The organism is Oleiagrimonas sp. C23AA, from assembly GCF_011759385.1.
Lineage (GTDB): Bacteria > Pseudomonadota > Gammaproteobacteria > Xanthomonadales > Rhodanobacteraceae > Oleiagrimonas.
This window is the reverse complement of record NZ_JAARLY010000003.1, coordinates 226,772-454,645: the sequence shown is the minus strand read 5'-3', so window position 1 is coordinate 454,645 and position 227,874 is coordinate 226,772. Positions and strand designations below refer to the sequence as shown.

Sequence of the window (227,874 nt, the reverse complement as noted above, 5' to 3'; positions counted from 1 at the left end):
TCCGCAGTGCGCGCAGCCATGTGCTGCTGGAAAACTACATCGTGCGCGATGACGACATCGGTCGCAGCTTCCGCGATGCGCTGGCCGAGCGTGCCGCGGCCGGCGTGCGGGTGTGCGTGACGCTGGACTGGCTGGGCTGCCTGGGCCAGTCACGGCGCGCGTTCTGGCAGCCGTTGCTGCATGCCGGCGGCGAAGTGCGCGTGTACGGTGCGCCTCAACTGGCGCGGCCGCTCGACTTTGTCAGCCGCGACCATCGCAAGCTGCTGGTGGTCGATGGCGTGCAGGGCTTTATCTCCGGCGTGTGCATCAGCGCCAAGTGGTTGGGCGAACCCGAGCGCGACGTGCCGCCGTGGCGCGATACCGGCCTCTCGCTGTGCGGCCCGGCGGTGGCCGAGTTGCAAGCGGCCTTCGCCGACACCTGGTCGACGCTGGGCACGCCGCTGGACATCGACGCCGACGCGCAGCCGTGCAGCAGCAGCGGCGATGTCTCGCTGCGCGTGATCGCGACCCAGCCGCGCACTGCCGGCGTGTACCGGCTGGACCAGCTGATCGCCTCGATGGCGCGCAAAACCCTGTGGCTGACCGACGCCTATTTCGTCGGCATCGCACCCTACGTGCAATCGCTGGCCGCGGCCGCCCGCGATGGCGTGGATGTGCGCCTGCTGGTGCCTGGCGCCAGTGATATTCCGCCGGTGGCAGCGATGTCGCGCGCCGGTTATCGCCCGCTGCTACAGGCCGGCGTGCGCGTGTTCGAGTGGAACGGCTCGATGCTGCATGCCAAGACCGCCGTGGCCGATCGCCAGTGGGCGCGCGTGGGCTCGTCCAATCTGAACCTGGCCAGCTGGCTGGGCAACTGTGAGATCGATGTCGCCATCGAGGACGAAGACATCGCCGGTCAGCTGACCGAGCAGTATCAGCGCGACCTGGAAAACGCCACCGAGATCGTGCTGGCACCGCGCCGACGTCGACGCGGCACGCGCGTGCACAGCACCGAACAACGCGCACGACCGCGGCCGTACCGTCCCGGCGGCAGCTCCAGCCGCGCTGCGGCCGGCGCGCTGCGCCTGGCCAATACCGTGGGCGCGGCGCTGACCCGGCGCCGCGTGCTGGGCCGCGCCGAAACCGGCCCGATCGCCGGCGGCGCACTGGCCCTGGGCGTGCTCGGCATTCTCGCGCTGATCTGGCCGGCGGTGCTGGGCTGGCCGCTGGCGGTGATTTTCCTGTGGTTGTCGCTGAGCCTGAGCGCACGCTGGTGGCGACTGCGCCGCATTGCCCACCAGGAAGGCGAGCTCCCCGGCTTCGAGGACGAACCCTCCGAATCCTCCGATGAACCACGCTCGTGATAGCCTGAGCGGCCGTCCCCAAGTTCGCCCCGGCATGCCTGCAGTACCGCCCTCTCCGCCCGCCCGCGATGTGCTCACGCCGTCGAGCCTGAACCGGCGCGTGCGCGATCTGCTGGAAATGCATTTGCCCTCGGTGCTGATCGAAGGCGAAATCTCCAACCTGGCGCGGCCGGCCTCCGGGCATATCTATTTCACGCTGAAGGATGCCAACGCGCAGGTGCGTTGCGCCATGTTCCGGCCCAAGAGCACCTGGCTGAAATTTCGCCCGGAAAATGGCATGCAGGTGCTGGCCCGTGCTCGGGTTGGTCTTTATGAGCCGCGCGGGGAATACCAGCTGATTGTCGATCACCTGGAGGAATCGGGCGAAGGCGCGTTGCGCCGCGAGTTTGATCGCCTCAAGGCTCAGTTGCAGGCCGAGGGACTGTTCGATCCGGCCAACAAACGCGCCCTGCCTGCGTTGCCGCGATGCATCGGCGTGATCACCTCGGCCACGGGCGCGGCGATCCGCGATGTGCTGTCGGTGCTGTCACGGCGCTTTCCACTGGCCGAAGTCGATGTGCTGCCGGTGCCGGTGCAGGGCCGCGAGGCGCCACCGGCGATTGTCGCCATGCTGGAACGTGCCTCCGGTGCCGGTTATCACGACGTGCTGCTGCTGACCCGTGGCGGTGGCTCGCTGGAGGACCTGTGGGCCTTCAATGACGAATCGGTGGCGCGTGCAGTGCGGGCCAGCGCCATACCGGTGGTGTGCGCGGTCGGCCACGAGGTGGACTTTTCCATCGCCGAATTTGCCGCCGACCTGCGCGCGGCCACGCCCTCGGCAGCGGCCGAACTGCTTGTGCCCGAGCAAGGCGAACTTGGCCGCCGGCTGCAACTGGCGCAACGCGGCATGGTCACGCGTCTGGAGCGCACGCTGCACACGCAAGGCCAACGGCTGGACCACCTGCGCGCCCGCCTGCAAACGCTGCGCCCGCAGGCGCGCCTGGCACATGGACGCGAACGCCTGTCCGCGCTGCAGCAGCGCCTCGTGCGACATCAGCAACAGGATCTGGCCGCACGCAAGACGCGACTGGAAAATGACCGTGCGCGATTGCAGGCCCGTCACCCGCAAGCCACCCTGCGCCAAGCACGCGGCACGCTGGCGCAGCTTCAACATCGCCTGAGTCAGGCCATCGGTCATGACCTGAAGCGCCGCCGCGAGACGCTGCAATACGATGCCCGCGCGCTGCACGCGGTCAGCCCGCTGGCTACCCTGGAGCGCGGTTACGCCATGGTGCTCGATGCCAATGGCAAGCTGGTACGTTCAGCGGCGAGCGTCGCCCCGGGTGCTAGCCTCGATATTCGTATGGCCGACGGCACACTGCCGGTAAAGCGTATCTGATTTTTCGCATCTGACCTGCGCGTGCAGCGCGCCGCCGCGGCCCTCTTTACTCCCCGCTTCAAGGAGGTCGCGATGCAAAAGCGTTATCCGTACTACCTGGCCAACAAGGCCGCCTCGCCGAATGCCGACCTGGCCGTGCTGGACAAGTATTCGGGCAAGGTCGCCGCGCAAGTGGCGGTGCCCGATGCCAAGGCTGTGGACAAGGCCATTGCCGCCGCGGAAAAGGCCGCCAAGCCGATGGCGGCGATGAAACCCTACGAGCGCCAGCAGGTGCTGCTGCACTGTGTAAAACGCTTCGAGGAGCGTGCCGACGAGCTGGCCAAGGCGCTTTGCATCGAGGCCGGCAAACCCATCAACGATGCCAAGGGCGAAGTCACCCGCCTGATCGACACCTTCAAGGTGGCCGCCGAGGAAGCGGTACGCATCGACGGGCAGATCATCAACCTGGAAATCTCCGCACGCGCCGCCGGCTATCGCGGCTTTTCCAAGCGCGTGCCGCTGGGGCCGGTGTCGTTCATTACACCGTTCAATTTCCCGCTCAACCTGGTCGCGCACAAGGTGGCGCCGGCGATTGCCGCCGGTTGCCCATTCGTGCTGAAACCGGCCGAGAAAACCCCCATCGGCGCGCTGATCATTGGTGAAATCCTGGCCGAAACCAAGCTGCCCAAGGGCGCCTTCTCGGTACTGCCGGTCAACGGCGACAAGGCCTCGCAGCTGGTCGAGGACGAGCGCCTGAAACTGCTTTCGTTCACCGGCGGCCAGATCGGCTGGAAGCTCAAGTCGCAGGCCGGGCGCAAGAAGGTGGTGCTGGAGCTGGGTGGCAACGCCGCCTGCGTGGTTGACGCCGACCAGAAAGATCGCCTGGACGCGGTGGTCGATCGCTTGATCTTCGGCGCCTTCTACCAATCCGGGCAAAGCTGCATCGGCGTGCAACGCATCTACGTCCACGACACGCTGTACGCGGCGCTCAAGAAGAAACTGGTCGAGAAAACCCGTGCGCTGAAATCCGGCGATCCGAAGAACAAGGACACCTTCATCGGCCCGATGATCGACGAGGATGCGGCCAAGCGCCTGCACGGCTGGATCAGCGAGGCCAAGGAAGCCGGCGCCAAGGTGCTGTGCGGTGGCAAGCGCAAGGGCAACATGCTGGAGGCCACGCTGGTGGAGGACGTGCCGGCCGATGCCAAGCTCAACCGCGAGGAAGCCTTCGGCCCGGTCGCGCTGCTGGCCCCGTTCAGCGATTTTCACGCCGTGCTCGATACCGTCAACGATTCCGAATACGGCTTGCAGGCCGGCGTGTTCACCAACGATCTTGGCCACACCATGGCCGCCTGGGACCGCCTGGAACAGGGCGGCGTGATCATCAACGACATTCCCAGCTTCCGTGTCGACAACATGCCCTATGGCGGCGTCAAACGCTCCGGCCTGGGTCGCGAAGGCATTCGCCGCGCCATCGAGGACATGACCGAAGAGCGTCTGCTGGTGATCCACGACGTCGACGACTGAGCCCTTCACCCGGGCGAGGGCCGACGCACGCTGTGCCCGCCCTCGCCCACCACGCCGTTTGCGGGCATGCTCAATGCCCCGCCTCCTGGAGCACGGCTCATGAGCATCGACGTTTCGCCTTTCCGGGTCGCCCCTGACCACGCGGTGCAGCTGCGCGAACGGCCGACGCAGGTCGAGGCGCTCTACGACCACAAGTCCGACTACCAGACGCATCTGGCCGAACATGTGCAGCGACTGTCGGATCGGCAGAACCTGCTCTACGCGCACAACCGCTACGCCCTGCTGCTGATTTTTCAGGCCATGGATGCGGCCGGCAAGGACGGCGCCATCAAGCACGTGATGTCCGGCGTCAATCCGCAGGGCTGCCAGGTTTTCAGCTTCAAGCATCCCAGCGCCCGCGAGCTGGAGCACGATTTTCTGTGGCGCACCACGCAATGCCTGCCCGAGCGCGGGCGCATCGGCATCTTCAACCGCTCCTACTACGAGGAAGTGCTGATCGCGCGCGTGCACCCGGACATTCTGCACGGCGAGGCACTGCCGCATGAGGTACTGCAGGATGCCGCGTTCTGGGAGCATCGCTACGCTTCCATCAATCAGCATGAGCAGCACCTGCACCGCAATGGCACGCGGGTGGTGAAGTTTTTCCTGCACCTGTCGCCCGAGGAGCAGCGCCAGCGCTTTCTTGCCCGTCTGGATGACCCGTCCAAGAACTGGAAATTCAGCCGCGATGACATGGCCGAGCGCGTCTACTGGGACGACTACATGCGCGCCTACGAGGCCTGTCTGTCGGCCACATCCAGCGCCCACGCGCCGTGGTACGTGGTCCCTGCCGACGACAAGCGCAACGCCCGGCTGATCATCTCCGAGGTGATCGTGCAGACGCTGGATGCGCTGAAGATGCAGTATCCGGCGTCGTCCTTGAGCGCGAGCGATATCGACGCGATTCGCAAGGAATTGTCTGGCACCTGACGGGACCGCTATCCGCACTGACCGTGACCGTGGATGTTTCAGCGTGGCGGTCTGTTAAAAGCACGACCGCATGAATCCCGCCCGCACCAAGGCCTGTCACATCACCACCCCGCCCTATCGGGCACGGCGCAAGTGCTGTGGCGCACACCTGTATCATGGCCAGCGATGCTTGAGGCAAGGCCGACCGGCTTTTGTCTGCGTCCGACCACCAAACCAACCGGCCCGTCACCACCGAACCATGACCGACCTGTACCAGCTCACCGCGCCTGCCACCTACAGCGAAGAGATCAAGAAAAGCCGCTTTCTGGTGCATGCCCGCTCGGTGAGCACACCGGCGCAGGCGCTGGAAGTGTTGCAGGAAGTGAGTGACGCCACGGCCAATCACGATTGCTGGGCCTACCGTATCGGTCAGGACTATCGCTTCAATGACGATGGCGAACCCTCGGGCACGGCCGGCAAGCCCATTCTCGCGGCCATCGATGGTCAGCAGCTCGATGGCGTGATGGTGGTGGTGACGCGATGGTTTGGCGGCATCAAGCTGGGCGCTGGCGGGCTGATTCGAGCCTACGGCGGCACGGCGGCCGAGTGCCTGCGTCGCGCCGACAAGCAGATCGTGGTGCCGCGCGTTCGACTGGGCTTCGAGATCGGCTTTGCCGAGCTGCATGTACTCAAAGCGCGCATCGCCGACTGGGATGCGCCCATCGAGCAGGAAACCTACGGCGCGGCCGGCGTCGAGGTCACGCTGGCGCTACCGGTGCGCCATCGCGAGGCGCTGGAACAGCTGCTGGCCGACCTGTCCCGGGGTGCGGCCAGCGTGCGCGAACTCGACGCGCCCTGACGACCACCGTCAGCACACGGGCAGTTCCGGCGCCATCTGAGCACGTATGAACGCCATGTAGGCATCCTCGCCCGCCTCGCGCCGCTGTGCGGCCAGCGGCTTGATGTTGTCGGTGGCGATGTAGCGCAGGCGCTCGCTGCGATCGGTCGCGGCTTGAAAAATCACCTCGGCGACCTGCTCGGCGCTGGCATTGCCGTCGCTGCGCTCACGGGCCATGCGCGCGAACAAGGCCTGGCTGGCGGCGATGAAAGGCGCGTAGTCCGCCGGCGGCTGACCATCCGCGGCTGCCGAGGCGCTGTGCGCAGCAAAGCGTGTGCTGGTGACGCCACCGGGCTCGACGATTTTCATCGCGATGCCCACGCTTTGCAGTTCGTAGGCCATGGCTTCGGAAAAGCCTTCCAGCGCGAACTTGCTGGCGTTGTAGGCGGACATGCCCGGCAGCCCGTAGATCCCCGCGCCCGAACTGACGTTGACGATGCAGCCGCGACACTGGCTGCGCATCAGCGGCAGTACCTCGCGCATCACGTCCATCACACCGAACAGATTGACGGCGAACTGCTGTGCCATCTGCGCGCGCGTGATGCCCTCGAATACGCCGGGCAACGCGTAGCCGGCGTTGTTGACCAGCACGTCGATGCCGCCCAACTGCTGCTGCGCCTGCGCCACGGCCGCGCGGATGCTGGCGACATCGGTAACATCCAATCGCGCCAGCTGCACGCCGGCAAGCGCGGCCAGCGCCGCGCTGTCCTCCACGCGGCGCATGGTCGCCAGCACCCGCCAGCCTGCGTCGGCAAAGCGTTTGGCCGCCGCCAGGCCGAAGCCGGAGGAGCATCCGGTGATCAATACGGTCTTCATGAGTCGCCCTCGTGCTGTCTGTGGCGAGCAGACTAACCATCTTTCATGGTGGGATAATCGATTCCCCATTGCATGATTTGATGAATCACATAAAACAATGGCCACACCGACACTTTCCGAACTGCGCGCCTTTCGCACTGCGGCTGTAACGAAAAGTTTTCGTGCCGCGGCAGAACAACTGGGCGTATCGCCGTCGGCCTTCAGCCACGCCATCGCCGGACTGGAGCGCCAACTGGGTGTGCGCCTGTTCAACCGCACCACACGCAGCGTCGCGCTGACCGAGGCCGGTCGCCAATTCTTGCTGCGCATCGAGCCGGCCCTGGACGCACTGGGTGAAGCCGTGGAAAGCGTGAACCGCCATCGCGACACACCGGCGGGCGTGCTGCGCATCAACGCCTCCGAGGGTGGCGCGCAGCGCCTGATGCCATGGGTAACCGGCTTCATGGCGCGCTATCCGGACATGCAGGTGGAACTGGCGGCCGATGGCCGGCTGGTCGATATCGTCGCCGAAGGCTTCGACGCTGGCGTGCGCACCCCCGACACCATCGCGCAAGACATGATTGCACTGCCGCTGGGCCTGCCCGAACGCTATGCGGTGGTGGCCAGTCCCGGTTACGCGGCGCAACACGGGTTGCCCGACACGCCACAGGCACTTCACCAGCACACCTGCATTCGTGTGCGCCTGCCCAGCGGAGTGCTATTTCCGTGGGAATTCGAGCGCCAGGGGCAAACGATACGCGTGGACCCACCCAGCCGGCTGCGCGTGGGCGCCCCATCGCTGGCCATGGATGCGGCGCTGGCCGGGCACGGCGTGGCTTACCTGATCGAGCGCTCGATCGCCAGGCCGTTGGCCGACGGCGCACTTGTGTCGTGCCTTGAGGACTGGAGCCCACCCTTTGCCGGCGTGGCGCTGTATTACCCGCGCCAACGCCTGCAATCGGCGGGCTTGCGCGCCTTTATCGACTACCTCAAAGAACACCCGGCCATTGAAAGCGCGGCGTCGACACCCCACGCTTGAGGCGTCAACGCGCCGGTGACAGTCCGGCCCAGGGAGTTCCGATGCCTTCTTCCGATGCCACCAAGCGTGGCAAACGTCCTTCCTCGCGCCACATCGGCGCACTGCGCGGCCTGTGGCCGTACCTGAAACCGCACAAGGCGCTGGCGCTGGGATGGATCATCTTCCTGGCCATTTCATCCGGCGCCGTGCTGGTGCTCCCCGTCGCCGTGCGACACATGATCGATCGCGGCTTTGCCGGTGCCGATCCTGCCATCATCAACCGCACCTTTGCCGCGCTGTTCGCGGTGGCACTGGTGTTGGCGATCACCAGCGCGGCGCGCTATTTCTGTATCACCCTGCTGGGTGAGCGCGCACTGGCCTCGCTGCGCCGAGCGCTTTACAGCCATTTGATCCGACTGGATGTCGGTTTTTACGAAAAAACCCGCGTCGGCGAGCTGATTTCGCGCCTGGGCACCGATACCGAGCTGGTGCAGACGGTGGTCGGCTCGGGCATTTCCATGGCCTTGCGCAGCGCGGTACGGCTGGTCGGCGCCACGGTGTTGATGGTGATCACCAGCCCGAGCTTGGCCGGGCTGGCGGCGCTGGTGATTCCGGTGGTGCTGCTGCCGATATTGGTATTTGGCAAGCGTGTGCAGCGGCTCTCGCGGCACAGTCAGGACCGCCTGGCCGACGCCTCGGCCGTGGCCAACGAAACCCTTAATGCCGCTACCGCGGTAAAGGCCTACGCCCGCGAGGGCCAGGAAAGCCGCCGCTACGGCGAAGCCATCATCGCCGCGCTGGCCACCGCACGGCGTCGCATCGGCATGCGCGCGCTGCTGACCGCGGCGGTGATCACGCTGGTGTTTGGCGCCATCACGCTGGTGTTGTGGGCCGGCGCGCACCAGGTGCTGGAAGGTGAGCTGGGCGCTGGCGTGTTGAGCCAGTTCGTGCTGTACGCCATTTTCGCCGCCAGTGCCGTGGGTACCTTGAGCGAGGTCTGGGGCAGCGTGCTGCGCGCGGCCGGCGCCATGGAGCGCATCAACGAGTTGATGGCCGAGCAGCCGCAGATTGCCGACCCGGCCCAGCCCAAGTCACTGCCACGTCCGGTGCGTGGCGAGGTCCATTTCGACGATGTGCGCTTCCACTACCCGACACGACCGGATACGGCAGCACTGGATGGCTTCCATCTGCATGTGAATCCGGGCGAGACGGTAGCTCTGGTGGGCCCGTCCGGTGCCGGCAAGAGCACCGTGTTCAACCTGCTGCTGCGCTTTTACGACCCCGAGAGCGGGCGCATCAGCGTGGATGGCGAAGATCTTCGCGCGTTGACGCTGCCGGAACTGCGTGGGGCGATTGCGCTGGTGCCGCAGGAAACGGTGATCTTCGGTGGCAGCGCGGCCGACAACATTCGCTTTGGCCGCGAAGATGCCAGCGATGCGGAAGTGCGCGAAGCGGCTCGCGCGGCCGAGGCCGACGAATTTCTTTCCGCACTGGCCGAAGGTTACGACTCGCCGCTGGGCGAGCGCGGGGTGCGTCTTTCCGGCGGTCAGCGCCAACGCATTGCGATTGCCCGCGCGATTTTGCGCGATGCGCCGCTGCTGCTGCTGGACGAGGCCACCTCGGCGCTGGACGCGCAATCGGAGGCGGCCATCCAGCAGGCACTGGAGCGACTGGAAAAGGGCCGCACCACGCTGGTCATTGCCCATCGTCTGGCCACCGTGCAACGCGCCGATCGCATCGTGGTGATGGATGCCGGACGCATTGTCGCCCAGGGCACGCACGAGACGCTGCTGGCCGAAGGCGGCCTGTACGCCGAGCTGGCGCGCCTGCAGTTTGCCGCCTGATCGCCGCGACTAGACGGGCGGCGCCACCGGCACCGAAACCGGGCGCTGCAACAGCTCGACCATGCGACGCACCCTCTCTACGTCGGTGCGGGTGCGCTCGCCATCCAGCGCATCGATGAATGGATGCGGCGCGCGCGTGGGTGCGCTGATGGCGCCGCGCGCCGAGGCATGAAACTGGCTGGCGCCAGTGACCTGGCGCAACTGTTCCAGGTTGCCCTCGACCACGCCGCTGCCAGGCATCACCACGATGCGATCCCCGGCCTGCTCGATCAGCCCGGCAATGGTGGCGGCGCCATCAATGGCCGTGGCACGCCCACCCGAGGTCAGTACACGCTCGCAGCCCAGCTCGATCAGCGCCTGCAGCGAGGCAGAAAGATCACTGCTGACATCAAAGGCGCGGTGAAAGGTGACGCCCAGCGGCCCGGCCGCCTCGATCAGGGTGCGCATGACCGCCATGTCGACCGCGCCATCGGCATCCAATGCGCCCAGCACCACGCCATCACAGCCAAGCACGCGACATTGCGCGATGTCGCGGCACATCACTTCCACTTCCGGCTCGCTGAACACGAAGTCGCCGGTGCGCGGACGAATCAGCACGTAGAGCGGAATGCGCAGCGAATCCCGGCTGACGGCAATGCTGCCGTACGACGGCGTCAGTCCGCCGCCATCCAGACCGCCGCACAGCTCCACACGCATGGCCCCGCCATCCTGGGCCGCCAGCGCCGATAGCAGCGAATCGGCGGCCACTTCCAGGCCGGCCGGTAGCGTTTCGCTCATGTTGTCTCCTTGTGATAAAGGCTGGCACTGGGCAATACCCGGTCCTGCTTGCCGGCATCGCAGATGGCGTAACGAAAGCCGTGCTGGATGGCGAAGCCGCCGACCTCGCCGTGCTTGTTCATGGCCAGGAAGCCTACCTGGATATCGCGGGTGAGCTTGGGCTTGCGTTTGACGATGCGCATCACTGCCTCGTGGCAGGCCTCGGTCGGGCTGCGGCCGTGACGCATCAGTTCGACCACGGTGAAACTGCCGACATTGCGGATCACTTCCTCGCCCACGCCGGTGGAGGTGGCGCCACCGACCTCGTTGTCCACGTACAGGCCCGCACCGATGATCGGGCTGTCGCCAACGCGCCCGCGCATTTTCCAGGCCATGCCGCTGGTGGTGCAGCAGCCGGCCATGTCGCCGTTGGCATCCAGCGCCAGCATGCCGATGGTGTCGTGGTTGGTCTTGCCGCCGGGCAGATGGTGCGCCTCGTGGTAGGCGCGGTTCTCGATATTGGCCTCGGGCCGGTAATCGGAGGTTTTCAGCCACGACTTCCAGGCTTTTTCGGCCGCCGGCGTGAGCAGGTTGGTCTTCTTGAAGCCCTGTTCCAATGCAAATTGCAACGCGCCCTCACCGACCAGCATCACGTGCGGCGTCTTTTCCATCACCGCGCGAGCGACCGAGCTGGCATGCACGATGTGCTCCAGCGCTGCGACCGAGCCGCAATTGCCCAGGTGATCCATGATGCAGGCATCCAGCGTGACGTGCCCATCGCGATCCGGATAGCCGCCCAGGCCAACGGTCGGATTGTCCGGGTCGGCCTCGGGCACGTGGACGCCTTGTTCCACCGCATCCAGCGCACGGCCGCCGCCGGCCAGCACCTGCCACGCGGCGCGGTTGGCGGCAACGCCAAAATCCCAGGTCGACACCACACGGGCCGCGCCATGCGTCAGCGCCGGAATACCGCTGCGCGCCTGCGCCGGTACCAGCCGCCCGGCCAGCGCCGTGGCGGTGACACCCAGCGCGGCCGTTTTCAGGAAATGGCGACGATCGCCCATGCATTGACTCCCCTTGAATGCGTGACCGGCACGCCCCGCGCATGCCCTTCGGAATCGAGTATAGGCGGCCTTGAAGCGCCACGCGCGCCGCGCCACGCGAACCGTTAAGGCGGGAAACGGCACCCCTGCCATCAGTCATGGCTGGACATTTGAAATCCTGGTGTTATAGTTCACTACAACACCACTCAACCACGCCACTACGGAGGCGACCATGAAAGCGCGCAATCTGATGGCCATGACCATTTCGGCCCTGATGTTCACTGCCACGCTTGGCCTGTTCCAGGCGGGCTCCCTCAACCTTGAACAGAGCATCGACCCCACCGCCAGCGTGATCGACAACCTGCCGGTGACCAACCTGCCCGGCATCATCGTCACGCCCAGCGCCGAGGACCTGCTCGATGCCGGTGTGGCCACGGTCACCAACCTGGCTCCGGTCGTGGTCACGCCACGTGACAACCTGGCGGCGGGCGGCGGCGAACGGGCAGTCGGCGCCAGCCTGTACATGCCCTACTATGCGTTCGGTACCCGTGTTGGAACCATCGGCAAGGAATAACTCATGACCATCACCTGGAATGACAACGTCCCGATCTATCGCCAGCTGCGCGAACGCGTGGTGGCGATGATCCTGGACGGGGCCTTGAACGAAGGCGACGCCTTGCCTTCGGTACGCCAAGTGGCGGCTGAGTACCAGATCAACCCGCTCACCGTCTCCAAGGCCTATCAGGAGCTGGTGGACGATCAATTGGTGGAGAAACGGAGGGGATTGGGCATGTTCGTGACCGACGGAGCGCGTGAGGCGCTGCTGGAATCGGAGCGCAAGCGATTCTTGCGCGAGGAATGGCCGGCGTTGTTCGCACGCATCGAACGCCTGGGCCTGAACCTTGAAACGCTGATCCGCGCCGCGCGCGGCAAGCAGGAGCCCTCGGCATGAGCACGGTGATCGACGCACGCGACCTGACCAAGGAATACAAGTCCACGCTGGCGCTGGATGCGGCCAACTTCCAGATTGAATCGGGCCGCATCGTGGGTCTGATCGGCCCCAACGGCGCCGGCAAGACCACCGCGCTCAAGGCCATTCTCGGCCTGACCGATTTCGAGGGCGAGCTGTCGGTGCTGGGCATGGACCCGCGCCACCATCGCGACCGCCTGATGCGCGAAGTGTGTTTCATCGCCGATGTGGCGGTACTGCCGCGCTGGATGCGCGTCAGCGAGGCCATCGACTTTGTCGAAGCGGTGCATCCGCGCTTCAACCGCGCCCGCTGCGAGCACTTCCTGGCCCGCACCAAGCTGACGCCTTCGCAGAAGGTCAAGCAGATGTCCAAGGGCATGATCGTGCAGCTGCACCTGGCGCTGGTGATGGCCATCGATGCCCGCCTGCTGGTGCTGGACGAACCCACGCTGGGTCTGGACATTCTCTATCGCAAGCAGTTCTACCAGACCCTGCTGGAGGACTACTTCGACGAGAACAAGACCATCATCGTCACCACCCACCAGGTCGAGGAGATCGAACACATCCTCACCGACCTGATGTTCATCCGTGACGGCCAGATTGTGCTCAACACCAATATGGATGACATGGGAGAGCGCTTCGTCGAGCTTATGACCAGCGCCGAGCACGCCGATGCCGCACGCGCCCTGGGGCCGCTGGACGAGCGCCATGTGTTCGGCAAATGCGTCTTCCTGTTCGACGGTGTCAGCCGTGAGCAACTTGAACCACTCGGCGAACTGCGCCGCCCATCGGTCAGCGACCTGTTCGTCGCCACCATGAAGGGGACCTACGAATGAAAACCTTCTCCTGGTTGATCAAACGCGAATTCTGGGAGCATCGCGGCTCCTTCTTCTGGGCCCCGGTGATCACCGCCTGCGTGATGCTGGCGCTGAACCTGATGGGCATCATCACCGGCGAGGTATTCCTGCGCGGTCATCCCAGCGTGATGGTCGACGGCACCCATCTGGACATGATCGGCCACTATCTGACTGCCGAGCAGCTGCGCCAGGTCGGTGCCGGACTGGACATGAGCATGCTCTCGGTCACCGGCGTGCTGAGCACGATCATGGCCATTGTGGTGTTCTTCTACTGCCTGGGCGCGCTGTATGACGACCGCCGTGACCGCAGCATCCTGTTCTGGAAATCGCTGCCGATCTCCGATCGCGACACGGTGCTGTCCAAGGTGATCTCGGCCACGGTGCTGGTGCCGGTCATCACCATCGTGGTGGGCATCCTGGCCGGACTGTCGATGCTGGTCATGGTGGCCATTACCGCCACCTTCCATGGCGCCAATCTGTGGACCATGCTGTGGACCGCGCCGCATCCGTTCCAGATGATCGCGCACCTGCTGGCGATGATCCCGCTGATCTTCCTGTGGGCGCTGCCGACCATCGGCTGGCTGCTGCTTTGCTCGGCCGCGGCGCGCTCCAAGCCGTTCCTGTGGGCCCTGGCCGTGCCAGTGGGCGCCGGCATCATCGTCAGCTGGTTCAGCCTGATGGGCGTGTTCAACCTGAGCTCGACCTGGTTCTGGCAGCACATCGTGGCGCGCATGCTGCTGTCGGTATTCCCGGGCGGCTGGATGGCCTACGATCCGTCGATCTTCCAGCACACCGAATCGCCCATGGCCCTGTACGACTCGCTGAGTCTGGGCCACATGTACGCCAGCCTGGTGCAACCGGAATTCTGGGTCGGCGCCATTGCAGGCATTGCCATGATCACCCTGGCCATCTTCATGCGCGGCCATCGCGACGACAGCTGAGCACCAGTGGCTTGAAACAAAAAAGGCCCGCCGTGATGGCGGGCCTTTTTCGTTGTACATGAGTGCGAGCGATCAGCTCTTGATGCCGCCCTTGGTCAGCTCGGTCGGGTCGAGCAGCTTGGACAGCTCTTCCTTGGAAAGGCCAGTGGTCTCCAGCGCCACGTCCATGATCGGACGCTTTTCCTTGTAGGCCTGCTTGGCAGTGGCCGCGCCCTTCTCGTAGCCGATCACCGGATTGAGTGCGGTGACCAGGATCGGGTTCTTGTCCAGCGCGTTCTTGATATTGTCCTTGTTGACCTTGAACGTGGCGATGGCCTTGTCGGCCATCAGGCGCGAGATGTTGGACAGGATTTCGATCGACTGCAGCAGGTTGTAGGCGATCACCGGCAGCATCACATTGAGCTGGAAGTTGCCGGCCTGGCCACCCACGGTGATGGTGGCGTCATTGCCGATCACCTGCGCGGCGGCCATGGCGGCAGCTTCGGGAATCACCGGATTGACCTTGCCCGGCATGATCGAGGAACCGGGTTGCAGCGCTTCCAGCTCGATCTCGCCCAGGCCCGCCAGCGGACCGGAATTCATCCAGCGCAGATCGTTGGCGATCTTCATCAGCGACACGGCGTAGGTCTTGAGCGCGCCGGACAACTCGACAGCAGCGTCCTGCGAGGAAATACCCTCGAAGTAATTCTCGGACGACTCGAACTTCACCTTGGTCATTTTCTTGAGCTCGGCCGCCACCGACGGGCCGATCTTCGGATCGGCGTTGATGCCGGTACCGACGGCGCTGCCACCCAGCGGCAGGCGACGCATGCGCTTCAAGGCATCCTCGACGCGCTCGATGGCCGAACCGACCTGCGCCGACCAGCCGGAAAGCTCCTGGCCGAAGGTCACCGGCATGGCGTCCATCAGGTGCGTGCGGCCGGTCTTGGCCACGTTGGCCAGCTGGCGCGCGCGCTTGTCGATGGCCTTCTTGAAGTGCTTGAGCGCCGGCAGCAGCTGCTCGCTCGCCGTCAGCGTGGCCGAGACGTGGATCGCCGTCGGGATCACGTCGTTGGAGCTCTGCCCGTAGTTGACGTGGTCGTTCGGGTGCACCTTGGCGGACGCGGCCAGATGCGCGATCACCTCGTTGGCATTCATGTTCGAACTGGTGCCCGAACCGGTCTGGAACACGTCGATCGGGAAGTGCGCGTCGACCTCGCCGGCAGCGACCTTGTCGGCGGCCTTGCGGATGGCCTCGGCCTGGGTCTTCTTCAGATGGCCCAGCTTGGCATTGGCTTCGGCGGCGGCCGCCTTGATCAGGCCCAGCGCGCGAATGAACTGGCGCGGCATGGTCAGGCCCGACACCGGGAAGTTGTTCACGGCGCGCTGCGTCTGTGCGCCGTACAGCGCATCGGCAGGCACCTGCAGCTCGCCCATGCTGTCGCGCTCTGTACGAAACTTGCTCATGCTGACTCCGAAGATGTGGGGGTTAAGAGATGTTCCGCATGCGCGGAAGCGGCAGCCATTATAGAGCGCTGCCGGCGCTTGCGAGCGAAGCGGCGGCGTTTGCGGCTAAAATACGCCGCTTGTCCCACGCCCCAGGAACGTTCCCGATGTCGCTCGACGCGCTGACCGCCCTCTCGCCGCTGGATGGCCGCTACGCCAGCAAGGCCGAACCGCTGCGCTCCATCTTCAGCGAATACGGTCTGATGCATCGCCGTGTGCAGGTGGAAATTGCCTGGCTGCTGGCGCTGGCCGCCGAAAGCGGCATCGAGGAGCTGCCGGCCTTCGGCGAGGCACAAGCCGAAACCCTGCGCGCCATCGCCGCTGATTTTTCCGTCGACGACGGGCGCCGCGTGAAGGCCATCGAGGCCACCACCAATCACGACGTCAAGGCCATCGAGTACTTCATCAAGGAGCGCATCGGTGCCGACGAGACGTTGGCCAAGGCCAAGGAGTTCGTGCATTTCGCCTGCACCAGCGAAGACATCAACAACCTTTCGTATGCGTTGATGCTGCGCGATGCGCGCGACCAGGTATTGGTGCCGGAGCTGGATGGCATCATCGCCACGCTGCGCCTGCTGGCGCACGAACACGCCGGCCTGGCGATGCTTTCGCGCACGCATGGCCAGACCGCCTCGCCGACCACACTGGGCAAGGAAATCGCCAATGTGGTCGCTCGCCTGGAACGCCAGCGTGCACAGCTGGTGGCGGTGGAGATTCCCGGCAAGATCAACGGCGCCGTGGGCAACTTCAACGCGCATACCGTGGCCTATCCGGAAGTGGACTGGCGCGGTTTTTCCAAGCGTTTCATCGAGAGCCTGGCGCTCAGCCCCAACGCCTACACCACGCAGATCGAGCCGCATGACGGCGTGGCCGAATTCTGCGACGTGATCCGCCGCGTCAACATCATCCTGATAGACCTGGCGCGCGATGTCTGGGGCTACATCTCGCTGGGTTACTTCAAGCAGGCGCTGAAGGAAGGCGAAGTCGGCTCCTCGACCATGCCGCACAAGGTCAATCCGATCGATTTCGAAAACGCCGAGGGCAACTTCGGTATCGCCAACGCCCTGCTCGGCCATTTCTCCGAAAAGCTGCCGATCAGCCGCTGGCAGCGCGACCTGACCGACTCCACCGTGCTGCGCGCGCTGGGCACCGCGTTCGGTCACGGTCTGGTCGGCTTCAACTCGCTGGCCAAGGGCCTGGGCAAGCTGTCGGTGAACCCGCAGCGTCTGGCCGGCGACCTGGATGCCGCCTGGGAAGTGCTGGCCGAGGCCGTGCAGACGGTCATGCGCCGCTACGGCCTGCCCAACCCCTACGAGCAGCTGAAAGCGCTGACCCGCGGCCACGGCATCACCGAACAGAGCATGCGCCAGTTCATCACCTCGCTGGAATTGCCGGACGAGGCCAAGCAGCGCCTGCTGGCCCTGACGCCGGCCAGCTATGTCGGTGACGCACAAGCGCTGGCGCACGACATCTGACGCCATCGTTTTCAAAACGCCGCGAGCCCCAGGGCCGCGGCGTTTTCCGTGTGGACGGACACTTGGCTTGCGTCGTCACGAATTTTTAATTTTTTTGCCCGCAACACGTCGCATTCGCCGTTTGCACCGTTACAATACGCTCCATGGCTAATCGCCCCGCATCCCCCATGCCGCCTCCCATCGAAGTTGACGCCCAACCCGGCCTGCCGCTGGGCATGACGCCGCAGGCATTTTTGCGCGATTACTGGCAAAAGCAGCCGCTGCTGATTCGCGGCGCATTCGCCAACTTTGAAGCGCCGTTGAGCCCGGATGACCTGGGCGGCCTGTCGCTGGAAGAATCCGCGCTCTCGCGCCTGATCGTGCACGATCCCGAAGCCGACACCTGGCAAGTGCGCTCAGGCCCGTTCGACGAGGCCACCTTCGAGCAGCTGCCGGAAGATCACTGGACGCTGCTGGTGCAGGACGTGGACAAGTGGGACGCCGATGTCGCGCAGATGCTGGCCGATTTCCGTTTCCTGCCCGGCTGGCGCGTGGACGACATCATGATCAGCTACGCCGAGGATGGCGGCGGTGTCGGTGCCCATGTCGACCAGTACGACGTGTTCCTGCTGCAGGGGCTGGGCCAGCGCCGCTGGGCCATCGACGCCTCGCCCAACCCGCCGCTGGAATGTCGCGATGATGTGGAACTGAAGCTCTTGCGCCAGTTCAACGCCACGCACAGCTGGACGCTTGACACCGGCGACATGCTCTACCTGCCGCCGGGCGTGCCGCACGATGGCGTCGGCATCGGTCAGGGCATGACCTTCTCGGTGGGCATGCGCGCTCCGGCGCGTGCCGAGTTGCTGCTCGATGCCAGCGAATACCTGGCCGAGCACATGGACGAGGCCGACCGTTACACCGACCCGGACCTGGCACCGGCCGAGCGCGCGGGCGAAATCGACGCCGCCGCGCTGGACCGTGTCGCGCGCAGCCTGGGCCCGATGGCCGAGGCCATGGGCCGCGAACGCATGGCCGACTGGTTTGGCCGCTTCATCACCCGCTACCGCAGCGCCCAGTTTGCCGCGCCGCCGCCGCAGCCGATCAGCATCGAGAGCCTCTCGACGGCTCTGGATCAGGGGGCGGCGCTGTTGCGTCATCCTTGGTCGCGCCTGGCCTGGTGCCAAACCGAATCGGGCGCCACCCTGTTTGCTGGCGGGCACGCCATGGCCTGCCCGCCCGAACTGGCGCAAGCACTGTGCGGCGATACTCCGTTGCAGGCCGCCATCGCCCCCGGCCGACGCGAACGCGAGGTGCTGACCGCACTGGTCAACGAAGGCCATCTGGCGCTGGAGCAGGCGCACTGATGGCCTCGCGCGATTTCACCGTGCAGGTGGCCGACTGGGATCGCGATCGCGAGGCCCTTCGGCATGTGCGCACGGTGGTCTTTGTCGATGAACAACAGGTGCCGGTCGAAGAAGAGTGGGATGCTCTCGATCCCGAGTGCGAGCATGTGCTGGCGCGCGATGCCGATGGCACACCAATCGGCACCGGCCGGCTGACCCCCGAACACAAGATCGGCCGCATGGCGGTACTCAAAGCCTGGCGAGGTCGCGGCGTGGGCACGGTGATGCTCAAGCGCCTGATTGAACGGGCCCGCACGCTGGGCTGGCCGGAAGTTCACCTGCACGCGCAGGTCAGCGCGCTGGGCTTTTATCAGGCCCATGGCTTCAGCGTCTGCGGTGACACCTTTGTCGAGGCCGGCATCACGCACAAGCCGATGCGGCTGGCGCTCAATGCGCCCTCGGAAAGCGACACCCCGCAAGCGCTGTCCACGCGCAGCCGCGAAGAAGTGCGCGATGTCTACGCACAGTTGATCACCCAGGCCCGACGCAGCATCTGCGTGCACAGTGAGGCACTGGAGCCGGGCATCCTGGACAGCGACGCCGCGCTTACCGCAGTGCGGCGGCTGGCCACGGGCGGGCGCAATCATCGCGTGCGCGTGCTCCTGGCCGACACCGAGCGCCCTACGCGCGATGATCACCGGCTGCTGGCACTGGCCCAGCGCCTGCCCAGCGCCATTGAGCTGCGCGTACTGTGCGAGGACGCCGACCGGGCCTATCCGTCGGCCTTTCTGCTCAATGATGCCGGCGGTTATCTGGTACGGCCGCTGGCCACGCGCTTTGATGGGCGCGGTTCCACCCTTGGCGCGTCCGAACATGCGCGCCTGCAACGCTATTTTGAACAAGTATGGGAACGTGCCCAGCCGGCCACCGCCTGGCGCGCACTGGATATTTAGCCCATGCGCCCCAACGCCAAGGGTCAGGCCCTTAAGAACATGTACCCAGCCTTTAGTCCAAACCTTGCCGCGGCTCGGCCGCTACCCGGTATAATTGACGGGTTTTTGAGCTGCAGCGGCAAACCCATTCAAACCGGCGCGCCGCTGCGCGCCCATTCGTGTTTTTCGGTGGTGACGTGAGCGAAAACCTGATCCGCAAGTTTTTCGAGTCCTCCCAGCTCGCAGGCGGCAATGCCGATTATGTCGAGTCGGTTTACGAGGCCTGGCTGGACAACCCCGAATCGGTGCCCGAGCAGTGGCGCCGGTATTTCGACCAGCTGCCCAGTGCCGGCCGCGTCGACATGCCCCATTCGCAGGCCATCGCCCGCATCGAAGCAGCGCAAAAGCAACGCCCCGGCGCCGCTGCCGCCGCTCCGGTCAGTGATGCGCATGCCCGCAAGCAGGCCGGCGTGCTGCGCCTTTTGACCGCGTATCGTTCGCGCGGCCACCTGGGCGCCGATCTGGACCCGTTGGGCCTGGCCGAGAAGCACACCCCGCCGGATCTGGACCTGCCCTTCCATGGCCTGTCCGAAAAGGATCTGGACACCGAATTTGATACCGGCACCTACGGTGGTGACAGCCGCCTGAAGCTGCGCGAGCTGTGGACGCGCCTTAAGGCGACCTACACGCGCACCATCGGCGCCGAGTTCATGCACATCAGCGACCACGAGCAACGTCGCTGGATCTACTCGCGCCTGGAAAAGGCCGCCGGTGATCCGGGCCTGAACACCGACGAACGCCTGCGCGTGCTCGAGCGCCTGACCGCCGCCGAAGGCCTGGAGCGCTATCTGCACACCCGTTACGTGGGCCAGAAGCGCTTCTCGCTGGAAGGTGGCGACAGCCTCATTCCCATGCTCGACGAAGTGATCCGCCGCGGCGGTGAGCGCGGCATGCGCGAGCTGGTCATCGGCATGGCCCATCGCGGCCGCCTCAACGTGCTGGTGAACACCCTCGGCAAGCCGCCACTGCAGCTGTTCGACGAGTTCGAGGGCAAGTTCGAGCATCCCAACGATCCCGAGCGCACGGGCGACGTGAAGTACCACATGGGCTTCTCGGCCGACGTCAAGACCGGTGACAACACCGTGCATCTGGCGCTGGCCTTCAACCCGTCGCATCTGGAGATTGTCGACCCGGTGGTGGTCGGTTCGGTGCGCGCGCGCCAGACGCGCCGCCATGACGACGACCACGAGCGCATCATGCCGCTGCTGATCCACGGCGACGCCGCCTTCGCCGGCCAGGGCGTGGTGTTCGAGACGCTGCAGATGTCGCAGGCGCGCGGCTTTGCCGTCGGCGGCACCATCCACGTGGTGATCAACAACCAGGTCGGCTTTACCACCTCGAACCCGCACGACGCGCGCTCGACCATGTACTGCACCGACGTGGCCAAGATGGTCAACGCGCCGGTGTTCCATGTGAATGGCGACGATCCGGAAGCGGTGTTGCAGGTGACGCGTCTGGCCTACGAGTTCCGCCAGACCTTCAAGAAGGACGTGGTCATCGACCTGGTCTGCTACCGCCGCAACGGCCACAACGAGGCCGACGAGCCGGCGGCGACGCAGCCGCTGATGTACCAGGTGATCCGCAAGCGCCCGACCACCCGCGCGCTGTATGCCGAGCGCCTGCAGGAAGCCAAGGTCATCGACAGCGACAAGGCGCAGGCCGTGGTCGACGCCTATCGCAAGCAGCTGGAAGAAGGCAAGCCGGTCGCCGAGATCGACGCCGATGCACGTGGCGGCACCACCTTCGAGTGGTCCAACCACCTGGAAGGCAGCCTCGACGAGAAGGTCGACACCGCGCTGGACCGCAAGACCATGTCCAAGCTGCTGGACGTGATCCTGAAGACGCCCGAAGACTTCACCCTGCATTCGCGTGTGAAGAAGATCTACGAGACGCGCGCGGCCATGGCCGCCGGCGACCAGCCGTGCGACTGGGGCTTTGCCGAGAACCTGGCCTACGCCGGCCTGATCGGCGAAGGCTACGGCCTGCGCATGGTCGGCCAGGATTCGGGCCGCGGCACCTTCTTCCATCGCCATGCCGTGCTGCACGACCAGAAGACCGGTCGCACCGCCCTGCCGCTGGCCGACGTCGACCCCGAACAGAGCGTTGCGGTCATCGACTCGCTGCTCAGCGAGGAAGGCGTGATGGGCTTCGAGTACGGCTATGCCACCGCCGACCCGAACACGCTGGTGATCTGGGAAGGCCAGTTCGGCGACTTTGCCAACGGCGCCCAGGTGGTCATTGACCAATTCATCAGCGCCGGCGAGGCCAAGTGGGGCCGCAAGTGCGGTCTGGCGCTGTTCCTGCCGCACGGCTACGAGGGCCAGGGTCCGGAGCATTCCTCCGCGCGCCTGGAGCGCTATCTGCAGCTGTGCGCGCTCAACAACATGCAGGTATGCGTGCCGACCACCCCGGCGCAGGCCTTCCACATGATCCGCCGGCAGATGCTGCGCAAGGTGCGCAAGCCGTTGATCGTGATGACGCCCAAGTCGCTGCTGCGCCACAAGCTGGCCGTGTCCAGCCTGGACGAGCTGGCCAATGGCACGTTCCAGAACGTGATTCCCGACAGCCGCATCAAGACCGACAAGAAGGTCAAGCGCATGGTGCTGTGCTCGGGCCGTGTCTACTACGACCTGTTCGAGCAGGCCGAGAAGGACGGCATTGACGATGTCGCCATTGTCCGCGTCGAGCAGCTGTATCCGTTCCCGCGCGAACTGGTGAAGGCCGAACTTGCCAAGTACGGTAGCGCCAAGGAAGTGATCTGGTGTCAGGAAGAGCCCATGAATCAGGGCGCCTGGTTCCAGATTCGTCATCACCTGCAAGCCTGCGTCGAGGACAAGTATGCGCTGTCCTACGCCGGTCGTGCCCGCTCGCCGGCTCCGGCCTGCGGTCACTTTGCCGAGCACGTGGCCGAACAGAAGGCCCTGCTCGAGCAGGCGCTGACGGCCCCGATCGACAACGGCCACGCGGCCGAATAACCCCATTCCACGCTTAATCGCTCAAAGCCAAGACTCAACAGGACCCACTCATGGCCATCGAAGTCAAAGTCCCGGTACTCCCCGAATCGGTATCCGACGCCACCATCGCCACCTGGCACAAGAAGGCCGGCGACGCGGTCAGCCGCGACGAGAACCTGGTGGATCTGGAAACCGACAAGGTGGTGCTGGAAGTGCCCAGCCCGGTTGACGGCGTGATCAAGGAAATCATCCACGACGAAGGCGACACGGTCGAAGGCGAGCAGGTCATCGCCCTGATCGAGGAAGGCGCCGCCGCGGCTCCGTCCAAGAGCGAGGACAAGGCCGAGGCCAAAAGCGACGACCAGGCCGATGACAAGGGCAAGGACGACAGCGCCAAGTCCGCGGCCAAGAGCGGCTCCAAGGAAGCGCCCAAGGGCGCCGACGAGCTTTCCCCGGCCGGCCGTCGCGTGGCCACCGAGGAAGGTATCGACCCGAGCAAGGTGGAAGGCACCGGCCGCGGCGGCCGCGTGACCAAGGAAGACCTGGTCAACCACGGCAAGGGCGGCGCCAAGAGCAGCGCCCCGGCGCCGGCCACGCCGGGCGAGCGTCCGGAAGAGCGCGTGCCGATGACGCGCATCCGCAAGCGCATCGCCGAGCGTCTGATGCAGTCCAAGGACTCCATCGCCATGCTCACCTCCTTCAACGAGGTGAACCTGGCCGAGGTGGCCAAGGTACGCAAGACCTTCGGCGAGCAGTTCCTGAAGGAAAACGACGTCAAGCTCGGCTACATGAGCTTCTTCGTCAAGGCCGTGTGCGAAGCGCTCAAGCGCCGTCCGGTGGTCAACGCCTCGGTCGACGGTGACGACATCGTCTATCACGGCTACCAGGACGTCTCCATTGCCGTATCCACCGACAAGGGCCTGGTCACGCCGGTGCTGCGCGATGCGCAGAACATGAGCTTCGCCGACATCGAGGCGGCCATCGTCGACTACGCCAAGCGCGCCCGCGCCGGCAAGCTGACCCTGGACGACCTGCAGGGCGGCACCTTCACCGTGACCAACGGCGGCACCTTCGGTTCGCTGCTGTCCACGCCGATCGTCAACCCGCCGCAGAGCGCCATCCTGGGCATGCACACCATCAAGCAGCGTCCGGTGGTGGCCGACAATGGCGAGATCGTCGCCGCGCCGATGATGTACATCGCGCTGTCCTACGATCACCGCATCATCGACGGCAAGGATGCGGTGCTGTTCCTGGTCGATATCAAGGACCAGCTGGAAAACCCGCACCGCATGCTGCTGGGCATGTAAGGCCCGCTCCGGAAACGGGCGCCCAGGGCGCCCGTTTCAACGTCTGAGAGACGCCCTTGCATTCCCCTACCAGAATCTAGAGGTACATCATGAGCGACAAGTTCGACGTCATTGTCATTGGCGGTGGCCCCGCCGGTTACCACGCTGCCATCCGCGCCGCGCAGCTGGGTCTGAAGACCGCCTGCGTCGATGCCTGGACCGGCAAGGACGGCAAGCAGGCCCTGGGTGGCACCTGCCTCAACGTGGGCTGCATCCCGTCCAAGGCGCTGCTCGATTCCTCCAAGCAGTTCTACAACCTGACCCAGCACTTTGACGTGCACGGCATCTCGGTGAAGGAGCCCACGATCGACGTCAAGACCATGATTGGTCGCAAGGACAAGATCGTGAAGCAGTTCACCGGCGGCGTGGCCATGCTGTTCAAGGCCAACAAGGTGGCTTCGTACTTCGGCAAGGGCAAGCTGCTCAAGGGCAACAAGGTCGAAGTCACCGACAACGACGGCAACAGCCAGACCATCGAGGCGGCCAACGTGATCCTGGCCACCGGCTCGGTGCCGGTGGAGCTGCCGTTCGCCAAGTTCGACGGCAAGCACATCATCGACAACGCCGGCGCCCTGGATGTCAACGACGTGCCCAAGCGCCTGGGCGTGATCGGTGCCGGTGTGATCGGTCTGGAGCTGGGCAGCGTGTGGAAGCGCCTGGGCGCCGAAGTGACCGTGCTCGAAGCCCTGCCCGACTTCCTGGCCGCCGCCGACAAGGACATCTCCAAGGCCGCTGCCAAGGAGTTCAAGAAGCAGGGTCTGGATATCAAGCTGGGCGCCAAGGTCTCCAAGGCCGAGGTCAAGAAGAACGCGGTCGAGCTGACCTACGAAGACAAGGACGGCGAGCACAACCTGACCGTCGACAAGCTGCTGGTGGCCGTGGGCCGTCGCGCCTACACCGAACAGCTGCTGGGCGACGACACCGGTGTGAAGACCGACGATCGCGGCCGCATCGAAGTGGATGACCACTGCTGGACCGGCGTCGATGGCGTCTGGGCCGTGGGTGACTGCGTGCGCGGCCCGATGCTGGCGCACAAGGGCTTCGAGGAAGGCATCGCCGTCGCCGAGCTGATTGCCGGCAAGCCCGGCCACGTCGATTACGACACCATTCCGTGGGTGATCTACACCGAGCCGGAAATCGCCTGGGCCGGCAAGACCGAGCAGCAGTGCAAGGACGCCGGCATCCCCTACAAGACCGGTTCCTTCCCGTTCGCCGCCGTCGGTCGTGCCGTGGCCATGAACGAGCCGGCCGGCATGGTGAAGGTGATTGCCCATGCCGAGACCGATCGCATCCTGGGTGTGCACATGGTCGGCGCCAACGTCTCCGAGCTGATTGCCGAAGCCGTGGTGGCGATGGAGTTCAAGGGCTCGGCCGAGGATCTGGCGCGCATCATGCACGCCCATCCGACCCTGTCCGAGGCCGTGCACGAGGCCGCCATGGCGGTCGACAAGCGCGCCATCCACCGCGCCAACTGATCCTGCACCGCCCTCTCCATGGCTGCCACCCCGATCCGCGACGTCGCCGACACCGCACACTGGATCGCGGCCTACCGGGCCATGGAGACGGCGCGGCCGGATGCATTGTTCAACGATCCGTTCGCCGAGCGTCTGGCCGGCGAACGCGGCCACGCCATCGTGCGCCACATGCCTGGCGGCGCACGCATGGCCTGGCCGCTGATCGTACGCACCGCGGTCATCGATGAGCTGGTCACCGACGCCGTGCGAAACGGCGCCGGTACTGTGCTGAATCTCGCCGCCGGCTTCGATACCCGTCCCTACCGCCTGCCGCTGCCCTCGACGCTGCGCTGGCTGCACGCCGACCAACCTACGCTGATCGAGCGTTATCGCGCCGGCATGCTTGGCGAGGTGCCCCGCTGCTCCCTGCAACTGGTCGAAACCGACCTGCGCCAGGCTCGGGCACGACGCCAGCTGTTCGAGCGTGCCGCGATGCAGGGGCCGGTGCTGGTCATCACCGAAGGCCTGTTGGTCTATCTGCCCGATGATCAGGTCGCCGCGCTGGCGGCCGATCTGCACGACATCGCGCAGGCGCGCTGGTGGATCACCGATCTGGTCTCGCCGCGCCTTCTGAAAATGCTCAAGCGTCGCTGGGGTCAGCAGCTGAAGGCCGGCAATGCACCCATGCAGTTTGCGCCGGCCGCCGGTACCGCCTTCTTCGATGCCTACGGCTGGCGCGAGGGTGAGTTTCGTTCCACCTGGGATGAGGCCCGGCGTCTGAACCGCACCATGAAGGGTGCCGCGTTCTGGCAGTTTCTCTCGCGCCTGCAAAGCCCGCAGAGTCGCCAGCGCCAACGCCGCATGTCCGGCATCGTGCGCCTGGACGCGGCCTGAAACCTCTCTAGCGACACGAGGTAAAAAGCATGTCTACGCCGAACCAAGCGTTCCGCGCTTTTCGCATCCATCGTGACGATGACGGCCATCGCGCCGGCCTGGAATCGCTGACGCTGGATGAGCTGTCTCCCGGCGAGGTGGTGATCCGCGCCGCCTACTCGTCGGTCAATTACAAGGACGCCCTGGCCGGCACCGGCACGGGCAAGATCCTGCGTCGCTTCCCGCTGGTCGGCGGCATCGACGTGGCCGGCCACGTGGTCGCCTCCAGCGATGCCAGCTTCAAGGAAGGCGACGCCGTGCTGTGTACCGGCAGCGGTCTGTCCGAAACCCGCGACGGCGGTTACAGCCAGTACGTGCGCTTGCCGGCCGAATGGACCATTCCGCTGCCGGCCGGGCTGAGCCTGCGCGAATCGATGATCCTGGGCACCGCCGGCTTTACGGCCGCGCTGGGTCTGCTGCGCATGCGCGATAACCGTCAGACGCCGGAGATGGGGCCACTGGCCGTTACCGGCGCCACCGGTGGCGTCGGCATGCTGGCGGTGGATATCTATAGCCGCGCCGGCTTCGAAGTGCATGCCATCAGCGGCAAGCCCGAGCGTTTTGACTGGCTGCTTCAGATCGGCGCCAGTCAGTGCATCGACCGCCATCAGCTGGACTTCGACGACAAGCCCATGGCCTCGGCCCAGTTCGGTGGCGCATTGGACAACGTCGGTGGGCGTATGCTGGCCGGCCTGCTGGCGCGCATCGCGCCGTACGGCAACGTCGCCAACTGCGGCCTGGTTGGTGACACCGCCCTGCCGACCACGGTGATGCCCTTCATCATCCGCGGCGTCAGCCTGCTCGGCGTGGCCTCGGCCGGCACCGCGCGCGACATTCGTGACGAGGTCTGGGCGCACTTGGCCGACGACTGGAAGCCACAGCATCTGGAACGCATATGTACCCAGGAAGTGGACATCGATGGCCTTGCCGGGTGTTTTGATGGCATGCTCAAGGGACAGTCGTTTGGGCGCACGCTGGTGGCGTTCGATTCGGCCAACAACGACTAACAAGCTTCAAATAAAAATCATAATTCACTGATTCAAAAACGTTTTGCCCTGGCTTGGATGGCGCGCGGCAGACACGTAGAATCTTCCGAGATTGATTTCGATAGGACATCATCCATGGCGCGTATCCTGATCGTCGACGATTCGCCCTCGCAGCTGCTGGGCATCAAGCGCATTGTCGAGAAACTGGGCCACGAGGCCCTGACCGCCGAAGACGGCGCGGCCGGCGTCGACATGGCGCGGCGCGAAAAGCCCGACCTCATCCTGATGGACGTGGTCATGCCCAACCTCAACGGTTTCCAGGCCACGCGCACCATCAACAAGGACACCGAGACGGCGCATATCCCGGTGGTGCTGGTCACCACCAAGGATCAGGACACCGATCGGGTGTGGGGGCTTCGTCAGGGTGCCAAGGCCTATGTCACCAAGCCGGTGAAGGAAGACGAACTCTCGGCCACACTGGGGCAACTGCTGCCAGCGTAAGCGATTCGGCGGTACCTGCCGACACGAAAACGGGGCCCTGCGGCCCCGTTTTCGTTTCCATGAAGACCAGCGCAGGCGCCGGATTGCATCAGGCGCGCGGGTCGTACTGGCTGAACACGTCGCGCAGTTTTTCAAACGCCTTGCGTTCCTTGTCCGACGCCACCTCCGGCACCTGTACGGCCAGCGTGACAATCTGGTCACCGGCCACCCTGCCGGGCATACCGCGACCTTTCAGGCGCAGCTTGCGCCCCGTCTGCGAACCGGCCGGAATGTTGAGCTCGACGGTGCCGCCCAGGGTTGGCACCGGCACCTTGCCACCCAACGCCGCTTCCCAGGGCGCGATGTTCAACGTGTGCAGCACGTTGCGGCCGTCCAGTGCGAACTTGGGGTGCTCGCGGATACCGATTTCCAGCAGCAGGTCGCCAGCCGGCGCGCCCTGCATGCCGGGGCTGCCCTGCCCGGCCAGGCGAATGGTCTGCCCCGGCAGGATACCGGCCGGAATCTTCACTTCCAGCACGCGCTCGCCGCCATGGCTGTCGGCCAGAGAGACGCGGGTGCGGCCACCGGAATAAGCCGTGCCAAGATCAATCTGGATTCGCGCCTGGGTGTCGCGGCCACGGGCCGGACCGCGCGATCCTCGCGCCCGACCGGCGCCGAACAGGCTTTCAAAGAAGTCGCTGAAGTCGCCACCGCCGCCAAAATCAAAGCCGGCCGCACCGGGACCGGCGCTACCCTGCTGGCCCCAACCCGGCGGCGGTCGGAACTGGTCGCCACCGCGGAAGCCACCGGCGCGAAGTTCGTCATAGGCACGCCGACGTTCCGGGTCCTTCAGCGCCTCGTAGGCTTCGCTGACGGCCTTGAACTTGTCTTCGGCCCCGGCCTCCTTGTTGCGGTCGGGATGATATTTGCGCGCCAGCTTGCGGTAGGCGGTCTTGATGTCGGCATCGCTGGCGTCGTTGCTGACACCCAGCGTGTCGTAGTAATCCTTAAATTCCATGCTCACCCCTTGCGCAGATACGCTGATTATCGCCGCTTGGCCGCTTCTCACAAAGCATGCGGCCCACGGCAGGTGATCCCCGCCGCGGGCCGCTGCCCGACCTCGGTGTCTGGCACCGGATGTGAGTTACTCGGCGGTCTTGATCTGAATGCGACGCGGGGTGGCCGCCGGGCGCTTGGGAATCACGATTTCCAGCACGCCATGGCGCCCGCTGGCGGTGATGCCTTCGGCGTCGGCGCTGTCGGGCAGCGCAAAGCGCCGGTAGAACGCACCGTGCGAACGCTCCACGCGGGTAAAGTTGCCTTCGCCTTCCTTGACCTCATTCTGGCGCTCGCCCTTGATGGACAGAATGCCTTTGTCCATGTTGACCTCGATATCGGCCGGGTTCACACCGGGAATGTCGGCGAAGATGACAAAGCGGCTGTCCTCCTCGCGAATGTCCACGCGCGGCGCCCATTGGCTGGTCACCACATTGGACTGGTCACCTTCCTCGGCATTGAAGAAACGATCGAACACCTGCTTGATCTCGTCTTGCAGGCCGGCACGTGCAGTCCACGGCTGATAGCGTGTGATACTCATGACGATGTCTCCTTTCAATCAGGCTCGGCCCCATGGCCGTCTGCCCAGAAAGATAGGTTCAAGCCCCTGCTTTTCAAGTACTTTGGACTTTTATTTAAAGCCCGTTCAATCCCACAGGCGACGAGAGATTTTCATGACGATCCAGATAGGCCAAGCGCTGCCCGCGGCGCAGTTCAACCGCGTCGGCGACGACATCCAGTGCACCGACACCCAGGCCGTGTTCGCTGGCAAAAAGGTGGTGCTGTTTGCCGTACCCGGAGCCTTCACCCCGACCTGCAGCTCCAAGCACCTGCCCGGTTACATCAAGGCCATGCCCGCGTTTCGCGAGCGCGGCATCGAGGTGGTCTGCCTGGCAGTGAACGATGCCTTTGTGCTCAAGGCCTGGGCGGCCTCGCAGCAGGCACCGGACGACCTGATCATGCTGGCCGACGGCAATGCCGAGTTCACCCGCGCGCTGGGGCTGGAGATGGATGGCACCGGCTTTGGCATGGGCGTGCGTGCCCGTCGCTTTGCCCTGTATGCCGATAACGGCATCGTCAAGGCTCTGAACGTGGAAGCGCCAGGCGAATTTCGCGTGTCGGCCGCCGAAGCCATGCTGGCAACGCTCGACGCGCTCTGAGGCGCTTTCACTGGCAACGTCTCAAGCGCCGGTCATTCGACCGACGCGAAAAACAAAAAAGCCCCGGCCGAAACCGGGGCTTTTTTTCACTTAAGGCACCGCCTCAGTGATGGGTCTCAGGCATCGGCTCCATCGGAAGCCTCGGCACTGTCATCGTCGGCAGGCGCCTGCGTGGACGCCGCGTCATCCGCCTCGGACACGGTCTGGCCATCGGCCGGCAAGATCGGGTTGCCATCGGCATCCAGCTCGACCTCGTCTTCGTCCTCGGCTTCCAGACGCACCACACCGACCAGGGCTTCCTTTTTCGGCAGCTTGATCAGGGTGACGCCCTGCGTGTTGCGCGACAGCTGCGAGACCTCCGACACACGCGTACGTACCAGCGTGCCCTGGTTGGAGATCAGCATCAGCTCGTGGGCTTCGGTGACCCACTCGGCGGCGACCAGCGGACCGTTGCGATCCGAGCACTGGATGCCGATCACGCCCTGCGTGCCGCGCCCCTTGCGCGGGAACTCTTCCTGCGGGGTGCGCTTGCCGAAACCGCGCTCAGTGGCGGTCAGCACGTCGAACGACTCACCCTCGGCGGTGACGATCATCGACACCACCTTGGCGTCACCCGCCAGCCGCATGCCGCGCACGCCGCCGGCGGTGCGGCCCATCGAGCGCACCGCGTCCTCGCCAAAGCGCACCGCCTTGCCGTTGGAGGCAAACAGCAGGATGTCGTACTGGCCGTCGGTCATCTGCACGCCGATCAGCGCGTCATCCTCGTCCAGGCGAATGGCGATCTTGCCCTTCTGCAGCTGGTAGGCGAACTCGGGCAGCGGAGTCTTCTTCACCGTGCCGTTGCGGGTGGCAAAGAACACGAAGCGGTCTTCGTCGTACTCGCGCACCGGCAGCACCGCCTGTACGTATTCGCCCTCGGCCAGCGGCAGCAGATTGACGATCGGCTTGCCGCGCGCCTGCGGCCCGGCTTCGGGCATCTCGTACACGTTCAGCCAGTACACGCGGCCGGTGCTGGTGAAGGTCAGCAGCGTGTCATGGGTGTTGACCACCCACAGCTGCGAGACGAAATCCTCTTCCTTCAGCGCCGAGGCCGAACGGCCCTTGCCGCCACGCTTCTGCGCGCGGTAGGTGCTGGCCGGCTGACGCTTGATGTAACCACCGTGCGACAGCGTGACCACCACATCTTCCGAGGCGATCAGGTCGAGCACGTTGAGGTCGGCCTGCGAGTGCTGGATGTCGGTGCGGCGCACATCGCCGTAGTCGGCCTTGATCACTTCCAGCTCGTCGCGGATGACCGAGAGCAGACGCTCGGGGTCTTCCAGAATCTCGATCAGATCGCGGATCACTTCCATGATCTGGCGATATTCGTCGGAAAGCTTTTCCTGCTCCAGGCCGGTCAGGCGGTGCAGCCGCATCTCCAGGATTTCCTTGGCCTGCGCCTCGGACAACTGGTAGCCATCGGCCTTCAGGCCATCGCGCGGATCCATGTCTTCCGGACGCGACATCTCGGCGCCGGTGGCCTCCAGCAGCGCCCTCACCATGCCCGGTTCCCAGCGCTTGGAAAGCAGACGCTCGCGCGCCACCTGCGGCGACTCGGAGGTCTTGATCAGCTCGATCATCTCGTCGATGTTGGCCAGCGCGACGGTGAGGCCTTCCAGAATGTGCGCGCGGGCGCGGGCCTTGCGCAGATCGAAGATGGTGCGGCGGGTCACCACCTCGCGGCGGTGACGGATGAACGCCTCCAGCACTTCCTTGAGGTTCAGCAGCTTGGGCTGGCCATCCAGCAGCGCCACCATGTTGATGCCGAAGGTGACCTGCAGCTGGGTCTGCTGGAACAGGTTGTTCAGCACCACATCGCCCATCGAGTCGCGACGCACCTCGATGACCACGCGCATGCCGTCCTTGTCGGACTCATCGCGCAGTTCGGAGATGCCTTCGACCTTCTTTTCCTTGACCAGCTCGGCGATCTTTTCGATCAGCCGCGCCTTGTTCACCTGGTACGGAAGCTCGGTGACGATGATGGTTTCGCGGCCGTTGGGCTCGGTTTCCACCTCGGCCTTGGCACGCACCAGGATGCGCCCGCGACCGGTGCGATAAGCCTCGACGATGCCGGCCGCGCCGTTGATGATGCCGCCGGTCGGAAAATCCGGGCCCGGCATGTAGGTCATCAGGTCTTCGATCGACAGCGTCGGATCGTCGATCAGCGCGATGGTGGCGGCGACGGTCTCGGTGAGGTTGTGCGGCGGGATGTTGGTGGCCATGCCCACCGCGATGCCGGCCGAACCGTTCACCAGCAGATTGGGCACGCGCGTGGGCAGCACCAGCGGCTCACGCTCGGACTCATCGTAGTTGGGCCCGAAGTCGACGGTGTCCTTGTCGATATCGGCCAACAGCTCGTGGGTGAGGCGCGCCATGCGCACCTCGGTGTAACGCATGGCCGCGGCGTTGTCGCCATCGACCGAGCCGAAGTTGCCCTGGCCGTCGACCAGCATGTAGCGCAGCGAGAAGGGCTGGGCCATGCGCACGATGGCGTCGTACACCGAGGCATCGCCGTGCGGATGGTATTTACCGATGACATCACCGACCACGCGGGCCGATTTCTTGTACGGCCGGTTCCACGAGTTGCTGAGCTCGTTCATCGCGAAAAGAACGCGACGATGGACCGGCTTGAGCCCATCCCGGGCATCGGGGAGTGCGCGTCCGACGATTACGCTCATGGCGTAATCGAGATAGCTCTGACGCATCTCGTCTTCGATATTGACGCGAATGACTTCTTTGGCGAGTTCTGCCATCGAATGGCTTCCGTGACTACTGAGTTTGGGGCCCGTCGCGCGCTTTTGTCCGTGCCGGACAAGGCGTCGGGAACAATCCCTCGGAGTATATCACAAAAGCGTCATTAATTCCCCTAATTTTTCTTTCTATTTCAGCTAGTTACGAAGACGTTTTGACGCCTGTGAAAACCCATGCCCGAGCCCCGGCAAAATTGAGTCCGGCCGCCACCACGGAACCGGCTGCCACACCCAGCACCGGCCAGTGGTGAGCCAGCGGCCACAGCCATAACACCAGCGCGTAGGTGCCGTAGTTGACCAGCGCGCCGACGCCCATCACCGCCAGCCAGCGCCCCCACTCCGACGCCGCGCCGCCGCTGCGTCGATGCGCAAAAGTGAACGAGCGGTTGAACACCCAGGTGGCACTGGCCGCACACAGGAACGACACCACACGCGCCAGGTACGGATCCCAATCGGCAAAGGCCACCAGTGACTGCACCACGCCGGCATCGACGACAAAGCCAATGACTCCGCCGACAAAGAACCAGCCCAGCTCGTGCTTGAGTCTCATGCGCCGAAAAGGGCTTGCATGCGCAGCGCATCGGGCTGCTCGATCACTCCACGCTCGGTGACAATGGCATCGATCAGATTCGCCGGCGTCACATCGAATACCGGATTCCAGGCCCGCGCGCCCTCGACCACGGTGCGCGTACCGCCGTAGCCCAGCAGCTCGCTGGGTTCGCGCAGCTCGATCTCGATCGCCTCGCCGTCGGCCGTCGCCATGTCCACCGTGGAGGACGGCGCCACCACCATGAACTTCACGCCGTGATGGCGCGCCGCGATGGCCAGCTGATAGGTACCAATCTTGTTGGCGGTATCGCCGTTGGCGGCGATGCGGTCGGCACCGACGATCACCCACTGCACCTTGCCGCTCTTCATCAGATGGGCGGCAGCCGAATCGGCCACCAGTTGTGCCGGGATGCCATCGTTGACCAGTTCCCACATGGTCAGGCGCGCGCCCTGCAACCAGGGCCGGGTTTCACCGGCGAAAACTTCGGCGATACGCCCGGCCGAGACACCGGCGCGAATCACGCCCAGCGCGGTACCGAAACCTGCGCATGCCAGCGAGCCGGTATTGCAGTGGGTCATCACGCCCGAGCCCGGCGCGATCAGGGCCGCACCCAATTGCCCCATATGCCGGTTGGCGGCCAGATCCTCATCCTGGATGGCCTGCGCTTCGACAGCCAGCGCCTGCGCATCGGCACCGGCGGCAATGCGGGCGCGCATGCGATCGAGCGCCCACATCAGATTGACGGCGGTGGGACGGGCGGCGCGCAGCGCCAACAGCGCCTCGTCCATATCCGCGCCCTGCTGGGCGGCCAGTACCACGCCCCAGGCCGCGGCAATGCCGATCGCCGGCGCACCGCGCACCACCAGATCCTTGATCGCCTGCACCACCGCCTGGCTATCGGTGCAATCGACCCACTCGGTACGTTGCGGCAGCTTGCGCTGATCAAGCAGGCGCAAGTGATCGCCCTGCCATTTCAGGGCGCGGATGGAGTCGTGGGAGGCGGCGGTGTCGGTCATCGGGGCATGGCACGCTAAGCGGAAATCGCCACCATTATGGCGGCTGTGGCGCACTTCGTCAGGCCGGCAGCGGCCTGCCCTGGACCACTGGCTCGCCACGATAGGTGCGCCGATGGGCCAGCGCCAGCAAGGCGGCATCCTCGGCGGTATCGCCATAGGCGTGCACGCAGGCAAAGTCCTCCAAGTCAAGATGCTCACGCAGGCGCGCCGCCTTGTGATCGCCCACGCATTGCGGTCCCAGATAGCGGCCGCTCAACCGACGCCCGGATACCTGCAAGCGTGAGGCCAGTAGCTCGACGCCGTGGGCGCGGCACCAGGGTGCGAGCAGCCACTCGAAATTGCCCGACACCACCACCACGCGGTGGCCGGCGTGTTGATGGGTACGCAACTGCGCCAGGGTCTCGGGGCGAAGATGGGCATCCACCCACTGCCGGCAAAACGACTGTGCTGCGCGCCGGAAGCGTGCCACCGGATAGCCGCCCAGGCAGAAAAAGGTCAGCACCGCACGGGTCGGCACGCCGCCCAGCCAACCACGGCGATAGGCCAGCACCACCGGCGCCACCAAAGCAATGACCAGCCAACGACGCCAACGCGGCACCACATACTCAAGAAATGGCCCGAAGCTTTCGGCGTCGGTCAGCGTGCCGTCAAAGTCGAACAGTGCCAGCTCCCTGCCGGTCGAATGGCTCATGCCGTTGCGGTCTCCATGGCGAAAATACGGTGCGCTCGCGTTCTGGTCGCACCGAACTTGCGGGTACGGTCAACGTTGTCAGTCACGCCCATATACCGGCACCGTGGTCTTGAGCATTGAGTGAAAGCGCGTACAACGCCTGCACCGAACCTGCGCCCGGGCCAAGAGCCCCCGAAGTGGCATCGTTGAGTGAGGCGCCCAGGTGAAACGGCGGCGCACATCGCCTCGACCTACAGAAACATGAAACCGCTCATAGGCGGTCCACTCCTTGAGTCCTTACCAGGGACTTTCAGTGATCGCGCTCGGCCAGCCAGGCGTGGATGGCCGTTGGCACCTCACGCTGCGCCCGTCCGGAGACGTAGATGCCGATGTGACCACCACGAAACGCCAGTTGCTGATAGTCGTCGGTGCCAATGTACTTTTGCATGGCCCTGGATGCGGCCGGCGGCACCAGATGATCCTGCTTGGCAAAGATATTCAGCACCGGACAATGGATATCGCGCAGATTCACCTGCCTTCCGCCCAGCTCCACCTCGCCCATGATCAGCTTGTTGCCCTGGTAGAAGTCCTTCACGAACTGGCGGAAGGTTTCACCGGCCTGATCGGGCGAGTCGAAAATCCATTTCTCCATGCGCAGAAAATTTTCCATCTGCGTGGGATTATTCAAAATATCAACCAGCGCCACGTATTTTTGCTGATTCAGGCGCACCGGCTTGAGCATCAGATAGCAGGCATTGATCAGGTCGGCCGGAATGTTGCGCCAGCTGTCGACAAACAGGTCCACATCCATGTGTTGCACCCAGGACGAGAGCATGTTGTCCGGCGTCTTGAAGTCCACCGGCGTGACCATGGTCAACAGGTTGCGCACCTTCTCGCCATGCAGGGCGGTGTAGCACAGCGAAAATGTGCCGCCCTGGCAGATACCCAGCAGATTGATGGCATCCAGGCCGTGTCGCTTGCGCACCACATCGACGCAGCGGTCCAGGTATCCGTTGATGTAATCATCCATGGTCAGCCAGCGGTCGGCACCATCGGGATAGCCCCAGTCGATCAGGTAGACATCCTCGCCCTGGGCCAGCAAGTTGGCGACCAGCGAGCGATCGGGCTGCAGGTCGACCATCCAGGGCGTGTTGACCAGCGCATAGCAGATCAGGATGGGCGTCTTTGCGCTGGGCTTGGTATCGCCTTGGAAGTGATACAGCGTCAGCTTGTCCTCACGATAGACCGCCTCGTGCGGTGTGGCGCCGTAATGGGCCTCGTCCAGATGCTTAAGCACGGGCAAACCTTCGGCCAGCTTGCGCTGGAACGCGGCCATCTCCTCGACCATGTGCTGGGGGTCAAGTTGCAACGGGGAGAACATGCACGCTCCTTGAGGCTGGGACATCTAAACGGATGGACGGCTCAACGTTTGGCACTGCGTCGCGCGGACGAGGTCTTGGCCGGTGCTGATTTGCGCGCGGCCTTTTTCGTCGCCGCTTTCTTGGTCGCCGCTTTCTTTCCGGGCGCCTTGCTGGCGGCACTCTTGCGCGCCGACGCCGACCTGCGGGTCCCGGCAGCCTTTTTCGCCGCACTCTTTTGCGCGGTGGCCGAAGCACCGCCGGCACCCTGCTCACGCACCTCGGCCAGCGCGTCGCGCAACGCGGTGACCTCATCACGGGCGGCGCGCAGCTCACGGCGCACTTCCTGCAAGCGCTTGCCGATGCTGTCGACTTCTTCGCGCGTGGGCAGGCCCCATTGCGCGCCCATGGCAGCCATCTGACGCTGCTGAAGTTCGCGCATGCGCGACTGCGCGTTGACCAGGTCGCCATAGATCTGGCGGAACTCGTCGGTCATGGCGATCTTGGCGTAGGCGTCCTCGGCGGCATCCACCCACATGTCATAGAGCGCGCGCAGTGACTGGATCTGGCGTTCGGGATCGGTGTGCTCGGCCAGTCGCTGCTCGAGCAGCTCCAGCCCCTTCAAGTTGGCATCGGCCATCATCGCGTGATAGCGCTGCAACTGCTCGCCATAATCGGCCATGGCGCCGAGCATGCGCTGCTGCAGTTGCTGGTGCTCGCGCGAGTAGCCGAAGGTCGGCAACTTGAGCCAGTCGTGCAACTCGGACATCGGCTCCTGCAAGGCGCCGAACCAGCGCTTCATCTGCTGCTCGAACATCTCCGAACCCGGCACTTCGAGCTTGCCGAACATCTTGCGGAATGGCTCCCCGGCCTGCTCGATGAACTGGCGGAACTGGCCCTGCCAGTCCGGCCCCTGACTGGGCGGCGGCGTCACGCCGGCGCGCTGCAGCCAGCCAAAATAGCCGCGCATGCCCTCGAGCATGCGCTCGACCGCGGCGCTGTTGTCCAGCGACTCGTTCACCGGCGCACCGGAGCGTCGGGCAAAGTCGAGCCACGCATCCCAGGACTGCTGGGCCAGTGACTGCCAATCGGTGAGGAAATCGGCCTTCTCGTACATGCTCGCGCTCCCGTCTGGGTAACCGTGAGCATCATAGCAAAGGCCCGCAAACGACAAGGCCCGGTGTCATTCCGACACCGGGCCTTGCGTTCATGCAGCCAGTCGGGACTGGCTTAACCGTTGGCGGACTCGTCCTCGGCCACGGCCTTCATGGACAGGCGGATACGACCCTGCTTGTCCACTTCCAGCACCTTGACCTTGACGATATCGCCTTCCTTGAGCTTGTCGGAGACCTTCTCGACGCGCTCGTTGGAGATCTGCGAAACGTGAACCAGACCGTCCTTGCCGGGCAGGATGGTGACGAAGGCACCAAAGTCCATCAGCTTGGCGACCTTGCCCTCGTAGATGCGACCCGGCTCGACGTCAGAGACGATCTGCTCGATGCGCTTCTTGGCCTCGTCGGCCTGCATGCGGTTGACCGACGCAATGACCACGGTGCCATCGTCGTTGATGTCGATGGTGGTACCGGTTTCCTCGGTGATCGAGCGGATGGTCGCACCACCCTTGCCGATGACTTCGCGGATCTTGTCCGGATGGATCTTGATGGTCAGCAGACGCGGCGCGTACTCGCTCATCTCGGCGCGGGCTTCGGTGATGACCTTGCCCATTTCGCCCAGGATGTGCAGGCGACCACGCTTGGCCTGGCCCAGCGCCGTACGCATGATCTCCTCGGTGATGCCGTCGATCTTGATGTCCATCTGCAGGGCGGAGATGCCCTCGGACGTACCGGCCACCTTGAAGTCCATGTCGCCCAGGTGATCTTCGTCACCCAGGATGTCCGAAAGAACGACAAAGTCGTTGCCTTCCTTGACCAGACCCATGGCGATACCGGCCACCGGTGCCTTCAGCGGCACACCGGCGTCCATCATGGCCAGCGAGGAACCGCACACCGAAGCCATCGACGAGGAACCGTTGGACTCGGTGATTTCCGAGACCACGCGCACCACGTACGGGAAGTCTTCCATGCTCGGCTTGACGGCCATGACGCCGCGCTTGGCCAGACGGCCGTGACCGATTTCACGACGCTTCGGGCTACCGACGCGACCGGTCTCGCCCACCGAGAACGGCGGGAAGTTGTAGTGGAACAGGAACGGATCCTTCGACTCGCCTTCCGGCGCGTCGATGATCTGCGCATCACGCGCGGTACCCAGGGTGGCCGTGACCAGCGCCTGCGTCTCGCCGCGGGTGAACAGCGCCGAGCCGTGGGTACGCGGCAGCACGCCCACGCGCACGCTGATCGGACGGATATCATCCAGCTGGCGGCCGTCGATGCGCACCTTGGTCTTGAGCACGCCATCGCGCATGGTGCTGTATTCGAGCTCGGCAAATTCCTTGCCCAGATCCTCGGCGCTCCAGCCCTTCTCCTCGGCCTGGGCGCTCAGAGCTTCCATGACCTCGGACTTGATGGCGGAGATGGCATCGCGACGCTGCAGCTTGTCGCGCACCTGGAAAGCCTGCTCGAGTTTGTCACCGACCTCGCCCTTGACGGCGGCGATCAGCGACTCGTTACGGGCCGGCGCCTGCCAGTCCCAGGACGGCTTGGCCGCCTCGGTGGCCAGCTCGGCGATGGCACGGATGGCCGCCTGCATCTGCTGGTGACCGAACATCACCGCACCCAGCATCACATCTTCGCTGAGCAACTGCGCTTCGGACTCCACCATCAGCACCGCATTGGCGGTACCGGCCACGACCAGGTCCAGCTGCGAATCCTTAAGCTCGGTGGCCGACGGATTGAGCAGGTACTCGCCGTTGCTGTAACCGACGCGGGCGGCGCCGATCGGGCCCTTGAACGGGATGCCGGCCAGGGTCAGCGCCGCGGAAGCACCGATCAGGGCCGGGATGTCGCCGTCCACGTCCGGGTTCAGCGACATGACCTGGGCGATGACCTGGACTTCGTTCTTGAACTCTTCCGGGAACAGCGGACGCACCGGACGATCGATCAGGCGCGAGGTCAGCGTTTCCTTCTCGGTCGGACGACCTTCGCGCTTGAAGAAGCCGCCCGGGATGCGGCCGGCGGAGTAGAACTTTTCCTGATAATCGACGGTGAGCGGGAAGAAGCTCTGACCCTCGCGCGGCTTGCTGGCCGCAACAACGGTGACCAGCACCGAGGTGCCGCCCATGCTCACCACGACGGCACCGGATGCTTGACGGGCGATTTCGCCCGTCTCCAGCGTGACTTCGTGATTACCGTACTGGAATGACTTGGTTACTTTCGCCACTTTGGTCTCCTCTGACCTGGGATTAACGGCGCAGGCCGAGACGTTCGATCAGGCTCTGATAGCGTTCCAGATCACGCGACTTGAGATAGCCCAGAAGACGCTTGCGCTGGTTGACCAGCTTCAGCAGACCACGACGCGAGTGGTGGTCCTGCTTGTGCGACTTGAAGTGCTCGGTCAGGTGCGAAATACGGGCCGACAGCAGGGCCACCTGCACTTCGGTGGAGCCGGTGTCGTTCGGGGTGCGACCGTAGTCGGCGATGATCTTGCTGGTCTGCTCAACAGAAAGGGACATGCTACGTTCCTCGAAAAAAAAGGACGCGAGGTTTACACAGCGCCACCGCGGACGATGAAGCTGTGTAAACCCCGCGGGTTGATTTTTAGCCCTTGGGTAAGAGCCTATTGTAACGGCCGGAATAGCGCTGCAACAAGGGCTTAACCCGGCAAGTTGAAACCACGGCGCGAGCGCAGACGGGCATCGTCGCCCACTTCGCCCAGCGCCAGCAGCCGACCGTCGTCGGCATACACTCGGTAAAGGCCCGGCACAAGATCACGCCGCACCCTCGCCTGTCCTTGGGCCATGGCCCGGCTGTCCTCGGCATCCAGATGCACCGCCGGCATGCCCGCCAGCCCGGCATCGACCGGCAGCAATATGTTCTCAAGTGCCGCATCGCCCTCGCTCGCCAGCGCTTCAAGCTGCTCCAGCGTGAGCATGGAAGGGGTCGAGAACGGCTCCACCCACAGCCGGCGCAGCGCACTCAGATGGGCGCCGCAGCCCAGCACCTGGCCCAGATCACGGGCCAGACTGCGAATATAGGTACCCGAACCACACTCCACGCGCAGGCACAGCGTGTCGCCGTCATGGCGCAGCAGATCGATAGCGAAAATCTCCACCTCGCGCGCCGGCACGTCGACCACTTCGCCGCGGCGCGCCAGCTTGTACAGCGGCACGCCATCGCGTTTGAGCGCCGAATAGGCCGGCGGCACCTGGGAAATAGTGCCGATGAACGGCGCAAGCGCCGCGCGGAGGCTCGCCTCGTCAAGCATCGGCACCGGGGCCTGCTCGACCACATCGCCTTCGCCATCGTCAGTGCTGGTGGTCGTACCCAGCTTGACCTCGGCGGCGTAGGCCTTGCGCGAACCCAGCAGATGCCCGGCGACCTTGGTCGCCTCGCCCAGGCACACCGGAAGCAGGCCGGTCGCCAGCGGGTCCAGGCTGCCGGTATGTCCGGCCTTGGCCGCGCGCGCGATGTGACGCACGCGCTGCAGCGCCTGGTTGGAACTCAAGCCCAGCGGCTTGTCCAGCAGGACGATGCCGTGGATATCGCGGAAGCGGGAACGGTTTCGGGATCGCGCCATGGTGCTACCAGCCGATCGACCTCGCACGCCGCCTTCGCGGCGCCGGGCCGATCAGGCGTTCTCGTCCTCGTCCGACGCGTCTGCCGGGCCCAGGTCCAGGCCGCTCAGCAGGTGATCGATGCGCTCGCCCTTGTCGACCGAATCGTCATACTTGAAACGAAGCTCCGGCACGCGGCGAATGCGCATACTGCGCGACAGCTCGCGACGGAACTCCTTGGCCATCTCGTTGAGCGCCTTGACCGCCGCCTTGGATTCCTCCGGCGCCAGTGTGGTCACCCAAACGGTGGCCACATCCAGGTCACTGGTGGCTTCCACGTCGGAGACGCTGACCATGGGCAAACCATACTCACGCACGGCCGAATGGACCAGCTGGCCCAGCTCACGACGGAGCTGGGCCGACACACGGTCGCTGCGTTTGAAGTCGCGTGCAGGCATCTTCGCGCCGACTCCTTACAGGCTACGAGCCACTTCGATACGCTCGAAGCACTCGATCTGGTCGCCGGACTTGACGTCGTTGTACTGCTTCACGGCGATACCGCACTCGGTACCCATGCGCACTTCCTCGACGTTCTCCTTGAAGCGACGCAGCGATTCCAGCTCGCCCTCGAAGATCACCGTGTTGTCGCGCAACACGCGGATCGGCTTGCTGCGCTTGACCACGCCTTCGACCACCATGGAACCGGCCACGGCGCCGAACTTGGAGCTGCGGAACACATCGCGTACCTCGGCGATACCGATGATCTCCTCGCGCACTTCCATGCCCATCAGGCCGGAAGCGGCCTGCTTCACCTGATCGATCACGTCATAGATGATCGAGAAGTAGCGCACGTCCAGGCCGCTGGTATCGATGACCTTGCGCGCCGACGCATCAGCACGCACGTTGAAGCCGATCAGCAGCGCCTTGGACGCGGCCGCCAGGGTGGCATCGGATTCGGTAATGCCGCCGACACCGCTGGAAACCACATTGACCTTGACCAGCTCGTTGCCGATCGCACTCAACGACTCGCGAAGCGCCTCGGCCGAACCCTGCACATCAGCCTTGATAAGGATGTTCAGCTGCTGCTGCTGCTCGCTCTGGCCCATCTGCGCCATGATGTCTTCAAGACGGTTGGCCTTGCTGACCATGCGCGTTTCGCGACGCTTCTGCTGACGCTCCTGCGCCACCTGCTTGGCCAGCTTCTCGTCGGCGACGACGATGAAGTCGTCACCGGCCTCGGGCACGCCCGACAAGCCCAGCACCTGCACCGGAATGGACGGACCGGCCTCGTCGACCTGCTGACCGGTTTCGTCCAGCAGCGCACGCATGCGGCCGTACTCGACACCGCAGACGACAAAGTCGCCCCTCTTCAGCGTGCCCTGTTGCACCAGCACCGTGGACACCGGACCGCGGCCGCGATCCAGGCTGGACTCGACCACCACGCCGGAGGCGCGGCCATCGGCCACGGCGGTCAGCTCCATCAGTTCGGCCTGGATGGAAACCGCATCGAGCAGGTCGTCCACACCCGTACCAGCCTTGGCCGACACCGGCACGAACTGCACGTCGCCACCCCAATCTTCCGGCACCACTTCCTGCGAAGCCAGCGCCTGCTTGACGTTGTCCGGGTTGGCCTCGTCCTTGTCCATCTTGTTCATGGCCACGATCAGCGGCACGTTGGCCGCGCGGGCATGCTTGATGGCCTCGATCGTCTGCGGCATGACGCCGTCATCGGCCGCCACCACCAGCACCACGATATCGGTGGACTGGGCACCACGCGCACGCATCGCCGTGAAGGCGGCATGGCCCGGGGTATCCAGGAAGGTGATCACGCCCTTCGGCGTGGTCACGTGATAGGCACCGATATGCTGGGTGATGCCACCGGCCTCGCCCGTGGCGACCTTGGTGCGGCGAATGTAATCGAGCAGCGAGGTCTTGCCGTGATCGACGTGGCCCATGATGGTCACCACCGGCGGACGGCCAACCTTCTCGCCCTCTTCCTCATAGGAAGCGGCCTGCTCAAGCAGCGTCGCCTCGGCGCCCTTGTCGTCCTCGGGCACCGGGTTGTGACCCAGCTCCTCGACGACCAGCGTCGCGGTGTCGTGATCGATCACCTGATTGATGGTGGCCATCATGCCCATCTTGAACAGGGCCTTGACCACCTCGGCGCCCTTCACAGCCATCTTCTGCGCCAGCTCGGAGACCACATTGGCCTCGCCCACAGGCACATCGCGCACCACCGGCGCGGTCGGACGCGAGAAGCCATGCGGACCGCTGGAGCTGCTGGCACCGCGCGATTCCTGGCGACGGCCACGACGACTGCGGCTGCTGGAACGACGTGCACGATCGGCCTCGCTCAGATGCAGCTCGCCACCGGCAAAGCGCTTGCTGCCCTTGCCCTTGCGTGCATTCTCTTCGCGCTCTTCGCGCTCGGTCTTGCCCTTGGCAGCCGGCTTGGCCGGGGCAGCCGTCTTGGCCGGCTTGCCACGCGCCTCTTCCTCGGACACGACACGCTCGCGACGCGGCGGACGGTCCTCGTGCAGACGCGGCATCACCGGCATCGACCAGGCATCCCTCTTGCGAGAAGGCTCGGCGGCATCGGTCTGCACCTCGCCCTTGTCCGCCTTGACCGGCTTGTCAGCCTTCTTATCAGCCTTGTCGGCTTTCTCGGTCCGGTGCACCTTTTCGGATTTCTCGGTCGCCTCGGCCTTGGCGATCTCTTCGGCGGCCTGGCGCTGACGCTCTTCCTCGGCTTCGGCCTCGGCACGTGCCTTGGCTTCGGCTTCGGCCTTGGCAGCCGCTTCGGCTTCAGCCTTGGCAGCAGCCTCGGCCTCTTCAGCCTGGCGCTGCGCCTCTTCCTCGCGACGCTGTGCGTCCTCGGCGGCCTGGGCCTCCTCATGCATGCGCGCCTCTTCGGCCGCATCGAGCTTGGCCTGGGCCTCGTCGCGCTCGGCCTCGCCCTCGGCATCCTCGGCCATGGCGCTGCGCTTGACGTAGGTGCGCTTGCCGCGCACCTCCACATTGACTGTCTTCGACGCCGAACCGCGTCCGGAGCCCACCTTCAGTTCGCTGACCTTGCGGCGGCGCAGCGTGATCTGACGCGGTGAGCTATCTTCGGCTTCCTCGCCTTCACGCTTGCCATGCGTGCGGCGCAGAAAGCCGAGCAGCTTGACCTTTTCGGTGCTGCTGATGACCTGTTCGGGGTCGGAGAACTTCATGCCGGCCTCGTCAAGCTGAGTGATCAGCTTTTCGACCGACATGTCCAGGACCTTGGCCAGTTGCTTGATGGTGACGTCCGACATTGTTCTCTTTCTCCGCCTTTCCCGCGCTGAACTTCCGCACCGACACTGCGCCGTCACGGCTGTCCCATTCCCTGGTGGGAAGCCTTAGTCTTCACAGCCAGGCTTCCGCCGACACGCCCATCCTGTGGGCGCACCTTCCGTTTGCGGCTTAGCCGCCCTGCTCCAGACGCGCAATCATGGGTGCACGCGCCGCCATAATCAGCGCCGCGGCACGTTCTTCGTCCATGCCCTCGATGTCGATCAGATCATCGACGGCCTGGTCGGCCAGCTCATCCGCGGTAGTAACACCACGTTCCGCCAGGGCGTAGGCGGTTGTTTCATCCATGCCCTCAAGCTCCAGCAGGTCTTCTGCCGGCTTGTGTTCCTCGATACCTTCCTCGACCGCCAGGGCTTCGGTCAGCAGCGCATCGCGAGCACGCGCGCGCAGCTCCTCGACGATGTCCTCGTCAAAGCCCTCGACCGCCAGCAATTCGCCGGTCGGCACGTAAGCGATCTCCTCAATGCTGGAAAACCCTTCTAGCACCAGGATGTGTGCAATTTCCTGATCAACCTCAAGCTTGTCCATGAACAGGCTGCGCGCCGTTTCCTGCTCGGCCTCGCTCTTGGCCTGCACCTGCTCCTGGGTCATCACGTTGAGCTGCCAACCGGACAGTTTGCTGGCCAGGCGCACGTTCTGGCCACCGCGACCAATGGCCTGGGACAGCTTGTCCTCGGCCACGGCGATGTCCATGGAGTTGCGCTCCTCGTCCATGATGATCGACTGCACTTCGGCCGGCGCCATCGCATTGATGACGAACTGGGCCTGGTTCTCGTGCCACAGCACGATGTCGATGCGCTCGCCATTGAGCTCGTTGGACACCGCCTGCACACGCGAACCGCGCATGCCGATGCAGGCGCCGATGGGGTCGGTGCGGCTGTCATGGGCCAGCACGGCAATCTTGGCGCGATCACCCGGATCGCGGGCGCAGCCCTTGATCTCGACCAGACCCTGACCCACTTCCGGCACCTCGAGCTTGAACAGCTCGATCATGAATTCCGGCGCCGTGCGCGAGACGAACAGCTGCGGCCCGCGCACTTCCGAACGCACTTCGTACAGGTAACCGCGCAGGCGGTCACCGACGCGTACCGGCTCGCGCGGAATCGACTTGTCGCGCGGGATGAAGGCCTCGGCGTTGCTGCCCAGGTCAAGGTAGATGTTGCCGCGTTCGACACGCTTGACGATACCGGTAACCAGCTCGCCGACGCGATCGACGAAGGCATCGACCACCAGCGCCCGCTCGGCTTCGCGCACACGCTGCACGATGACCTGCTTGGCTGCCTGGGCGGCAATGCGACCGAACTCGGCGTTCTCGATCTGCGTCTCGATGAACTCGCCAACCTGCGCGTCTTCGCGTTCGTCGACGGCATCCATCAGACGCACCTGCCAGTACGGCGACTCCATTTCACCGTCGTCGGCAATGACTTCCCAGCGACGGAAGGTCTCGTACTCACCACTCTGACGATCGATGCTCACGCGGATGTCCGCATCCTCGTCCGGATAGCGCTTCTTGGCCGCCGAGGCGAGCGCCGCCTCCATGGCCTGGAAGATGGTCTCGCGCGGCACGCCCTTTTCATTGGCCACCGCATCTACCACCAACAACAATTCTCTGCTCATTGCCGCTACTCCGAAGACGCCGCCCGGCGCCCGTTAGTCAGACTCAAGACCTAAGGCTGATCAGCCCTTCTTACCGCCCTGCTTGGGCGCGGGCGCATAGCCCAGCGCCACCCAATCGGGCACCAGGCGCGCGTTCTCGACCGCGTCGTAATCAAACTCGATGCGCCGACCTTCCACTTCAAGGGCGATGTGCTCGCCTTCGACCGACTCGACGCGGCCCTTGAAGCGACGGCGGCCGTCCATCGGCGCAGTCAGCACCACCTTGACTTCCTCGCCGAGGAAGCGGGCGAACTGGGCGGCCGAAAACAGCGGACGATCGATACCCGGAGAAGAAACTTCCAGCGTGTAATGACCCGGAATCGGATCTTCCACATCGAGAAGGGCAGACAGCTCGCGACTGGCCGATTCGCAGTCGTCGATATCCACTTCACGCTCTTCGGCGTCGATATAGACGCGCAGCGTGCCCTGCCCGCCACTCGGGCTCCATTCCACACCCAGGCATTGCAGACCAAGGTCGGCCAGTGCCTGATCGAATCGTTGGGCAATCTGCTGCGTATCCAAAGAGTGCCTGTCGCGTCTATCCAAAGTCCGGAAACAAAAAATGGGCGAAACGCCCATTTCCATAGCGTGCCGTTGTATCCAACACCGGCAGCGTGCCGGGCAGCGGAAAAGAGACTTTCCAGACCACCCGTTCAATGCACGCGGCGCGCTCCTTGCGCCCAACAAAAAAGCCTCGCGAGGAGGCTTTTTTGCCGAATTCTGGTAGCGGGGGCAGGATTCGAACCTGCGACCTTCGGGTTATGAGCCCGACGAGCTGCCAGACTGCTCCACCCCGCACCGGAGAAATGAAACTATACCGTCACGAAGCGTTTTTGGCAATACCTTCTAGCGAAAATGATGCCAACTTTTCGTAACTGCTTGGCGCTGCCGGTTTAACCGGCGAACGCCCGCTGGCACCAAGCCAACAACGGCCCCCAGTATAGCCCAAGTGCCAGCAATGCCAAAGCGTTGATCGACAGTGCCCAGCGCAGCGGCTTGTCGGTCTGTGGCTTGAGCTCGACGCCCTCGACCGGCTTGTCGAAGTACATCACCTTGACCACGCGCAGGTAGTAGTACAGGCCGATGATGGCAAACACCGCACCAACAATGGCCAACCACAGCAGGCCGGCGTCAATGGCCGCCTTGAACACCATCAGCTTGGCGAAGAAGCCGAACATCGGCGGCACGCCAGCCAGCGACACCATGGTCAGCAGCATCAGGAAGGCAAACCACGGCGAGCGCCGGGCCAGGCCCTTGAGATCGTCGATTTCCTCGCACTCGAAACCGGCGCGCGCCATCACCAGGATCACGCCGAATGCCGCCGTGCTCATCAGCGCATAGGCAATGACATAGAACATCGACGCGCTGAAGCCCTGCTGCGTGCCGGCCGCCAGGCCCAGCAGCAGATAGCCCATGTGCGAGATAGTCGAGTACGCCAGCAGACGCTTGATGTTGGTCTGCACCAGCGCGACCAGGTTGCCGATCGCCAGCGACAACACCGCCAGCACCGACAGGATGACCTGCCACTGGTCGTGCAATTGCCCCAGGCCCGATTCGAGCAGACGGAACGCCATGCCGAACGCGGCCAGCTTGGAGGCCGAACCGATGAAGCTGACCATCGGCGTTGGCGCACCTTGATACACATCCGGCAACCACATGTGGAACGGCGCCACGCCCAGCTTGAAGCTGATGCCCACGATCATGAAGATCAGGCCGAACATCATCAGGTTGGTCATGTCCACGCCACCGGCCAGCAGGTGCAGCTGGGCCAGATCCAGCGTGCCCGCCGCGCCATAGACCATCGACATGCCGTACAGCAACATGCCCGAGGACAGCGCGCCCAGCACGAAGTACTTGATGGCCGCTTCCGAGGACAGACGCGAGTCGCGATTCAGCGCCACCAGCGCGTACGAGGACAGCGTCAGCAGCTCCAGACCGGTGTACACCGTAATCAGACTGCCCGCCGAAACCAGGATCATGATGCCGATGGTGGCGAAGATCGTCAGCGAGTAGAACTCGCCCACATGCAGGTTGCGGTCGCGCAGATACGGCCGCGCCATGATGAACACCAGCAGCGTCGAGAGCAGCGCGAACACCTTCAGAATCTCGGCCACATGATCGCGCACGAACATGCCATGGAACGCGGTCACCGACTGTGCCGGCTGGCCATCGATCACCAGCCACAGCGCCACCGCGGTGATGGCAATGGCCAGCCAGTGCGTGATGTTGCGCTGCTCGGGCTTCAGGAAGACGTCGAGCAGAAGCAGCACACACACGGCCGCCACCAAGTACAGCTCGGGCAGCAGTGTAAGAATGTCATTGAAGTTCATAGTGCGGCGTTCCTCAGATCTTCGTCAGCGCCAACTTCTCGACCAGCTGCGCGATCGAGGCGTCCATCAGGTGGGTCAGCGGCTCCGGCCAGATACCAATGGCCAGCACCAGCAGCGCAAACATGCCCAGCACGAAGGCTTCGCGGCCATTGATGTCTGACATCTCGGCCACCTTCGGATTGGTCACCTTGCCCCACACCACGCGCTTGATCAGCCACAGCGTGTAGGCCGCGCCGATGATCAGCGTGAAGGCGCCGAACAGCGCGATCCACGGATTGGCCGCGAACGCCGCCAGGATGACCATGAACTCGCCGACGAAGCCGCTGGTACCCGGCAGGCCGCAGTTGGCCATGCCGAAGAACACCATGAACACGGCAAACCACGGCATGACGCTGGCCAGGCCACCGTATTCGTTGATCTGTCGCGTGTGCAGGCGGTCGTACATCACGCCGATACACGAGAACATGGCGCCAGAGACAAAGCCGTGCGAAATCATCTGCACCATGGCGCCCTGCACGCCCAGCTGGGCCGTGCTGACATCATGTGCACCACGCACCAGCATGAAGGCGATGAAGATACCCAGGGTGACAAAACCCATGTGCGCGATGGACGAGTACGCCACCAGCTTCTTCATGTCTTCCTGCACCAGCGCCACGTAGCCGATGTAGACCACGGCGATCAGGCTCAGCGCGATCACCAGCCAGGCGTAGTGCGAGGCCGCATCGGGCACCATCGGCAGCGTGAAACGCAGGAAACCGTAACCACCGATCTTCAGCATCACCGCTGCCAGCACCACCGAGCCGCCGGTTGGCGCCTCGACGTGGGCATCGGGCAACCAAGTATGCACCGGCACCATCGGCACCTTCACCGCGAAGGCGATCAGGAAGGCGAAGAACAGCCAGGTCTGCTCGCTCATGGTCAGCGGCAGCGCGGCCAGCGTGGCCATGTCGAAGGTGCCGGCCTTGTGGTACAGGTAAATCAGGCCGATCAGCATGAAGATCGAGCCCAGGAACGTGTAGATGAAGAACTTGATCGTGGCGTAGACGCGACGCGGGCCGCCCCAGATGCCGATGAGGATGAACATCGGAATCAGCATGGCCTCGAAGAACACGTAGAACAGCAACGCGTCGGTGGCGCAGAACACGCCGATCATCAGGCCCTCGAGTACCAGCATCGCCGCCATGTACATGTGCGGACGATCCTGGATCACTTCCCAGGCGCCGACGATCACCAAGATCGAGACGAAGGTGGTCAGCAGGATCAGCGCCACCGAGATGCCATCGACACCCAGCGCGTAGTTCACGTGCAGTGAGGCGATCCAGGTGTGCATCTCGGTCAGCTGCATGGCGCCGCTGTCGGCATTGAACACCGGCAGCATCAGCAGACTGATGACGAAGGTGGCCACCGCCACCAGCAAGGCGATCCAGCGCGCCGCTTTGCCGCGGTTGGCACCTGCCATCAGCACCGGAATGGCGCCGATGATCGGGACCCAGATCAGCAGGCTTAGAAGGTTGGACATCGTGTTTCTTTCCCTGTGCTCTGTGTCAGCCGCGGCCCAGCAGCCAGTAGCCGCCAAGCAGCAGCACCAGGCCGAAGATCATCGCGAAGGCGTATTCATAAAGACGACCGGTCTGCAGGCGACGCGCCACGCGGGCGATACGCTGCACCAGGCTGGCCGAACCGTTGACCATGGCGCCGTCGATGGTGGCCGCATCACCGCCACGCCACAGCGCACGGCCCAGCGCCACGCCACCGCGGGCGAAGATCGCGAAGTACACCTCGTCGACCCAGAACTTGCGGTCCAGGATCACGTACACCGGCTTCAGCGCACGCTTGATGCGATCGGCCATGGCCGGGTTGAAGATGTACACGTAGGTGGTGATCACGAAGCCGGCCACCACCAGCCAGAACGGCAGCTGGGTGAAGCCGTGCAGCGCCATCGCCAGCGCGCCATGGAACTCGTGGCCCATCTCGCCGAGCACGTTGTGTGCTTCCTCGACGTGGATGGCGCTGCCGAACCAGCCGCCGAACAGCATCGGACCGACGGTGAAGAAACCGATCAGCAGCGACGGAATGGCCAGCGCAATCAGCGGCACCGTCACCACCCACGGCGACTCCTTCGGCGCATGGTGCAGCACGCCCGGCTCGTGGTGGTCGTCGCCATGGTCGTCGTGGCCGTGACCGTGCGAATGCACCACCTTGAAGCGCTCCTTGCCGTGGAACGTCAAGTGCATCTGGCGGAACGTGTACAGCGCCGTTACCAGTGCACCGGCCATCACGCAGAAGTACGCATAACCGGCGCCCCAGCGATGCGACTCGCCGGCGGCCTCGATGATGGCGTCCTTGGAATAGAAGCCGGAGAAGAACGGCACGCCGCACAGCGCCAGCGAGCCAATCCACATGGTGATGTAGGTGATCGGCATGTACTTGCGCAAGCCGCCCATGTAGCGCATGTCCTGCTCATGGTGCATGGCGATGATCACCGAGCCGGCGCCCAGGAACAGCAGCGCCTTGAAGAACGCGTGCGTCATCAGGTGGTACACGCCGCCGGCATAGGCCGACACGCCCAGCGCCACGGTCATGTAGCCCAGCTGCGACAGCGTCGAGTAGGCGACCACGCGCTTGATGTCGTTCTGCACGATGCCGATCAAGCCGGTGAACAGCGCACCGGTGGCACCGATCACCATGATGAAGCTCAACGCGCCGCTGGACAGCTCGAAGATGGGCGACATGCGCGCCACCATGAAGATGCCGGCCGTGACCATGGTCGCGGCGTGGATCAGCGCGGAAATCGGCGTCGGGCCTTCCATCGAGTCAGGCAGCCACACATGCAGCGGCACCTGCGCCGACTTGCCCATGGCGCCGATGAACAGCAGCACGCAGATCACCGTGGCCGCATCCCACGAAGTGCCCTGGGTGATGTGCAGGGTGCGACCGATCAGCGACGGCGCGGCCTGGAAAGCCTGGCTGTAATCGAGCGTGCCCAGGAAGTACAGCACCGCGGCGATACCCAGCAGGAAGCCGAAGTCGCCCACGCGGTTGACCAGGAACGCCTTCAGGTTGGCGAAGGTGGCCGTGGGCTTCTTGAACCAGAAGCCGATCAGCAGGTACGAGACCAGACCCACCGCTTCCCAGCCGAAGAACAGCTGCAGGAAGTTGTTGCTCATCACCAGCATCAGCATGGAGAAGGTGAACAACGCGATGTAGCTGAAGAAGCGCTGGTAGCCCGGATCGTCGGACATGTAGCCGATGGTGTAGACGTGCACCATCAGCGACACGAAGGTGACCACGCACATCATCATCGCCGTCAGGCGGTCGATCATGAAGCCGACGCTGGCGTGCACCTTGCCGATCTGGAACCAGGTGTACAGGTCGTGGTTGTAAACCTGCGCCCCGCCCCAGACCACCTGGTACAGCACATAGAAGGAAAGCACACAGGCGATGCCCACACCAAGGATGGTGACAGTGTGCGAACCGGCGCGTCCGATCTGCCGGCCCAGCAGGCCGGCCAGCGCGGCGCCGACCAGCGGTGCAAGCGCGATGATCAGAAGGATGGATGTCGAAAGCTGCATCGGAATCAACCCTTCATGCTGTCGATTTCGGCGACGTTGATGGTGTGGCGGTTGCGGAACAACAGCACCAGGATCGCCAGGCCGATGGCGGACTCGGCCGCGGCCACGGTGAGAATGAAGAACACGAACACCTGACCGGCGACATCACCATGGAAGCGCGAGAAGGCCACGAAGTTGATGTTCACGGCGAGCAGCATCAGCTCGATCGCCATCAGCAACACGATGACGTTCTTGCGGTTGATGAAGATGCCCGCCAGCGAAATGCAGAACAGCACCGCGCCAAGCACGATGAAATGCGAGAGCGTAATCATGACTGCGACTCCTGCTGACGGCGCTCGGCCTCCATCTTGACGATGCGAACACGGCGCGTGGCTTCCACGCGGACCTGATCGCCCGGGTTCTGCTGCTTGGTGCCGGTGCGATGACGCAGCGTCAGCACTACCGCGGCGATCACGCCGACGGTAAGGATCAGTGCGGCGATCTCGAACGGAAGCAGGAATTGGGTGTACATGGCCTGGCCCAGCCACGCCGTGTTGGACAGCCCCTGGGCGGCCGCCGGGTCCGGACCCATGGTGTTGGCGTGCATGGCCTTGACGCCGATCAGCGCCAGCAGCTCGACCAGCATCACCGCGGCGACCACGATGCCGACTGGCAGATACTTGATGAAGCCTTCACGCAGCCGCTCGTGATTGATGTCGAGCATCATCACCACGAACAGGAACAGCACCATCACCGCGCCGACGTAAACGACCACCAGCGCGATACCCAGAAATTCCGCCTGCGCCAGCAGCCACAGACAGGCCACGCTGAAGAACGTCAGCACCAGCGACAGCACCGCGTGCACGGAGTTGCGCATCGAGATGACCATCAGCGCCGAGATCACGGCGACGATGCCGAAGGCGTAGAAGCAGATGATTTGAAACAGTTGAGGGGACATCAATGCTCTCCTGCCCTTAGCGGTACGCCGCGTCCTGAGCGCGGGCGGCGGCGATATCGGCCTCGAAACGGTCGCCGATGGCCAGCAGCTGCGACTTGGTCACGACGTTCTCGCCACGCTGCTCGAAGTGGTACTCGTGCACCGAGGTCTCGACGATCGAGTCCACCGGGCAGCTCTCCTCGCAGAAGCCGCAGTAGATGCACTTGAACAGGTCGATGTCATACCGGGTGGTACGACGCTGACCGTCCTCGCGCGGCGCCGAATCAATGGTGATGGCCAGCGCCGGGCACACCGCTTCGCACAGCTTGCAGGCAATGCAGCGCTCTTCGCCGTTGGCGTAGCGACGCAGTGCGTGCAGACCGCGGAAACGGTTCGATTTGGGGATGTGCTCCATCGGGTAGCGCATGGTGTACTTGGGGCTGAACATGTAGCGCATGGTCAGGCCCAGACCCTTGCACAGCTCGATCAGGAGCAGACTCTTGAAATAGCTGGTAATGCGATTCATGACGTTATCTTTAAGCCCCCACGGTGACCCAGCCGAAGTACTTCAGGCAGCCAGCCACAAGCACCCAGACGATGGTGATCGGAATGAACACCTTCCAGCCCAGGCGCATGATCTGGTCATAGCGGTAACGCGGGAAGCTTGCGCGGAACCAGAGGAAAAGAAAGGCAAACAGGAAGGCCTTGACGAACAGCCACCACCAGCCACCGGCGCCAATGAAGCCCCAGCTGGCCGGGAACGGGCTCAGCCAGCCGCCGCAGAACAGGACCGAAGCCAGGAAGCTGACCAGGATCATGTTGGCGTATTCGGCCAGGAAGAACAGCGCGAACGCCGAACCGGAGTACTCGACGTGGAAACCGGCGACGATTTCCGACTCGCCCTCGGCGACGTCGAAGGGTGCACGGTTGGTTTCGGCCACGCCGGAGATGAAGTAGATCACGAACACCGGCAGCAGCGGCCACATGAACCAGTCAAGGATGCCGGCGCCCTTCTGCGCATCGACGATCGCGGTCAGGTTCAGGCTACCGGCCAGCACCAGTACGCAGACGATGGCCATGCCCATGGCCAACTCGTAGGAGATCACCTGCGCCGCCGAACGCATCGCACCCAGCAAGGCGTAACGCGAGTTGGACGCCCAACCGGCCAGGATGATGCCGTACACGCCCAGCGAGGTCATTGCCAGCAGATACAGCACGCCGGCATTGATGTTGGCCAGCACCAGGCCCTGATCGAACGGCACCACAGCCCAGGCCGCCAATGCCGGTACCAGACCCAGCAGCGGCGCCAGGAAGAACAGGAACTTGTTGGAGCTGGTCGGGACAATGACCTCTTTGATCAGCAGCTTCACCACGTCGGCGAAGGCCTGCAGCAGGCCGGCGGGGCCGACCTTGTTCGGCCCCATGCGCGCGTGCATCCAACCGATGACCTTGCGCTCCCACCACACGTACATGGCCACCGAGATGACCAGCGGCAGGACGATGCACAGGATCTTGATCAGTGTCCAGAGGACGAGCCAGATATCGGCAGCCATGCGTTAAGCCTTGATCAGTTGGATGGCTGCGCCGTACGGCGGCAGCGTGGCAGTTTCCGCATACGCGGCCTCGATCCATGCCGTGCCAGCCGGCACATCGGCATCGACGAGCACCGGCAGCACCTGGGCGTCGGCCACCTTCACCTTGTCACCGTCGGCCAGCGACAGACGCTCGGCCTCGGCCGGCGCCAGACGCACCTGGGCACCAGTGGTCAGCGGGTGGGCGTTGAGCGCCTTGGCCCGACGCAACACGGCATCGCCGCGGTAAATCGGCAGTGTGGCAAGGCGCACCAGGCCTTCACCAGCGGCCTTGCGCTCGGCCAGTCCACCGCCGGTCTTGATCTCGTGCGAGGCCACCGCATCGCGCAGACCGGCCAGATCGTCGAACTCGAAACCGGCCAGGTTCAACGCGCCGCCGACGGCACGCAGCACGCGCCAGCCCGGACGGCCATCGCCCGGCACCTGCGCACCGGCGGCCAGCACCTGCGCCTTGCCGTCGACATTGATCAGTGTGGCATCGGTTTCCGGCGTCAGACCGATCGGCAGAATGACATCGGCGACATCCTTGAGCGCGTCGGAGGCGAACGCCGAGAACGCCACCACATGGGCCGCACTCTTCAGCGCCGCCAGCGCCTTGGCGCCATCGGCAAAATCGTGCGGCGGCTCGACGCCATACAGCACGTAACCCTTGCGCGGCTGCGCCAGCATCGCCTGTGCATCCAGACCGCCCTGCCCCGGCAGCACGCCGGTGCGGGCCAGGCCGATGGCGTTGGCACCCAGCGGCAGCTCGTTGTAACCGGCACCCGCCGCCTCGGCGACAAAGCGTGCGGCGGCGCGCAGCCAGGAGGCCTGCGGATGCAGCGCGGCCGCTTCACCCAGCACCACCACGGCCGAAGACGCGTCCTTCAACGCGGCGAAGGCCTGAATGGCTTCATCGCTGGCGGTCGCACCATTGATCGCCTCGACCAGCGCGGTCGGTGCCGTGGCACCGGCATCGACGGCGGCGCGGGCCAGGCCCAGCACGGCGTCGACCAGCTGACCCGGCGCGACCACGGTCTGCGCGGTATCGAAGGTGTAATCGAACTTCGCCGGGTTGATGGCGAAGAACTTGGCCCCGGCCTTGCCGGCCATGCGCAGACGATGGTGCAGCAACGGCATTTCGAAGCGCAGCTGGCTGCCGATCAACAGTCCGGCACCGACCTGGCTCATGTCTTCCACCGACGTGCCGAACGGCACCGCGGCGGCGGCATCGGCCATGTCCAGCTGACGCAGGCGATGGTCGACATGCTGGGTATTCAGGCCGCGGGCCAGGCGCACCAGCAGCTCACCTTCCTCGTTGGAGGTGGCTCCGTGCACCAGCATGCCCAGCTCGTCACCGTTGACCGCCTGCAGGGCCTCGACAGCCACGCTGATGGCGTCGTCCCAGTCGGTTTCCTGCCACACGCCATTGCGCTTGACCATCGGCTGCAGCACGCGGTCATCGGCGTACATGCCTTCGTGGCTGTAACGGTCGCGATCGGACAGCCAGCACTCGTTGATGGCTTCGGCATCGCGCGGCACGGTGCGCAGCACTTCACCCCGGCGCGTGTGCAGCCAGAGGTTGGAACCGAGCGCATCGTGGTAGGCCACGGACGGACGGGCGATCAGCTCCCAGGCGCGGGCCTTGAACTGGAACGGCTTGTTGGTCAGCGCGCCGACCGGGCAGACATCGATGATGTTGCCGCCGATCTCGCTTTCGATGGACTTGCCGATGTAGGTGCCGATTTCCAGGCGATCGCCACGGCTCATGCCACCCAGCTCGTAGGTACCGGCAATCTCGCCCATGAAACGCACACAGCGCGTGCACTGGATGCAGCGCGTCATCTCGGTGGCGATCAGCGAACCCAGGTTCTCGTCGGCGATGGTGCGCTTGCGCTCGGTGTAGCGGCTGACCGAACGGCCATAGCCCAGCGACACATCCTGCAGCTCGCACTCGCCGCCCTGATCGCAGATCGGGCAGTCCAGCGGATGGTTGATCAGCAGGAACTCCATGACATTGCGCTGCGCGTGCAACGCCTTGTCCGAGCGGGTCTGCACCTTCATGCCATCGGCCACCGGCGTGGCGCAGGCCGGAGCCGGCTTGGGCATCGGGCGGCCGCCCATTTCCACATCCACCATGCACATGCGGCAGTTGGCCGCGATGCTCAACTTACGGTGGTAGCAGAAGCGCGGAATGGTGATACCGGCCTTGTCGGCGGCCTCGATGATCATCGAGCCCTTGGGCACATCCATCGACTTGCCGTCGATTTCAATGGTGACCAGATCGGGCGCCTTTTCGTTGGCGGGCTGCGCACTCATGCAGCAACTCCCAGTTTGTCTTCAGTCATGGAACGACCGTGTTCGACGAAATACTCGAACTCGTCCCAGAAATGGTGCAGGAAGCCCTGCACCGGCCAGGCGGCGGCTTCGCCGAAGGCGCAGATCGTGTGGCCTTCGATCTGACCGGCCACGGCCTTCAGACGATGCAGGTCGTCCTGCGTGCCGCGACCTTCGCAGATGCGCGTGAGCACGCGGAACATCCAGCCGGTGCCTTCGCGGCACGGCGTGCACTGGCCGCACGACTCGGCGTAATAAAACTGCGAGATGCGGCGGCAGGCCTTGACCATGCAGGTCGAGTCATCCATCACGATGACCGCCCCCGAACCCAGGCCGGAACCGGCCTTCTGCAGCGAGTCGTAGTCCATCGTGCATTCGTTGATGATGTGTGCCGGCAGCACCTTCATCGAAGAACCGCCCGGAATCACTGCCTTGAGCTTGCGGCCTTCGCGAATGCCGCCGGCCATCTCCAGCAGCTCGGTGAACGGCGTGCCCAGGCGGATCTCGAAGTTGCCCGGCTTGGCGACATGGCCGGACACCGAGAAGATCTTCGGACCGCCGTTGTTGGGCTTGCCCTGATTGAGGAACCACTCGGCGCCCTTGCGCATGATCGCCGGCACCGAGGCGTAGGTCTCGGTGTTGTTGATCGTGGTCGGCTTGCCATACAGGCCGAAGTTGGCCGGGAACGGCGGCTTGAAGCGTGGCTGGCCCTTCTTGCCTTCCAGCGATTCCATCAGCGCGGTTTCCTCACCGCAGATGTAGGCGCCGGCGCCAAGCGCGTTGTACATGTCCACGTCGATGCCCGAGTCCTGGATGTTCTTGCCCAGCAGGCCGGCGGCGTAGGCCTCGGCCAGGGCTTCTTCCAGATGCTCGAACGGCTCGTGGTGGAACTCGCCGCGCAGGTAGTTGTAGGCCGCGGTGGAACCGGTCGCGTAGCACGCGATGGCCATGCCCTCGATCACCGAGTGCGGGTTGAAGCGCAGGATGTCGCGATCCTTGCAGGTACCCGGCTCGGACTCGTCCGAGTTGCACAGAATGTACTTCTGCTGGTCGCCCTTGGGCATGAACGACCACTTCAGGCCGGTCGGGAAGCCTGCGCCGCCACGGCCGCGCAGGCCGCTGGCCTTGACCGCCTCGACGATGGATGCCGGATCGGGCTTTTCAGCCAGGATCTTCTTCCACGCCTCGTAGCCGCCCTCTTTCTGGTACGCCTCGAGCGACCAGGGCTTGTCGTGGTGCAGGGTCGTGTAGACGACCTGGTGTTCTTTAGGTGCTGGACCGACTGCCATCGTCCGCCTCACTTCAACTCGTCGAGAATCTGGTCCACCTTCTCGGTGGTCAGGTTCTCGTGGTAATGGCCATTGACCACCATCATCGGCGCGCCGCAGCAGGCGGCGAGACACTCTTCCTCACGCTTGAGGTAGACGCGTCCGTCTTCGGTGCTTTCGCCCAGCTTGACGCCCAGCTTCTTCTCGCAGTGGCGCACGATGTCTTCGGCGCCGTTGAGCCAGCACGAGATGTTGGTGCAGATCGCCACGTTGTGGCGACCGACCGGCTTGAGCTCGAACATCGAGTAGAAGCTGGCGACCTCATAGGCCCACACCGGCGGCAAGTCCAGGTACTTGGCGACCGCGGTGACCAGCTCGTCGGTCAGATGACCGCCGTTCTGTTCCTGCGCGGCCGTCAGGGCCTGGATCAGCGCCGAGCGCTTGCGGTCGGCCGGAAACTTGGCGACCCAGTGGTCGATGTGCTGGCGGGTGGCGTCGGTGAGCGCGACCTGGGGGTCGACGTCTTTCACCTGCTCGAAATTGCCCGTGGCTTTCATGTTTAGAAGGTCTCCCAACCGATCAGCGGTCGACTTCGCCGAAAACGATGTCGTAGGTGCCGATCATGGCCACCACGTCAGCCAGCATGTGGCCGCTGACGATGGAGTCCATGGACGACAGGTGCGCGAAACCGGGCGCGCGAACCTTCACGCGGAACGGCTTGTTGGCACCGTCGGAAATCATGTACACGCCGAACTCACCCTTGGGCGCCTCGACGGCAGCGTAGGATTCGCCGGCCGGCACGCCGTAGCCCTCGGTGAACAACTTGAAGTGATGGATCAGCGCTTCCATGTCGCGCTTCATCTCTTCGCGCGAAGGCGGCGCGACCTTGTAGTTGCTCAGCATCACCGGACCGGAGTTCTCGCGCAGCCACTTCACGCACTGCTTGATGATGCGGTTGGACTGGCGCATTTCTTCCATGCGCACCAGGTAGCGGTCGTAGCAGTCGCCATTGACGCCGACCGGAATGTCGAAGTCGACCTGGTCGTAGGCGGCGTATGGCTGCTTCTTGCGTAGATCCCATTCGATGCCCGAGCCACGCAGCATGGCGCCGGTCATGCCCCACGCCTTGGCGTGCTCGGGGCTGACCACGCCGATGCCGACGGTACGCTGCTTCCAGATACGGTTGTTGGTCAGCAGCTCTTCGTACTCGTCGACCTTGGTCGGGAAGTCGTCGGTGAAGGCATCGAGGAAGTCGAGCATGGAGCCTTCACGCCACTGATTCAGGCGCTTTAGGTCCTTGCCCTTGTGCCACGGCGACTCGCGGTACTGCGACATCTGATTGGGCAGGTCGCGGTAGACGCCGCCGGGGCGGTAGTAGGTGGCGTGCATACGAGCGCCGGAAACGGCCTCGTAGCAGTCCATCAGCTCCTCACGCTCGCGGAAGGCGTACAGGAACACGGCCATGGCGCCCAGATCGAGCGCGTTCGAGCCGACCCACATCAGGTGGTTCAGGATGCGGGTGATCTCGTCGAACATGGTGCGGATGTACTGCGCACGGATCGGCGCCTCGATACCCAGCAGGTTCTCGATCGCGCGCACGTAGCCGTGCTCGTTGCACATCATGGACACGTAATCCAGGCGATCCATGTAGCCGATCGACTGGTTGTAGGGCTTGGACTCGGCCAGTTTCTCGGTCGCGCGATGCAGCAGACCGATATGCGGATCGGCCTTGACCACCGTCTCGCCGTCCATCTCCAGCACCAGACGCAGCACACCGTGCGCGGCCGGATGCTGGGGGCCGAAGTTCATCGAGTAATTGCGAATTTCCTGAGCGGACATCGGATCAGTTCTCCCGCCAGTTGTCGGCGGCCTCGGCGCGGGCCTGCTGCAGATCGGCATCCTCGCGGATCACGCGCGGCACCAGCACACGCGGCACCACGGAGGTGACCGGCTCGTAGATCACGCGCTGCTTCTCGGGGTCGTAGCGCACTTCGACGTTGCCGATCAGCGGGAAGTCCTTGCGGAACGGATGGCCGACAAAGCCATAGTCGGTAAGGATGCGGCGCAGGTCCGGATGACCTTCGTAGACAATGCCGTAAAGATCGAACGACTCACGCTCGAACCAGTTGGCAATCGGCCAGATACCGGTCACCGACGGCACCATCGGCATGGCCTCGTCCTCAGCATAGACGCGAAGACGCAGGCGACGGTTGTGGGTCAGCGACAGCAGGTGCATCACCGAGGCAAAACGGCGCGGCGTGCCGGTGACGTTGGGGCGCTCGGACCAGGAAAAACGGCCCTGCGCCTGCCCGGTGACACCGCGCGAGAAACCGGTACCGCTGACGGTGGCCGTTTCCCATTCGTCCTGGCCAAAACCCAGGTAATCCACGCCACAGACGTCGACCAGTTCCTCGAAACGGAACTCGGCCTCGTCGCGCAGCGCGGTGGCCACGGCCAGCAGATCGGCCGGCGCCAGCTCGGCGGTGGTTTCACCGCGAACCGTCTCGACCTTGGACAACGTATCGCCGAAGCGCGCGACAAGGCGCTCGGCCAGCGAGTTCGCTTGCGTATCGCTCATGGCCTTCCTCAGCGTGCGATGGTGTGGGTGCGACGGATCTTCTTCTGCAGCTGCAGAATGCCGTGGATCAGCGCCTCGGCCGTCGGCGGGCAGCCCGGCACGTAAATATCGACCGGCACCACGCGGTCACAACCGCGCACCACCGAATACGAGTAGTGATAGTAGCCGCCGCCGTTGGCGCACGAGCCCATCGAAATGACCCATTTCGGATCGGGCATCTGGTCGTAGACCTTGCGCAGCGCCGGGGCCATCTTGTTGACCAGCGTGCCGGCCACGATCATGACGTCGGACTGGCGCGGCGACGGGCGGAACACCACGCCGTATCGATCCAAATCCAGGCGCGCCGCACCGGCGTGCATCATCTCGACCGCGCAGCAGGCCAGACCGAAGGTCATCGGCCACATGGATCCGGTACGGGCCCAGTTCATCAGCGCATCGATGGAGGTGGTGGCAAAGCCACGCTGCACCACCGGATTGTCACCGGACGGACGCAGGATGTCGTCCACCAGATCCAGCGGCTGCGGGTTGTGCATCACCCGGTCGACAGTGGAGATCACTCCCATTCCAGTGCTCCCTTCTTCCAGACGTAGGCGAAGCCGACCACCAGCAGGAGCAGGAACAACGCCATCTCGATCAGTGCGATCACGCCGATCTTGTCGAAGACCACCGCCCACGGGAACAGGAAGGCGACTTCCAGATCGAAAATGATGAAGATGATGGCCAGCAGGTAATAGCGCACGTCGAACTTCATGCGTGCGTCTTCGAACGGTTCGAAGCCGCATTCATAAGCCGAGAGCTTTTCCGACTCGGGGCGCCGGGGCGCTACCAGAAGGCCAATACCCAGCAGGACGACACCTAGGCCACCTGCCACGACAAGAAACAAGAGAATGGGCCAATATTGGGCGAGCACGAGTCGGCATACCTCCGCGCGAAGTGGCGCATCAGTGGCTGCCGCCCTCGCGGCGGCAACCTCCAGCGTTTGGTGCCCAAGGGGGGACTCGAACCCCCACGACTTTCGTCGCTACCACCTCAAGGTAGTGCGTCTACCAGTTCCGCCACCTGGGCAATGGTCAATCTCAGTTCTTCGCTAAGCCTTACTGGCCCGACCCCTGAGCGGCCGAGGCGGCCGCTGCGGGCGCCTGCGCCGCGGACGGCACATCACCAGACGATGCACCACCAGCGGAAGCCGCCTTGGGCACATCCGTGTTGGCAGCCGCGCCCTTGGAGGCAGCCGGAGCAGCGGCAGGCGTCTGCGCGCCCGACATCACACCCAGATCGCTGGAAGACGGAGCGCCAGGCGCGCCGTTGCGGCTGAGATAGATGCCCATGCCGAGGCTGAGCAGGAAGAACAAAGCTGCAAGCGTCGCCGTGGCGCGGGTCAGGAAGGTCGCGGAACCGCGCGCACCGAAGACAGTGGCCGAGGAGCCGCCGCCAAAGCCCGAACCTGCATCCGCACCGGAGCCGCGCTGCATGAGAATCAGCACGATCATCGCCGCGGCGATCAAAATGTAGAAAACGCTGAAAATGATAAACATGTCTATTGTTCCGCCGCGTCGCGCACATCACGCGCCGCAGCGCAAATCGCAAGAAAATCGCCCGCCGCCAGCGCCGCGCCGCCAATCAGGCCACCGTCGACATCGGGCTGGGCAAACAGCTCCGCCGCGTTCGTCGGTTTGACGCTACCGCCGTAAAGCACTCGGGTCAGATCCGGAATTTTAGCATCCTCTTTCGCCAATTGGCTACGGATAAATGCATGCACATGCTGCGCCTGCTCCGGTGTGGCCGAGCGTCCGCTGCCAATGGCCCAGACCGGCTCATAGGAAATCATCGCGCTGTCAAAGGCTTGAATACTGTTGGCTTCAATCACCGCCGCCAGCTGCGCGGCGATAACCTGCTCGGTCTGCCCCGACTCGCGCTGCGCCAGGGTTTCGCCCACGCACAACACCGGGATTAGTCCGGCCTCCAGCGCCACGCCAAACTTGCTCGCCACCTCGGCATCGCTCTCGCCGTGATACTGGCGGCGCTCGGAATGCCCCACCAGCACATAGCGGCAGCCGACATCGGCCAGCATCCGCGCCGACACCTCGCCGGTGTAGGCACCGGCCTCGGGACGCGCACTGACATCCTGCGCCCCCACACCGAGCCCTTTGCCCGCGTAACGCTCGCCCAGCTCGAACAGGTACGGGTACGGCGGAAACACCGCCACGTCGATGCCTTGCGGCATCGCCTCAACCACTTCGTCCAGCAGCTCGCGCGCCATCTGGCGCGAGCCGTGCATTTTCCAGTTACCTGCCACCAGAAGCTTGCGCATCACGACCTCCCTCGCGTCGCCGTGCAGCCCAAATTTTTCAAGCATAGCCGGGCGTGAAAGCACGGCGCAACGCGCGATAACGCTACCGTTTATCATCCACGCACGACTTCAGCTGGAGGCATGCCATGCGCCCCACCCGTACTGCACTGATTACCGGCGCCTCGGCCGGTATCGGCCAGGCCTTCGCCCGCGAGCTCGCACAACGCGGCTACCACCTGGTGATCACCGCCCGCCGCGTCGAACGTCTGCAGCAACTGGCCACCGAATTGCACCAGGCCCAAGGCGTGCAAGTAACGGTCATGGCGTCCGATCTGGCCGATGCCGGCGCCGCCGAAGCGCTGTGCGCAGATCTAGAGGCCCAACACATTCACATCGACATGCTGGTCAACAATGCCGGCTACGGTGTACCCGGCACATTCGAGCAATCGGCCTGGAAGGCGCACGAGGACTTTCTCCAGGTACTGGTGCGCGCGCCGACCGAGCTGGCCCATCGCCTGCTGCCGGCGATGCGCCAGTGCGGTTATGGGCGCATCATCAATGTCGCCTCACTGGCCGGCCACTTGCCGGGTTCGGTGGGACATACGCTGTACGCGGCGGCCAAGGCCTACATGATCCGTTTTTCGCAGTCGCTGGCGCTGGAGAACTGGGCCCGCGGCGTGCATGTGTGCGCCCTTTGCCCCGGCTTTACCTATTCGGAATTTCATGACGTCACCGGCGCCCGTGAACTGGTCTCGCGCCTGCCGCGCTGGATGTGGATGGATGCCGACACGGTGGCCCGACAGGGACTGGATGCGGTCGAACGCGGCGAGGTGGTGTATATCAACGGCCGCATCAACCGGCTGATCAAGGCGGTGAGCGAGCTGATGCCCTCACGACTGGCCATGCGCCTGTCGCAGCGACATTCACATCGCTATCGCGATCTCGCAGACTGAGCGCGGGTGCCGTAAGCGCGGTGTTTGCCTAATCACCTGGACATACCGGTCCCGGCGGCATCCAAAAAACAAGGGCGACCCCCGCAGGCGTCGCCCTGGCATGGCCCAGTTAGAGGCGAACCACTCAGCCGGTGCTGCCCGAGTCATCGGACATATCGCCCTGCTGGCTGTTGCCGGCAAAATCCACCACCAGCGACACGCGGCGGTTGTCCTGCCCCTGATCACGGGTCGCGCCTTCGCGGACCTGCCGATTGCTGGCCTCGCCATAGCTGACCGCGCGCACCTGCGAGGCGGTCAAGCCATCCTGCACCAGGTAGTCGCGCACGGCCTCGGCGCGCTTCATACCTAAGCGCTTGTTGTAGGCCTTGGAGCCGGCCGGGTCGGCGAAGCCTTCCACGGTGATCAACGCATCGGAGTGATGTTCGCGAATGACCTTGGCAAAGTCGTCGAGCATCGGTTTGTCCTGCTCGCGCAGATCAGACTGGTTGAAGCCGAAATGCGCCACCGTGTCCACCTTCACCCGCCCGGCCAGCTGGGTGATGCGGGCATCGTACTTGGCAAAGGTGTCTTTCATCTGCTGCGAGAGCGCGTCGATCTGCTGCTGCTGGTTCTGATCGTTCTGCCGTAATTGGGCGATGGCCGCGTCGTAGTCACTCTTCTTCACATATTGCGAGCAACCAGACAGCCCCACCGCCAGGGCGGCGGCGGCCAGGGCAGCGATACGGGGAGTGGCGTGTTTCATCGTCGGATACCTCCTGGTGCGGGTCGGCGGACCGGCCTTGATGGCGACACATCGGCCCGGATACGGGTGATAACGCTGTATCCGGATGCTACCGACCCCAAACCGACTGCGAGCCAAACAGGTATAGACGACGTGAAGGCGTTTGTTCAGCTTGGCGGCTCTGCCCGTTGGTGAGCCGCCTTGAGCGCACGCGTCAACAGATCGCGCAAACGCGCCGGCTGGCCATGCTCGACCACCACGCGCGGCGTCTCATGCCAGTCGGCCAGCCGTTGCAGCACTGTCGCCAGGTCGGCCAACAGCGCCTCGCTGAGGCGTACGCCGTCCTCCAGATGCAGGCTGCGCACCTGGAACACCCCGTCACGGCGATGCGCCTTGGCGTCGACTCGCCCCACCAGCGCGCCACGTACCAGTAGCGGCAGGCTGAAGTAGCCATAGCGCCGCTTCGGCGCCGGCGTGTAGCACTCCAGACGGTAGTCGAAACCAAACAGCTCACTGGCCCGCTGGCGATGCCAGACCACCGGATCGAACGGCGACAGCGCAGTGGCATGGGTGGCGCGAAGCCGGCCCTGCGTGGCCTTGCCCAGCGCCGCCACGTGATCGGCGTGCACATAAGCAGTCTCGCTCCAACCGGTCACCCGCACCGGGCGCAGTTCACCACTGGCCAGCAGTGGCTCCAGCTCGGCGTCGCCGACGCGCGCCATGCGGTGGTAGTCGGCAATCCAGCGCGCCGGTGTCACGCCCAGTGCGCGCACCGCGTCGGCGATGAAGCGCTCGCGCGCCCACTCACTGGACGGCGTGTCCCATGACGGCGAGAGCACCCGTTCGGAAAGATCATAGACACGCTGAAATCGCTCGCGGCGCGCCACCATCAGCTGGCCCAGAGCAAACCAGGCTTCCAGAAACCGCTTTTCCGGCTTCCAGTCCCACCAGCCCTCGCCCGAGCGTGGCGTGCTGCGCTCGAAATCGGCCGACCGCAATGGGCCATCTTCGCGCACCTTTTCCAATACCTGCGCCATAGCCTGACCGTGCTCGCGCTGCATTCGCGCGGCGCGCCTGAACGCCCAGTGCCCCGCGCGCGCCTCACGAAAGGCTGCATGCAGCGGGTAATCGTCCATGGGCACGAAACAGGCCTCGTGCGCCCAGCACTCGGCCAGTTCGCCATTCGCCAGCGTTTCATCCAGCCACGCCATGGGATAAGCCCCCAAGCGTGAGAACAACACCAGATACGGACTGCGCGCCACCACGTGGATGGTGTCGATCTGCAGTAACCGCATGCGCGTGACGGCCTCACGCAGACGACGCCGTGATACGCCGCGTGCCGGACGTGAAAGTAACCCCTGGGCGGCCAGATGCAAGCGTACCGCCTGGGCGTGGGAAATCTCCGGGATGGATGCCATCAGCTCCGCCCTTTGCAGGTTTCAAAGCCACCAGCTTACCGCCGACACACAGCTTCACGAACATGAACGAAGCGTGTGGCTCAAGTACCGCCCTGTTCTGCGATTGCGATGGCATTTAGGCGCGGTTTGCTAGCGTTCTGCGCGAAGACAGCCCCCACCCGACCTCGGCTGTCGCGCGGCCGTCAAGCCGACCGCGGCCTTGAGATGATCGAATATTCCGAGGAGATCAAACCATGAGAGGAATTGTCCGCCGCTTTGCCTTCACCACCGGCGCCATGCTGCTGGCCGGCAGCGCCTTTGCCCAGCAGACCGTGCCCGAACCCAGCGCGCCGCCGCCGTCCAACGCGGCGCAGACCGCGCAGGACAACCCGGTGACGCCGAGCCAGTCGCAGCAAACCCAGCCGATGGCTAGCAACCAGCAGGCCGGCTCGCAGTCGCTTTCGGACAGCGGCATGACCAGCACCACGTTCCGCGGCAAGGATGGCTCTATCGTCACCGTCAATTCCGGCATGCCCGAGAACAAGCCGGCGCAACCCGCGCCCGCCTTCAAATCGCTGGACACCAACAATGATCACCAGATCAGCAAGAGCGAAGCGGCCGCCTATCCGCTGCTGGCCAACGACTTTGATTACGCTGACAGCAATCACAACGGCAAGATCAGCCAGAGCGAATACACGCACTGGAAGAACATGAAATAAGCACCTCGCCTCGCGAGACGCTTAATCTACCCGCCCGCGCAGGCCGGCACAGCCGGCCTGCGCTTAAGCTCACACCGATTACTGCTCACACTTTCAGGGGAGCTCAATGAGATATCGCCGACTGATCGGCATGCTGGCGCTGGCAGGCACTGCCCCGCTGGCCCATGCCCAGGTCGCCCATCCTGACGACCCAAAGGCCTGCGTCGGCATCGAGACTGCTTCGCAGCGCCTGGCATGCTACGACCACGCCTTTGGCCGTGCCGCCCTGGTACCCGGCAAGGACCAGAGCGCACAGGACGACAACCGCAAGGCGCGCCACCACTCGCAAGGCGTGTTCGCTCGCGATGCAGGCGTGCAGACCCAGCCCGAGCCCGATGTCACCGGCAAGGTGCATCGCCTGTCACTGCTCGACTCGCGCTGGGAACTGGCACCCAACACCAAGTTGGGCACTTTCAACGTGCGCGGCTACAAGCCGGTGTATCTGATGCCGGCGTTTTACACCACCAACGTCAACAATCGCCCGCACAGCCCCACACACAGCGTCGATCAGTCGCTGCACTACGACAAGACCGAAGCCAAGTTCCAGCTGAGCCTGAAAACAAAGCTCTGGCAAGGCATCTTCGGCCACCATGGTGACCTCTGGTTTGGCTACACCCAGACCTCACGCTGGCAGGTTTATGACAGCCGCATCTCGCGCCCCTTCCGCGAGACCGACTACGAGCCAGAGGCGATGCTGGTGTTCAACACACACTATAACGTGCTCGGCTGGGAGGGCCGCCTGCTCGGCATCGGCATCAATCATCAATCCAACGGCCGCAGCGATCCACTTTCGCGCAGTTGGAACCGGGTGATTGCCGATATCGGCTTCGAGCGTGGCAACTGGACGGTGATGATCCGGCCGTGGTGGCGCATCAACGAGACGGTGAGCAAGGACGACAACCCGGATATCGAGGATTACATGGGCCGCGGCGAAGTGCAGATCGTGCACGAGGTCAATGACAACGAATTCAGCCTCACCGCCCGTCACTCGTTCCGCAGCGGTGATCGCTCACATGGTTCGCTGCGCTTTTCCTGGGCCTTTCCCATCACTGACAAGCTGCGCGGCTACATGCAGGTGTTCAATGGCTACGGCGAAAGCCTGATTGACTACAACCACAAGGCCACCTATGTCGGCGTGGGCGTGTCGCTGCTGGGCTGGTACTGAGCGCTCCCTTCAGCACCGCACCCTGGCCATAAAAAAAGGCGCCCACTCGGGGCGCCTTTTTTGTGCAGCGATTAGACGCTTTGCACGAGGTACGGGAACGATCAGCCCTCGCCACCCTCGGTGTCGTCAGCGCCGTGCACGTGACCGTGATTGAGCTCATCCTCGCTGGCTTCGCGCACATCGGCCACTTCGATGGCGAAATGCAGCGTCTGGCCGGCCAGCGGATGGTTGCCGTCCACGGTGACCTGGTCACCTTCGACCGCGGTTACCACGACGGTGATCGGACCCTGCTGGCTGTTGCCCTGGAACTGCATGCCCGGCTGCGGCTCGGGCACGCCCTGGAAGGCGCTCTTGGGAAGCGTCTGCACCAGTGCATCGTGACGCGGACCGTAGCCTTCTTCCGGGGCCACGTCGACCTCGAAGTTGTCGCCGCTCTGCTTACCTTCCAGCGCCTTCTCAAGACCCGGCACGATGTTGCCCGCGCCGTGCAGGTAGGCCAGCGGCTCACGACCCTTCGAGCTGTCGAGTACTTCACCGCCGTCGTTGGTCAGCGTGTAGTGGAAAGAAGCGACAGTACGCTCGGCGATCTGCATGAAATATCCTCAGTAAACAGCATGAAAAGCAGCCGGCTTCGGACCGGCATGAGCCCACTAGGCTAGAAGCCCCGGCCGCTGACTGCAAATTTTCCCTGTCATGAAACACGTGCCGATGGGACACTACCCAGCCGTCCAGACGGCCGATTGAGCTAATGTCCTCCCTGCTTCGCGACTGGCGCGATACATCCATGCATCGACGCGTATGGACGCTGGCCGCGCCGATGATGGTGTCCAATCTGAGCGTGCCGCTGGTGGCCCTGGTCGACAGCGCCGTGGCCGGTCACCTGGCCGATGCGCACATGCTGGGCGCGGTGGCAGTGGGCAGCGCCATCTACGGTTTGCCGGTGTGGCTGTGCGGTTTCCTGCGTATGGGCACCATCGGATTTACCGCTCAGGCCTATGGCCGTGAGGACGGCAGCGCGCTGCGCCAGGTGCTGGTGCAGGCGCTGACCATGGCACTGCTCCTGGCGCTCATGGCCAACGCCATCATGCGCCCTTTGCTGGCGCAGATAATGGCGCTGATGAAGCCTTCGGCCGAGCTTGATGCGCAAGCTGTCGGCTACCTGAACGTGCGCCTGTTCGGCCTGCCGGCCGCGCTTTCCAACTACGCCCTGGCCGGCTGGTTTTTAGGCATTCACCGGCCGCGCGCCACGCTGGCGGTGATGGTGCTGAGCAACGTCGGCAACGTGATGCTGAATCTCCTTCTGGTACTTGGGCTGGGCATGGGTGTGCCGGGTATTGCGCTGGCCTCGGTGATGGGTGAGTGGGCCGGCACCGCCCTGGGGCTGATCTTGCTGTTGGCACCATTGCGGCGCCATGCCGGCGCCTGGGCATTGCGTGGACTGCGGCGCTGGCAAAGCTGGCGGGCGCTGATCACCGTCAATCGCGACATCCTGTTGCGCACGCTGGCCCTTCAAGGCGTGTTCTTTGCCGTCACCGTGCTCGGTTCGCGGCTGGGCGACCGCGTGGTGGCCGCCAATGCCCTGCTACTCAACGGGCTGATGATTACCGCCTTTGCCATGGACGGCCTGGCCAACGCCATCGAGGCGCTGACCGGCCAGGCACTGGGGCGAGGTGACAGTGGCAGCTTACGCCGGGCGCTGGTGGTGGCCGGCGGCTGGTCGCTGATCGGCTCGCTGTTGTTTGCCGCCGGCTTTGCCGTAGCCGGCCACCTTTTCGTGGACATGCAGACAGACATTGCCAGCGTGCGCACTACCGCCTACGCCTATCTTCCGTATCTGGCCGTGCTGCCGCTGGTCGCGGTGTGGAGCTACCTGTTCGACGGCCTGTTCGTCGGTGCCACCCGGGCCCGCGACATGCGCAACGGCATGCAGGCAGCCGCGCTGGTATTCATCGCCGTGGCGCTGGCCTTGCACGGCCTAGGCAACCACGGCCTGTGGCTGGCGTTTCTGGCCTTTATGGCGGCACGCGGGGCGGTCATGGCCTGGCTGGCGCGGCGCATTCATGCCCGCGGCGGGTTCGCCAGCATTGGCGCCTGAGTTCGGTGCCTGAAGCTTTCAGGCCAGTAGCGCTTCGATATCCGCGCGCAGCTGTGCCGGCTTGGCGGTCGGCGCATACCGGCGCAACACCTGCCCTTCGCGATCGACCAGAAACTTGGTGAAGTTCCACTTGATCGCGCGCGAGCCCAGCACTCCTCGTGCCTGGCCTTTCAGCCAGCGAAACAGCGGATCGGCACGATGTCCGTTGACCGCAATCTTGGAAAACATCGGAAAGCTGACACCGAACCGGGTGCTGCAAAACGCCTCGATGGCCGCTTCGTCGCCCGGCTCCTGATGGCCGAACTGGTCACAGGGAAACCCCAGCACGGAAAACCCCTGCGCCCCCAGATCATCCTGCAGCGATTGCAGGCCTTCGTACTGCGGGGTGAATCCGCACTGCGAGGCCACGTTCACCACCAGCAGCACCTGCTCGCGCCACTCGGCCAGCGAGCGGTCGTGGCCGGCGATATCACGTGCGTGGAAGTCGTAGATCGAACCCATGGGTGTCAGCCGGTCGGTCTGCAAGAGTGCTCCAGTGTAGCGGGCGGATGTGACGACATGAAAATTACCCTGTCACAGCCATCCAGACGTCCGTCCAAGCGGCGCGCGCTCACGCGCTCACGGTGGCCGGCGTGTCGATTTCAAATACCTGGCGCAGATAGGCCAGATACCCGGCATCCTCGCACATGTTCTTGCCGGGCGAATCGGTCAGCTTGGCCACCGGCTGACCATTGCATCGCACCATCTTGATGACGATGTTCAAAGCCTCGGGGCCGACATCATTGGTCAGGTTGGTGCCCACGCCGAAGGCCAACTTGCAGCGCCCCTGGAAGTAGTCGTAGAGCTCGAGCACCTTGGGAATGGTCAAGCTGTCGCTGAACACCAGTACTTTGTCGCTGGGGTCGACGCGATTATCGGCGTAGTGGGCAAGCACGCGGTCGCCCCATACAAACGGATCACCCGAATCATGGCGCGCGCCGTCGAACAACTTGCAGAAATACATGTCGAAATCACGCAGAAACGCATCCAGGCCGTAGGCATCCGATAGCGCGATACCCAGGTCGCCGCGGTATTCCTGCGCCCAGGTTTCCAGCGCAAATACCTGCGAATCGCGCAGCCGTGGGCCTAGCGCCTGGCACGCCTGCAGATATTCATGCGCCATGCTGCCCAACGGCGTCAGCTCCTGGCGCATGGCGAACCACACGTTGCTGGTACCTGCCAACTGCTCACCCAGGCCCCGACTGAGATGCGTCAGCAGCTCTTCGTGCCATGACCGCGAAAACCGCCGGCGGGTACCGTAATCGGCAATGTGACAGGCGCTGTGTCCGGCGCTCTCGCGCAGCAGCTGCACCTTGGTATCCAGGCGCTGGCGCCCTTGGTCGAAGTCGACGTCCGGCGCGGTCTGACGGAAATACACCTCGTTGACGATCGCCAGCAGCGGAATCTCGAACAGGATCGTGTGCAGCCACGGTCCGCGGATATGGATGTCGATTTCGCCATTGCCCTTGGCCGATGGCGCAATGGTGACGTACTTGGCATTGAGCCGGAACAGGCCCAGGAAATCGACAAAATCCGATTTCAGGTAGCGCATCTGGCGCAGATAGGCCAGCTCGTCCTCGCCAAAACGCAGGCTGCAAAGATGCTCCAGTTCCTCCTTGATGGCATCGATGCAGGGCACCAGATCCACACCCGGCGTGCGACAGCGGAATCGGTACTCGACCTCGGCACCCGGAAAATGATGCAGCACCACCTGCATCATGGAGAACTTGTAAAGGTCCGTATCGAGCAGCGACTGGATGATCATGCGGGCACTCGTGTGCGTCTTTGAGAGAAAGCGGCGTCACGGCGCCAGCCTGTCCAACATGGGGAGGTGAACGCGCGCAATCAAGCACACGCGCCGCGGGCCGACACCACGACGCGGAACTGGCACACTCTGAGGCCTTCGCCCGCCACACCCGCGCCATGACCCAAGCCACCGCCCTGGACCCGGACTTTCCCGCCACACTGGATGCGCTGCGCCGCTTCGTGGCCGACCATCCGCGCCTGTGCGTGCTGACCGGCGCCGGCTGCAGCACCGATTCGGGTATTCCCGACTACCGCGACAGCGATGGACAGTGGAAGCGTCCGCAGCCGATCACGCTGCAGGCCTTCATGGGTGAAACGGCCACGCGCGCCCGCTATTGGGCACGCAGCCTGGTCGGCTGGCGCTTCTTCGGCAACGCCCGCCCCAACGCCACCCATCATGCACTGGCCGAACTGGAGCGGCGCGGTCATGTCCCGTGCCTGATCACGCAGAATGTCGATCGTCTGCATCAGGCCGCCGGCAGCGAGCAGGTGATCGATCTGCACGGGCGCCTGGATGTGGTGCGCTGCATGCAGTGCGACACCCGTTCGCCACGCGATGCCTTCCAGACGCAGCTGGCCGATCTCAACCCGGAGTGGGCCGCGCTGAGCGCCGACACCGCGCCGGACGGCGATGCCGACCTGGACGGCCACGACTTTGCCCGCTTCCGCATTCCGCCCTGCCCGATCTGCGGCGGCATTCTCAAACCCGATGTGGTGTTTTTTGGCGAAGGCGTGCCGCGCGAACGTGTGCAGGCCGCGGGCCAGGCGCTGGAAGCGGCCGATGCGCTATTGGTGGTGGGTTCCTCGCTGATGGTCTACTCCGGCTATCGCTTCGCCCGCGCCGCCGCCCGCCGCGGCCAACCGATCGCGGCCATCAATCTGGGCCGCACCCGTGCCGACGACCTGCTGCAGCTGAAAGTAAGCTCGGCCATCGCGCCCACGCTCAGGGCGCTGCTCGACAGCCCCGAACCGTGATCCCCAACCCGCCCGGAGTACCTGCCCGACCGTGACTGCCTGTTACCCACGCCGCCTGCTCGGCACGGCCCTGGCCGCCGCATTGCCGATGGCCCTGGCCGCTTGCGCCAGCACGCCTGCCCAACCCCATCCCACCACGCCACCCGCGCATCAAACATCCGCGCCGGCCCATGCAGGCGCCGACAAGACGCCGCCACCTGAAAGCGGCACGACCGCCCCGGCGCCTCAGCCGAACCCACACGCCACAGCCCCGGCCCCATCACCAGCGAAGCTAGACACCGCGCCGTCCGAAAACCCGCCGGACAGTGCAATCAAGCGCGCGCTGGACCGTTTTGTCAGCCAGCCCCGCTTTGCCGCCGCCACCTGGGGCATCCGCGTCATTTCACTGGACACGGGCAAGGTGCTGTACGCGCACAACGCCGACAAGCTGTTCATTCCGGCCTCTAATACCAAGCTCTACACCACCGCCCTGGCCCTGCACCGGCTGGGCGCCGATGACCGCATCACCACCTCCCTGTACGCCACCCGCGCGCCCAGCGGGCAGGTACTGCATGGCGACCTGGTGCTGTACGGACGCGGCGATCCCAGCCTGGGCTCGGGCAGCGATCATCGCAGCCCCACCGCCTGGGCCGATGCGCTGGCCAAGGATCTTGCTGCCGCAGGCGTGAAGCACGTGGATGGCGACCTGATTGCCGATGCCACCCACTTCAGCGGTCCGCGTGTGGGCGCGGGCTGGGAGGCCAACGACCTGCAGTCGTGGTTTGCCGCATCGCCCACCGCACTGGCAGTGAAGGGCAATGCCTTTTCGGTGCGAGTCGGCATGCATGATGGCCAGTGCTGCAGCGTGCGCACGCGCCCTTCCAAGCTGGGCCTGAAAGTGGTCAACCTGACCCAGAACATTCCCAGCTCGGCGCGCAACGACCTGGGGCTGTACCGCCCGGCCGGCAGCGACACGCTGTATGTCTACGGCGGCCTGCACCGGCACTCGGCCCCGCGCAGTTTCCGCCTGTCGGCACCCGATCCGGCGCGCATGGCCGGGCGCATGCTGGCCGATGCACTGGCCCGCCACGGCATCACCTTGCGCGGGCATGTGGTCAGCCGCTATTGGCCCTATCCGGATACGCTCAGCGATGCGCCCGGCACCGTGGCCATCGGCCAGGTGCAATCCGAGCCGCTGTCGGCGATGGTGCATCACACGCTCAAGCACTCGGACAATCTCTACGCGCAAACACTGCTGCTGGATGTCGGTGTCACACAGCAGGCGATGGGGCGCTGCAGTGACCTGCGCCGCCTGCCACACACCAGCGAAGGCTGGGGGCTGTGCGCGCTGCGCGAGCTGCTCGGCACCGCCGGCATTGGCCCGGATCAGGCCATGTTCGAGGAGGGCAGCGGCTTGTCGCGCAAGGACCTGGTCAGCCCATTCGCCACCACCCAGCTGCTGCACTGGGCGGCCAGGCAACCGTTCTATCAGGTCTATCACGATGCCATGCCCACGGCCGGCGTCGATGGCACGCTGCGCTATCGGCTACGTCACACGCGCGCGGCCGGCAACATGCACGCCAAGACCGGCACACTGCGCTTCAGCTATGCATTGTCAGGTTATGTCACCGATGCTTCGGGCCAGCACCTGGCGTTCTCGATCATGCTCGATCGCTACCGACGCCGGCTCAGCCCTCACGGCCGCCCCATCGGGCCTTCCGTGCATCACGACATCGACCACATCGCCAGGGTGATCACCGATCAGTAACGCGATCGCGGCGGGTACAAAAAAAGCGCCTGCACAACGCAGGCGCTTTTTCCTTGCCGCATTCCTTCCGACACTCTGAACCGAAAGGATGCTCCAGGTCTTGCCAAGGTCAGGCGGCCGAACGCTTCTGCCCGGCGTGCTTGCCTTCGGCAATCTCCTCGATCAGCTTGCTGCAGAAGGCCGGCAGGTCCTTCGGCGTACGACTGGTGACCAGCCCCTTGTCGACCACCACTTCCTGATCGACCCAGTCGGCACCGGCGTTGGCGAGATCCTTCTGGATCGAGCCGACGGAGGTCATCTTGCGCCCCTGCACCAGCTCGGCATTGATCAGCACCCAGGGACCATGGCAGATCGCGCCAACCGGCTTGCCCGCCTTGAAGAAGCCCTTGGCGAAGCTCAGTACCTGATCGTTATGGCGCAGTTGGTCGGGATTGAACAGGCCACCGGGAATCACCAGCGCATCGTAGTCGTCGGCCGACACGTCGGCCACGGCCTTGTCCACACCCACTTCGCGGCCCTTCTCGGTGTGCTCAAAACCCTGAATCTTGCCGCTCTCGGGCGACACCACATGCACCTGGGCGCCGGCTTCGCGCAGCGCCTTGAGCGGCTGCTCCAGCTCGGACTGCTCAAAGCCGTGGGTGGCCACAATGGCGACTTTCTTGTTCTCGATCGTGCGGCTCATGGAATACCTCGCGTAGATTGCGTGTGACGGGGGAAACACGCGGCAGCGCCGTCGCTGCCGGTGCGTCGGGTTCCATGCTGGGGGCCAGCACGCCAGAGCGGCGCGAAGGGAATGTTGTATCGGTGTGAACCGATGGCGCCGGTTCAGGCGCTGCGCGCCTCGGCCGGATGGTGGGCAACTCCACCACGGTCCAGGTCGATCAGCCGTCGCTCGGCCTCAACGAAAGCATCATTGGCCTGGTCGTAGTCCCAGCGCCTTGAAAGAAAGTTGAGCGGGCGCATGCGCGCGTCGTAGGAAATGGTGTTGACCGAATTGGAAATGTCACCACGCAGGCGATGCGATACCGCCGTGCCTGCCTGTACCACCCAGGCATCGCGTGGCAACTCCGGATAGCGCTCGCGCAGCGGCCGCGCGTATGGCAGGTGAATATGCCCGCCCATCAACACGTCCACGCCCGCTCCCACCAAGGCGTAGGCGGCCTCCTCGGCACCGTGCAACAGATTGGCCTCGTCAGTGGGCCGAATCACATGCATCGGCTGGTGGGTGACCACCACGCGCAGCTGCGACTCGGGCGATTCGGCCAGCATGGCGCAGACCCGCCCGACCTGCGAGGCGGAAATCTCACCGTCCTTGTGCCGGTAGTAGCGGGTGGTATTGAGCCCCACCACCAGCATGTCGTCACTTTCCCAGACCGGCTCCAGATCGCGTCCGAACACTCGCCGATAGCCGGCGTAGGGTTGTGACAGCCGGGCGTATAAATTGTAGAGCGGGATATCGTGATTGCCGGGCACAATCACACGGGCGCTTTCCGGCAGGCGCTCGACGAAATGACCGGCGGCGCGAAACTGGTCGCGGCGCGCGCGCTGGGTGATATCGCCTGAAATCACCACCACGTCGGGCTTGAGATCACGCGCCAGGCGCAACAACGCCTCCACCGCCTGCGGGCGCTCGGTGCCAAAGTGCGTATCGGAGATCTGCAGCAGCTGACTCACGGCGCCTCCCGCCGCGCATCGTCGGCGTGTGGAACCAACAACTGCAGGGGCGATGGATCGACACGAAAGCGCAGCGGCAGCGACATCTTGCACAGTTCACCATCGACGGCCACCTTGATATGGCCGTGATGCTTGCGCCGCCCCAGTGAGCGCACGCAAAGCTCGCGAAACACCACGGTGCGCTCGTTGTCGTCATCGCCCAGCCGGCCCATAAGCCCGCGCAACGCCAGCCAGAGCAGCGATGGTGCTCCGATCGGGCTCACCGCGATACCGACCAGTCGCCCCTGCTCGACCTGGGCGGCGCTGTCGATGCCGATCTGCTCCAGTTGCAGACGATTGTTGCCGACCACCAGCGTGCTGGTTTCCAGTACCTGTCGGTCACCGTCGCACTCGACCTCCAGGCTCAGGCGATGGTAGTCGCGCAGCAGCGACACCAGCCCGGACACCATCGCCACCAGCCGGCTGCGCCCGAAGCGTTGCTTGAAGCCCTCTCGGTCTTCCAGCAACTGCGGATACAGGCCCAGGCTGGCATTGACCATGAACACTTCGTCATTGACCCTCCCGACCTGCACCGGCTCAACGTGCGCACGCAACAGCGCGCGCACGGCGTCCTCCAATTCCTCGGGGATGCCGCGGTTACGACCGTTGTAGTTGAAGGTTCCCTGTGGCAGCAGGCCCAGTGGTACGTCACTGCCCAGTATCTGCTTGACTACCGTATTGATGGAGCCATCGCCACCGGCCACCACCACCGCGCCGTTTTCGGCGTGGGCCTTCTTGCAGGCCTGCGTGGCCAGATCCGGCAGCTCCGACGGCGTGCTGGTAATCAGAAATTCATGCCGACGCCCGGCCTGCTCGAGCACGCGTGCCACATGCTGCTTGCGCTCATCGAGCCCGTCGCTGCCGGAACCTCCGTTGAGCACGATAAAAAATGGCGCGTCCGGTGCTAGTGCGGTCGCGTCCTGGGGTGTTTCTGGTCCGGTCCCCTGATCCCGGGCGTCAGAGATGCTCATACCGGCGTTTATAGCCGCCCGATGATGAAAGAGGTCTGAGCCCTCCCAACCGCTGTTCAGCCAAAGGAAGGGTGCAGCAGGCGTGTCAGGAATACACCGCCCACGCGCGGCTCCATCAGCAGCGTGAATATGATGCCGTACAGCCCACCCCACAGATGCGCACTGTGATTGACATTGTCATTGCCGCGGCGCTCGGCCCATATCGAGTAACCCACATACATGGCGGCGTAGAGAATGGCCGGCAGCGGCACGATGAAAACGAAAATCAGCGACCATGGCGAAAGCAGGATGAAGGCAAACAGCACCGCCGACACGGCTCCCGACGCCCCCATACTGATGTAGGCGCCATCACGGCGATGCTTTAGGTAACTGGGGGCGATCGACACGATCAAGGCACTGGCATAGAACAGCGCAAACCCCAGTTCACCGATACGCTCGGCAAAGAAGCCCTCGATGGCTCGACCGAAAAAGAACAGCGTGATCATGTTGAACAAGAGGTGTTGCATGTCTGCATGCACCAGACCGTAGCTGAGCAGGCGATAGGCCTGGCCTCGCTGAATCGCCGGCGGCCACAACACCAGACGCTGGGTCAGCGAGGCACGGCTGAAGGCCATGAACGACACGATGCCGGTCGCGGCAATCAGCAACAGGGTGACAAGCATGCGAACATCCGGCTGTGGCTAAGGCCGGTCAGCTTAACCCAAAGCAAGCGTGGCCCGTGCGGCCAGCTCAGGATGAAGTGCGTGATTCGCCCAGCTCGGCGGGCGCCGAGCAAACCCGGTTACGCCCCTGGGATTTGGCACGATACAGCTCGGCATCGGCACCGCTGATCCAGCTCAAGGTGTCCAGCGTATCGGCACTTGCTTCGGCAAGACCGATGCTCACCGTCCAGCGCACGCCCTCTTCATCCAGGCAGGCGGCCGCGCGGCTACGAATGGCCTCGGCGATGACTTCCGCATCGCGCAGGCCGATGTTGGGCATGACCAGCCCAAATTCGTCACCCCCATAGCGGCCAGGGGTATCGCCCTTGCGAATACAGCCGCGCACAATCTGCGCCAGACGACGGAGCAGCGCGTCACCCGTGGTGTGCCCAAGGCTGTCGTTGATGCGCTTGAAATGATCGATATCGATCATTGCCAAAACGGCGCTGCCATGACCCTGTTGCACCCGTGCCAGCTCCGTCGTGGCGACCTCTTCCCAATAGCGTCGATTGGGCAGACCGGTCAGCGCTTCGGTCCGGTTGAGCTTGGCCAGCAACCGATTCTGGTTGCGAAAACGCAGCGCCAGTCGATAGGTTGCCGATGCCACGGCCACCGGATACAACATCAGCAACGGCAACGCCGCCAGCATCTCCAGCACGGTGCTCTGCGGCTGGGCGGCAAAATTGTTGAGCGCCGCCACGCCCGCACAAGCAATCACCTGGGCACTCAAGGCGTGCAAAAGTTGCCGCCAGCCCCCCGTGCTGACGCAGGCCATCGCCAGCATGGCGACGGTTACCGCCGACGGCACCAGGCTGAACTGCATGGCGGCGACCCAGGCGCCACCGGCCGCACAGTCGAGAACCAGATGTCGAAACTCGGCCTCGCGTGGTGAACGCGAATGCAGCGCCAACCAGCGTGCCGCATGCGGCCAGAGCAACCCTTGCAAGGCCAGCAGCAACCAAGCCCACCAGGGGGCACCGAGCTGTGCCAGGGTACCCCCCACGCAAACCGCGCCCAGACCAAGTCCCAGTGCGCGCAGACGGTGCAGCCGCCCGATCATTGCTCGCTCGGTATTGATCTGCTGACGTGCCATGGCGCTGACCGCCCATCCACCCCGCAATCGCCCATGTTCATCATACGCCGAGCAAACCTTGGGGAGGGCTGCCGGACCGGCGGGCACGCTCATGCCCGGATCCCGGTGACAGGCCCACACAAAACCGGCGCCACATACTGCTGTGACGCCGGAGCCATGCCACTGCCTTCGCAGTGCCTGTTCATGCCTTGATATCCGCCCTGTCCAATACCTGATTTACCGCCTCGGTGGAAAAATGCATCTCGGTCAGCACCTCCTTGAGCATCTGCGGCGAGGACGCCTCTGCTTCCACTGCTTCACCCTTGCTGGCGGGACTGACGTGGGCGTAGTCCTTGCCTTCCTGATAGGCAATGCCCTCATCGTGGCGGTTCTGGGTAGCCTGAACTTTGTAAAAGCCCGACTCGGGGTTGCGTTCGATGCTCAGCGAGCGCTGCTCGATATCGCCTTCCCAGACGGTATTCCATTCGGCTCGATCATTCATGAGCGTTGCCTCCATCTTGGTTGGGTTGATGGCCATCATGGGGACGGGCAAATGAATGGCGACTCTATGTTCACCCGTCTCGTTCACATTTCACTGCGACATGACGGGCGCCGGTGCATCCTTGGTGAATACACCTGTCAACGGCGGTCGGCACTGCCCGCCGCATCCATGCAAGGAGCCTGATCCATGTGGCGAATCGTCTTCTACGTACTGAGTGTGCTGGCTTTGGCCGCCATCGCGGCGCTGGCGCCCTGGCACCCAGGCGCGCTGTACGCCTTGATCGTGGTGGTGCCACTGATTGGGCTGGGCGTATATGACGTTTTCTCCACCCACAACGTACTGTCCAACTATCCGGTCATCGGCCACATCCGCTACGTGATGGAATTCATCAGTCCGGAGATTCGCCAGTATTTTCTGGAAGATGACAAGAGCGGCCGTCCGTTCAACCGCCAGCAGCGCGACCTGATCAAGTCGCGCGGCGCCGGGAACGCTGGCACGCACCCTTTTGGAACCGAGTACGACGTTGATGCGGAGGGCTTCAACTTTGCCCTGCATTCGATTTCCGTCAAAGACGTTAACGATGACTGCATGCGCGTGACCATCGGTGGGCCGCAATGCACCAAGCCCTATAACAGCTCGCGCATGAACATCTCGGCGATGAGCTTTGGCGCGCTATCAAGCAATGCGGTGCTGGCGATGAACCAGGGCGCGAAGCTGGGCGGCTTTGCCCAGGATACCGGCGAAGGCGGCCTCACTCCCTACCATCTGGAATACGGCGCAGACGTGATCTGGGAAATCGGTTCGGGCTACTTCGGCTGCCGCACCAAAGAAGGTCGCTTCAATGACGCCGAGTTCGCCACCAAGTCGAACAAGGACGAAATCCGCATGATCGAGATCAAGATCTCGCAGGGCGCCAAGCCCGGTCATGGCGGCATGTTGCCGGCATCGAAGGTCAACAAACAGATTGCACAGGTGCGCGAAGTGCCCGAAAACGAGGACTGTCTGTCGCCCGCCTCGCACCCGGAATTTTCCACGCCGCGCGAGCTGATGGACTTCATCGTGCGCCTTCGCAAGCTGTGCAACGGCAAGCCGGTGGGCTTCAAGTTGTGTGTGGGTCGGCGCAGCGAATTCATGGGCATCTGCAAGGCCATGCTCGATACCGGAGTGCGTCCGGACTTCATCACCATCGATGGCGCCGAGGGTGGTACCGGCGCCGCGCCCATCGAGCTTTCCGACAACATCGGCCTTACCATCAACGAAGCACTGCCCTTCGTGCACAGCCTGCTGACCGGCCTGGACCTGCGCAAGGACATTCGCCTTATCGCCAGCGGCAAAGTCGTTTCAGGCTTCGACATGGTGATGAAGATCGCGCTGGGCGCCGACGTCTGCAACGTGGCGCGGCCGATGATGTTTGCCGTCGGCTGCATCCAGGCCATGCGCTGCCACACCAACACCTGCCCCACCGGCGTGGCCACGCAGGACCCCAAACGTGCGCGCGCGCTCAATGTGGATGACCGCGCCCAGCATGTGATGCGCTATCACAAGAACACCATCAGCAGTTTCAAGGAACTGTGTGGCGCGCTGGGCTGTTCGCGCCCGGAGGATCTTGGCCCGGATCGCATCTATCGCCGCGCCTCGGCCGGTGTGGCCGAGGCCTATGATGAGCTGTTCTATTATGCTCGCGAGGGCGAGTTCCTGAGCGGGCCGGTGCCCAAACACTGGCAGCATGATTGGGATATCGCCAGCGTCGACCGCTTCTGAAAGCAGGCGCCAGCGCTCAGGAAAGAGCGCAGGCGCCCCGGCGCAGCACTTCGCCCAGGGCCTCGGGCGCCATCGGTGGATTGAAGAAAAAGCCTTGTGCCACGTCGCACCCCAAGTCGCGCAGCCAGTTGACCTGAGCCTGGGTTTCCACGCCCTCAGCCACGGTTTCCAGATGCAGTTTCTTGGCCAGCGCGACGATCGCTTCGGTAATCTCCCGATCGGCAAAATTCTGCTGACTGCCGCGCACGAATGATTGATCGATCTTGATCGTGCTAACCGGCATCTGACGCAGATACTGCAGGCTGGAATAGCCCGTGCCGAAGTCATCCACCAGCAGTGAAAATCCCCGATCACGCAGATCACGCAACTGATCGAGCATCTGCTCGGGATCGCGCATCGCCGTTGACTCGGTAATCTCAAAACGGATCCGCGCCGGGTCCACCTCGTGCTCTTGCACCAGCCGGCACAGCCGATCGGCAAAGGCGGGCGCGCGCAATTCCTGCAGCGAGAGATTGATCGTCACATAGTCGACGTGCAAACCCTCGTCATCCCAACGTTCGACCTGACGCAGCACCTGCTTTAATACCTGCTCGCCCAGCATCGAGATCATGCCCGAACGCTCGGCCACCGGCACGAAAACCAGCGGCGGCACTTCGCCACGTTCGTTATGGTGCCAACGTGCCAGCGCCTCGACACCAACCACTTGACCACTGGATAGCGACCACTTGGGCTGATAGACCACCCGGATCTGCTCACGCATCAGCGCATCGCGCAGGTCCATGGTCAGGGTCAGACGCTCACGCGCCATTTCATGCATGCCGCGTTCGAAGAAACGAAAATCCGCCTTGCCGGTCTCCTTCACCGCATACATGGCGGCATCGGCATTGCGAAGCAGGGTTTCGGCATCGTTGCCGTCGCGCGGGGCCAGGGCCACACCAATGGAAGGCGACACGGTCATTGGATGACCATCCATGACCACCGGACGCGACACCAGATCGAGGATCTTGCGGCATATGCGCACCAGGTTGTCCATGCCGCCAAAGCGTTCCAGCGCAATCACGAACTCGTCGCCGCCAAAGCGGGCCACGGTGTCACGCTCCCGCACGCTGTTGCGCAAAGCGGCGGCCACCGAACACAGGAACATATCGCCCGCCTCATGGCCCAACGAGTCATTGATGGTCTTGAACCCATCAAGGTCGATGAACATCACCGCGACCGGGGAGTGCTCCTGGCGCTGCAATGCATCGCGCAGCTTCTCCATCATCATGGCGCGGTTGGGCAACCCCGTCAGGGTGTCGTGAAAGGCCTGGAAGTGCAGAGCACTGCGCGCCTGCTCCAATTCCACATCCATGCGGCGCGAGTGTCGCTGCACGCGCTGGTGCGCCAGCGCCATCAGCGCAGTGGATACCAGTACGCCCAGCGCGACGACCGTCACGACCATGGCCAGCCAGCGCCCATGCACCAGGTCGTGCGCCGTAAGACAGAGGGCTCCCTGACGCAACCCCGCGGCCGCCATACCCAGATAGTGCATGCCCGAGACGGTGCAACCCATTACCACCGATGCGGCGATACGCCAGGCGACCCGGCGTGAGCGCCGCCGCTCCAGCCCCACTCTCACACCCACGGCCAGCGAGGCAATGGAACCCGCCACAGCAAACAGCACCGACAAGACGACGATGGCCCAGTCCCACACGATGGACGGCGACATCCGCATCGCCGCCATGCCGGTGTAGTGCATGGCACCGACACCCGCTCCCATCACCGTTCCGGCCAGCGCCAGACTCGCCGTGGTGATCTTTGGCGAGGCCATCTGCCGGCACACGATGCCAGCAGCCAATATCGCCGGCACGACGGAGAGCAAGGTCAGGCCGGTGCTGTATCCCAGTGGTGTGCCGATGTCGAAAGCCAGCATGCCGACGAAATGCATCGACCACACGCCAAAGCCCATGGCCATGGCACCCAGCGTCACCCACGCAGATGCCTGCCAGCCCCGGCTGTGCAGGATGCGACCGATGACACTGAATGACACGTATGAATTGACGATGGCGATGGTCACGGATACCGCAACCAGCGCAAGATTGTAATGATGTACCAGCACGGCAGCTCCAGGCGTGGTGTCGCCCTGATACCGCAAGGCACAATCGAGCGCCGGCCGGACGATATCCACACCTCATTTGCAATAAGCCAGCCAGCATTCCTTGCGAGCCATCACACAGGCCTCCCCAGCCCATATACCTGGCCCGCACGGAGATGCGCGGCTGAAATTATTCAAGTCTTGATGTGAGATATATATCACACTACGAACACCAAACACGTCACAAAACGACGGCTAATGGCACATTGATACATACACGTGTTATTAGTATTCGTTGGCACGGTCAATGGATCGACCCGGGTGTAGCAGCCCGCCCGGTGCAACCAGCTGTAAAAACGATTGGCTACGCTGTACACGCCGCCCCCGTTTCTCCCTGCACCCCATCGCTCCGGTCAATGTCTTGTAAATTCAGGCAAGGCCGGCCACTGGCATGAAGTGAAATACGGAAACAGCCCTGGTGTCTGCCTCATCCTTGTCGCCGGACGCGACGCCTACTCTCAAGCCTGCCGCCGAAAGATCGCGTGGCGCCACATCGCAGCTCCTGGACATGGTTCCAGCCATGCCAGCCACGTCTGCCTCGGGCCAGTTGCTGACCTCGGTGGCCGATATCACGCGCCATCGCGATTTTGATGCCCTTGATCACAGTCTGGTGCTGTCACTGGCGCAGCTGACAGGCGCCAGCGAAGTCATGCTGTACCGGCACGACCACTTGGAAACCGACCAGCCGGCCACCGTAGTTCGCTGCGCGCAGGATGCCAGCGGCATATTTGGCATCGGCGTTGACCATGAAGAGCCAAGCGGCGAAGAGCGCGCAACCCTGCAACGTTGCGAGCACCTGCAGCAGACCGTGGTCGAATCGCAGATGCCTATGGCCCGCATCTGCACCCCGTTACGGCAGGATGCACGCGAATTCGGCGTGCTGTGCCTTCGAGTGACGCGCGAGCACCTGGGGCAGGCCCGCCTGCTCACCGAAGGCTTCGCACGCATCTACGCCAACTACATGGCGCTGCTGGAAGACAGCGAACGCGACAAGCTGACCGGCCTCTACAACCGGCGCACGTTCGATCGCCACCTGCAGCGGCATTTGGCACGCCAGCGCAACCAGGAAGGCCTCGCCGACGCCCATACCTCGTGGCTGGTATTGCTGGACATCGACCACTTCAAGCGCATCAACGACACCTACGGGCACGTCTATGGCGACGAGGTCATCCTGCTGCTGGCACGCACCATGCGCGCCTGCTTTCACGCTCCCGACGCCCTGTTCCGCTTCGGCGGCGAAGAGTTCGTGGTACTGATCGAAAACGGCACCGAGCAGAGCGTGTTCGAGATGCTCGAAGTGTTCCGTTCCCGTGTGGCAGCCATGGATTTCCCGCAGGTGGGACGCGTCACCGTCAGCCTGGGCTTTGCCTGCATCGGTACACACGATCACCCGGATATCGTGCTCGACCGGGCCGACAAGGCGCTGTACTTCGCCAAGAACCAGGGTCGCAACCGCACCTACGCGTTTGAGTCACTGGTGCGTCAGGGCGAGCTGCAGCCGACCAGCACCGGCAGCATCGACCTGTTCTGAGCGAAAGGCACCTGGCAGGTTATGCTGGGTGCTTTCCATTCGTCGCCGTCGATCCGCCCATGCCTGCGCGCCCCTTGAGTGCCGCCCTGCGCGAACGCATCCGCCACTGGGTGCTGAGCGCGTTTCCCCGTGAAGCGAGCACCCGCATCGATTATGACCAACCCGAGGGCGATCCCGGCCTGTTCGGGCCCGAGACGGTCACCTGGCGTGTGCATGCATGCTTTCCGGGCATGCTGGCCGGCGGCCTGCAGGCGCTGATGCTGCAGACACTGCACCCGCGCGCGCTGGCGGGTGTGTGGGATCACTCCAATTTCCGCGATGATCTGGTCGGGCGCCTGCGTCGTACCACCGCTTTTGTCGGCGGCACTACCTATGCTCCCACCGCCGCAGCCCAGGCGCTGATCGAGCGCGTGCGCGCGATCCATACCCGAGTGACGGGTATCACCGCCGACGGCCTGCCCTACGCCGCAGATGATCCGGCGCTTCTAACCTGGGTGCACGTGACCGAGGCCTACGGCTTCCTGCGCGGCTTTCAGCGTTACAGCGGCCGTCCGCTCAATGCCGCACAGGTCGACCGCTACTACGACGAGGTGCGCCGCATTGCCGAGGCCTTGGGCGCACGTGCAGTGCCATCCAGCGCCGCCCAGATCGCGCACTACTTCGACGCAGTCATGCCGCAATTGCGCTGCGATGAGCGCTCGCGCGAGGTGCTTCGCGTGCTTGGCGCCATTCGTCTGCCGGTACCTGTTGCCGGGCTTTCGCGCGAGCTGTTCCTGCATGCTGGCGCCGCCCTGATGCCCGATTGGGCCAACGACCTGCTGGGTCGAAGCCGCTGGCAGCGCCGCGGCGATCGTCTTTCGGCACGTGTGCTGGCGGGTATGTCGCCGCTGTTCGAACAGGCCTTGAGTGATGGCGTGGCCTCACGCTCGTGCCGTCGCGTGGGTTGTGATCCGGCTATCCTTCAGCGCGCGCCGCGCTGATTTGCAATGAAAAAGCCCCGCCGAAGCGGGGCTTTTTCATGTCGATGCACCTGATCGGGGCATGGACGCTCAGGTCTGGGCCGCTGGATCGCCCACCTTGCCCGCCGGAGAGGCGTCACCGCTGGGCGGCGTCGGCTTGGGGCCGTTGCCGCGCCCGGAATCGGCGTCCCAGTCGGCCGGCGGACCCGGGCGTCGGCCTTCCATGATCTCGTTGATCTGGTTGGCGTCGATGGTCTCGTACTGCAGCAGCGCTTCAGCCATCAGGTGCAGCTTGTCGATGTTGTCGTTGAGCAGCTGCGTGCTGCGCGCGTAGGCGGTATCCAGAATGGTACGCACCACCTCGTCGATCCTGCGCGCGGTCTCGTTGGAGACGTTCTTGTGCTGGGTCACCGAGCGACCCAGGAAGACCTCATCCTCGTCCTCGCCGTAGGTCACCGGACCCAGCTCGGACAGGCCCCACTTGGTCGCCATGTTGCGGGCCATCGAGGTGGCACGCTCGATATCGTTGGAGGCGCCCGTGGTCACCTTGTCGGCGCCGAAGATCAGCTCCTCGGCGACGCGGCCACCGTACAGCGAACACAGCTGCGACTCGATGGCGGTCTTGTTGAGGCTGTACTTGTCGTTTTCCGGCAGGTACATGGTCACGCCCAGCGCGCGGCCGCGCGGGATGATGGTGACCTTGTAGACCGGATCGTGCTCGGGCACCAGGCGGCCGACAATGGCATGGCCGGCCTCGTGATAGGCGGTGAGCTTCTTCTCGTCCTCGCTCATGGCCATGGAGCGGCGCTCGGCACCCATCAGGATCTTGTCCTTGGCCTTCTCCATGTGGCTCATGCGCACTTCGCGTGCATTCTCACGTGCCGCGAACAGCGCCGCCTCGTTGACCAGGTTGGCCAGATCGGCGCCGGAAAAGCCCGGTGTGCCACGCGCAATCAGCATGGCATCGATATCGGTATGCATCGGCACCTTGCGCAGATGCACCTTGAGGATCTGCTCGCGGCCCTTCACATCGGGCAGGCCGACCACCACCTGGCGGTCGAAGCGGCCCGGGCGCAACAGCGCCGGATCGAGCACGTCGGGACGGTTGGTGGCGGCGATGACGATGACGCCCTCGCCTCCCTCGAAACCATCCATCTCGACCAGCAGCTGGTTCAGCGTCTGCTCGCGCTCATCGTGACCGCCGCCAAGACCGGCGCCACGATGACGGCCGACGGCGTCGATCTCGTCGATGAAGATGATGCACGGCGCGTGCTTCTTGGCCTGCTCGAACATGTCGCGCACACGGCTGGCGCCGACGCCGACGAACATTTCCACGAAGTCCGAGCCGGAAATCGAGAAGAACGGCACCTTGGCTTCGCCAGCGATCGCCTTGGCCAGCAGCGTCTTGCCGGTACCGGGCGGGCCGACCATCAACACGCCGCGCGGAATCTTGCCGCCCAGCTTCTGGAACTTGGACGGATCGCGCAGGAACTCGACCAGTTCGCCGACCTCGTCCTTGGCCTCGTCACAGCCGGCGACGTCGGTGAAGTTGACCTTGACCTGATCCTCGCCTTGCAACTTGGCGCGCGAACGGCCAAAACTCATGGCACCGCGGCCACCGCCACCAGATTGCATCTGGCGCATGAACCAGATCAGCACCGCGACGAAGATGATGATCGGCAGCCAGTTGATCAGCAGGCTGATCAGCGAAAAACCATTGTCGGCTGGCTTCTGACGCACGCTGGCGCCATTTTTGGACAATTGCTTGAGCAGGTCTGACGAGGTGATGCCGATCAGCGGCACCACGGTGCGGAAATGGCTGCCGTCGCGCAGCTGGCCAGTGACCACCGGCGGCGTGTCGGAGCTGATCGTGGCGCTGGAAACATTGCCGTTCTCCACCTGCTGGGAGAACGTGGAGTAATCCATCTGCTGCGAATTCGATCCGTGGGGGTTGAAGCTCTGGAACACCGCCAGCAGCACCACGGCGATAACCAGCCAGAGCAACAAATTTTTCGCTGTTTCGTTCATGCGCGAATCTCGCTTCTTTGACCGGCCATTTAAGGGCGATACCCCGTGGCCAGTGCGTAGGTCTCCCGGGAACGCGCCCGCGAGGCCTTGGGTTTACGCATCGTCACGCGCTGAAAACTGGCGCGCAAGTCACGTAGATAATCATCAAATCCGGCGCCCTGGAAAAGCTTGATCAGAAACGCACCACCAGGCTTGAGCTGACCACGGCAAAAATCCAGCGCCAGCTCGGCAAGATGCATCGCGCGGATCTGATCGGTCACCGCCACTCCGCTCATATTGGGGGCCATGTCCGAGAGCACAAGATCTACCTGCGCCCCATCCAGCGTGTCCTCCAGCTGTTTCAGGACCTCATCCTCGCGAAAATCGCCCTCAATGAAGTCCACGCCGCCAATACCCTGCATGGGCAGGATGTCCAGTGCGACAATTCGCCCGGCATCGCCCAGCTCGCGGCGCACCAGCTGCGACCACCCGCCCGGGGCGGCGCCCAGATCGACCACGGTCATGCCCGGCTTGAGCAGCTTGTCGCGGTCGAGCAATTCTTCCAGCTTGAATGCTGCCCGCGAGCGCATGCCCTCGGCCTGTGCGCGCTTGACGTAGACATCATCGAAGTGCTCCCGCAACCAGCGGGAACTGCTCTTGCTGCGCGCCATGCCTGTCTATGCTTCCGGATGCCTTGATTCAGTGTCCGGCATGATACCCTTTATGGTCCATTTGCCGCGACCTATAAGCTGAACACCATGCCACTTTCCAACGCCCAGCGCCGCTATTTGCGCGGCCTTTGCCACGACCTGAGTCCGGTCATCCTGCTGGGCGCCAAAGGCGTCACCGAGGCGGTGACCAAGGAACTTGGTCTGGCGCTCGACCACCACGAACTGGTCAAGGTCAAACTCTCCGCCGGTGATCGCGCCGAACGCCAGACCCAGGTCGACGCCCTGGTCGAGGCGACCGGCGCCGAAGTGGTTCAGCAGATCGGCCGCACCGCCAGCCTGTTCCGCCGTAACGAGAAGGAACCCAAGCTGGCGTTGCCACGCTGACCGCCACGCTACCGGCTCCCCTTCCCCGCCTCCGGAGGCCTGCATGGAACTGACGCTCGAACGCCCCGACGACTACCTGTTCGTCAAACGCGTCGACGACACCGGCATCACCGTGGTCGACCGTACGCTTACGCGCAGCTTTGTGCTGGGCATGAGCGAGATCGTCGAGGACTGGCCGGTCACCGATGTCACGCAGATGCGCGCCGAACATGCCAGCCCCATTCTGGAGCTGGAACCCGAGGTCGTATTGCTGGGCACCGGGCGCACGCAGCGTTTTCCGCCCACCGAGGTGCTGGCGGCGTTTCTCAAGCGCGGCGTGGGCCTTGAGGCGATGGACAACGCCGCCGCCGCGCGCACCCATTCGGTGCTGGCCGGCGAAGGCCGTCGCGTCGTGGCCGCCTTTATTCTCGGCAGCTAGCGCCTGACACACGGCGTGTAAAAAAGGCCCGCTGATGCGGGCCTTTTTTGTGTGAGATGCGCCGCGCCTCAGCGCGACGGCAAGTAACTGGACGGATCGACCGGTTTGCCGCTGCGACGGATCTGGAACTGCAATTCCACCCGCGACGCGCCGCTGGCGCCCATGCGTGCAATCAGCTGACCGGCCTTGACGTGCTCGCCTTCCTTGACCAGTCGCTTGCTGTTGTGACCGTAGGCCGACAGGTATTCGTCCGAGTGCTTGATGATGATCAGCTCACCGTAACCGACCAGCCCGTTGCCCGAATACACCACGGTGCCTTCGGCCGCGGCGCGCACCGGATCACCGGCATGGCCGGCAATCTGGATGCCAGGAATCGCATCGGATGCGTGGTAGCCGCGAATCAGCTTGCCACCGGCCGGCCATTGCCAGCTGATGCCACCGGCACTGTGCGTGCTGGCATCGGCCTTCACCGGCGTTTTGGCTTCGGTGCTGGGCTGCGCACCAGGCGTAGCCAGCGGTGTGGGTGGCGCCGGCGTGGCAGTGGCTACGGCGGCGGCCGTGCCGGCCACATGGACACCGGCATGGCTACCCGCCTTGACCACGGTTTCGCCGGCCTGGCCAGACGAATGCACTGGCCGGAACACGGGCGCGGAAGGACGGCTTGCCAGGCGGTGCGCCGGCGCGGTCAGGCGCAGGCTCTGCCCAGGATGAATGATGTACGGCGAGGAGATGCCATTCCAGCGCGCGATGTCGCGAAAGTCCTCGCCCACGCGAAACGCAATGGAATACAGCGTGTCCCCGCGCACCACCGTGTAGGTGTCATTGTGCACATGCCCCTTGGCGTGCACCGGCGTGCCATGGCGAGTGCGCTGCACCACTACCGAGCGGGTCAGCGAAGGCGGTGAACAACCGGCCAGCATCGCGCACACCACCGCCAGCAGCGGCAAGCACTGCCGCCGGCCCCACACCAAGGAAGCAACATCGGACATGCGCTTGAGCATAGCCAGACCGCGTGTAGATTTCATCGAAAACCGAACCACCAGACCCCCAGGCCGACCAGCAGCACCAGCGCCGCCCAGCCGAACCATTCCACGTATTTATGCAGCACCTGCTCGGCACGCTTGCCAAACAGACGAATCAACAAGGCCAGCAGATACAAGCGTTTGCCGCGGCCAATCGCCATGCAGGCCAGAAACGGCAGCACCGGCACGCCGACGATACCCGAGGCCCAGGTGATGAACTTCATCGGCACCACCGGCTGAATGGCAGCCAGGACCAACACCAGCAGCAAGCCCAGCCAATGCTCGGTCATCTGCTTGCGCAGCGTTCCCACGCCCTGCTCGATCGGCGCCATCAGGTGCAGATGCTCAAGCAACGGACGTAACGCCTCGAAGGCGTAGTGGCCCAGCGCGTAGCCCACCAGCGAGCCCAGCAGCGCAAAAATCAGGCTGATGTGCGCGTAACGAAACGCACGCTGCGGCTTGGCCAGCGCCATCGGCGCCAGCATCACCTCGGGCGGAATCGGGAAAATGAAGGCCTCGACAAATGAAAGCCCGGCCAGATAGCGCTCGGCGTGCGGATGTCCGGCCCAAACCAGGGCACGCTCGTATAGCGGCTTGAAAAGTCGCATCAGTCAGTCGATTCCTATCGCCACGACGCTGTGCGCCATCAGGCCAGACCGCCAAGCAGCGGCACGAAACTCACCTCGCCCAGTTGCTCGGTGTCCAGGCTCTCATCTTCGTTCTTGCGCAGCCGCCACAATACCTGCTGCCCCGACGGCCCCACCGGCGCCACCAGCACGCCGCCGGGCTTGAGCTGCTCGGAAAGCTGGCGTGCGATGCCTTCGCCGGCGGCGGTCAGGATGATGGCATCGAACGGCGCTTCGTCCGACCAGCCCAGATTGCCGTCATCGTGGCGCGAACGCACTTCCAGGCCCAATTGGCGAAAGCGCCGACGCGCCTGGCGCAGCAGTTCCTCGATACGCTCGACGGTGTGCACCTGCACGCCCAGCGAAGCCAGCACAGCCGCCTGATAGCCGGAGCCAGTCCCCACTTCCAGCACACGTTCGGGCAGGCCGTTTTCGATCAGCGCCTCGGTCATGCGCGCGACCACCCAGGGCTGCGAAATGGTCTGGCCGTGACCGATCGGCAGCGCGGTGTTTTCGTAGGCCCGCGAGGCCAGCGCCTCATCGATGAACAGATGCCTGGGCAGGCGCCGGATTACCTCCAGTACGCGCAGGTCGCCAATGCCTTCGTCCTTGAGACGAGTGGCCAGGCGGTCGCGGGCACGCTGCGAGGTCATGCCCTCGCCGCGCAGCTTCGATTCGGGCAATGCATGCAGCCTCATGCGCCGTGCCCCCGCTCCATGGCCAGCGCATCGGCCCAGGAGCTGACCTTCTCCAGCGCCTGATAACGCGTCAGGTCGGTATGGATCGGCGTCACGGAAATAAAGCCACGACGCACGGCGTCAAAGTCGGTGCCGGGGCTGTCGTCGTCGACCTCGCCCGATGGACCAATCCACCAGATCGGCTTGCCGCGCGGGTCGCGCTGCTCGATGCACGGCGAGGACTTGTGTCGCTTGCCCAACCGGGTGACCTCGAAGCCGCGAATCTCATCCCACGGGCGATCGGGCACGTTGACGTTCAAAATGGTGTCGGCCGGCAGCGGATCGACCAACAGCTGCTGCATCAGCGCCATCACCGCATTGGCCGCCGAGGCATAGTGCTCGCCGCGATGATCGCGGCTGACCAGCGAGACGGCGATCGCCGGCAGGCCCAGAAAGCGCCCTTCCATCGCCGCCGACACGGTGCCCGAATAGATCACGTCGTCACCCAGGTTGGCCGCGTTGTTGATGCCCGACACGACGATATCCGGCTCGTGCTCAAGCAATCCCGACAGCGCCACGTGCACGCAATCGGTGGGCGTGCCCGACACCCGGTAATAGCCATTGTCCATGCGCAAGACACGAATGGGCTGATCCAGGGTGAGCGAATTGCTGGCACCGGAGCGATCCCGGTCCGGTGCGGCCACCGTCACCTGGCCAACCTCGGCCAGACGCTCGGCCAGCACATGGATGCCAGGCGCATCCACACCGTCGTCGTTACTTACAAGAACTCGCATCGATGATCCGTTGAGCATGCGAACAGGCCCGTGCGCAGACGGGTCGGCAAGGCGTCGATTCTAGCCCATTCACCGTCCGCCTGTCGGCGGTCTGCCCGGTAGGCAGCCACCGCATTGCTCGCTATGCTTGAGACTGTCGATTGCGCTCGATTTTCCCATGTCACGCCGCCGCCCCGCCCCCGTCAGCGAAGATGATGCCGACCTCTTTCGCGAGGCCATCGGCGAGGTGCGACGTCTGGAAACCGAGGCGCCGGCCTTCACACCGGACCGTCCCGCACCGTATCCGCGCATGCGGGAGTTGGACGAAGCGGCGGTGCCAGGCGAGTTGCTCAACCTGGATTTCGATCCGGCGATACTGGAAATCGGCGAGGAGCTTTCGTTCCTGCGCAACGGCTATCCACCGAAGATTCTCAAGCAGCTCAAACGCGGCCATTTCAGCATCCAGGCCGATATCGACCTGCACCGCATGAATGCCGAGGCGGCGCGCGACTACATGCTGGATTTTCTGCGCGAGGCGCGGGAGCGTAACTGGCGCTGCGTGCGCATCGTGCATGGCAAGGGCCTGCGCTCACGTCCCGGAGGACCGGTATTGAAAGGCCTGGCCGACCTGGTGCTGCGCCGCCACGGCGATGTGCTGGCGTTTGCCTCGGCGCGACCGTCCCAGGGCGGCACCGGCGCGGTGGTGGTGCTGTTAAAGCCCCGCTAGATCCGCCGCGTCAGGCAAAAAAATGCACCGACATACCGGAGGGGGTTCGGTATGCCGGTGCCAGGGAAAGTCACGCAGTGCCAGCACCGTCCATGGCCGGCACACGCATGACGAGGGACACCTATTCGACAATCAGGCGGGCATTGATCGGCTGCAACGGTCGGTTGTTGGGCTCGTGCAGCACATCGGCAAACGCCTTGATCTGCGCGGCCGAGGCGGTCACTGGCTGCTTCATCACCAGCCAGCGCACACCTTCACTGCACGGCGGCGTGGTCAGCGAGCCATTGAAGCGATAGTAGTCGTGACTGGCCGGCAGCAAGGCCGCAGCCGAAACGGCCTTGGCAAGCTGCGCGTTGTCACCGGCATGCTCGGGCATCTGCTTCCAGACACGAGCCAGCGCCGGGTTGGCCTCGCCTTCCTTGAACATCACCGCCACCACGGCAAGGCGGCCGTCGGCGTCAGCGTGCACCAGGTGCACCTCCAGCGGAAACGATTGGCCATTGATGTGATTTTCGCTGGGGGCGTGGAAGTGGTACTGCTTGAGCGCAAAGGCGCGGCCATCCACATCCAGGCTGGAACCTGGTTCAAAATTCACCTGCACGGTATGACCGTTGTTGAGCGCCTGCTGGCCTCCGGCGCGGTAATGCATGCCCAACGGCTTGAGCTGGCCATGAATCGCGTCGACGATATTGACCGGCGATTGGTTGCTGCCGGCACTGCATGCGGCGTAGGCCGGGCTCAGCTGCCCCCAGTGCTCGGCACCGGTGGCGCCACTGTAGGACCACGGCGCGCCGTGATCACCGGCAAAGGCGACGGTGGAAGTAAAGGCCAACAGGGCAGCGATCATGCGCTTTTTCATCACAAAGCTCCGCTTTGCTTGAGGGGGAAAACGCGCCGTCAGACCGACGCGTGCTACGACGCCTTGGGTGGCGTGAGACGCTCGAGGGATGATTCAGCCTTCGGTGCTGGATACTGAGCGTCCTGCCAGCACACACTCGACTGCGCATTCCAGCCCGGCAGACAGGCACAAGCGTGATACATGCGCACCAGGATCTGCGGGTTAATCAGGGTCGCCATATCCATGCAATGCCCTCCTTGCAGCATCGCGTTGAACCGTGAATGCAACGAACTTGTGTGGCTATCGGCGTGCGCAGGCGGTGTCTTGATGTCTTTGAACTGAACAAAGCCGATAAAAATCCGAAAGCGTGAACTACATCACTTGCTATTCATCCCGCTTTGGCGGGATCGAGCCACAACGCAGGTTTGGCGATGGTTTTGCTACGCTTGGCAATTCTCGCCGCCTTTGGCCAAAGCATGACCGACTTCGGCATCCACACCATCGACACCGGCTTTCAACGGCCTAAATTTGACGCTGCCTATCTCATCGTCGAGAACGGGCGTGGCGCCTTCATCGACTGCGGCACCAAGCACTCGCAGCCGCAGATGCTGGCGGCGCTGGATGCGGCCGGGCTGGTCGCCTCCGATGTGGACTGGCTGATTCTGACCCATGTGCACCTGGATCACGCCGGCGGTGCCGGCGCGCTGATGCAGCGCCTGCCCAACGCCAACCTGGTAGTGCATCCGCGCGGGGCGCGTCACATGATCGACCCAAGCAAGCTGTGGGCGGGCGCCTCGGCGGTGTATGGCGAGGCAGAAATGCAGCGCAGCTACGGCGAACTGGTGCCGGTACCGGCCGAGCGAGTCATCGAGGCCGGCGACGGGCACGTTATCGAACTGGCCGGGCGCGCGCTGGAGATGGCCGATACCCCGGGCCACGCCGCCCATCACAACTGCATCTGGGATGCGACCAGCCGCAGCTGGTTTTCCGGCGATACGTTCGGCTTGTCCTACCGCGAGTTCGACTCCCCCCAGGGGCCGTTCGTCATCCCCACCACCTCGCCGGTCCAGTTCGACCCCAAGGCCCTGCACGCCTCCATCGATCGCCTGCAGGCGCGACAGCCACGTGCCATCTACCCCACCCACTTCGGCCGCGTTGAGGCCATCGACGCCATGGCGCGCGAACTGCACCACGATATCGACGCGATGGTGGCGCTGGCGCTGGAACACGAACGCCAGGGCGAGGATCACTCGCAACTGGTGCACGCGCTGCAAACCCTGTATGTGGAACGCGCGCAACACCACGGCTGCCGGCAAAGCCGCGAGCAGGTACTGACATTATTGGCGACTGATATCGAGCTGAACGCACAAGGCCTGGAAGTGTGGCTGCAACGCCGCCGTAAACATTGACGCAGGCGCCGTCACAGCGCACTGTTGCCGACGCGGCACGCGCGATGCGGGACAGCCGCAAGCGCTGTCGAGCGACCTGGAGGGGCGATTGAAGCCGAGCACGGACACCTACAGCCGCGAAGTCCTCACCACCACGCTGCATGCCGTGGCCGGTGGCGACAAGCAGGCCTTTGAACAGCTGTATCAAATGACATCGGCCAAGCTGTTTGGCATCTGCCTGGGTCTTCTGCCGCAGCGCAGTGACGCCGAGGACGTGTTGCAAGATGTCTACGTCACCGTATGGCAGAAGGCGGCGCAGTTTCGCGAAGGCCGCGCCACCGCCATGACCTGGCTCATCTCCATTGCCCGCAACAAGTCCATCGACCGCCTGCGCGCACGCGGCACACTGCAGCGCAGCAGCCCGATCGACCTGGCCGGACCACTCAGCGATCCGGCGCCAGAGCAGCCGGAGGTGGTCGAGGCCGAACAGGAAAGCCAACGCCTGGATGGCTGCATGAACACGCTCGACCCCAAGCAGCGCGCGGCGATCCGTGTCGCCTTCATGGAGGGGGTCACGCACGATGCGCTGGCCAGTCGTGCCGGCGTGCCGCTGGGCACCATGAAAAGCTGGATCCGTCGCGGTCTGCACCGACTCAAGGCCTGTCTGGAACGATGAGCGAATTTGACGAAAGCGCCGACACCCCAAACCGCGAGGACCTGCGCCTGGCCGAGTACGTGCTGGGTACGCTCGACGGCGAGGAGCGACGCGAGGTGGAAGGCTGGATGGACGCCGACCCACGCATCGCCGCCCGCGTCGAGACATGGCAGGAACGTTTCGCGCAGCTGGCCAACCAGGTGGCCCCGGCCGATGCGCCGGCTTACATCTGGGCGCGCATCCTGGCGCGCATCGAGCCCGAACGTGTGGCGCTGGAATCGACGGCACCCGCCACGCGCCCGGGGCTGTGGCAAAGCCTCACCCTGTGGCGCTGGCTGGGTGCCGGCTCGCTGGCCGTGGCGGCACTGGTGGTAATCATCGTGCTGGGCGTGATGCCGACGCAACGCCAGCACGGCGCTCCCGGCACCCGCTCAGGCACGGAGCTGGCCGCCACCATTCGTACCGACAACGGCCAGGCCGCGTTCACCGCCAGCATCGATGCGTCCGGCACGCGCATGACGGTAATTCCCACCGCCGCCTGGAAGCACAGCGGCAAGGTTCCCGAGCTATGGCTGATTGCGCCAGGCAGCAAGACACCTGAGCCGCTGGGCGTAATTGCGCAGGATCACGCCACCGTGATGACCATCCCCGCGGCGCTTCGCGGCCAGGCCCGCTCGCAGGCGCTGCTGGCGATTTCGGTGGAGCCACCGGGCGGCTCGCCCACGGGCCTGCCGACTGGGCCAGTAATCGCCAAGGGCGCCGTGAACTCGATCTGATCGACCCAGTGCCCGGCTAGGCCAGCCGGGCACCATCGGGAACACGGCGCTCCGGCTTGGCGATCACCACGCCAGCATCGGTGTGAAAGCCGGTCAACAGAAATTGCGAGCGCATCGGGCCGATCTGCTTGGGCGCGGTGTTGATCCAGCCAAGAATCTGCACACCCAGCAGCGCCTGCGGCGCATACAGATCGGTGATCTGCGCACTGGTCTTCTTCTCGCCATAGGGACCGAAGTCCACCCACAACTTCCAGGCCGGGTGCCGTGCCTGTGGGAACGGTTCGACCCGGCGCACCGTGCCGGCCACCAGTACCAGCTTCTGAAAGTCGTTCCAATCGGCTAAAGACTCGTCCATCCGGCCCTCCTGCATGCCACCAAGTACGGCTTGTCAGCCTTCGCGCACGTCACGCCAAGCATCTTGCCATTGTGCAAAGCTGTAGGTCAGCTGGGCGGCGATATCTCCCAGCGGGCGCCAGGCGCGCACCAGCGGATAGGCATCAAAGGCATGCCAGGCCTTATCCCCGTCGGCGATGGCCGAAGCCAGCAGCGTGCCCGCCACGGTGGTTGGTGCCAGGCCGTGACCGCCAAACCCTTGTGCCCACCACAGGCCATCGCGACCGCCAATCTGCGGCATCTGATGACGCGCATAACTCATCAGTCCCGACCAGGCGAAATCGACACGGACATTGGCCAGCGCCGGATAAACCCGCGCCAGATCCCGCCGCAGCAGCTGCCGCACCCGGGCAGGCGCACGATCACGCATCGAGATGCGCCCGCCCCATAGCAGGCGCGTGTCGGCCAACGGGCGGTAGTAGTCAAAGGCAAAGCGCGTGTCATACACCGCTGCAGCGGTACGCAGATGGTCCGCCAGCTGCACACCCAGCGGCTCGGTCACCATCACGTACGTAGCCACCGGCAAAATGGCGCGATCGATGCGCGCGCAAAGACCGGCCAGATAGCCACCACAGGCCAGCACCACATGCTCGGCCTGCACCTGCCCCTCGGCCGTATCCAGTTGCCAATCGCCACCATGTCGGCGCAACGCGGTCACCGGCGAATGCGGATGCAGCGCCACGCCTTTGGCCATGGCAACCCGCGCCAGGCCTCGTGCGTAATCGAGCGGATGCAGATGCATGCCACGCGGCTCGAACAGGCCTTCACTGTAGCGCTCGGTACAAAGCCGCTCGCGCATGGCTGCGCGATCCAGCCATTGCCAGTGCACGTCGTAGTGGCGTTGCAGCAACGCCTGTCGTTGACGCAACACGACCGGATCACGGAACCAGTTGGCCCAGATCACCCCTGCCTCGGTGAGCTGGCAGTCGATTCGCTCATCGCGCACGCGCTGACGAATGCGTTCGACCGCCTCGCAGGTCCAGCCATAGAGCCGGCGCGCGGCCTGCTCACCGCGCTGGGCAAGCAGCGCCTGCTCACCCAGCGAATAACCAGCGAAAACGAAGCCACCGTTGCGGCCGGAGGCACCAAAGCCGATCTCGCCGGCCTCCAGCACACAGACATCTCGCTCGCCTTTTTCGGCCAGCGACAGCGCGGTATTGAGCCCGGCGAAACCGCCACCGACCACGGCCACGCGAACACGGCGCCGGTCCCGCAATGGCTCACCCAGCGCCGGTTCCCGGGCACTGACGCGGTAATAGGAATCGGCGGCGCGCGTGTGCATGCGCTACAGCCTAGCAGCGACGCCATAAAAAAAGAGCCGGCCCAAGGCCGGCTCCGTGTCTTGCTTGGCGCAAAGTTTGTCGCAGTCAGGCGGCAAACTCAGGCTCATGGGCGACAAAGTCGCGGATCGCACTGGCCAGCTGCGGATCCTTGGCGGCCAGATGCAACGTGGCACGCACCAGTCCCAGCTTGTTGCCGCAGTCAAAACGACGCCCGGCGAAGCGATAGGCCAACATCGACTCTTGCTTGAGCAGCGTCTCGATGGCATCGGTGAGCTGAATCTCACCACCGGCACCCGGCGTGGTCTTCTCCAACACCTCGAAGATGCTGCCCGGCAGCACGTAGCGACCGACAACACCCAAATTGGTCGGCGCCTCGGACGGCTTGGGCTTCTCCACCATGTGATGGATGCGCGCGGCGCGCTCGCCGACCTCGCCTTCGGTGGCCACGATGCCGTATTTATCGGTCTGGTCGTTGGGCACTTCCTCGACCGCGATTACCCCCGCATTCTGAGCCAGCGCCAGCTCGGCCATCTGCCGCAGGGCGCTGGGCTGCCCGCCGGTGGAAATAAGGTCATCGGGAAGAATCACACCAAACGGCTCATCACCGACCACAGGTTTGGCGCACAAAACGGCGTGGCCAAGGCCCAACGCTTCGGGCTGGGTCACAAACACGGCGCGCACATGGGAAGGCAGCGTGCCCTGCACCTGCGCCAGCAGCTCGTCCTTGCCCTTCTGCTCGAGCTTGGCTTCCAGCTCGTAGGCTTTGTCGAAGTAATCGGCAATGGAATGCTTGTAACGGTTGGTGACGAAAATCAGTGTATCGGCACCGGCGTCGACGGCTTCGTCCACCGCGTACTGGATCAGCGGACGATCCACCACCGGCAGCATTTCCTTGGCCACGGCCTTGGTGGCCGGCAGAAAGCGCGTACCCAGGCCCGCAACGGGGAAGACGACTTTACGTAATTTGCGACTCATGCGGCTCCTTCGTTTTCTATCCGGCGCAGCGGCACCACATTGGTCGGCTGCGTACCCTCGCCCCAGCGGAACGACGGCAGCAGCGCGGAAACCTCGTGCCGCAACGCGTCCTCGTCATAACTGGCCACCGCCTCGCGTCCGCGTTCGAGGTGGCCCAGCAACAGCTCCCACGCCACCAGCCGCGGCTGCGACAGGAAGATCTTGGTATGCGTGGTCGCGGTGTAGTTTTCCAGCGGGTGAAACAGCTCTTCGAACAGCTTCTCGCCGGCGCGCAGGCCGGTGTAGACAATGGGAATGTCCACGCCAGGATGCTTGCCGGTGAGCCGGATCATCTGCTCGGCCAGATCCTTGATACGCACCGGCTCACCCATGTCCAGCGCAAAGATTTCACCACCACGCCCCAACGCCGCCGACTGCAGGATCAGCTGACACGCTTCGGGAATGGTCATGAAGTAACGCGTGATCTCCGGGTGTGTCACCGTCACTGGACCACCTTTGCGGATCTGTTCACGGAACAGGGGTACCACCGAACCGGCCGAGTCAAGCACGTTACCGAAGCGAACGGTGACAAAACGTGTACGCGAGCGCTGCGACAGATTCTGGCAATAAATTTCCGCTATGCGCTTGCAGGCGCCCATGATGCTGGTCGGATTGACCGCCTTGTCAGTGGAGATCAGCACGAAGCCCAGGCAGCCATAGCGATCGGCCGCGTCGGCCATCACCTTGGTCGACAGCACATTGTTGCGGAACGCCTCGCGCAACTGACTCTGCAGAATCGGCACATGCTTGTAGGCTGCGGCGTGGAACACCACTTCCGGCTGCACGCGCGCGAACAGCCGATCGATCGCCACGGCGTCGCCGGCGCTGGTCAGCACGCCCTGGAACCGAAGATGTGGGTGCGACTGGCGCAACTCACGCTCGATGGCATACAGGTTGTATTCGGAGAGCTCCACCACCGTCAGCGAAGCGACACCAAGCTGAGCCACCTGCCGACACAGCTCGGCACCGATCGAGCCACCGCCACCGGTAATGACCACACGGCGCCCGGTCAGCGTTTCACGAATGCGCGTCCAGTCCAGCTCCACCGCATCACGGCCCAGCAGGTCCTCGATGGCCACTTCCTTGATGTCGTTGAGCTGGGCGCGACCGGTCACCACATCCTCCAGTCGCGGCACGGTGCGGAACGGCAATCCGGTGTCTTCGCACAGCTTCACCATGCGACGCATTTCGGCGCTGCTGGCTGTGGGCTGTGCAATCAGCAGCATGTCCACACCCGACTGATGCGCTACCTCGCGGACATCGGCCAGTGTGCCCAGCACCGGTACGCCATGAACGCGCGAGCCGCGCAAAGCCAGATCATCATCCAGAAATCCGCTGACCCGGTAACGGCTGTTGCGCCGCATCAGGTCACGCGCCAGTGCGTCACCGGCATGATTGGCGCCCAGGATCAGCACGCGCTGCGCTGCGCCCGAGCGCAGCAGGTCGCGCCGGCTGTCCTTCCAGAAGCGGTAGGCCATGCGCGGCACACCCAGCAGCAACGCCAGGATCACCGGGTAGACCAGCAACACCGAACGCGGCACACCGGCCAGGCGGTTGTAGACGAACAGCGTCAAACCGATGAACAAGGCACCGACCACCGCCGCGCGCAAGATATTCCAGAGGTCCGGCACACTGGCGAAGCGCCACAGGCCCTTATACAGGCCGGTCCAGGCAAACACGGTGCCCTGGATCAGCAGCACGAAGGAAAACTCCGGCGTCATGAAGGGTGTGGCAATGTCGGCACCAGGCATCAGTGCATAGCGCAGGCTCTTGGCGATCCACCATGCCAGCAGCACCATGCCTAGATCGTGCAAAACCACCGCGGCACGAGGGTGAATGGAAGCGGCCATACGACGCATCTCAGCGGCCCGCCCTGGCCAGTTTCAGGCAGCGCATACGGCCGATCCACCACAACGCCGCACCCAGCGCATACCAGCACAGGGCTAGAGTCAAACCGTGTTGCGGAGCGTGCCAAGCAAACAGTACGACGGGAATCGAGATAAGGTTCCAGATCATATATAGACATCCTGTCCGGGCGTGAGACCAGCCACGGCGAACCAGCCATTGATACAGGTGCTCACGATGAGCGCTGTACCAACGCCGCCCCCTGGCCATGCGCCATGCGAGTGTCAGCCCGGCATCTATCAGGAAGCCGGAACACGCGATCAATGCAGACCATACGTATTCCGTACGTATGGCCCACACTAGCGCAACCAACATGAATACCAGCAGGCCCAGCGAGCCGCTGCCGGCGTCACCCATGAAGATACGCGCCGGCGGACGATTGTAATGCAGAAAACCCATGGCGGCGCCGGCCATGATGATCGCCATGCATGTCAGTGGCGCGACATCCGCCACATATCCCATCGCCACCATCACGACGCCAATAAATACCGCCTGCATGCCAAGCAGACCGTCGATACCATCCATGAAATTATGCAGATTGACGCTGGCGGTACCGGCCATACACAACGGCAGGCACCACCATAAAGCGATGCCGCCCCATTGGCACAGGACATAGGCGAATAAGGCACTGGCCAGCAGCTGCACCGCCAGTCGCGGCAAGACCGGCAGGCTGACCTGGTCATCTCCCCAACCGACACCAGCCACCAGGACGATTGCCAGTAGAGCACCCGTCCAAAGTGATATCGGCATCGCCGATCCCGGCCAGGAGGCGGCTACCCCACCGGCTAACAACATGGCCGCCACCATGCCCAGCCCTCCACCACGCGGCGTCGGAACGGTATGCGAGCGACGCTGACCAGGCAGATCAAGCATGCCGCGACGCAAGGTATATCCAATCATCAGACGTACCCCGGCGGCAGAAGCGCCCCAGGCGAGCACCAAAAGCACCGACAGACGCGTCAGCTCACTCCCCCAGGGCGCACTCATTCGTTGGCCACACCATGGATGGGTCGCACCGTTCCCCAGCTCTTGCAGCTGGGGCACTGCCAATGGTGCGCCTTGGCGCCAAAACCGCAGCGGCTGCAGCGGTACATGGCCTGGCCTTCCTGCAGCTTGTGCGTGAGATCGCGAAGGATCAGGAAGCTTTCATGCGCTTCGCCGCTCAGGCGATCCATGCTGGCGTCGATCAAGGCCATCAATCCGCGCACCGATGGGCGCTGGCGAAGCTGTGCGGTCAAAAATTCGGTGGCCGCCTGCTCGCCATCACGCTCACGGTACAGACGCGCCAGGGCCAGTACCGGCGAAATGCCGTGGTAGCGCGACAGCAACTCCTGCAGGAACGCTTCGGCGCGCGGCATCTGCTCGCTCGCTTCGTAGCTTCTCAGCAGCGGCCCCAGGATTTCCGGCACAAAGGCGACGTCGCAGGCCAACGCCTGTTCGTAGGTATCGACTGCCTTGGCATGCTCCCCGTCAGCGGCCTGCATCTGCGCGCAAAGCATGAAAGCGCGCACGCAATCGCTTTGCGCATCAAAGGCCTTGTCCAGATAAAGACGCGCATCCTGACGCGCACCGTGCTGACGTGCCTGCTCGGTCAATTCACAGTAGAAATGCGCCACCGTGGCCGCTTCGCTGTCGCCGGTCATCGCTTCCAGTCGGCGTGCATGCTCGATGGCCTTGTGCCAGTCACGTTCATGCTGGTAGATCGCCACCAGATGCCGCAGCGCCGACGGCGCGTGCGCATCCATCGCCACCAGGTCCGAGAACAGCGTCTCGGCACGATCGAGCAACCCGGCGCGCATATAGTCCTCACCCAGCTCCAGCAGGGCGACCGTCTTCATTTCATCACTTAAGTTGGGCCGCGACACCAGGTGCTGATGCACGCGAATGGCGCGATCGACCTCACCGCGCCGGCGGAAAAGATTGCCCAGCGCAAGATGGGTTTCCACCGTGTCGCGGTTGTACTCGGCCAGCTTGAGGAAAACCTCTATCGCCTTGTCCTGCTGCTCGTTGAGCAGGTAGTTGAGGCCGCGAAAGTAATCGGAGGAAAGCGCGTTGACACGTGCGCCCGAACGTCGCGCATTGCCACGGCGCGAGGCCAGCCAACCGGCCAGAAACGACAGCGGCACAATAAGCAGCAACCACAGTGGATGCGTCATGCCTGCTCCGCCGAGCCCTTGCCGCGACGCGCCTTGCGGCGACGCTTGAGGCCGGCACGTGCGCCAAGCCATGCGGTCAGTCCGCCCAGCACCCAGCCCAGCAGCAATGCTGCCAGTAACGCCGCGCCCTTGGGCACGGCCAGCTGGCCGCTGCCGAAGTCATACGACACCAGATCGGCATTGAGCGCGCCGAACACCAGTCCGACGGCGACCACGAAAATAAGCACGAGAGCGATGATCAAGCGCATGCGCAGCGACTTTACCTGATTGCGGCGATGCCGCACAGACATCACGCCGGAGGTGGCCGGTCCGCGTTCACACGAAGGCGCTCACGGGAGCCGGACATAAAAAAGGTGAACGGGTCGTGGCGACCGGTTCACCTTAACGTCGGCCGATCCGGATAACCGGATCGAACCACCTGACATCAGCCTCTTGAACACACGACGACGGATCAGTCCGTCGAATTGACGCGTTCGCGAAGCTCCTTGCCTGGTTTGAAATGCGGCACATGCTTGCCCGGCAGCGCCACCGCTTCGCCGGTCTTGGGGTTGCGCCCCATGCGCGGCGGACGATAGTGCAGCGAGAAACTGCCAAAACCCCGCACTTCGATGCGTTCACCCTCGGAAAGCGCCTGGCTCATCTGTTCGAGCACGCTCTTGACGGCCAGTTCGACATCCCCGAACGCAAGATGGGTCTGACGCTGCGAAAGCGTCTCAATCAATTCGGACTTGGTCATGATCCCCGCGATTCCGTATGGAGCAGGCCCCCTGTGAGCCTTGTGCGACACTGCCCCGGCTGTCGGTCGCGATCCGTCCGTGGCGGACCCGACCGTCTACCCCGCTGGCCGCCCTGGCCCGCGTTGGCAGATCGGATGACGTGACGTGAGCTTGAAGCGACGGGGGCGGCAAGCGCCACCCCCGTGCTCCTTAAGCTTACTCGGACTTGTTCATCTGCTCCTGCAGCAGCGCACCCAACTTGGTGGTGCCACCGGAAGCATTACCGTACTCGGCCAGGGAATCCTGCAGATCGGCTTCGTCCTTGGCACGGATCGAAACCTGCAGCATGCGGCCCTTGCGGTCCATACCCGTGAACTTGGCCTCGACCTTCTCGCCGACCTTAAGGTACTGCGTGGCATCGTCCACGCGCTCCTTGGCGATATCGTTGGCACGCAGGTACGCGTCCACGCCATCACCCAGGTCGACCACGGCGCCCTTGGCGTCCACTTCCTTCACGGTACCGTTGACGATGGTGCCGCGCGGATGGGCAGCCATGAACTGGCCGAACGGATCCTGCTCGAGCTGCTTGATGCCCAGGCTGATGCGCTCGCGCTCCGGATCGACCGCCAGCACCACCGCCTCGACTTCCTCGCCCTTCTTGAAGTCACGCACCAGGTCTTCGCCCTGACCCTGCCAGGAAATATCCGACAGGTGGACCAGACCATCGATGCCGCCTTCCAGGCCGACGAAGATGCCGAAGTCGGTGATCGACTTGATCTGACCGGAGACCTTGTCGCCCTTCTTGTGCATGGCGGCAAAGGCTTCCCACGGGTTGGACTTGGTCTGCTTGATGCCCAGCGAGATGCGGCGACGCTCCTCGTCCACATCCAGCACCATGACCTCGACCTCGTCAGACACCTGCACCACCTTGGCCGGGTTGACGTTCTTGTTGGTCCAGTCCATCTCGGAGACGTGCACCAGGCCTTCCACGCCCGGCTCGATCTCGACGAAGCAGCCGTAATCGGTGACGTTGGAGACCTTGCCGAACAGGCGGCTGCCAACCGGGTAACGACGCGAGATGTTGACCCACGGATCGTCGCCCAGCTGCTTCAGGCCCAGCGACACGCGGTTGCGCTCGCGGTCGAACTTCAGCACGCGCACGTCCAGCTCGTCGCCCACGTTCACCACCTCGGACGGATGGCGCACGCGCTTCCAGGCCATGTCGGTGATGTGCAGCAGGCCGTCGATACCGCCCAGGTCCACGAACGCGCCGTAATCGGTCAGGTTCTTGACCACACCGTGGACAATGGCGCCCTCGGTCAGGCGCTCCAGCAGCTTCTCGCGCTCCTCGGAGTACTCGCTCTCGACGACGGCGCGACGGCTGACGACCACGTTGTTGCGCTTGCGGTCCAGCTTGATGATCTTGAACTCGAGGTCCTTGCCCTCGAGGTAGGCCGGGTCGCGCACCGGGCGCACGTCGACCAGGGAGCCCGGCAGGAACGCGCGGACATCCTTGATGTCGACGGTGAAGCCGCCCTTGACCTTGCCGGAGATCTTGCCGGTGACGGTCTCGTCCTTGTCGAAGGTCTCTTCCAGCTCGTCCCAAACCATGGAACGCTTGGCCTTCTCGCGCGACAGCTTGGTCTCGCCGAAGCCATCTTCCAGGGCGTCCAGGGCCACCTTGACCTCGTCACCCACCTCAACTTCCAGCTGGCCTTCCTCATCCTTGAACTGCTCGATGGGGACAATGCCTTCGCTCTTCAGGCCGGCGTTGATCACAACCACGTCGTTGCGGATCTCGACCACGATGCCCGAGACGATGGAGCCAGGCTTCAGCTTGGCCAGGGTCTGCTGGGTCTGTTCAAAAAGTTCGGCGAAACTTTCAGTCATGTGAATTCTCAGAAATAAACATAAGGCTCTGGGCCGAACATGCGCCGTCGGTTGGTGCAGTGGGCAAAACCCCTGCGTGCATGCCAGTCACCGGCCTCACCGGTTGAGGGTGCAAGAGCGCACCGTTTAAACCACATCCCGTGCCGCGGCACGGGCCCATGTTGCCGATTGCCCCGCCTTACGGCGAACCAACCAGCGCCAATACCTTCGCGACCACCGCGTCGATGTCCAGGCCGGTGGTGTCGATGGTGACGGCATCATCAGCAGGGCGGAGCGGTGCGACCGAACGCGACGCGTCACGCGCATCGCGGGCTTCGATCTCTCGCAGGAGGCTCGAAAGTGTAACGCTGAGCCCCTTTGCTTTCAACTGTTTATAGCGCCTTTTCGCGCGCTCGGCGGCGCTGGCGGTCAGGAACACCTTGTGCGGCGCATCGGGGAAGATCACGGTCCCCATGTCGCGCCCGTCAGCCACCAGCCCCTTGCCCTTTCGGAACGACAACTGCTTGTCCACTAAGGCTTTTCTCACCGATGGAATAGCGGCGATGGCCGACGCGGCCGCGCCACAGGTTTCCGTGCGCAGCTCGTCACCGGCATCGTGACCGTTCACATACACGCGCGTCTCGCCGCCTTCGGCGTCGGGACGAAACGTGATGCGTGTGGACTCGGCGCAACGCGTCACCGCCTCGGCGTCGGACAAATCCAGTCCAGCCATGCTGGCGGCATAACCCACCGCGCGATACAGCGCGCCCGAGTCGAGCAGGTTCCAGCCCAGCTGGTCGGCCACGCGACGGCTGATGGTGCCCTTGCCCGATCCGGACGGGCCATCAATGGTAAGAACGGGCGCAACCGCAGAACGGGGCATGGCAGCTCCTGGCAAATACTCGGGAATCGGCCCATTCTAGCGCGCGAGCGGCGGCACGCGAATGCCCGACAGGGCGATTTAGACGCTCTGCCCGCGGCATTTGTGACAAGGTTTGGTGTGAGCGCCGGCGCCTTTAGCGTCCGAACTCGATCCGCTCGCCCTCGTTGCGCCGGTCCCAGCCACGCAAATCGTCGCGGATATACGCCACGCGCTGGCGTCCCAGCGCATTGCGCTCATCGTCCAGCACCAGACCATCGAGCAGCTCGGCCATGCGCTGCGCCGTGGGCAGCATCGCATCCCAGGCATCCAGCGCCGACATCGGTCCCGGCAGGGTCATGAAGAAACTCACCCCGGGCGTATCCATGGCGTGGATGTCGTTCATGTCGAAATTGCCCGGCTTGACCATGTTGGCCACGCTGAACACCGGGCCGGCCTCGGGCTTGCCGTCCTGCAGACGATGGAAAATGCTCATGTCGCCATAGTCCAGACCCGCCTTCTCGGCCGCCACCACCAGGTCCGAGCCACGGAAGCGATCGCCGTCACGCGCCACCACATACAAGGTGACGATGCGATCCACCGGCTGATCGGCGGGACGCCGGCCCACGCTGGATGCCTGCGCCGCGCTGACACGCGGCGCAGGTTCGGCCGCGCCAGCCGGCTCGGCCTCTTCCGCCGGCGCTTTGTCACGGCGCAGCATCTCGCCCAGGGAAGGCTCCTTGCGCGCCGCCGTCTTGCGTTCGGCACCGGAAAGCTCGGCGCCCAGACGCTCCAACTCGGCGCGAAAATCCACGTCCAGTTCGCCCTGCGCGGGGGCGGCGCCGGCAGAAAGCTCGACCACGTCGTCGTCGATGGCCGAAAAGCCCTGCCCGGCGTCGGACTCCTCACCCAGGCCAGGCTCCTTGCGCGCGGCCTTGCCCTTGCCGAAGCCGGGCAGCCGGCGCCCCTGGCCAGGCTTCTTCGGCTGGCCGAACAGCCAGATCGCCACCAGCACAATGACACCGATAATGAACATCGGTACGCCGACGGCGGGATTCCAACTCATGCAACTCTCCTGACCTTGAGCAATAACGCGCGAAACGCGGGGTGATGCGCTGATTGTAGTGCCGCGGCGCGGTGGCGCGCAGCCCTGTGCATTTAGGCGGCGCCGGCCAGTTTAGCCGCTTCGGCCAGGTCAACCTGAACCAGCCGCGACACACCCGGCTCACGCATGGTGACGCCACACATCTGCTGGGCCGACTCCATGGTCGACTTGTTGTGGGTGACGAACAGGAACTGCACCTGCTCGCTCATCTCACGCACCATGTTGGAAAAACGGCCCACATTGGCCTCGTCCAGTGGTGCGTCGACCTCGTCGAGCAGGCAGAACGGCGCAGGGTTCAGCTGGAAGATGGCAAATACCAGCGACACCGCGGTCAGTGCCTTCTCGCCGCCGGACAGCAAGGTGATGTTGGACGGGCGCTTGCCGGGCGGGCGCGCCATGATCGCCACGCCCGTCGAGAGCAGGTCCTCGCCGGTCAGCTCCAGATAGGCATGCCCGCCACCGAACAGACGCGGGAACAGCGCCTGCATGCCGGTGTTGACCTTGTCGAAGGTTTCCTTGAAGCGCTGACGCGTCTCGCGGTCGATCTTGCGGATCGCGTTTTCCAGCGTCTCCATGGCGTCGGTAAGATCGGTCAGCTGCGCGTCCAGGTAGTTCTTGCGCTCGGACTGTTCCTCGAACTCCTGGATCGCGGCCAGATTGACCGGCTCCAGGCGCTGGATACGGCTGGCCAGCGATTCCAGTTCGCGCTTCCACTGCTCGGGATCGGCCTTCTCGGGCAGCGATTCGAGCAGGGCTTCCAGCTCCAGACCGGATTCGGAAATGGCCTCGGCCAGCTGCGCGGCGCGCATTTCCAGCGCCTGCGCCTTCAGGCGTTTTTCCGACAGCCCCTCGCGCAGGCCGGCAATTTTCTGCTCCAACGCCTGCCGCGCCGCTTCCAGACGCCGCAATTCATTGTCGCAATCTTCCAGCGCACGGCGCGCATCGACCAACTGTTTGTCGACCAGCAGACGCTGCTCGAGGTAAGTCTGGCGCTCGGCCTCCAGCTCGGCGATGGGGTCCGAGCCCTCGGCCAGCTGCTCGGCAATCTCCTGCTTGCGCGCATCGAGCTGGCGCAGTTGGCTGTCCATGCGTGCCAGCGCCTGCTGCAGCGAGTTGAGCGACGAGCGCTTGGACTCGATGGACAAGGCCAGCTGATGCGATTGCTCGGACGCCTCGCGCGCGTTCATGCGCGCTTCCTCGCGCATCTCCAGCAACTCGCGGCGTTCGTTTTCCAGCTCGCGGCGCAGGTCTTCGTCATCGCCCATGCGCTCGACCGACTCGTCCAGCCGCGCGCGCGCTTCGGTGGCCTGCGCACCCAGCTCATCCTGGCGCCGCGTCAGTTCGCTCAGTTCCTCGTCGACCTTTTCCGAGCGCGCACGGGCCGACTCGACCTTGCCGCGATGGCCCTGCAACTGACCGGCCAGTTCTGACAGGCGACGATGCGCCGCGTACTGCTCGCGCTGCGCATCGTCGCGCGAGCGCTCGGCCTGGATGCGCTCGGCACGCAGCGTTTCCACGCGCTCGGCCAGCTCCTCGTTGCGCGCTTCCAGCTCCTCGATACGCTGATTGAGCGTTTTCAGCTCGCGCTCGCGGGCCAGCACGCCCACCTGATTGCCCTGCGCGCGACGCACATGGGCAAACTGCGCCGACAGCCACAGGCCATCGGCGGTAATCACCGACTCATCGGCGCCGAGTGAGGCGGCCATCGTCTGCGCGGCGTCGGCACTGTCGGCGGTGCGCACACGCGACAGCAGCGCCAGCGCGGAAGCCGGCCCACGCACATGCGCGGCCAGCGTGCCATCGGCACCGACACCGGGCTCGCCGCTGGCCATCAGTGCCAAGTCGGCCTCAGCCAGCTGATCCAGTTTGACCGCCAGTGCGGCCGGATCATCGACCATGACGCCATCGAGCACGCCGGCCAGCACGGTTTCCACCGCGCGCTCCCAACCGGCATCGACGCTCAGCATTTCGCCCAGACGTCGCGCCTTGTCCAGGCCCAGCGCAGCCAGCCAGTCGCTGGCGCCGCCTTCGTCCTGACCCAGCGCGGCATGCTGCAGCGCCTCGAGCGAGGCCATGCGCCCGCGCGCACTCTGCAATTGCTGGCGGCCATCGTTGAGCGCCGATTGCGCTTGGCGCTCTTCGTCGCCCAGACGCTCGCAGGCCAGCTTGTGCCCATCGAGCATGCCGCCCAGCGTCTCGACGCGCTCGCGCTGCGTATCGTGTTCTTCGGACAGCTGCTCGGCGGCCTGTTCCAGCGCCTGGACGTCCACCGCGCGGCGCTCGCGATCCAGCGCTTCGCGGCGGCGCGAAATATCCAGCGCCTGACGGTCCAGATAATCGATCTTGGTGCGCTCGACCTCGGCCGCCCGCGCCGACTCGGACGCGTTGCGCGTGTGGTTGTCCCAGCGCGCCTGCCAGTCGGAAAGCTTGGTTTCGGCCTCGCGCAGGGCCTCGCCGGTGTCGTCCTGCATCTGGCGCAGCGCTTCGAGCTTGGGCTCGCCCTCCTCCAGCGCCATGGCCAGCGACTCGATCTGTTCGCGATCGGTGGCGATGTGCCCGGTCAGCTCCTCGTGCTCGCGGCCGGTTTCCTGCTGCGCGCGCTGCAGGCGCTCGGTCAGGTCGCGATTGTGCTTGACCTGCTGCTCGACACGGGCGATCTCGGCGCCCACCTTGTAGACCTCGGCCTGCACCTCCTGCAGATGCTCGCTGGCCGCGACATGGCGCTCGCGCATGGTCTCGGTCTGCGCCTCGATCTGGCGCTGTTCGGCGACGTGCTTTTCAATCTCGGTCTCGGCCTGGCTCAGGTCGCTGCCCTGGCCCTGGTGCTGCTGGCGCAGGGCGCGATAGTCGAGCGCGCGCAATTCGGCTTCCTTGCGCGTCTGCTCTTCCTTGTGGGCTTTCCAGCGCTCGGCGGCGCGCGCCTGGCGATTGAGGTGCTCGAGCTGCTTGTCGATCTCTTCGCGCACATCGCTTAAGCGGTCCATGTTCTCGCGCGTGGAACGCAGCCGGCTCTCGGTTTCCTTGCGACGCTCCTTGTACTTGGAAATGCCGGCCGCCTCTTCCAGATGCACGCGCAGCGCTTCGGGACTGGCCTCGACAATCTGGCTGATCATGCCCTGCTCGATGATCGAGTAGCTGCGCGGACCAAGGCCGGTGCCCAGGAAGATGTCGGTGATGTCGCGCCGGCGGCAGCGCGTGTTGTTGAGAAAATACTGCGACTGCCCGTCACGGCTGACCAGGCGTTTGACCGAGATTTCCGCGTACTGCGCGTACTCGCCCTGCACCGCGCCATCGCTGTTGTCGAAGATCAGCTCCACCGTGGCCTGGCCGACCGGCCGGCGCGAGCTGGAACCGGAGAAGATCACGTCGGTCAGCGAGTCGCCGCGCAGACGGCTGGCCGCGCTCTCGCCCATCACCCAGCGGATGGCGTCGATGATGTTGGACTTGCCGCAACCATTGGGGCCGACGATGCCGGTCATATTGGTAGGCAGGTGCAACGTGGTCGGGTCGACGAACGACTTGAAACCGGCCAGCTTGATGGTGGTCAGACGCATGCGGGTGGGTACATTCCGTGATCGGGCCGCGCTCCCCTGACCGCGGCGCTAGAAGATCAGGCCACTGTGCCAAGCCCGTGGCTGTGGCGCAACGACCTATCTTCGCAACTTCAAAAACAACGCCTTACAGGGAAAATGCAAGGCGTTTACTCGACACTGGCCTCGATCGCCAATGCATGGATGCCGTTGTTCATCAGGTCATCGACGGCGGCATAGACCATGCGGTGGCGCTGCAAGGGCAGCTTGCCGGCGAAAGCCGGACTGCTGATGCGCACCCGAAAATGCCCCTGGCCCTCGCCGGCATGGCCGGCATGCAGGTGGCCTTCGTCGATCACTTCCAGCGCCGTGGGCGACAGCGCCGCCTCGATGCGCTCGCGGATCAGCGCGACCGGCGCCGCGCTCACGGCAGCACCGACTTGAACGGGCGCACATCCACGCGTTCGTAGACACCGGCGCCGATGTAAGGGTCGGCATCAGCCCAGGCCTTGGCCGCTTCCAGGCTCTCGAACTCGGCCACGATCAGGCTGCCGGTGAAGCCGGCCGGGCCCGGATCGTCACTGTCGATGGCCGGAAACGGACCGGCCAGCTTCAGGCGACCGGCCTCGGACAAGGCCTTCAGGCGCGCCAGATGCTCCGCGCGCACGGACAGGCGTTTTTCCAGCGAATCGGCAACATCGATACCGACAATGGCATACCACATGGCGGTCGTTTCCCAGGCAAAAAGACAAGGCGGGCATTCTAACGCAGGCGAGGGGTTGGCCGACGCCATGCGCTTGCAATCAAACGCGAAAACCCCAGATTGAATACAAGCCGCGACGGCATGCGGCGACACCTTTCACGGAACGAGATTCAAGGGGACATTCATGCACGCTCTCTGGCACGCCTGGCTGGCCGGCATTGGCCACCTGCTCGCCATCCTGACCAGCACGCTGGGCGGCAGCCTGGGGCTGGCGATTATCGCCACCTCGCTGCTGGTACGCCTGGCACTGCTGCCGGCCACCTACCGCATGGCGCGCCAGGGCTGGCAGCGTCAGCGCATCATGCAGGGCTTGAAGCCCCGGCTGGAGGCCCTGCGCAAGCGCCATCGCGATGACTCGCGCCAGCAGCTGGAAGCGACCCAGGCGCTGTACCGCGAACACGGATTGAAGCCGATTCCGGCCGGCGGCCTGCTGGTGGCGCTGGCGCAGATGCCCATCGCCATTGGGCTTTACCACGCCATTGAACGCGGCGTCGCCCACGGCGCGCGCTTTCTCGGTTTGGGCAGCCTGGCCCAACCCAACCTGCTGCTGGCGCTGGGCGTGGCCGCGCTCACCGCGCTGGCACTGCATCTCAATCCGGCCCTGCCGGAAAGCGCCCGCCTGGCGATGATGGGGCTACAGACGCTGATCACGCTGGCGGTGGTCTGGCATCTGGCCTCAGGCCTGGCGCTTTACTGGGGCGCCTCCAGTGCCGTCGGCGTGGCGCAGAGCCTGCTGATGCGCCGTTACGTGCATCGCCAGGCTGCCGCCACGCTTCCCGCCAGCCCGCGCTGAGCACGATCGGGCACAAAAAAGGGCGACTCAAGGGTCGCCCTTTTTTATTGCCTTAACCGAAAAGCCTCACGCTTCCGGACGCATGTACGGGAACAGCAGCACATCGCGGATGGAGCCGGCGTCGGCCAGCAACATCACCAGGCGGTCGATGCCGATGCCCAAGCCACCGGTCGGCGGCAAGCCCACTTCCAGCGCGCGGATGTAGTCGGCGTCGAAATGCATGGCCTCGTCGTCGCCGGCCTCCTTCTCGGCCACCTGCGCGCGGAAACGGCGCTCCTGGTCTTCCGGGTCGTTGAGCTCGGAGAAGCCGTTGGCAATCTCCTTGCCGCCGACGAACAGCTCGAAACGATCGGTGACTTCGGCATCATCGTCGCAGGCGCGTGCCAGCGGGCTGACCTCGGTCGGGTACTGGGTGATGAAGGTCGGCTGCACCAGCGTGCCTTCCACCGTCGCTTCGAAGATTTCCAGCAGCAGCTTGCCCCAGCCATACGCCGGCTTGTACTTCACGCCCAGGCGATCGCAATGCGCGCGCAACGCCGCGACATCGCGCAGCTCTTCGGCCTTGATCTCGGGGTTGTGGTGCTGCACCGCCTCGGCCATGGCCCAGCGGCGGAAGGCCGGGCCCACGTCAATGTCGCGCCCTTCCCAGGTCAGCGCGGTGCGACCAAGCACGGTCTGCGCCGCATCGCGGATCAGGCCTTCGGTCAGGTCCATGATCTCGGTGTAGGTGGCGTAGGCCTGGTACAGCTCGAGCATGGTGAACTCGGGATTGTGCCGCGTCGACACGCCCTCGTTGCGGAAGTTGCGGTTGATCTCGTAGACGCGATCAAAGCCGCCCACCACCAGACGCTTCAAGTAAAGCTCCGGCGCCACACGCAGGTACAGGTCCAGATCCAGCGCGTTGTGATGGGTGATGAAGGGGCGCGCCGTGGCACCGCCGGGGATGACGTGCATCATCGGCGTTTCCACTTCCATGAAGCGGCGCGGCTCGGCCTCCAGCCACTGGCGAATGCGACCGATGATGCGCGAGCGCAGCTTGAAGGTCTCGCGAGCCTGCTCGGTGACGATCAGGTCGACATAGCGCTGGCGGTAGCGGCGCTCGACGTCGGACAGGCCGTGGAACTTGTCCGGCAACGGACGCAGGCTCTTGGTCAGCAGCTTCAGCGCCGACACCTTCACCGACAACTCGCCGGTCTTGGTGCGCATCAGCGTGCCCTCGGCGCCAACGATATCGCCCACGTCCCAGCCCTTGAAGGCATCGTAGCGGTCATCGCCCAACGTGCCCTTGTGGATGAACAGCTGGATGCGCCCGGTCACGTCCTGCAACTGCACGAAGCTGACCTTGCCCTGCACGCGCTTGAGCATGATGCGGCCGGCCACTTTGAGCGTACGTGCCTGGGCCTCGATGGCCTCGGCATTCCAGCGCTCGGCATCGGCAAACTCGGCTTTCACGTCACCGGCGAAGGTGTCCGGGTGAAAGTCGTTGGGGAACGCAATGCCCTGCCCGCGCAGCGCGGTCAGTTTTTCCCGACGCTCGGCGATCAGCTTGTTTTCGTCGACGGGCGGTTGCTGGGTGTTATCGCTCATGGAGGTTCCGTTAGCTTTCATCGCGCCACCGGGCGCGCGCTGGTTTGGTTGAATCTTCAAATCACTGTCGCGGTCGCCGACGGCCACCGCATGAAACGCGTGGCCGCGAACTAGCCACCGCCAAAGGCTTGTTTGAACGCCTTGCGGGTGGCCCGCCAGCCTTCACGCACACCGTGGGCTACCGCGTGCCCGGCCTTGCGCGCACCGTGGCCGACGTCCTTGCCCGCATCGCGCGCGCCGTGGCCAATTTTCACCGCCACATGCCGGGTGGCATGACCGACATCGCGCGCGCCACGCGCCACCGCATGTCCGGCGTCCTTGGCATCGTTCTTGATCTCCTGCCCCGGATGACCTGGCACAGCGGCCGGCGCGGAGGCGGCAAAGCTGGCGCCGGCCAGAGCCAACGCCAGCACGGCAACGCCTCGCCGCGCGAAGCGTTGCCAATCACCGGTGCGGGCGCAAGCGTCAGGCATCGGCGCGCTTGGAGCCGGCATCCAGGCCCGACTTCAGGGCCGCCTCGACGAACTCGTCCAGGTCGCCATCAAGCACGCGCTGCGTGTCCGAGCGCTCGACGCCGGTGCGCAGATCCTTGATTCGGCTCTGGTCGAGCACGTAGTTGCGGATCTGGCTGCCCCAGCCGATATCGGACTTGGTCGCTTCCAGCGCATCCTTCTCGGCGTTGCGCTTCTGGATTTCCAGCTCGTACAACTTGGCCGCCAGCATCTTCATGGCGCGGTCGCGGTTGGCGTGCTGACTGCGCTCGGTCTGGCAGGCCACCACGGTGCCTGTGGGCACGTGGGTGATACGCACCGCCGATTCGGTCTTGTTGACGTGCTGACCACCAGCGCCGGAGGAACGGTACACGTCGGTTTTCAGGTCCGCCGGATTGATGTCGATGTCGATGTTGTCATCGACTTCGGGCGAGACGAACACCGAGGTGAAGCTGGTGTGGCGACGATTGTCCGAATCGAACGGGCTCTTGCGCACCAGGCGGTGCACGCCGATCTCGGTCTTCAGCCAGCCATAGGCGTAGTCGCCCTCGACGCGGAACGTGGCCGACTTGATGCCCGCCACTTCACCGCCAGAGGCCTCCAGCAGCTCGGTCTTCCAGCCACGGCCTTCGGCCCAGCGCAGGTACATGCGCAGCAGCATTTCGGCCCAGTCCTGGGCCTCGGTGCCGCCAGCACCGGCCTGGATGTCGACAAAGGCGTTGTTGGCATCCATCTCGCCGGAGAACATGCGCTGGAACTCCAGCTTCTCCACGCGTCCGGACAGGCCCGCCACGTCTTCGGCCACTGCGGTGACGGTATCCTCGTCCTGGTCGGACGCGGCCATCTCCAGCAGCTCGCGCGCATCGGCAAGGCCCGCCGACAGCTCGTCGATGCCCTCGACCACCGTGGCCAGGCGCGCGCGCTCACGGCCCAGATCCTGGGCGTGCGTCGGGTTGTCCCAAATGCTGGGATCTTCCAGCTCGCGATTTACTTCTTCCAGACGTTCCCGCTTGGCGGGGTAGTCAAAGAAACCCCCTAAGCGCGTCGACGCGGCCGGCAAGGTCCGCAATCTGCGCCAGGATCGGATTGGTCTCGATCATGGAAATGGTCACTTCACTTTAAAACTGGCCGCGCATGATAACACCGCACGCGCCGGCAACGGCGCCACGCGGCGAAGGTGTCATATGCGTATCTCACACCGGCACCGCCGGCCATGCGCCCTTATGAGGGGCTCGGCACGTGTAGCCCGGCGATCGGCAACCGCATGCTGCGCCATTTCAATCTGCTGCCGGATCTGCGCTTGGTGCAAAGCAGCTTTGCGCCAAGCGCGTGACAGCATGGGCGAAAAGCTAACGCCCGCCGTCGATGGGCGGCTCGCAGATCCAGGCCATGGCCTTGGCAAAATCATCGCTTTCGTACTCGCGCACGTCGGCCGGAATCACCGCTTCGAGCAGGTGCACCGTCTTGCGCAGCGAGGCATCGTCGGCGACTACGGCCACGCGCTCGAAACCGGTGAAGTGACGCAAACCCAGCTTGGCATCGTCCCATAGCGCACGCGGCTCGAAGCCATCGAAATCACCGGCCATGGCGTACAGGATGCGCAGCTTGCGATGCAGGGTGAAGGCCGCCTCGATATCCGGCACGATCACGTTCTCGTAATCGGCCGCCGTGAGCTTGCCGCGGGCGCGAAAGCCAATGGTACCGGCGGGCATACCGGGAATCTGTTCGATCATGGCAGCGTCAATCCTGATGGAGAATCTGCCCTCACTATACCCAGCGCGGCCGCACGCAGGATGACGCGCGTCAAACCGGAGCGCGGTCCCGGGCGTCCTGCACGTGGCGCAACAACAGCCGCAGACTCTGCCGGCCCTGCCAGTCGTTGATGGTCAGCTCGTAGGCTGCGTGCAGGTGATACGGTGGCGCACGATTCAGATCGACGTTGAACATCACCGCCTCGTGCACGGCGCCATTGCGCGGATCGCGCAGCTTGAAGCGCCGGTGCGCACGCCCCATCGGGCGGTGGTCGATGCACTCGAACACGTTGTCGAACACCGGCTCCGGAAAGGCCTGCCCCCACGGGCCGGCATAGCGCAGCGCGTGCGCCAGCTCCATGTGAAAGTCGTCCACCGCCAGCTCGCCATCAGTCCACAGCACCGGCTGCAAGGCCTCCTCGGCGATACGCTCGCGCGCCACCGCATCGAAGGCGGCCGAAAATTCGTCCAGACGCGCGCCAGAGAGGCTCAGGCCGGCGGCCATGGCGTGGCCGCCGAACGGCCCCATCAGGCCCGGATGGCGCGCATCGACCTCGGCCAGCGCGTCGCGAATATGGAAACCCGGAATCGAGCGTGCCGAGCCACGCAGATCGGCGCTGCCCTCATCGGCCGGCGCAAACGCCACCACCGGACGATGCAGGCGCTCTTTCAGGCGCGAGGCGACCAGCCCGACCACGCCGGGATGCCAGCTTTCATCGAACAGCGCCACGCCGCGCACCTCGGCCGGCGGCGTCGCCGCCCGCGCCACCATCAGCTCGGCATCGGCGACCATGGTGGCCTGCAACTCGCGGCGCTCGGCATTGATCTGGCTGAGCAGCTCGGCCAGCTCGCGGGCGCGCCCGGCATCCTCGGTGAGCAGGCATTCCACGCCCAGGGTCATGTCTTCCAGGCGACCGGCCGCATTCAAACGCGGCGCCAGCGCAAAGCCAAGGTCGGAGGCGACCAGCGTTTCCAGTCGGCGCTGGCTGGCCTCGGCCAGGGCGGCGATACCGGCACAGGCCAAGCCGCCACGCATGCGCCGCATGCCGGCATCGACCAGAATGCGATTGTTGCGGTCCAGCGCCACCAGGTCGGCCACCGTGCCCAGTGCGACAAGATCCAGCAGCACGCGAAGATCCGGCGCCTGTTCGCGGCTGAAACGCCCGCGGCGCACCAGCTCGCCACGCAACGCCAGCAGCACGTAGAACATCACGCCGACACCGGCCAGCGCCTTGGACGGAAAGTCATCGCCCGGCAGGTTGGGATTGACGATGGCCGCGGCCTTGGGCAGCGTCTGGCCCGGCAGATGGTGATCGGTTACCACCACATCGATACCGCGCTCGGCGGCGGCGGCGACGCCACTGACGCTGGCAATGCCGTTGTCGACGGTGACGATCAAATCCGGCGTCGTGGTCAGCGAGGCAACCAGCGCGGGGCTGAGTCCGTAGCCGTGTTCAAAGCGATTGGGCACCACATAGCTGACCTGCCGCGCGCCGAGCAGGCGCAGGCCACGCACCGCCACGGCCACGCCCGTGGCGCCATCGCAATCGTAGTCACCGGCAATGACGATGGACTGGTTCGCGTCGATGGCGTCGGCCAGTCGTGTCGCGGCAGCATCCAGGCCCGTCAGGCTATCCGGCGCATGCATCTGCGCCAGGCGATGGGCCAGCGTCTTGGCATCCGTGACACCGCGCGCAGCATAGATGCGACGCAGCGCCTGCGGCATCTGTGCCGGCCAGCCCGATGCCAGTGCCGCCGCATCGACTTCGCGGCGGCGAATGCACAATACGCTCACCTGCCGCGACGCCAAAGGCGCCAGCGATGGCCGGGTTTCAACTGCCAGCGCTCACCGCTGGTGGCATGCAGCATCAATGAGTGACCTTCGCGCCACAGGGCTTCCAGTTGCGGCCACCAGCGTGTCAGGTCGGCTTCGCGTTCCAGGTCCAGCAGCACCTGCGCATGGGCTTTCAGCGTGGCGGCATCGAACTGCGGCAACACCTGGTGGGCCACGTGCGAACGCGTGGCCAGGGCGCGCACCACCGGCTCGTCGCTGATGGCAAGACCCAGTTCGGATTTGACCCACGCCGGCAGCGCGCCACCGCCCCAGAACCACAGGCTGTTGGCCGGCGCCTGGCCGCGCTGCTGGCGCTGCGCATTGATGTCGCTTTGATGCAGCAGCACCTGGGTCTCGGTCAACAAGGCGCGCCAGCGTCGGCCATCGCCACCCTGCGGCAAGTGCTCGAGCAGATCATCACCCAGCACCTGTTCGGGATCATCAAAGTGCGGCGGCTGCGCGCCACGTGGCAGGCGCAGATGCCAGCGCGAGGGCAAGCTGGGTTCGAGCACGAAGCCGCGATCACCAAACGAGGGCGCCAATTCGGCGGCCAGCGCGGCCGATTCCTCGCGGCTGATGTCCAGGTGCCCGCAAGCCAGCAGACGCGCACCGGTCAAATCCGGCTGCACGAAGGCAAGATCGGCGCCCAGCCAGGTGGAACCTTCGGCATCGCCATACAGCGCATCACGGGTCAACGCCGCCACCGGCCAGCTACCTGCCGGGGTGCGGAAAAAGCCACGCAAGGCGGCGTGATAGCCGGCCTCGGCATCGGGCAGATGATCGCCACGCAGCAACCACGGCATGGCGTCGGTCAGCGCGCCGGTACGCTGGGTGCTGGGCAGCAGCACGTGCAGCATGCTCATGCGGCCAGCCCCTCCAGCGCCTCGTACACTTCCAGCCACTCGGCCTCCAGCGCATCGTGTTCGCCCTGAAGCTCGCCCTGCTCGCGGCCCAGTTCCACCACCTCGCGGCCATCGCCGTCATATACGGCCGGATCGGCCAGACGCGACTGCACGTGGCCCAGCTGGTCCTGCAACTGCGCCATGCGTGTTTCGATTTTCTTCAACTTCGAGCGCAGCGGTTTCTCCCGCTCACGCTGCTCGGCGGCGGCGCGGCGGCGCTCCTTGTTGCTGACGGCCGTGTCCGCAGGCGCGGCATCCGCAACGGCCGTGCCGTCACTCCCGCTGTCGCGGCTACGCAGCCAGCGCGCGTAGTCGTCCAGGTCGCCATCAAAATGCGCGACGTCACCACCCGACACGCGCCAGTAGTCGTCACAGACCAGGCCCAGCAAATGGCGATCATGCGAGACCAGCACCAGCGCGCCCGGAAAATCGTCCAGCGCATCGGCCAGCGCTTCGCGCATGTCCATGTCCAGATGGTTGGTCGGCTCATCGAGCAGCAGCAGGTTGGGCTTGTCCCAGGCCAGCAGGGACAGCGCCAGCCGCGCGCGCTCACCACCGGAAAAACCGTCCACCGGCTCGAACGCGCGATCGCCGGCAAAATGCCAGGCACCCAGCCAGTCGCGGACGGCCTGACCCGACGCATTCGGCGCTTTCTCGGCCAGGTGCTCGTAGGGGCTGGCGCCGGCGCGCAGGCTTTCCACCGTATGCTGGGCGAAGTAGCCGATCACCAGATCCTTGTGCGCGCCGCGCTCGCCGGCCAGCGGCGCAAGCTCACCGACCAGCGTCTTGACCAGGGTCGACTTGCCGGCACCGTTGGGGCCCAGCAAACCAATGCGGTCGCCCGCCTGCAGGCCAAACCCGATGCCCGACAGCACGGCGTTGCCGCCATAGCCGGCATCGACCGCGTCCAGTGACAGCATCGACTGCGGCAGGCGCTCGGGGGCGGGAAATTCAAAATGGAAGGGACGCTCGGCGCGCACCGCCTCGGTGCCGGCCAGCTTCTCCAGGCGCTTCAAGCGTGACTGCGCCTGCTTGGCCTTGGTCGCCTTGGCGCGGAAGCGATCGACGAACGATTGCAGATGCGCACGCTCGGCCTGCTCCTTTTCGTGCGCCAATTGCTGCTGGCGCAACTGCTCGGCGCGCTGGCGCTCGAATGCAGTGAAGTCGCCGGTGTAGAGCCGCGCGCCGCCATCATGCAGGTGCAGCGTGTGCGAAATGACGCCATCAAGGAACTCGCGATCGTGCGAGATCACCAGCAGCATGCCGGGGTAATGGCGCAGCCACTGCTCCAGCCACAGCACCGCGTCCAGGTCCAAATGGTTGGTCGGCTCGTCCAGCAGCAGGATGTCCGAGGGCGCCATCAACGCGCGTGCCAGGTTCAAACGCACGCGCCAACCGCCGGAAAACTCCGCTACCGCACGCTGGTGCGTGGACGGCGCAAAACCCAGGCCATGCAGCAAACGTCCGGCGCGGGCACGGCCATCGTAGCCGTTCAGCGCCTCGATCTGCTGATGCGCACGCGCCAGCGCCTCGGTGTCATCCGCGGCCAGGGCACGCGATTCCAGTGCCAGCGCCGCGGCCAGTTCAGTATCGCCGCCCAGTACATAGTCGATGGCGGCATCGGGCAGCGCCGGGGTTTCCTGCGCCACCGAGGCCATGCGCAACGATGCCGGGCGCTCCATCTGCCCGGCATCGGCCTCCAGTTCGCCACGCACGATGGCGAACAGGCTGGATTTGCCACAGCCGTTGCGGCCCACCACGCCGACTTTCCAGCCGGCGTGCAAGGTGGCGTTGACCTGCGACAGCAGCAGGCGCCCGCCACGACGCAGCGCCAGATCACGAAAGGCGATCACGCGTAACGCACGCCCACGATCTCGTAGTTCTTGGTGCCGTTGGGCGCCTCGAACTCAAAGCTGTCGCCTTCGTTCTTGCCGATCAGCGCACGCGCGATCGGCGAGGACACGGCGATCAGACGCTGCTTGATGTCCGCTTCCAGGTCGCCAACGATCTGGTAGGTGACTTCTTCGCCGGAGTCTTCCTCTTCCAGGTCGACAATGGCGCCGAAAACCACCTTGGAGCCGGCATTGAGCGTCTTGGTATCGATGATCTGCGCGGTGGACAGCGCCGATTCCAGCTCGGCGATGCGGCCTTCGATGAAGCTCTGCTGCTCGCGCGCGGCATGATACTCGGCATTTTCCTTCAGGTCGCCATGCGCACGCGCTTCGGCGATGGCGGCGATCACCTTCGGGCGCTCCTGGCTTTTCAGGCGATCAAGCTCGCCGCGCAGACGCTCGGAGCCGGCTTTGGTCATGGGGGCACGATTCATGTCGGTGCTCCTTGTGCAATGGGTTCAGGTCACGCGCGGCGAGCCGCGCATGACGGCCCGCCGGCACGGCGGTGGAAACTGGGCGCCTAGACGCCCAGCTCCTTGTGCAGTTCCTGCAGGCTGTGCACCGCTCCACCTTCGCGGAAATCGAGCGAATGCAACAGAGCACGCGCACCGGCGATGGTGGTCGAGTAGGTCACGCGCTGCTGCAAGGCATTGCGTCGGATCGAGAACGAGTCGGAAATGGCCTGCTTGCCCTCGGTGGTGTTGACGATATAGACGATCTCGCCGTTCTTGATCAGGTCGACCACGTGCGGACGGCCCTCGATCACCTTGTTGATGCGCTCGCAGTCCACACCGTTCTCGCCCAGGAACTTGGCGGTGCCGGCGGTGGCGACCAGGCCGTAACCTCGCTTGACCAGATCCTGCGCCAGCGGCAGCAGGCGCGACTTGTCGGCATCGCGCACCGACAGGAATACCTTGCCCTTGGCCGGCGCGCTGATGTTGGCCGCCTCGTGGCCACGCGCGAAGGCGGCGCCGAAGCTGCGGCCCACACCCATGACCTCGCCGGTCGAACGCATCTCAGGACCGAGGATCGGGTCAACGTTCTGGAACTTCAAGAACGGGAAGATCGCTTCCTTCACCGAATAGTAGGACGGCACCACCTCACGCGTGACGCCCTGCTCGGTCAGGCTGCGTCCGGCCATGCAGCGCGCGGCAACCTTGGCCAGCGGCACGCCGGTGGCTTTGGACACGAACGGCACCGTACGCGAAGCACGCGGGTTGACCTCCAGGATGAAGATCTGCTCGCCCTGCACCGCGAACTGGGTGTTCATCAGGCCAATCACCTTGAGCTCGCGGGCCATCTGTGCGACCTGCTCACGCAGGCGGTCCTGCATCTCGGCGCTCAGCGAGTACGGCGGCAATGAGCAGGACGAATCGCCCGAGTGCACGCCGGCCTCTTCGATGTGTTCCATGATGCCGCCGATCAGCACGTTGCCTTGCGCATCGGCGACGATGTCGACATCGACCTCGGTGGCATGGTCCAGGAAGCGGTCCAGCAGCACCGGCGAGGATTCGGACACACGCACCGCCTCGCGGATGTAGCGCGCCAGGTCCTCATCGGTGTAGACAATTTCCATGGCGCGCCCGCCCAGCACGTAGCTGGGACGCACCACCAGCGGGTAGCCGATCTCGCGCGCCAGCGTCAGCGCCTGGTCGGCACTGCGGGCAATGCGGTTGGGCGGCTGCTTCAGATCGAGCTTGTCGATCATCTGCTGGAAGCGCTCGCGGTCCTCGGCCAGATCGATGGAATCGGGCGTGGTGCCGATGATCGGCGCACCGGCCGCTTCCAGCGCGCGCGCCAGTTTCAGCGGGGTCTGGCCGCCGTACTGCACGATCACGCCTTCGGGCTTCTCCAGGTCGACGATCTCGAGCACGTCTTCCAGCGTCAGCGGCTCGAAATACAGGCGATCGGAGGTGTCGTAGTCGGTGGACACGGTTTCCGGGTTGCAGTTGACCATGATGGTCTCGTACCCGTCCTCGCGCAGCGCCAGCGCCGCGTGCACGCAGCAATAATCGAACTCGATACCCTGACCGATGCGGTTGGGGCCGCCGCCCAGCACCATGATCTTCTGGCGATCGGAGGGATTGGCCTCGCATTCCTCCTCGTAGGTGGAATACATGTAGGCGGTGGAGGTGGCGAACTCGGCCGCGCACGAGTCCACGCGCTTGTACACCGGGCGCACGCCCAGGGTGCGGCGCACATGGCGCACGGCGGCCTCGTCGGTGCCCAGCAGCTTGGCCAGACGCGCGTCGGCAAAGCCCATGCGCTTGAGTTCGAGCATGCGCGCCTTGTCCAGCGCCGGCAGGCCCTGCGTCACCACCTTCTTTTCTTCGCTGATGATGTCTTCGATGGCGGCCAGGAACCACGGATCGACGTGGGTCAGCGCGTGCACCTCGTCCAGCGACAGGCCGGCACGGAAGGCATCGCCCATGTAGAACATGCGCTCGGGACCGGGCTCGCGCAGCTCGCGCTTGAGCTCGGCGAAACCGGTTTCGGTGCTGTAGTCCAGCTCGCTGGGGTCAAGGCCGGCCTTGCCGGTTTCCAGACCGCGCAACGCCTTTTGCAGCGATTCGGTAAAGCTGCGGCCGATGGCCATCACTTCGCCCACCGATTTCATCTGCGTGGTCAGGCGCGCCTCGGCGGCCGGGAACTTCTCGAATGCAAAACGCGGAATCTTGGTGACCACGTAATCGATGGTCGGCTCGAACGAGGCCGGCGTCTTGCCACCGGTGATGTCGTTGGCCAGCTCGTCCAGCGTGTAGCCCACGGCCAGCTTGGCCGCGATCTTGGCGATCGGGAAGCCGGTGGCCTTGGAAGCCAGCGCCGAGGAACGCGACACGCGCGGGTTCATCTCGATAACGACCACGCGGCCGTTCTCGGGATTGATGCCGAACTGCACGTTGGAGCCGCCGGTGTCGACGCCGATCTTGCGCAGCACGGCGATGGAGGCATCGCGCAGGCGCTGGTATTCGCGATCGGTCAGCGTCTGTGCCGGCGCCACGGTGATCGAGTCACCGGTGTGCACGCCCATCGGGTCCAGGTTCTCGATGGCGCAGACGATGATGCAGTTGTCCGCATGATCGCGGACCACTTCCATCTCGAACTCCTTCCAGCCCAGCACCGACTCCTCGATCAGCACCTCGTGCACCGGCGACAGTTCCAGACCGTGCTTGACGATCTGCTCGAACTCCTCGCGGTTGTAGGCGATGCCGCCGCCCGAGCCGCCCAGGGTGAACGACGGACGGATGATGGTCGGGAAGCCGACGTTCTGCTGCGCAGCCCAGGCCGCATCCATGGAACGGGCCACTTCTGAACGCGGCGAATCCAGACCGATGTCGGTCATCGCATCGCGGAACAGGTGACGGTCCTCGGCCATGCGAATGGCCTCACGCGAGGCACCGATCAGCTCCACGTCGTACTTGTCCAGCACGCCATGATCGGCCAGCTCCAGCGCACAGTTGAGGCCGGTCTGGCCGCCCATCGTCGGCAGCACCGCATCCGGGCGCTCCTTCTCGATGATGCGCTCGACCACCTGCCACTGGATCGGCTCGACGTAGACGGCGTCGGCCATTTCCGGGTCGGTCATGATGGTGGCGGGATTGGAGTTGACCAGGATGACCCGGTACCCCTCTTCGCGCAGCGCCTTGCAGGCCTGGGCGCCGGAATAGTCGAACTCGCAGGCCTGACCGATCACGATCGGGCCGGCGCCGATGATCAGGACGCTCTTGATATCTTCGCGCTTGGGCATGTCAGCGGGCCTCCATCATCGCGGTGAAACGGTCGAACAGGCCCGCCACATCGTGCGGACCCGGGCTGGCTTCGGGGTGACCCTGGAAACTGAAGGCCGGCGCGTCGGTCAGCTCGATGCCCTGATTGGACTGATCGAACAACGAACGGTGCGTGACGCGCACGTTGTCCGGCAACGAGGCCTCGTCCACGGCAAAGCCATGATTCTGGCTGGTGATCATGACGCGGCCCGAGGCCAGGTCGATCACCGGGTGGTTGGCGCCGTGATGGCCGAACTTCATCTTCATGCTTTTGCCGCCGGCGGCCAGCGCCAGCAGCTGATGACCCAGGCAGATACCGAACATCGGCAGCTTCTTTTCCAGCAGCGCGCGGATGGCCTCGATGGCGTAGTCGCACGGCTCCGGATCGCCCGGGCCATTGGACAGGAACACGCCATCGGGCTTGAGCGCCAGCACATCCTCGGCCGAGGTCTTGGCCGGCACCACCGTGATACGGCAGCCACGCGCGGCCAGCATGCGCAGGATGTTGCGCTTGGCGCCAAAGTCGTAGGCGACCACATGGAAGCGCTCGCCGCCGGCGCCGAAGGCATCGGCGTTGAGGTCGAACTCGCCTTCGCTCCAGGCGTAGGACTCGGCCACGGTCACTTCCTTGGCCAGATCCATGCCCTTCAGGCCCGGGAAGCCGCGCGCCGCTTCCAGCGCGGCATCGGCGTCGATGTGGTCGCCGGCCGCGACGCAGCCGGCCAGCGCGCCCTTGTCACGCAGGATGCGCGTCAGACGACGCGTATCGATGCCGGCAATGGCGACGATATTCTGCTGGGCCAGGTAGTCCGGCAGGCTGATGCGGTTGCGATAATTGGACGGCAGGCGCGGCACGTCGCGAACAATCAGGCCCGCCGCCTGCACGTGCGACGACTCGGTGTCGGCGTCGTTGCAGCCGGTGTTGCCGATATGCGGATAGGTCAGGGTGACAATCTGCCGGGCATACGAGGGATCGGTGAGGATCTCCTGGTAACCGGACATCGCCGTGTTGAAAACCACTTCGCCAACGGTCTGGCCGTGGGCGCCCACGGCATGGCCGTGGAAAATACTGCCGTCTTCGAGAGCAAGCAGAGCTGGTGTCATGATGGGCCGCCTTCAGGTGCAGCAAAACCCGCAGGCCGGCATCGACTGGCCTGAGGCTTTGGGATAACGGGGGTTCGGGCGGGCCACAATGTTAAGTGCGGTCGCGGTCACTGTCCAGTCAAATTCTCAACCAGGTGACGGTCACCATTCATGAGGAATCGGCATTACAATCGTGACAATCACTTTTCACGATTCGCCCATGAACTCAGTGCTACTTGATCCCGCCCGCCTGGAACGCCCTGACACCCTGGTTCGGCACGAGCCGTTCCCGTTCATGGTGGCGCACGGACAACTGCCCGATGAGGCACGTGGAGAACTGGACCGCGACTTTCCCGGTTACCGTGAAGCCGGATTCTTCCCCTACGACCCGGCCGACTGCGGTCCGAGTGTGAACGCACTGGTCGAGCAGCTGACGCAACCGGCCTTCGCCAGCGCCATCGGGCGTCATCTGGGCATCGACAACCTGGGCAGCTATCCCACGCTGGTGACCATCTGTCGCTGGCTGAACAAGCGCCACGGGACCATCCACACCGATTCCAAATCGAAGGTGGCCACCGCCCTGCTCTACCTCAACGCGCAGTGGCCGGATACCAGCAACGGCTGCCTGCGCTTTCTGGAGCGCATCGACAACATCGACGCCATGCTGGCGCCGCAGGTGCAGCCGCTCTACGGCGAGTTTGCGGTGTTCAAACGCGCCGACAACTCCTTCCACGGCCACCTGCCCTTTGAGGGCGAGCGGCGCGTGATCCAGGTCGCCTGGCTGGTCAGCGAAGAAGCCAAGGCGCGCAAGACCAAGCGCGGCAAGTTCTCACGCGCCTTCAAGGGGCTGGTGGGCGTACTCGACAAGAAGCTCGGCGCCGGACGCGACCGCAACGCCTCGCACCGCGACTGACGGGCGCCCGCTCATCCCGTCGGCGCTTACCCGCCACGGAACCCGCGGGCCATCGACCATCGACGGCTCGTGCGGGTTTTTGACCGACGCCATGCCGACCGCCTGAGGCGATTGCCGCGTCAGCTGCGGCTGGCGAGCATGTCGTCCAGGTCGTAACTGCCGGCCGATTGCCCGGCCAGCCAGATCGCCGCCTCCAGCGCGCCTCGGGCGAAGATGGAGCGATCGGTGGCGCGATGACCAAGCTCGATACGCTCGCCCTGCCCGCACAGCAACGCGGTGTGCTCGCCGACAATGTCGCCACCGCGCACCACGGCAAAACCGATGCTGCCGCGCTCGCGTGGGCCGGTGCGCCCCTCGCGCGCATACACGGCGCAGTCGTCCAGGCTCACGCCACGCGCCGCGGCCGCCGTCTCGCCCAAGGCCAGCGCGGTGCCCGAGGGTGCGTCTTCCTTGCGCCCGTGATGAGCCTCGATGATTTCCAGGTCCCACGAAGACAGCGCCGACGCCGCCTGGCGCAGCAACCGGTTGAGCACGGCCACGCCCAGACTGAAATTGGCCGCCCGCAGCAGCGCAATGTGCCGGGCGGCCTCGTCCAGGCGCTGGCTGAGTTCAGCGCTCAAGCCGGTTGTGCCGGTGACCAGTGCCAGCTTGTGCTCGAGGCAGTGGTCCAACGCCAGTGAGAGACCATCCGGCGTGGAAAAATCCACCACCACATCCAGCGCTTCGGCACCCTCCCAGCCGGCCGAAAAACGCACGCCATCGGCTGACAGGCCCTCACGGACCGGCTTGCCTACCTGGTCGGAAGCGGCATCGATCACCGCGCGTGAAAGCGTCAGGCGCCGGTCGCGGCGGATCAGTTCCAGCAGCGCGCTGCCCATGCGCCCGGTGGCGCCGTTGATGGCAAGTCGGGTGGTCTGGCTCATGCGAGCAACCCCTTGGAGGAAAGCATGCCAGCGTACCGCATCCGCGACGGAGCGCCATGGGTGACAAGGCCCGCAGTCAACCGGCCAGCAGCCGGTCGACGGCGGATCGGGCCCATTTCAAATCAGGAGGTGACGCGCGACCAGAACTGCTTGACGCCATCGAACCAGGAACTGGCGCGCGGCGAATGGGCTTCAGGTTCGGCTTCCTCGAAGGTGCCTTCCAGCTGCTCCATCAGATCGCGCTGCTCCTTGGTCAGGCGCACCGGCGTTTCCACCACCACCTGGCAGATCAGGTCACCGGCACGACCGGTGCGCACCGAGGTCACACCGCGACCACGCAGACGGAATACCTGTCCGGTCTGGGTTTCCGGCGGCACGGTGATATCAACCTCGCCTTCCAGCGTCGGCACCTGGATCTTGGCGCCGAGCGCGGCCTGGCCGAAGCGGATCGGCACTTCGCAGTGCAGGTCGCTGCCTTCGCGAGTGAAGATGGCATGCTCGCGCACGCGCATTTCCACGTACAGATCGCCCGCCGCTCCGCCCGCCGGCGCGGCCTCGCCCTGACCGTTCAAACGGATGCGATCGCCATTGTCGACACCGGCCGGAATGCGCACCGACAGCGTGCGCGTTTCCTCGACACGGCCCGCGCCATGGCAGTCGCCACAGGGATTCTCGATGGTTTCGCCGGTGCCGCCGCAATGCGGGCAGGCCTGCTGCACCGAGAAGATGCCGTTCTGCATGCGCACCCGGCCCAGGCCGTTGCAGGTGCCGCAGCGGCTGCGCTTGCCGTCCTTCGAACCGGAGCCATCGCAGGTTTCGCAGCTGACCAAGGTCGGAATGCGGATCTCGCGCTCGACACCGAACACGGCCTCTTCCAGGTCCAGCTCCATCACGTAGCGCAAGTCTGCGCCGCGATGCGCGCGGGTGCGCCCGGCGCCGCCCATGCCGAAAATATCGCCGAAGATGTCGCCAAAGATGTCACCGACATCGCCGAAACCGGCACCACCGCCGGCGCCCGCACCGCCCATGCCACCCTCGAAGGCAGCGTGGCCGTACTGGTCGTACATGGCGCGCTTTTGCGTATCGGACAGCACCTCGTAGGCCTCTTTGGCCTCCTTGAACTTGTCCTGCGCTTCCGGGTCGTCGGGATTGCGGTCCGGGTGGTACTTCATCGCCATGCGGCGGAAGGATTTCTTGAGCTCGTCGCCACCCACGGTGCGCGAAACCCCCAGAACCTCGTAATAGCAACGCTTGCTCATAGACTACTCAGATTGCTCGACGCTCGCGCCAGGCCCTTCAGGGCGAAACGGGAGCCTTGCGGGCTCCCGTTCCTGACGCCAGATGACGACGCTTACTTCTTGTCGTCGTCCTTGACCTCGGTGAACTCGGCGTCCACCACGTCGTCGGGCTGGGCCGAACCGCCGCCCGGCGCCTGCTGGCCGGAGGTGTCGGCACCCTCGCCACCCTGGGCACCGGCCTGAGCCGCGGCATACAGCGACTGGGCACGCTGCTCGAGCGCGGTGATCTTGGACTCGATGGCGTCCTTGTCGTCGCCGTCCTTGACCTTCTCAAGGTCGGACAGCGCTTCCTCGATACCGCCGATCTGGTCGGACGGCACGTTGCCGCCGTGCTCCTTCAGCGCCGAGCGGGTCGCATGCACCAGCTGGTCGGCCTTGTTGCGCGTGGTGACCAGTTCCTGGAACTTCTTGTCCTCTTCGCGATGCGTTTCGGCATCGGAGACCATCTTCTCGATCTCTTCGTCGGACAGGCCCGAGCCAGCCTTGATCTCGATCTTCTGTTCCTTGCCGGTCTTCTTGTCCTTGGCGTGCACGTGCAGGATGCCGTTGGCGTCGATGTCGAAGGTGACCTCGATCTGCGGCATGCCACGCGGCGCGGCATCGATACCGGCCAGGTCGAACTTGGCCAGCGACTTGTTGAAGCGGGCCTGTTCGCGTTCACCCTGCAGCACGTGCACGGTGACGGCGGTCTGGTTGTCCTCGGCGGTGGAGAACACCTGCGAGGCCTTGGTCGGGATGGTGGTGTTCTTCTCGATCAGCTTGGTGAACACGCCGCCCATGGTCTCAATGCCCAGGCTAAGCGGGGTCACGTCCAGCAGCAGCACGTCCTTGACGGTACCGCCCAGCACGCCACCCTGGATGGCCGCGCCCACGGCGACCGCCTCGTCCGGGTTGACGTCCTTGCGCGGATCCTTGCCGAAGAACTCCTTGACCGCTTCCTGCACCTTGGGCATGCGGGTCTGGCCGCCGACCAGGATCACCTCGTCGACGTCGGACACACGCAGGCCGGCATCGTTGAGCGCGGTACGGCACGGTTCAATGGAACGCTTGACCAGCTCTTCGACCAGCGCTTCCAGCTTGGCGCGGGTCAGCTTGATGTTCAGATGCTTGGGACCGGAGGCATCGGCCGTGATGTACGGCAGGTTCACTTCGGTCTGATGTGCCGAGGACAGCTCGATCTTGGCGCGCTCGGCGGCATCCTTCAGGCGCTGCAGGGCCAGCGGATCCTTGCGCAGATCCACGCCCTGATCCTTGTTGAACTCGTCGACCAGGTAATCGATGACGCGGGTGTCGAAATCTTCACCGCCCAGGAAGGTGTCACCGTTGGTGGCCAGCACTTCGAACTGCTTCTCGCCGTCGACTTCGGCAATCTCGATGATGGAAATATCGAAGGTGCCGCCACCCAGGTCGTAGACCGCGATCTTGCGATCGCCGCCCTTCTTGTCCAGGCCGTAGGCCAGCGCGGCCGCGGTCGGCTCGTTGATGATGCGTTTGACGTCCAGACCGGCAATCTTGCCGGCATCCTTGGTGGCCTGGCGCTGCGAATCGTTGAAGTAGGCCGGCACGGTGATCACCGCCTCGGTCACTTCCTCGCCAAGGAAATCCTCGGCGGTCTTCTTCATCTTCATCAGCACCTTGGCCGACACTTCCGGCGGCGCCATCTTCTTGCCGTCGGAGGTCTGCACCCACGCATCGCCGTTGTCGTGGTTCAGAATCTTGTAGGACACCAGGTCGATGTCCTTCTGCACCTCGGCGTCGGTGAACTTGCGGCCGATCAGGCGCTTCACCGCGTAGAAGGTGTTGGCCGGGTTGGTGACAGCCTGGCGCTTGGCCGGCGCACCAACGAGGACCTCGCCATCCTTGCTGAACGCGACGATGGACGGCGTGGTGCGGTCGCCCTCGGCGTTCTCGATGACGCGTGCATTGGAACCTTCCATCACCGCCACACAGGAGTTGGTGGTGCCCAGGTCAATACCGATGATCTTGCCCATGATCTGTTGCTCCAAACTTTTCAGATCGCGGCCCCCGCGGCCGCTGCTGTGATTCTAGGTGGGGCCCCGCCCCATCGATTCAAGAGCTTGAAATTGCGCCGATTAACCCCCTGGCGCCTTGGCCACGGCCACCAGCGCCGGACGCAACAGGCGGTCGTTGAGCACGTAGCCTTTCTGCATCACCGAGACCACGGTGTTGGGCTCGTGCTGGTCGCTTTCGACCATGCTCATGGCCTGATGGCGCTCGGGGTCGAACGGCTGATGCAGCGGATCGACCGCGATCAGGCCGGCGCCTTCGGCCACCTTGCGCAGCGAGCGCAGCGTCAGTTCCATGCCCTGGCGCAGCGCCTCGACATCGGCGCCCTGCACGGCCAGGCCCTGCTCCAGGCTGTCGCACACCGGCAGCAGTTCGCCGAGCAGCTTCTCGTTGGCAAAGCGGCGGGCGTTGTCCAGGTCGCGCTGCACACGGCGGCGCTGGTTTTCCAGATCGGCGCGCTCACGCAGAAGGGTTTCGCGCGCCTCGGCGGCGGCCTGCTCGGCCTCGCCCAGCTTGGCGGTCAACGCCTCGATTTCGGCCAGTTGCTCATCGCCCGGTGCGGCCTGGTTGGGCATGTCCTGCGCCTGCTCGGACGCATTCGGCTTGGTGTCTTCCATTTTCGCTCCAGACATCAATTCAATCTCGCGGCGCCAGCCTCACGCTGCCACCTTGCATAGTGCGTGCGGGAATTCCCGCCTCCCGGCCGGTTTATAAGGTCGTCGCGACGCGATTCAAGGCATCGGACAACAATCCGGCGGTGGCCTGCACCACCGGAATGACCCGGTCATAGGCCATGCGCGTGGGTCCAATCACGCCCAGCGCGCCCAGCATGCGCCCCCCGGCGCCATACGGTGCGGTCACCACCGAGCAGCTGTCCAGCGCCGAAAAACCCGACTCTTCGCCGATGAACAGACGCACGCCCGGCGCCTGCACGCAGCCTTCCATCAGCTGCAGCATGTCGCGCTTGCGCTGGAAGGCGTCGAACAGCTCACGCAGTCGTTCAAGATCCGACAGTTCCTGATAACCCATCAGGTTGGTCTGCCCGGTCACCACCACATCGGCTTCGTGCAGGTCCGGCCCGAACGAAGCCGCGGCCAGCTCCATGGTTTCGGCCAGCTGCCGGTTGAGTTCGCCGCCGGCGGCCTTGAGTTCGGCCAGCAATCCGGCGCGAATCTGCGACAGATGCATGCCGGCGAAGTGCTCGTTGAGGTAGTTGGAGGCCTGTTCCAGCACCGAGGGTGGCAGCGGCTTGGACAACTGCACCATGCGGTTTTGCACCTGGTGATCGGCGTAGACCAGCACCACCAGCACGCGATCATCACCCAGCGCCACAAACTCGATATGGCGCAGCGGGAAGTCGGCCTGCTGCGGCACGGTGACCACGCCGACAAAGTGCGTCATCGCCGACAGCAGTGTCGAGGCACTGTCCAGCAGGTCGCGCGAAGTGGCCGGCTGCAGCGGCAGCTCTCGACGCAGGCGTGCCATCAGCTCACGCGGCAAGGGTTTGAGCTCGATCAGGCTGTCGACGAACACGCGCAGGCCGCGCGGCGTGGGAATACGACCGGCCGAGGTATGCGGCGAGGCGATCAGGCCCTCTTCTTCGAGGTCGGACATGATGTTGCGGATGGTCGCCGGGCTGACATCCAGCCCCGAGGACTTGGCCAGCGTGCGCGAGCCCACCGGTTCGCCGTCGGTAAGGTACTGCCCGATCAGCGCCCGCAACAGGCGGCGGGCGCGGGCGTCGAGTTCAGGACCGTTGCGCATGCTCATGGCGTTGATTGATCACTTGCATTCCAGGTCGATGAATAAGGGCTGTGCACCGCTCTTGCAAGTGCCAGCGCCGCGTATGGACCGGTTTGCACGGCCTGCGTGCACCCAAGGGCTGGAAGCGCGACCGCCAGCGGCTACAATCGGGCTCTTGTCCAGACATCGATTGACGCATGCTGACGTCGCTCTACGTACGCAATTTCGCCGTGGTCGAGGAAGCGGAGATCAGCTTCGGCCCCGGCCTGACCGTGGTCACCGGCGAAACCGGTGCCGGCAAATCCCTGATGGTCGATGCGCTGATGCTGTTGTCGGGCATCCGCGCCGACAGCGGCATGGTGCGCGCCGGCAGCGAGCGGGCCGAACTGCTGGCCGAGTTCGATCTGGCCGACCTGCCCGAGGCACGCCAGTGGCTGGCTGACGAGGAACTGGACGACGACGACGCCTGCCGTCTGCGCCGGGTGATCCGCGCCGAAGGCAACTCGCGCGCCTGGATCAACGGCCGCCCGGCCAGCCTGGCTCAGCTCTCGGCACTGACCTCGCATATGGTCGAAATCCATGGCCAGCACGAGCACCAGGCGCTGCTCTCGCGCCAGCACCAACTGCGCCTTCTCGACGCCTTTGCCGAGGCCGATACCAGCATCGCGCGGGTGCGTGAACTGGCCGGGCAATGGCGCCAGCTGCGCGCGCAGATAGAAAAGCTCAGCGGCGGCGATGACCGCGAAGGACACATCGAGCTGCTACGCCACGAGCGTGACGAACTGCAGCGCTGGGCACTGGCGCCCGAGGCGCTGCACGAGCTGGAAACCGAACATCGCCGGCTGGCCAATGCCGGTCGACTGCTGGAGGGCGCCAACGGTCTTTCCGACCTGCTCGACGGCGACAGCGAATTTGCCGTGCGCCGGGCGCTGTCGCGCGCCCAGGCCGAGCTGCTGCGTCTGGTCGAGATCGACGAGCGCCTGCAGCCGCTGGCCGCCCTGCTCGACAACGCCGAGATCCAGCTGGACGAGGCCATCGACGGCATCAGCCGCTACGCCAGCGATCTGGACATGGACCCCGAGCGCCTGGAAACGGTCGACCAGCACCTGGTGCATCTGCACGACCTGGGCCGTCGCCACCGTCTGCCGCTGGACGAGCTGGCCGCCAAGGCCGAATCGCTGTCCGCCGAGCTGGACGAACTGGAGGGCGCCGGCGAGGCGGTCGAAAAGCTGCACGGCGACGTGGCTCGCTGCGAGGCCGATTACGCCAACGCGGCCAAGACGCTGAGCCAGGCCCGCGCCAAGGCCGCCGAGCACCTGGGGCGCGAAGTCAGCGCGCTGATGCAGGAATTGGGCATGAGCGGCGGGCGCTTCGAGGTCCAGCTGCAGCCGCAGGCATCCGATACACCGGACGCACAGGGCCTGGAACGCTGCGAATTTCTGGTCAGCGCCAACCCCGGCCAACCGCCACGCGCGCTGCGCAAGGTGGCTTCGGGCGGCGAACTGGCGCGTATCAGTCTGGCCATCGAAGTGGCCGCGCTGGGCCTGGATGCGGTCGGTACCATGGTGTTTGACGAGGTCGACACCGGTATCGGTGGTGCCGTGGCCGAGGTAGTGGGCCAGAAGTTGCGCGCACTTGGCGAACACCGCCAGGCGCTGTGCGTGACGCACCTGCCGCAGGTGGCCGCGCAAGGTCACGCCCATCTCAAGGTCGCCAAGCAAAGCGATGGCCAGGCCACACGCACGGGCATCTCCCGGCTGGATGAAAAAGCCCGCGGCGATGAACTGGCGCGCATGCTGGGTGGCCTGGAAATCACCCGCGAAACACTGGCCCACGCCCGCCAGATGCTGGAAAAAGCGCAGGCCTAAGTCGCGCGCTGCCGGCGCTCAGGCCGGCAGCAAGCCGCGCTCGACGGCCAAGCGATAAAGATCCAGCTCGGAGCCGGCGCCCAGCTTGCCCATCAGGCTGGCGCGGTGGATGTAGATGGTCTTCTGGCCGATGCCCAGCTCGGCGGCCGCCTGCTTGGGCGTGCGCCCCTCGGCCAGCAGCAGGAATACGTCGCGCTCGCGACTGGTCAGCCGGTGCAGCGGGTCCAGCTCCTCGCTGGGGCGGTGCGCACGGCGCCGCTCCAGGTCCGAACTCAGAAAGCGCTTGCCACCCATCACCACACGCAGGCCGGCAACCAATTCCTCCGGCGCCACGCCCTTGGTGACATAGCCGCAGGCGCCGCGACGCAGCGCCTCGGCCACATATGGCTCGCCGTCGTGCATGCTCAGCACCACCAGCCGCGTATCCGGCGCGATGCTGCGCAAGTGCTCGATCAAGGGCAGCCCGCCACCATCCGGCAAGGAAAGGTCGAGCACGGCCAGATCGGGGCGCTCGGCCGTCACCGCCTCCACCGCCTCGTCGGCGCAGCGACATTCGGCGCATACGGCCAGATCATCTTCCATCTCGATCAGGCGCTTGAAGCCCTCGCGCACAATGGCGTGATCGTCTACTAGCACTATCCGGTACATGGCCGTCACTGTAGCGCCAATTGCCACCTCGTGCGCACAGGCGCGTGCGACCGCACTTAGCGGCTACCATGAGCGCCATGTGGATGCGCATTCCCCGATACCTGCAAGGCCCGCTACTGGCGGCGCTGTACTTTCTTGCCTGGCTGGCGCTGTGGCCGACCACCATGCCGATGTGGGTGTTGCCGGCAGGCCTGCGCTTTGGCCTGCTTCTGCTCACGCCGATGCGGCTGTGGCCGTGGCTGATTGCCGGCGAATGGGGCGCCAGCGCGCTGGCCGAGGGCATAACGCATGCACCCCGAATGGCCTGGCAGGCCTTCATGGCTGGAGACGTGCCGGATGTGCTGATTGTGGCGCTGTGCCTGAGCGTCCTGCGCCGCCTTGGCCTGCAAGCCTCGCTGCGCAGCCCGGAGGCTGTCGCCCGCCTGCTGGCTTCGGCACTGGTGACCTGCACCGCCGTGACGCTGGGGGGAGCCACCATCGTCAAGGCCATGCACCCGACGCTGAACCTGCCACGCATTGCCAATGCGCTGGGCGGTGATTTGCTGGGCGAATATCTGGGCGTGCTTTTGCTAGCACCGGTACTGATCATGCTGGTGCGCGAGCGCCCGCATCGCGACACCCTGACGCGGCTGCTGCTGGACGGCCTGCTGGTGCTGCTGCCATCCATGCTGGTGCTGCTGACACTGATGCAAAACACCGACCCATTGCCGCAATTTGCACGCATCCTGTCGCTGTCGCCAGTGCTGTATTTCGCCTTCCGGCATGGCTGGCGCGGCGCCAGCCTGTCGATGCTGGTGATCAACGGCAGCATGATGCTGTTTGCCGATATCATGCAGCGACAGCCGCCGCCGGCCGAAGCCCACCTGTTTCTGGCCGTGGCCGGCACCGCCACACTGATGCTCGGTGCGGCCATTGATGCGCTGCGTCGCTCCAGCAGCCGCCTGGCCATCCAGAACGCACGCCTGGAGGGCGCCAATCGACGTCTGGACCTGCTGGCGCGCCAGCTCAGCGAAGCGGCCCGGCGCAACCTGCGTCTGGAAGAGGATCAGCGTCGCTACATGGCCGCCGAGCTGCATGACGAACTGGGACAGAACCTTACCGCCATCCAAACCCGAGTGAAACTGGCCCAGAACCGGCTGCAGGACGCAGGCCTGGCCGATGTGGCCACCTCCATCAACGACATCCTGGGGCACATGCGCCAGGCCGTGCGCCGACTGCTGGACAACCTGCGCCCCACAGTACTGGACGAGTTCGGCCTGGCCCGGGCACTGGAGGAAGGCCCCATCGCCGATCTGCTACGCAGCGCCGGCATCACCTATCACTTCGAGCTGCATGGCGACATCCGCGGCCTTGACGAAGACACCCGCACCACCATTTACCGCGTCGCGCAGGAGGCCGCCACCAATGCGGTACGCCACGCCATGGCACAAACCTTGTCGCTGCGGGTGCGTGTGGGCGAGCGCCACGGCACGATGCTGGTGCTGCTGGATATCCGCGATGACGGCGTGGGCTTGCCGGAAACGTCGACGCCACGTCGAGGTGGCCGTGGTCTGCAGAGCATGCGCGACCGGGTCACCGCGCTCAGTGGCATCTTCCGCATCCGCACCGTCGAGCGCGGCACCCGCCTGCACATTCTGCTGCGTGCCAACCCGCGCGACAGCGAGGGCGCGGTCGCCGGCGCATTTCTGTCCTGAGGGCCTTTGTAGGGGAAACCTGATAGCGATGTCAGTCGAAGGACGACAGGGACTAGGAAACTTTCCGATACCAGACGCGTAAAGATAGCGTTACGCTTTGTCTCACTGGTGTGGGGGAGTCGCCGCATAGCGGCGATGCGAGTCAATCGTGGGGACGGTTGACTCAAACGGGCGGCAGGAAGCCAGCCCAGCCGGAGTAGAAGCGGATACTCATCGACTCGCGCTCGATGTTCCGCCTTCAAAACGGCATCAGCCGCGTGAAGAACAGGAGTTCTTCCGCGGCCTTTTCTTTTGCGGATCACAAAAAGCACCAGCATCCGGCGCTCTGGAGGATGTTGCGTGCGCCTTGGCGGCGACCATGCGGCTTTGCCCGCCGCGCGATGCGCGCTCTCAGCCCTGAAACAACACATGTCGGCCAGCACAGCCGCCAAGCACAGGACTTACGCTTCCCGCGCCATCAGGAGAGCGTTTAGATCATCGGGTCGCTACCGGCGGGCCTTGCCCTTCGGCCGCACGTACAGCACCAGGCTGTGATCCTCAATGACGTAGCCATAACGATCGGCGATATCGTGCTGAAGACGCTCGATCTCCTCACTGACGAACTCGACGACGGTTCCGTTGTCGATATCGATCATGTGATCGTGATGTTCCCCGCGATCGAGCTCGTAGACCGCCTGGCCACCCTCGAAGTTGTGCTTGATCACCATACCGGCGGCTTCAAACTGGGTCAGCACACGGTATACCGTGGCCAGGCCGATATCCTCCTGGTTGGCCAGGAGGTGCTTGTAGATGTCCTCGGCGGTGAGATGGCGCTCGGGGGATTCTTCGAAAATGTGCAGGATACGGGTGCGCGGGTGCGTGACCTTGAGGCCCGCCTTGCGCAATTCGTGGGATTCCTGATCCATCTCTGATTAACTCCTGGCACCTTAAGCCTGACAGCGCTTAGTGTATCATCCAAAACCTTTGACCAACCGGACGCGAGACGTATGCGAACGCCCTTCCGAAACCTGCTCTGCCTCGCGCTGGCAGGCTCCCTGCTTGCCGGCTGCGGACTGGTGTACAAGCCGCCCGTGCAACAGGGCAACTTCCTGAAGAAGGAAAAAGTCGATCAGCTCAAGCCGGGCATGACCAAACGTCAGGTACTGGTGCTGCTGGGCACGCCGTCGATTGCGTCCCCGTTCGACCACGACCGCTGGGACTATGTGTCTTCGTATACGCCCCGTAGCGGCAAGACCACGCTACGCACGTTCACGCTGTACTTCGACAACGACGTGCTGGCGCGAACCGAGGGCAACTTCTTCAACGAAGATCCAACCAAGCTGCTGAACCAGGCCAAGAAGCTCAAGACCGACTACAACGTCGACGACGAGAGTGGTGACAAGGGACCGGCCACCAAGGACGACACTCCGGTGCTTGGACCGAACAAGAAGGCCCCGCCGGCCAGCGGTGGTCAGCAGGGCGGCTGAGACGCTTTTAGCGGCGCGCGGCGCGTTGGCGCCGCGCCTGCATCGGATCGAGCTTGAGCGGGCGGTAGACCTCCACACGGTCACCGTCGTGCAACACGTGGCCGGGCGTCACCCGACGCCCGAACACACCAAGATCGCCCTCGCCCACGCTCAGCTGCGGACGTTCGCGTTCCAGCCGTGCCTGGCGCAGGGCCTGACCGGCGGTAGTGCCTCGCGGCAGGCTCAGGTCACGCTCGATCACGCCCTGCTCATCGGCATAGACCACCCAAATGTGGATGTGCTCAGCCATAGGCCTTGGCAGCCTCTGTGCAGAAATCGTCCACCATGCGGTTGGCCAATCCTTGAAAGCCCAACTTGAAGGCCATGCCCCCCAGGCGACCGGCGTAGTCGAAATCGAGCACCAGCGATACCTTGCAGCCGCGCTCGCCCAACGCTTCGAAACTCCACACGCCTTCCAGCTTGCGAAATGGCCCCTCCACCAGTTGCATGGTCATGCGCTGCGGCGGCTCACCGATATTGCGCGTGGTAAAGCCCTGGCGGATACCGGCAAACTTCAGCTCCAGGCGCGCGGTGACGGTTTCGCCTTGAACATCCTGCACGGCCGAGTCCACGCACCAGCCAAAGCGCTTGGGGTAGGCTTGAACATCGGTCACCAGTGCATACATCTGTGCGGGTGAATATTTGACCAGGGCGCTGCGGCGGATCTGCGTCACTTTGATTCCTCGACTTCATTCACGGAGCGGCGCGCGCCCGTCGGCGGCGCGCCGTTCACGATACGAACGCTACAGGTTCGAGATTCTAACGGACATGGCCAAAGCGAAGAAAAAAAAGGACACCGGCAGCACCATTGCGCTGAACAAGCGTGCGCGCCACGAGTATCACATCGACAAGCGCTTCGAGGCCGGCATTGCGTTGCAGGGCTGGGAGGTGAAGTCGCTGCGCGCCGGACGCATCAACTTTGGCGACAGCTACGCCATCGTCAAGCATGGTGAAATCTACCTGTTCGGCACCTCCATCCCGCCGCTGATCAGCGCTTCCACCCACGTGGTCGCCGACGACCGGCGCACGCGCAAGCTGCTGCTGCACCGGCGCGAAATCGATGAACTGATCGGTGCGGTGGAGCGCAAGGGCTACACGCTGGTGCCCACAGCGCTTTACTGGAAGGCCAATCATGTGAAGCTGGAGCTTGGTCTGGCGCGCGGCAAGCAGCAGCACGACAAGCGCGCCACCGAAAAGGAGCGCGACTGGAACCGCGAGAAACAGCGCGTGATGCGGGCCAAGAATCCGCCTTCCTGAAAACACCCGGGCAGCCCTTGAATCTGCCCGGCCACGCTCCATATACTGGAGCACTTGCCACGCGCAATTGAGTTTCCCCGGGGGTGTCATGGCTTCGACGGGGGTAGTGATATTGTCTGGTGCATGCCGAGGGGGCGACTTTCCTCGTTAAACCAGTTGCAAAACTTATAGTTGCCAACGACGACAACTACGCTCTGGCCGCTTAAGGCCTAGCCCCGAACCCGTATGTGCCCGTGCGTACAGGTGTAGGGTCATCCACGCGGGATCGCCCGAAGATCGTTGCCTGACGATCAACGGCTAAAACTTTTCAGGCTGGTTCTCCGGCGCGCTTTGTTCACCGTGCTGCCGGGGAATGAGATCCAACGGTGAGCTAAGCATGTAGTACCGGGGATTGAACACCTTCGGACGGCGGTTCGATTCCGCCCACCTCCACCAATACCGGCCGTTTTCGGCCACAAAAAAGCGGGCCTTCAAGGCCCGCTTTTTTTATGTGCATCCACTCACCGCCCACGCCCGGAATGGTGCATATGACCTGCTGTCGGGGCGCGCCTTCTGGAACGCCAGCTCCATTCAAGTGCCCAGTCTTAGCGCTTGACCTAGGCAGTTACTTGCGCCGTTCCCGCATCGCGCCTTTTGCCGATATACCCACCGAAGATGCGCAAAGCCCGCGTTCTCAGAACCGGCATTCGCTGCCCCCGGGCCGTCGTTGCCGGCATGTACAGCGGCCAAGCCGATCGCAGCTCCCTCATGCGAGCCACGGCAGATCGCAGGGGAAATCGCTGACCCGGCGAGGTCACCGTCAAAGCCGCACAGAAAGCCCGGCATTTACCACCTCTCCGGCATGAGCACACGTCAATCTTCGGCGTTACTGTCCTCGAACTGACGACCGATATCGTACAGCGCGGCCAGCGTGCGGCGCGTGGTCTGCACGGCCTCCTCGCCGACCGCCTGCTGCAGCAGCTCATCGACCTGACGGCGCGCGCCCTGCTGAGCCTCGGCTGCGGCCTGCCCGCGCGCCGTCAAGCGAACGTTGAGCCTGCGACGATCGGTGCTGTCCACTTCCCGCTCCAGATAACCGCGCAGCACCAGGGTGTCGACCAACTGGCCCGCGGCCTGCTTGCTGATGCGCATCTGGCGAATCAGCTCACTAAGCGGCACGTCGCCATGCCCCAAGGCCAGGCCGCCGATCACGTACATGCCGTTGCGGGGCAAGTCATCGTAGCCCGCCTTGGCCAGCGCATCGCGCATATGCAGTCCATACGCTGTGCGCGCATGGCGCAGCAATGCCGGCAAGACCACATCCTCGTACCAGTGAGTGTGCGTTGTGGTGTCCATGCAGGCAGCATACGCCCAACATATTTACTGTCAATTTATTTGACTATCACTTTGTTGGACGAAGTCTTTTGGGTCATAAAAAAACCCCGCGCGAACTCGTCGCGCAGGGCTTCAAGAATGCGGATAGTGCAGTAGCTTCAGGCGGCGATCGCCACACCCGAGGCCTGGGCGCCCTTCGGCCCCTGGACGACTTCGAAACTGACGCGCTGTCCTTCCTTGAGACTCCGGAAGCCCGTCGAGTTGATCGCCGAATAATGCACGAACACGTCTTCCCCCCCATCCTCGGGCGCGATGAAACCAAAGCCCTTGGCGTCATTGAACCATTTAACCGTACCAAAACGCATTTGCGTGAACCTCGTTACATGGACCGGATGTGCCAATGTCCGCGCGACAGCTCTCCCCCCCGACACGCGCCCCGGCACACGAGCAGTACGCCATGAATCAAAGCACGACGCAAGTAATTCTTAACGCAATTTCCATGACATGTATGCATCGCGGATATATATGCCAAGACAGGCAATGAAAGATTATCCGGCTTGCTTATCTTTCGCACAGAGCGCTGGATACGAAAACGCCCCAGCTGCAAATCCAGCCGTGGCGCCAAGATAATCGTTTACATGGAAGGGCCAAACAGGCGCTTCAATCGCCGAGCAACGCCAAGAGCAGAGGCGACACCTGCGCTGTGGCAACCCGAAGGTGCTCGAAAATTTCATTCAGACTGATCTCACCCTCGTCCCCACAACCGGCCGCCCAGTTGGCCACCAGGGCGAGGCAGGCATATTCCAGGCCCGCCTCGCGTGCCAGGACGGCCTCGGGCATGCCCGTCATGCCGACCAGATCGCAACCGTCACGGCGCATGCGCGCTATCTCCGCGCGCGTCTCAAGGCGCGGTCCCTGCGTGGCACCGTAGCAACCACCATCCACTACCGCCATGTCGATGCGCCGCGCCGCATCCAGCATGGCCTGGCGCAAAGGCATGGTATAGGGTTCGGTGAAATCGATATGCAGTACTTCGGCGCCTTCCACGTCGCAGAAGCTGGAAAGCCGCCCATGGGTGTAGTCAATCACCTGATCGGGCACAACCAGCACCCGCGGCCCCATATCGTGGCGGATACCGCCCACGGCATTGACGCCAATGACGCGTTGCGCGCCCAGCTCCTTCAATGCCCAGATATTGGCCCGGTAATTGACCCGGTGCGGCGGCAGGCTGTGCGACTCACCATGACGAGCCAGAAAAGCCACGCGCTTGTCGCCGAGCGTGCCGCTGACAATGGCATCGGAAGGAACGCCATAGGGCGTGTCCACCGTATGGCGCTCGATGTTGTTCAACCCGGGAAACTGGTAAAGACCGGTACCGCCAATAACGGCAAGATCAATGGCCATGTCGCTCTCTCGCTTGCACCGCAGTCAGGCCTCACGCAGGGCAAAGATACCCGGCAGGTTGCGGCCTTGTTCGTGATAATCCATGCCATAGCCGAACACGTAACGGTCGGCTACTTCGACGCCATTGAAGTCGGCGTTGATGCCCTCCACCCGGCGCGCGTGCTGCTTGCTGCAGAGCGTGGCCACCAGCACACGACGTGCGCCCCGCGCCAGACAGGCATCACGCACAGCCTTCAGCGTATGGCCCTCGTCCAGTATGTCATCGACCAGCAGTACCGTGCGCCCCTGCATATCGGCCTTGGGCTCGCGCAGCCAATGCAGCTGGCCGCCAGCGGTATCGCCGCGGTAGCGCGTGGCGTGCACGTAATCAAACTCCAGATCGGTGGCAATGGCCAGGGCCAGTTCGCCAGCAAACACCAGCGCGCCGTGCATCACGGTGATGAACACCGCACGCTCGCCATCCAGTTCGGCATCGATGGCCTTGCCCATGCGGGCGATTTCCACACCCAGGGTGGCGCGGTCGAACAGAAGGTCCGAGTGCGCCAGCGCCTCGGCCAAAGATGCATCCGCCTTCATGGCATGTCCTCCTAGAAGTGGTTCAAGCCTGAAGCATGGCCAGGCGAGCGAGAAAACGATCGCGCTGCGGATTGTCGATCAGCGCATCCCAGCCAGCCGCCGCCTCGCCGCGAAGCGTGGCCACGCGGGCACGATCACATGGTGCAAGACCATCCACGGCTTCGATGGCCGCTTCGAAGGCATCGGGTTGGCAGGCCAGGATCAGGTCGCAACCGGCCTCAAGGTGCGCCAGCACGCGCTGGCGCATGGCATCGCCCTCGCCGGCCGCCGCCATGCTGATGTCATCGCTGAACACGATGCCCTCAAATCCCAGCTCCTGACGCAGGATCTGACCAATCCATACCGGCGAGCGACCCGCCGGGGTGTCGTCGATGGCCGGGTAGATCACGTGCGCCATCATCACCGCCTCCACACCCAGGGCGATGCAGTCGGCGAACGGTACCAGGTCCTCGGCGCAGATTGCCTGCATGTCGCGACTGTCGCGAGCGACATCGACATGCGTGTCTTCGGCCACCGAGCCATGGCCTGGAAAATGCTTGATGGTCGCCGCCATGCCGGCCATGTGCATGCCGCGGATGTAGGCATCGGCCAGTTCGGCGACTACCTCCGGGTCGGCATGGAAGGCGCGGTCACCAATGGCGCGATTGCCGCGCGCCAGGTCGATCACCGGCGCAAAACTGATGTCCACGCCCACCGCGCGCATCTCGCTGGCCATCAGCCAGGCGTGCTCTTCGGCCAGGGCACGCGCCAGGCCCGGGTCTTCGCTGTGGCGCTCGCCAATGCGTGCCAGCGGCGGCAAGGCGGTAAAGCCTTCGCGGAAACGTTGCACGCGGCCGCCTTCCTGATCCACGCCGACGATGAAATCATCGTCACCGCGCACCTCGCGCATGGCATCGATCAGCGCCGTAACCTGCTCGCGCGAGACGAAGTTGCGCGCGAAAAGCACCACGCCACTGACCTGCGGCACGCGCAGACGCTCGATATCGCGCGCGGAAAGTTCGGTGCCGGCAATTCCGGTCAACAGCATCAGGCATCCTCCGCGCGGCGCTCGGCCTCGCTCCATTGGCTGTACGGGTAGGCAATCAGCTGATGGTTGTAGTAGCGCGACAACTGGCTCACCTCGCGTCCCAGCCAGTCTGGGTGCGGAAATGGCGCGTCCACTGAAGGCAGCTCGACCTCGGCCACGGCCAGGCCGGCGTTGCTGCCCTCGAATACATCCAACTCGAACAGCGTGCCTTCCACGCGCACGAAATGCCGCATTTTCTCGATCACCCCGTTGCACAACGTCTCCAGCATGTACCGACCGTCGGCATGGGCAATGGCGTACTCGAACTCCTGGCGCTCGATGCCGGCAGTGGCCGACTTGATGTTGAGCCAGGCCTGGTCGCCGGCCAGCCGCACCCGCACCGAGCTGCGCGCATGGCCGGCGCCAATGGCGGCGGCGTCGACCAGATACCCTTGCGCCATGTGCTGGCTGCGCTCGACGTGGTCGCGCCAGCCGTCGCCGGCCAAGAGGAACTTGCGCTCGATCTCGATACCCATGCGCCGGCGCCGTCAGTCGCGCTCGAACAGCGCAATCGACTCCACATGCGCGGTGTGCGGGAACATGTCCATCACGCCGGCTGCGGCCAGTCGAAAGCCGTGCTGGTTGACCAGGATGCCCGCATCGCGCGCCAGCGAGGCCGGATGGCAGGAAACGTACACAATGCGCCGGGTGTGTTTGCCGGGCAGGAACTCCAGCACCTTGTCGGCACCGGCCCGCGGTGGATCCAGCAGCAGCTTGGTCCAATCCTGGCGCGCCCAGGTCGCCTTGCGGTGATCCTCGAACAGGTTGGCGACATGAAACTGCGCGTTGTCGATGCCATTGTGGGTGGCGTTCTCGGCGGCGCGGCGCACCAGGCCATCGTCACCCTCGACGCCGGCCACCTCGGCCACGCGACGCGCCACCGGCAAGGTGAAATTGCCCAGGCCACAGAACAGGTCCAGCACCCGGTCATCCGGCTGCGGATCGAGCAGCGCCATGGCGTGATCGATCATGCGCTGGTTCATGCCGGCATTGACCTGGACAAAATCCAGCGGCCGGAACTTCAGCTCGATATCGTAGGCCGGAATGGCAAACGCCAGCTGCGGGTTGTCCGGATACAGCGGATGCACGCTGTCCAGCCCTTTGGGCTGCAGGAAGATGGCAAAGTCGTGCGCCTTGGCAAATTCGATCAGCAGCTGCTGATCGTGCTCATCCAGCGGCACCAGATGGCGGAACACCAGCGCCACGGTACTATCACCGGCGGCAAACTCGATCTGCGGAATCTCGCGCGCCGCGTGCATGCGGCCAACCAGCTCGCCGATGGCCTCGATCTTCGGACCCAGCGCCGGATGCAGCACCTGACAATGGCGCACATCGGCCACGTAGCGCGGATTGGACTCGCGAAAGCCCACCAGCACACGTTCCTTCTTGGCGACATAGCGCACTGAAAGACGCCCCTTGCGGCGATACGCCCAGGGCTCGTCGGTCAGTGGTTCCAGCCAGCGATCGGGCTTCACCTTGCCGATGCGCTCGAAGTTCTCGGCCAATACGCGCTGCTTGGCTGCGATCTGCGCCTCCGGCGCCAGATGCTGCAGCGAGCAGCCGGCGCACAGGCCAAAGTGCGCGCATTTGGGCGTCACCCGATCGGGCGAGGCCTGGTACACCTCTTCGGTCACCGCTTCATCGAACGAGCGATGGCGGCGCACGGTGCGTGCGCGTACCCGTTCACCGGTCAGCGCGCCGGCCACGAACACGGCCTTGCCGTCGATGCGGGCCACGCCGCGGCCATCATGGGTCAGGTCGGTAATGTCTACGTCGGCTATCTTCATGAATCAATATGCAAACGCCCGGACCTTGCAAACGTCCGGGCGAAAATAACGAATGAAACGATCACCTGGAACTACTTGCGCTTCCAGTGACCGGAGGCGTCGCGATAGTACCAGCCTGACTGGGCTTTCTTAATCCACAGCTGGGCAAAGGTGCTGCGAATGTCCGACTGCCAGTCCGGATGACCGTTGGCGTTGGCAATCTCGCGATACAGCGCCTGCCGATCGCGGTTCTCGGCCGCCACCGTCGACTTGAGCGCCGCGCGCTGGCTCAACGGCACCTTGCCGGCATCACGCACGGCCACCATGCCATCCTGGGTGAAGCCAACCGCACCATCATTCAGCCATGACTTCAGATGCTGCTGGAAGCGTTGTTTCATCGCATCGTGCAGCTTGTCGATAGCGGGGGTATGGATACGCAGGTTCGGGCTGGCCGCATGGGCGGCTGGAATCAGGAGGTCGAACACGCTGGCCGATGGCTGGTTCCCGGGCGGCTGTTGCTGCTGAGACTTGTCCGCGTCCTTCTGATCTTGCGGCTGTGCGGTGGCCTGCTCGCTCAGCACCGATCCAATGAACTGGTCGGCCGCTTTCTTTGCCGCAGCTTCGGGAAAATACACATTGATGGTGACGCAGCCAATCAGGCTTACCGCCACCAGGGCCATCAGGCCGAACCACGCCTTGCGCATGCGCTTGCTCCTTCGCCAATACAATGAAGATGATCCCATACCTGCCACGCTTCCTGCAGGGAGCGGCGTCTCAACGCACCACCGGCCCGCCACTTTTGGTGGCCGCTTCCAGACGATTGACCAGGGTGGGCCAGCTGACGCGGCGCTGATGGCCGATCACGCTAAGGTGGGGAAGACCGCGTCCTTCCACGATGGTAAAGCCATTGCCGTCGGGCTCCAGCCCACCCATGTGGCACACCGAGCCCTGAAGCTTGCAGCGCAGGCCAATGCGCCTGTAGCCGAAGCTGTCAAAAAGCTTCAGCACCACGCCCTGCAGGCCACCGGCCATACCGCCGCCGCCCACCGACGTCAGGTTGTTCACGGCGCGCTGGCTGATGCGTCCACCGCTGTCGGCCAGCAGCTCGGCATCGAAGGCCACCGGCGACCAGTCGACCAGCCGCAGGTCGTTCACATGCCCGTGCAGGCGACCGGTGATCGAGCCAAAGTCGAACACCGAGGTGATCTTGGCCAGGTCCAGCGCCTTGAGGTTCATATCACCGGCCAGCACCGGCGCATTGCCGAAGGGGTGCTCCAGCGACAGTCGCGTGACATCGACAAAGCCATCGAAAACGTTGAGCGAGAGCCCACCGTCAAGGTCGAAACGACCATTCTGATAGCGCAGCCCCGGAATGGAGCCGGCAAGCGTACCGGGAAACTGCGGCCAGCCCAGTACCTTGCACAGGGATTTCAGATTGATGCCGGTGAGCGCCAGCGCCGTGTCCAGCCTCTGCCCCTTGCTGGCGGCAGGCCGCCAGTCCAGTTGCGAGACCACCAGTTGCCCACCCAAGACCGGTACCGATAATGGTTGAGTCAGCGCCAGCGCACCGCCCTTCGATTGCCAGTGGGCGGTCGACGCGCCGTTGGGGATACGATACAGCTTGAGCGCCGACCAGCTGAGCGTGGTGGCCGGCAGCGAACCGTGGGCAATCCAGTCGATACCACCATCCAGATTCTGGATGTCGAAGCGCCCTTGCGCATCGCTCACATCCATGTGGTTGGCGTCCAGTGACAGCCGATTCAGTCCTTTGACCCCGAAGGCCACCTGCGCGCCAAGACCACCACTGACATGCAGGTTCTCAAAGCCGGCCTGATCCAGCCAGCTGCGAGCATAACGTCGATAGGCGGCCGGAAAACTGGCCTGTACATGATCCAGATCCAACCGTGCCAGGTCACCCTGGTGATTGAAGTCGATGCGGCCATTCAGTCGCAGTGCGTCCGGATCGCTGAAGCGCAAATCGCGCAGCGAGATCCCCTGCGCCCCGGCCAGCGCTGTCAGCGTCAAACGCACAGGGTGGGAGGGTAATTGCGCATATAGCGGACCCAACAATACCTGCCCGTGACTCAGGGTGGTGTCCACCGATATCTTGACCGGCTTTACACGGGTATCCAGCGAAAAATGGCCATCGGCGCTCAGCTTCTGTGCAGCGATGGAGCCACCGGTCGAATCGATGCCGGCCCCCGTCAGTTTGAATTGACCCGAGGTCTGTACACCGTCGCTCAGCACGTCCAGAGCCAAGCGTCCATCGACACGGCCTGACTTGAGCTTGCCAGCGGACCAGGCCTGGCTGAGCAAGCCCTGCAGCCACCCCAGTGGCACGGCATCAAGCGTTACCTGTGCATGCGTGGGCATATCCAACGGCAAGGCGGCAGAGGCCTGCGCCTTGGCTTGTGAAAGGGAAACCTCAAGCGTGTTGGCGTCGCCATCAACGGCGATGTTCAGTGTACCGTCGCCCATCATTCCGCCTGGCGCGTGTCTAAGCTTCAGCGCACCGGCCAGCTGCCAGCGTTGCTGGGCCTGACGCGTCACCTGTCCCTGAAGATGCACGGCGACGTGGTGCCAGCCCATCGCAGGCACCTGCGCCGAGGCTGCGTCCAGTGTCACCGCCAGGTTGCCGTCAGGGTCGTTGGACAGCACCAGATGCAGCTTGCTGAAGTGCATATCACCCACACTCAGCTCATCGGCCTGCACGTCGATACCTGCCCTCGCCCCGGCGCTGAAAAGCGCCAGGCAAACCAGCAACATCAAGGCCGCGAAACGGACCGTTCCGGGGACATGGCTTGATCGAAACTGCATAGCGCGCCATTGTGCCAAAATTAAGCGTAACGCCGTGACAACGGACCGCATGACTTCTATGGCGCATCGCCCTCAGGCTTCCTCCACGCTGCCGCGCGTGCTGCTGGCCGAGGATGACACCACCAGCCGGCACTTCCTGGCCGAGGCGCTGCGCAGCCTGGGTTGCCAGGTACAAGGCTGTGCCGATGGCGCCGAAGCGCTCGCTCAGTGCGAGCGTCACGACTTCGATCTGCTGATTCTTGACTGCCGCATGCCGCACGCGGGTGCCGAACAGATCATCAGCCACCTGCGTGACGCGACGCATTGGCCTTCACATGCATGCCCGGCGGTTGCCACCAGCGCCGACATTACTCCCGAACGCGATAGAGCACTTCGCGATCACGGCTTTGTCGATGTACTGCAGAAGCCGCTGGCGCTCGACGAGCTGGAAAACTGTTTACAACGGCACCTGGCGCATGCCGCGCCGAGTTCACTGCTGGACGATGAAGCCGCACTGCTCACCTGCGGCAACGCCGATACCCTGCGTGCCCTGCGCCGGTTGTTCCTGGACGAGCTCGACCGCCTGCACGACGAGTGGCAGCGACCACCATCTCCCGAAGCAATGATCGAGCGCCTGCACAGGCTCAAGGCCTCATGTGGGTTCTGCGGCGCACGGGCGCTTGCCGCACAGGCGCAACGCCTGCGCCAACAAACAGAGCTCGGCAGCCAAACGATTGAGCCGGCGCTGCACGATTTTCTCGATACACTGATGGCCACACGCAAGGCGCTGGCCGAGCAGACCTAGCGTGGCGTACGGGTAGCGCGCAGCACACTCCAGGCATTCAGTTGACCGCCGCCCAGGTGATGGCCAATCTGCACGCGCATCAGCTTGCGCAGGTCGCGTAGATCCTCGATCGAGGGGCACTGATCGGCTTCCAGCGCCAGCAGCGCCTGACCGCGCACGGTACCTGGCCCATGCGCGGCGGGCACGGCGCCCTGCTCGGGCAGATAGCGGTAGATCGCCTGCGCCTGGATCGGCTCGCCGCTCTCGGCCTCGTAGCGCAGTTGCAGTCCGTAACCGAGTTCGGCCAGAAGATCGCGCTCGAAACGGCGCAGCGCCCAGGCCAGCTGACCGGGCTGCGGCAAACGCTCCAAGGTGCGTCGATAGGCCTCGAATAGGCCCGGCTGCGCATCGTGACGCGCGCTCAAGCGCACCACCAGCTCGTTGATGTAGAGCCCACCCAGCAACGCATCGCCGCGCAGGCGCCGTGGCGCATCGCAAGGCTCGGCCGCGCGCAGCGTCGCCAGCTCGCCGCGCAGGCTGAAATCCACATGCAGCGCCTGGAACGGCTCCAGCTGCGAGCGCGAAAGCTTCGGGCGCTGACCTCGTACGCCGCGCGCGACCACGCCGACGCGGCCGTAATCGCGTGTCAGGCACTCCAGCAGCAACGAGGTTTCCCGGTACGCGCGCCCGTGCAGCACATAGGCCGGCTGCTGCTCGATCAGCATCATGCGACGGTCACCCGCCGGCGTGCGACAGCCATGGTGAAACCTGTGATCAGTCGGTGTAGCCGAAGCGCTTCAGCGCCGTTTCGTCGTCCACCCAACCTTCGCGCACCTTCACCCAAAGGCGCAGGAACACGCGGCGATCGAAAAGACGCTCCATGGCCCGGCGCGCGCCACTGCCAACGGCTTTGAGCTGCGCGCCGCCCTGGCCGATGACGATGGCTTTTTGCCCATCGCGCTCGACCCAGACCACGGCATGCACTTCGGTGACGCCATCTTCGCGATCGCGAAACTGCTCGATTTCCACCGTTGTCGCGTAGGGCAGTTCCTGCTCCAGGCGCAGCATCAGCTGCTCGCGCACCAACTCGGCGGCCAGGAAGCGCTCGGAGCGGTCGGTGACGTCATCCGGGCCGAAGATCGGCGGCTGCTGCGGCAGGCGCGACAGAATGCCTTGCTGGATGGCTTCCAGCCCCTTGCGCTTGAGCGCGCTGACGTAGAACACCTCGTCGAAACTGCGCTCTTCCAGCAGCTTGGACACGAACGGCAACATGGCGCCCTTGTCCTTGAGCTTGTCGACTTTGTTCACCACCAGCAGACGCGGTACCGACTGCGCGGCCAGCGCGTCGTAAACGGCCTCGTCCTCGTCGGTGAAACGCCCGGCCTCGATCACCTGCACGCCCAGATCGACCTCGGCCATGGCGCTGCGCGCGGCACGGTTGAGGCTGCGATTCATGGCCTTGCGCGCACCGCGGTGCAGACCGGGCGTGTCGACGTAGAGAATCTGTCCTTCATCGCTGGTGGCGATGCCCAGGATGCGATGGCGCGTGGTCTGCGGCTTGGGGCTGACGATGGACAGGCGCATGCCGATCAGGGCATTGAGCAGCGTCGACTTGCCCACGTTGGGCCGCCCCAGCAGCGCCACGGTACCGCAGCGAAAGTCCTCGCCGGTGTCGCCGTCATGGGAAGGTGCGTTGTTTGACTCGTGCTCGCTCACGCCGGGTCCTGCTCTGTCAGATGCTTGAAAATGGTTTCGGCGGCCGACTGCTCGGCGGCGCGGCGGCTGCCGGCGCGCCCTTCGGCACGCAGCGGCTCGGGATCGGCGATTTCGCAGACCACGTCAAAGGTTTTGGCGTGATCCTCACCATAGCTGGCAACCAGCTCGTACTGCGGCAGCCCGTGACCACGCGCTTGCAGCCACTCCTGCAGCCGGGTCTTGGCGTCCTTCTGCGACCGCGGCGTGCTGGCCACGCGCTGGCCGAACAGCTGGCGAACCAGCTCACGGCAGGCATCAAAACCTCCGTCCATGTATACCGCTGCAATGATCGCCTCGAAGGCATCGGCCAGGATCGAATCGCGCCGGAAACCGCCGCTCTTGAGCTCGCCGGGCCCAAGTTTCAAGGCATCGCCCAGTGCCAGCTCACGCCCCAGCACCGCCAGCGCCTGGCCGTTGACCAGCTGCGCGCGCAGCCTGGAAAGCTCGCCCTCGCTGGCGTGCGGGTGGGCTTCGTAAAGCATTTCGGCCACCAGCATGTTGACCAGGGCATCGCCCAGGAACTCCATGCGCTCGTTGTTGGGCCGGCCCACGCTGCGGTGGGTCAGCGCCAGGTCGAGCAGATCGGGCTGGCCGAAGCGGTAATCGAGTTTCACGGATTTAATAGACACTGCCCTTCAAAGGTACGGTGTGATCGAAATGAAGCAGGAAATCGATGTTGTAGACGAAGTGGATGCGCTGGTCGTAATCGACATGCAGGCTGGTGCCGCCGTCGCGCTGCGGGAAGGTGATCGAGTCAGGCTTGATGTCGTCGGCGTACTGGAAGCTGAGCTTGTACATGAAGTCGCGGCGCACCTCGTTGAGCGACTGCCCGTTGAGCCCCTCGCTGGACACCTGATTCATCGCCTTGACGATGGAGTAGTAGCGCAGGTAGGCCGGCACCAGCTTCATGGCCATGATCGCGAAGAAGCCGGCGATCAGCAGGATGAAGATGAAGCCGATGATGGTCATGCCCGACTGTCTGGATTTCATGCTTGTCCCTCTGCGGCGCCAGCCGCCCCCTTGATGACAGTTAATCAATCGTCTTGCCGATACGCGAGAACGCGATGCCGTGATCCCAGCTGAACCATATCAGGAACGCCTTGCCAACCAGATCCTGCTCCGGCACGCAGCCGTGATAGCGGCTGTCCTCGCTGTTGTCGCGATTATCACCCATCACGAAGTAGCAGTGCGCCGGCACCACCGGTGGGTTGATGGCGCTGGGCACGCCCGGGGCGCGATTGATCAGCGGCATCTCGATGATCTTGTGCGTGACATCGCCCAGGCGCTCCTCGCGCACCTGGCCGCGGTACTGCATGACGTAGGCATCTTCCTGATCTTCCGGATTGCCTTCATACGGACCGATCGGCGTGGAATTGACCGGCTGGCCGTTGATCCAGACCTTCTCGCCACGCACCACCACGTGGTCACCCGGCAGGCCGACAATGCGCTTGATCCAGTTCTCGCTGGGCTTCCAGGGCGGACGGAACACCACCACATCGCCACGCTTGGGCTCGCCGATGGACACCACCTTGGTACGGAACACCGGCAGGCGCAGGCCATAGTCGAACTTGTTGACCAGGATGAAGTCGCCGTCCTTGAGCGTCGGCATCATCGAGCCGGACGGAATGCGGAATGGTTCTGCCACGAACGAGCGCAGGATCAGCACCGCCAGCACCACCGGAAACAGCGAGCGCGACCAGTCCACGTACCAGGGCTCGGCCACCGGCTGGCCGCGCTCGGCAGCGCGGCGCGCGCGCGCCTTGCGCAGCGCCAGAATATCCAGCGCCCAGACGATGCCGAACACCACCGTAAGGCCCAGCAGCAACGCCGCGAAATCAAGTTCCATGCCTACTCCTGATCGCCGCCCGCGGGCAGCGGCTTTTGGTCAAGCCGGCCGCCGGGGCCAGCCTGCAGGGCGCGCCACGTCAGGCTGCCTGCTGATGCGGATCGTCACCGATCCGGCTCAATGGATCAACGACCCGATGCGTGAGAAGGCCACACCATGATCCCAGCTGAACCAGATCATGAAGGCCTTGCCGACCATATCCTTTGCCGGTACGCAGCCGTGATAGCGACTGTCGGCACTGTCATCGCGGTTGTCACCCATGACGAAATAGCAATGCGCGGGCACTACCGGCGGGTTGAACGGACCAGGCACACCCGGCGCGCCGCCATCGCGGGCGTTGATGGCCGGCATCTGCACGATGGTGTGGCGCACCTGGCCCAGGGTCTCCTTGCTGACCGTGGCGCGATAGGCACGCAGCGTTTCCGCTTCGCGCGAATGATCGCCCGGCGCGTTGTACGGGCCGATCATGTCGGTATGCAGCTGCTTACCATTGATCCAGACCTTCTCACCACGCACCACCACATGGTCGCCCGGCAAACCGACGATGCGCTTGATCCAGTCCTCCTCGGGCTTCCACGGCGGGCGGAACACCACCACGTCACCGCGCCTGGGTTCACCCAGCGACAGAAACTTGGTGTGCCACACCGGCAAGCGCAGACCATAGGCAAACTTGTTGACCAGGATGAAATCGCCCACGCGCAGGGTCGGCATCATCGAGCCGGACGGAATACGAAACGGCTCGGCCACGAACGAGCGCAACACAAACACCAGTGCCAGCACCGGAAACAGTGCGCGCGCCCAGTCCACCGCCCACGGCTCGGCAGCTTCCTCGCCTTGCCGGCGGCGCCGGCGACGGCGCAGCCAGGCCACGTCCAGCAGCCAGACCAGGCCGGTCAACGCACACAGCGCCAGCAATATCAGGGAAAAATCAGCCGCCACGGACAAAAGCTCCCGGCATGGCGGCCGTCGGACGCTGTGTTCCCACGTTACTTGCCATCCACCTTCAGCACGGCCAGGAAGGCCTCCTGCGGAATCTCCACACGGCCAACCTGCTTCATGCGCTTCTTGCCTTCCTTCTGCTTCTCCAGCAGCTTGCGCTTGCGGCTGACATCGCCGCCATAGCACTTGGCCAGCACGTTCTTGCGCAGCGCCTTGACGGTGGAGCGGGCAATCACCTGCGAACCGATGGCGGCCTGGATGGCGACATCGAACTGCTGGCGCGGAATCAGCTCCTTCATGCGCTCGACCAGATCGCGGCCGCGACGATCGGCATGGCTGCGGTGCACGATCAGGCTCAGCGCATCGACGCGATCGCCGTTGATCAGCACGTCCACACGCACGAACGGGCCGGCGTCAAAACGCAGGAAGTGGTAGTCCATCGAGGCGTAGCCGCGCGAGACCGACTTCAGGCGATCGAAGAAGTCCAGCACCACCTCGGCCAGCGGCAGCTCGTAGGTGATCTGCACCTGTGTGGCCAGATACTGGATGGAGCGCTGCAGGCCGCGCTTTTCTTCGCACAGCGTGATCACCGCGCCGACGTGTTCGTCCGGCACCAGGATCGAGGCCAGGATGATCGGCTCGCGGATCTCCTCCACCTGCGGCGACGAAGGCAGATCGGCAGGATTGTCCAGCTTGACCGTTTCGCCGTCGTTCTTGAGCAGCTCGTAGACCACGGTCGGCGCGGTGGTAACCAGGTCCAGGTCGTATTCGCGCTCCAGGCGCTCCTGCACGATTTCCATGTGCAGCATGCCCAGAAAGCCGCAGCGGAAGCCAAAGCCCATCGCCTCGGAGGACTCGGGCTCGAAGAACAGCGCGGCATCGTTCAGGCGCAGCTTGTCCAGCGCCTCGCGCAGGTTCGGGTAATCGTCGGCCGAGACCGGAAACAGGCCGGCGAACACGCGCGGCTGCATTTCCTGGAAACCCGGCAGCGGCTTGTCCGCCGGATCACCCGCCAGGGTCAGCGTGTCGCCAACCGGCGCGCCGTGTACGTCCTTGATGGCGGCATTGACCCAGCCAACCTCGCCGGCACCGAGCCTGGCCAGCTTCTTGCGCTTGGGCGTGAACACGCCGACCTCGTCCACGCCGTGCGAGCGGCCGGTGGACATCACCTGGATTTTCTCACCAGGTTTGAGCTCGCCCTGCATCACGCGCACCAGCATGACCACGCCCAGGTAATTGTCGAACCAGGAGTCGATGATCAGCGCCTGCAGCTTGTCGGTATCGCGCGGCTTGGGCGGCGGGATGCGTGCAACGATGGCCTCGAGCACCGCTTCCACGTTCAGCCCGGTCTTGGCGCTGACGGCAATCGCATCGTCGGCATCCAGGCCAATCACAGCCTCGATTTCAGCCTTGACCTTCTCGGTATCGGCGGTGGGCAGGTCGATCTTGTTGAGCACCGGCACCACTTCCAGCCCCTGCTCGACCGCGGTGTAGCAATTGGCCACCGACTGCGCCTCGACGCCCTGGGCTGCATCGACCACCAGCAGCGCGCCCTCGCAGGCGGCCAGCGAGCGGCTGACTTCATAGGAGAAGTCGACGTGGCCGGGCGTGTCGATGAAGTTCAGCTGGTAGGTCTTGCCATCTTGGGCCGTGTACGGCAGCGACACCGACTGCGACTTGATGGTGATGCCGCGCTCGCGCTCGATGGGATTGTTGTCCAGCACTTGCTGGGCCATCTCGCGCTCGGTCAACCCCCCGCACAGCTGGATGATGCGGTCGGCCAGCGTGGACTTGCCGTGGTCGACGTGGGCGATGATCGAAAAGTTGCGAATCAGGTCCATGGAATACGTGCTTGGAAGGAGGTGATCGGCGTACGACGCGCGTACAGCAAGATGCCGCCCGGCTTCGGGCGGCACAACGCGTCATTATCGCATGGAACGCCTTGCCGTCGCAGTGGCCGGCTGCCATCGGCGCCGGCCACTGCAGGCAAAGCTGTCAGTCACCCTTCTCGGGCACGGTAACGGTGACGAAGCCGGAGTTGCCCTGGCTGTCGCGCACCAGCAGCAGCACCGTCTGGCCAGGCTTGAGATGCGCCGTCAGCTTGTGGAACTCGGCCACGCTGGTCACCTTGTGCTGGCCGACCATCATCACGACGTAACCCGGACGCAGGCCCGACTGGGCGGCATCGCGACGCGTCACGCGCTGAATGACCACGCCACCATCGCCCTTCTTCATGCCCAAAGCCTCACGCTGGTCGCTGGTGAGACCCTCGACCGTGAAGCCCAGCTTGGCGCTGCTGTCAGCGCCACCGCCCTGGCTCCAGTCAGCATCGCTGCCATCGCGGGGCATGGCATCGAGCTTGGCTTTCAGGTGCTCGATCTTGCCCTGATGGAAGACTTTCAGCGTGATCTGCGTGCCGGGCTTGGTCGCCGCCACCATCGGCGGCAGGTCGCCCGCCGAGTCGATGTCGTGACCGTTATAGGCCAGCACCACGTCACTGGGCTGCAAGCCGGCCTTGGCCGCGGCGCTGCCCGGCTTGACCTTCACCACCAGCGCACCGACGGCGCGCTTCATGCCCAGGCCCTTGGCCTTGTCGGCATCGACCTCACCCATGTAAACGCCCAGCTGACCACGCGCAACGTAGCCATTCTTCTTCAGTTGCTGGACCGCGTTCATCGCCTCATTGATGGGAATGGCGAATGACACGCCCATGTAACCGCCGGTCTTGGAATAGATCTGCGAGTTGATGCCCACGACCTGACCATCCAGATTCAGCAGCGGACCACCGGAGTTGCCCGGGTTGATCGGCACGTCGGTCTGGATAAATGGGGTGTACTGCTGATCCTGCGCACCCAGCGCGCGGTGCGTGGCACTGACGATGCCCTGGGTCACGGTGTAATCGAACGCGAACGGCGAACCGATGGCCAGCACCCACTGCCCGGTCTGCAGCGAGCTGGAATCACCGATAGTGACTGTCGGCAAGTCCTTGGCCTTGATCTTCAGCAGGGCGATGTCATAGAGCTTGTCGGTGCCTACCACCTTGGCCGTGAACGTGCGTCGATCCTGCAGGCGAACGGTCACCTTGTCGGCATCGTCGACCACATGGTCGTTGGTCAGAATGTAGCCGTCGTTGGAGATGATGAAACCCGAACCCAGCGACGCATGCGCAGGATCGGTCGGCTGCGACGGCATGCCGGGAATGCCAAAGAAGCGCCGCAGAATTTCCGGCGGCACGCCACCTTGACCCGGCATGCCAGCCTGGCGCCCCATATCCGGATGATCGCCGTTGTACTTGGCCTCGATGCGCACCACCGCCGGTGCGTTCTTCTTCACGATGCCCGTGAAGTCAGGCAGCTGCGCCGCATTGGCCGCGGCGGCGGTGCATACCAGACAAAGCAGGGCAAACCATGCGCTCACGCGCATCGTCATTTTGCTCATCAGTGACGACCTCCATTATTTCCATCAAAACGAGCAGTGCGAAAATCAAGCCTCGCACCGCAACGATGGTTTGGATAACGCTTGGCGGCGTTAAGTTCCGTGAAATTCGCCAATTCGAGAATTTTTCGCCTGTTTTATAAGCACTTGCATCCCAAATGCGCAAAACAGCCGGACACGGAAAAGCACCCCGCGCTGACACGGGATGCTTTTCCTCCACGGTAATCGGTACACGCCCGAGGCTGGGCGTAGGCGGTGCGCCGTTATTGCGGGCGCACCTGGGCTGCGCCGGCATGCCGGCCGTTCACCGGCATCATGATGATGTACTGCCCATCATTGTGCGCCTGCATGTGCGAAGCGGGACGATGGATATTCATGTACGGCGCCATCTGCTGTGAATAAGCGGCAGGCATGATGATGTTGCCGCTGGAACCGTCCACTGTGGCCGATGCAGGCTGCGCGCTTTGCAAGGCAGAGTTTCCGGCCAGCAGCCAACGCGGCACCTGCGCCGCCTGTGAAGGCTGCGGCGGTGTGGCCGAAGCCACCGTGCGCGCATTGGGTTGCGTAGCGGCCGAAGGCACACTGACACTGGCCGTCGGCGCGTTGCCGGTCGAAGGCGAAGCGCCTTGCGGCTGCGCAATCATCAGGGCCACAGCAGCGACACCCGCCGCAATGGCACCACCAGCCGACCAGCGCACCCAGCCGCGCCGCGCGCCGGCCACCCGACCTGGCAACGCATCGACATCCAGCCGTTCGATACCAGCCATCACACGGTCGGCAAAACCTGCACTGGCGGGCGACACACCCTGCTGGCGCATGGCGTCACGCGCAACATGGTAACGGCTCCAGACCGCGCCGGCCTCGGCGTCAGCCTGGAGGCGGCGTAGTGCAAAGCGCACCTGGTCACGCGACAGCTGCCCGTCCATGAGGGCGGAAAGCGTTTCCCGGTTTGCTTCATTCATGATGTCGGCTCCTCCCGATGGGATAGCAGCGGCTTCAATTGCTGATCGATGGCTTCACGCGCACGGAAAATGCGTGAACGCACAGTGCCGATGGGACAATGCATGGCCTCGGCGATTTCCTCGTAGCTGAGCCCATCCACTTCACGAAGCGTGATGGCGGTGCGCAGCTCGTCCGGTAAAGCTTGGACAGTGGAAAATACCGTTTGTTCAATTTCCTGGCGCATCATTTCGCGCTCAGGTGTCGCCGTTTCGTGAAGACGCTCGGCGCCGGAGACATACACCGCATCATCGGCGGCAATGTCATCGGTGGGGGGGCGCCGCCCCATCGCCACCAGATGATTCTTGGCGGTGTTGACGGCAATCTTGTACATCCAGGTGTAGAAAGCGCTGTCACCACGGAACGAAGCAATGGCACGCCAGGCACGCACGAAGGCCTCCTGCGCCACATCCTCGCACTCGCTGCGATCGGCCACATAACGCGAGATCAGGGCCACCACCTTGTGCTGATACTTGCGCACCAGCAGGTCGAACGCTCGCTTGTCACCTTTTTGCACACGCTCGACGAGCGTGCGATCCAATTCGTTATCGCCCATGCCGGGCTGTTCTCCCTTGCAACGCCGGTAGCGGGCCGAGCGTCACGTTGTGACCGCAGATTCTGCATCAAGTTCGCAAGATGGGGCCGGCGCGATAAGCCGTCAAGGCGAAAAGCCTGCATGACGCGCCTGAGCAGGTCACGCGGTGGCGCCAAGCAGTCCGCCCTCGACCTCACCCAGCATGCGCCGGCGTTCGGCGAGCATGGTATTGAAGGCCACGGCAGACAGCGGACGGCAGAACAGGAAGCCCTGCAGCACATCGCATTGGTGCTCGCGCAGGAAGGCAAGGTGCGACTCCTCTTCCACGCCTTCGGCCACCACCTCTCGATGCAGACTGTGCGCCATGTGGATGGTGGCCCGCACGATGGCCTCGTCATCGGGATCGGTGCCGATGTTGCGCACGAAGCTCTGGTCAATCTTGATACGGTCGGCCGGCAGGTGACGCAGATAGTCGAGCGAGGCCTGCCCCGTGCCGAAGTCATCGATGGCCACACTGCAGCCAAGGTCACGCAGTGCGTGCAGGTTGTCGACCACCAGGGGCATCGATTTGAGGCTCATGCTCTCGGTGATTTCCAGCTCCAGAGCCGCGGGCTCCAATCCGCTCTCGCGCAGCGCCTCGGACACCCATCCCGGCAGCTCACGCTGCTGCAATTGCAGCGCCGAGAGGTTCACCCCCACGCGGAGCGGCAAGCCATAGCGCTGGCGCCAGCGCTGCGTATCCTTGCAGGCATGGCGCAGCACCCACTGCCCCAGGCTGACAATCAGCCCACTCTCCTCGGCCAGGGGAATGAAAAACCCCGGGCTGATCATGCCAAGCTCAGGGTGATCCCAGCGCACCAGCGCTTCCATGCCGACGATGTCTTCGCTGGCCGTATCCACCTGCGGTTGGTAGAAGACACGCAGCTCACCGTTGCGCTCGGCAAGATGCAGCCTGGCCTCCAGCGCCGCGCGCTGACGGTTCGAATCGCGATCGGTCGAAACGTACGCCTGCACGTTGTTGCGACCTTCGCTCTTGGCGTTGTACATGGCCACGTCAGCATGCTTTAACAGCCGCTCGGCGGTGGACGCATCGTCCGGATAGAAACTCAGCCCCACCGAGGCGGTAATACGCAGCTCCGAGGCGTCATCCAGCGCCAGCGGCTGGTCCAGCAAGCGCACAATCTTGTCAGCGATGCGAAGCACATCGTCGCGCTGCGCAACGTGGCGCAGGATCACGGTGAATTCGTCGCCGGCGTAACGGGCGACCGTGTCGGAGGTGCGCACGGCGCTGTTCAGGCGATCAGCCACCACCTTCAGCACCTTGTCGCCCACGGCATGGCCCAGGGAGTCATTGATGGCCTTGAAACGATCCAGGTCAATGAACAGCACCGCGAAGGTCTCACCGGTACGGCGCGCCTCGCGCAATGTGGTTTCCAGACGGTCACTGAAAAGCAGCCGGTTGGGCAGCCCGGTCAAGGCATCAAGCAACCCTGTCGCACGGCCCTGCTCACGCGCTCGACGCAACGCCAGTTCAAAACCGAAGCGTGCCGCCGCCGCGTTCAACGCATCGTGGCGCAGCCCTCTTACCGCTTCACTCCAACGCTGGCGGGTGCCGACCAGCAATGCACCGAGCACATTGTGCCGATCATCGACCAACGGCAGACCGATGAAGGTGGCAAAGCCCATCGCCCGCACGAAACCATCATTGCGCGATAGCTCGGCCAGATCGCCGTCAGCCACAATGGTTTCGCCGTCGAGCACCAAACGCAGTGCCGGTTCACGCAGTGGATCAGGGGCATCCGCTGGTGTCTCGCCACGAAGCTGCTGCGCGATCAGCCTGGGCTGCGCCTCACCCGGTCCGACCGCAGCATACATAGCCACGTAATCCAGATGCATGCCATCAGCCAGCATGCGCGTGGCCTCGGCCACCCCCGCATCGCCCTCACCGCTGTCATGCAAGCGCCCCAGCAATGCCATCAACCGCCGCGAGGCCTCGACGGCACGACGGTCACATAGGGTAATTACCTGCACCAGCAAGCCACCTCGTACCGCCAGACGGGTCACGGCCTCGACGCGGTCGCTGCCGCCATCCGAGCGCACTCGGCGGCACATGGCACGGCACTGGCCATGACGCTCCAGCAGCTGACGCACCTGCACCGCATCGGGATGCTCGCTACCTAGCAGCGCCAGCGCGGGGCGTCCCCGCACCTGCGCGCCAAGCAAGCCCGAGCGCTGCTCGAAGGTGGCGTTAACCTCCAGAATCTGGCCGCTCTGGGCATCGGAGATAATGAGTTCGTCCTCGCTGCCATCGAAGGCGAATCGGTAGTCGCCAAGGGCAGCCTCTTGGGCTGGCGCGACCGTCCCGGCATCGTCTTGACCCAACTGGACACGCACACGCGCCCACGCCTCGCCAGCATCGACCGGACTATGCAACCACTCGACCACACCCGGAGGCCGCCGCGAATACCCCCACGCACGCTGCGTGGAGTCGGCGGCGAGCAATCCGATGATGGGCACTTGGGCATAGGCCTCCATGCCCTGCAGTTGCAGACAGAAGGCCACCGACTCACGGGCCTCGCCGATGAAGTCGATCACCACCAGATCGATGGCCGGTCGCTCGGCCAGCAAGGCATGCGCCTGATCGACGCTGCGCGCGGTGTACAGCGCGGAAAAATCGTGTCCATCCAGAGCGTCGAACAAGGCACGACGATCCTCGCGTTGCGAAGCGACAATCAGCAGCGCCGGCTCGCAAGCATGTGCACTGCCAGGCCTCACACCAGCCACCGTCCGTCGCGCAAACGCGGGCGCGAGCGCATCCGGCGCTGCGCGTTGATCAGCCGCGCACCGTCCAGCGCATCCACCAGCGTGGGGTCTTCACTGAACAGGACCACGCGACGCACATGCTCGGTCGGTGTATGTGCAATCTGCTTGAGCAGCGCAACGTTCGTGGCCGACAGCGGCACGGTGAAGCCTTCCAGCAGATAGACGCCAAAGTGCAAGCTGTGCAGAGCGTAGCGCAGTGTGTCGCTGATGCGCTGGCAGCCAGGCACGCGCAGCTCGCCCTCTCGCAGGCTGCACAGGCCGGCATCGGCTTTCCACAGATACACCGATTGCCCGGTCCGCCGCGCGAGGGCACGAAACTGTTCGATCAGCAATGTTGACTGCTTGGTCTGCAAGACCACGACCGGCTGCAGCGATTCGATAACACTCTCGAACAGCTCCACGCCGGGTTGAAGGCTCTCTGCCTGCATGCTGGAAACACATCCCCTGATTCACGGCCCACGCGTGTCGTGCCCTCCTGGCCGCCCACGCACGCGGCAACGCTTCATGGTATGCCAGATTTCCCACACACGCATGAACGAGCGGCGCGCTCATCTCGCATTTGCCCCGGCCCGGCGGTATCGTGACGAAAATCCCTACGCAGGCGTTTGGAAGGCCCCAATGTTCGAAGGATTGCGCTTCAATCACTGGAAAACCGCACAGGGCGACGACGGACTCATCCTGCTGACACTGGACCGGGCCGACAAAGGCGTGAACGCGCTGTGCCGCGCCGTGCTCGAAGAGCTGGCCGATATCATCGATCGCCTGGAGATCGAACCGCCGCGTGGCGTCATCGTGCATTCGGGCAAGTCCAGTGGCTTTGCCGTCGGCGCCGACATCGGCGAATTCGTCGAGTACGAAAAGGCTGGCACGGTGCTGGACAACATCCAGTATGGCCAGCGCGTGTTCCAGAAACTGGCTGCGCTTCCCTGCCCCACCGTGGCCGCCATTCATGGCAGTTGTCTGGGCGGCGGGACGGAGCTGGCGCTGGCTTGCAGTCACCGAGTGGCCGCCGACGATGCATCCACACGGATTGGCCTTCCCGAAGTGATGCTGGGCATTCATCCCGGCTGGGGCGGCACCGCACGCCTGCCACGCCTGATTGGCGCGCCCAAGGCACTGCCGGCCATGTTGACCGGCAAGCCGTTCTCGGCATCGCGCGCCAAGACCGCCGGTGTGGTCGATCGCCTGGCCAAACCCGACACGCTGCTGGAGTCCGCGCGCAAGTTGGCAAGCAAGCCGTCCAGCCGCCCGCTGGGACAGCGTCTGACCGCATGGGCCACCAACCTGTGGCCGGTGCGCCAGGCAATGGCGCCGATGGTGCGCAAGCAGACTGCCGCCAAAGTGCGCAAGGCGCACTACCCGGCCCCTTTCGCGCTGATCGAGGTGTGGCGCCGTGGCGGCTCCAGCATCGAGCAGCGGCTGAGGCTGGAAGCATATTCGGTGGCCAAGTTGGCCGCCACGCCGACGGCGCACAACCTGATCCGCGTGTTCTTTCTGCAGGAACGGCTCAAGGCGCAGGGCAGCGGCACCGACCATGGCATTTCGCATGTGCACGTGGTCGGCGCCGGCACCATGGGCGGCGATATTGCCGCTTGGTGCGCCTACAAAGGGTTCGATGTCACCTTGCAGGATCGCGAGATGAAATACATCGAGCCGGCCATGGCCCGGGCGCGCGAACTGTTCGACAAAAAGCTCAAGGATCCGGCCAAGGTACAGTCCGCGCGGGAGCGCCTCAAAGCCGACCCCGGCGCCGAGGGCGTGGCCCGAGCGCAGCTGGCCATCGAAGCCATTTTCGAAGATGCCGACGCCAAGGCCGCTCTGTACGCCGACATCGAGCCCAGGTTTACCGGCGATGAAATCCTGGCCAGCAATACCTCGTCCATCCCGCTGACCGAACTGCGCGAAAAGCTGACCCGACCGAAGCATTTCCTTGGCCTGCATTTCTTCAACCCGGTGGCACAGATGCCGCTGGTGGAAGTGGTCACGCACGATGCGCTGGATCCGCGTGACATCAAACGCGCGCTGGCCTTTTGCAAAGCACTGGGCAAGTTGCCGGTGGCGGTCAAGGGCACGCCGGGCTTTCTGGTCAACCGCATCCTGATGCCGTACCTGCTGGAAGCCATGCGCCTTTACAACGAGGGCGTACCCGGCCCGATACTGGACAAGGCCGCCAAACACTTTGGCATGCCGATGGGGCCGATCGAGCTGGCCGACACCGTAGGCCTGGACGTGTGCGCCTCGGTCGGCAAGGAACTGGCCCCCTTCCTGGGTCTGGAAATTCCCCAGGGACTGGACGCCATGCTCGAGGCCGGCAAGCGCGGCAAGAAGGATGGGCAGGGCTTTTATGTCTGGCAGGATGGCAAACCCCAGAAGCCGCAGGTAGACCCGTCCTACAAGACACCCACCGACCTGGAAGACCGCCTGATCCTGCCGATGGTCAACGAATCCGTCGCCTGCCTGGCCGACGGCGTGGTCGAAGAGCCGGACCTGCTCGATGCTGGCGTGATCTTCGGCACCGGTTTCGCGCCGTTCCGCGGCGGCCCCATCCGCTACGTACGCGAAACTGGCGCCGATGTCGTGCTGGCCCGACTGGAAGCCCTGCATCAGCGCCATGGCGCGCGCTTCGCCCCCAAGCATGGCTGGGACGATGCGCGCCTGCGTCAGGCGCCGGCTGATCCCGCCCCTTGAGCGACGCGGCTCACACGGCGGCGGTCAGCACCAATACCGCGACCGCCGCCAGCGCCAGCCCCACCCGGTTGGCCGGCGACAGGCGCTCACCAAAACCCCACACGCCCACCAGCGTGCCGACGGCAAGCACGCCGATATTCATGCCGGCGAACACCATCGCCGGATGCTCGGGCAAGGCACGATGGCCCTGGATGTAGAAAAGGATGTTGCCGAAGTTGAGTGCGCCCAGCGCTACACCGGCCGCACCGTGGCGCCAGCCCAAGCGCAGGCAGCCGCGTAGTCCCTGCACCAGCAATGCCAGTGCCGCCACCACGAAGGACAATGCGAACACCGCCAGCATGGCGCTGGTATAGGGAAGGTCGGACAACTGCGCCAGCTGCTTGAAGAGAATGTCGATCACGCCCATGCCGACGAACACCAGCGCCGGCCACCAGGCATCGCCACGACGTGGCGCGTGATCGGCCACGTCCTCGATCCGCCCTCGCCGCAACAGCAAGCCCACCGCCAGCAGTCCCAGCATCAGCCCGGCACCACGAAGCCAGGACCAGGCCTCGCCGAACAACGTGAAGGCCGCCATCAGCGGCAGGATCAGCGATAACCGCTGGGCAGCATCGGTGCGCGCCACCCCGACACGGCGCACCGAATGAGCCAATGCCATGAAAATGGAGGGCAGCAGAATGGCCAGACCAACGAACACGGGCCAGCCATCAACAAAGTGCCGCCCTGGGGCCAGCCGCCATGGACTCACCGGCGCATGCAACAACAACACGCTGAGCACCGCGGCCACCGCATAGTTGATCGCCACCGCCTGACCGACGTCGATGTCGAACCGGCGCGCCAGTCGCAACAGCACGGACACAGCCACGCTGAAGAGCACGCTCAGCGCAATGAAATGCATGGCTCAAGCTCCTTGGAAAGCGCGTCAGCGCCGCAACGGCGTGTTACCAGACCAGGTCGTCGGGTACGCCATCGTCCTCGTCGGCCGCGTCGGGGTCGACCAGCAAGGCCACGTGATGGGCGGCAAAGCTGGCGATATGCTCGGCCTGCTCGCGGGTGACCAGGTAATAGCGGCCGGCCTGCTGGATCACGCCCAGTTCGCCGCGATTGATCGCCGCCATTTGCGCGTCGTCCACATGCACCCGGCGGATCTTGCCGCCATACTCGAAGTGGCGCATCAGTTCGGCATCGGCCTTGTTGAGGATGTTCCCTTGCAGCGCCTCGTTGAGCTTGCGCTTGAGCTCGCGGCGCTCGCGGGCACGCTCCTCGGCCTCGCGCTGCTCACGCCTGCGCTGCTCGGCCTCGGCCTGTGCGCGCATGCCGTAAGCCTTGGCAAGGTCCATCTCGCTGCCCCTGCCCGATTTTTTTGCTTGACCCTGGCCCTTGTTGGCGCGCCCCTGCCCTTTGGGTCCCTTGCCCTTGCCAGTGCCCTTGTGTTGCTCGTTACGCGGCTTGGGCTTGGCAAGTCCGCTTTTCAACAATTGTTCGCGCAGGGATTCGGCCATGGTCGATCGGTCGCTGGATAGACGGGAAACAGGAAACGGGAAGCAGGAAAAAAGCAGAACACCGCCTCAGTAGTGGGGCGGCGGCGGCTCGCTGTGCATATCGTGACTGGACGCTGCACGCAGCGCGGTGACCTCGCTGCGAAGCTCACGAATCGCCTGCTCCAGAGCATGCAGACGACGCGCCATATCGGCATCTGCCGACGACAGCGCCGAAACGGTGTCATCGACAAAGGTCAGGCGCACTTCCAGATCGTCAAGGCGCGCCTTGTCCGATGCGTGCTCAGGCATCGCTGCCCACCCGTTCCGGCAACGACAGGCTACGACCGCGGCCGATGCCATAGTAGGCCAGCCCGGCCTCTTCGACGGTGGTCGGCTCGTACAGGTTGCGCCCATCGAAGATCACCTTGTCGGCCAGCGCGTCGGCCAGCCGTGCGAACTCGGGGCTGCGGAAAGCCTTCCACTCGGTGATGACGACCAGCGCATCGGCACCGTCGATCACCTCGTAAGGCTTGGCGCAGAGCATCAGGTCGTCACGTTCACCATAGATGCGACGGGTCTCGTCCTGGGCTTCCGGGTCGTACGCGCGCACTTTGGCACCAGCGGCCCACAGCGCTTCGACCAGCGTGCGGCTGGGCGCTTCGCGCATGTCGTCGGTATTGGGCTTGAAAGCCAGGCCCCACAGAGCGATCGTCTTGCCGGCAAGTCGACCGCCATAATGGCGCTGCATCAGCTCGAACAGCTTGTTCTTCTGCGCGTAGTTGACGCGCTCGACCGCACTCAGCAGCTGCGCGTCGTAAGCGTGGGCGCGCGCCGTGCGCTCCAGCGCCTGCACATCCTTGGGAAAACACGAACCGCCGTAGCCGGCACCAGGATAGATGAAGTGATAGCCGATGCGCGGATCCGAGCCGATACCATGGCGCACCAGCTCGATGTCGGCCCCCACTCGCTCGGCGATGTTGGCCAGCTCGTTCATGAAACTGATCTTGGTCGCCAACATGGCGTTGGCCGCGTACTTGGTCAGCTCCGCAGAGCGCTCGTCCATGACCACCAGGCGATCGTGATTGCGATTGAACGGCGCATAGAGCTTGCGCATCAGACCGATGGCGCGCTCACTGGAGGCGCCAACGACGATGCGATCAGGGCGCATGCAGTCGTTGACCGCATCACCCTCTTTCAGAAATTCGGGATTGGACACCACATCGAAAGCGACATCGGCGCCGCGCTCGGCCAGCGCCTTGGTCACCGTCTCGCGTACGCGGTCGGCCGTGCCTACCGGTACCGTGGACTTATCCACGATCACCGCATATCGCGACAGACGCTCACCAATGGTCTTGGCCACCGCCAGCACATAGCGAAGATCGGCACTGCCGTCCTCGTCCGGCGGCGTGCCAACGGCGATGAAAACAATCTCGGCGTGTTCGATGGCCGGTGTCGGATCGGTGGTGAACTGCAGGCGACCATTGGCATGATTGCGCTGCACCATCGGTTCCAGACCCGGCTCGTAGATGGGGATCTCACCGCGTTCAAGACGCGCGACCTTGTCCGCATCCACGTCTACACAGACCACCTGATTGCCCATTTCCGCCAGGCAGGTACCGGTGACCAGGCCGACATAGCCGGTGCCAAAGATCGTTACCTTCATCGAATACGCATCCTTCGCAGGTTCTTTAACCTGTCAATTGTAGTGTCGGCGTGTCCCAACCACCACCGCCGAGGCACAAAAAAGGGGCACGACATCGCGTCGCGCCCCTTCTGGCAGTCCCGCCCGGATTACTGACCCGAGCTGTCGCTGCTGCCGCTGTCGTTGTTCTTCGACGGCGTGGTCTTGAGCAACTCCACGTCGAAGATCAGCGTGCTGTTGGGCGGCATCGGATTGGACGGCTGCGCGCCATAGGCCAGATCCGAAGGAATGTACAACTTGTAGTGCCCGCCTACCTGCATCAGCTGCAGGCCTTCGCGGAAGCCCGGGATGACGTTGGACAGCGGAATATCCGCCGGGCCGCCGCCCTTGTGCTTCTTCGAATCGTCGAAGGTTTCACCGTTCAGCAGCTTGCCGACGTAGTTCACCTCGACGGTATCGTTCGGGCCCGGATGCGGGCCGGTTCCCTGCTTGATGACCTTGTACTGCAGGCCAGAAGCGGTGGTCTTGACGCCCGGCTTGGTCTTGTTCTTGGCCAAGAAGGCCTGACCCTCGGCCTTGTTCTTGGCCGCTTCCTTCTTGAACGCAGCCTCGGCCTTGGCCTTGAGCTGGGTGACGAAAGCTTCACGCGTGCTCTTCATCTGCGCTTCGCTCATCGTCGGCTTCTTGCCCGACAGTGCCGCCTGCACGGCCTTGGCCACTTCCGCCGGCTCCACTTCATCACGCACGATGGGTGGCAGCTGGCTGGCCAGATCCCAGCCGACCACGTAGCTGGCCTTGGCCTTGTCGACGTGGGTGCTGGCACTCTTCGAGCTCTGCGCGGCGCTCGCGCCCGCGGTCATGCCCAGCGCCGCGGCGGCCGCGGCTGCCATCAGCGTGGGGCGCACAAATCGCTTCATTCCTTACTCCCTCATGAGTTGGTCTTGCCGGCTCTTGAAAGAGAAACCGGCGGCTACCTTCCAAACGACAGGCAGGCGCCGCATTGTGCGGTGCCTGCCCTCGCCTTGGCAACGGCGCTAGGCCACTGGACCCCAACGCGCGCCAAAGGTTCCTGGCAAGGAATCCAGCCTAGCGCGATTGTTTGTCCTTTGTGCGGTCGCCGGTCTCAGCCTGCGCCTGGACGCCGCTTTCGTCAGAAAGTGTCTGCTTGAGCGCCGCCTGCAGGCGCGCATGCACCTTGACCAATCCGCGCCAGAGCACCACCGCCACCAGCACCAGCACGGCCACCAGCATGATTACCACACCGCGCGGAGGCAGGATGGTCGAACCCAGGGCTCCGACCAGTACCGCCAGCACCACCAGGGTAAGCAGGGGAATGAGACGCGCCAGCACCCGCCGTATCGACTGCGTGTACTCGCCCGTGAAGCGCTCGCGGATGCCCAGTTCGGCCAAGAGCATGCCCAGCGCCTCGGCCTTGCGATATACGGCAATCAGCATCGGCAGCGAGAGGAACAAGGCACAGGCCCAGATTACCGAATGACGCGCTTCGCGATAGATGCCCAGCTTGGAGAACCAGGCCCAGTTGTGGGCGTTGATGTAGGCCCCCAGCACAAACAGCGCCGCCACCAGAATGATGTTGACGCCGATATGCCAGAGAAAGCGCCGGAACATCGCTGCCAGCGCAGCGTTCTCGTTCACCGGCCGCAGGTTCTCCAGCCAGCCGATGTAGGCCGAGCCGAGCGTGCGCACCGGACGCGGCGTCAGCCAGCGCACCAGCCCCACCACCTTGCCGGAAGAGCGCACCAGATAGGGCGAGACCGCCATGCAGATCACCGACACGGTCACCGCGATCGGGTACAGGAACTGGCTGATGGCACCCAGCGAGAGACCCAGCGTGGCGATCACGAACGAAAACTCGCCAATCTGCGCCATGCTCAACCCCGTCCGCAGCGAGGTACGCGCATCGTGCCCGGTGGTGAACATGCCCAGCGAACAGATCACCGTCTTGCCGACAATCACCACGGCCGCCACTGCCAGCGCCGGCAAGGCGTACTCGATGATCACGGCCGGATCGATCTTCAGGCCGATAGCGACAAAGAACAGCGCGGCAAACATGTCACGCAGAGGCTCCACCAAGTGCACCACGCGGCTGGCACAGCGCGATTCGGCCACCACCATGCCGGCCAGGAACGCGCCCAACGCCACCGAAAATCCAAGACCGGCGGCCAACAGGCTGGCACCAAAGCAAATGCCCAGTACCGCCACCAGCAAAATTTCGTCGCGTCCGTAACCGGCCACATGATCGACCAGCCGCGGCAGCAGCAGCAGCCCCAGCACCATGCCGACCACCACGAACAGACCCAGATGCCCGACCGCGGTAAGCGCCGTATCCGCCTGCACCGTGCCGCCCAGCGCCACCGCTGTCAGCACCGTGATCAAAACCACCGCCAGCATGTCTTCGGCCACAAGCATGCCAACCACCAGACGCGCAAATGGCTGGCTGCGCAAACCACCTTCGGCCAGCGTGCGCGTGGCCACCATGGTGGACGAAAGCGCCACCATGGCCCCCAGAAAGATCGAATCGGTACCGTTCCAGCCCAGCGCCCGACCCACGCCAAAACCGGCCCAGAGCATGAAACTGACCTCCACCACCGTGGCCAGCAACACCCCCAGTCCGACCTGACGCAGCTTGCGCACACTGAACTCCAGGCCCAGCGTGAACATCAGCAGCACCACGCCCAGATTGGAAATATCACTGATGGTGCGCGGATCCTTGATCAAGGGCCCTGGCGTATGCGGGCCGATCAGCACGCCGGCCAGGATGTAGCCCAGCAGCACCGGCTGGCGCAGCTTGTGAAAGATGAGTGTGGTGGCACCGGCCACCAGCATGACGATGGCCAAGTCGCGGATGAAGCCGATGTCGTGCATGGGCGCTCCCAAGGCGCGAAGGATGCAAGCGGTGAGCGATCAGCTTAAACGAAACCCGCCACTGCCCTCGCCCGCGCAGCGGCGATGGTTCATGTTTCGTCGACAAACAGAGGGGCGCTGCCACGCGCATTTTCCAACGCCACATGCTCGCCATGTTGAAAAAAAGGTTGACGCCCTCCGGCATCGGCACTAATCTTTCGCGCCTCCAGTCAAGGGGCCATAGCTCAGCTGGGAGAGCGCCTGCATGGCATGCAGGAGGTCGGCGGTTCGATCCCGCCTGGCTCCACCATCTTCGTCCCCATCGTCTAGAGGCCTAGGACACCACCCTTTCACGGTGGCGACCGGGGTTCGAATCCCCGTGGGGACGCCATAAGAAAGTGGTTGGCTGACTGGAACAATGCGGAGCGGTAGTTCAGCTGGTTAGAATGCTGGCCTGTCACGCCGGAGGTCGCGGGTTCGAGTCCCGTCCGCTCCGCCATTTTATTGCAGATGCCTGCTCGCAGATATCTACAGATGAAAGGCCGTTATCGTGGATGCGCCGATGCCTCTTGGCAGCATCGACAAAAAACGGTGAGAAAAACGGACAGGGCAAAACAAATCGTTGACGAAATGTCCACGAATCGCTAACCTTGCCCGTCTCAGGTTTCGGGGCCATAGCTCAGCTGGGAGAGCGCCTGCATGGCATGCAGGAGGTCGGCGGTTCGATCCCGCCTGGCTCCACCACTTTCGTCCCCATCGTCTAGTGGCCTAGGACACCGCCCTTTCACGGCGGTAACAGGGGTTCGAGTCCCCTTGGGGACGCCATATTCACGATATCGCACAATGACTTTTGGCGATCTCGGAAGGCACAAATGCGGAGCGGTAGTTCAGCTGGTTAGAATGCTGGCCTGTCACGCCGGAGGTCGCGGGTTCGAGTCCCGTCCGCTCCGCCATTTATCCTGAAAGCCCGCCTAGCGCGGGCTTTTTTTTTATCCGCCCGCCCACTCGCCACACGTGCGGCACACCCCTGCTATTCCCACCTTGTTGGTGACTTCGTCCATGAAAAAGGCGCCATCAGGGCGCCTTTTTCATGCAAGTTCTGTTGCCGTTTCAGATGGCGCTGGGAAAGGCCGAAGCTGACAATTCCATGATGCCAGACCCGTCGCCATCATGTGGCGCCCAGCTGCCATCCTCACTTTGCACCATCACCACGGCACTGTTGGCCTGCTCGGGCGCCAGCGTCGCTACTTGGTCGTGCGCAGCCTGGATGGCGCGCGTTTGCGAATCGAACTGCCCCACCGGCGTCACTCGGCGCCGCAGCAGCCAGGAGCCATCCGGATCGGGGTTGAAGGGTACGAACAATGCATATCGTTCGTCAGACATGGGCTTTCCCCCGACATCGGCGGGCCGATGCCTTTTCGGGGCGGCGGCGGTGTAAGTCCAGGATCATGATCGGACCGATCTGGACAAGGAAGGCGAAGCATACGTGCTTGGTTTTAAAATGGAAAGTGTTCCGAAGTCAGCCAGTGCGAGCCAGCGGTGCCTCCATCCTTTCCAGGGTACCGGTGGAGTGGCCTTGCTCGGCCAGGTACTCCAGCCACCGCGTAAGAAACCCGTTCATCCGCAGCCTGTGCTGCACCACGGAATGAGCGGCAGGAAACGGCCCCAATACCTGCCACAGATGCCGCCCAGGATGGCAGTGCATGGCTTCGGCCACATGCGCATCGGTATACATGCGCAGCTGTGCCGACGGTGTCGGCAAGCCGGTCTCGGCATCCACGATGCCGTAACTCAACCCCAACTCCAGCGTATAGGGATGACGCTGCTGGATCTGCATGTGCACATCCAGACCATCATCGACGTCCGAGACGTAGAAGCCTTCACTCAGCTGCTGCGGCGCAAACAGCCGCGCCAGGCGGTGATAGTTCTCGGCATACAACCCCATCAGGAAGCCGAAGCGCCCTGGCAGGACCGAGCTGGGTTTATCCAGAATCTGACTCATGGGCTTGATGCTAGCACTGCCCTCTCGCGCACGACCTTTATCGGGCCGCACACCAGAAGGCGAGGCGTAAATCTCTCAGTACATGTGACGATCGACGGAGCGCCAACTCAAGATCTTGCTGGCAATCTCCTCGATGGAGGTATGGGTCGTGTTGAGTACCGGAATCGATTCGTGCCGGAACAGGCGATCGGCCCTGTCCAACTCCCAGCGCGCCTGTTCCAGCTGGGCGTAACGACTATGGGGACGACGCTCGGAACGAATCTGCGCCAGGCGTTCGGCATCGATGGTCAGGCCGAACAGTCGCTCCCGGTACGGGACAAGATGTGACGGCAACTCGAACTTATTCAAGTCCTCTTCCGTCAACGGATAATTGGCCGCGCGCAGACCGTACTGCAATGCCATGTAGAGGCAGGTTGGGGTTTTCCCCGAGCGCGACACGCCCAGCAGGATTACATCTGCATCGGCATAGTTCAAGCTGACGCCGTCATCGTGGGCCAACGTGTAGTTGGTGGCGTTGATGCGCCCCTCGTACTTGGCAAAGTCGACCATGCCGTGTGAGCGGTTCACCGCGCCCGACCGCTTCACACCCAGTTCGCGCTCCAGCGGCCCCATGAAAGGGGCAAACACGTCCATCACCAGCGCCCCGCTCTCGGCCACGATCTGACACAGGGCCTCGGAGGTCATGGTATTGACCACGATCGGCCGACGACCGGTCTGCGCATACACGGTCTTGATGCGCAACGCCGCGGCCCGGGCCTTTTCCTCATCGTCGATGAATGGCAGGCGATGGGTCTCGAAGTCGACGCCATCGAACTGCGTCAGCACGCTGTGGCCTATGGTTTCGGCAGTGATGCCGGTCGAATCGGACAGATAAAAAACAGTTCGGCGCATGCCCAGCCCTTGTGCGTGCAAGCTTATGAAAAAGGGGCGTTTCAAACGCGCCCCGACGTTCGCCCAAGCCTGCCACGAGCGGCCTCAACTTAACCAATCGGCACGCGGCATCTTGTGCGTTTTTTTTCCTGCATCGACAATACCAGTTCTTTAACCCGTCATTCTGACAGGAAAACTTGAGGAGACCACTTTGAGCGACCTGGTGCTTTGGCTGGACAAACTGGGCATGCACGACCTGGACAAGGTCGGTGGCAAGAATGCCTCGCTGGGCGAAATGATCGGCCACCTGGCGCAGCTGGGCGTCTCCGTGCCGGGGGGCTTTGCCACCACCGCGGACGCGTTCAAGACGTACCTGGACGCCAGCGGCTTGGCCACACGCATTCGCGAGCGACTGGAAAGCCTGGATGTGGACGATGTCGACGCCCTGGTGGCGAGCGGTCGGGAGATCCGCCACTGGATCACCGAAACTGCCCTGCCCGACGATCTTGAGCAAGCCATCCGCGAGGCCTACGCCACGCTGTGCGAGCAGGCGGGCAAGCGCGACGTCGCAGTGGCCGTGCGCTCATCGGCCACCGCCGAAGACCTGCCCGACGCCAGCTTTGCCGGCCAGCAGGAAACCTTCCTCAACGTCGTTGGCATCGACGAGGTGCTGCACAAGGTCAAGGAGGTGTTCGCCAGCCTCTACAACGACCGCGCCATCGCCTACCGCGTGCACCACGGCTTCAAGCATGAAGACGTGTTCCTCTCCGCTGGCGTGCAGCTGATGGTGCGCTCGGACGTGGGCGCCTCCGGCGTGCTGTTCACGCTGGACACCGAATCGGGCTTCCGCGATGTGGTGTTTGTCACCGGCAGCTACGGCCTGGGCGAAATGGTGGTCCAGGGCGCGGTCAATCCGGACGAGTTCTACGTCTTCAAACCCACCCTTCGCGAGCAGAAACCGGCCGTGCTGCGCCGCCAGCTCGGCGCCAAGCAGCAGCGCATGGTCTATTCCGATCAGCCTGGCGAGCGCGTGCGTATCGAGGACACGCCCGGCGCGCTGCGCCAGCGCTTCTGCATCAGCGACGAAGACGTGCAGGAGCTGTCGCACCAGGCCCTGACCATCGAGAAGCACTACGGCCGCCCGATGGATATCGAGTGGGCCAAGGACGGCGAGAGCGGCAAGCTGTACATCGTGCAGGCGCGCCCGGAAACGGTGAAGTCGCGAAGTCACGCCACGCAATTGGAGCGCTTCCAGCTCAACGAGAAGGGCAAGGTGCTGGCCGAGGGCCGCGCCATCGGCCAGAAGATTGGCGCCGGCAAGGCGCGTCTGGTCAAGTCACTGGCGCAGATGAACACCTTCCAGGCTGGCGATGTACTGGTGGCCGACATGACCGACCCCGACTGGGAGCCGATCATGAAGCGCGCCTCGGCCATCGTCACCAACCGCGGCGGACGCACCTGCCATGCGGCCATCATCGCCCGCGAACTGGGCGTTCCGGCCGTGGTCGGCACCGGCAACGCACTGAGCCTGATTCCCGACGGCACCGAGGTCACCGTATCCTGCGCCGAGGGCGACACCGGCCTCATTTACGAGGGCCGGCTCGATTTCGAGCGCACCACCGCCGACCTTGGCGACATGCCCGAAGCGCCGCTCAAGATCATGATGAACGTGGCCAACCCCGAGCGCGCCTTCGACTTTGGCCAGCTGCCCAACGGCGGAATTGGCCTGGCGCGACTGGAAATGATCATCGCCAGCCACATCGGCGTGCATCCCAAGGCCCTGCTCGACTACGACGGCCAGAGCGATGAGGTAAAGGCAAGGATCGACGAGCGCGCCGCCGGCTACGCAGGCCCGGTCGAGTTTTACGTCGACCGCCTGGCCGAGGGCATCGCCACGATTGCCGCGTCGGTCTATCCCAAACCAACCATCGTGCGCTTGTCCGACTTCAAGTCCAACGAGTACGCCAACCTCATCGGCGGCGAAAAATACGAGCCGGACGAGGAAAACCCGATGATCGGCTTCCGTGGCGCCAGCCGCTACGTGTCGCCCGATTTCGCCGAAGCCTTCGCGCTGGAATGCAAGGCGGTGAAGAAGGTGCGCGAGGTCATGGGCCTGGCCAACGTGTGGGTGATGATCCCATTCGTGCGCACGCTGGAGGAAGGCCGCAAGGTGGTCCAGGCGCTGGAGCAAAACGGCCTCAAACAAGGCGTGGACCAGCTCAAGATCATCATGATGTGCGAACTGCCCTCCAACGCCCTTCTGGCCGAGGAATTCCTGGAGATTTTCGACGGTTTCTCCATCGGCTCCAACGATCTGACCCAGCTCACATTAGGCCTGGACCGCGATTCCAGCCTGGTCGCCAGCCTGTTCGACGAGCGCAACCCGGCGGTGAAGAAGCTGCTGTCGATGGCCATCAAGACAGCACGCGCCAAGGGCAAATACGTGGGCATCTGCGGCCAGGGCCCTTCCGACCATCCGGACCTTGCCGAATGGCTGATGGAGCAAGGCATCGAGTCGGTCTCGCTCAATCCCGACACCGTGGTCGACACCTGGCTGCGGCTGGCCAAGCACAAGAAGAAGAATGCGGCCTAGAAGGCTGCACATCGGGGAGGACATTGAAGGCGGGCCGACTATGGCCCGCCTTTTTTATCGTCCGCCCGCCGGCTGACACGACCGACGCGCCCGCAAGGCAAATAAAAAAGCCGTCGACAAGGCCGGCTTTTTCAATCGGCGAAGCCATCATTGATGTCCCCGCCATAGGTGGTGGTACCCGAGGCCGGACTCGAACCGGCATGACCTTGCGGTCGAGGGATTTTCGTACCACTTCGGCTTTCGCCGCCGGCATCGCCGTTCGTGGTCTGGAGCACGCCTTCACCCTAGCCGTTGCCGGCCTTAGGTGCCCGCCGTCTGCTCTCTACACCTTCCCCGCTGTTACGGGGCTTGGCTCGGCGTTGGCTCGGACGTATCCAGGGCGTTCGCCGACTTTGACGGGCGTCACCTCCGCCGTTTCCCGCGGAGGGCTCAAATTGCTTTCAAGTCCCTTGTGTCTACCATTCCACCACTCGGGCATGCCGGCGAGCTTAGCCAGCTGGCACAAAAAAACAAAGCCCCGGACGATGCCGGGGCTTTGCGTTCAAAACATGGAGCGGGAAACGAGACTCGAACTCGCGACCCCGACCTTGGCAAGGTCGTGCTCTACCAACTGAGCTATTCCCGCGGATGCTTGAATACTACCAAATTTTGGAGGCCAGGGTCGGAATCGAACCGGCGTACACGGCTTTGCAGGCCGCTGCATAACCACTCTGCCACCTGGCCGGTGCGCTGACGGAAAATCCAACCGCTTAGCGTCTTTAAGGTAAAGCCGACGGCGCAAACCAGGGCTCTACCTGAAAACTGGAGCGGGAAACGAGACTCGAACTCGCGACCCCGACCTTGGCAAGGTCGTGCTCTACCAACTGAGCTATTCCCGCTCGGGAGCCGCGTATCTTACCGATCGCGGCAGGGGTGTCAAGCCCCTGAAACAACTTTATTGAAAGCGTTTTGCAAGCGCCTGATTCTCAAGCGCCCGCCGGCGGCTCGGCATCACCACGAAGCAGCGGCCAGGCGGCGCGCAGGTAGTACAAGCCCGACCATATGGTCAGCACCGCAGCCACCACCAAGAGGGTTTCCCCCACGCGCCAGAAGCGCAGCAGTGCCGCGTCCCGGTCGTGCTCGAGCAGCAATACAATGATCGCAAATATCTGCATCACTGTTTTCAGCTTGCCAATCATGGCCACGCTGACGCGCTTGCGCTGGCCAAGCTCGGCCATCCATTCGCGCAACGCCGAGACGCCAATCTCGCGCCCGACGATCACCGCCGCCGTCAGCGCCAGCAGGATGGTCGGATGCACCTGCACCAGCAAGAACAAGGTGACCGCCACCATCAGCTTGTCGGCCACCGGATCAAGAAACGCGCCAAAGGCCGAGGTCTGATTCCAGCGCCGGGCCAGAAAACCGTCGAACCAGTCGGTAATCGAGGCCAGCGCGAAAATCACCGCTGCGGCGATCGGTGCCCAGCGAAACGGCAGGTAGAACACGACCACCATCACGGGCAGCAGGGCCACACGGAACAGGGTCAGCCAGGTGGGAAAATTGATGCGCATGCTGAAAAGATGGGGCTCGTGCCTTGGGATGAAAGTGGCCGCAAGCGGCCTGCCTGGCCGACACTTTACCGCGTTGGCCCGGACTTGACTGGCAAGCCCGGCCTCAACCGTGAAGTGCGGCGTATATTCGTTCAGCCAAGCCGCGATCGATGCCCTTGACCTGCATCAGCTCCTCGACCCCGGCAGCCTCCACGCCACCAAGCCCACCAAATGCCTTCAGCAGCGCCGTGCGGCGCCTGGCACCAACGCCCTGAACGTCCTCAAGGGAACTGCGCTCGCGCGCCTTCTCGCGGCGTTTGCGGTGACCGGAGATGGCAAAGCGATGCGCCTCGTCGCGCACGGCCGCCACCAGGTGCAAGCCGGGCGAGGCCGGCCCCGGATGCAGAGAGCGACCGCTGTCGGCAAGGATCAGGTCTTCGTCACCGGCGCGCCGGGCCGGCCCCTTGGCCACGCCGACCACGCGGATGCCGTCGACACCCAGCTCGGCCAGCACGTCCAGTGCCTGCTTGACCTGTCCGGCGCCGCCGTCGATCAGCAGAATGTCCGGCTTGGCGCCCTCGCCTTCGGCAACCTTGCGAAAGCGGCGCGTCAGCGCCTGATGCATGGCGGCATAGTCGTCGCCCGGCGTGATGCCATTGATATTGAAGCGCCGATAATGCGACTTCTCCGGCCCTTCCGGCCCGAATACCACACACGAGGCCACGGTCAGCTCACCGCGCGTGTGACTGATATCGAAGCACTCGATGCGTCGCGGCGGCTGCTCGATCTCCAGCATTTTCTGAAGGTCGTCGAAGCGTGTGCCCAACGTCTGCCGGCTGGCCAGGCGCGAGGTGATCGCGGCATTGGCATTGCGACGGGCCAGGTCCAGAAAGCGTGCACGCTCGCCGCGCACGGCAGTCTTGATGTCCACGGCGTGGCCGCTGCGCGAGTTGAGCGCCTCGGCCAAGGCTTCACGGCCCTCCACGGCATCGCTCAGGATCAGCTCCTTGGGCACGGGCCGTTCCATGTAGTACTGGGCCAGGAACTGCAGCAGCAGATCGCCGATATCGGCATCCAGCGGCATGCGCGGGAAGAAGTCGCGCGAGCCCAGCGCAATGCCGTTGCGGAAGAACAACACGCTGACGCAAGCCATGCCGCCTTCGATACGCGCGGCAATCACATCCATGTCGGCGCTGGCACCCTGCACGTGATGCTGGGCCTGCAGGCGCCGCAACACAGCCACCTGGTCGCGCAGCATCGCCGCGCGCTCGAACTCCAGCGCCGCCGAGGCCGTTTCCATGTCGCCGCTGAGCTCATCGATCACGGCGCTGCTCTTGCCCTCCAGGAACATCTCGGCGTGACGCACATCATCGGCGTAGGCCTTGGGCGTGATCAGCTCGACGCACGGCCCGCTGCAACGGCCGATCTGGTACTGCAGGCAGGGGCGCGAGCGATTGCGGAAATAGCTGTCCTCGCACTGGCGCACCTTGAACAGCTTCTGCATCACATTGAGGCTTTCACGCACGGCGTAGGCGCTCGGAAACGGCCCGAAGTAACGCCCCTGCGCGCGCCGCGCGCCGCGGTGAAAGGCCAGCCGCGGGTAATCCTCGCCCGAGGAAAGAAACACATACGGGTAGCTCTTGTCGTCGCGCAGAAGAATGTTGTAGCGCGGCTTGAGCGACTTGATCAGCTGCGATTCCAGCAGCAGCGCCTCGGCCTCGGTGCGCGTCAGCGTGACTTCGGCACGCGCAATCTGCGAGACCATGGAGGCGATACGCGGCTCCATGCGTGGCTTCAGGAAATAACTGCCAACCCGCTTCTTGAGGTTGGCCGCCTTGCCGACATACAGCAGCTCGTCGTCACTGCCGAAATAGCGGTAGACGCCGGGAGAAGTGGTCAGGGTGCGGACAAAGGCCTTGCCGTCGAACGGCGCCGTCTGGGATGACTGCATCGCTTTATTTTAGAGCCAGCGCCTCGCCGAAGGTAGCGCGGCACGCTGGTTGAACCGGCGCGCTTCAGAGGCCAGTCAGTCGATGTCGCCGAAACGCCGCATCAGTCCTTCCACGCCTGTCCGCGCCAGGTCCAGCACATGGGCGAAACCGGCCTCGCCACCGTAGTAGGGATCGGGCACCTCACCATCACCGGCGATACCCGCCACATCCAGAAACAAACCCACCTGCGCCGCCGCCCCCAACGGCCGGCGACGCTCGATCTCGATCAGATTGTCGGTATCCATCGCCAGTAGCCAGTCGAAGTCCCGGTAGTCCGAGTCACACAGCTGACGGCCACGGTGCGCCGCCAGCGAGTAGCCCGCGCTCGCCCCGGCCTTGGCCGAGCGGGGGTCGGCGCCTTCGCCCACATGCCAGCCGCCTGTGCCGCACGAGTCCACCGACCAGTGCAGACCGGCGCGTGCAAACTCCTCGCGCGCCACCGCCTCAACCAATGGAGAACGGCAGATATTGCCCAGGCAGACAAACAAAATACGCATTACATGGCTCCACGTTGGGCTGCCCACTGCGCCTCGGCACGGGCGAGATCGGCTTCGGTATCCACGCCGGGCGGAAATGGCTCGGGCGTCATGCGCACGGCAATCGCATAGCCATGCTCCAGCGCACGCAGTTGCTCCAGTGACTCCACCCGCTCCAGCGGCGTGGCCGGCAGCGCGGCAAAACGGCGCAGGAAACCGGCGCGATAGGCGTAGATGCCGATGTGACGCAGGAACGGCACATCGGCCGGCAACTCGCCCGGGTGCGCCGCGAAGGCATCGCGAGCCCACGGCATCGGCGCACGGCTGAAATACATGGCGCGACCGCGGTTGTCACAGACCAGCTTCACGCAGTTGGGATCGAACAGCGCCTCGTGCGTGTCGATCGGTGCGGCCAGCGTGGCCATGGGCACACCGTCCTCGGCCAGTGCCTCGGCCACGGTGCGAATGCCGGCCGCCGGCGCGAACGGCTCATCGCCCTGCAGGTTCACCACGATGGTGTCTTCGGGCCAACCATAACGGGTGGCGCATTCGGCAATGCGGTCGCTGCCCGAGGCATGATCGCCGCGGGTCTGGCACACCAGCACATCGCAGCCTTTCAAGGCATCGACCACGCGCCCGTCGTCGGTGGCCACCACTACCTGCGCGGCACCAGCGGCCAAGGCGCGCTCGACCACATGCGCGATCAGCGGACGCCCACCCAGCGTGCGCAGCGGCTTGCCGGGCAGCCGCGTGGAACCAAAGCGGGCGGGAATGGCGACGACAAACGGAACCGGGCTATCCATGCAATCGCATCTCACGCTGACAGGTGCGCGCAGCCTACCGGCACGCACGTCGCGGCGACAAGCATCGCGCCGTGTCCAGCCCTACTCAGGCCGCTTCCAGCGCGAAGCCACAACCGTTGGCAAGCTCGGTAAAGCCCGGAAACGAGGTGGCCACATTGGCACAATCGCCAATGCGCACCGGCCCCGTCGCCACCAGCCCGGCGGCCGCAAAGCTCATCGCCAGGCGGTGATCGCCCAGACTGTCGACCCGGCCACCGGCAATGCGACCACCATGGATGCTGGCGCCGTCATCGCTTTCTTCCACCCGCACACCCAGCGCCCGCAAGCCGATGGCCATACCCGCCAGGCGGTCCGACTCCTTCACGCGCAGCTCGGCGGCACCGCTGACTACGGTAGTGCCCTCGGCGGCCGCGGCGGCCACGAACAAGGCCGGAAATTCGTCGATCATGTCCGGCACCAGCGCCGGCGGAATCACCGCTCCATGCAGGGGGGCGTAACGCACGCGGATATCGCCGATGCGCTCGCCAGCCGCTTCACGCTCATGCAGCACTTCGATGTTGGCGCCCATCAGGCGCAGGGCCTCAAGCAGGCCGGTGCGACGCGGGTTGAGGCCCACCGCTGGCAGCATCAAGTGCGAGCCAGGCACGATGCTGGCTGCGACCAGGAAAAACGCGGCCGAGGAAAAGTCCGCCGGCACTTCAATATCGGTGGCACGCAGCGGCACGCCGCCGCGCACGCGGGCACGTCCGGGGGAAAAGTCGATATCGGCAGCAAACGCGGCCAGCATGCGCTCGGTGTAGTCGCGCGTGGGATGCGGCTCGATCACCTGCGTCTGGCCCTCGGCATACAAGCCCGCCAGCAGCAACGCCGACTTCACCTGCGCACTGGCCACCGGCAAGGTGTATTCCACGCCCTTGAGCTTGCGCCGACCATGGATGCGCAGCGGCGGCGTGCCATCCGGTGCCGTTTCGATCTGCGCGCCCATCGCTGCCAGCGGATCGGTAATCCGGCGCATCGGACGCTTGGACAGCGAGGCATCACCGACCAGCGTGCTGTCGAATGCCTGTCCGGCCAGCAGACCGGCAATCAAACGCATGCCGGTACCGGCATTGCCGCAATCAAGCGGCTGCTCGACACCACGCAGACCATGCAAACCCACCCCGTGCACGATGCGCTGGCCAGGTGCAGGGGTTTCCATGTGCGCGCCCAGCGTCTGCATGACCGCCGCGGTGGCACGGGTATCTTCGCCTTCCAGAAAACCGCTGACATGGGTAATGCCCTCGGCGATCGCACCGAGCATCATGGCCCGATGCGAGACCGACTTGTCACCGGGAATGCGAATCTGGCCCGACAACGGGCCCGCTGGCTTGCTGGTCCACGTCAGCGCCTCGTGTGCCGACCCGCTCACGGTACCGCCACCGGGTACGAGCCGAGAATGCGAATCTGCGCGGCATATGGCGCCAGCTCGGCCAGCGCCGCGTGCATGGCCTCATCCTCGACATGGCCGCCCACATCGATGAAGAAGGCATATTCCCACTTGCCCTGATGGGCCGGACGCGACTCGATGCGGTTCATGCTCAGGCCGTGATTGGCGAACGGGCTCAGTACGTGGAACAGCGCACCCGGCGCATCCTTGATATAGACCAGCAGCGAAGTGCGATCGTTGCCCGAGGGCGAGAAAATCTCGCGGCCAATGACCAGAAAGCGGGTGGTGTTGTCCGAGCGATCCTCAATGGCCTTGGCCAACAGTTTCAGGCCGTACACCGCTGCCGCCGATTCGCCGGCAATGGCCGCCGCGTCATCGGCATTGCGCGCCCGGCGCGCGGCTTCGGCATTGCTCGACACCGGCACGATCTCGGCATTGGGCAGGTTCTGGCGCAGCCAATTCTTGCACTGCGCCAGTGATTGCGGGTGCGAGTAAATCCGCTCGATATCTTCCAGACGCCCGTTGCGCGAGAGCAGGTTCTGGTGCACGCGCAGTTCGACCTCGCCGCAGATTTTCAACGGCGAGGTCAAAAACAGGTCCAGCGTGATCTGGATGGTGCCCTGGCCGGAATTTTCCACCGGCACCACGCCGAAATCGGCAGTACCTTCGGCCACTTCCTGGAACACCTCTTCGATGCTGCCCATCGGCATACCGTGCGAGGAGTGACCAAAATGCTTGCGCACGGCCTGTTCGCTGAAGGTGCCCTGCGGGCCGAGATAACCAATTTTCAAGGGCTGCTGCTGGGCCAGGCACGCCGACATGATCTCGCGGAACAGGCGCACCATTTCCACATCCGACAGCGGGCCGTCGTTGCGGTCGACCACGCGGCGCAGCACCTGCGCCTCGCGCTCGGGGCGGTAGTAATCCACCGCTGCTTTTAGCGGCCCCTTGGCCTCGCCCACCTTGTGCGCCCAGCGCGCGCGCTCGGCGATCAGCTCCTGGATGTTGCGGTCGATGGCATCAATGCGCTCGCGCGCCTGCGCCAGCGTCGGCGCCAGGTCGGCCGGTTCGGCCGCAGCATCGGCCTTGTCGTTCTCGCTCATGCAAACTCCTTGGATGACACGGCCGATCAGCCGTGCCGCTGCGCGAAATCGCGCATGAAATCGACCAGCACCGTGACGCCTTCCAGCGGCATGGCGTTGTAGATGGATGCGCGCATGCCGCCGAGCACGCGATGGCCCTTGAGCGCCAGCAAACCAGCCGCTTCGGACTCGGCCAGGAACGCGGCATCGAGCGCATCGTCGTGCAGCTGGAACGGCACATTCATGCGCGAACGCGAACCGGGCTCGATGGTGTTGCGGTAATAGCCACCCGAGCCGTCAATGGCGGCGTAAAGCGCATCGGCCTTGGCCCGATTGCGCGCCCCGACCGCCTCCAGCCCGCCCTGCGCCTTGAGCCACTGGAAGGTGAGCCCGGCCAGATACCAGCCCCAGGTGTTGGGCGTGTTGAACATTGAATCGTTGGCCGCCTGCTCGGCGTAGCGGAAGATGCGAGCCATCGGCTGACCGGCACGTTCAAGCAGATCTTCGCGCACGATCATCAGCACCAGGCCGGAGGGACCAATGTTCTTCTGCGCGCCGGCGTAGATCAGGCCAAAACGGCTGACATCGACAGGGCGCGACAGAATCGACGAGGACATGTCCGCCACCAGCGGCACGTCGCCCGCGTCGGGCAAGGTGTGAAACTCGGTGCCCTGGATGGTCTCGTTGGGCGTGAAGTGCAGGTAGGCCGCGTCCGGATCGGGCTGCTGTACCTGCGGCACGCGATCAAAGCCGGTCGATTCACTGGAACCGGCCACATGCACCCGGGCATAGGGCTCCGCCTCGGCCGCGGCCTTTTGCGCCCAGTGACCGCCAATCAGGTAATCGGCCCCCTGCCCCGGGGCCACCAGGTTCATCGGAATCTGCGCAAAATGCTGCGTGGCACCGCCCTGCAGGAACAGCACCTTGTAGTTGGCAGGAATGGCCATCAGCTCGCGCAGGTCGGCCTCGACCTCCGCCGCCAGCGCCATGAATGGCTTGCCGCGATGGGACAGCTCCATCACCGAGGCGCCGGTGCCGCGCCAGTCGAGCATCTCCTGCTGCGCGATACGCAACACGGCCTCGGGCAGCGCGGCGGGGCCGGCGCTGAAATTCCACACTCGGGACACGTACAAGCCTTCTGGTCAGATCAACAAATGTCGACGGCCATTATGCGGCGGCGCGGAGCGGGCACAAGCGCCCGCTCATGGCGGTGCGTCATATCCGGATGATCACCAGCAACGCAATGATCAAACCCAGCGCCGCCGCGGTGACGATCAGCCACCACACTTCGCCGCGCGGACCGGCATCATCTTCGGGCAAATGCAGGGGCGCTGCCGCCACCGGTTCCGGTTCGGCGATGGGTCGGCCCATGGTCCAGGCATCGATCACCCAGCGGTGTGCGCCGACACCCAGATGATCGCCGTTGCGAAGACGCGCCTCGCGCACACCCTGGCCATTCACGCGCAGGCCATAACGCTCGGGCACCTCGGCGCTGACCCACAGCGCATTGTCGCGCCAGCCCAGCTCGACGCGCCCTTGTGCACGGGCATCGGGCAGGCTGAGCGGCTGTGCGCCACCTTCACCCAGTACAAACCCCTCACCCACCGACCAGGCGCGACCGGACAACGGACCGGCCACGGCGCGCAGTGAGATCGCCTCGGGGCGCGCCTCGGGGGCGTCCTCTGCAAGGTCTGCCTCGGTGCGCTCGCTGACCAGCCACAAGCGGCACTCGCCCACGCCAAGACAGTCGCCCGGGCGCAGCAACGCGCGCTCGCGTACCGGACGCGCGTTGACGTAAACCCGCCCTGCGCCCGGCTCCACCTCAAGCCACAGTCCGCGCGCATCGTCATGCACACGCAGGTGATGGGGCGCCACGCCATGCTCGCGCAAGACCAGGTCGTTGTCCGCCGCACTGCCAATACGCAGATGCTCGCGCCAGACATGGGGCTCGCGGGAAGGATGGGCGAATTCGATATGCATGCAGGGATGCTTAAGAACCTTGGCCGAAGCCGACGGACGGTGCGGTGACAGGTCAGTTTAAGCCAAGCATACCGCTGGCGGGTGCTGTTCACCGCGCGTCATATCGACATTGTTAAGATGCGCGTCTTGACCCGACCGCCATGGATTAGCCCTTATGCCCAGCATCGACATCTCCCGCTCGCACTCCCTCGGCAAGGAGGGCGCCCGCGACGTGGTCGAAAAGGTCGCTGCACGCATGCAGGCCAAGTTCGACGTGAGTACGCACTGGGAAGGAGACACGCTGAAATTTCAGCGCAGCGGCGTGGACGGTGCGATCTCGGTCGAACCCACCCATGTCAACGTGAGCGCCAAGCTGGGCATGCTGTTGTCGCCGCTCAAGCCCATGATCGAACAGGAAATTGCCCGTAAGCTTGACGAATACCTGGCTTGAGGCAGGCTCGAGCGAGCGCCTGGATGATGGTCAAACTTTAACCTTGGGCCCTGACGTGGCAGAATGGCGGGCTTCCGCGGCTGTATCTGCCGCACCCTTACCTTGCTGATTTTCGCTTATATGGCCAAAGACGACGTTATCGAAATGGAAGGCACGGTCCTTGAGACCCTGCCCAACACCATGTTCCGCGTGGAGCTGGAAAACGGCCACGTCATCACCGCCCACATTTCCGGTCGCATGCGCAAGCACTACATCCGCATCCTCACCGGTGACCGTGTGCGCGTCGAGATGACGCCCTACGACCTGACCAAGGGTCGCATCACCTACCGCATGAAGTAAGTCGCGCGGCACTCCGGCGCCTGCCGCGAGGCTTGCAAGGCAAAAAAGACCGGCAGGGCCTCGCCTTGCCGGTCTTTTTGTCGTGCGCGAAAAAACATATCCCGGCCCGGCGCCACGGCCGGACCGGGACAGTTGGTGCCTTACTCGACCACCGCCGGCAGATGCTCGCCGGCCTCCGTGGTCACCTTCAGCTCGTCATCCTCGACACTGAGCTTGATGCGGCCGCCCTCGGCCAGCGCGCCGAACAGCAGCTCGTCGGCCAGCGGACGCTTGATGTGGTCCTGGATCACGCGGGTCATGGGACGTGCGCCCATCTGCGGATCGAAACCACGCTCGGCCAGCCACTGGCGCGCATCGGCGTCCACATCCAGCGTGACGTGACGCTCGTTGAGCTGGGCTTCCAGCTCGATCAGGAACTTGTCCACCACGCGCAGCACGTGCTCGAAGGCCAGCGCCTTGAACTGCACGATGGCATCCAGGCGGTTGCGGAACTCCGGCGTGAAGCTGCGGCGGATGGTTTCCAGCGCATCGGGCGAATGATCCTGCTCGACAAAGCCGATAGTGCGGCGTGACGCCAGCTGGGCACCGGCATTGGTGGTCATGATCAGGATCGCATTCTTGAAGTTCGCTTCGCGACCATTGGTGTCGGTCAGCGCGCCACGATCCATCACCTGCAGCAGGATGTTGAACACATCCGGATGCGCCTTTTCGATCTCGTCCAGCAACAGCACGCAGTGCGGGTGCTTGGTCACCGCCTCGGTCAGCAGGCCGCCCTGGTCGAAACCGACGTAGCCCGGAGGCGCGCCGACCAGCCGCGACACCGAATGCGCTTCCATGTACTCGGACATGTCGAAACGGATCATCTCGATGCCCAGCTGCATGGCCAGCTGCTTGGTGACCTCGGTCTTGCCCACGCCGGTAGGGCCGGCCAGCAGGAAGCTGCCGATCGGCTTCTTGGGATCGCCCAGGCCCGAGCGCGCCATCTTGATCGAGGCCGACAGCGCCTCGATGGCCGGATCCTGGCCAAACACCACCATTTTCAGGTTGCGCTCCAGGTTCTTAAGTACATCGCGATCGGACGCCGACACCTGCTTGGGCGGAATGCGCGCCATGCGGGCGATGATGTACTCGATCTCGGGTACACCGACCTTGCCGGTACGCTCGTCCTCGGGCAGCAGGCGCTGGCGGGCGCCGGCCTCGTCGATAACGTCGATGGCCTTGTCCGGCAGCAGGCGATCAGGGATGTGCTTGACCGCCAGATCCACCGCCGCCTGCAACGCCTCGTTGCTGTACTCGACGCTGTGATGGGCCTCGAAGCGGCTCTTGAGCCCCTTGAGAATGGCCACGCTGTCAGCAATGGTCGGCTCGACCACGTCGATTTTCTGGAAACGACGGGCCAACGCGCGGTCCTTCTCGAAGATGCCGCGGAACTCCTGGAAGGTGGTCGAACCGATGCAACGCAGCTCGCCGGAGGCCAGCATGGGCTTGATCAGGTTGGACGCATCCATGGTGCCCCCCGAGGCCGAGCCCGCACCAATGATGGTGTGGATCTCGTCGATGAACAGCACCGCGTTTTCTTCCTTCTTGAGCTGCCCGATCACCGCCTTCAGGCGCTTTTCGAAATCGCCGCGATACTTGGTGCCGGCCACCAGCGCGCCCAGGTCCAGCGCCCAGATGGTGGCATCGGCCAGCACCTCGGGCACCGAGCCTTCCACGATGCGCTTGGCCAGACCTTCGGCCAGCGCCGTCTTGCCGACACCGGCCTCGCCCACGTACAGCGGGTTGTTCTTGCGCCGGCGGCACAGCACCTGGATGGTGCGCTCGACTTCCTCGTGGCGACCGATCAGCGGATCGATCTTGCCCTCGGCGGCCAGCTCGTTGAGGTTGTTGGCGTACTCGCTCAAGGGGTTGGACTTGGCCTCGCCGGCCACTTCCTCGCCCTCGGCCTGCTCGGCGGCGGCAGCCGACTGTGCCTCATCGCCGATCTTGGCGATGCCGTGCGAGATGTAGTTGACCACGTCCAGGCGCGTGACCTCCTGCTGGTGCAGGAAATACACGGCGTGGGAGTCCTTTTCACCGAAGATGGCCACCAGCACATTGGCGCCGGTCACTTCCTTACGGCCGGACGACTGCACGTGATAGACGGCGCGCTGCAATACCCGCTGGAAGCCCAGCGTGGGTTGGGTGTCGCGCTCATCGCCGGCCGGCAGCACCGGCACGGTTTCACCGATGATGCGGCGCAGCTCCTGGCGCAGCCGGTCGGTATCGACATTGCAGGCACGCAGCACGGTCGAGGCCGAGGCGTTGTCGATAAGGGCCAGCAGCAGGTGTTCCACGGTCATGAATTCGTGGCGCTGCTCACGGGCCTCCTTGTAGCAGTGGCCGATGGTGAGCTCGAGATCCTTGCTGAACATGTGGACCTTCTCCGCTTGAATGGTTCTCTAGCCCCGAAGATGGGGACGGCTACAGCTTTTCCATAGTGCACAACAAAGGGTGCTGATGGGTGCGTGAATACTCATTGACCTGAGTGACCTTGGTTTCGGCTACTTCGCGGGTATATACGCCGCACACGCCCTTGCCCCGGGTGTGTACGTGCAGCATCACCTGCACCGCCCGCTCCTGATCCAGGGAGAAGAACGTGCGCAGCACCTCCACTACAAAGTCCATCGGCGTGAAGTCGTCATTTATTAGTACGACCTGAAAAAGTGGCGGCTTGGCCGTCTCCGGTCGTGAGTTCTCGACGGCGACGCCGTGCTCGTGTTCCGAGTCATGGTCGTGATCGTGGTCGGGAGAGTGGTTCATCGGTGACAGCACCGTTCCTGATCGCTGTGAATGGCTCCAAGTATACGTGCCGACCCTTCACGCCCCGAAGGGACCATGTGTGATCGGCTCATTACCCAAGTAGTGGCACAATGGCACATTTCCAGAGCCGATCTTCAGGACCATTTGATCACCATGCACGCTCCCAGTTCCCCATCCGCCAGCGCCGAGGTCTGGTGCCCGCACGTTACCGTGGCCACCGTGGTGGCCGACGGCCCGCGCTATCTGATGGTGGAAGAAGACATTCATGGCCGTGTGCGCTACAACCAGCCAGCCGGTCACCTGGAGCCAGGCGAAAGCCTGCAGCAGGCGGCCTTGCGCGAAACGCTGGAAGAAACCGGCTGGGACGTCGAGCTTGAGCACTTTGTCGGTGTGCACCAGTGGTACAGCGCCACGCATGGCGATCACATCGTGCGCTTCACGTTCGCCGCCCGCGCCCTCAAAGAACGCGAGGGACACACGCTGGACGATGGCATCCACCGTGCACTGTGGCTGGATCGATCCGAAATCGCCGGCCTCGGCGATGCACTGCGCAGCCCGCTGGTGCTGATGAGCATCGACGAATGGCTGGCCGGACGCCGCCTACCGCTGGAGGTGGTGCGCCACGTCGCCGCTGGAGCGGTGCAGGCATGAAAGTGATGCTGGGCGTGTCCGGCGGCGTTGACTCGTCGGTCGCCGCGCTATTGCTGAAACAGGCTGGCCACGAGGTCGAAGGCCTGTTCATGCAGAACTGGGAAGAAGACGAGCGCTCGGGGCCGTGCCGCGCCGAACTCGACCGCAAGGACGCCGTGGCCGTGTGCGGTCTGCTTGGTCTGCCATTTCATGCGCGCAATTTCGCCAGCGAATACTGGGACGGCGTGTTCGAGCACTTTCTGGCCGAATACCGCGCCGGCCGCACGCCCAACCCGGACGTGCTGTGCAACCGCGAGATCAAGTTCAAGACCTTCCTGGAGCACGCCCAGGCGCTGGGCGCCGAGAAGATCGCCACCGGCCACTATGCGCGCGTCGATCAGCGCGACGGCCAGTGGCGCCTGCTGCGCGGCCGCGATCAGGGCAAGGACCAGAGCTACTTCCTGCACGCGCTGGGTCAAACGCAGCTGGCCGCCACGCTGTTTCCGGTCGGCGAAATCGAAAAAACCGAGGTGCGCCGCCTGGCCCGCGAGGCCGGCCTGGCCACGCACGCCAAGAAGGATTCGACCGGCATCTGCTTCATCGGCGAACGCAACTTTCGCGACTTTCTCTCGCAATACATCCCGGCCCAACCCGGCCCCATGCAGACACCGGATGGCCAGAGCGTGGGTCAGCATGACGGCGTCATGTACTACACGCTCGGCCAGCGCAACGGACTTCGCATCGGCGGCATGCGCGGCGCCTCCAACGAGCCGTGGTATGTGGTCGGCAAGGACGTGGCCAGAAACATTCTTTATGTCGCCCAGGGCGGCTCCAACCAGTACCTGCAATCGACCCGGCTGAGCGCCAGCGCCCTGACCTGGGTGGCTGGGCAGGCGCCGGGGCGGTCATTTACCTGCAGCGCCAAGACACGTTACCGCCAGCCCGACCAGGCCTGCACCGTCACCCTGCAGGGCGATATCGCGCAGGTGGTGTTCGAGCAGCCGCAGCGCGCGGTCACTCCCGGCCAGTCCGTGGTGTTCTACGACGGCGAGGTCTGCCTGGGCGGCGGCATTATCGACACCACCGATGCGGTTTTCGGTGGCATGGAGCAAGCATGAACGAAGAACGCGTACTGGCCTTGGCCGGCGTTTTCCAGGCGGTGAGCCTGGTCCACCAGCTGGCCAATGACGGCCGCTGTGACGATGTGGCGCTGGAAGCGAGCCTGCGCAGCGTATTTCGCATCGACGCCCCGGATGTGGCCGGTGTGTTCGACGGTGTACCCGGCGTGCGGCTGGGTCTGCGCACGCTGATTAGTGAGCTTGACGGCGATCGCCAGCGCGACATGACACGCATGCGCATGGCCGTCACCGTGCTGCGCCTGGAGCGCAGCCTGGCCGGCCGCGCCGACATGCTGGAGAAACTGCACGAAGGCATCCTTGCCACGCAGCGTCAGGTCGATCATTTCGGCCTGATGCACGCCACCGTCGCCGGTCGCCTGGCCGAGCTGTACGTCTCCACGCTGTCCACGCTGCGCCCGCGCGTGCTGGTCTCCGGCGCGCCGCTGCAGCTGCAGCAGCAGCCAGTGGTCGAGCGCATCCGCGCCGCGCTGCTGGCCGCGGTGCGCGCCGCGGTGCTGTGGCGCCAGATTGGCGGCCGTCAGTGGCAATTGCTGATCAAGCGCCGCCAGTGCGCCATGCTGGCGCGAGGCATGCTCACCGGCGCCACCATCGACAACGGCTGATCGCTCAGGCGCCGATCACGCGCAGGCCGTCGGCCGCGCCGGCCATGTCACGCAATAACTCGGCGAAGCGGGCCACATCCTCGTCCCAGGGCGTGGTCTGGCGCCAGTACAGCGCAATATCGCGCCCGGCCGCTTCGCCTTGCACGCGTGACAGCGTGATGCCGGGAATCGAGGCCAGACGCTCGCGCGCCAGCACCGGCACCAGGGTATAGCCGCCGCGCAGGGCGACCAGGGAAGCCAGGCTTTCCAGGCTGACATCCTGGATGCGTTCGCTGGCCTCATCCAGCGCGCCATCCAGGGCGCCCAGCGCCCCGGAGACGTGGCTTTCGGCCATCAAGGTGGCCTCCTCCGGACGCAGCGCCGACAGCGCCACCGCCGGCGTGCCGGCCAGTGCGTGCGCCTGGTTGAACAACAACTCGTAGCGCTCGAAGAACACCGCCTGCGCGGCGATGCCTCGCGCATGCTCGGTCGGCGGCGCCAGCACCGCGTCCAGCTCGCCTTCGTGCAGGCGTCGCAGCAGGCCGCGCGGCTTGCCCTCGGACAAGGTCAGGCGCGCACCGGGAAAGCGCTGCGGGAACGGCTCGATCAGATGCGGCAACAGATACGGCCCCAGCGTCGATGGCACGCCCAGACGCAACTCACCGCCAAACGCGGCGCCAGCGGCCTGCGCGGCGTGTTCAAGGTCTTCGCCGGCCTTGAGCACGGCATCGACATGCGCCAACAGGCGCTGCCCGGCGGCGGTCGGCAGAATGCGCCGACCCCCACGTTCGAACAACGGCGCGCCGAGCGCCTGCTCGACTTTCTGGATTTGATGCGACAGGCCCGAGGGGCTGATATGCATCAGCCGCGCGGCGCGGTTGAAGCTGCCCTCGGCCGCCACCGCCTGCACCAGCACCAGATCGCGCAGCGACACCGCGGCCAGGGCCATCGAAATATTCGAACGCTGCATGCCATCAAATCCGTTTGTGCCACTGCCCCGGCAATAGCACCATATGAAGCGAAGTAAAAAAGCGCCTGCGGCGGCATCAAAACCGATCGCCACAGGCGCCTGATATCCAGCGTTCATTGTAGCGACATCGGCAGCATCGATGATGGGCAAGCACCGCCGCCGAGGCCGCCAGATTCGCGCTGCATACCGCTTTTGAGCGATAATTGCAGCGATAAGTCGGTTCATTTGCCCGCTGCCGATGCCTTTTCGGCGCGGCCGATCCATCCCAGCTTTCTGCCAGGAGTAGCCATGAAAGATTCCTTTTCCACCCGCGACACGCTAGAGGTCAACGGCAAGCAGTTCGCCATCGCCAGCCTGTCCAAGCTGGGTGAGCGCTTTGACATCAAGCGCCTGCCCTACTCCATGAAGATCCTGCTGGAGAACCTGCTGCGCAACGAGGACGACCTGGCCGTCTCGGCCAAGGAAATCGAGGCCGTGGCCAACTGGCAGGCCAAGGCCGAACCGGATACCGAAATCGCCTTCATGCCGGCGCGCGTGGTGCTGCAGGACTTCACCGGCGTGCCCTGCGTGGTCGATCTGGCCGCGATGCGCGACGCGATGGGCCAACTGGGTGGCGATCCCGAGCTGATCAACCCGCTGTCGCCGGCCGAGCTGGTCATCGACCACTCCGTGCAGGTAGACGCATTCGGCTCCGAGCAGGCGCTGGACAAGAACGTGGAAATCGAATTCCAGCGGAACCAGGAGCGCTACAGCTTCCTGCGCTGGGGTCAGAAGGCGCTGGCCAACTTCAAGGTGGTGCCGCCGCGTACCGGCATCGTGCATCAGGTGAACCTGGAGCACCTGGCGCGCGTGGTCATGGGTCAGGACAAGGACGGCCAGCTGTGGGCCTACCCGGACACCGTGTTCGGCACCGACTCGCACACCACCATGATCAACGGCATCGGCGTGCTGGGCTGGGGCGTGGGCGGCATCGAGGCCGAGGCGGCCATGCTGGGCCAGCCTTCGTCCATGCTGATTCCGCAGGTGGTCGGCTTCAAGCTGACCGGCAAGCTGCCGGAAGGTGCCACCGCCACCGACCTGGTGCTTACCGTCACCCAGATGCTGCGCAAGCTGGGCGTGGTCGGCAAGTTCGTCGAGTTCTTCGGTGAGGGCCTCAAGCACCTGCCGCTGGCCGACCGTGCCACCATTGCCAACATGGCCCCCGAATACGGCGCCACCTGCGGCATCTTCCCGGTCGATGCCGAGGCCATCAACTACCTGCGCCTGTCCGGCCGCAGCGAGGAGCAGATCTCGCTGGTCGAGGCCTATGCCAAGGCCCAGGGCCTGTGGCACGACGAAAACACCCCGGAAGCTGAGTTCACCACCACGCTTGAGCTGGACATGTCCGAGGTCAAGCCGTCGCTGGCCGGCCCGAAGCGTCCGCAGGACCGCGTGCTGCTGACCGAGGTCAAGAACAACTATCACCAGGTGGTCGGCGGCCTGACCGCCAACCGTGCGCCGAAGAATGGCGATGCCGAGCGCTTTGCCAATGAAGGTGGCGACACCGCCGTCGGCAACCCGGCCGCCGCCGTCGAAGCCGGCGTCAGCCAGGTGAGCAAGGATGGCGAAACCTTCGACCTGAAGGACGGCGCCGTGGTCATCGCCGCCATCACCTCGTGCACCAACACCTCCAACCCGGCCGTCATGCTGGGCGCCGGCCTGGTCGCCCAGAAGGCCGCTGCGCGTGGCCTGACCGCCAAGCCGTGGGTCAAGCCCTCGCTCGGCCCGGGCTCGAAGGTGGTCACCGACTATCTTGAAAAGACCGGCCTGATGGACGAGCTGGAGAAGGTCGGCTTCTACCTGGTCGGCTACGGCTGCACCACCTGCATCGGCAACTCAGGCCCGCTGCCGGCCGAGATCAGCAAGGGCATCAGTGATGGCGACCTGGCCGTGGCCTCGGTGCTGTCGGGCAACCGCAACTTCGAGGGCCGCGTGCACCCCGAGGTGAAGATGAACTACCTGGCCTCGCCGCCGCTGGTGGTCGCCTACGCCCTGGCCGGTACGCTGGATATCAATCTGGACAGCGATCCGATCGGCCAGGACAAGGACGGCAAGGACGTGTTCCTGAAGGACATCTGGCCGACCAACAAGGAAATCAGCGACCTGATCGCCAGCTCGGTCACCGCCGAGATGTTCGCCGAGAGCTACGCCGACGTGTTCAAGGGCGACGAGCGCTGGAACGCGATCGCCTCGCCGGACGGCAAGCAGTACGCCTGGGACGATGCCTCCACCTACATCAAGAATCCGCCCTACTTCGAAGGCATGACGATGGACGTGGAAGCGGTCGAGGACATCCACGGCGCGCGCTGCCTGGCGCTGCTGGGCGATTCGATCACCACCGACCACATCTCGCCGGCCGGCGCGATCAAGAAGGACAGCCCGGCGGGCCGTTTCCTGATCGAGCGTGGCGTGGACCCGAAGAACTTCAACTCCTACGGTTCGCGCCGCGGCAACGACGATGTGATGGTGCGCGGCACCTTCGCCAACATCCGCATCAAGAACCTGATGCTGGACGGTGTCGAGGGCGGCTACACCAAGCATGTGCCGTCGGGCGAGCAGATGGCCATCTACGATGCGGCCATGAAGTACAAGGCCGACAACACCCCGCTGGTGGTGCTGGCCGGCAAGGAGTACGGCACCGGCTCCTCGCGTGACTGGGCGGCCAAGGGCACCCTGCTGCTGGGCGTGAAGGCGGTCATCGCCGAAAGCTTCGAGCGCATCCATCGTTCGAACCTGGTCGGCATGGGCGTGCTGCCGCTGGCCTTCAAGGACGGCGACAGCGCCAAGAGCCTGGGCCTGACCGGCGACGAGTCGTTCGAGATCACCGGTCTTGAGAACGGCGAGGCGAAGGAAGCAACCGTGGTGGCCAAGGGCGCCAACGGCGAGAAGGCCTTCACCGTGCGCGTGATGCTGCTGACGCCGAAGGAACGCGAGTTTTACCGTCACGGCGGCATCCTGCAGTACGTGCTGCGTCAGCTGGCGGCCAAGAAGGCCGCGTAAGCGCCTGGCCTGATCGTCAGCCGGCCATCGGCCGCCCCAACCGGGGTGGCCGATGGCACAAAAAAGCGCCCGTCATCGTGACGGGCGTTTTTTTCATGTGCGGTGGCTGAAGCGCCAGAGCGCGATAACACATTGCTTACAAGCGGTGTACAAAAAAACGTGACTTGCGCCACGAAAATGAACGCCGACCCAGCAACCAAGGGTCGACGCTTGAGAACTTTCTCATCCGTCCATACACCAAGTAACGAATCGCCGTGATGGCGACTATCGATTTCCCGCCTTGCGGGTCATCGGAGGGGCCGGTCTCCTTCCCCTTTACGGGACACCGACCTGACAACCTCCGGCAGCTCCTCCCCTGGCTGCCGGAGGTTTTTTTATATCCGTATCTTCGAAAGAAGCATTTGCCTCCCGCGCTCGCTGCCGGTGGCGCGGGTGCCAGAAGCTCGCCTGGCCTCGACTGAAAGTGCTACCACTTTGCCAAGCGCTCCATCGCCCCTCCACACAGCCAGGCTTCATCGCTGCGAACCCGCGATGGGGTGGGTTCAACTCGCCAGCTGGCTCCTTGCCTTCAGACCTCGACCTACTGCCTCAATCGCTTATCAACACCATCCACACATGGTCTCAGACTGAATGGCCCAGGGCCGAGGTGTTGACCCGTGTAAAATGATCGTTTTACATGGCGTGTATGGATATCGACTCGCGACTTCTCGCCGCCGCCGAGCGGCTGTTCGATCATGAAGGCTTCAACGCGACCGGGATGGGGCGTGTGGTGGAGGCCAGCGGCCTTTCCAGCCGCACCGTGTATAAACACGCCGCGGGCAAGCATGTGTTGATGGCGATGGTGCTGCGCGCGCGACAAAGGCGTTTTTTCGCGCAGGCCGACTTTCGCAGTACACGCGCACTGTTCGCCTCCTTGCGTCAATGGGTCAGGCAGGATGGCGCGCGCGGCTGCCTGTTTTTTCGTGTACGTGCCGAAACCGGCGCTCGCACGCCGCTAATCGAGCAGGTGGTCGCGGACTATCACGCACAGCTGCACGCAAGCATCACAGCTATGGTGGCTGGTGAGACGGGCACCGACGATGCGATGCTTTGCGATCAGATACTGGCGTTGTTCGAAGGCGCCACGGCTGCCGCCACCTATCGTGGAGATCGGGCCATCGAGGCGGCGAGCGACTGCGCCTGCCAGCTCATCGAAGCGAAGCGCCCGGCATGAGCCGCGCCCTCAAAATGGGCGCGACCGGCTTTGGCCTCATCGCGGTCTGCTACGGCTTCGCACGGTTCGCATTTGGCCTTTTCCTGCCACAGATACGTACCGATCTAGCGCTGTCAGATACTTACGCAGGCACTATTGCCGGTGGCGCGTTTCTCGCCTACGTCATCGCCATCATGATTTCGGCGCGGACCTGCGAGCGTATGGGCGCAAAAGCGGTAGCTGTCATTTCGGGACTAACGGCGGCGGCAGGCATGCTGGGCATCGCAATCTCACCGTCACCGACCTGGCTGGCGATGTTCGTGGTGCTAGCCGGCGTGAGCACAGGTTTGGCATCACCGCCGATGGCTCTTGCGGTCTCTCAAGGCGTGGACCGCGCCCAGCAAAATGCCACCAATACTGTCATCAATGCGGGTACCAGCGGCGGCGTGGTTATATCCGGTTTGGTGGCGCTGGGCATGAGTGAACGATGGCGCGAAGTATTTGTCCTGTTCGCCGGCTCGGCACTGGCGGCAGCGCTTGCAGCCTGGCGGTGGCTACCGTCCGGCTCGGCGGAAAGCGTCACATCACCACGCAAAGCCGCCCACGTCAGGACGCCAGCGCGTGGCACCCTCTGGCAATTGATCGGCGCCTCGTTTCTGGCGGGCGTCTCCAGCACAGCGCTGTGGTCATTCGGTGGCGAAATGGCCGCCAGACGCCTGCACTGGTCCACGCACGGCATCAGTCTGCTCTGGATCGCCATCGGGGCGGCAGGTGTGAGTGGCGCGGCAGCCGGCATATTGGTCACGCGCCTGGGCATCAATAGGGTTCATCGAGGCTTCCTCGCGATACTGGCAACAGGCACCTCGATGGCCGGGCTCTCGTTTACAACACCACTGGCAACCGTGCTGGGTGGCGCACTATTCGGCTCGGCCTATGTCATGTTGACTGGTATCTACCTGGTCTGGGGCACCTCGGCCCTGCCCCACCGACCTGCAAGCGGCCTGATGGTTGGCTTTCTGACGCTGGCCATTGGCCAAACCGCGGGAGCACCGCTGTTCGCTCAGCTGATGCAGCGCACCTCACTGCAGACCGCAACCATCGCCTTCTCGTGCTTGGCAGTGAGTGCGGGTCTATTCCAGTTCAATGGACATCTCAAAGCAAGCAAAACCGCCGCCGCGCCAGCGACGATGAAGTCATAGAAGCCCTGCCGCCACCTGGACGCTGCCCGGATCGCCAAGTAGGAAACGATGCAGGATCAGTCGCGGAAATTCTCGAACTGCAGCGGCACGTCGAACTCCTGGCCGCGCAGCATGGCGATGGCCGCCTGCAGGTCATCGCGCTTCTTGCCGGTCACGCGCAGCTTGTCGCCGTTGATCTGCGACTGCACCTTGAGCTTGGCCTCCTTGATGGCGGCGCCGATCTTCTTGGCCACCGCCTGCTCGATGCCCTGCTTGACGGTGATGGTCTGGCGCGCCTCGGCCAGGTTGGCTTCGGGCTCGCCCACGTCCAGCGCACGCAGGTCGATGCCGCGCGCGACGATGCGCCCGCGCAGGATGTCCAGCATCTGCTGCAGCTGGAACTCACTGGGCGCCAATTGCTTGATGGTGCTGTCGTCCAGCTCGAAACGGGCGTTGACGCCCTTGAAGTCAAAGCGGTTGGTCAACTCGCGGTTGGCCTGATCCACGGCGTTGGTCAGCTCGTGCTTGTCCACTTCGGACACGATATCGAAGGAAGGCATGGAACTCTCTGAACGGTTGAAGGCATGATGGCCGCAGCCGGCGGCCGGTGTGCACAGCATAGCGGCAAGCGCCACCACCGCGTCATCCACCGCGCTACACGGAGTGAGCTTTCATGCGCCCGATACTTGTTTTTGCCGCCCTGTCGCTGACCGCACTTGCCGTGCCGCATCCGGCTTGCGCGACCGATAATGCCTCGGCCGAAAGCGCTGCCGTTCAGCTGTTTGCCGAAGCCTGTCTGACGCATTATCCGCACGAGTCGGATTTCAGCGACTGGCTGGCCCAGCAGCACTTTCCGCGCGCGGCGCCGGCCATGACCAGCACGCTGACCGGTAAGCGCGGCGGGCGCGCCTTTGCGGTTAGCCGGAACGGCCATCACCTGCTGCTGGTCGCCGAGTGGGGCAACCTGTGCTCGGTGTATGCGCGACGCGCCGACGCGGCCCAGGCACGCGCGGCAGTGGCCTCGCTGCGCGAGGGCCTGCGCGAACCCGGCACGCTGCAAGAAAGCGCGCATGAGCAGACCCGCCGCACGCGTGAAGGCACGCTCAACATCACCCAGTGGACCTACACCAACAAGGCCGCCGTGCCGGTGCTGGCACTGAGCCTGTCGACCTCTGATTCCACCCACGGGCTGTACCAGATGGCGGTCAGCGCCAGCGTCGCCGCGCGTCATGCGCTGCCGGCCAGCGATGGCCCGGGCAAGCCCTCCTCGGACTGACACCGTTCTATCGAACAAAGACGGGGGACGCCGCACGTGCTGCCGGCGCGGGCCTGATCAGGCGTAGACGGGATCGGCCCCGTGCCGGCTGCGCCGACGCAGCCACAGCGTCAGCACCACGGCGGCCAACGCGATCACGCCGGAGGCCGCATAGACCGGCGCGAAGCCGCGTCCATCCGAGGCCAGCCAGCCACCCAGCGGTCCGGTCAGTGCCAGCGCCACATCCATGAATACCGAATACACACCCAGCGCCGAGCCCCGACTGTGCGCTGGCACCTGGCTCACCGCCTCCACGCCCAGGGCGGGAAATACCAGCGAAAAGCCGAATCCGGCCAATCCAACGCCGACCAGGGTCGCCGCCGGGCTGGCGGCGTGCCACACCAGTGCCAGACCCACCGCTTCCAGCACCAAGGACACCGCCGCCACGCGATACCCGCCGGCGCGCGGAATGGTCCAGCCGAAAACGAAACGGGTACCGACAAACACCACGCCGAACACGGTCAGGCTGAGCGCGGCCCCGGCCCAGCCATGGGCGCCGTAGAACAGGGTGATGAACGTGGCGATGCAGCCAAATCCGATTGAGCCCATCGCCAGACCGGCGCCGTAAGGCACCACGCGCCGCGCCACTGTCATGAACGGATAGCGCTCGCCGTGGGTGACCGGCGATGCGGCCTTGAACCAGGCCAACGGCAGTGCAATCAACATCAGTGCCAGCGACACCAGGCCCACGCTCAGCAGATGGCCGTGCGCGGCCAGCGCCACACCCAGCGGCGCGCCCGCGGCCAGTGCGCCATAGGTGGCCACGCCATTCCAGGAAATCACCCGCGCGGTGTGCTCGTGGCCGACCTGGGCCATGCCCCAGGCGATGGCGCCGGTACCCACGCAACTTTCGGCGCATCCCAGCGCCAGTCGTGCCAGCAAGATCACGCCCAGACTCAAACCCGGCGCCGAGGCCAGCCAGGCGCCAGCGCTCAGCAGCAGCGCTGAAATCGCGCCCATGCCCAGACCGATAAGCACGGTGCGTTTGGGCCCCAGGTTGTCGGTCATCCGCCCAACGTGCGGACGACTGAGCAAGGTGGCCAGGTATTGCGTGCTGATCGCCAGACCGGCCAGCACGGTGCCAAAGCCCAGCCCGTGATGGACGAAACCGGGCAGCACCGACAACGAGAAGCCGATGGTCAGATACGCGGCAAAGGTGAAAAACACCGTGGAAACAATGCGCCACAGGCGCGCGCGCGCGGTCAGCGGCGCGCGCATCGGGGCGGAGGCATCAGCCATGAACTGCAAGCCTTTCGAATGCGGGTGGGGACGGCCGCGGCGCCAGGCAGGCACCGCAACGGGAGGCCATGCATTCTAGCGCGCCATGCTGCGTCGCAGCATGCCACCTTTGTCGAAAGCTGCCGGTCAGGTGCGCTGCAACCAGCGCTGCGCCATACGCCTGAGCGACGGGTCGATTGCCGGATCGGCCGCGACCTCGGCAATCTCGCGCCAGGCCAGCGCGTGCGACTCCTCGCTGACCACGAAACGCTCGTCGGTACCGGCGCGCACCACGTAACGCACATCGTAGTGCCAGTGGGCCGGCTCCTTGCCCCGGGCGGGAATCTGGTGGCGATCCAGGTCGAAAATGCCGCCCTCCACGGCAAGTTCGCCCACACCGGTTTCCTCCTCGGCCTCGCGCAGCGCCACACGCGCCAGGTCGGCATCGCCATCGGCGTGGCCACCCGGCTGCAGCCAGCGATCGAGCTTGCGGTGATGGGTCAGCAGTGTGCGCTCGCCGTCGGCGCTGACCAGCCAGGCGGACGCCGTGAAATGCCCGTCCAGGCGCTGGCGGGTAAGGGCGTGGGAACCCTCCTCGGCCAGCTCCAGAAAAGCCGTCGCCCCGGCTGGATTGGCGCAGGTTCTGGCGTATTGGCGCAGCGACGCGCAAAGCGCGGATAGATCGGTGGTCATGGCCAAGCTGTCGTGCTCGTCGGGGCGGCCAAGCCTGCACGCCATTAGCACGTGCGGCAAGCCCTTGAGAGCATGACTTTTGTCCTTGTACGGGGGTCGGGACTTTGGCATGGTACATCGACTATGCCCCGCCATGGCGGGCTTCCAGCACAACAAGAAATCAAGCCGGCGCCGGCCTTCTCGCATGCGCCAGCGTGCTCATTTTCGGGGGACACCACATTCATGAGTAACCTGTTCATCACCAAGCCGGTGCATGCCGAACCGCACGTGGTTGCCGGAGAAGAGGTGGAGCTGGCGCGCAGCCTCGACTGGCGACACCTGATCATGCTCGGCATCGGTGCCGTGATTGGCGCAGGTATATTCGTGATCACCGGCACGGCGGCGGCCGAGCATGCCGGCCCGGCGATCATCCTGAGCTTCGTCTTCGCCGGTCTGGCCTGCGCCTTCGCCGCGCTGTCCTATGCCGAACTGTCGGCGATGATTCCGGTTTCCGGCAGCGCCTACAGCTACACCTATTCCACGCTGGGCGAATCGGCCGCCTGGTTCGTCGGCTGGAGCCTGGTGCTGGAATACCTGTTCGCCGCCTCCACCGTGGCGGTGGGCTGGGCCGGCTATACGCTGAGCTTCCTGGACCAGTTCGGCATGCACCTGCCCAGCGTGCTGCGCGAGGCGCCGTTCACCTTCAAGCATGATGCCCTGGTCGTGACCGGCGCCTGGTTCAACCTGCCCGCGGTGCTGATCATCGGCGCCATCGCCATGCTGTGCTATCGCGGCATCAAGGAATCGGCCACCGTGAACGCGGTGATCGTGGCGATGAAGGTGCTGGTGGTGCTGGCCGTGGTGATCTTTGGCGCGCACTACGTGACGCCGGCCAACTGGCATCCGTTCATCCCGGCCAACGAAGGCCCCGGCATCTACGGCTGGTCGGGCGTGTTCCGTGGCGCCTCCATCGTGTTCTTCGCCTACATCGGCTTCGACGCGGTCTCGACCGCCGCGCAGGAAGTGAAGAACCCGCAGCGCGACATGCCGATCGGCATCCTGGGCTCGCTGTTCATCTGCACCCTGCTGTACATCCTGATGGCCGCGGTGCTGACCGGCATGCTGCCGTACAAGCTGCTGGATACCGCCGAACCGGTGGCCACGGCGCTGGCGGCGCATCCCTCGCTCAACTGGCTGAAGACGCTGGCCGAGCTGGCCGCGATCGCCGGCCTGAGCACGGTGATCCTGGTGATGATGATGGGCCAGCCGCGCATCTTCTTCGCCATGGCCCACGACGGCCTGATGCCGAAGGTGCTGGGCAAGGTGCATCCGAAGTACAAGACCCCGCACCGCGCCACCATCATCGTGGCCATCATCGCCGCCGTCATGGCCGCGCTGCTGCCGATCAGCCTGCTGGGCGATGTGGTCTCGATGGGCACACTGGTGGCCTTCGCCACGGTTTCAGCTGGCGTGCTGATCCTGCGCTACACGCAGCCGGAGCTGAAGCGCTCGTTCCGCGTGCCGCTGGCGCACGTGATCTGCCCGCTGGGCGTGCTGTGCTGCCTGGGCCTGATCTACATCATGCCGGTGCGCAACTGGTTGCTGCTGCTGGGCTGGACGGTAATCGGCTTCATCGTCTACTTCAGCTACGGCTACAAGCACAGCAAACTGCGCAAGGCGCTGAAGTCGTAAAAAGCCCAAGGCGACGCCGGCTCCGATGCCGGCGTCGCCTTCTTGGCCCTGTCCATCCGAGCCCAACCTCCGGTTACCGATACCCATGTCCATGCTGCACCAGCTTTTTGCCCGCAAGACCTCGTTCGACAATGACGATCACGCGCAAGGCCCCGCCCTGCGCCGCACGCTGGGTCCGTGGGGCATCACCGCGCTGGGCATCGGCTCGGTCATCGGTACCGGCATCTTCGTGGTCACCGGCACGGCAGCGGCCGAGTATGCCGGCCCGGCGGTGCTGATTTCGTTCATCCTGGCGGCGATCTGTTCGGGTTTCTCGGCGCTGTGCTACGCCGAGTTCGCCACGCTGATCCCCATTTCCGGCAGCTCCTATTCCTACGCCTACGCCACGCTGGGCGAAGTGGTGGCCTGGTTCATCGGCTGGAACATGGTGCTGGAATACGGCATTTCGGCTTCGGCCGTAGCCACCAGCTGGACCGGCTATTTCACCAGCCTGCTCGATACCCTGGGCATGCATTTGCCCAAGGCGCTGACCATGGCGCCACTGGCCTTCACCGACGGCCATCTGGTGGGCACCGGCGCGCTACTCAATCTGCCGGCTGTGGCCATCGTCGCCGCGCTCACCTGGCTGTGCTACGTCGGCATCCGTGAATCATCGGGCCTCAACGCGCTGATGGTGGTGCTGAAAGTGGGCCTGATCGTGGTCATCATCATCGCCGGCGCGCGCTATGTGAACGTAGACAACTGGCACCCGTTCATCCCGGCCCACCAGGGCAACGACAAATACGGCTGGTCGGGCATTTTCCGCGCCGCGGCCATGGTCTTCTTCGCCTATATCGGCTTCGAGGCCACCTCGACCGCGGCGCAGGAATGCAAGAATCCGCAGCGTGATCTGCCCTTCGGCATCCTGGTCTCGCTGATTCTTTGCACGTTGCTGTACCTGGGCATGGCGGCGGTGATGACCGGCCTGGTGCCCTATTCGATGCTGGATGTGGCCGACCCGGTGGTCGCCGCGCTGCGCGGCCATCCGGAACTGACCTGGCTGCGTCCGCTGGTGGAAGTGGGCGCGCTGATTGGCCTTTCCTCGGTGATTCTGGTGATGATCATCGCGCAGCCGCGCATCTTCATGATCATGGCGCGCGACGGCATGCTGCCCAAGGTATTCGCCAAGGTGCATCCGCGCCACCGCACACCGCATATCAACACCCTGATCACCGGTTTCGGCATCGCCGTGCTGGCGGCCGTCTTCCCGCTGGACCTGCTGGCCGACTTGACCTCGATGGGCACGCTGATCGCCTTCACCGCCGTGTGTGCCGGCGTGCTGGTGCTTCGTTATACCCAGCCCGACCTCAAGCGCACCTTCCGGGTGCCGTGGGCCCCGGTGATCTGCGTGGCCGGCGTGCTCAGCTGCGCCTTCCTGTTGTCGCAGATGAACTGGTTCAACTGGATGCTGATGCTGGTCTGGACGGTACTGGGCCTGGCCATCTACTTCGGCTTTGGCTACCGCCACAGCCGGCTTCGCAGCAATCAGTGAGACGCACGCGACCGGGGCCACTGGCCCTGATCGCGACAGCGGCGTACCATGTGCGCCCCGGTGGAAACTTGGCAGTGGCCACCGGCTCGCTGCCCGGGCGTTCCAGGCGGGTCAGCTCCTCAGCCTGGCGCCTCCGGGTGGCACATTGCGTCACTGGTACGTGCAATACGCAAGAAAAAAGGCCGGCTTGATGCCGGCCTTTTTGCGTTCACGATGCCAGCCAAAAGCTGGCCGCATGCCGCGCGCTATTTCTTTGGCTGATGGGAAATGCACCAGCCCTTGGCATTGACCGCCTTGCCCGGGAACAGCTGGCACGGTCCGTAAGCCTGACCGGCCTTGCCCTGATAGAACATGCAGTTGGCGCAGTCGTCCCCAGCCTTGTGCTTGGGGCTGTCGGACTTGCTGGCATCTTCCACATAATGCAGGGCCTTGGCCGTGGCGTCAGACGGGCTGACATGCGGCAGATCCCTGGCCCGCGCCAGACCCGGCATCACGCCGGCGGCGGCGGCCACCGCCGCCGAGCCGGCCGCCAGCTTCAGGAAGCGGCGCCGCGAGGCAATATTTTCATCGTGTTGCGTCATGAATCGACCTCCGTCGTTACGGGCGACATCGAAAGCCCTGGCCGACGCCCCATGGCGCCGCAGCCGCCTTGCATCGTACACCCGAACCGCGGCCGGACAAGGGCGCTGCGCCCAGATGCCGCATGACACCCCTTGCGCACTGCTACAATGGCGCGCATATAGACGTCCGAACGCGACCACGGAAACCCGAGCATGGCCTATACCCCGACCCAGCTGAGCGCCCGCGCCGACGCCATTGCCGAAGCGGCGGCCGCCCTGGCCCAGGCAGGCTGGACACCGGCCACCAGCAGCAACTTCTCCATGCGTCTGGATGATGCCCACGCGGCCATCACCGTGTCTGGCCGCGATAAGAGCCGCCTCGGGCGCGATGACATCATGGTGGTCGATTTTGACGGCCAGCCGGTCGACTCCGATCTTCGCCCCTCGGCCGAAACCGGCCTGCATACGCAGATCTATCGGCGCATGCCCGAGATGCAGGTGGTGCTGCACACGCACTCGCGCAACCAGAGCGTGGCCTCGCGGCTGTTCGCCCGTGACGGCGCCATCCACCTGGAAGGCTGGGAGCTGCAGAAAGCCATTACCGGCTACACCTCGCACGAAAGCGTGCTCGAGGTGCCGGTGTTTCCCAACACCCAGCACATGCCGGAACTGGAAGCGCGCATCGATGCCTGGCTGGATGACGGCAAGCCGCTGCACGCCTATCTGATCAACGGCCACGGCATCTATACCTGGGGCCGCAGCATGGCCGAGGCGCGCCGCCACCTGGAGGCGCTGGAATTTCTGATCGCCTGCGAACTGGATTTGAAGAGGTTGTCCGCATGAGCCGTCTGCGTATTTACACCGAAGCCAACACCCAGGCCCCGCTGTTGAGCAGCAGCGAACCTGAGGCCATCGCCCGCGAACTGGGCAAGGTCGGCGTGCGTTTCGAACAATGGCAAGCCAACCAGCCGATCGCGCCCGGGGCCAGTCAGGACGAGGTGATCGCCGCCTACCAGAGCGATATCGATCGCTTGATGCGCGAAGAAGGCTATCAGTCGGTGGACGTGATCAGCCTGAAGCCCGATCACCCCGAGCGCGCCAACTTGCGCCAGAAGTTCCTCAGCGAGCACACCCACTCCGAGGACGAGGTGCGTTTTTTCGTCGCCGGATCGGGCCAGTTCACGCTGCACATCGGCGAACGCGTCTACGACGTGCTGTGTGAGGCTGGCGACCTGATCGGCGTGCCCGATGGCACCCGGCACTGGTTCGACATGAGCGAGGCGCCCTATTTCGTCGCCATTCGCCTGTTCACCAACAAGGACGGCTGGGTCGCCAACTTCACCGGCGATGCCATTGCCGAGCGCTTCCCGCGCATGCAACCGCACGCCAGCGCAGCCCAGGCCTGATCCACTAACGCCTCGCTCACCCGGCATCGACGCACGGCCCGTATGCTGTGCGTCCCGCTGATTTTCGCTTACCGCAAGGGCCGCCATGACCGACATCCGCGCCATCGTCACCGACATCGAAGGCACCACCAGCGCCATTTCCTTCGTCAAGGATGTGCTGTTCCCCTACGCTCGCGAGCGCCTGCCCGCCTTTGTCGAAACCCACGCCGACGATGCCGATGTACAGCACTGGTTGCACGAAGCGGCCAAGGAAGCGGGCTTCATCGAGGCCAGCCGCACCGAAGTGATCGACCGGCTGATTGCCTGGATCGATGCCGACCGCAAGTCCACGGCGCTGAAGGCGCTGCAGGGCATGATCTGGAAGGAAGGTTACGAAAGCGGCGCCTACACCTCGCACGTATATCCAGAGGTGCCCGCGCGGCTGGCCGAGTGGAAAGCCGCGGGTATCGCGCTGTACGTGTACTCGTCAGGCTCGGTGCCGGCGCAGAAGCTCCTGTTCGGCTACAGCGAGGCCGGCGACCTGACGCCACTGTTTTCCGGCTATTTCGATACGCAGACCGGACCCAAGCGCGAAACGGCCTCCTACCAGGCCATCGCCGAGTCGATCGGCCTGCCAGCCGCGCAGATCCTGTTCCTGTCCGACATCACCGAAGAACTGGACGCGGCGGCGGCGGCCGGCATGCGCACCACCTGGCTGTGCCGCGAACCGATGGTGTGCCCCACCGACGCGCGCCATACGTGCGTAAGCGATTTCAACGCCATCACGCTGTAAATCAGACGCGCACCGGTACGCCGCCGCGACCGCTCCGCGCCGCCCGCTGGCGGTGACGGTCGGCGTGGATGGCGGCCGTGAGATATCCGTGCATTGACGCCGGCCGCGAACACCATGCGACGCTGCCGCCGGGCTGGCAAGGCAGTTCTCCTGGCAGGCGCAGGCCCCGCGTGCGCCTTGTCACTGAGCGTGGCCTTCAAGTCCGATCATCGGCGGCGCTGACATCCATCGTCACAGCGCTACCATGAGTGAAGCCCACACTCGATGTCGAGGAATCACGCCATGCAGCTGTATGTCAGCCCCACCTCGCCTTTCGCACGCAAGGTACGCGTCGCCCTGATCGAAAAAGGCCTGCTCGATCAGGTCGAACTGGTTCCAGTCGACCCGTGGGCCAGCCCCGACGCGCTACTGGCGGTCAACCCGCTGTCGCAGGTGCCCACGCTGGTCACCGACAATGGTCTGGCCGTGGCCAATGCCGACACCATCATCGACTACCTGGAGCGCCACCATCCGCAGCCGCGGCTGGTGCCGGCCGACCACGCGCAGCGCGACGCCGTGCTGGCCGGCGCGGCGCAAGCGCAGGGCGCCATCGAGTTCACCGTGGATATCGTCATCGAGCGGCGCAAGGACGAAGCCCAGCGCGGCCACGCCATGATCGAGCGCCGCCTGATCACGCTGAACCGTCTGCTGGCGCACTGGGAGCGCCACTTCCACCGCGATATCAAGCATTTCATGCTCGACAGCATCGGTGTGGCCTGCGCGCTGGGCTATCTGGATCTTCGCCTGCCCGAATTGGAGTGGCGCTCGCAAGCACCGGCATTGGCCGACTGGCAGGGCTGGGCCGAGGCACGCGCTTCGATGCACGAAACCACGCCGCCGGTGACCTGAGCGCAGCGTATCGACGGCTAACGCCATCGCGTCGTGGTTCCAGCGCCATGCGTGATGGCGTACGGTGACTCAGAAGCGGTATTCGGCATTGACTCCGTAAACACCCACGGTGGCCTGCCGCGAACCAGCACCGGAATGTCCATTGCAGTACAGGTCGTAACGGAGCCCCAGGCTAAAGTCATGGTAGAGGTCGTAATCGGCCCCCACGCCGACGTAGTATCCATCGTCGGAAGTTCCACCATGCACAGCCTGACCGCTTCGGCTGGAGGTTTCGGTAGTACGCGCACGGAAGACACCGGCGCGCGCAGCCAATGACCATGGACCAGCCACCACGAAGCGGCCGTTCAAGCCCAGCGTCCAGCCCTTCAGTTGCAGGCTTCGCACGCCGTGGGCAGCATGCCCTTCGCCGGTTCCCAGGTCGGTGTAACCGGACTCGATACCAAATACGTGATTCCAACGGTAACCAAAGCCGATGATGGCGGCAGTATCGTGCGGATGGTCGAAGCCACCCACGTGGTACTGAGACTGCCCCAGGCCACCGTTGACGAAAAAGGTGCCCGGATAATCAACGCCATCAGCCATGGCGGACAGGGGAAGCGTAACCGCGGCCATTACAGCCAGGGTCGCCAAGCACTTGCGCATCGTGCATGCCTTTAGGTGGGGTCGCGGCATTCTACGCCCTTGCGTCAGTGCTGACAGCGCCTCTGCGTGAAACACTGCATGAGCGGGACTTGAACAATGGTCGCATGTGTTCAAGTTGAGTCCATGCCGGGGAACGTAGCGTCGGACCATTGACACACGAGGACGACGCAAGTGTCCATGGACCCCGCCGCCGCCCTGGATCGCCTGATCGGCACCGACACCTTTCCCTGCGTAGGCGCCAAGTCGGCGCGCTCGCGCCATGCCGTGCACCACGTGCTGGCACGCTCGATGCGCAGCGCCGAGGATGATGCCGATATCACCCGGTCACTGCAGCAGTTTGCCGCCACGCATGGCGATGACATGTTCGTCAGCATGGCGGTGATATTCGAGCAGGACGACCTCACCGACGAGACCGAGTTCGAGCAAACGCTGTGGGCGCGGCTGCAGGGCATCCACGACATCGATACGCGCCAGCACGACTGGGATGCGCGCGTCAGCCGCGATCCTGCCTCACCCGATTTCAGCATGAGTGTGGGCGGCCACGCCTTCTATGTGGTCGGCCTGCACCCGGCCGCCAGCCGTCCGGCACGGCGCTTTGCTCACCCAACGCTGATCTTCAACCTGCATCAGCAGTTCGAGAAGCTCCGTGCCGACGGCCGCTACCAGAAAATGCGTCACGCCATCCAGGCGCGTGATCTGGTTTATTCCGGCTCCACCAACCCCATGCTGAGCGACCACGGCACGCGTTCGGAGGCTGCGCAGTACAGCGGCAGGCGTGTCGAGGCGAGCTGGCCATGTCCCTTCCATGCGCATGCACCGGCATGCGCCGATCCGCAAGGACCGCCCGATGATGATTCATGAGATTGCACCGCGCAGTGGCGTGGCCTTCGAGCTGCGCCAGGGTCAATGTCTGAAAGTGATTGATCCGCAAGGCGAGCAGGTCGCCGATCTGCTCGCCTTCGCGCACGAGGACACGGACGAGTGGCTCTCCTCCGGGCGCACCATCGATTATGCCAGCCGTATTTATCTGAGCACGGGTGACCCGCTGTACTCCAACCGCAGCCAGGTGATGCTGCGCATTGTCGAGGATACCGTCGGACGCCACGATTTCCTGCTGACACCCTGCTCGGCAGAGATGTTTCGCATCATCTATGGCGACAAGCAGCCGCACCGGGGTTGCTTCGGCAACCTGGCCCAAGCGCTGGCGCCGTATGGTATCTCGCCCGACCGCATTCCCAATGCCTTCAACGTGTTCATGAACGTGCCGGTGAATGGCGAGACCGGGGAAATCCGGGTGGAGCCGCCGCTCAGCAAACCGGGCGACTACACGGTCTTCGAAGCACAAATGGACCTGGTGATCGGGCTGACCGCGTGTTCGGCCGGGCAGTCGAACAACTTCGCCTACAAACCGATTCACTACCAGATTCTCGACCATGGCTGAGCGCGCTGCGCGGCTGGCGCTCGACGTGCCGCAAGTTTCGGCGCTCGGGCGCTTTGAACAGCTGCCCAAATGGCTCAACCTGATACCCACCGTCATACACTGGCTGGCGCTGGGTGTGCGCTACCGAAGCTTCAGCCTGCCCTCGGCGCTCAATGGTGCGATCACCAGCGGCGGCATGGTCGGTGACGGCAAACTGGAATATTTCGCCGCCATGGGGCCCTCGGCGCGGGCGGTCACTGCCAAGTATGTCGGCATTCCGGTGCGCCGCGACACCAGCGTGCAGGAGATGCTGGCCGCCATGCAGCGCCAGGCGCTGGCGTTCCCGATCATCGCCAAGCCCGACCTTGGCTGGTGTGGCCTCGGTGTGCGCCGCGTCGGCAACGCCGAGGAGCTTGCCGCCTATCTGGCCGCATTCCCGGCGGGTAGTTCGCTGGTGCTGCAGGAGTACATCGACCAGCCCGGCGAGGCGGGGCTTTTCTACATGCGCGAGCCCGGTCAGACGCGTGGCAAACTGACCGCCCTGCTGCTGCGGCACGTGCCGGCCGTCACCGGTGATGGCCGGTCATCACTGGGCGAACTGGTGGCGCGGGACCGGCGCCTGCGACGCACCGTGAACCAGCGCCACCACGAGTGCCGCTTCGATCCAAGCCATGTGCCGGCGCAGGGAGAACGTGTGGTGCTGTCGACCGTGGCTTCCACGCGCGTTGGCGGCCGCTACGAGGATGGCAGCGAGCTGATCACGCCGGTCCTGGCGGAACACGTCGACCGCATTGCCCGCGACATGTGCATGACCGACGCCGATGGCTTCTGCTTTGGCCGCTTCGATGTGCGCTTCACTCACATGGAAGCACTGCGCCAGGGCCAGTTCACCATCATAGAAGTCAACGGCACCGGCGCCGACGTGGTGCATGCCTGGGACCCACGCTATAGCCTGACCGAGGCTTACCGCATGCTGTTCGACAAGCAGCGTGAGCTGTTCCGTCTGGCCGACATCGCGCGCCAACGCGGGCGCCAGCCGATGGGCATCTTCAGGCTAGGCTGGCTGTACCGTCAGCAGCTGAAGCTGATGGCGCTATACCCGCCGTCCAACTGAGGTCTCCTGCGCGTGGCTCAGACCACGTCGCAGTGCCACCGCCAGCATCGAAAGCGTGAATGGCAGCAGGTTGTAGACCAGCCGGTACAACAACGCGGCGGCCAGCACCTGCGCCTTGTCGGCCGAGGGCAAGGCGGTCAGCAAGGTGGCCTCGAACACGCCGACGCCACCGGGCGAATGCGACACCACGCCCAGTAACGTGGCCATGATGAACACCGGAATGAAGCCGATGAAATCGGGCACCACATCCGCTGGCAGCAACACATAGAAGGCAAAGATCGCCCCGCTCATCTCTACCAGCCCGAACAGCATCTGCAGCGCAAGGCCAGGACGTGTAATCGCCGGCAGCTGCAGGCGTGCCAGCCACCGGCTCTGCATCAGCTTGGGCAGCGCCAGATCGATGCCTACCAGGCCCACGGCCATGGCCACGCCGATCCAGCGGCGCCAGCCTCCGCCTTGCGGGTCAATCAGCAGCGCGGCGGCTACGATCACCACCGAGCCCAGGCCCACGCACAAACCCACCAGACTGATGATGCGTGCAATGTCGCCCACGCCCACACCTGCCTTGCGATAGGCCCGATAGCGAAGTGCACTACCCGTCAGCCAGTGAAAGCCCAAGGTGTTGGAAAAGGCATTGCCGACCATGCCAATGAACATGGCCGTGGAAAATCGCACCTTGCCTGGAACCGCCATGCGCGTGGCGTAGCGCTCGTATAGACCAAGCACGGCAAAGCTCACCGCCGTGCCCAACGCGGCCAGCGCGATGTGGCTCCAATGAGTGGCGGCGAAGGCGCTCTCGAGGTCTTCGAGGCGCATGGTGGACAGGATGCGTTTGAGGGCAACGGTCGCGGCCACCAGAACGGCCAGCGCCACCACCCATCCGAGCATCTTCTTGAACTGGATCTGCATGGGTGGCGGCCATCATACGTGGCCGTCGCCGGGTTTGACTATCGCCGAAGATGACAGTGGTGGCTAAACAGGCCCAGCCATGCAAGCGGGACCGGCGCCCATCGTCAACGTCGCGCGTTCCGGCGCCCGTTCCGCACGGGGCTATGATGTGCATTATCTTTCCCGCCTCGCCAAGGTGCCCCATGCCCCATGAGGACGAACAATCGCCGCTGGAGCTTTCGCGCAAGCTCGTGTTCCTGGCTGCCGAGCGTACCCTCTCGGCGTGGATTCGCACGGCGCTGTCGCTAATGGCGCTGGGTTTTGTGATCGACCGCTTCGGCCTGATTTTGCATCGGCTGCCCAGCAACGCCTCGCACATGCCGCTGTATCCGCGCATGCTCTCGACCTGGGGCGGCGCCCTGCTGGTGGGCATGGACGTGCTGATGGCGCTGGCCGCCGGCGTGCGCTATCTGCATTTCGCGCGTGGCTATCAGCGCAACCGCAGCACCGTGCTCGGCCCCAGCCTGCATGTGGGCGCCCTGTTCGCGCTATTACTGGCCGTGTTCGGCGGCGTGCTGCTGGTATTGCTGGTAGCCGTGTTGCATTGACCGGTGGATCAGCCGCCGTGGCGCTGCTTCAGGCAGCGGCTGATATCGGCCAAACCCAGCCCCCGCGCGCGCATCAGTACCAGCAGGTGATAGACCAGATCCGAGGCCTCGCCGATCAGCGCCTGGTCGTCCTGCGCCACGCCTGCCAGGGCTGATTCCACGCCCTCTTCGCCCACCTTCTGCGCAATGCGACGCACGCCGCCTTCGAACAGGCGTGTGGTGTAGCTGCCCTCCGGGCGTTCGGACTCGCGCTGCTCAATCAGCGCATCGAGCTGGCCAATGAAGGCGGTATCGGCGGCAATGTCATCGCCAAAGCAGCTGTCGCTGCCGGTGTGGCAGGTGGGCCCAACGGGATCGGCCAGCACCAACAAGGTATCGGCATCGCAATCGCCACGCACGGCCTTGAGCTTGAGCACATTGCCGGAGGTTTCGCCCTTGGTCCAAAGGCGTCCCTTGCTGCGGCTGAAGAAGGTAACCTGACCCTTTTCCAACGTGGTTTGCAGCGCCAGCTCATTCATATAGCCAAGCATCAGCACGCGGCCATCGCGCCAGTGCTGCACGATGACCGGCAGCAGGCCTTCGCCCTTGGCCCAGTCCAGTGATGCAGGGTCGATATCAATAAGGCTCATGCGGATACTACCTTGGTGGCGGCTGCCGGGCGCACGGCCACGTTCTGTGCAGCCAACCAGGCTTTCAATTCAGGGATGGGGATGGCACCGGAATGGAACACGCTGGCGGCCAGCGCGGCATCCACATCGGCTTCTACAAAAGCATCGCGGAAGTGCTCAGGCGCGCCGGCGCCACCGGAAGCCACCAGCGGCACCTGACAACGCGCACGCACCGCGCCGAGCTGCTCCAGATCGTAGCCGCCGCGCACGCCGTCGGTACCCATACAGTTGAGCACAATCTCGCCCGCACCCAGCTGCTGCACCTGGTCCACCCAATCCAGGGTGCGCCGACGCAGCGCACGCGTCTTGGACGGATCACCCGTGTACTGGCGCACACGCCATTGCCCATCCTCATCGCGCAGGCTGTCGATGCCCACCACCACGCACTGCACGCCAAAGGCATCGGCCAGCTCGCGCACCAGCTCGGGACGCTCCAGCGCCGGTGAATTGACCGAGACCTTGTCGGCACCGGCGTAAAGCACCTCGCGCGCGTCGGCCTCGCTGCGAATGCCACCGGCCACGCAGAACGGAATGTCGATCACCCGCGCCACGCGCTCGACCCACTCGCGGTCGACGCGGCGCCCTTCCGGGCTGGCGGTAATGTCGTAGAACACCAGTTCGTCGGCGCCCTCGTCGCGGTAGCGCAGCGCCAGGTCGACAATTTCGCCCATCACCACGTGATCGCGAAAACGCACGCCCTTGACGACCTTACCGTCACGCACGTCCAGGCAGGGGATGATGCGGCGGGTCAGCATGCCAGCGCCTCGGCCAGGGTGAAGCGCCCTTCCAGCAAGGCGCGCCCCAGCACGATGCCCGAGGCACCGGCCTCACGCGCGGTGCGAATGTCGTCCAGCTCACGCACGCCGCCGGAGGCCTGCAAGGCCAGTTTGGGCACACGCTGGCTAAGGTGACGGTAAAGACTCAGGTTGGGGCCTGAAAGTGTGCCGTCGCGATCAATGTCCGTGCTCAGCACATGTTTGGCGCCGGCATCGGCGTAGAACGGCGCCAGCTCATCCAACGTGGCCTTCTCCGCTTCCAGCCAGCCGGCACTGGGCAAGCGCCAGGCGCCATCGCGAAAATGCGTATCCAGCGCGATGGTCAGACGTTCGGGGCCAAAGGTGGCCAGCCACTCGCACACCGTGTTCGGCTCACGCACCGAGAGCGAGCCCAGCACCACGCGCTGCACTCCGGCCTCGAACAGGCGCTCGACATCGGCGCGGCTGCGCACGCCACCACCGGCCTGCACCTTCATGCCGGCGGCCACCAGTTCGCGCAGGGTCTTGAGGTTGGCCAGGTTGCCCTCGCGCGCGCCATCCAGATCGACCACATGCAGCCACTCGGCGCCGGTGTCGGCGTAGCTGGCGGCCAGTGCGGCGGGCGCCACCTCGTAATCAGTCTGGCGCTCGTAATCGCCCTTGAAAAGGCGAACCACCTTGCCTTGGCGAAGATCAATGGCGGGGATGACGGTAAAGCTAGAAGCCATGCGAAAACTCTCTTGTACTCAGGCCGCAGCCGGCAAATCCAGGAACCGGCGCAGCAGCTCGGCGCCCAGTGCGGCCGAGCGCTCGGGATGAAACTGCATGCCGCAAAAATTGCGATGGCGCACCATGGCACTGATCGGCACGCCGTAATCGGCCGCAAGCAACGTCGCCTCGCCTTGCGGCACGTAATAGCTGTGTACGAAGTAGGCGTAGGGCTCATCAGGCAGCGCCTGGCTCAAGTCGTCCTCGCGCACCGTCTTAAGGCGATTCCAGCCCATGTGCGGCACGCGGCGCTCGCCATCGTCGGCAAAACGGCGTACTTGGCCCGGGATCAGCCCCAGGCAGTCGACCTCACCTTCCTCGGAATGCTCGAACAACAACTGCATGCCAAGACATACGCCGAGCACCGGCTGATCCAATCCACGAATCACCGCATCCAGCCCGCTGGCGCGAAGCCGCGCCATGCCCGGCCCGGCCGCACCGACGCCCGGAAGAATCACATGAGTGGCGGCGCGGATGCGCGCGGGATCATCACTCATCTGCGCATCCACGCCCAGGCGCGACAACGCGTAGCGCACCGACCCGATATTGGTGCCGCCGGCATCGATCAGGACCACCTCGGCCATTACAAAGCTCCCTTGGTCGAGGGCAAGGCGTCACCGTGCTTGCGCACCGCCTGCCCCAGCGCGCGTGCCACTGCCTTGAAGCAGCCTTCGACCATGTGGTGCGCGTTCTCGCCGCGCACCGACAAGTGCAGGTTGGCGCCCAGCGTCTCGCACAGCGAGCGGAAAAAGTGCGGCACCATTTCCGTCGAGAGCTCGCCCACCTGGGTGCGCGGGAACTCGCCCTCGAACACGAAATACGGCCGACCGGAAAGATCCAGCGTGGCACTGGCCTGCGACTCGTCCATCGGCAATGTAAAGCCGTAGCGGCCAATGCCGCGCTTGTCGCCCAGTGCCTGGCGCAAGGCCTGGCCCAGCGCCAGCGCACAGTCTTCCACCGTGTGGTGCTCATCCACATGCAGGTCGCCATCACAGCGCAGCGTCATGGCGATGCCGCCATGCTTGCCGATCTGTTCGAGCATGTGATCGAAATAGCCGATACCGGTGTGCGCCTGTGGGTCGGCCGTGGCATCCAGGTCCACCTCGACGGCGATGCGGGTTTCGCGTGTGTTGCGCTCGACACGGGCGCGGCGCGGTGCGTCGCACAAGCTGTGTGCAATCGCCATCCAGGCCTCGCCCTGCGGGCCGACCCGAAAACCGCGCACTCCCATGTTGGCGGCAAACAGCATGTCCGAGTCGCGGTCGCCGACCATCGCCGAAGCTGCACGGCTCCAGCTGTCATCGGCCAGATAATGACGCATCATGCCCGTGCCCGGCTTGCGCGTGTCGCGCCCTTCTTCGGGCAGCGTCGGGTCGATCAGCACCTCGCGAAAAGTGATGCCCTGCGAGCCAAGGATCTGCATCAGAAGCTGATGCGGTCCATCGAAATCGGCCTGCGGAAAGCGCTCGGTGCCCAGACCATCCTGATTGCTCACCATCACCAGCTCGTAGCCGGAAGCGATGCATTTGCGCAGTGCGGGAATCACATCCGGCAGCAACGCCAGCTTCTCGAAACGGTCGATTTGCTCGTCGGCCGGCTCCTCGATGATGCAGCCGTCGCGATCGACAAACAGTAGCTTGCGGCTCATGCCGTACGCTCCTCAAGACCGGTTGCAGCCTCGGCCAGAATGGCCAGCAGGCGATTGTTTTCCTGCGGCGTGCCGATGCTGAAACGAAGGCAGCCGGCCAGCAACGGATAACGTCCCACATCGCGCACCACCACGCCTTGCGCAGCCAGCTGCTGATAGCTGGCCTTGGCGTCTGCCAGGCGCACGGTGAGAAAATTGGCATCGGACGGATAGACGTCCAGCACCTGTGGCAGCTGGCGCAAGGCGTCCGCCAGACGGCGGCGCTCGGCGCGCACGGTGGCGATGCGCTCGCGCGTCAAGGCCTCGCCATCAGCATCCGTGGCCACCAGCGCTGCCTCCACGCACGGCGTCGGCAGCGGATACGGAGCCATGATCTTGCGCAGCAAGGCGATCACCGGCGCGTCGGCAAGCAACACGCCCACGCGCGCGCCAGCCAAGGCCCAGGCTTTGGACAGCGTGCGCAGCACACCCAGGTTCGGATAGCGCGCGATCAACGTGGCGGCGCTCTCGGCCTCGGCAAACTCGATGTAGGCCTCGTCCACGATCACCATCGCGCGCTCGGACAACGCGCCGGCGATGCGCTCGATATCGGCACGCGGCATGCAACCGCCGGTGGGATTGTTCGGCGAACACAGAAACACCAGTTTGGTCGTTTCCGGCAAGGTGGACAGAAGCGCCTCGACATCCACCGAAAAATCGTCGCGCAGCGGCACCTGGGTAATGGCCGCGTCCTGCGTGGCCGCGCAGACCGCGTACATGCCAAAGGTTGGCGGACAGATCGCGATGCCATCCACGCCCGGCGTGCAGAATGCACGCACCAGCAAATCGATGGCCTCGTCGCTGCCGCGGCCGATCAAAAGCTCGGTGGGTTCCACGCCGTAAAGCATGGCCAGACGCTCGCGCAATACCTGCGGTTGCGGCTGCGGGTAACGATTGAGCTGGCGGCCGGCATCACCCGGCGGCGCCCACGGCGATTCGTTGGCGTTGAGCATGATGGCGGCATCGCCGGCCTCCATGCGCGCCGAGGAATACGGCGTCAGCGCACGCACTTGCGGGCGCGCACGATCGATGATGCTCATGCCCCCTCCAGCGCGGCCAGGCGCACCCGTACCGCCTGCGCGTGTGCATCCAGGCCTTCGGCGGTGGCCAGCGTCACGGCGCACGGCCCTACCGCCTTCAAGCCTTCGCCGGTCAGCGACTGCACCGTGATCTGCTTGACGAAACTGGCTACCGAGACGCCGCTCCAGGCCCGCGCATGGCCATAGGTCGGCAGCACATGGTTGGTACCACTGCAGTAATCACCCACCGATTCGGGCGAGTATGCGCCAAGGAACACCGAGCCGGCGCTGTCGATCTGTGCCAGCAACTGGCGCGGTTCGGCGACGTTGAGAATCAGGTGTTCGGGCGCGTAGGCATTGCTGAGGGCCGCGGCCTGATCCAGGTTTTCCACCACGATCAGGCGGCTTTGCGAAATAGCCTCGGCGGCAATCTCGCGACGCGAGAGCTGCGCCATCTGTGTGTTGACCTGCGCCGCCACGGCCTCGGCCAGCGCCGCGTTGTCGGTAACCAACAGCGCCTGCGAGTCCGGACCATGTTCGGCCTGCGACAGCAGGTCGGCGGCGACAAAACGCGCATCGGCGTTGGCGTCGGCAATCACCAATACCTCGGAAGGTCCGGCCGGCATGTCGATGGCGGCGCCACCGGGTTCGGCCGAGACCTGCAACTTGGCCTCGGTCACCCACGCGTTGCCCGGCCCAAACAGCTTGTCGCACGCCGGCACGCTGTCGGTGCCGTAGGCCATGGCGGCAATCGCCTGCGCGCCGCCCAGCTTGAACACCGTATCGATACCGCAAAGACGCGCCGCATAGAGCACCGCCGCATCCACGCTGCCGTCGCGACGCGGCGGCGTGCACAGCACCACTTCGCGGCAACCGGCCAGCTGCGCCGGCACGCCCAGCATCAGCGCGGTCGAAGGCAGCGGCGCACTGCCGGCCGGCACATAAAGGCCGACCCGAGTGATGGCACGCAGCACACGTTCACAGGTAACGCCGGCATCGGTCTGGACACTCACCGGTGTCGGTGCACCCGCGCGATGGAAGGTTTCGATGCGCTCGCGAGCCTCGGCAATGGCCTGCTTCAGTGCGTCATCCAGCGAGGCCTCGGCGGCGGCGAACTCGGCTTCCGAAACGCGCAGAGATCCCAGCGCACACCCATCGAACTGCGCGGTCAAGTCCAGCAAGGTGGTATCGCCGCCACGGCGCACACGCGCCATGATTTCGGCCACCGCACGACGTCGCTCCTCGCTGCGTGCCTGCGCGGGACGGGCCAGGGCCTGCTGGCACGCATCGGCGTTCAGCGTGTTCCACTCGATCACGTTCATGCCAGCATCTTCTCCACCGGCAGCACCAGCATGGAACGCGCGCCGGCGCGCTTCATCTGCTCAAGGTCCTGCCAGCTGACGCTGCCGTTGCACACCGCTTGCAGGGAAATATCGTCCGGGCTGCCTTCGATGGAGGTCACCGTGGGCTGCGGCTTGCCGGGCAGCAAATCGACGATGATGTCCAGCGCACTGCGCGGCGCCTGCAGCATCACCAGGCGCGATTCGCGCACATTGACCACGCTGTCCAGGCGCCGCAGCAGCAGCTCGATCAGGTCGCCGCGCTCATCACTGGGCAGCTCGGCCGAGGACGCCAGGACGGCCTCGCTACGTTGCAGGATCACCGCCTCTTTCAGCTGGTTGGCAGCCAGCGTGGCACCGCTGGAAACCAGATCACAAATCAGGTCTGCGGTGCCCAGGCGCGGCGCAATTTCCACCGAGCCGGACAGGGTCACAATGCTGGCGTTCACGCTGTTGGTGCGCAGCCAGTCGCCTAGAAGGTGCGGATACGTGGTGGCAATGCGCATGCCCGCCAGCTGCTGCGGACCGCTCCACTCGGTCTCCTGCGGAAGCGCGATGGAGAGGCGGCAACCACCAAATCCGAGCGGGCGCAGCTCCTGGAACGGCGACTCGCCCTCGCGGCCCAGCGCATCTTCGGTCAGCACGTTGCGGCCGACAAACCCCAAGTCGCACACGCCGTCGGCAATCAGGCCGGGAATGTCGTCGTCGCGCACCAGCAAGAGATCAATCGGCATGCTCTCGCCGAAGCAGAACAGCTTGTCCCGACTCTGGCGGAATTTAAGCCCGCAACGGGTCAGAAGATCGAGCGAAGGCTCGGCCAGGCGGCCGTTCTTCTGGACGGCGATGCGCAGGCGGTCGCGCGTAGTCATGCGTTTGCTCCGTTACGGACCGAGGCCTCGCGCGTGGCGCGTGCTGCGGCCAGGTAGCCACCGTTGCCCTGGGTGATGAAGCGGGCAACGCGGCCAATGGTGGTGATGCTGACGCCGGTGCGATCGTGGATTTCCCGATACGGCACCTCGTCCAGCAGGAGGGGCACCACGCGCCAACGATCGGTGAGAGCCTCCAGCTCGGCCGGCGTGCATAGGTCGCGCAGGAAAGCCTGTACCTGGTCGGCGTCCTTCAAGGCACTAAGGGCGGTAGCCAGTTGGCGCTCGGCCTGATCATTGGCTTGGTCGATGTCGATGCTGCGGCGCTTCATAATGTATTAACGCGTTAGTACATTGATGCGCATCATACGAGTGTCGTCGAGGGCTCGCAACCCCGCCCTGGGAAGACACCGCAAGGGTTTTCCACATTGCCTGTGGATAAGGCTTTGACAAGCCTGTGTGAAAACTTAAAAAGTGATTCCCACACAACCACTTGTGACAAACTGATTAAATAATAACCAGCGCCATGACCCAGGCAGTAAGCGCCGAAAGTCAAGCTATTCGATGTTTGCATGACCTTCATGCCAGACTGCAACACCAAGCGATAAGTTTATCCACACAAGCTGTGGATAGTTCACTGGATAACGTTGTGAGCAGCAGGTTAAAGGGTCGCTTTCACAAGCACTTGGCACGCACTGGCTACGTTTTAACCACACACCAACCTTGACACCGCGTGCGCTTTTGGCAGGTTGGCGCAAAGCGCCTTGTCGGCGGCCTGAACGGGAAAAGTCAAGGTTTTGGACAGCGTTTTCGCCTCATCATTGCCGCCGCGTGAGACTGACAAAATCCACGCAGCGATGACCGGCCACGGCAGTACCTAAGTACCATGGGTTTATCGGCGCGCTGAAAAGTCGAAGGGCGGATCTAGGGCGTCGTCGGAAAATGCGGGAGTGCATCGTCCAGACACGTCCACGCCTGTGCGCTAGCGGTCCAGATATCCAGCGCCGGCTTGAAGGACGCCGTGTCGTCCAGCGTCGGAAAGCGTACCGACATCCATTGCGGCTGCGCCTGGCTGGTGGTGAACAGCGGCGAGCCGCAGTTGCCACAGAAACTGCGTGTCGCCGTGCCGCCGCGCTGGCACGCACGGTGTAGCTGGAGGGCGCGCCGGTGACATGCATGTCCGCCACGGCAACAATCACACCCGAGGCAAACGGTGCCCCACTCGAACGCTGACAGTCGCTGCAATGGCAGTTGAGCATGGCCACGGGCGCGCTGGCACACTGGTAACGGATGGCGCCACAGGCACATCCACCGGAGAACGCAGCCGTCATATCAAGGCATCCTCTAGCATATGAAGTTAAGCGGAGATGATCGCCGCACCATCAGCTCCAGCGCACGGCCCCATTGCAACACCCATGACATACTGCCGAATCACCACGGATCGTGTCGAACGCCGCGGTGATGGGCATTTTGCTGCTTGCCATATCGGCCATGCTGGTGATCGCCCAGGCACAGCGCCGATGACCTCGGCGAGCCTTGCCTGCCAGGCACCGACTTTCCGGGACAGTGCCGGTCCGGCGTCAGGCCTGGAAACGGCGCCGACGCACCAGCTCGCACACACGCGCCACATCGCCATCCATGGGCCGATCACGACGCATGAAGGCGATGTCCTGCCGCAGCCGTGCCAAGGCCTCGCGCACGGCGTGGCCGGCGTGGAACTCCTCGGTCGCGGCCAGTGCCTCGGTCAATGCACGCACTTCGGCTTCAAACTGCGCATGGTGCGGATGATCTTCGCGCGGCGCGCCGGCAACCTTTGCCGCCACCGCCTTCCAGTCGCCGCCACGGGCCAGCTCGCGGGCGGCATTCAACATGTCCTGGCGGTATTCCAGAGCCTGCGCTGCGGTGTACAGCTCCAGTGCCAGCACATGGCCCAGATCCTCGGTCATGTCCAGCACGTGACGCGCCTCGTTGGCGCCCATTGATACGTGGTCTTCGGCATTGGCCGAGGTTGGCACCGAATACACCGAGGCCGGATGCGCGCGGGAAGCCAGGTCGTTGACCAGCGCCGCGGCGGTGTACTGCACGATCATGAAGCCCGAATCGGTGGCGTCCTCGTTGCCGGTAAGAAACGCCGGCAGGCCATCGCTGTTGGCCGGATCGACCAGCTTGTTCAGGCGCCGCTCGGAGATCGAGGCCAGGGTCGGAATGGCCGCCTTCACGTAGCTCATGACCAGCGCCAGCGGCATGCCGTGGAAGTGACCGGCCGAGATCACCTGATCCTCGATGTAGCGCGGGTTCTCGGCATCGGGGAACACCAGCGGATTGTCGGTGACGGCATTGAGCTCGATGTCGATCACCCGACACGCCTGCGCCCAGGCATCGCGCACCGCACCGTGCACCTGCGGCATGCAACGCAGGCAGTAGGCATCCTGCGGCTGATGTTTCTTGCCACCCTTGAACGGCAGGAAGCGCGCATAGAACGCCTCGCGGCCGTGGCGCTGACTGGCCGGCACCCAGTCCCAGGCAATATCAAAGCGCTGCGCCTGCGCCTCGGGCGTCTGCCAGGCCTCGGCCGTCCAGGTCTTGAAGCGCGGCACCAGGTGGTAGGGAATATCCAGCAGCGTGGAGCCATCGAGCAACTGGCGCACGTGCGCCGCCGCATCGCGCTGCCCCGGGTGCGGACGCAACGCGTGCACTTGCTCACGCAGCGCGCCACTGCGACCGGCAAAGGCATCCAGGCTCATCGCTGCAGCCAGGTCAGCCAGATTCAGGAAGTACGCCAGTCGATCCAGCGCCAGCACCGAGGTCGCAAGCATCTGCGTGGTGCCGTTGTTGAGCGCCAGGCCTTCCTTGAAGGAAAGGCGGATCGGCGCAAGCCCAGCGCGCGTCAGCGCCTCACCGCCCGGCAGGCGCTCGCCCTCGTAGAAGGCCTCGCCGCCGCCCAGCAGCACGATGGCCAGATGCGACAGCGGCGCCAGATCGCCCGAGGCGCCCACCGAACCCTTTTGCGGAATCACCGGAATCACGCCGCGATTGAGCAGTTCGGCCAGCGCTTTCAAGGTCGAGACGCGAATGCCCGAATGCCCACGCATCAAGGTGTTGATGCGGATCACCAGCATGGCGCGCACCACCTCTTCGGCAAACGGCTCGCCCACGCACACGGCATGGGTAACGATCAGGTTGTGCTGCAATTCTTCCAGCAGATCGCCCTCGCCCGCCGCCTCATCGGTCGCCGCGCCTTGCAGATCCTGCCGCGCCCGGTGCGCACCCAACAGCTTGTCGGCGTTGGAACCAAAGCCGGTGGTGACGCCATAGATCGGCTCGCCGCAGTGCACCTTGTCGGCCAGGAAGGCGGCCGCCTTTTCCACGCGTGCCAGGCCGTGCTCGGCCAGCGACACGTCGGCGCCACGCGCCACCGCGGCCACTTGGTCGCGGGTCAGGCTGTCGCCATCCAGTTCGATGATTGCTTGGTTCATGCGGTTTCCTCCCGGTGAAGCCCGATACGCCGGTGTCTCCCGGCTGCGGGATCGATACAGCTTTGTAGATTGTGAAAGCGGCCGGTTTTCGCAAGAAAACCAGCCGCCTCGTATCAACGTTGGACGCGCGCCTCAGCCACGCCGTTCGGCCGCTTCCATGGCCGCGGCCTGCTCCAGTTCCACGCGCAGACTCTTGACCATCTCTTCGCGGCTGACCTCGAACTGGTCGTTGCGCAGCATGTCCTTGACGGTCACCGTGTGCTTGGCCATTTCATCCTCGCCCAGCACCAGCACGAAACGGATACCCGCGCGGTCGGCGTACTTGAACTGCTTGCCCAACTTGCCGCCATCCATCACCACCTCGGTGGCGATGCCGGCGTTGCGCAGCTCCGCGGCCAACGCCAGATAGGCCGGCATGTGCGCGGTATCCATCTGCGTGACCAGCGCCTGCACCGTGCTGCGCGCGGTGCCGATCAAACCGGCCTCGCGCAGCTGCCAGTAAAGCCGCGTCGCGCCGATGGAAATACCCACGCCCGGCAGGTGCGACTTGGTGTAGTGGCCGGCCAGGTTCTCGTAGCGACCACCCGAGCAAATCGAGCCGATCTGCGGATGTTCGTCCAGCGTGGTCTCGTAGACCATGCCGGTGTAGTAATCCAACCCGCGCGCGATGGAAAGATTCAGCGCAAAGCGCTCTTCGGGCACGCCCATGTCGCGCACCAGGCCCAGCACTTCCTTGAGCTCGGCGCGACCTTCCTCGAACGTGGCCGAGCCTTCGCCCAGCGCATCGAGCTTGGCAAAGGCATCGTCGACGCCTTCCGAACGCACCTGCACGAAGGCCAGGATCTTCTCGGCCACCTCAGCCGACAGGCCAAACGCCTCGCCGGTGAGCGTCTCGCGCACGTAATCGGCGCCGCGCTTGTCCAGCTTGTCCACTTCGCGCAGCACCAGCATCTGCTTTTCGCCGTCGGCCACGCCCAGATTTTCGAAGAACCCGCGCATCAGCTTGCGGTTGTTCATCTGGATGGTGAACGGACCGATCGCCAGCTCGCGGAACACGCTGTGGATCACCGCCGGAATCTCCGCGTCGTAACGCACCGACAGCGCATCCTTGCCGATCACGTCGATATCGCACTGATAGAACTCGCGGAAACGGCCGCGCTGGGCGCGCTCGCCACGGTACACGCGCTGCATCTGGTAGCGACGGAACGGAAACGACAGGTCGTGCTCGTGCTGGGCCACGTAGCGGGCCAGCGGCACGGTCAGGTCAAAACGCAACGCCAGCTCGGGCGCGGTGTCTTTCTCCAGTGCGCCGGTCGACTGCACGAAGTACACCTGGCGCTCGGTTTCACCGCCGGACTTGGTCAGCAGCACGTCGGTGAACTCCATCACCGGCGTTTCCACCGGCAGGAAGCCGAAACGCTCGTAATTGCGGCGGATGATGTCCAGCATGCGCTGGAAGGCGATCTGGTCGAGCGGCAGAAGCTCGAGCACACCGGGCATGGTGCGGGCCTGGGTCTGCGCCATGAAAAGCCTCGTTCGGATGCAGGAATGGTCGCGAAAAGCTAAGCCCCATAGAGTAGCAGACGGCCTGCCGCACCGAACGAATTTAAATTCATGTGTTGCGTAAATGATGGAGCGTGAGTATCATGCGCGGCTCCTGACGGGGTGTAGCTCAGCTTGGTAGAGCGCTACGTTCGGGACGTAGAAGTCGCATGTTCGAATCATGTCACCCCGACCAAATTGAAAAAGGCCGCCCCTCGGGCGGCCTTTTTATTTGCCTTTAGAGCATGACTTTCGTGCGACAAACCAAGCGCCCCTCGTCAGCAAAACGCCCGCACACCGGGTCGGCAATGCGGGCGTTCGGCAAGACGCATCATCATGTGGCACGCGACTACATGGTCTGGGTCATGCGCTCGGAATTGAGCATGCCGCCGAGCAGCGTCTCGATCTTGTCGCGCGCCGTCTCGCCGTCACTGGAATCGTTGAACTGCACGCCGATGCCGGCGGTGCGATTGGCCTGCGCGCCCACCGGTGTGATCCAGACCACCTTGCCGGCCACCGACAGACGCTCGGCTTCCTCCAGCAGCGAGATCAGCAGCACCACCTCGTCGCCCAGCTGGTAGCTTTGCGCGGTGGGCACGAACAGGCCGCCGCCCTTCAGGAACGGCATATAGGCGTTGTACAACGCGCTCTGATCCTTGATCTTCAGCGACAGGATGCCCTGTCTCGGCGATGCCGAACTCATGTCATCTCTCCTTTGCTGCTGCGAGCTTCGTGCACGGATGCGGCCGGGGTCAAGCCATGCCAGCCCCAGTGATCGAAAATCCACAGCGTGCGCCAGCGCAGCGTGAGCCTGGCAAACACCGGGCCACGGGCGGGCATGCACAATTGCCAGCCTGTCCCGACACGCTCAAGCGGCGCGCGATCAAAACGCCAGCATGCGCTGCCGTCGGCATGCAGCACCTGCAATTGCAACAGCGCCTGCAAACAACGTGGCGGTGAAAACGCCAGCAGCCACCGGGCGGCCTGCGTGCCCGCTGGCGCCGGATCGACAGACTGATAGCACTCGTCCGGGCCCACCAGCCGCAATAGACGGCGCCGGCTAAGCGCCACCTGGCTGGTGTGGCACAACACGGCTCGACGCTTGAGCGCCTGCTGCCTGTCATCCAGGGAGAGCTTGTACACCAGCGACTGGCCGGCATCGTGGCGTGCATGCACCACATAGCCAAGCAGGTGCGGCGAGGACTCCAGCGCGACCAGGGCCAGCTGTACCAGCACATGACAAGCCGAGTGGTCCGGATGCGCATCGTCCAGCGTGGGCAGCACCAGCACATCCGGCGCCACCTCACCAAGCACCCGGGCAAACTCGTTCACGCTGTCCTGCGGCAAGTGCAGGGCGCGCTCGCCCACGCCCATGTCCGGCCAGCCAAGACGCCGGTGATGCGCCGGATCGATGCCCAACACCCCCACCGCCGCCGTCAGCTCGCCACGACGTCGCGCCGCCCAGCGCTGGCGATCGCCCGCACGCAGGCGCCAGCGTCGCTCCAGTATGCGCTGCGGCCAGGGATTGTCGTCGCCGTCGGTCACCTGCAGCAGCCAGATCTCGGCGCGCCCGGCCAGTGTGGCCAGCAGGCCACCGGCCGCCAGTGACTCATCGTCCGGATGCGGCGCCACCACAAGCAGGCGCTTGCCGACCAGGTCGGCCGGATCCAGCATGGCACCCACAGGCTGTGTTACGGGCATGAACTTCAGTGCCAATCGGCCAACAGCTCCAGCACCATCAGGTCGGTGCGGAGCGGGCCGCGCAAGAGTTCGCGGGTATGACCGGCGCGCACAAACCACTCGTGCAGCGCCTGATCGGACAGTCGGCTGTGCAACACGCCGGCCTGCCCGCTGGCGCGCTGGCGGGCCTCGTCGGCCGCTGCCTGCGCGGCAAACCACAACCGCTGCGATGGCTCGTCGCCAGCCCATTGCGAGGCCACGGCGAAGGCATCGGCGCGCCCTTCGGCCAGCGCCGCCAGATCGGCGCGCACCTGGCTGCGCTGCTCAGTGGCGCCACTGCTGGCCCAGTTCTGCGCCAGACCGGGATTGCCGCCGGCCGCCGCCAGCGCCTGCTCAGGGTTCCCGACGCCTTCGGCGCGCAGCCATTCGGCAGCCTGTTCTGAGCTAGGCAGGCGAAACTCGATACGCTGGCAGCGGCTGCGGATGGTCGCCGGCAGGCGCCACGGCGCATCGGCCACCAGCAGCAGCAGGCTGGCAGAAGTGGGCTCTTCCAGGGTTTTCAGCAAAGCGTTGGCCGACGCCGTATTCATGGCATCGGCCGGATCGATCACCGCGATCTGCCAGCCGCCGAACTGGCTGGCTTTAGACAGGCGCTCGGACAGCGCGCGGATCTGGCGGATCAGAATCTCCGAGCGCAGCTTGCCATCGTCGCGCGTTTCCAGGCCGGTGCTGATGAAGTCCGGATGGGTGCCGGCGGCCAGCAACAGGCAGCTGCGGCATTGCCCGCAGGCCTCGCCATCGGGCTGACGCTGCTGGCACAACAGCGAGTTGACGAAACGTTTCACGAAGGCGCGCTTGCCCAGCCCCTGCGGACCGGTCAAGGCCAGTGCATGCGGCAGCACACCACGTTCGCGGCGCGTCTGCAGGCGCTGCCATGCGTCGTGATGCCAGCCCGGCACTGTCATGGATGGACCTCGTTGAGCAGCGGGCCGAGCGCCTCGATGGCCTGCGCCAGCACCGCCTCGGGCATGGCGCTGGCATCAAGCAGGCGGAAGCGTTCCGGTGCCTGCTCGGCGCGCCGGCGATACATGCCGCGCACGCGTTCGAAAAAGGCGTCGGCCTCGGTTTCGATGCGGTCACTGGGGCCGCGTCCGGCGGCGCGGGCGCGCCCGGTATGCACCGGCAGATCCAGCAGCAAGGTGA

At 64.4% G+C, this 227,874-nt stretch carries 214 protein-coding genes, 12 tRNA genes and 1 other RNA gene (2 of these 227 only partly in view); 72 read left to right on the top strand and 155 right to left on the bottom strand.

Annotated elements, in window-relative coordinates:
• From HBF24_RS07640 to HBF24_RS07620, 5 genes are all read left to right on the top strand, one after another.
• On the top strand, positions 1-1,343 hold the 3' portion of the coding sequence (locus HBF24_RS07640; protein WP_167171245.1) for a phospholipase D-like domain-containing protein. Its footprint begins 142 nt before the window's first position; 1,343 of the gene's 1,485 nt are visible here — the last part of the coding sequence; its start codon lies off the left edge, out of view; its stop codon occupies positions 1,341-1,343.
• 34 nt (positions 1,344-1,377) lie between these two features.
• Positions 1,378-2,721 (top strand): exodeoxyribonuclease VII large subunit, encoded by a 1,344-nt coding sequence (xseA, locus tag HBF24_RS07635; RefSeq protein ID WP_167171242.1) that lies wholly within the window; start codon positions 1,378-1,380, stop codon positions 2,719-2,721.
• Between the two features lie 72 nt (positions 2,722-2,793).
• Positions 2,794-4,227: an aldehyde dehydrogenase family protein gene (locus HBF24_RS07630; protein WP_167171240.1), complete on the top strand. Its 1,434-nt coding sequence runs from the start codon at positions 2,794-2,796 to the stop codon at positions 4,225-4,227.
• Positions 4,228-4,326: 99 nt separating this feature from the next.
• Positions 4,327-5,196, top strand: a complete 870-nt coding sequence (locus HBF24_RS07625; RefSeq protein WP_167171237.1) for an ADP-polyphosphate phosphotransferase — start codon at positions 4,327-4,329, stop codon at positions 5,194-5,196.
• Positions 5,197-5,434: 238 nt separating this feature from the next.
• Positions 5,435-6,034: a YigZ family protein gene (locus tag HBF24_RS07620; RefSeq protein ID WP_167171234.1), complete on the top strand. Its 600-nt coding sequence runs from the start codon at positions 5,435-5,437 to the stop codon at positions 6,032-6,034.
• A gap of 9 nt (positions 6,035-6,043) precedes the next feature.
• Here HBF24_RS07620 and HBF24_RS07615 read toward each other — a convergent pair whose 3' ends face one another.
• Positions 6,044-6,889: an SDR family oxidoreductase gene (locus HBF24_RS07615; RefSeq protein ID WP_206064228.1), complete on the bottom strand. Its 846-nt coding sequence runs from the start codon at positions 6,887-6,889 to the stop codon at positions 6,044-6,046.
• 97 nt (positions 6,890-6,986) lie between these two features.
• Between HBF24_RS07615 and HBF24_RS07610 the strand changes: the two genes are divergently transcribed.
• Together HBF24_RS07610 and HBF24_RS07605 are read left to right on the top strand one after the other, a co-directional pair.
• The gene (locus HBF24_RS07610) at positions 6,987-7,907 is read left to right on the top strand and encodes a LysR family transcriptional regulator (RefSeq protein WP_167171229.1); all 921 of its coding nucleotides are present in this window, start codon (positions 6,987-6,989) and stop codon (positions 7,905-7,907) included.
• Positions 7,908-7,948: 41 nt separating this feature from the next.
• Complete coding sequence (locus HBF24_RS07605; RefSeq protein WP_167171226.1) at positions 7,949-9,730, top strand: ABC transporter transmembrane domain-containing protein; 1,782 nt, start codon at positions 7,949-7,951, stop codon at positions 9,728-9,730.
• Positions 9,731-9,739: 9 nt separating this feature from the next.
• Here HBF24_RS07605 and HBF24_RS07600 read toward each other — a convergent pair whose 3' ends face one another.
• Both HBF24_RS07600 and HBF24_RS07595 read right to left on the bottom strand, forming a co-directional pair.
• Positions 9,740-10,507 (bottom strand): copper homeostasis protein CutC, encoded by a 768-nt coding sequence (locus HBF24_RS07600; protein ID WP_167171223.1) that lies wholly within the window; start codon positions 10,505-10,507, stop codon positions 9,740-9,742.
• Positions 10,504-11,550 carry a N(4)-(beta-N-acetylglucosaminyl)-L-asparaginase gene (locus tag HBF24_RS07595; protein WP_167171220.1) on the bottom strand — a complete coding sequence of 349 codons (1,047 nt, stop codon included), beginning with the start codon at positions 11,548-11,550 and terminating at the stop codon, positions 10,504-10,506. The genes HBF24_RS07600 and HBF24_RS07595 overlap by 4 nt, the downstream gene beginning before the upstream one ends.
• 211 nt (positions 11,551-11,761) lie before the next feature.
• Here HBF24_RS07595 and HBF24_RS07590 point away from each other — a divergent pair, with 211 nt between their 5' ends.
• The 4 genes from HBF24_RS07590 to HBF24_RS07575 are packed head-to-tail and all read left to right on the top strand — an operon-like array spanning position 11,762 to position 14,297.
• The gene (locus tag HBF24_RS07590; RefSeq protein ID WP_167171218.1) at positions 11,762-12,103 is read left to right on the top strand and encodes a hypothetical protein; all 342 of its coding nucleotides are present in this window, start codon (positions 11,762-11,764) and stop codon (positions 12,101-12,103) included.
• Between the two features lie 3 nt (positions 12,104-12,106).
• A complete protein-coding gene (locus HBF24_RS07585) occupies positions 12,107-12,481 on the top strand; it encodes a GntR family transcriptional regulator (protein WP_167171215.1) in 375 nt (124 codons plus the stop codon).
• On the top strand, positions 12,478-13,335 hold the full coding sequence (locus HBF24_RS07580) for an ABC transporter ATP-binding protein (protein ID WP_167171212.1): 858 nt from the start codon (positions 12,478-12,480) through the stop codon (positions 13,333-13,335). The genes HBF24_RS07585 and HBF24_RS07580 overlap by 4 nt, the downstream gene beginning before the upstream one ends.
• Positions 13,332-14,297 (top strand): hypothetical protein, encoded by a 966-nt coding sequence (locus tag HBF24_RS07575; protein WP_167171209.1) that lies wholly within the window; start codon positions 13,332-13,334, stop codon positions 14,295-14,297. Before HBF24_RS07580 ends, HBF24_RS07575 begins: the two co-directional genes overlap by 4 nt.
• A gap of 72 nt (positions 14,298-14,369) precedes the next feature.
• On the opposite strand, the gene HBF24_RS07570 is transcribed toward HBF24_RS07575, so the two are convergent.
• Positions 14,370-15,743, bottom strand: a complete 1,374-nt coding sequence (locus tag HBF24_RS07570) for a class II fumarate hydratase (protein WP_167171206.1) — start codon at positions 15,741-15,743, stop codon at positions 14,370-14,372.
• A 146-nt stretch (positions 15,744-15,889) separates the two neighbouring features.
• Here HBF24_RS07570 and purB point away from each other — a divergent pair, with 146 nt between their 5' ends.
• The 9 genes from purB (at position 15,890) to HBF24_RS07525 (ending at position 27,745) form a co-directional block, all read left to right on the top strand.
• Positions 15,890-17,257, top strand: coding sequence for an adenylosuccinate lyase (gene purB / locus HBF24_RS07565; RefSeq protein ID WP_167171203.1), 1,368 nt, complete (start codon positions 15,890-15,892; stop codon positions 17,255-17,257).
• A gap of 167 nt (positions 17,258-17,424) precedes the next feature.
• Positions 17,425-18,600, top strand: a complete 1,176-nt coding sequence (locus tag HBF24_RS07560; RefSeq protein WP_240922281.1) for a cupin domain-containing protein — start codon at positions 17,425-17,427, stop codon at positions 18,598-18,600.
• The gene (locus HBF24_RS07555) at positions 18,600-19,532 is read left to right on the top strand and encodes a GNAT family N-acetyltransferase (protein ID WP_167171198.1); all 933 of its coding nucleotides are present in this window, start codon (positions 18,600-18,602) and stop codon (positions 19,530-19,532) included. Before HBF24_RS07560 ends, HBF24_RS07555 begins: the two co-directional genes overlap by 1 nt.
• Before the next feature lie 176 nt (positions 19,533-19,708).
• On the top strand, positions 19,709-22,546 hold the full coding sequence (locus tag HBF24_RS07550) for a 2-oxoglutarate dehydrogenase E1 component (protein WP_167171195.1): 2,838 nt from the start codon (positions 19,709-19,711) through the stop codon (positions 22,544-22,546).
• 50 nt (positions 22,547-22,596) lie between these two features.
• Positions 22,597-23,832, top strand: coding sequence for a 2-oxoglutarate dehydrogenase complex dihydrolipoyllysine-residue succinyltransferase (gene odhB / locus HBF24_RS07545; RefSeq protein ID WP_167171192.1), 1,236 nt, complete (start codon positions 22,597-22,599; stop codon positions 23,830-23,832).
• Positions 23,833-23,921: 89 nt separating this feature from the next.
• Positions 23,922-25,346, top strand: a complete 1,425-nt coding sequence (lpdA, locus tag HBF24_RS07540; protein ID WP_167171189.1) for a dihydrolipoyl dehydrogenase — start codon at positions 23,922-23,924, stop codon at positions 25,344-25,346.
• Positions 25,347-25,364: 18 nt separating this feature from the next.
• A complete protein-coding gene (locus HBF24_RS07535; protein WP_167171186.1) occupies positions 25,365-26,219 on the top strand; it encodes an SAM-dependent methyltransferase in 855 nt (284 codons plus the stop codon).
• Between the two features lie 29 nt (positions 26,220-26,248).
• Positions 26,249-27,265 (top strand): oxidoreductase, encoded by a 1,017-nt coding sequence (locus HBF24_RS07530; protein WP_167171184.1) that lies wholly within the window; start codon positions 26,249-26,251, stop codon positions 27,263-27,265.
• 114 nt (positions 27,266-27,379) lie between these two features.
• Positions 27,380-27,745, top strand: a complete 366-nt coding sequence (locus HBF24_RS07525; protein ID WP_167171181.1) for a response regulator — start codon at positions 27,380-27,382, stop codon at positions 27,743-27,745.
• An 88-nt stretch (positions 27,746-27,833) separates the two neighbouring features.
• Here HBF24_RS07525 and HBF24_RS07520 read toward each other — a convergent pair whose 3' ends face one another.
• Entirely contained in the window at positions 27,834-28,742 is a 909-nt protein-coding gene (locus HBF24_RS07520; RefSeq protein ID WP_167171178.1) for a DnaJ C-terminal domain-containing protein, read from the bottom strand.
• A 126-nt stretch (positions 28,743-28,868) separates the two neighbouring features.
• The gene (locus tag HBF24_RS07515) at positions 28,869-29,321 is read right to left on the bottom strand and encodes an Hsp20/alpha crystallin family protein (RefSeq protein ID WP_167171174.1); all 453 of its coding nucleotides are present in this window, start codon (positions 29,319-29,321) and stop codon (positions 28,869-28,871) included.
• Between the two features lie 133 nt (positions 29,322-29,454).
• On the opposite strand from HBF24_RS07515, the gene HBF24_RS07510 reads away from it, so the two are divergent.
• Entirely contained in the window at positions 29,455-29,940 is a 486-nt protein-coding gene (locus HBF24_RS07510; RefSeq protein ID WP_167171171.1) for a peroxiredoxin, read from the top strand.
• Between the two features lie 116 nt (positions 29,941-30,056).
• Here the strand turns inward: HBF24_RS07510 and gyrA are convergent, their stop codons facing one another.
• The 31 genes from gyrA to tpiA all read right to left on the bottom strand — a co-directional run bounded on the left by gyrA (position 30,057) and on the right by tpiA (position 62,867).
• The gene (gyrA, locus tag HBF24_RS07505; RefSeq protein WP_167171168.1) at positions 30,057-32,732 is read right to left on the bottom strand and encodes a DNA gyrase subunit A; all 2,676 of its coding nucleotides are present in this window, start codon (positions 32,730-32,732) and stop codon (positions 30,057-30,059) included.
• Between the two features lie 139 nt (positions 32,733-32,871).
• Complete coding sequence (locus HBF24_RS07500) at positions 32,872-33,279, bottom strand: GtrA family protein (RefSeq protein WP_167171165.1); 408 nt, start codon at positions 33,277-33,279, stop codon at positions 32,872-32,874.
• Positions 33,276-34,295, bottom strand: a complete 1,020-nt coding sequence (mtnA, locus tag HBF24_RS07495) for an S-methyl-5-thioribose-1-phosphate isomerase (protein WP_167171162.1) — start codon at positions 34,293-34,295, stop codon at positions 33,276-33,278. Before mtnA ends, HBF24_RS07500 begins: the two co-directional genes overlap by 4 nt.
• A 58-nt stretch (positions 34,296-34,353) precedes the next feature.
• Entirely contained in the window at positions 34,354-34,986 is a 633-nt protein-coding gene (locus HBF24_RS07490; protein ID WP_167171159.1) for an HAD family hydrolase, read from the bottom strand.
• Positions 34,987-35,275: 289 nt separating this feature from the next.
• Positions 35,276-36,346 (bottom strand): class III poly(R)-hydroxyalkanoic acid synthase subunit PhaC, encoded by a 1,071-nt coding sequence (locus tag HBF24_RS07485; RefSeq protein WP_167171156.1) that lies wholly within the window; start codon positions 36,344-36,346, stop codon positions 35,276-35,278.
• 41 nt (positions 36,347-36,387) lie between these two features.
• The gene (locus tag HBF24_RS07480) at positions 36,388-37,440 is read right to left on the bottom strand and encodes a poly(R)-hydroxyalkanoic acid synthase subunit PhaE (protein WP_167171153.1); all 1,053 of its coding nucleotides are present in this window, start codon (positions 37,438-37,440) and stop codon (positions 36,388-36,390) included.
• A gap of 113 nt (positions 37,441-37,553) precedes the next feature.
• On the bottom strand, positions 37,554-39,659 hold the full coding sequence (gene pnp, locus HBF24_RS07475; RefSeq protein ID WP_167171150.1) for a polyribonucleotide nucleotidyltransferase: 2,106 nt from the start codon (positions 39,657-39,659) through the stop codon (positions 37,554-37,556).
• A 22-nt stretch (positions 39,660-39,681) separates the two neighbouring features.
• Positions 39,682-39,951, bottom strand: coding sequence for a 30S ribosomal protein S15 (rpsO, locus tag HBF24_RS07470; RefSeq protein WP_167171147.1), 270 nt, complete (start codon positions 39,949-39,951; stop codon positions 39,682-39,684).
• Positions 39,952-40,091: 140 nt separating this feature from the next.
• Positions 40,092-41,015: a tRNA pseudouridine(55) synthase TruB gene (truB, locus tag HBF24_RS07465; RefSeq protein WP_167171144.1), complete on the bottom strand. Its 924-nt coding sequence runs from the start codon at positions 41,013-41,015 to the stop codon at positions 40,092-40,094.
• A 51-nt stretch (positions 41,016-41,066) separates the two neighbouring features.
• Positions 41,067-41,450, bottom strand: a complete 384-nt coding sequence (rbfA, locus tag HBF24_RS07460) for a 30S ribosome-binding factor RbfA (RefSeq protein WP_167171141.1) — start codon at positions 41,448-41,450, stop codon at positions 41,067-41,069.
• Positions 41,451-41,465: 15 nt separating this feature from the next.
• Entirely contained in the window at positions 41,466-44,291 is a 2,826-nt protein-coding gene (infB, locus tag HBF24_RS07455; protein ID WP_167171138.1) for a translation initiation factor IF-2, read from the bottom strand.
• Between the two features lie 148 nt (positions 44,292-44,439).
• Positions 44,440-45,945 carry a transcription termination factor NusA gene (nusA, locus tag HBF24_RS07450; RefSeq protein ID WP_167171136.1) on the bottom strand — a complete coding sequence of 502 codons (1,506 nt, stop codon included), beginning with the start codon at positions 45,943-45,945 and terminating at the stop codon, positions 44,440-44,442.
• Between the two features lie 60 nt (positions 45,946-46,005).
• The gene (rimP, locus tag HBF24_RS07445) at positions 46,006-46,506 is read right to left on the bottom strand and encodes a ribosome maturation factor RimP (protein ID WP_167171133.1); all 501 of its coding nucleotides are present in this window, start codon (positions 46,504-46,506) and stop codon (positions 46,006-46,008) included.
• 199 nt (positions 46,507-46,705) lie between these two features.
• A tRNA-Met gene (locus tag HBF24_RS07440) sits at positions 46,706-46,782 on the bottom strand.
• Positions 46,783-46,877: 95 nt separating this feature from the next.
• Positions 46,878-48,314: an NADH-quinone oxidoreductase subunit NuoN gene (nuoN, locus tag HBF24_RS07435; RefSeq protein WP_167171131.1), complete on the bottom strand. Its 1,437-nt coding sequence runs from the start codon at positions 48,312-48,314 to the stop codon at positions 46,878-46,880.
• 13 nt (positions 48,315-48,327) lie between these two features.
• Positions 48,328-49,833: an NADH-quinone oxidoreductase subunit M gene (locus HBF24_RS07430; RefSeq protein ID WP_167171128.1), complete on the bottom strand. Its 1,506-nt coding sequence runs from the start codon at positions 49,831-49,833 to the stop codon at positions 48,328-48,330.
• 25 nt (positions 49,834-49,858) lie between these two features.
• Entirely contained in the window at positions 49,859-51,886 is a 2,028-nt protein-coding gene (nuoL, locus tag HBF24_RS07425; protein WP_167171125.1) for an NADH-quinone oxidoreductase subunit L, read from the bottom strand.
• 5 nt (positions 51,887-51,891) lie between these two features.
• On the bottom strand, positions 51,892-52,197 hold the full coding sequence (gene nuoK, locus HBF24_RS07420) for an NADH-quinone oxidoreductase subunit NuoK (protein WP_167171122.1): 306 nt from the start codon (positions 52,195-52,197) through the stop codon (positions 51,892-51,894).
• Complete coding sequence (locus HBF24_RS07415) at positions 52,194-52,823, bottom strand: NADH-quinone oxidoreductase subunit J (RefSeq protein ID WP_167171119.1); 630 nt, start codon at positions 52,821-52,823, stop codon at positions 52,194-52,196. Before HBF24_RS07415 ends, nuoK begins: the two co-directional genes overlap by 4 nt.
• A gap of 16 nt (positions 52,824-52,839) precedes the next feature.
• A complete protein-coding gene (nuoI, locus tag HBF24_RS07410; protein ID WP_167171116.1) occupies positions 52,840-53,328 on the bottom strand; it encodes an NADH-quinone oxidoreductase subunit NuoI in 489 nt (162 codons plus the stop codon).
• Positions 53,329-53,338: 10 nt separating this feature from the next.
• The gene (nuoH, locus tag HBF24_RS07405; RefSeq protein ID WP_167171113.1) at positions 53,339-54,355 is read right to left on the bottom strand and encodes an NADH-quinone oxidoreductase subunit NuoH; all 1,017 of its coding nucleotides are present in this window, start codon (positions 54,353-54,355) and stop codon (positions 53,339-53,341) included.
• Positions 54,356-54,358: 3 nt separating this feature from the next.
• Positions 54,359-56,692 (bottom strand): NADH-quinone oxidoreductase subunit NuoG, encoded by a 2,334-nt coding sequence (nuoG, locus tag HBF24_RS07400; RefSeq protein ID WP_167171110.1) that lies wholly within the window; start codon positions 56,690-56,692, stop codon positions 54,359-54,361.
• Positions 56,689-57,999, bottom strand: a complete 1,311-nt coding sequence (gene nuoF / locus HBF24_RS07395; protein WP_167171107.1) for an NADH-quinone oxidoreductase subunit NuoF — start codon at positions 57,997-57,999, stop codon at positions 56,689-56,691. Before nuoF ends, nuoG begins: the two co-directional genes overlap by 4 nt.
• Positions 58,000-58,007: 8 nt before the next feature.
• Positions 58,008-58,535, bottom strand: a complete 528-nt coding sequence (nuoE, locus tag HBF24_RS07390; protein WP_167171104.1) for an NADH-quinone oxidoreductase subunit NuoE — start codon at positions 58,533-58,535, stop codon at positions 58,008-58,010.
• Positions 58,536-58,557: 22 nt separating this feature from the next.
• Complete coding sequence (locus tag HBF24_RS07385) at positions 58,558-59,817, bottom strand: NADH-quinone oxidoreductase subunit D (protein ID WP_167171101.1); 1,260 nt, start codon at positions 59,815-59,817, stop codon at positions 58,558-58,560.
• A 4-nt stretch (positions 59,818-59,821) separates the two neighbouring features.
• Positions 59,822-60,556: an NADH-quinone oxidoreductase subunit C gene (locus HBF24_RS07380; RefSeq protein WP_167171099.1), complete on the bottom strand. Its 735-nt coding sequence runs from the start codon at positions 60,554-60,556 to the stop codon at positions 59,822-59,824.
• Positions 60,557-60,564: 8 nt separating this feature from the next.
• The gene (locus tag HBF24_RS07375) at positions 60,565-61,119 is read right to left on the bottom strand and encodes an NADH-quinone oxidoreductase subunit B (protein ID WP_167171096.1); all 555 of its coding nucleotides are present in this window, start codon (positions 61,117-61,119) and stop codon (positions 60,565-60,567) included.
• Entirely contained in the window at positions 61,110-61,466 is a 357-nt protein-coding gene (locus HBF24_RS07370) for an NADH-quinone oxidoreductase subunit A (protein ID WP_167171092.1), read from the bottom strand. Before HBF24_RS07370 ends, HBF24_RS07375 begins: the two co-directional genes overlap by 10 nt.
• Positions 61,467-61,536: 70 nt before the next feature.
• Positions 61,537-61,621 (bottom strand) — tRNA-Leu (locus tag HBF24_RS07365).
• Between the two features lie 29 nt (positions 61,622-61,650).
• Positions 61,651-62,091, bottom strand: a complete 441-nt coding sequence (secG, locus tag HBF24_RS07360) for a preprotein translocase subunit SecG (RefSeq protein ID WP_167171089.1) — start codon at positions 62,089-62,091, stop codon at positions 61,651-61,653.
• Between the two features lie 2 nt (positions 62,092-62,093).
• The gene (gene tpiA / locus HBF24_RS07355) at positions 62,094-62,867 is read right to left on the bottom strand and encodes a triose-phosphate isomerase (RefSeq protein WP_167171461.1); all 774 of its coding nucleotides are present in this window, start codon (positions 62,865-62,867) and stop codon (positions 62,094-62,096) included.
• A 125-nt stretch (positions 62,868-62,992) separates the two neighbouring features.
• On the opposite strand from tpiA, the gene HBF24_RS07350 reads away from it, so the two are divergent.
• The gene (locus HBF24_RS07350; protein ID WP_167171086.1) at positions 62,993-63,799 is read left to right on the top strand and encodes an SDR family oxidoreductase; all 807 of its coding nucleotides are present in this window, start codon (positions 62,993-62,995) and stop codon (positions 63,797-63,799) included.
• A 124-nt stretch (positions 63,800-63,923) separates the two neighbouring features.
• Here HBF24_RS07350 and HBF24_RS07345 read toward each other — a convergent pair whose 3' ends face one another.
• Both HBF24_RS07345 and HBF24_RS07340 read right to left on the bottom strand, forming a co-directional pair.
• On the bottom strand, positions 63,924-64,541 hold the full coding sequence (locus tag HBF24_RS07345) for an OmpA family protein (protein WP_167171083.1): 618 nt from the start codon (positions 64,539-64,541) through the stop codon (positions 63,924-63,926).
• A 146-nt stretch (positions 64,542-64,687) separates the two neighbouring features.
• Entirely contained in the window at positions 64,688-65,938 is a 1,251-nt protein-coding gene (locus tag HBF24_RS07340) for a crosslink repair DNA glycosylase YcaQ family protein (protein ID WP_167171081.1), read from the bottom strand.
• Between the two features lie 233 nt (positions 65,939-66,171).
• Here HBF24_RS07340 and HBF24_RS07335 point away from each other — a divergent pair, with 233 nt between their 5' ends.
• Complete coding sequence (locus HBF24_RS07335; protein WP_167171078.1) at positions 66,172-66,636, top strand: hypothetical protein; 465 nt, start codon at positions 66,172-66,174, stop codon at positions 66,634-66,636.
• 106 nt (positions 66,637-66,742) lie between these two features.
• On the top strand, positions 66,743-67,840 hold the full coding sequence (locus HBF24_RS07330; RefSeq protein WP_240922279.1) for a phospholipase A: 1,098 nt from the start codon (positions 66,743-66,745) through the stop codon (positions 67,838-67,840).
• Between the two features lie 101 nt (positions 67,841-67,941).
• Here the strand turns inward: HBF24_RS07330 and HBF24_RS07325 are convergent, their stop codons facing one another.
• On the bottom strand, positions 67,942-68,433 hold the full coding sequence (locus tag HBF24_RS07325; RefSeq protein ID WP_167171076.1) for a peptidylprolyl isomerase: 492 nt from the start codon (positions 68,431-68,433) through the stop codon (positions 67,942-67,944).
• Between the two features lie 191 nt (positions 68,434-68,624).
• On the opposite strand from HBF24_RS07325, the gene HBF24_RS07320 reads away from it, so the two are divergent.
• Complete coding sequence (locus HBF24_RS07320; protein WP_240922278.1) at positions 68,625-69,935, top strand: MATE family efflux transporter; 1,311 nt, start codon at positions 68,625-68,627, stop codon at positions 69,933-69,935.
• An 18-nt stretch (positions 69,936-69,953) separates the two neighbouring features.
• Here the strand turns inward: HBF24_RS07320 and HBF24_RS07315 are convergent, their stop codons facing one another.
• Both HBF24_RS07315 and pncB read right to left on the bottom strand, forming a co-directional pair.
• Entirely contained in the window at positions 69,954-70,436 is a 483-nt protein-coding gene (locus tag HBF24_RS07315; RefSeq protein WP_167171454.1) for a glutathione peroxidase, read from the bottom strand.
• 109 nt (positions 70,437-70,545) lie between these two features.
• Entirely contained in the window at positions 70,546-71,739 is a 1,194-nt protein-coding gene (gene pncB / locus HBF24_RS07310) for a nicotinate phosphoribosyltransferase (protein WP_167171072.1), read from the bottom strand.
• A gap of 158 nt (positions 71,740-71,897) precedes the next feature.
• Between pncB and HBF24_RS07305 the strand changes: the two genes are divergently transcribed.
• Positions 71,898-72,755: an NAD-dependent protein deacetylase gene (locus HBF24_RS07305; protein WP_167171069.1), complete on the top strand. Its 858-nt coding sequence runs from the start codon at positions 71,898-71,900 to the stop codon at positions 72,753-72,755.
• A gap of 31 nt (positions 72,756-72,786) precedes the next feature.
• Positions 72,787-74,502 (top strand): D-alanyl-D-alanine carboxypeptidase/D-alanyl-D-alanine-endopeptidase, encoded by a 1,716-nt coding sequence (dacB, locus tag HBF24_RS07300; protein ID WP_167171066.1) that lies wholly within the window; start codon positions 72,787-72,789, stop codon positions 74,500-74,502.
• A 109-nt stretch (positions 74,503-74,611) separates the two neighbouring features.
• Here dacB and HBF24_RS07295 read toward each other — a convergent pair whose 3' ends face one another.
• From HBF24_RS07295 to HBF24_RS07270, 6 genes are all read right to left on the bottom strand, one after another.
• A complete protein-coding gene (locus HBF24_RS07295; RefSeq protein WP_167171063.1) occupies positions 74,612-75,184 on the bottom strand; it encodes a type 1 glutamine amidotransferase domain-containing protein in 573 nt (190 codons plus the stop codon).
• A 143-nt stretch (positions 75,185-75,327) separates the two neighbouring features.
• Positions 75,328-76,176, bottom strand: coding sequence for a metallophosphoesterase (locus tag HBF24_RS07290; RefSeq protein ID WP_167171060.1), 849 nt, complete (start codon positions 76,174-76,176; stop codon positions 75,328-75,330).
• Complete coding sequence (locus HBF24_RS07285; RefSeq protein WP_206064227.1) at positions 76,173-77,096, bottom strand: diacylglycerol kinase family protein; 924 nt, start codon at positions 77,094-77,096, stop codon at positions 76,173-76,175. Before HBF24_RS07285 ends, HBF24_RS07290 begins: the two co-directional genes overlap by 4 nt.
• 146 nt (positions 77,097-77,242) lie before the next feature.
• Entirely contained in the window at positions 77,243-77,848 is a 606-nt protein-coding gene (locus HBF24_RS07280) for a rhomboid family intramembrane serine protease (protein ID WP_167171054.1), read from the bottom strand.
• Between the two features lie 67 nt (positions 77,849-77,915).
• Complete coding sequence (locus HBF24_RS07275; protein ID WP_167171051.1) at positions 77,916-78,980, bottom strand: sensor domain-containing diguanylate cyclase; 1,065 nt, start codon at positions 78,978-78,980, stop codon at positions 77,916-77,918.
• Positions 78,981-79,161: 181 nt separating this feature from the next.
• Complete coding sequence (locus HBF24_RS07270; protein ID WP_167171048.1) at positions 79,162-79,461, bottom strand: hypothetical protein; 300 nt, start codon at positions 79,459-79,461, stop codon at positions 79,162-79,164.
• 186 nt (positions 79,462-79,647) lie between these two features.
• Between HBF24_RS07270 and HBF24_RS07265 the strand changes: the two genes are divergently transcribed.
• Positions 79,648-81,222, top strand: coding sequence for an FMN-binding glutamate synthase family protein (locus HBF24_RS07265; protein ID WP_167171046.1), 1,575 nt, complete (start codon positions 79,648-79,650; stop codon positions 81,220-81,222).
• A 16-nt stretch (positions 81,223-81,238) separates the two neighbouring features.
• Here HBF24_RS07265 and HBF24_RS07260 read toward each other — a convergent pair whose 3' ends face one another.
• The gene (locus HBF24_RS07260; RefSeq protein ID WP_167171043.1) at positions 81,239-83,320 is read right to left on the bottom strand and encodes a bifunctional diguanylate cyclase/phosphodiesterase; all 2,082 of its coding nucleotides are present in this window, start codon (positions 83,318-83,320) and stop codon (positions 81,239-81,241) included.
• Between the two features lie 556 nt (positions 83,321-83,876).
• Here HBF24_RS07260 and HBF24_RS07255 point away from each other — a divergent pair.
• Together HBF24_RS07255 and HBF24_RS07250 are read left to right on the top strand one after the other, a co-directional pair.
• Positions 83,877-84,887: a sensor domain-containing diguanylate cyclase gene (locus tag HBF24_RS07255; protein ID WP_240922276.1), complete on the top strand. Its 1,011-nt coding sequence runs from the start codon at positions 83,877-83,879 to the stop codon at positions 84,885-84,887.
• 59 nt (positions 84,888-84,946) lie between these two features.
• Positions 84,947-85,867, top strand: coding sequence for an oxygenase MpaB family protein (locus tag HBF24_RS07250; RefSeq protein WP_167171037.1), 921 nt, complete (start codon positions 84,947-84,949; stop codon positions 85,865-85,867).
• A gap of 69 nt (positions 85,868-85,936) precedes the next feature.
• On the opposite strand, the gene ftsH is transcribed toward HBF24_RS07250, so the two are convergent.
• Entirely contained in the window at positions 85,937-87,874 is a 1,938-nt protein-coding gene (gene ftsH, locus HBF24_RS07245) for an ATP-dependent zinc metalloprotease FtsH (RefSeq protein WP_206064226.1), read from the bottom strand.
• A 29-nt stretch (positions 87,875-87,903) separates the two neighbouring features.
• The gene (gene rlmE / locus HBF24_RS07240) at positions 87,904-88,524 is read right to left on the bottom strand and encodes a 23S rRNA (uridine(2552)-2'-O)-methyltransferase RlmE (protein ID WP_167171034.1); all 621 of its coding nucleotides are present in this window, start codon (positions 88,522-88,524) and stop codon (positions 87,904-87,906) included.
• An 87-nt stretch (positions 88,525-88,611) separates the two neighbouring features.
• Between rlmE and yhbY the strand changes: the two genes are divergently transcribed.
• On the top strand, positions 88,612-88,908 hold the full coding sequence (gene yhbY, locus HBF24_RS07235) for a ribosome assembly RNA-binding protein YhbY (RefSeq protein ID WP_167171032.1): 297 nt from the start codon (positions 88,612-88,614) through the stop codon (positions 88,906-88,908).
• A gap of 43 nt (positions 88,909-88,951) precedes the next feature.
• Positions 88,952-89,326, top strand: coding sequence for an Mth938-like domain-containing protein (locus tag HBF24_RS07230; protein ID WP_167171029.1), 375 nt, complete (start codon positions 88,952-88,954; stop codon positions 89,324-89,326).
• A 68-nt stretch (positions 89,327-89,394) separates the two neighbouring features.
• Here the strand turns inward: HBF24_RS07230 and HBF24_RS07225 are convergent, their stop codons facing one another.
• The 4 genes from HBF24_RS07225 to surE are packed head-to-tail and all read right to left on the bottom strand — an operon-like array spanning position 89,395 to position 92,445.
• Positions 89,395-90,351, bottom strand: a complete 957-nt coding sequence (locus HBF24_RS07225; RefSeq protein WP_240922275.1) for a peptidoglycan DD-metalloendopeptidase family protein — start codon at positions 90,349-90,351, stop codon at positions 89,395-89,397.
• Positions 90,348-90,956: a DedA family protein gene (locus HBF24_RS07220; protein ID WP_167171026.1), complete on the bottom strand. Its 609-nt coding sequence runs from the start codon at positions 90,954-90,956 to the stop codon at positions 90,348-90,350. The genes HBF24_RS07225 and HBF24_RS07220 overlap by 4 nt, the downstream gene beginning before the upstream one ends.
• 38 nt (positions 90,957-90,994) lie before the next feature.
• Positions 90,995-91,672 (bottom strand): protein-L-isoaspartate(D-aspartate) O-methyltransferase, encoded by a 678-nt coding sequence (locus tag HBF24_RS07215; protein WP_167171023.1) that lies wholly within the window; start codon positions 91,670-91,672, stop codon positions 90,995-90,997.
• On the bottom strand, positions 91,669-92,445 hold the full coding sequence (surE, locus tag HBF24_RS07210) for a 5'/3'-nucleotidase SurE (RefSeq protein ID WP_167171020.1): 777 nt from the start codon (positions 92,443-92,445) through the stop codon (positions 91,669-91,671). Before surE ends, HBF24_RS07215 begins: the two co-directional genes overlap by 4 nt.
• Before the next feature lie 157 nt (positions 92,446-92,602).
• Between surE and HBF24_RS07205 the strand changes: the two genes are divergently transcribed.
• Positions 92,603-93,151, top strand: a complete 549-nt coding sequence (locus HBF24_RS07205) for a Smr/MutS family protein (RefSeq protein WP_167171017.1) — start codon at positions 92,603-92,605, stop codon at positions 93,149-93,151.
• Between the two features lie 121 nt (positions 93,152-93,272).
• On the opposite strand, the gene HBF24_RS07200 is transcribed toward HBF24_RS07205, so the two are convergent.
• Together HBF24_RS07200 and HBF24_RS07195 are read right to left on the bottom strand one after the other, a co-directional pair.
• The gene (locus tag HBF24_RS07200) at positions 93,273-94,010 is read right to left on the bottom strand and encodes a carbonic anhydrase family protein (protein ID WP_167171014.1); all 738 of its coding nucleotides are present in this window, start codon (positions 94,008-94,010) and stop codon (positions 93,273-93,275) included.
• Between the two features lie 53 nt (positions 94,011-94,063).
• Positions 94,064-94,234, bottom strand: coding sequence for a hypothetical protein (locus HBF24_RS07195; protein WP_167171011.1), 171 nt, complete (start codon positions 94,232-94,234; stop codon positions 94,064-94,066).
• Between the two features lie 186 nt (positions 94,235-94,420).
• Here HBF24_RS07195 and HBF24_RS07190 point away from each other — a divergent pair, with 186 nt between their 5' ends.
• The 3 genes from HBF24_RS07190 (at position 94,421) to HBF24_RS07180 (ending at position 96,808) form a co-directional block, all read left to right on the top strand.
• Positions 94,421-95,398 carry an MBL fold metallo-hydrolase gene (locus HBF24_RS07190; RefSeq protein WP_240922273.1) on the top strand — a complete coding sequence of 326 codons (978 nt, stop codon included), beginning with the start codon at positions 94,421-94,423 and terminating at the stop codon, positions 95,396-95,398.
• Positions 95,399-95,486: 88 nt separating this feature from the next.
• Complete coding sequence (locus HBF24_RS07185; RefSeq protein WP_240922271.1) at positions 95,487-96,053, top strand: sigma-70 family RNA polymerase sigma factor; 567 nt, start codon at positions 95,487-95,489, stop codon at positions 96,051-96,053.
• Entirely contained in the window at positions 96,050-96,808 is a 759-nt protein-coding gene (locus HBF24_RS07180; protein ID WP_167171009.1) for an anti-sigma factor, read from the top strand. Before HBF24_RS07185 ends, HBF24_RS07180 begins: the two co-directional genes overlap by 4 nt.
• Before the next feature lie 16 nt (positions 96,809-96,824).
• Here HBF24_RS07180 and HBF24_RS07175 read toward each other — a convergent pair whose 3' ends face one another.
• The 14 genes from HBF24_RS07175 to HBF24_RS07110 form a co-directional block, all read right to left on the bottom strand.
• A complete protein-coding gene (locus HBF24_RS07175) occupies positions 96,825-97,163 on the bottom strand; it encodes a tRNA-binding protein (protein WP_167171006.1) in 339 nt (112 codons plus the stop codon).
• Between the two features lie 33 nt (positions 97,164-97,196).
• Positions 97,197-98,483 carry an FAD-binding oxidoreductase gene (locus HBF24_RS07170; RefSeq protein WP_167171003.1) on the bottom strand — a complete coding sequence of 429 codons (1,287 nt, stop codon included), beginning with the start codon at positions 98,481-98,483 and terminating at the stop codon, positions 97,197-97,199.
• A gap of 85 nt (positions 98,484-98,568) precedes the next feature.
• Positions 98,569-99,459 carry a UTP--glucose-1-phosphate uridylyltransferase GalU gene (gene galU, locus HBF24_RS07165; RefSeq protein WP_167171000.1) on the bottom strand — a complete coding sequence of 297 codons (891 nt, stop codon included), beginning with the start codon at positions 99,457-99,459 and terminating at the stop codon, positions 98,569-98,571.
• Positions 99,456-101,357, bottom strand: coding sequence for a nucleoside-diphosphate sugar epimerase/dehydratase (locus HBF24_RS07160; protein ID WP_167170997.1), 1,902 nt, complete (start codon positions 101,355-101,357; stop codon positions 99,456-99,458). Before HBF24_RS07160 ends, galU begins: the two co-directional genes overlap by 4 nt.
• Position 101,358: 1 nt before the next feature.
• Positions 101,359-102,390: a glycosyltransferase family 4 protein gene (locus tag HBF24_RS07155; protein ID WP_167170994.1), complete on the bottom strand. Its 1,032-nt coding sequence runs from the start codon at positions 102,388-102,390 to the stop codon at positions 101,359-101,361.
• Positions 102,387-103,559: a lipopolysaccharide assembly protein LapB gene (gene lapB, locus HBF24_RS07150; RefSeq protein ID WP_167170991.1), complete on the bottom strand. Its 1,173-nt coding sequence runs from the start codon at positions 103,557-103,559 to the stop codon at positions 102,387-102,389. Before lapB ends, HBF24_RS07155 begins: the two co-directional genes overlap by 4 nt.
• Positions 103,556-103,807, bottom strand: coding sequence for a DUF1049 domain-containing protein (locus HBF24_RS07145; RefSeq protein ID WP_167170988.1), 252 nt, complete (start codon positions 103,805-103,807; stop codon positions 103,556-103,558). The genes lapB and HBF24_RS07145 overlap by 4 nt, the downstream gene beginning before the upstream one ends.
• A 203-nt stretch (positions 103,808-104,010) precedes the next feature.
• Positions 104,011-104,295 carry an integration host factor subunit beta gene (locus HBF24_RS07140; RefSeq protein WP_167170985.1) on the bottom strand — a complete coding sequence of 95 codons (285 nt, stop codon included), beginning with the start codon at positions 104,293-104,295 and terminating at the stop codon, positions 104,011-104,013.
• Between the two features lie 196 nt (positions 104,296-104,491).
• Positions 104,492-106,165, bottom strand: coding sequence for a 30S ribosomal protein S1 (rpsA, locus tag HBF24_RS07135; protein WP_167170982.1), 1,674 nt, complete (start codon positions 106,163-106,165; stop codon positions 104,492-104,494).
• Positions 106,166-106,343: 178 nt separating this feature from the next.
• A complete protein-coding gene (gene cmk, locus HBF24_RS07130) occupies positions 106,344-107,027 on the bottom strand; it encodes a (d)CMP kinase (RefSeq protein ID WP_167170979.1) in 684 nt (227 codons plus the stop codon).
• A 133-nt stretch (positions 107,028-107,160) separates the two neighbouring features.
• Entirely contained in the window at positions 107,161-108,069 is a 909-nt protein-coding gene (gene zipA, locus HBF24_RS07125; protein WP_167170976.1) for a cell division protein ZipA, read from the bottom strand.
• Between the two features lie 92 nt (positions 108,070-108,161).
• Positions 108,162-111,662, bottom strand: a complete 3,501-nt coding sequence (smc, locus tag HBF24_RS07120) for a chromosome segregation protein SMC (protein ID WP_167170973.1) — start codon at positions 111,660-111,662, stop codon at positions 108,162-108,164.
• Between the two features lie 146 nt (positions 111,663-111,808).
• Positions 111,809-112,066, bottom strand: a complete 258-nt coding sequence (locus HBF24_RS07115; protein WP_167170970.1) for a BolA family protein — start codon at positions 112,064-112,066, stop codon at positions 111,809-111,811.
• Entirely contained in the window at positions 112,063-112,362 is a 300-nt protein-coding gene (locus tag HBF24_RS07110; RefSeq protein ID WP_167170967.1) for a YciI family protein, read from the bottom strand. Before HBF24_RS07110 ends, HBF24_RS07115 begins: the two co-directional genes overlap by 4 nt.
• A gap of 163 nt (positions 112,363-112,525) precedes the next feature.
• Here HBF24_RS07110 and HBF24_RS07105 point away from each other — a divergent pair, with 163 nt between their 5' ends.
• Positions 112,526-113,194 (top strand): YidC/Oxa1 family membrane protein insertase, encoded by a 669-nt coding sequence (locus HBF24_RS07105; RefSeq protein WP_167170964.1) that lies wholly within the window; start codon positions 112,526-112,528, stop codon positions 113,192-113,194.
• A 66-nt stretch (positions 113,195-113,260) separates the two neighbouring features.
• Here HBF24_RS07105 and lysS read toward each other — a convergent pair whose 3' ends face one another.
• The 10 genes from lysS to carA all read right to left on the bottom strand — a co-directional run bounded on the left by lysS (position 113,261) and on the right by carA (position 126,525).
• Positions 113,261-114,781 carry a lysine--tRNA ligase gene (gene lysS / locus HBF24_RS07100; protein WP_167170962.1) on the bottom strand — a complete coding sequence of 507 codons (1,521 nt, stop codon included), beginning with the start codon at positions 114,779-114,781 and terminating at the stop codon, positions 113,261-113,263.
• 110 nt (positions 114,782-114,891) lie between these two features.
• Entirely contained in the window at positions 114,892-115,254 is a 363-nt protein-coding gene (locus HBF24_RS07095; RefSeq protein ID WP_167170960.1) for a hypothetical protein, read from the bottom strand.
• Positions 115,247-116,372, bottom strand: a protein-coding gene (gene prfB / locus HBF24_RS07090; RefSeq protein WP_167170958.1) for a peptide chain release factor 2 whose coding sequence is annotated in 2 segments (ribosomal slippage) — positions 115,247-116,296 and positions 116,298-116,372 — 1,125 coding nt in all. Because the reading frame shifts where the segments join, the coding sequence is not laid out codon by codon here. The genes HBF24_RS07095 and prfB overlap by 8 nt, the downstream gene beginning before the upstream one ends.
• A 249-nt stretch (positions 116,373-116,621) precedes the next feature.
• Positions 116,622-117,005, bottom strand: coding sequence for an STAS/SEC14 domain-containing protein (locus tag HBF24_RS07085; protein WP_167170956.1), 384 nt, complete (start codon positions 117,003-117,005; stop codon positions 116,622-116,624).
• A 70-nt stretch (positions 117,006-117,075) separates the two neighbouring features.
• A complete protein-coding gene (recJ, locus tag HBF24_RS07080; protein WP_343162728.1) occupies positions 117,076-118,818 on the bottom strand; it encodes a single-stranded-DNA-specific exonuclease RecJ in 1,743 nt (580 codons plus the stop codon).
• Entirely contained in the window at positions 118,815-119,720 is a 906-nt protein-coding gene (locus tag HBF24_RS07075; RefSeq protein ID WP_167170954.1) for a phosphoglycerate mutase, read from the bottom strand. The genes recJ and HBF24_RS07075 overlap by 4 nt, the downstream gene beginning before the upstream one ends.
• Entirely contained in the window at positions 119,717-121,612 is a 1,896-nt protein-coding gene (locus HBF24_RS17400; RefSeq protein WP_167170952.1) for an ATP-binding cassette domain-containing protein, read from the bottom strand. The genes HBF24_RS07075 and HBF24_RS17400 overlap by 4 nt, the downstream gene beginning before the upstream one ends.
• Positions 121,609-122,085, bottom strand: a complete 477-nt coding sequence (greA, locus tag HBF24_RS07065) for a transcription elongation factor GreA (protein WP_167170950.1) — start codon at positions 122,083-122,085, stop codon at positions 121,609-121,611. Before greA ends, HBF24_RS17400 begins: the two co-directional genes overlap by 4 nt.
• Before the next feature lie 86 nt (positions 122,086-122,171).
• Entirely contained in the window at positions 122,172-125,399 is a 3,228-nt protein-coding gene (carB, locus tag HBF24_RS07060; RefSeq protein WP_167170948.1) for a carbamoyl-phosphate synthase large subunit, read from the bottom strand.
• Position 125,400: 1 nt separating this feature from the next.
• Positions 125,401-126,525 (bottom strand): glutamine-hydrolyzing carbamoyl-phosphate synthase small subunit, encoded by a 1,125-nt coding sequence (carA, locus tag HBF24_RS07055; protein ID WP_167171439.1) that lies wholly within the window; start codon positions 126,523-126,525, stop codon positions 125,401-125,403.
• Between the two features lie 196 nt (positions 126,526-126,721).
• On the opposite strand from carA, the gene HBF24_RS07050 reads away from it, so the two are divergent.
• Positions 126,722-127,414, top strand: a complete 693-nt coding sequence (locus HBF24_RS07050; protein ID WP_167170945.1) for a 2OG-Fe(II) oxygenase — start codon at positions 126,722-126,724, stop codon at positions 127,412-127,414.
• 119 nt (positions 127,415-127,533) lie between these two features.
• Here the strand turns inward: HBF24_RS07050 and dapB are convergent, their stop codons facing one another.
• From dapB to hrcA, 5 genes are all read right to left on the bottom strand, one after another.
• Positions 127,534-128,337 (bottom strand): 4-hydroxy-tetrahydrodipicolinate reductase, encoded by an 804-nt coding sequence (gene dapB, locus HBF24_RS07045; RefSeq protein ID WP_167170942.1) that lies wholly within the window; start codon positions 128,335-128,337, stop codon positions 127,534-127,536.
• Positions 128,338-128,459: 122 nt separating this feature from the next.
• The gene (dnaJ, locus tag HBF24_RS07040) at positions 128,460-129,596 is read right to left on the bottom strand and encodes a molecular chaperone DnaJ (RefSeq protein WP_167170940.1); all 1,137 of its coding nucleotides are present in this window, start codon (positions 129,594-129,596) and stop codon (positions 128,460-128,462) included.
• A 92-nt stretch (positions 129,597-129,688) separates the two neighbouring features.
• On the bottom strand, positions 129,689-131,626 hold the full coding sequence (dnaK, locus tag HBF24_RS07035; protein ID WP_167170937.1) for a molecular chaperone DnaK: 1,938 nt from the start codon (positions 131,624-131,626) through the stop codon (positions 129,689-129,691).
• A 102-nt stretch (positions 131,627-131,728) separates the two neighbouring features.
• Complete coding sequence (grpE, locus tag HBF24_RS07030) at positions 131,729-132,280, bottom strand: nucleotide exchange factor GrpE (RefSeq protein WP_167170934.1); 552 nt, start codon at positions 132,278-132,280, stop codon at positions 131,729-131,731.
• A gap of 91 nt (positions 132,281-132,371) precedes the next feature.
• Entirely contained in the window at positions 132,372-133,433 is a 1,062-nt protein-coding gene (hrcA, locus tag HBF24_RS07025) for a heat-inducible transcriptional repressor HrcA (protein WP_167170931.1), read from the bottom strand.
• Between the two features lie 170 nt (positions 133,434-133,603).
• Between hrcA and recN the strand changes: the two genes are divergently transcribed.
• Positions 133,604-135,274 carry a DNA repair protein RecN gene (recN, locus tag HBF24_RS07020; RefSeq protein WP_167170928.1) on the top strand — a complete coding sequence of 557 codons (1,671 nt, stop codon included), beginning with the start codon at positions 133,604-133,606 and terminating at the stop codon, positions 135,272-135,274.
• Between the two features lie 18 nt (positions 135,275-135,292).
• Here the strand turns inward: recN and HBF24_RS07015 are convergent, their stop codons facing one another.
• A complete protein-coding gene (locus HBF24_RS07015; protein ID WP_167170924.1) occupies positions 135,293-135,922 on the bottom strand; it encodes a response regulator transcription factor in 630 nt (209 codons plus the stop codon).
• An 83-nt stretch (positions 135,923-136,005) separates the two neighbouring features.
• On the opposite strand from HBF24_RS07015, the gene HBF24_RS07010 reads away from it, so the two are divergent.
• Positions 136,006-137,616 (top strand): MASE1 domain-containing protein, encoded by a 1,611-nt coding sequence (locus HBF24_RS07010; RefSeq protein ID WP_167170921.1) that lies wholly within the window; start codon positions 136,006-136,008, stop codon positions 137,614-137,616.
• A 485-nt stretch (positions 137,617-138,101) separates the two neighbouring features.
• Here the strand turns inward: HBF24_RS07010 and fur are convergent, their stop codons facing one another.
• Complete coding sequence (fur, locus tag HBF24_RS07005; protein WP_167170918.1) at positions 138,102-138,521, bottom strand: ferric iron uptake transcriptional regulator; 420 nt, start codon at positions 138,519-138,521, stop codon at positions 138,102-138,104.
• A gap of 150 nt (positions 138,522-138,671) precedes the next feature.
• On the opposite strand from fur, the gene HBF24_RS07000 reads away from it, so the two are divergent.
• Positions 138,672-139,082, top strand: coding sequence for an outer membrane protein assembly factor BamE (locus HBF24_RS07000; RefSeq protein WP_343162727.1), 411 nt, complete (start codon positions 138,672-138,674; stop codon positions 139,080-139,082).
• A 7-nt stretch (positions 139,083-139,089) separates the two neighbouring features.
• Here HBF24_RS07000 and HBF24_RS06995 read toward each other — a convergent pair whose 3' ends face one another.
• Together HBF24_RS06995 and HBF24_RS06990 are read right to left on the bottom strand one after the other, a co-directional pair.
• On the bottom strand, positions 139,090-139,371 hold the full coding sequence (locus HBF24_RS06995) for an RnfH family protein (RefSeq protein WP_167170911.1): 282 nt from the start codon (positions 139,369-139,371) through the stop codon (positions 139,090-139,092).
• Positions 139,364-139,795 carry a type II toxin-antitoxin system RatA family toxin gene (locus HBF24_RS06990; RefSeq protein WP_167170909.1) on the bottom strand — a complete coding sequence of 144 codons (432 nt, stop codon included), beginning with the start codon at positions 139,793-139,795 and terminating at the stop codon, positions 139,364-139,366. The genes HBF24_RS06995 and HBF24_RS06990 overlap by 8 nt, the downstream gene beginning before the upstream one ends.
• A 94-nt stretch (positions 139,796-139,889) precedes the next feature.
• On the opposite strand from HBF24_RS06990, the gene smpB reads away from it, so the two are divergent.
• Entirely contained in the window at positions 139,890-140,378 is a 489-nt protein-coding gene (gene smpB, locus HBF24_RS06985) for an SsrA-binding protein SmpB (protein WP_167170907.1), read from the top strand.
• A gap of 79 nt (positions 140,379-140,457) precedes the next feature.
• Positions 140,458-140,813, top strand: a transfer-messenger RNA (tmRNA) gene (gene ssrA / locus HBF24_RS06980).
• Positions 140,814-141,230: 417 nt separating this feature from the next.
• Here the strand turns inward: ssrA and HBF24_RS06975 are convergent.
• The 9 genes from HBF24_RS06975 to HBF24_RS06935 form a co-directional block, all read right to left on the bottom strand.
• Entirely contained in the window at positions 141,231-141,713 is a 483-nt protein-coding gene (locus HBF24_RS06975; protein ID WP_167170905.1) for a helix-turn-helix domain-containing protein, read from the bottom strand.
• 137 nt (positions 141,714-141,850) lie between these two features.
• Positions 141,851-142,057 carry a cold-shock protein gene (locus HBF24_RS06970; protein ID WP_167170903.1) on the bottom strand — a complete coding sequence of 69 codons (207 nt, stop codon included), beginning with the start codon at positions 142,055-142,057 and terminating at the stop codon, positions 141,851-141,853.
• 295 nt (positions 142,058-142,352) lie between these two features.
• Positions 142,353-143,096, bottom strand: a complete 744-nt coding sequence (locus tag HBF24_RS06965; RefSeq protein WP_167170901.1) for an S-methyl-5'-thioinosine phosphorylase — start codon at positions 143,094-143,096, stop codon at positions 142,353-142,355.
• A 24-nt stretch (positions 143,097-143,120) separates the two neighbouring features.
• The gene (locus HBF24_RS06960) at positions 143,121-143,672 is read right to left on the bottom strand and encodes a hypoxanthine-guanine phosphoribosyltransferase (RefSeq protein WP_167170899.1); all 552 of its coding nucleotides are present in this window, start codon (positions 143,670-143,672) and stop codon (positions 143,121-143,123) included.
• A 22-nt stretch (positions 143,673-143,694) separates the two neighbouring features.
• Positions 143,695-144,699, bottom strand: a complete 1,005-nt coding sequence (gene nagZ / locus HBF24_RS06955; RefSeq protein ID WP_167170897.1) for a beta-N-acetylhexosaminidase — start codon at positions 144,697-144,699, stop codon at positions 143,695-143,697.
• Positions 144,699-145,214, bottom strand: coding sequence for a CYTH domain-containing protein (locus tag HBF24_RS06950; RefSeq protein ID WP_167170888.1), 516 nt, complete (start codon positions 145,212-145,214; stop codon positions 144,699-144,701). Before HBF24_RS06950 ends, nagZ begins: the two co-directional genes overlap by 1 nt.
• 12 nt (positions 145,215-145,226) lie before the next feature.
• Complete coding sequence (rlmD, locus tag HBF24_RS06945) at positions 145,227-146,525, bottom strand: 23S rRNA (uracil(1939)-C(5))-methyltransferase RlmD (RefSeq protein WP_167170885.1); 1,299 nt, start codon at positions 146,523-146,525, stop codon at positions 145,227-145,229.
• A gap of 71 nt (positions 146,526-146,596) precedes the next feature.
• Positions 146,597-147,208, bottom strand: coding sequence for a YdbL family protein (locus tag HBF24_RS06940; protein ID WP_167170882.1), 612 nt, complete (start codon positions 147,206-147,208; stop codon positions 146,597-146,599).
• A 70-nt stretch (positions 147,209-147,278) separates the two neighbouring features.
• Entirely contained in the window at positions 147,279-149,270 is a 1,992-nt protein-coding gene (locus HBF24_RS06935; RefSeq protein WP_167170879.1) for a hypothetical protein, read from the bottom strand.
• Between the two features lie 109 nt (positions 149,271-149,379).
• On the opposite strand from HBF24_RS06935, the gene HBF24_RS06930 reads away from it, so the two are divergent.
• Entirely contained in the window at positions 149,380-150,105 is a 726-nt protein-coding gene (locus HBF24_RS06930) for a response regulator (protein WP_206064224.1), read from the top strand.
• Here the strand turns inward: HBF24_RS06930 and recO are convergent.
• From recO to HBF24_RS06870, 12 genes are all read right to left on the bottom strand, one after another.
• The gene (recO, locus tag HBF24_RS06925) at positions 150,102-150,809 is read right to left on the bottom strand and encodes a DNA repair protein RecO (protein ID WP_167171436.1); all 708 of its coding nucleotides are present in this window, start codon (positions 150,807-150,809) and stop codon (positions 150,102-150,104) included. The two genes, HBF24_RS06930 and recO, sit on opposite strands and share 4 nt — an antisense overlap.
• Before the next feature lie 49 nt (positions 150,810-150,858).
• Positions 150,859-151,800, bottom strand: a complete 942-nt coding sequence (era, locus tag HBF24_RS06920) for a GTPase Era (protein WP_167170873.1) — start codon at positions 151,798-151,800, stop codon at positions 150,859-150,861.
• Positions 151,797-152,453, bottom strand: a complete 657-nt coding sequence (rnc, locus tag HBF24_RS06915; protein ID WP_167171433.1) for a ribonuclease III — start codon at positions 152,451-152,453, stop codon at positions 151,797-151,799. The genes era and rnc overlap by 4 nt, the downstream gene beginning before the upstream one ends.
• 4 nt (positions 152,454-152,457) lie before the next feature.
• Positions 152,458-152,829, bottom strand: coding sequence for a DUF4845 domain-containing protein (locus tag HBF24_RS06910; protein WP_167170870.1), 372 nt, complete (start codon positions 152,827-152,829; stop codon positions 152,458-152,460).
• A gap of 40 nt (positions 152,830-152,869) precedes the next feature.
• Positions 152,870-153,685, bottom strand: coding sequence for a signal peptidase I (lepB, locus tag HBF24_RS06905; protein WP_167170867.1), 816 nt, complete (start codon positions 153,683-153,685; stop codon positions 152,870-152,872).
• 117 nt (positions 153,686-153,802) lie between these two features.
• A complete protein-coding gene (gene lepB, locus HBF24_RS06900) occupies positions 153,803-154,624 on the bottom strand; it encodes a signal peptidase I (RefSeq protein WP_167170863.1) in 822 nt (273 codons plus the stop codon).
• 47 nt (positions 154,625-154,671) lie between these two features.
• The gene (lepA, locus tag HBF24_RS06895) at positions 154,672-156,465 is read right to left on the bottom strand and encodes a translation elongation factor 4 (RefSeq protein ID WP_167170860.1); all 1,794 of its coding nucleotides are present in this window, start codon (positions 156,463-156,465) and stop codon (positions 154,672-154,674) included.
• A gap of 154 nt (positions 156,466-156,619) precedes the next feature.
• On the bottom strand, positions 156,620-158,062 hold the full coding sequence (locus HBF24_RS06890; protein WP_167170858.1) for a Do family serine endopeptidase: 1,443 nt from the start codon (positions 158,060-158,062) through the stop codon (positions 156,620-156,622).
• Positions 158,063-158,322: 260 nt separating this feature from the next.
• Positions 158,323-159,021 (bottom strand): sigma-E factor negative regulatory protein, encoded by a 699-nt coding sequence (locus tag HBF24_RS06885; RefSeq protein ID WP_167170855.1) that lies wholly within the window; start codon positions 159,019-159,021, stop codon positions 158,323-158,325.
• Positions 159,018-159,614 (bottom strand): RNA polymerase sigma factor RpoE, encoded by a 597-nt coding sequence (rpoE, locus tag HBF24_RS06880; RefSeq protein WP_167170852.1) that lies wholly within the window; start codon positions 159,612-159,614, stop codon positions 159,018-159,020. Before rpoE ends, HBF24_RS06885 begins: the two co-directional genes overlap by 4 nt.
• A 138-nt stretch (positions 159,615-159,752) precedes the next feature.
• Positions 159,753-162,368: an EAL domain-containing protein gene (locus HBF24_RS06875; RefSeq protein ID WP_343162726.1), complete on the bottom strand. Its 2,616-nt coding sequence runs from the start codon at positions 162,366-162,368 to the stop codon at positions 159,753-159,755.
• A complete protein-coding gene (locus tag HBF24_RS06870; protein ID WP_167170849.1) occupies positions 162,365-162,844 on the bottom strand; it encodes a hypothetical protein in 480 nt (159 codons plus the stop codon). Before HBF24_RS06870 ends, HBF24_RS06875 begins: the two co-directional genes overlap by 4 nt.
• A 190-nt stretch (positions 162,845-163,034) precedes the next feature.
• Between HBF24_RS06870 and HBF24_RS06865 the strand changes: the two genes are divergently transcribed.
• Positions 163,035-165,104, top strand: a complete 2,070-nt coding sequence (locus tag HBF24_RS06865; RefSeq protein WP_167170846.1) for a 3-hydroxyacyl-CoA dehydrogenase NAD-binding domain-containing protein — start codon at positions 163,035-163,037, stop codon at positions 165,102-165,104.
• A gap of 10 nt (positions 165,105-165,114) precedes the next feature.
• Here HBF24_RS06865 and HBF24_RS06860 read toward each other — a convergent pair whose 3' ends face one another.
• From HBF24_RS06860 to HBF24_RS06835, 6 genes are all read right to left on the bottom strand, one after another.
• The gene (locus HBF24_RS06860) at positions 165,115-166,002 is read right to left on the bottom strand and encodes an EamA/RhaT family transporter (protein ID WP_167170844.1); all 888 of its coding nucleotides are present in this window, start codon (positions 166,000-166,002) and stop codon (positions 165,115-165,117) included.
• Positions 166,003-166,045: 43 nt separating this feature from the next.
• Positions 166,046-166,606 carry a DUF2058 family protein gene (locus HBF24_RS06855; RefSeq protein WP_167170841.1) on the bottom strand — a complete coding sequence of 187 codons (561 nt, stop codon included), beginning with the start codon at positions 166,604-166,606 and terminating at the stop codon, positions 166,046-166,048.
• Between the two features lie 66 nt (positions 166,607-166,672).
• Positions 166,673-166,894 (bottom strand): SlyX family protein, encoded by a 222-nt coding sequence (locus HBF24_RS06850; protein WP_167170838.1) that lies wholly within the window; start codon positions 166,892-166,894, stop codon positions 166,673-166,675.
• Positions 166,887-168,248: a UDP-glucose/GDP-mannose dehydrogenase family protein gene (locus tag HBF24_RS06845; RefSeq protein ID WP_167170835.1), complete on the bottom strand. Its 1,362-nt coding sequence runs from the start codon at positions 168,246-168,248 to the stop codon at positions 166,887-166,889. The genes HBF24_RS06850 and HBF24_RS06845 overlap by 8 nt, the downstream gene beginning before the upstream one ends.
• A gap of 128 nt (positions 168,249-168,376) precedes the next feature.
• Positions 168,377-169,144 carry an FKBP-type peptidyl-prolyl cis-trans isomerase gene (locus HBF24_RS06840; RefSeq protein WP_167170833.1) on the bottom strand — a complete coding sequence of 256 codons (768 nt, stop codon included), beginning with the start codon at positions 169,142-169,144 and terminating at the stop codon, positions 168,377-168,379.
• 169 nt (positions 169,145-169,313) lie between these two features.
• Entirely contained in the window at positions 169,314-171,113 is a 1,800-nt protein-coding gene (locus tag HBF24_RS06835) for a cation:proton antiporter (protein WP_167170830.1), read from the bottom strand.
• Between the two features lie 213 nt (positions 171,114-171,326).
• On the opposite strand from HBF24_RS06835, the gene HBF24_RS06830 reads away from it, so the two are divergent.
• From HBF24_RS06830 to HBF24_RS06805, 6 genes are all read left to right on the top strand, one after another.
• Positions 171,327-171,402, top strand: a tRNA-Ala gene (locus tag HBF24_RS06830).
• A 5-nt stretch (positions 171,403-171,407) separates the two neighbouring features.
• Positions 171,408-171,483 (top strand) — tRNA-Glu (locus HBF24_RS06825).
• Between the two features lie 31 nt (positions 171,484-171,514).
• A tRNA-Asp gene (locus tag HBF24_RS06820) sits at positions 171,515-171,591 on the top strand.
• A 169-nt stretch (positions 171,592-171,760) separates the two neighbouring features.
• Positions 171,761-171,836, top strand: a tRNA-Ala gene (locus HBF24_RS06815).
• 5 nt (positions 171,837-171,841) lie between these two features.
• Positions 171,842-171,917 (top strand) — tRNA-Glu (locus HBF24_RS06810).
• Between the two features lie 51 nt (positions 171,918-171,968).
• Positions 171,969-172,045 (top strand) — tRNA-Asp (locus HBF24_RS06805).
• 157 nt (positions 172,046-172,202) lie between these two features.
• Here HBF24_RS06805 and HBF24_RS06800 read toward each other — a convergent pair.
• The 3 genes from HBF24_RS06800 to HBF24_RS06790 form a co-directional block, all read right to left on the bottom strand.
• Complete coding sequence (locus tag HBF24_RS06800) at positions 172,203-172,475, bottom strand: DUF2188 domain-containing protein (RefSeq protein WP_167170827.1); 273 nt, start codon at positions 172,473-172,475, stop codon at positions 172,203-172,205.
• Positions 172,476-172,611: 136 nt separating this feature from the next.
• Complete coding sequence (locus HBF24_RS06795) at positions 172,612-173,094, bottom strand: DUF1249 domain-containing protein (RefSeq protein ID WP_167170825.1); 483 nt, start codon at positions 173,092-173,094, stop codon at positions 172,612-172,614.
• 75 nt (positions 173,095-173,169) lie between these two features.
• Positions 173,170-173,991, bottom strand: a complete 822-nt coding sequence (locus HBF24_RS06790; protein WP_206064235.1) for a pyruvate, water dikinase regulatory protein — start codon at positions 173,989-173,991, stop codon at positions 173,170-173,172.
• A 184-nt stretch (positions 173,992-174,175) separates the two neighbouring features.
• On the opposite strand from HBF24_RS06790, the gene ppsA reads away from it, so the two are divergent.
• Positions 174,176-176,557 carry a phosphoenolpyruvate synthase gene (gene ppsA / locus HBF24_RS06785; protein ID WP_167170819.1) on the top strand — a complete coding sequence of 794 codons (2,382 nt, stop codon included), beginning with the start codon at positions 174,176-174,178 and terminating at the stop codon, positions 176,555-176,557.
• A 549-nt stretch (positions 176,558-177,106) separates the two neighbouring features.
• Here the strand turns inward: ppsA and HBF24_RS06780 are convergent.
• From HBF24_RS06780 to HBF24_RS06730, 11 genes are all read right to left on the bottom strand, one after another.
• Positions 177,107-177,182, bottom strand: a tRNA-Gly gene (locus HBF24_RS06780).
• Between the two features lie 24 nt (positions 177,183-177,206).
• Positions 177,207-177,280: transfer RNA gene (locus HBF24_RS06775), tRNA-Cys, on the bottom strand.
• 79 nt (positions 177,281-177,359) lie between these two features.
• Positions 177,360-177,435 (bottom strand) — tRNA-Gly (locus HBF24_RS06770).
• Positions 177,436-177,522: 87 nt separating this feature from the next.
• Complete coding sequence (gene pgsA / locus HBF24_RS06765; RefSeq protein ID WP_167170816.1) at positions 177,523-178,107, bottom strand: CDP-diacylglycerol--glycerol-3-phosphate 3-phosphatidyltransferase; 585 nt, start codon at positions 178,105-178,107, stop codon at positions 177,523-177,525.
• Between the two features lie 103 nt (positions 178,108-178,210).
• Positions 178,211-180,037, bottom strand: coding sequence for an excinuclease ABC subunit UvrC (gene uvrC / locus HBF24_RS06760; protein ID WP_167170813.1), 1,827 nt, complete (start codon positions 180,035-180,037; stop codon positions 178,211-178,213).
• Between the two features lie 75 nt (positions 180,038-180,112).
• Entirely contained in the window at positions 180,113-180,574 is a 462-nt protein-coding gene (locus tag HBF24_RS06755; RefSeq protein ID WP_167170810.1) for a low molecular weight protein-tyrosine-phosphatase, read from the bottom strand.
• Positions 180,574-181,356 (bottom strand): 3-deoxy-manno-octulosonate cytidylyltransferase, encoded by a 783-nt coding sequence (gene kdsB / locus HBF24_RS06750; protein WP_167170807.1) that lies wholly within the window; start codon positions 181,354-181,356, stop codon positions 180,574-180,576. The genes HBF24_RS06755 and kdsB overlap by 1 nt, the downstream gene beginning before the upstream one ends.
• An 85-nt stretch (positions 181,357-181,441) precedes the next feature.
• A complete protein-coding gene (gene aroA / locus HBF24_RS06745) occupies positions 181,442-182,764 on the bottom strand; it encodes a 3-phosphoshikimate 1-carboxyvinyltransferase (protein WP_343162725.1) in 1,323 nt (440 codons plus the stop codon).
• Positions 182,761-183,885: a prephenate dehydratase gene (pheA, locus tag HBF24_RS06740; RefSeq protein ID WP_167170804.1), complete on the bottom strand. Its 1,125-nt coding sequence runs from the start codon at positions 183,883-183,885 to the stop codon at positions 182,761-182,763. The genes aroA and pheA overlap by 4 nt, the downstream gene beginning before the upstream one ends.
• A gap of 26 nt (positions 183,886-183,911) precedes the next feature.
• Positions 183,912-184,991 carry a 3-phosphoserine/phosphohydroxythreonine transaminase gene (gene serC, locus HBF24_RS06735; RefSeq protein ID WP_167170802.1) on the bottom strand — a complete coding sequence of 360 codons (1,080 nt, stop codon included), beginning with the start codon at positions 184,989-184,991 and terminating at the stop codon, positions 183,912-183,914.
• 88 nt (positions 184,992-185,079) lie between these two features.
• Positions 185,080-185,844, bottom strand: a complete 765-nt coding sequence (locus HBF24_RS06730; protein WP_167170799.1) for an FHA domain-containing protein — start codon at positions 185,842-185,844, stop codon at positions 185,080-185,082.
• Positions 185,845-185,998: 154 nt separating this feature from the next.
• Here HBF24_RS06730 and HBF24_RS06725 point away from each other — a divergent pair, with 154 nt between their 5' ends.
• Both HBF24_RS06725 and infA read left to right on the top strand, forming a co-directional pair.
• The gene (locus tag HBF24_RS06725) at positions 185,999-186,274 is read left to right on the top strand and encodes a polyhydroxyalkanoic acid system family protein (protein WP_167170796.1); all 276 of its coding nucleotides are present in this window, start codon (positions 185,999-186,001) and stop codon (positions 186,272-186,274) included.
• A 120-nt stretch (positions 186,275-186,394) separates the two neighbouring features.
• Positions 186,395-186,613, top strand: a complete 219-nt coding sequence (gene infA, locus HBF24_RS06720) for a translation initiation factor IF-1 (protein ID WP_167170793.1) — start codon at positions 186,395-186,397, stop codon at positions 186,611-186,613.
• A gap of 140 nt (positions 186,614-186,753) precedes the next feature.
• Here infA and clpA read toward each other — a convergent pair whose 3' ends face one another.
• Complete coding sequence (gene clpA, locus HBF24_RS06715; protein WP_167170790.1) at positions 186,754-189,027, bottom strand: ATP-dependent Clp protease ATP-binding subunit ClpA; 2,274 nt, start codon at positions 189,025-189,027, stop codon at positions 186,754-186,756.
• 49 nt (positions 189,028-189,076) lie between these two features.
• Positions 189,077-189,415, bottom strand: coding sequence for an ATP-dependent Clp protease adapter ClpS (gene clpS, locus HBF24_RS06710; protein ID WP_167170787.1), 339 nt, complete (start codon positions 189,413-189,415; stop codon positions 189,077-189,079).
• Positions 189,416-189,568: 153 nt separating this feature from the next.
• Between clpS and HBF24_RS06705 the strand changes: the two genes are divergently transcribed.
• From HBF24_RS06705 to hflD, 3 genes are read left to right on the top strand one after another with little or no spacing between them, the layout of a single operon-like run.
• Complete coding sequence (locus tag HBF24_RS06705) at positions 189,569-190,066, top strand: NUDIX hydrolase (protein ID WP_167170784.1); 498 nt, start codon at positions 189,569-189,571, stop codon at positions 190,064-190,066.
• Positions 190,063-191,163: a tRNA 2-thiouridine(34) synthase MnmA gene (gene mnmA, locus HBF24_RS06700; protein ID WP_167170781.1), complete on the top strand. Its 1,101-nt coding sequence runs from the start codon at positions 190,063-190,065 to the stop codon at positions 191,161-191,163. The genes HBF24_RS06705 and mnmA overlap by 4 nt, the downstream gene beginning before the upstream one ends.
• Entirely contained in the window at positions 191,160-191,786 is a 627-nt protein-coding gene (hflD, locus tag HBF24_RS06695) for a high frequency lysogenization protein HflD (protein ID WP_167170779.1), read from the top strand. Before mnmA ends, hflD begins: the two co-directional genes overlap by 4 nt.
• A gap of 4 nt (positions 191,787-191,790) precedes the next feature.
• Here hflD and HBF24_RS06690 read toward each other — a convergent pair whose 3' ends face one another.
• A complete protein-coding gene (locus tag HBF24_RS06690) occupies positions 191,791-192,735 on the bottom strand; it encodes a LysR substrate-binding domain-containing protein (RefSeq protein ID WP_167170776.1) in 945 nt (314 codons plus the stop codon).
• Between the two features lie 288 nt (positions 192,736-193,023).
• Here HBF24_RS06690 and acnA point away from each other — a divergent pair, with 288 nt between their 5' ends.
• The 3 genes from acnA (at position 193,024) to HBF24_RS06675 (ending at position 198,165) form a co-directional block, all read left to right on the top strand.
• Complete coding sequence (acnA, locus tag HBF24_RS06685) at positions 193,024-195,774, top strand: aconitate hydratase AcnA (protein WP_167170773.1); 2,751 nt, start codon at positions 193,024-193,026, stop codon at positions 195,772-195,774.
• A 685-nt stretch (positions 195,775-196,459) separates the two neighbouring features.
• The gene (locus HBF24_RS06680; RefSeq protein WP_167170770.1) at positions 196,460-196,987 is read left to right on the top strand and encodes a TetR/AcrR family transcriptional regulator; all 528 of its coding nucleotides are present in this window, start codon (positions 196,460-196,462) and stop codon (positions 196,985-196,987) included.
• Positions 196,984-198,165, top strand: a complete 1,182-nt coding sequence (locus tag HBF24_RS06675; RefSeq protein WP_167170767.1) for an MFS transporter — start codon at positions 196,984-196,986, stop codon at positions 198,163-198,165. Before HBF24_RS06680 ends, HBF24_RS06675 begins: the two co-directional genes overlap by 4 nt.
• 56 nt (positions 198,166-198,221) lie before the next feature.
• On the opposite strand, the gene HBF24_RS06670 is transcribed toward HBF24_RS06675, so the two are convergent.
• Positions 198,222-198,704 carry a YajQ family cyclic di-GMP-binding protein gene (locus tag HBF24_RS06670; protein WP_167170764.1) on the bottom strand — a complete coding sequence of 161 codons (483 nt, stop codon included), beginning with the start codon at positions 198,702-198,704 and terminating at the stop codon, positions 198,222-198,224.
• A gap of 113 nt (positions 198,705-198,817) precedes the next feature.
• On the opposite strand from HBF24_RS06670, the gene HBF24_RS06665 reads away from it, so the two are divergent.
• Positions 198,818-199,420 carry a hypothetical protein gene (locus tag HBF24_RS06665; protein ID WP_167170761.1) on the top strand — a complete coding sequence of 201 codons (603 nt, stop codon included), beginning with the start codon at positions 198,818-198,820 and terminating at the stop codon, positions 199,418-199,420.
• Between the two features lie 57 nt (positions 199,421-199,477).
• Here HBF24_RS06665 and HBF24_RS06660 read toward each other — a convergent pair whose 3' ends face one another.
• Positions 199,478-200,698, bottom strand: coding sequence for an MFS transporter (locus HBF24_RS06660; protein ID WP_240922268.1), 1,221 nt, complete (start codon positions 200,696-200,698; stop codon positions 199,478-199,480).
• A 126-nt stretch (positions 200,699-200,824) separates the two neighbouring features.
• On the bottom strand, positions 200,825-201,370 hold the full coding sequence (locus HBF24_RS06655; RefSeq protein ID WP_167170758.1) for an NUDIX hydrolase: 546 nt from the start codon (positions 201,368-201,370) through the stop codon (positions 200,825-200,827).
• A 222-nt stretch (positions 201,371-201,592) separates the two neighbouring features.
• On the opposite strand from HBF24_RS06655, the gene HBF24_RS06650 reads away from it, so the two are divergent.
• Positions 201,593-203,041, top strand: a complete 1,449-nt coding sequence (locus tag HBF24_RS06650) for an amino acid permease (RefSeq protein WP_167170755.1) — start codon at positions 201,593-201,595, stop codon at positions 203,039-203,041.
• Between the two features lie 91 nt (positions 203,042-203,132).
• Positions 203,133-204,572, top strand: coding sequence for an amino acid permease (locus HBF24_RS06645; RefSeq protein WP_167171422.1), 1,440 nt, complete (start codon positions 203,133-203,135; stop codon positions 204,570-204,572).
• 245 nt (positions 204,573-204,817) lie between these two features.
• Here the strand turns inward: HBF24_RS06645 and HBF24_RS06640 are convergent, their stop codons facing one another.
• Positions 204,818-205,153, bottom strand: a complete 336-nt coding sequence (locus HBF24_RS06640; protein WP_167170753.1) for a high-potential iron-sulfur protein — start codon at positions 205,151-205,153, stop codon at positions 204,818-204,820.
• Positions 205,154-205,345: 192 nt separating this feature from the next.
• Between HBF24_RS06640 and HBF24_RS06635 the strand changes: the two genes are divergently transcribed.
• The 4 genes from HBF24_RS06635 to HBF24_RS06620 all read left to right on the top strand — a co-directional run bounded on the left by HBF24_RS06635 (position 205,346) and on the right by HBF24_RS06620 (position 208,198).
• Positions 205,346-205,975, top strand: a complete 630-nt coding sequence (locus tag HBF24_RS06635; RefSeq protein WP_167170750.1) for a methylthioribulose 1-phosphate dehydratase — start codon at positions 205,346-205,348, stop codon at positions 205,973-205,975.
• Entirely contained in the window at positions 205,972-206,538 is a 567-nt protein-coding gene (locus HBF24_RS06630; RefSeq protein ID WP_167170747.1) for an acireductone dioxygenase, read from the top strand. The genes HBF24_RS06635 and HBF24_RS06630 overlap by 4 nt, the downstream gene beginning before the upstream one ends.
• Before the next feature lie 85 nt (positions 206,539-206,623).
• Complete coding sequence (mtnC, locus tag HBF24_RS06625; protein ID WP_167170744.1) at positions 206,624-207,310, top strand: acireductone synthase; 687 nt, start codon at positions 206,624-206,626, stop codon at positions 207,308-207,310.
• A 282-nt stretch (positions 207,311-207,592) separates the two neighbouring features.
• Entirely contained in the window at positions 207,593-208,198 is a 606-nt protein-coding gene (locus tag HBF24_RS06620) for a glutathione S-transferase N-terminal domain-containing protein (RefSeq protein WP_167170741.1), read from the top strand.
• Between the two features lie 69 nt (positions 208,199-208,267).
• Here the strand turns inward: HBF24_RS06620 and HBF24_RS06615 are convergent, their stop codons facing one another.
• A complete protein-coding gene (locus HBF24_RS06615) occupies positions 208,268-208,840 on the bottom strand; it encodes an outer membrane beta-barrel protein (protein ID WP_167170738.1) in 573 nt (190 codons plus the stop codon).
• 177 nt (positions 208,841-209,017) lie between these two features.
• Here HBF24_RS06615 and gntA point away from each other — a divergent pair, with 177 nt between their 5' ends.
• The 3 genes from gntA to HBF24_RS06600 are packed head-to-tail and all read left to right on the top strand — an operon-like array spanning position 209,018 to position 211,374.
• Positions 209,018-209,701 (top strand): guanitoxin biosynthesis heme-dependent pre-guanitoxin N-hydroxylase GntA, encoded by a 684-nt coding sequence (gene gntA / locus HBF24_RS06610; RefSeq protein WP_240922305.1) that lies wholly within the window; start codon positions 209,018-209,020, stop codon positions 209,699-209,701.
• Positions 209,688-210,281, top strand: a complete 594-nt coding sequence (locus tag HBF24_RS06605) for an urea carboxylase-associated family protein (protein ID WP_206064221.1) — start codon at positions 209,688-209,690, stop codon at positions 210,279-210,281. The genes gntA and HBF24_RS06605 overlap by 14 nt, the downstream gene beginning before the upstream one ends.
• Positions 210,274-211,374, top strand: a complete 1,101-nt coding sequence (locus HBF24_RS06600) for a hypothetical protein (protein WP_167170733.1) — start codon at positions 210,274-210,276, stop codon at positions 211,372-211,374. Before HBF24_RS06605 ends, HBF24_RS06600 begins: the two co-directional genes overlap by 8 nt.
• On the opposite strand, the gene HBF24_RS06595 is transcribed toward HBF24_RS06600, so the two are convergent.
• The gene (locus HBF24_RS06595) at positions 211,354-212,283 is read right to left on the bottom strand and encodes a lysylphosphatidylglycerol synthase domain-containing protein (protein WP_167170730.1); all 930 of its coding nucleotides are present in this window, start codon (positions 212,281-212,283) and stop codon (positions 211,354-211,356) included. The two genes, HBF24_RS06600 and HBF24_RS06595, sit on opposite strands and share 21 nt — an antisense overlap.
• 182 nt (positions 212,284-212,465) lie before the next feature.
• Between HBF24_RS06595 and HBF24_RS06590 the strand changes: the two genes are divergently transcribed.
• Positions 212,466-212,870 (top strand): DUF202 domain-containing protein, encoded by a 405-nt coding sequence (locus HBF24_RS06590; RefSeq protein ID WP_167170728.1) that lies wholly within the window; start codon positions 212,466-212,468, stop codon positions 212,868-212,870.
• 8 nt (positions 212,871-212,878) lie between these two features.
• Here HBF24_RS06590 and hisIE read toward each other — a convergent pair whose 3' ends face one another.
• The 11 genes from hisIE to hisS all read right to left on the bottom strand — a co-directional run bounded on the left by hisIE (position 212,879) and on the right by hisS (position 224,973).
• Positions 212,879-213,499, bottom strand: coding sequence for a bifunctional phosphoribosyl-AMP cyclohydrolase/phosphoribosyl-ATP diphosphatase HisIE (hisIE, locus tag HBF24_RS06585; protein ID WP_167170725.1), 621 nt, complete (start codon positions 213,497-213,499; stop codon positions 212,879-212,881).
• Positions 213,496-214,293, bottom strand: coding sequence for an imidazole glycerol phosphate synthase subunit HisF (hisF, locus tag HBF24_RS06580; RefSeq protein ID WP_167170723.1), 798 nt, complete (start codon positions 214,291-214,293; stop codon positions 213,496-213,498). The genes hisIE and hisF overlap by 4 nt, the downstream gene beginning before the upstream one ends.
• Complete coding sequence (hisA, locus tag HBF24_RS06575; protein WP_167170720.1) at positions 214,287-215,021, bottom strand: 1-(5-phosphoribosyl)-5-[(5-phosphoribosylamino)methylideneamino]imidazole-4-carboxamide isomerase; 735 nt, start codon at positions 215,019-215,021, stop codon at positions 214,287-214,289. The genes hisF and hisA overlap by 7 nt, the downstream gene beginning before the upstream one ends.
• An 18-nt stretch (positions 215,022-215,039) precedes the next feature.
• Positions 215,040-215,645, bottom strand: a complete 606-nt coding sequence (gene hisH, locus HBF24_RS06570; protein ID WP_167170717.1) for an imidazole glycerol phosphate synthase subunit HisH — start codon at positions 215,643-215,645, stop codon at positions 215,040-215,042.
• A complete protein-coding gene (gene hisB, locus HBF24_RS06565) occupies positions 215,645-216,709 on the bottom strand; it encodes a bifunctional histidinol-phosphatase/imidazoleglycerol-phosphate dehydratase HisB (protein ID WP_167170714.1) in 1,065 nt (354 codons plus the stop codon). The genes hisH and hisB overlap by 1 nt, the downstream gene beginning before the upstream one ends.
• Complete coding sequence (gene hisC, locus HBF24_RS06560; RefSeq protein WP_167170711.1) at positions 216,706-217,788, bottom strand: histidinol-phosphate transaminase; 1,083 nt, start codon at positions 217,786-217,788, stop codon at positions 216,706-216,708. The genes hisB and hisC overlap by 4 nt, the downstream gene beginning before the upstream one ends.
• Positions 217,785-219,089, bottom strand: coding sequence for a histidinol dehydrogenase (gene hisD / locus HBF24_RS06555; RefSeq protein ID WP_167170708.1), 1,305 nt, complete (start codon positions 219,087-219,089; stop codon positions 217,785-217,787). The genes hisC and hisD overlap by 4 nt, the downstream gene beginning before the upstream one ends.
• Positions 219,086-219,976 carry an ATP phosphoribosyltransferase gene (gene hisG, locus HBF24_RS06550; protein ID WP_167170706.1) on the bottom strand — a complete coding sequence of 297 codons (891 nt, stop codon included), beginning with the start codon at positions 219,974-219,976 and terminating at the stop codon, positions 219,086-219,088. The genes hisD and hisG overlap by 4 nt, the downstream gene beginning before the upstream one ends.
• Positions 219,973-220,305 carry a YerC/YecD family TrpR-related protein gene (locus tag HBF24_RS06545; protein WP_167170703.1) on the bottom strand — a complete coding sequence of 111 codons (333 nt, stop codon included), beginning with the start codon at positions 220,303-220,305 and terminating at the stop codon, positions 219,973-219,975. Before HBF24_RS06545 ends, hisG begins: the two co-directional genes overlap by 4 nt.
• 1,248 nt (positions 220,306-221,553) lie before the next feature.
• On the bottom strand, positions 221,554-223,449 hold the full coding sequence (locus tag HBF24_RS06535) for an aromatic amino acid ammonia-lyase (protein ID WP_167170700.1): 1,896 nt from the start codon (positions 223,447-223,449) through the stop codon (positions 221,554-221,556).
• 132 nt (positions 223,450-223,581) lie between these two features.
• The gene (gene hisS / locus HBF24_RS06530; protein WP_167170697.1) at positions 223,582-224,973 is read right to left on the bottom strand and encodes a histidine--tRNA ligase; all 1,392 of its coding nucleotides are present in this window, start codon (positions 224,971-224,973) and stop codon (positions 223,582-223,584) included.
• A gap of 137 nt (positions 224,974-225,110) precedes the next feature.
• On the opposite strand from hisS, the gene HBF24_RS06525 reads away from it, so the two are divergent.
• A tRNA-Pro gene (locus HBF24_RS06525) sits at positions 225,111-225,187 on the top strand.
• A gap of 153 nt (positions 225,188-225,340) precedes the next feature.
• Here the strand turns inward: HBF24_RS06525 and HBF24_RS06520 are convergent.
• The 4 genes in view from HBF24_RS06520 to tmk are tightly spaced (at most 5 nt apart) and all read right to left on the bottom strand, a layout consistent with a single transcriptional unit that may run on beyond the window.
• A complete protein-coding gene (locus tag HBF24_RS06520; RefSeq protein WP_167170695.1) occupies positions 225,341-225,694 on the bottom strand; it encodes a PilZ domain-containing protein in 354 nt (117 codons plus the stop codon).
• Positions 225,691-226,692, bottom strand: a complete 1,002-nt coding sequence (locus HBF24_RS06515; RefSeq protein ID WP_167170692.1) for a PIG-L family deacetylase — start codon at positions 226,690-226,692, stop codon at positions 225,691-225,693. Before HBF24_RS06515 ends, HBF24_RS06520 begins: the two co-directional genes overlap by 4 nt.
• Positions 226,693-226,697: 5 nt before the next feature.
• Positions 226,698-227,636: a DNA polymerase III subunit delta' gene (gene holB / locus HBF24_RS06510; protein WP_167170689.1), complete on the bottom strand. Its 939-nt coding sequence runs from the start codon at positions 227,634-227,636 to the stop codon at positions 226,698-226,700.
• On the bottom strand, positions 227,633-227,874 hold the 3' end of the coding sequence (tmk, locus tag HBF24_RS06505) for a dTMP kinase (protein ID WP_167170687.1). 391 nt of this gene lie beyond the right edge of the window; the window shows 242 of its 633 coding nt (coding positions 392-633); the start codon falls outside the window, past its right edge; its stop codon occupies positions 227,633-227,635. Before tmk ends, holB begins: the two co-directional genes overlap by 4 nt.

Coding starts and splice junctions, on each gene's coding strand:
- xseA (WP_167171242.1), top strand. CDS start 1,378: ATGCCTGCAGTACCGCCCTCTCCGCCCGCCCGCGATGTGCTCACGCCG.
- HBF24_RS07630 (WP_167171240.1), top strand. CDS start 2,794: ATGCAAAAGCGTTATCCGTACTACCTGGCCAACAAGGCCGCCTCGCCG.
- HBF24_RS07625 (WP_167171237.1), top strand. CDS start 4,327: ATGAGCATCGACGTTTCGCCTTTCCGGGTCGCCCCTGACCACGCGGTG.
- HBF24_RS07620 (WP_167171234.1), top strand. CDS start 5,435: ATGACCGACCTGTACCAGCTCACCGCGCCTGCCACCTACAGCGAAGAG.
- HBF24_RS07615 (WP_206064228.1), bottom strand. CDS start 6,889: ATGAAGACCGTATTGATCACCGGATGCTCCTCCGGCTTCGGCCTGGCG.
- HBF24_RS07610 (WP_167171229.1), top strand. CDS start 6,987: ATGGCCACACCGACACTTTCCGAACTGCGCGCCTTTCGCACTGCGGCT.
- HBF24_RS07605 (WP_167171226.1), top strand. CDS start 7,949: ATGCCTTCTTCCGATGCCACCAAGCGTGGCAAACGTCCTTCCTCGCGC.
- HBF24_RS07600 (WP_167171223.1), bottom strand. CDS start 10,507: ATGAGCGAAACGCTACCGGCCGGCCTGGAAGTGGCCGCCGATTCGCTG.
- HBF24_RS07595 (WP_167171220.1), bottom strand. CDS start 11,550: ATGGGCGATCGTCGCCATTTCCTGAAAACGGCCGCGCTGGGTGTCACC.
- HBF24_RS07590 (WP_167171218.1), top strand. CDS start 11,762: ATGAAAGCGCGCAATCTGATGGCCATGACCATTTCGGCCCTGATGTTC.
- HBF24_RS07585 (WP_167171215.1), top strand. CDS start 12,107: ATGACCATCACCTGGAATGACAACGTCCCGATCTATCGCCAGCTGCGC.
- HBF24_RS07580 (WP_167171212.1), top strand. CDS start 12,478: ATGAGCACGGTGATCGACGCACGCGACCTGACCAAGGAATACAAGTCC.
- HBF24_RS07575 (WP_167171209.1), top strand. CDS start 13,332: ATGAAAACCTTCTCCTGGTTGATCAAACGCGAATTCTGGGAGCATCGC.
- HBF24_RS07570 (WP_167171206.1), bottom strand. CDS start 15,743: ATGAGCAAGTTTCGTACAGAGCGCGACAGCATGGGCGAGCTGCAGGTG.
- purB (WP_167171203.1), top strand. CDS start 15,890: ATGTCGCTCGACGCGCTGACCGCCCTCTCGCCGCTGGATGGCCGCTAC.
- HBF24_RS07560 (WP_240922281.1), top strand. CDS start 17,425: ATGCCGCCTCCCATCGAAGTTGACGCCCAACCCGGCCTGCCGCTGGGC.
- HBF24_RS07555 (WP_167171198.1), top strand. CDS start 18,600: ATGGCCTCGCGCGATTTCACCGTGCAGGTGGCCGACTGGGATCGCGAT.
- odhB (WP_167171192.1), top strand. CDS start 22,597: ATGGCCATCGAAGTCAAAGTCCCGGTACTCCCCGAATCGGTATCCGAC.
- lpdA (WP_167171189.1), top strand. CDS start 23,922: ATGAGCGACAAGTTCGACGTCATTGTCATTGGCGGTGGCCCCGCCGGT.
- HBF24_RS07535 (WP_167171186.1), top strand. CDS start 25,365: ATGGCTGCCACCCCGATCCGCGACGTCGCCGACACCGCACACTGGATC.
- HBF24_RS07530 (WP_167171184.1), top strand. CDS start 26,249: ATGTCTACGCCGAACCAAGCGTTCCGCGCTTTTCGCATCCATCGTGAC.
- HBF24_RS07525 (WP_167171181.1), top strand. CDS start 27,380: ATGGCGCGTATCCTGATCGTCGACGATTCGCCCTCGCAGCTGCTGGGC.
- HBF24_RS07520 (WP_167171178.1), bottom strand. CDS start 28,742: ATGGAATTTAAGGATTACTACGACACGCTGGGTGTCAGCAACGACGCC.
- HBF24_RS07515 (WP_167171174.1), bottom strand. CDS start 29,321: ATGAGTATCACACGCTATCAGCCGTGGACTGCACGTGCCGGCCTGCAA.
- HBF24_RS07510 (WP_167171171.1), top strand. CDS start 29,455: ATGACGATCCAGATAGGCCAAGCGCTGCCCGCGGCGCAGTTCAACCGC.
- gyrA (WP_167171168.1), bottom strand. CDS start 32,732: ATGGCAGAACTCGCCAAAGAAGTCATTCGCGTCAATATCGAAGACGAG.
- HBF24_RS07500 (WP_167171165.1), bottom strand. CDS start 33,279: ATGAGACTCAAGCACGAGCTGGGCTGGTTCTTTGTCGGCGGAGTCATT.
- mtnA (WP_167171162.1), bottom strand. CDS start 34,295: ATGACCGACACCGCCGCCTCCCACGACTCCATCCGCGCCCTGAAATGG.
- HBF24_RS07490 (WP_167171159.1), bottom strand. CDS start 34,986: ATGAGCCATTCGACCGGCAGGGAGCTGGCACTGTTCGACTTTGACGGC.
- HBF24_RS07485 (WP_167171156.1), bottom strand. CDS start 36,346: ATGTTCTCCCCGTTGCAACTTGACCCCCAGCACATGGTCGAGGAGATG.
- HBF24_RS07480 (WP_167171153.1), bottom strand. CDS start 37,440: ATGTACGAGAAGGCCGATTTCCTCACCGATTGGCAGTCACTGGCCCAG.
- rpsO (WP_167171147.1), bottom strand. CDS start 39,951: ATGTCCCTTTCTGTTGAGCAGACCAGCAAGATCATCGCCGACTACGGT.
- truB (WP_167171144.1), bottom strand. CDS start 41,015: ATGGCGCGATCCCGAAACCGTTCCCGCTTCCGCGATATCCACGGCATC.
- rbfA (WP_167171141.1), bottom strand. CDS start 41,450: ATGCCTGCACGCGACTTCAAACGCAGCGACCGTGTGTCGGCCCAGCTC.
- infB (WP_167171138.1), bottom strand. CDS start 44,291: ATGTCGGACGTCACCATCAAGCAACTGGCCAAGGTCCTGGACATGTCG.
- nusA (WP_167171136.1), bottom strand. CDS start 45,945: ATGAGCAGAGAATTGTTGTTGGTGGTAGATGCGGTGGCCAATGAAAAG.
- nuoN (WP_167171131.1), bottom strand. CDS start 48,314: ATGAACTTCAATGACATTCTTACACTGCTGCCCGAGCTGTACTTGGTG.
- HBF24_RS07430 (WP_167171128.1), bottom strand. CDS start 49,833: ATGTCCAACCTTCTAAGCCTGCTGATCTGGGTCCCGATCATCGGCGCC.
- nuoL (WP_167171125.1), bottom strand. CDS start 51,886: ATGCAGCTTTCGACATCCATCCTTCTGATCATCGCGCTTGCACCGCTG.
- nuoK (WP_167171122.1), bottom strand. CDS start 52,197: ATGATTACGCTCTCGCATTTCATCGTGCTTGGCGCGGTGCTGTTCTGC.
- HBF24_RS07415 (WP_167171119.1), bottom strand. CDS start 52,823: ATGTCCCCTCAACTGTTTCAAATCATCTGCTTCTACGCCTTCGGCATC.
- nuoI (WP_167171116.1), bottom strand. CDS start 53,328: ATGAATCGCATTACCAGCTATTTCAAGAGTCTGCTCCTGATCGAGCTG.
- nuoH (WP_167171113.1), bottom strand. CDS start 54,355: ATGGCTGCCGATATCTGGCTCGTCCTCTGGACACTGATCAAGATCCTG.
- nuoG (WP_167171110.1), bottom strand. CDS start 56,692: ATGAGTGCGCAGCCCGCCAACGAAAAGGCGCCCGATCTGGTCACCATT.
- nuoF (WP_167171107.1), bottom strand. CDS start 57,999: ATGGCAGTCGGTCCAGCACCTAAAGAACACCAGGTCGTCTACACGACC.
- nuoE (WP_167171104.1), bottom strand. CDS start 58,535: ATGAAAGCCACGGGCAATTTCGAGCAGGTGAAAGACGTCGACCCCCAG.
- HBF24_RS07385 (WP_167171101.1), bottom strand. CDS start 59,817: ATGTCCGCTCAGGAAATTCGCAATTACTCGATGAACTTCGGCCCCCAG.
- HBF24_RS07380 (WP_167171099.1), bottom strand. CDS start 60,556: ATGAGCGATACGCAAGCGAACTCGCTGGCCGAGCGCCTTGTCGCGCGC.
- HBF24_RS07375 (WP_167171096.1), bottom strand. CDS start 61,119: ATGGGAGTGATCTCCACTGTCGACCGGGTGATGCACAACCCGCAGCCG.
- secG (WP_167171089.1), bottom strand. CDS start 62,091: ATGTTTATCATTTTCAGCGTTTTCTACATTTTGATCGCCGCGGCGATG.
- tpiA (WP_167171461.1), bottom strand. CDS start 62,867: ATGCGCAAGCTTCTGGTGGCAGGTAACTGGAAAATGCACGGCTCGCGC.
- HBF24_RS07350 (WP_167171086.1), top strand. CDS start 62,993: ATGCGCCCCACCCGTACTGCACTGATTACCGGCGCCTCGGCCGGTATC.
- HBF24_RS07345 (WP_167171083.1), bottom strand. CDS start 64,541: ATGAAACACGCCACTCCCCGTATCGCTGCCCTGGCCGCCGCCGCCCTG.
- HBF24_RS07340 (WP_167171081.1), bottom strand. CDS start 65,938: ATGGCATCCATCCCGGAGATTTCCCACGCCCAGGCGGTACGCTTGCAT.
- HBF24_RS07335 (WP_167171078.1), top strand. CDS start 66,172: ATGAGAGGAATTGTCCGCCGCTTTGCCTTCACCACCGGCGCCATGCTG.
- HBF24_RS07330 (WP_240922279.1), top strand. CDS start 66,743: ATGAGATATCGCCGACTGATCGGCATGCTGGCGCTGGCAGGCACTGCC.
- HBF24_RS07325 (WP_167171076.1), bottom strand. CDS start 68,433: ATGCAGATCGCCGAGCGTACTGTCGCTTCTTTCCACTACACGCTGACC.
- HBF24_RS07320 (WP_240922278.1), top strand. CDS start 68,625: ATGCATCGACGCGTATGGACGCTGGCCGCGCCGATGATGGTGTCCAAT.
- HBF24_RS07315 (WP_167171454.1), bottom strand. CDS start 70,436: ATGGGTTCGATCTACGACTTCCACGCACGTGATATCGCCGGCCACGAC.
- pncB (WP_167171072.1), bottom strand. CDS start 71,739: ATGATCATCCAGTCGCTGCTCGATACGGACCTTTACAAGTTCTCCATG.
- HBF24_RS07305 (WP_167171069.1), top strand. CDS start 71,898: ATGACCCAAGCCACCGCCCTGGACCCGGACTTTCCCGCCACACTGGAT.
- HBF24_RS07295 (WP_167171063.1), bottom strand. CDS start 75,184: ATGAGCCGCACGATCGAGAACAAGAAAGTCGCCATTGTGGCCACCCAC.
- HBF24_RS07280 (WP_167171054.1), bottom strand. CDS start 77,848: ATGCTTGTCACCCTGTTGCTGATTGCCGCGACCGGCATCGTGTCGTTC.
- HBF24_RS07275 (WP_167171051.1), bottom strand. CDS start 78,980: ATGGCACGTCAGCAGATCAATACCGAGCGAGCAATGATCGGGCGGCTG.
- HBF24_RS07270 (WP_167171048.1), bottom strand. CDS start 79,461: ATGAATGATCGAGCCGAATGGAATACCGTCTGGGAAGGCGATATCGAG.
- HBF24_RS07265 (WP_167171046.1), top strand. CDS start 79,648: ATGTGGCGAATCGTCTTCTACGTACTGAGTGTGCTGGCTTTGGCCGCC.
- HBF24_RS07255 (WP_240922276.1), top strand. CDS start 83,877: ATGCCAGCCACGTCTGCCTCGGGCCAGTTGCTGACCTCGGTGGCCGAT.
- HBF24_RS07250 (WP_167171037.1), top strand. CDS start 84,947: ATGCCTGCGCGCCCCTTGAGTGCCGCCCTGCGCGAACGCATCCGCCAC.
- ftsH (WP_206064226.1), bottom strand. CDS start 87,874: ATGAACGAAACAGCGAAAAATTTGTTGCTCTGGCTGGTTATCGCCGTG.
- rlmE (WP_167171034.1), bottom strand. CDS start 88,524: ATGGCGCGCAGCAAGAGCAGTTCCCGCTGGTTGCGGGAGCACTTCGAT.
- yhbY (WP_167171032.1), top strand. CDS start 88,612: ATGCCACTTTCCAACGCCCAGCGCCGCTATTTGCGCGGCCTTTGCCAC.
- HBF24_RS07230 (WP_167171029.1), top strand. CDS start 88,952: ATGGAACTGACGCTCGAACGCCCCGACGACTACCTGTTCGTCAAACGC.
- HBF24_RS07225 (WP_240922275.1), bottom strand. CDS start 90,351: ATGAAATCTACACGCGGTCTGGCTATGCTCAAGCGCATGTCCGATGTT.
- HBF24_RS07220 (WP_167171026.1), bottom strand. CDS start 90,956: ATGCGACTTTTCAAGCCGCTATACGAGCGTGCCCTGGTTTGGGCCGGA.
- HBF24_RS07215 (WP_167171023.1), bottom strand. CDS start 91,672: ATGAGGCTGCATGCATTGCCCGAATCGAAGCTGCGCGGCGAGGGCATG.
- surE (WP_167171020.1), bottom strand. CDS start 92,445: ATGCGAGTTCTTGTAAGTAACGACGACGGTGTGGATGCGCCTGGCATC.
- HBF24_RS07205 (WP_167171017.1), top strand. CDS start 92,603: ATGTCACGCCGCCGCCCCGCCCCCGTCAGCGAAGATGATGCCGACCTC.
- HBF24_RS07200 (WP_167171014.1), bottom strand. CDS start 94,010: ATGAAAAAGCGCATGATCGCTGCCCTGTTGGCCTTTACTTCCACCGTC.
- HBF24_RS07195 (WP_167171011.1), bottom strand. CDS start 94,234: ATGGATATGGCGACCCTGATTAACCCGCAGATCCTGGTGCGCATGTAT.
- HBF24_RS07190 (WP_240922273.1), top strand. CDS start 94,421: ATGGTTTTGCTACGCTTGGCAATTCTCGCCGCCTTTGGCCAAAGCATG.
- HBF24_RS07180 (WP_167171009.1), top strand. CDS start 96,050: ATGAGCGAATTTGACGAAAGCGCCGACACCCCAAACCGCGAGGACCTG.
- HBF24_RS07175 (WP_167171006.1), bottom strand. CDS start 97,163: ATGGACGAGTCTTTAGCCGATTGGAACGACTTTCAGAAGCTGGTACTG.
- HBF24_RS07170 (WP_167171003.1), bottom strand. CDS start 98,483: ATGCACACGCGCGCCGCCGATTCCTATTACCGCGTCAGTGCCCGGGAA.
- galU (WP_167171000.1), bottom strand. CDS start 99,459: ATGAGTCGCAAATTACGTAAAGTCGTCTTCCCCGTTGCGGGCCTGGGT.
- HBF24_RS07160 (WP_167170997.1), bottom strand. CDS start 101,357: ATGCGTCGTATGGCCGCTTCCATTCACCCTCGTGCCGCGGTGGTTTTG.
- HBF24_RS07155 (WP_167170994.1), bottom strand. CDS start 102,390: ATGAGTGCGCCCTGGGGGAGTGAGCTGACGCGTCTGTCGGTGCTTTTG.
- lapB (WP_167170991.1), bottom strand. CDS start 103,559: ATGACGCATCCACTGTGGTTGCTGCTTATTGTGCCGCTGTCGTTTCTG.
- HBF24_RS07145 (WP_167170988.1), bottom strand. CDS start 103,807: ATGCGCTTGATCATCGCTCTCGTGCTTATTTTCGTGGTCGCCGTCGGA.
- HBF24_RS07140 (WP_167170985.1), bottom strand. CDS start 104,295: ATGACCAAGTCCGAATTGATTGAGACGCTTTCGCAGCGTCAGACCCAT.
- rpsA (WP_167170982.1), bottom strand. CDS start 106,165: ATGACTGAAAGTTTCGCCGAACTTTTTGAACAGACCCAGCAGACCCTG.
- cmk (WP_167170979.1), bottom strand. CDS start 107,027: ATGCCCCGTTCTGCGGTTGCGCCCGTTCTTACCATTGATGGCCCGTCC.
- zipA (WP_167170976.1), bottom strand. CDS start 108,069: ATGAGTTGGAATCCCGCCGTCGGCGTACCGATGTTCATTATCGGTGTC.
- smc (WP_167170973.1), bottom strand. CDS start 111,662: ATGCGTCTGACCACCATCAAGCTGGCCGGTTTCAAGTCGTTCGTCGAC.
- HBF24_RS07110 (WP_167170967.1), bottom strand. CDS start 112,362: ATGTGGTATGCCATTGTCGGTATCGATGTTGCCGATTCGCTGGAAAAA.
- HBF24_RS07105 (WP_167170964.1), top strand. CDS start 112,526: ATGCACGCTCTCTGGCACGCCTGGCTGGCCGGCATTGGCCACCTGCTC.
- lysS (WP_167170962.1), bottom strand. CDS start 114,781: ATGAGCGATAACACCCAGCAACCGCCCGTCGACGAAAACAAGCTGATC.
- HBF24_RS07095 (WP_167170960.1), bottom strand. CDS start 115,254: ATGCCTGACGCTTGCGCCCGCACCGGTGATTGGCAACGCTTCGCGCGG.
- HBF24_RS07085 (WP_167170956.1), bottom strand. CDS start 117,005: ATGATCGAACAGATTCCCGGTATGCCCGCCGGTACCATTGGCTTTCGC.
- HBF24_RS07075 (WP_167170954.1), bottom strand. CDS start 119,720: ATGAGCATGCTGCACGTGCTGCTGCCCAGCACCCAGCGTACCGGCGCG.
- greA (WP_167170950.1), bottom strand. CDS start 122,085: ATGAATCGTGCCCCCATGACCAAAGCCGGCTCCGAGCGTCTGCGCGGC.
- carB (WP_167170948.1), bottom strand. CDS start 125,399: ATGCCCAAGCGCGAAGATATCAAGAGCGTCCTGATCATCGGCGCCGGC.
- HBF24_RS07050 (WP_167170945.1), top strand. CDS start 126,722: ATGAACTCAGTGCTACTTGATCCCGCCCGCCTGGAACGCCCTGACACC.
- dapB (WP_167170942.1), bottom strand. CDS start 128,337: ATGAGCCAGACCACCCGACTTGCCATCAACGGCGCCACCGGGCGCATG.
- dnaJ (WP_167170940.1), bottom strand. CDS start 129,596: ATGAGCAAGCGTTGCTATTACGAGGTTCTGGGGGTTTCGCGCACCGTG.
- dnaK (WP_167170937.1), bottom strand. CDS start 131,626: ATGGGCAAGATCATCGGTATTGACCTGGGCACCACCAACTCCTGTGTG.
- grpE (WP_167170934.1), bottom strand. CDS start 132,280: ATGGAAGACACCAAGCCGAATGCGTCCGAGCAGGCGCAGGACATGCCC.
- hrcA (WP_167170931.1), bottom strand. CDS start 133,433: ATGAGCATGCGCAACGGTCCTGAACTCGACGCCCGCGCCCGCCGCCTG.
- recN (WP_167170928.1), top strand. CDS start 133,604: ATGCTGACGTCGCTCTACGTACGCAATTTCGCCGTGGTCGAGGAAGCG.
- HBF24_RS07015 (WP_167170924.1), bottom strand. CDS start 135,922: ATGTACCGGATAGTGCTAGTAGACGATCACGCCATTGTGCGCGAGGGC.
- HBF24_RS07010 (WP_167170921.1), top strand. CDS start 136,006: ATGCGCATTCCCCGATACCTGCAAGGCCCGCTACTGGCGGCGCTGTAC.
- fur (WP_167170918.1), bottom strand. CDS start 138,521: ATGGATCAGGAATCCCACGAATTGCGCAAGGCGGGCCTCAAGGTCACG.
- HBF24_RS06995 (WP_167170911.1), bottom strand. CDS start 139,371: ATGGCTGAGCACATCCACATTTGGGTGGTCTATGCCGATGAGCAGGGC.
- smpB (WP_167170907.1), top strand. CDS start 139,890: ATGGCCAAAGCGAAGAAAAAAAAGGACACCGGCAGCACCATTGCGCTG.
- HBF24_RS06975 (WP_167170905.1), bottom strand. CDS start 141,713: ATGGACACCACAACGCACACTCACTGGTACGAGGATGTGGTCTTGCCG.
- HBF24_RS06970 (WP_167170903.1), bottom strand. CDS start 142,057: ATGCGTTTTGGTACGGTTAAATGGTTCAATGACGCCAAGGGCTTTGGT.
- HBF24_RS06965 (WP_167170901.1), bottom strand. CDS start 143,096: ATGGCCATTGATCTTGCCGTTATTGGCGGTACCGGTCTTTACCAGTTT.
- HBF24_RS06960 (WP_167170899.1), bottom strand. CDS start 143,672: ATGAAGGCGGATGCATCTTTGGCCGAGGCGCTGGCGCACTCGGACCTT.
- nagZ (WP_167170897.1), bottom strand. CDS start 144,699: ATGCTGTTGACCGGAATTGCCGGCACCGAACTTTCCGCGCGCGATATC.
- HBF24_RS06950 (WP_167170888.1), bottom strand. CDS start 145,214: ATGGGTATCGAGATCGAGCGCAAGTTCCTCTTGGCCGGCGACGGCTGG.
- rlmD (WP_167170885.1), bottom strand. CDS start 146,525: ATGAAGATAGCCGACGTAGACATTACCGACCTGACCCATGATGGCCGC.
- HBF24_RS06940 (WP_167170882.1), bottom strand. CDS start 147,208: ATGCGCAAGGCGTGGTTCGGCCTGATGGCCCTGGTGGCGGTAAGCCTG.
- HBF24_RS06935 (WP_167170879.1), bottom strand. CDS start 149,270: ATGTTGCTGGTTTGCCTGGCGCTTTTCAGCGCCGGGGCGAGGGCAGGT.
- HBF24_RS06930 (WP_206064224.1), top strand. CDS start 149,380: ATGGCGCATCGCCCTCAGGCTTCCTCCACGCTGCCGCGCGTGCTGCTG.
- recO (WP_167171436.1), bottom strand. CDS start 150,809: ATGCTGATCGAGCAGCAGCCGGCCTATGTGCTGCACGGGCGCGCGTAC.
- HBF24_RS06910 (WP_167170870.1), bottom strand. CDS start 152,829: ATGAAATCCAGACAGTCGGGCATGACCATCATCGGCTTCATCTTCATC.
- lepB (WP_167170867.1), bottom strand. CDS start 153,685: ATGGAACTTGATTTCGCGGCGTTGCTGCTGGGCCTTACGGTGGTGTTC.
- lepA (WP_167170860.1), bottom strand. CDS start 156,465: ATGGACCTGATTCGCAACTTTTCGATCATCGCCCACGTCGACCACGGC.
- HBF24_RS06890 (WP_167170858.1), bottom strand. CDS start 158,062: ATGAGCAAAATGACGATGCGCGTGAGCGCATGGTTTGCCCTGCTTTGT.
- HBF24_RS06885 (WP_167170855.1), bottom strand. CDS start 159,021: ATGAATGAAGCAAACCGGGAAACGCTTTCCGCCCTCATGGACGGGCAG.
- rpoE (WP_167170852.1), bottom strand. CDS start 159,614: ATGGGCGATAACGAATTGGATCGCACGCTCGTCGAGCGTGTGCAAAAA.
- HBF24_RS06870 (WP_167170849.1), bottom strand. CDS start 162,844: ATGCAGGCAGAGAGCCTTCAACCCGGCGTGGAGCTGTTCGAGAGTGTT.
- HBF24_RS06865 (WP_167170846.1), top strand. CDS start 163,035: ATGTTCGAAGGATTGCGCTTCAATCACTGGAAAACCGCACAGGGCGAC.
- HBF24_RS06860 (WP_167170844.1), bottom strand. CDS start 166,002: ATGCATTTCATTGCGCTGAGCGTGCTCTTCAGCGTGGCTGTGTCCGTG.
- HBF24_RS06855 (WP_167170841.1), bottom strand. CDS start 166,606: ATGGCCGAATCCCTGCGCGAACAATTGTTGAAAAGCGGACTTGCCAAG.
- HBF24_RS06850 (WP_167170838.1), bottom strand. CDS start 166,894: ATGCCTGAGCACGCATCGGACAAGGCGCGCCTTGACGATCTGGAAGTG.
- HBF24_RS06845 (WP_167170835.1), bottom strand. CDS start 168,248: ATGAAGGTAACGATCTTTGGCACCGGCTATGTCGGCCTGGTCACCGGT.
- HBF24_RS06840 (WP_167170833.1), bottom strand. CDS start 169,144: ATGAAGCGATTTGTGCGCCCCACGCTGATGGCAGCCGCGGCCGCCGCG.
- HBF24_RS06835 (WP_167170830.1), bottom strand. CDS start 171,113: ATGCACGACATCGGCTTCATCCGCGACTTGGCCATCGTCATGCTGGTG.
- HBF24_RS06800 (WP_167170827.1), bottom strand. CDS start 172,475: ATGTCTGACGAACGATATGCATTGTTCGTACCCTTCAACCCCGATCCG.
- HBF24_RS06795 (WP_167170825.1), bottom strand. CDS start 173,094: ATGAGTCAGATTCTGGATAAACCCAGCTCGGTCCTGCCAGGGCGCTTC.
- pgsA (WP_167170816.1), bottom strand. CDS start 178,107: ATGCGCATCAATTTTCCCACCTGGCTGACCCTGTTCCGTGTGGCCCTG.
- uvrC (WP_167170813.1), bottom strand. CDS start 180,037: ATGCAGTCATCCCAGACGGCGCCGTTCGACGGCAAGGCCTTTGTCCGC.
- HBF24_RS06755 (WP_167170810.1), bottom strand. CDS start 180,574: ATGCGTATTTTGTTTGTCTGCCTGGGCAATATCTGCCGTTCTCCATTG.
- kdsB (WP_167170807.1), bottom strand. CDS start 181,356: ATGGATAGCCCGGTTCCGTTTGTCGTCGCCATTCCCGCCCGCTTTGGT.
- pheA (WP_167170804.1), bottom strand. CDS start 183,885: ATGAGCGAGAACGACAAGGCCGATGCTGCGGCCGAACCGGCCGACCTG.
- HBF24_RS06730 (WP_167170799.1), bottom strand. CDS start 185,844: ATGCATATCGAATTCGCCCATCCTTCCCGCGAGCCCCATGTCTGGCGC.
- HBF24_RS06725 (WP_167170796.1), top strand. CDS start 185,999: ATGCCCAGCATCGACATCTCCCGCTCGCACTCCCTCGGCAAGGAGGGC.
- infA (WP_167170793.1), top strand. CDS start 186,395: ATGGCCAAAGACGACGTTATCGAAATGGAAGGCACGGTCCTTGAGACC.
- clpA (WP_167170790.1), bottom strand. CDS start 189,027: ATGTTCAGCAAGGATCTCGAGCTCACCATCGGCCACTGCTACAAGGAG.
- clpS (WP_167170787.1), bottom strand. CDS start 189,415: ATGAACCACTCTCCCGACCACGATCACGACCATGACTCGGAACACGAG.
- HBF24_RS06705 (WP_167170784.1), top strand. CDS start 189,569: ATGCACGCTCCCAGTTCCCCATCCGCCAGCGCCGAGGTCTGGTGCCCG.
- mnmA (WP_167170781.1), top strand. CDS start 190,063: ATGAAAGTGATGCTGGGCGTGTCCGGCGGCGTTGACTCGTCGGTCGCC.
- hflD (WP_167170779.1), top strand. CDS start 191,160: ATGAACGAAGAACGCGTACTGGCCTTGGCCGGCGTTTTCCAGGCGGTG.
- HBF24_RS06690 (WP_167170776.1), bottom strand. CDS start 192,735: ATGCAGCGTTCGAATATTTCGATGGCCCTGGCCGCGGTGTCGCTGCGC.
- acnA (WP_167170773.1), top strand. CDS start 193,024: ATGAAAGATTCCTTTTCCACCCGCGACACGCTAGAGGTCAACGGCAAG.
- HBF24_RS06680 (WP_167170770.1), top strand. CDS start 196,460: ATGGATATCGACTCGCGACTTCTCGCCGCCGCCGAGCGGCTGTTCGAT.
- HBF24_RS06675 (WP_167170767.1), top strand. CDS start 196,984: ATGAGCCGCGCCCTCAAAATGGGCGCGACCGGCTTTGGCCTCATCGCG.
- HBF24_RS06670 (WP_167170764.1), bottom strand. CDS start 198,704: ATGCCTTCCTTCGATATCGTGTCCGAAGTGGACAAGCACGAGCTGACC.
- HBF24_RS06665 (WP_167170761.1), top strand. CDS start 198,818: ATGCGCCCGATACTTGTTTTTGCCGCCCTGTCGCTGACCGCACTTGCC.
- HBF24_RS06660 (WP_240922268.1), bottom strand. CDS start 200,698: ATGGCTGATGCCTCCGCCCCGATGCGCGCGCCGCTGACCGCGCGCGCG.
- HBF24_RS06655 (WP_167170758.1), bottom strand. CDS start 201,370: ATGACCACCGATCTATCCGCGCTTTGCGCGTCGCTGCGCCAATACGCC.
- HBF24_RS06650 (WP_167170755.1), top strand. CDS start 201,593: ATGAGTAACCTGTTCATCACCAAGCCGGTGCATGCCGAACCGCACGTG.
- HBF24_RS06645 (WP_167171422.1), top strand. CDS start 203,133: ATGCTGCACCAGCTTTTTGCCCGCAAGACCTCGTTCGACAATGACGAT.
- HBF24_RS06640 (WP_167170753.1), bottom strand. CDS start 205,153: ATGACGCAACACGATGAAAATATTGCCTCGCGGCGCCGCTTCCTGAAG.
- HBF24_RS06635 (WP_167170750.1), top strand. CDS start 205,346: ATGGCCTATACCCCGACCCAGCTGAGCGCCCGCGCCGACGCCATTGCC.
- HBF24_RS06630 (WP_167170747.1), top strand. CDS start 205,972: ATGAGCCGTCTGCGTATTTACACCGAAGCCAACACCCAGGCCCCGCTG.
- mtnC (WP_167170744.1), top strand. CDS start 206,624: ATGACCGACATCCGCGCCATCGTCACCGACATCGAAGGCACCACCAGC.
- HBF24_RS06620 (WP_167170741.1), top strand. CDS start 207,593: ATGCAGCTGTATGTCAGCCCCACCTCGCCTTTCGCACGCAAGGTACGC.
- HBF24_RS06615 (WP_167170738.1), bottom strand. CDS start 208,840: ATGCGCAAGTGCTTGGCGACCCTGGCTGTAATGGCCGCGGTTACGCTT.
- gntA (WP_240922305.1), top strand. CDS start 209,018: ATGGACCCCGCCGCCGCCCTGGATCGCCTGATCGGCACCGACACCTTT.
- HBF24_RS06605 (WP_206064221.1), top strand. CDS start 209,688: ATGATGATTCATGAGATTGCACCGCGCAGTGGCGTGGCCTTCGAGCTG.
- HBF24_RS06600 (WP_167170733.1), top strand. CDS start 210,274: ATGGCTGAGCGCGCTGCGCGGCTGGCGCTCGACGTGCCGCAAGTTTCG.
- HBF24_RS06595 (WP_167170730.1), bottom strand. CDS start 212,283: ATGCAGATCCAGTTCAAGAAGATGCTCGGATGGGTGGTGGCGCTGGCC.
- HBF24_RS06590 (WP_167170728.1), top strand. CDS start 212,466: ATGCCCCATGAGGACGAACAATCGCCGCTGGAGCTTTCGCGCAAGCTC.
- hisIE (WP_167170725.1), bottom strand. CDS start 213,499: ATGAGCCTTATTGATATCGACCCTGCATCACTGGACTGGGCCAAGGGC.
- hisF (WP_167170723.1), bottom strand. CDS start 214,293: ATGCTGACCCGCCGCATCATCCCCTGCCTGGACGTGCGTGACGGTAAG.
- hisA (WP_167170720.1), bottom strand. CDS start 215,021: ATGGCTTCTAGCTTTACCGTCATCCCCGCCATTGATCTTCGCCAAGGC.
- hisH (WP_167170717.1), bottom strand. CDS start 215,645: ATGGCCGAGGTGGTCCTGATCGATGCCGGCGGCACCAATATCGGGTCG.
- hisB (WP_167170714.1), bottom strand. CDS start 216,709: ATGAGCCGCAAGCTACTGTTTGTCGATCGCGACGGCTGCATCATCGAG.
- hisC (WP_167170711.1), bottom strand. CDS start 217,788: ATGAGCATCATCGATCGTGCGCGCCCGCAAGTGCGTGCGCTGACGCCG.
- hisD (WP_167170708.1), bottom strand. CDS start 219,089: ATGAACGTGATCGAGTGGAACACGCTGAACGCCGATGCGTGCCAGCAG.
- hisG (WP_167170706.1), bottom strand. CDS start 219,976: ATGACTACGCGCGACCGCCTGCGCATCGCCGTCCAGAAGAACGGCCGC.
- HBF24_RS06545 (WP_167170703.1), bottom strand. CDS start 220,305: ATGAAGCGCCGCAGCATCGACATCGACCAAGCCAATGATCAGGCCGAG.
- HBF24_RS06535 (WP_167170700.1), bottom strand. CDS start 223,449: ATGAACCAAGCAATCATCGAACTGGATGGCGACAGCCTGACCCGCGAC.
- hisS (WP_167170697.1), bottom strand. CDS start 224,973: ATGGCGCAGACCCAGGCCCGCACCATGCCCGGTGTGCTCGAGCTTCTG.
- HBF24_RS06520 (WP_167170695.1), bottom strand. CDS start 225,694: ATGAGTTCGGCATCGCCGAGACAGGGCATCCTGTCGCTGAAGATCAAG.
- HBF24_RS06515 (WP_167170692.1), bottom strand. CDS start 226,692: ATGCCCGTAACACAGCCTGTGGGTGCCATGCTGGATCCGGCCGACCTG.
- holB (WP_167170689.1), bottom strand. CDS start 227,636: ATGACAGTGCCGGGCTGGCATCACGACGCATGGCAGCGCCTGCAGACG.